Below are 227,871 nucleotides of genomic sequence, written 5' to 3'. Positions count from 1 at the left end.
GCCGGGCCCAGCACCTGGGAACTGGCCGCCCTCGTGGCGCTCGTCGCCTCGGTCGTGCTCACCGTCCCCGACGTCGCCCATGGCTCGGTGAAGCTGCTGGACGTCACCGGCATCGTCTTCTTCACCGTCATCGCCCTGCTGGGCCTGGTCCTCGACCGGCACGACCTGATCTGGCTGGAGACCTACGCACAGGTCCTGGCCAACGCCGTGATCGCCGGGGTCGCCCTGGGATCGCTCGCCTTCGTGCCCTTCACCGAGCAGTACGCCCGCGAGTCCACGCCCCGCGAGATCTGGGGCACCCCGGCGTTCCGGCGCACCAACCAGGTGCTGACGCTCGTGTGGGGGCTGGTCTTCGCGCTCACCGCGGTCCTGGGACTGATCGCCCTGCGGGTCGCCGGCGGGACCGACTGGCTGAACTGGGTGATCCCGGTGGTCCTGCTCGTGCTCGCGGTCCGCTTCACCGAGTGGTACCCGGCGCGCGTGCACGAGCGCATCCACCGTGACGGAGCGGCGCGCGGCGCCTGAGACGGCGCCCGCCGGCCCGGGCCCCCGTCCGCCGCGACCGCGACCGGCTCCAACGCTCCGCCTGAGAGGGGACCGCATGGCCGCCCCCGCCCCCGCCCGCGTCCCGACCCCGGCCCAGCTCGCCTGGCGGGAGGCGGGGTTCGGCGTCTTCCCGCACCTCACCGCCCCGCGCCGCGTCACGGGCCACCGCGCGGGCTGCGCGACGGTGCCGGAGCCTCCTCAGGCGCGGCCCGTGCCGCGGTAGAGGTCGAGTTCGCCGTCGAGTTCGAGGGCGAGCACGGTGGCGCAGGGGTCCAGGGCGTCGGGGGCGGGGGCGTCGATCCACGTGACCCCGGGGACCTCGTGGAGCCCGCCGGTCACGTGGTGGGCCAGTTCGGCGCCGCTGCCGACCACCCGCACGCGACGGACGCGGTTGCGCAGTCCGCGTACCGCGATCGTCTCGCGCGGGGCGTCGAAGCACACCAGGTAGAGCGTGCGGCGGTCGGCGGACAGGGTGCTGGGGCCGTAGTGGTGCCCGGCCGGAAGCCCGGCGACGGTGCCGTACACGGCGTCGGCGTGGGCGCGGATCCAGTCGCCGAGACCCTCCAGGCGCGCGGTCTGCTCCGGGGTGATGGTGCCGTCCTCGCGGGGGCCGACGTCCAGCAGCAGGTTGCCGCCCGCGCCGATGGTCTCGGTGAAGTAGCGCACGAGCCGGTGCACCGACTTGTGGTGGTGGTCGTTGTGCTGAAAGCCCCAGGAGTCGTTGACGGTCAGGCACAACTCCCACGGCCCGGAGGGCGGTTCGACGGGGATGCCCTGCTCGGGTGTGGCGTAGTCGCCGTGGCTGAGCATGCGCGCGTTGAGGACCGTCTCCGGGTTCCCGGCGAGGATCCGCGCGGCCAGGGCGTCCAGGCCCCACTGCTCCTCGCTGCGCTCCCACTCGCCGTCGAACCACAGCAGGTCGGGGCGGAAGCGGTCGACCAGCTCCCCGACCTGGGCGTCGCGGTAGGCGAGGTACCGCTTCCAGGCGGCCGGGTCCTCCCTGCCGTCCGCCGGGGTGACGAAGCGGCTCGTCAGCACGTCCTCCAGCGGCGGGGCGGGGTGGACGACGCTGGGGTAGTCCGGGTGGTTCCAGTCCGAGTGGGAGTAGTACAGCCCGACCTTGAGGCCCTGTTCGCGCAGCGCCCGCGCGTACGGGGCGATCAGGTCGCGCCCGGCGGGGGTGCGCCGGACGACCGACAGGTCGCCCTGCGCGGTGTCCCACAGGGCGACGCCGTCGTGGTGCCGGGCGGTCAGCACCGCGTAGCGGGCGCCCGCCCGCGCGAAGAGCCCGGCCCACGCCCGCGGGTCGTAGCGGGCGGCGGTGAACCCATCGAGCTGGCGCATGTACCGCTCATGGGGGACGTCGCCGTTGTAGAAGGCCCAGGACTCGGGCACGCCGTCGACCGCGTAGATCCCGTAGTGGACGAAGATGCCGAGCTTGGCGTCGGCGAACCACGGCTGCAGGGGCATGGCTGGCGGGTCCTCGGGGATCGGGAAGGACGACCACGGGTGCGGTGATACGTCGGAGGAGTCCTGTCCTCCGCCCCGACCCTAAGGGGGATCGGGGTGACTGACAAGGAAGACCTCCGATGTATCGCCGCACCCGCACCCGCACCGCCCTCGCGGTGCCTCGGCCGCTACGTCACCGGCTACTTCACCGATCCGGCCATGACCCCCTCCACGAAGTGGCGCTGGAAGGCGAAGAAGACCGCCAGCGGCACGATCAGCGACAGGAAGGCGCCCGGCGCCAGCACGTCGATGTTGGCGCCGAACTGCCGCATCTGGGACTGCAGGGCGACCGTGAGCGGCTGCGCGTCGCTGCCCGCGAAGATCAGCGCGACCAGCATGTCGTTCCAGACCCACAGGAACTGGAAGATGGCCAGGCTCGCGATCGCCGGACGGCCCACCGGCAGCACCAGCTTCCGGAAGATCGTCCACTCCGACCCGCCGTCCATGCGGGCGGCCTCCAGCATCTCGCGCGGGATCTCGGCGAAGTAGTTGCGGAGCAGGAAGATCGCGAACGGCAGCCCGTACGCCACGTGGAAGAGGACCACGCCCGCGGTCGTGCCGAACAGCCCGACCGCGCCGAACAGCCGGGCCACCGGCAGCAGTCCGATCTGCACGGGCACCACGAGCATGCCGACGACCACCAGGAAGACCCAGTCCCGCCCGGGGAACTCCAGCCAGGCGAAGGCGTATCCGGCGAGCGCGGCGAGGACCACGACGGCGGCCGTGGCGGGCACCGAGATCAGCACGGTGTTCCAGAACGCCTGGGTGATCCCGCTGTCGCCCAGGATCGCCGAGTAGTTGTCGAAGGTCAGCGAACCGGGGTGGACCAGCGCGGACCACCAGCCGGATCCGGCGTTGTCGTCGGCGTCGCGCAGCGAGGAGACGAACAGCCCGGCCGTCGGCGTGAGCCAGACCAGTGCGACGACCGTCAGCAGGACCTGGACGAGCCCGCCGCGCAGCACCGCGACCAGCCGTGCCGCCGGGGAGGGCCGCCCGGGTGCCCGGCCGGCCGGGCCGCCCGGCGGGGTGGGCGGAGCGGGACGCGGAGCGGCGGTCTGCACGGTCATCGGCTGCTCCTGCGGAAGCGTCGGATGTTGAGGGCCATGACGGGGAGCACCAGCAGCAGCAGGACGACGCCGATCGCGCTGCCCAGGCCCTGGTTGTTGCCGCCGCCGAAGGAGACCAGCCACATCTGCAGCGCCAGGACGTTGGCCTCTTCCTGCACCGGGCCCGGCGCGATGATGTAGACGAGGTCGAAGACCTTCATCACGTTGATCACCAGCGTGACGAAGACGACTCCCAGCACGGGCGCGAGCAGCGGCACGGTGATCCTGCGGAAGATCTGCCATTCGCTCGCGCCGTCCATCCGGGCGGCCTCCAGCGTCTCGCGCGGCAGCGAGGACAGTCCGGCGCCGATCAGGACCATCGAGAACCCGGTCCAGATCCACAGGTAGGCGCCGATGATCGCCGGGGTGACCAGCGTCGGGCCGAGCCAGTCGATGCCCGTGTACGGCTCCGCGAAGTTCTTCGGCGGCAGCCGGACGCCGTACGGGCCGTCCCCGGCGTCCGGGAAGCGGAAGGAACCGTCGTCCCCCGTGGTCGTGGTGGCGACGACCTCGCCGCCCTTGGTCAGTTCGACCGCCATCTGCGGCAGGCCGCGCTCCTGGGGGTCCACGGCGCCGGGCGTGCCCCCGCCGCCCGGGACGAAGTCCAGGTAGACCACACCGGTCACCGCGTCGTCGGAGACCTGCGCGGGCGCCGCCGGACGGGCCTGCTGCGGAAGGGACGCGGGCGGCAGGCCGACCAGGCCCAGCGTGACGTCCTTGCCCGGCTCCGCCTGCGCGACCGCCTGGAAGCCGCCGTTGCCCGACTCCTTCATCACGTCCGTGCCGCGCGGGCGGGCGCCGGGGTAGGCGGAGGAGTCGTTGAAGGCGTCGTGGACGGCGACGGCGACCGCGTTCATGACGCCGCGTTGCGGGTCCTGGTCGTACACCAGGCGGAAGGTGATGCCGGCGGCGAGGAAGGAGACGGCCATCGGCATGAAGATCAGCAGCTTGAAGGCGGTGGCCCAGCGGATCTTCTCGGTGAGGACGGCGAGGACCAGGCCGACGCCGGTGAGCACCGCCGGCGCGGCCACGACCCAGATCGCGGTGTTGCGGACGGCCTTGAGACTGGCGGGGTCGGTGAACATCTCCTGGTAGTTGTCCAGGCCCACGAAGCGGTCGCCGCTCGCGTCGAACAGGCTGCGGCCGACCGAGAAGAGGATGGGGTAGCCGACGAGGGCGCCGAGCAGGGCGAGCGCCGGGAGCGCGAAGGCGATCGCGGTGACGCGGGCCCGGCGCGAGCGCCGCCGGACGGCGGCCGGGGCGGTGCCGCCCGCCGGGGCGGACGGCACCTTGTTGCGGGTGAGGGCGGACATGACCCGGCCTCAGCCCTTGTACGCCTTGGCGGCCGCGGCCTCGAGCTTCGCCGCGGTGGCCTTGGGGTCCGACGGGTCGCGCAGGAAGTCCTGCAGGATCTTCCACTCGCCCTTGCCGGGCGTGCCGCCGAAGGCGGGCGGGGTCTGGTCGGACATGTCGAAGCGCACCGTGTCACCGGCGTCGACCAGGGACTTGGCGGCCGTGCGCAGGGTGTCGTCCGCGTAGGAGGCCGGGTCCAGCTTCGTGTTGGGGGACAGGAAGCCGCCCGCCTTCGCCCAGATCCCCGCCGCCTCGGGGGTGGCCAGGTAGGCGATCAGCTCCATGGCCGCCTTGGCGTTCTTGCCGGACTTCAGCGCCACGGCGGCCTCGCCGCCGCCGACCACCGGTGCCGGGCCGCCGTCGACCGAGGGGAAGGGGAAGAACTTGGCGTCCTCGCCGACCTTGCCGCCGAGGTCGCCCGAGATGACACCGCCGACGAAGTCGCCCTCGTAGACCAGGCCGGCCTTGGGGCTCTTGCCGAAGACGTGCGCGACGGAGTCCGGGAAGCTGGTGGCCAGGGCGCCCTTGCGGCCGCCGGCGAGCAGGTCGTCCTCGCCGAAGAGCTGGGACAAGGTGGTGAGGGCCTTGACGACGGTGGGGTCGCTCCAGGGGATCTCGTGCCGGGTCAGCTTGTCGTAGTTCTCCGGGCCGGCCTGGGAGAGGTAGACGTTCTCGAACCAGTCGGTGAGCGTCCAGCCGTCGGCGCCGCCGACGGCGAAGGCGGGCAGGCCCGAGTCGGAGACGGCGCGGGCGGCGTCCAGCATCTCCGCGAAGGTCTTCGGCGGCTGCACGCCGGCCGTCTCCAGCGCCTGCGGGCTGTACCAGACCGTCGACTTGTCGGAGGTCTTGAAGTACAGGCCGTAGTAGGTGCCGTCGACCGTGCCGAAGGTCTGCCAGATCTTGGCGTAGTTCTTCTCCGCGGTGCCCTTGACGTCCGGCGACAGCGGCTGGAGCCAGCCCTTGCCCGCGAACTCCTTGAGCACGCCGGGCTGCGGCACCATCGCGACGTCGGGCGAGTCGCCGCCCTCGATCTTGCTGCCCAGGACGGTGGCGAAGTTGTCGCCGGTGGAGACGTACGCCACCTTCGCCCCGGTCTTCGCGGTGAAGCCGTCCAGGACCTTCTGGAAGTTCTCCTGCTCGACGCCGGTCCAGACGGCCGCGACGGTCACGGTCTGGCCCTTGAGCTTCTGGCCGCCGGCCGCCGGGCCGGAGTCGGAGGCGGTCTTGGTGTCACCGCCGCAGGCGGTGGTCGCGAGGGCCAGGCCGCACAGGGCGGTGGCCGCGACGAGGGTGCGCTTCATCGGATGGTGTCCCTTCTTCGATGGGGTGGTGCTGTGCAGTGGTGCGGAACGGTCAGCTGTGCGCCGGGTCGTGGACCCACCAGGCGGCGGCGTTGCCGGGGAGGACCCCGGGCGGGCAGGGGGCGCTGGACAGCAGCGGCTGTCCCGGCACGGGGGCGGGGACCGGCTCGTCGCCGAAGTTCACGGCGCAGACCAGGCCCTCGCCGCGGACGAAGGCGAGCACCCCGGGCGGTGCCTCCAGCCAGCGCAGCGTCCCCTCGCCGAGCTGCGGCAGCCGGGCGCGCAGACCGAGCGCCTCCCGGTACAGGTGCCAGAAGGAGCCGGTGTCCAGCAGCGCGCGGTCGGCGCTGTGCTCGGCGAACCAGTCCGGCTGCGGCAGCCAGGGTCGGGCCGTGCTGCCCTCGGCGGTGAAGCCGAACGGCGAGGCGTGGCCCGACCAGGGCAGCGGCACCCGGCAGCCGTCCCGGACGAACCGGCGGCTGCCGGTGCGGCGGAAGATGGGGTCGGTCAGCACCTCGTCCGGCAGGTCGACGACCTCGGGCAGCCCCAGTTCCTCGCCCTGGTAGACGTACGCCGCCCCGGGCAGCGCCAGCATCAGCAGTGCGGCGGCGCGCGCCCGGGCGGCACCGAAGTGCCCGGTGGGGCCGCCCGCGTACCGGGTGACGGTCCTGACCTGGTCGTGGTTGTTGAGCACCCATGTGACGGTGGACCCGGTCCCGGCGATGTCGCGCAGTGCCTCGGCGACGGCCGTGCGGAACGCCGCCGCGTTCCAGGGCGCGCTCAGCAGGTGGAAGAAGAAGGCCTGGTGGAGCTCGTCGGGGCGGACGTAGCGGGCCTGTTCGGCCGGGGTGGGGACGGAGACCTCGCCGACCAGGAGGCGTTCGCGTCCGTCGCGGGCGGTGTACTCCTCGCAGATCGCGCGCCACCGCCGCCACACCCCGTGCACCTCGGGACGGTTCCATGCCAGCGGGTTCACGGAGTCGCGGGTGCGCTCGTCCGCCGCGGGGTCGGGAGAGTCGGGGAGGTCGGGATGCTTGAACAGGCCGGCCGCCACGTCGATGCGGAAGCCGTCGACGCCCCGGTCCAGCCAGAAGCGCAGCACGTGCTCGAAGTGCTCGCCCACCCGCGGGTCGCGCCAGTTGAGGTCGGGCTGCTCGGGGGTGAACAGGTGCAGGTACCACTGGCCGGGCCTGCCGTCCGGTTCGGTGACCCGGGACCAGGCGGGGCCGCCGAACATCGCCCGCCAGTTGTTGGGCGGCAGTTCGCCGTGCTCGCCGCGTCCGTCGGCGAAGTGGAACAGCGACCGGGCGGGGCTGTCCGGGCCCTCCGCGAGCGCCTCGCGGAACCACGGGTGGGCGGCGGAGCAGTGGTTGGGCACGACGTCGACGACGGTGCGCAGGCCCAGCCGGTGCGCGTCGGCCACGAGGCGGTCGAACTCGGCGAGGTCGCCGTAGAGCGGGTCGACGGCCGTGTAGTCGGAGACGTCGTAGCCGTGGTCGTGCTGCGGCGAGGGGTAGAAGGGGCTCAGCCAGAGCCCGTCGACGCCCAGCTTGCGCAGGTAGGGCAGGCCCGCCCGGACACCGGCCAGATCCCCGACACCGTCGCCGGTGCTGTCCAGGAAGCTGCGCACGTAGACCTGGTAGACCACCGCGTCGCGCCACCAGGGGCGGACGGCCGTGAGGGCGGGGGAGGGGGCGGCGGCGGTGGAGGAACCGTCCTCCAGAGGGGCAGTGAACACCCGTCACCATCCTGACTGCGGGCGCGCGGACGTACACGACAGCACGCCGCGCGGGGTGGCTCGTTATGCATGCATGTTAAGTAGTCGTGTGAGGAAGGTGTCAACGGAGCTGCCAACAGTCGGCGCTTACTGGGGTGGTTTGTCTGGGTAAAGGCAACAGCCGGGGCGTTCCTGGCCCGTGAAGAGACTCCGCAGCTACCTAACATGTAAGTAGAGAGATGGGGGCGTGACGCCCACCGGGGGTGCCGCGGGTCAGCGGTCCCGCACGATCTCCCGCAACTCGCGGTCCAGCCGCGCCACGGCCTCGTCCGGCGTGGTGTGCAGCGCGAGCGCGTCCCGGCTCACCGCCGCGACCGCCAGGCTCACCTGCTCGTAACGGGCGCTCTTGGGGCGCGGCCTGGCCGCCTTTAGGCTCTGTTCCAGCACCGGCAGGTACGGGTAGCGGCGCACCAGCCCCGGGTCCCGGTACAGGTCGGCCCACACCGGCGGCAGCGAGCCCTCGGTGAGCACCTGCCGCTGCACGGACTCACCCGTCATGTAGGCCATGAGGTCGGCGGCCGTCCGGGGATGCCGCGAGTGCGCGTTGACCGCGAGGTTGGACCCGCCCAGCACGCCCGCCCCCGGCCCGCCCGGGCCGGGCAGCGGTACCGCGCCGAAGCGTCCGGCGACCCGCGAATCCGGTGCCGACGCGAGGTCGTACACATACGGCCAGTTGCGCAGGAAGAGCAGCCGGCCGTCCTGGAAGGCCCGCCGGGACTCCTCCTCCTTGAAGCGCAGCGCCTCGCGCGGGATCCAGCCCTCGCGCACCCCGCGCACCAGGAAGCCCAGTCCCTCGCGGGCGGCGGCGGAGTCCACGGTGACCCGGCTGCCCTCGCCGCCGAGGATGCCGCCCCCGGCCGACTGCACGGCCTCGGTCACGTTGACCGTCAGGCCCTCGTACGGCAGGAACTGCCCGGCGTAGCCGCCGATCCGGTACTTCGGGGCGAGCGTCTTCGCCTGGTGCTCCAACTCCGCCCAGGTGCGCGGCGGGTCCAGGTGCTCGCGGTCGAGGATGTCCTTGCGGTAGTAGAGCAGCCCGGCGTTGGTGACGTACGGGACCGCGTACAGCCGTCCGCGGAACGTGGCGGTCCCCTTCACCGAGTCCAGCAGCCGGTCCATCGGCAGGCCGCGCGGGTCGACCGGCGCGATCCATCCCGCGCCGGCGAACTCCGAGGTCCAGGCCACGTCGATGTTGAGGACGTCGAAGCGGTCGCTGCCGGAGCGCAGGCTGTCGGCCATCTGCGCACGCACCTCGTCGGCCGCCTCGGGCAGTTCGACGAGCGTCGCCTTCTCCAGCGGGTGGGCACGGTTCCAGCCGTCCAGCACGTGCTGGAGGTAGCCGGTCAGGTCGCGGCCGGTCGCGAGGGTCACCGGGCCCCGGCCCGTCGTGCCGGGCGGTCCGTCGGCGGCACGGGCCCCCGCGGAGGCGTAGCCGGTCAGCAGCAGGGCAGAGACGAGCAGGGTCCTGCCCGCGACCCGCGCCCAGCGCATACGATCCTCCAGGTCCCGCTTCCGGCGACGGCGTCGTCGTCCGAAGGGACATGTATACCTGTTGGACATGCGCGATACTAGCCATTGCGGCAAGCTGGCCTGCTCACCGATGATCGGGCTGGTGAGCGGCCCCTAACAAGCAGGTAGCCGGGGAGGAGGCAGGACGAGAGTGCGCCTTCCTCTCATGGCACTCCTCGCCAAGGGGCCCGCCCACGGTTACGAGCTCAAAACGGCACTTGAGAAGCTTTTCGGTGCTGCCTATCCTCAGCCGAACATCGGCCAGATCTATGTGACGCTGGCGCGCCTGGAGAAGTCGGGACTGATCCGGGGCGAGGACGTCACCCAGTCCGGCCGCCCCAACAAGCGGATCTACGAACTCACCGACGCCGGGCGGGAGGCGGTCGCCGCCTGGTTCGACGAGCCGTCCAGCGAGCCGCGGGTGCGCGACGAGTTCTTCATGAAGCTCGCCCTCGCCCCGGCCACCGGCATGGCCGACCAGGTCTCCCTGATCAACAAACAGCGCCGCCACTACCTCAACCTCATGCGGGCCATGTCCCGGCTCGCCGCGGGGGAGGACCGGGACGACACCATCGCGCAGCTGCTGATCGAGGGCGCGACGCTGCACCTGCAGGCGGACCTCGACTGGCTGGAACGCTGCCAGGAGGAGCTGGAATGAGAAGGGCCGAGCCGCCCCCCGCGGCGCCGCACATGCTCCGGGTCGAGGGCCTGGTCAAGACGCACCGCGTGGACGGCGGCGAGGTCCGGGCCGTACGCGGGGTCGACCTGGAGGTGCGGCCGGGCGAGTTCGTCGCGGTCACCGGCCCCTCCGGCGCGGGCAAGTCCACCCTGCTGCACCTGCTCGGCGGCCTCGAACGCCCCGACCAGGGGCGGATATGGCTGGACGGGCAGCGGGTCGACCAGCTCAGCGAGGCGCGCTGGGCGGTGCTGCGCCGGCGCGGGGTCGGCATCGTCTTCCAGTTCTTCAACCTCGTCTCCACCCTGACCGTCGCCGACAACATCGAGCTGCCCGCCCTGCTCGCCGGCCGCTCCCCCCGCCAGGTGCGCGCCGCCCGCCAGGAGCTGCTGGCCGAACTAGGCCTGACGGGCAAGGAGGACAGCACCCCCGCCGACCTGTCCGGCGGCGAGCAGCAGCGGGTCGCCCTCGCCCGGGCCCTGGTCAACCGCCCGGCCCTGCTGCTGGCCGACGAGCCCACCGGCAGCCTCGACAGCAAGGGCACCCGGGAGGTGCTGAGGCTGCTGACCCGCTGCCACGAACGCGGGCAGACCATCCTTCTCGTCACGCACGACGCCAAGGTGGCCAGCGCCGCGGACCGGGTGATCAGCCTCTTCGACGGTGAGGTCGTCGACGACATCACCCTCGACGCCGCGCCCTACCCCTCGCGTCCCTCCCGCGCCGCCGCCGACGTCGTGAAGCTGCAGGGCTGACCGCCGTGCGCGCCACCGTCCGCTGGGCCCTCGCCGATCTGCGCACGCACCGCGGCCAGGCCCTGTCCATCGTCCTGGCCACCGCCGGCATCACCGCGGCGCTGCTGCTCTCCGTCGCCCTGCTGCTGTACGCCGCCAACCCCTGGCAGCGGATGTTCACCGCCACCGAGGGCGCCCACGTCTGGCTGCGCACGGACGGCACCGCCGACACCACCGCCCTGTCCCGGATCGGCGGGGTGACGGTCTCCGGGCCCTTCCGCACCCTCACCGTCACGGCGCAGCACGGCCGGGAGAAGGCCGCCCTCGACCTGCGGGCCGCGGGCGCGAGCCCGCCGCCGGTGGGCCGGCCGCTCGTGGACCGCGGGCGCTGGCTGCGGGGCGACGCCAACGACGGCATCGTGCTGGAGCGGTCGGTGGCGTCCGCGCTGTGGGCCGAGCCGGGGGACGAGATCAGCGTGGTCCGTGACGGACGGCCGAGCACCGTCCGCGTGGTCGGCGTCGCCGGGACCGCCGAACCGCTCTACGCCCCGGGCGACACCCCGGGTGTCGCCTGGGCGTCGCCCGCCCTGGTGAGCAGCCTCGCCACCGGCCCGGCACGGGCGGGGCAGACCGTGGGGCTGCGGCTGGACGACCCGGCGGACACCGACTTCGTCGTCCAGCGGGCCGTCGACGCCGTCGGCCCGGACCGCGTCGTCGGCGTCGCCACCTGGCGGGAGGCCCGCGCCGACGCCGAGGGCGACAACCACCTTCTCGGGCTGCTGCTCGGCCTGTTCGGGCTGGCCGCGCTGCTGGCCGCCGCGATCGCGGTGACCGGCGGCATCGCCACCCGCGTGCTGGCCTACGTCCGCGACATCTCCGTCCTGAAGGCGGTGGGCTTCACCCCGGCCCAGGTGGTCCGGATGTTCCTCGTGCAGCACGCGGTGCTGGCCACCGCGGGCGTGCTGATCGGATCGGTGGCCGCGGAGACCCTCGCGCCGGGCATCCCCGGGCCGATGGGGGACGCCATGGGCCTGTGGCAGGGACTGCCGCAGCACACCTGGGCGCTCCCCGGCACGGCCGCGGCGACCGTGCTGGTCATCGCCTTGGCCACGGTGCTCGCCGCCTGGCGGGCCGGCCGGGTGCCGCCGATCCCCGCGGCGCGGGGGGCCGTTCCGGGCCGCCGCCGGATGTCCGGAGCCGTCCGGGCCGCACTGCGCCTGGGCACCCCGCCCGCGCTGGTCCTCGGCTGCCGCGGCGTGCTGCACCGCCCCGCCCGCTCCGCGGCGGCCGTGGCCCGGCTCGCGCTGCCGATCCTGATGATCACCGTGGCGCTGGGGACCTGGGCCACCCTCGACCGCTTCGAGCACCATCCGGAACAGCTCGGCCAGTCAGGCGCGCTCACCGCCCGCCCCAACGGCCTCACCGACGACGCGGTCAAGCGACTGCTCGCGGACCGGCCCGAGATCGCCGCCGTCCACCCGGGCGTCGAACTCCCCGCGCTGGTCCCCGTCCAGTCGCAGTCCTTCACCCTGCGGGGGATCGGCACCACCGCCGACCCCTACCCCTTCGCCGTCGCCGAGGGCCGGGCTCCATCCGGCCCCGACGAGGCCCTCGCCGGCCAGGGCCTGCTCGACCTGCTCCACATCGAGGTCGGCCACTGGGTCAGGGTCACCGTCGGCGGGACCCCGCACATCCTGCACATCGTCGGCCGCAGCATCGAGACCGGGCACGGCGGACGCGTCATCTCCGCCCCGCTCGACGTCCTGCGGGCCCAGGACGACTCCGTCCGGCCCTCGTACTACAGCCTGACGCTGCGTCCCGGCGCGGATCGCGCGGCGGTCCGCGGCGCCCTCACCGACGCGTCGCACGGCGCCCTGGAGGTGCGCGAGGTCACCGACCCCGGCGCCGAACTCTCGCCGGTGCGCGGCGTGATCATCGGACTGGTCAGCGTGCTCGCGCTGATCGCCCTGGCCGAACTGTCCACGGCCGTCGGCAGCGGCATCCGCGACCACGCCCGAGACATGCGCGCCTACCGCGCCGTGGGCCTGACGCCGCAGCAGAGCGTGGCGACCGTCGTCACGGGCGTCGGCCTGGTCGTGCTGGCCGCCGCAGTCGTGGGCGTCACCGCGGGGGTGTTCGCCTCCGACTGGCTGATCGACCTGCAGGGCGGTTCCAGTGGCGTCGGTGCGGGCATCGCTCAGTCGCCGCCCGTGGCCGCGCTGTTCCTGATCGTCGGGGTGTGCGTCGCGGTGGCGGTGGGCGTCTCCGTCCTGCCCGCCTCCCGCGCGGCGGGGGACCGCAACCCGCGGATGCTGCTCAACGCGCAGTAGGGGGAAGACACCGGACGCGGTGCGCCGCCGAACGGGGCCGCCGGGCATGATCCTCGGTAAGAATGAAGCACGCCGGCCGGCCCGGCCGCGCGGTCCTTGACCGCTCTGTCGGCCGTCGTCGATGCTTGCGTTGCGGCACGTGCAGAATGTGCCGTAATGAGAAACGCCCGCCTCAGGGATCCGTACCAGCCGAGGAGTACCCCATGGCCCATCAGGTCCGTGCCGTCGTCGCCCGGGAGAAGGGTTCCCCCGTCAGCCTGGAAACGATCGTCGTGCCCGACCCGGGGCCGGGGGAGGCGCTGGTGCGGATCCAGGCCTGCGGGGTCTGCCACACCGACCTGCACTACCGCGAGGGCGGCATCAACGACGACTTCCCGTTCCTCCTCGGCCACGAGGCCGCCGGCGTGGTGGAGTCGGTCGGCGAGGGCGTCACGGACGTCGCCCCCGGTGACTTCGTCGTCCTCAACTGGCGTGCCGTGTGCGGCCAGTGCCGTGCCTGTCTGCGCGGACGCCCCTGGTACTGCTTCAACACCCACAACGCCAAGCAGAAGATGACCCTGCTGGACGGCACCGAGCTCTCCCCGGCCCTCGGCATCGGGGCCTTCGCCGAGAAGACCCTCGTCGCCGCCGGACAGTGCACCAAGGTGGACCCGTCCGTGTCCCCGGCCGTCGCCGGTCTGCTCGGCTGCGGTGTCATGGCGGGCATCGGCGCGGCCATCAACACCGGCAACGTCGGCCGCGGCGACTCCGTCGCCGTGATCGGCTGCGGCGGCGTCGGCGACGCGGCGATCGCCGGCTCCCGGCTGGCCGGCGCCGCGAAGATCATCGCGGTGGACATCGACCCGCGGAAGCTGGAGACGGCCAAGAAGCTCGGCGCCACGCACACCGTCAACTCCAAGGAGACCGACCCCGTCGAGGCGGTCCGCGAGCTGACCGGCGGCTTCGGCGCCGACGTCGTCATCGAGGCGGTCGGCCGCCCCGAGACGTACAAGCAGGCCTTCTACGCCCGCGACCTGGCCGGCACCGTCGTCCTGGTCGGCGTGCCCACCCCCGAGATGAAGCTGGAACTGCCGCTGCTGGACGTCTTCGGCCGCGGCGGCGCGCTGAAGTCCTCCTGGTACGGCGACTGCCTGCCCTCCCGCGACTTCCCCATGCTCATCGACCTCCACCTGCAGGGCCGGCTGGACCTGGACACCTTCGTCACCGAGACCATCGCCCTGGACGAGGTGGAGAAGGCCTTCGAGCGGATGCACCACGGCGACGTGCTGCGCTCGGTGGTGGTCCTCTGATGGCCGCCCGCATCGACCACCTCGTCACCTCGGGCACCTTCTCGCTGGACGGCGGCACCTGGGATGTCGACAACAACGTCTGGATCGTCGGCGACGACACCGAGGCGATCGTCGTCGACGCCGCCCACGACGCCGACGCCATCGCCGCGGCGCTGGGCGGCCGCCGCCTGGTCGCGATCGTCAGCACCCACGCCCACAACGACCACATCGACGCCGCGCCCGCGCTCGCGGCGCGCACCGGCGCGCCGATCCTGCTGCACGGCGACGACCTGCCGCTGTGGAAGCAGACCCACCCCGAGCGTTCCCCCGACGCGGAATTGACGGACGGTCAGGTCATCACGGTCGCGGGCACCGAGCTCACGGTGCTGCACACCCCCGGCCACGCGCCGGGCGCCGTCTGCCTGTACGCGCCCGGCCTCGGCACCGTCTTCACCGGCGACACCCTCTTCCAGGGCGGCCCGGGCGCCACGGGGCGGTCCTTCTCGGACTTCCCGACCATCGTCGGCTCCATCCGCGACCGGCTGCTGACCCTGCCGCCGGAGACGGTCGTCCGCACCGGGCACGGCGACAGCACGACCATCGGGGCCGAGGCCCCGCATCTGGACGAGTGGATCGCCCGCGGCCACTGAGCCCCCGTGACCGCCGCACCTGCGGGTGCGGCGGTCATCGCGGCGCGAGCCACCCCACGCAGGCGTGGTTGCTCGCGGGACGAACGCCGCCGCCGCCGTGCCGTGCGCGTGCGGTGCGCGCGGGAGTCCCGGGCATCCCGCACCCTTCCCTCCGGTGCGCGAAGTGCGCCGTGCCGCGTACAGCGCGAGCCACCCCGTGGCGGCACGCGGACCGGTGCCTCGCGGGTGGCGGGACGCCGGTCCCGCCGCAACCGCGCCGGCGCTCAGGCCGACAGCACCCGCAGCGGCGCGCCGTCGCGGAAGGCGGCGACGTCCTCCACCGCCTGCCGGTAGAAGACCTCGTACGTCGCCTCCGTGACGTAGCCCAGGTGCGGGGTGAGCAGAGTGCCGGGCAGGGTCCGCAGGACGTCCCCGGCGGGCAGCGGCTCGGTGTCGTACACGTCCAGTGCCGCACCGGCGATCCGGCGCCCGCTCAGCGCGGCGACCAGCGCCGGGGTGTCGACGAGCGGCCCGCGCGAGGTGTTGACCAGCAGCGCCGTGGGCTTCATCCAGCCCAGCTCCTCGGCACCGATCAGACCGGTGCTGCGCTCGCTGAGCTTGTAGTGCACGGTGACGACGTCGGAGCGGGAGAACAGCTCCCGCCTGCCGACCGCCCGCGCACCGCACGCGGCGGCGTGCTCCGGGTCGAGGTTGGTGCTCCACGCCAGGACGTGCATCCCGAAGGCGGTGCCGATCTCGGCGACCCGCGCGCCCAGCCGGCCCAGGCCCACCACGCCGAGCGTCCGGCCGTGCAGGTCGCCGCCGATCGTGTGCTGCCACTCCCCGCGCCGCATCCCGGCCGTCTCCCCGGGGATGTGGCGGACCAGGGACAGGATGAGCCCCCAGGTCAGCTCGGCCGTGGCGTGCGGGACGCTGTCCGTGCCGCACACCGTCACACCGTGCCGGCCGGCGGCGTCCAGGTCGACGGACGCGTTCGCCATCCCCGTGGTCACCAGCAGCCGCAGCGCCGGCAGCGCCGCGAAGCGCTCCTCGGTGAAGGGGGTGCGCTCACGCATCGCGACCACCACGTCGAAGCCGTCCAGCGCCCGCGCCAGCTCGGCCGTACCGGCGATGTGGTCGTGGAGGAACACCACCTCCGCCCCCAGCGCGTCCCAGTCGGCGAAGCGGTGCGCCGCCTTCTGATAGTCGTCCAGGACGGCGATGCGCATGGTGCGGTCTCCTCGGCTCGATCGGTCGCACGGAAGGGTCCGGGGCCTGTCCTAGTATCTGCTCGGAAAGCGGCCGGAACCGAACGAGGGGTGGGCACGTGGAGACACCCGGCAGACGGCGCCGGCTGCGCTGGTGGCCCCGCTCGCTGTACTGGCGCCTCGCGCTCGGCTTTCTGGCGATCACCACGATCGGCGTCGCGGCCGCGGACGTCTACGCCGCCCGTGCCCTCGCCGAAGGCCTGCGCAACCGGCTGGACCAGCAGCTCGCCTCCATACGCCAGGACCGCCTGGACGAGCTGGAGAGCAGCTCGGACCTCGAGCCCGCCGGGGCGACCGCCGTGGTGCTGCTCACCGACGCCATCGGCAGGGTCGTGCAGCGCGAGTCCGGCGCGATGGTGGAGCGGGCCGTCATCCGGCTGTCCGGCGCCGACCTGGACCGCATGGCGACCACCGGCCGGGCGGGGGCGGTCGGCCCGGCCCCGATGCGGGCGGTCGTGGAGAAACTGCCCGACGGCGGCTACCTGGTGGTCGCCGAATCCACCGCGGACGACGCCGCCACCGTGCACAACCTCGTGGTCATCGAGGCCGTCTCGGGCGTGCCCCTGATCGCCGGCGTCGTGCTCGGCGCCCTCTACTTCAGCCGCCGCACCATCTCGCCGCTCAAGGAGATCACCGCCACCGCCCGCCGCTTCGCCGCCGAGGGCGCACCCTCGCAGCGGGTCTCCGCCCCGGTGTCGACGGCCGAGGTGGAGGCGCTGGCCGACGCCTTCAACGCGATGCTCGGCCGGGTCGACGAGGAGTTCAACCGCCGCCGCAAGGCCGAGGAGCAGCTGCGCGACTTCGTCGGCGCCGCCAGCCACGAACTGCGCACCCCGCTCACCGCGATCGGCGGCTACGCGCAACTGGTGCGCTTCGGCGCCCTCGACGACCCGGCCCGCCTCGACGACGCCATGCGCCGGGTGCAGAACGAGACCCGCAGGATGTCCGTCCTGGTGGACGAGCTGCTGCTGCTCGCCCGCCTGGACCAGGGCCGCCCCCTCGAATGCCGCCCCGTGGACCTGGCCGAACTCTGCGCCGACGCCGTGGCCGACACCCGCGTCACCGCCCCCGACCGCCCGGTGACCCTCGTCGTGGAACCCGGGCCCCATGTGGTGACCGGTGACCCCGACCGGCTCCGCCAGGTGGTCACCAACCTGCTGGCGAACGTCGTTGCGCACACCGCGCACGACGTCCCCGCCGAGGTACGGGTCGGCCGCGAGGGCGACGAGCAGATCGTCGACGTCATCGACGGCGGCCCCGGGATACCCGAGGAACTGCGCGAGCGGGTCTTCGAGCGGTTCTTCCGCGCGGGCGGCGGCCCGGCCCGGCCCGCCCTTCGCGACGACCACCCCGCCCCCGGCAGCGGCCTGGGCCTGAGCATCGTCGCCGCGATCGCCGCGGCGCACTCGGGGTCGGTGCGCGTGGAGGCGTCGGAGTCGGGTGCGTGGTTCCGGGTCCGGTTGCCGGCGCTCACTGGCGCATGATCGCGGCGACGGCCACGGCCGTCCGCAGGACCTGCAGGTCGCGCGGGGCGTCGACGCGCCGCCCGGTCAGCTCCTCGACGCGCCGCAGCCGGCGGTCGAAGAACTTGCGGCGGAGCGTGAGCAGCTCGCACGCCAGGTCGGGGTCGCCGTCGGCGGAGATCACCGCGCTCAGCGTCTCCCGCAGCACCCGGTCGTCCAGGACCGGCTGCACCATGCCGACCAGCCGCTGCGCGATGTCGGGCGTCTGCGCGGCCGCGTACTCGACCAGGACGTCGTCCAGCTGGTAGACGCCCGGGCCGAAGCCGAGCGCGTCCACCACCGCGCAAATGTCGTCCACCAGCAGCTGACCGGCCGTCACCTCGTTGTACGGCTTCCAGTGCACCGCGAGCCGGGCCGTCCCGCCGAGGTCCCGGTGGATGCGGCCCGCCAGGTCGAGGGACTCCTCGTGGCGCGGGGCGAGGGCGAGCACGTACAGCCCGCGCGCCGAGGTGAGCACGGCCGTCTCGGGGCCGCCGTGGCCGCGGGCCACCGCCTCGACGTCTCCCAGGGGACGGCCGGGCGCGCGCAGCGCCATCACGGCGTAGGCGGGCGGGGCGCAGGACGGCCGGGGCCGAGGTGCTTCCGGGACCGAGGCGGGGGCCTGCCGCCCGGGCTGGGCGAAGAAGCCCCGGTTCAGCTCCCGGGCCACGTGGCGCCCGGCGTCCGCCAGGCGACGCGCGAACTCGTCGCGGGAGCCGTCGGCGGCGCCCGCCGCGTGCCCGCTGGAGACCAGGATGTGCTCCGTCGTCTCCTGGACGGCGACCCGCAGCGCGCTCACCGGCCCGCCCCGCGCCGCCCACGCGACCCCCTCGCCGCGGATCCGCGCGGCGGTCTGCTCGCTCCACTGCCCCGAGCCGGAGACGACTTCTATGAGAGCGGCGAACAGCTCCCGGCGCAGCGAGGGCTCGCCTCCGCCGGAGTCGGTGAATCCCAGGTCAAGACAGGAATCCAGGCCCGTGGACACCGGTGCGTGGGTGGTCATGCGCGCAAGCCAAGCACCGGAGTATCAGAGTCACATCAAAGCCCGATCAGAGTTGGCGCTGGGTATCGCCGGACGTCACGAGGGTTCCGGGATCGACTGCTCGGTCCAGATGCACTTGCCGCCGGGGACGTAGCGGGTGCCCCAGCGCTGGCAGAGCGCGGCCACCAGCTGCAGCCCGCGGCCGCCCTCGTCAGTGTCGCCGGCGTGCCGGATCCGGGGCGTGCTGAGGCTGCCGTCCGACACCTCGCAGACGAGGGTACGGCTGCGGATCAGCCGCAGGCCGATGGGGCCCCGGGCGTGCCGGACCACGTTGCCGACCAGCTCGCTGGCGATCAGCTCGGTCGTCGTGACCAGTTCTTCCAGACCCCAGGCGTCCAGCCGGCGGCGGACGTGCTCGCGCGCCTGGCCCGCGGACAGCGGGTCCTCGGGCAGGGACCAGGTGGCGACGTCGTCGGCTGCCAGGGCGTGTGTGCGGGCGATGAGCAGGGCGGCGTCGTCCCCGGCGTGCTGCTGGTGGGGGTCGAGCGCCTCGGCGACCTCCTCGCAGAGCCTGCCGAGCCGCTCGGCCTCGCCCCGGCGGCCGCCCGCGGGCCCCGCGGGCGCCGCGGCCCGCGCGCCGGTGAGGGCCTTCGCCAGCCCGGCCATGCCGGTGTCGATGTCCCGGCGGGAGGACTCGACGAGGCCGTCGGTGTAGAGCACCAGCAGACTGCCCTCGGGGATCTCCAGCTCCACGGTCGCGAACGGGGGCGTGGCCGCGCCCAGCGGGGCGTCCGGCGAGTGACCGGCGAAGTGGACGGTGCCGTCGGGCAGCACCAGCGCGGGCGGCGGGTGCCCGGCCCGGGAGAAGGTGAAGGTGCGGTTGGCGGGGTCGTACACGGCGTACAGACAGGTCGCGTAGAAGTCGTCGCCGAGATCGCTGACCAGGTCGTTGAGGTGCGCGAGCAGCTCGTCGGGGGGCAGTTCGAGACCGGCGAACGTGTGCACCGCGGTGCGCAGCCGTCCCATCGTCACGGCCTCGGAGATGCCGTGCCCCATCACGTCGCCGATGACCAGCGCGACCCGGTCGGCGGAGAGCGGGATGACGTCGTACCAGTCCCCGCCGACGGTCGTCCCCTCGACGGCGGGCAGGTAGCGCGCCGCGGCGCTGACCGCGGGCAGTTCGGGCAGGACGCGCGGCAGCAGGCCGCGCTGCAGCTCCTGCGCCCGGCTGTGCTCGGCGTCGTACAGCCGGGCGCGCTCCAGGGCCTGGGCGACCAGCCCGCTGAGCGCGGTCAGCAGGGTGCGCTCCTCCTCGCTGAACGGGCGCGGCTCGGAGAAGGAGACGACGCAGGAGCCGACCGCCTTGCCGGAGACGATCAGCGGGAGGAAGGCCCAGGCGTGCTTCTGGGACCACTCCTGGAAGCGGACGCGGTGCGGGTACGCCTCGTGGAACTCCTTCGCGGAGGTGATGTAGCGGGGCACGCGCTCGCGGATGGCGTCGGTGCTGGGGCTGCCCTCGGTGAGGCGGGTCCGGCTGAGCCGCTCCATCAGGCCCGGCGGGTAGCCGACGAAGCCGACCACGCGCAGCAGGTCGCCCTCCAGCGTCTTGATGATCAGCCCGGTGGCGTCGAACAGGGGCAGTACGCGGTCGGCGACCGCGGTGACGACGTCCCTGACGGTGACGGCCTCGGCGAGCGCGGTGGTGAGCCGGCCGATGTGCGCGGCGCGGTCGGCGGCGGTGCGGGCGGCGTCGGCGGCGGCCTCCTCCGCCAGCCGGCGCTCGGTGACGTCGGTGAGGTAGAGGGTCAGGCCGTCGGGCACCGGCATGACGCGCAGGTGGTAGCGGCGCTTGCCGCCGTCCCACTCGATGTCCGCGCTGACGGTCGCGTCGTCCTCGGCCGCCCGGCGGCAGTGGGCCTCGAGCTCCGATTCGTGCACGCCGGGCAGGTCCCACAGCACCTTGCCGACCGGCGGACGCCGCGCCCCGAGCAGCCGTTCGGCCTGCGGGTTGGCGAAGGCTATGCGGCCGTCGTCGTCGACCGCGAGGAAACCGTCGCTCATGTGGCGCAGGGCCCGGCCGGCGGCGTCCATCGCGACCCGGGTCTCGGTGCTGTCCCACAGCACACCGGCCAGCCGCACGGCCTTGCCGTCCGCACCGAGCACGCTGCGGCCGCGGGCCTGCACCCAGCGGAAACCCCCGTCGGGCCGCCGGACCCGGTACTCCCAGGCGAAGCCGCCGGCGGCCCGGGCGGCCTCCTCGGCGTCGGCGATCACCCAGGGCAGGTCCTCGGGGTGGACCAGCTCCACCCACGTCTCCAGGCGCCCGTCGTACATCTGCGGGGACATCCCGAAGACGGTGCGCGCTGTCTCGTCCAGGTAGGCCTCGCCGGTGCGGACGTTCCACTCCCAGGTGCCGATGCCCACGTCGGAGGGGGTCTCCCGGGGCCGGGTGCCGGAAGCGCCCTCCGCCAGGCGCCAGCGTTCGCGGGACTCGACGGCCGCCGTCCGGCCCAGCCGCTCCGACACCCACGCGGCGATCGCCCGCAGCAGCTCCCATTCGCCGGGAGCCGGCGGCACGGCGTCCGCGGTGACCACCGAGAGCGCGCCGAGCGGGCCGTCGGGGCCGGGCAGCGGTACGGCGGCGAGCCCGGACCCGTCGGGCAGCGGGCCGGGGGTCGTCTCCGTGGTGGGCAGCCACACGGGTTCGCCGCCGGTCGTCGCGCGGCCGGGCGCCGTGTCGTCCTGCGGGGGGAGGAAGAGCCAGCCCCGGGTCAGGTTCCGGGGCAGCCCGCTGCTCGCGGCCAGGCGCAGCGGCACTCCGCCCCGGGCCTCCTGTCCGCGCAGGTGGACCAGTCCGCCCAAGCCGTTCAGCGCCGCCACGGCCTGCTGCAGCCCCAGTCGCAGCGCCTCGCGCTCGCCCTGGTCGTCGCCCGAGGACCGGAGCAGCCCGAGGCGCTCCGCTCCCGGCTGCTCGAGCGGCGCTTCAGGCTCCTGGGCGGCGGCTTCGTTCGGGATCATGCCCTCTTCTCGTCGGCTCTTCCTCCGAAGGCCAACATAGCGCCGCGCGCGGGGACCGTCAGCGCGAAGCCGTATCGCCCGCCGGCGCGGCCCGCACCAGGTAGCCCGCCCCCCGTACGGTGCGGATGAGCGACTGGTCGGTGTCGCCGAGCTTGCGGCGGAGGTAGTAGATGTAGGTCTCCACGATCCCGGACTCGCCCTGGAAGCCGCAGCTCCACACGGCGTCGAGGATCTGCCCCCTGGAGACCACCCGGTCCGGGTTCTCCAGCAGGAAGCGCAGCAGCGCGAACTCGGTCGCCGAGACCTGGACGGGCCTGCCGTGCCGCCACACCTCGTGGGTGTCCGCGTCGAGCTCGACCCAGCCCGCGCGCAGCCGCCGCCCGGCGGGCTCGGCGACCCGGCCCCGGCGCAGCAGGGCGTTCACCCGGGCCGCGACCTCGTTGATGTCGAAGGGCTTGGTGACGTAGTCGTCGCCGCCCAGCGCCAGCCCCCTGATCTTGTCCTCCACCGCGTCCCGGGCCGTGAGGAAGAGGACGGGCGCGTCGACCCGGGCGGCGCGGAGCCTGCGGCAGACCTCGAAGCCGTCGAGGTCGGGCAGGCCCACGTCGAGCAGGATCACGTCAGCCGCGCGCCCGGCGGCCGCGCTCACCGCCTCCTCGCCGGTGCCGGCCGTGACCACGTCGAAGCCCAGGAACTGCAGCGCCATCGCGAGCATCGAGGCGATGCTCGCCTCGTCCTCCACGACCAGCACACGGGGCTGCTGGGCGGAAACGGTCACGTTCATGCCGGGGATCACTTCCTCCGGGCCGGATTCCGGCCGTTGTCGTGCACCGTTGTCGTGCAGAAGAGGAACGGATTATGTCATTCGGTTGAACCCGGACAACCCCCGTGACCGAATCGCGACGGTCCCGCCGCCGGCACCCCCGGCGAGCGGCGGATGATCCCCCGTCAGACGAGGGCTCCGGGTGTCCGGACGGTGCCTTGACAGGGGTGGGGGGCACCCCCACACTGATGTTGCGTCAACCGCAATCAGTTCCGCCATACGCACCGAGGTGTCATGATGATTCCCGTGTGCCGGCTCGCGGATCTCCCGCGTGGCGAGGCCTTCCGGCTCGAAACCGACCCGCCCGTCGCGGTGTTCCACACCGAGGAGGGCGAGCTCTACGCCATCGACGACACCTGCACCCACCAGGACGCGTCGCTCGCGGACGGCTGGCTGGAGGGGTGCGAGGTCGAGTGCCCGCTGCACGCCTCGAAGTTCGACCTGCGGACGGGCGCGGTGGACGCACCGCCGGCCAGGCGGCCCGTGCGCACGCACGAGGTCGTGGTCGAGGACGGCGTGATCCACGTACGGCTGTCCCCGTCCGCCCCCGGCCTGCCGTCGTGCGCGGCCGGCCGGCTCGCCGGGGGAGCCGGGTGAGATCGGTCCTCGTGGTCGGCGCCTCGCTGGCGGGGCTGTCGGCGGCGCGGGCGCTGCGCGCCCGGGGGTACGACGGGCGGCTGGTACTCGTCGGCGACGAACCGCACCGGCCGTACGACCGGCCGCCGCTGTCCAAGGAGTTCCTCGCCGGTCAGGCCGACGAGGCGGCCCTGGTCCTGGAGGCGGAAGACGAGGACCTCGGCGCCGAATGGCTGCTGGGCGCACGGGCCGTGGCGCTCGACCCGGGGGCCCGGAGCGTCGGGCTCGCGGACGGCCGCACCGTCACCGCCGACGGAGTCGTCATCGCCACCGGGGCCGCCGCCCGTACGCTGCCCGGCGCGGCGGCCCGGAGCGGGGTGCACACCCTGCGCACCCTGGACGACGCCCGCGCGCTGCGGGCCGACCTGGCGCGCGGCGGGCGGCTCGTCGTCATCGGCGGCGGCTTCATCGGGGCCGAGGTCGCCTCGACCGCACACGCCCTCGGGCTGGAGGTCACCGTCGTCGAGGCGGCGCCCACCCCGCTGTCGGGGCCGCTGGGCGAGGCGATGGGCGGCGTCGTGTCGAGCCTCCACCGCGACCACGGCGTACGGCTGTTGTGCGGCACGGGGGTGCGGGGAACCGAGGCGGACGGCGAGGGGCGGGTGGCGGCCGTGGTCCTGGCCGACGGCCGCAGGCTGCCCGCGGACACCGTGGTCGTCGGCGTCGGCGCCCGCCCGTGCACGGACTGGCTCGCCGGGTCCGGGATCGAGATCGGCGACGGCGTCCTGTGCGGCGCGGACGGCCGGACGAGCCTGCCGGGCGTCGTCGCCGTCGGCGACTGCGCCGCCTGGTACGACCCGGCCGCCGGCGCGCACCACCGCGTGGAGCACTGGACGGGCGCCCTGGAGCGTCCGGCCGCCGCCGTCGCCGCGCTGCTCTCCGGTAGCCCGGGCGGGCAACGGGCGCCGCGCCCGCCGTACTTCTGGTCCGACCAGTACGGCGTCCGCATCCAGTTCGCGGGCCGCGCCGCGGGGGCCGACACCGTCACGGTCGAGGAGGGCGCCCCGCAGGGACGCGACGTGCTCGCGGTCTACCGCAGGGGCGGGGTGCCGGTGGCCGTGCTGGGGATGAACCGGCCCCGGTCGTTCACCCGTTGGCGCAAGCGGCTGGCCGCCGTCACGTCTTGACAGCGCCCGACCGGCGCCACATGCTGCAGTTGCGCACTGCACACTCCGTTGCTCATTACACAACGTCCTGCAAGGAGTGCCCGTGACCCCGACCGGTCTGCCGGACAGCCTGATCGCCACCCTCCCCGGCTCCTACTACACGGACCCCGGGATCTTCGCCCAGGAGCAGGAGCGCATCTTCGAGGCGATGTGGTTCTGCGCGGCGCGCTCCTCCGAACTCGGCCGGCCGGGCGCCTTCAGGACCGTGGGCGTCGGGCGCGAGAGCATCCTGGTCACCCGGTCCCGGGACCACGCGGTGCGCGCCTTCCACAACGTGTGCCGGCACCGCGGCGCCAGGCTGCTCACCGAGGAGGGCGGCGAGGTCAGGCGGGCGTTCCAATGCCCCTACCACGCCTGGACGTACGACCTGGACGGCAGGCTCGTGGCGGCGCCCAACCTCACCAAGATGCCCGACGTGGGCCGCACCGAGTACGGGCTCGTCCCCGTCCACGTCCGCGAATGGCTGGGCTACGTCTGGGTCTGCCTGGCCGAGGACCCGCCCTCCTTCGAGGAGCAGGTGGTCGGCGCGGTCGTCACCCGGCTCGGGGACGTGGCGTCCCTGGAGCGCTACGGCATCGAGGACCTGAGGGTCGGTCGGCGGATCGTCTACGACGTCCGGGCCAACTGGAAGCTCATCGTCGAGAACTTCATGGAGTGCTACCACTGCGCGACGATCCACCCCGAACTCACCGAGGTGCTACCGGAGTTCGCCGACGGCTACGCCGCGCAGTACTACGTCGGCCACGGCGCCGAGTTCGGCGCGGACGTCGAGGGCTTCACGGTGGACGGCTCGCCGGGACTGGAGCGCATACCCGGGGTCTCCGCGGCCCAGGACCGGCGCTACTACGCGATCACCATCAGGCCCCAGGTCTTCGTCAACCTGGTGCCGGACCACGTGATCTTCCACCGTATGTACCCGGTCGCCGCCGACCGCACGGTCGTCGAGTGCGACTGGCTCTACCTGGAGGAGGTCGTCGCCGGGGGCCGCGACCTCAGCCGCTCCGTCGAGCTCTTCGACCGGGTCAACCGCCAGGACTTCGAGGCCTGCGAGCGCTGCCAGCCCGCCATGGGCTCCCGGATCTACGCCAAGGGCGGGGTCCTGGTCCCCAGCGAACACCACATCGCCGGCTTCCACGACTGGGTGCACGAGCGCCTCGGCACCGCTCAGCCCAGGTAGCCCATGCGGTGGCTGATCTCGGCGGCCCCGGCGACAAGCAGCGGCGCGAGCTCGTGCATGCGCTCCTGGGTGAAGCGGTACGAGGGGCCGGAGGCGCTGACGGCGGCGATGACCTCGCCGTCACGCGAACGGACGGGGGCGGCCATCGCGTGCAGGCCGATCTCAAGCTCCTCCAGCGTCCAGGCGTACCCGCGTTCCCGGGCCCCGGCGAGGTCCTTCTCCAGCTTCGTCCGCGAGGTGAGGGTGTGCGGGGTCAGCTTCTCCAGGCCCGCGTCCATGAGGAGTTCCGCGCGCCGCCCCGCCGGAAGGTGGGCGAGCAGGATCTTGCCGCTGGAGGTCGCGTGCAGCGGGGTGAGCTGGCCGACCCAGTTGTGCGCGGTGACCGCCGCCGGTCCGCGCACCTGGTACAGGTTGATCGCGAAGTGCTTCTCCATCACCGCGATGTTGACGGTCTCGCCGATCTCCTCGGCGAGCCGCTCGCACACCGGCCGGCCCTGCTGCGTGATGTCGATGCGGCCGGTCACCGCGCCGGCCAGCCGGACGATGCCGAAGCCGAGCCGGTACTTGCCGCGCTCGCCCGCCTGCTCCACCAGCCCGCGTGCCTCCAGCGCGCCGAGCAGCCGGAACGCCGTCGACTTGTGGACCTCGATCTCGGCGGCGACCTCGCTCACGCCGGCCTCGCCGCGCCGCGCCAGGATCTCGAGCACGCTGATGGCCCGGTCCACGGACTGGACACCGCCCGGCTGTGGACCGCTTGTCTCGGTATCTGCACTGAAGTTGCTCACAGCGAAACTATACGCGCGGTAAACAACAGCGTTGAGGTCTCCCCGGGCGGGGTGAGGGGAAGAGGTCAATTCCCACACTGGCACGTCAAGTTGCGCGGTTCGCAACCTGGTGCACATAGCGGCACCGTACTAGCATGCTGCGCCAGTCGACCTGTCGACCGCGCGATCGAGGCCGGCGAGACGAGTGAGACGAGCGAGACGAGTGAGGCGAGGCTGACATGGCTCCCGTTCAGTACGACTTCGTCATCGTCGGTGGGGGCTCCGCCGGCTGCGCCCTCGCGAACCGGCTCTCCGCCGATCCGGGCAACCGCGTCCTGGTACTGGAGGCGGGCCGCCCCGACTACCCGTGGGACGTCTTCATCCACATGCCCGCGGCGCTCACCTTCCCCATCGGCAGCCGCTTCTACGACTGGGGCTACGAGTCCGAGCCCGAACCCCACATGGGCGGACGGCGGATCTACCACGCCCGCGGAAAGGTGCTCGGCGGCTCCAGCAGCATCAACGGCATGATCTTCCAGCGGGGCAACCCCATGGACTACGAGCGCTGGGCGAAGGTCCCCGGCATGGAGCACTGGGACTACGCCCACTGCCTGCCGTACTTCCAGCGCATGGAGAACTGCCTCGCCGCCGACGCCGACGACGAGTTCCGCGGCCACGACGGCCCGCTCGTCCTGGAGCGCGGGCCCGCTTCCAGCCCCCTCTTCCCCGCCTTCCTGAAGGCGGTCCAGGAGGCGGGGCACCCGCTCACCGGCGACGTCAACGGCTACCGCCAGGAGGGCTTCGCGGCCTTCGACCGCAACGTCCACCGCGGCCGCCGGCTCTCCGCCGCCCGGGCCTACCTGGACCCCGTGCGCGGCCGCCCCAACCTGACGGTGCGGACCCGGGCCCTGGTCACCCGGGTCCTGTTCGAGGGCAAGCGCGCCGTCGGCGTGGAGTACGAACGCCGCAAGGGCACCCGCGAGCAGGTGCGCGCCCGCGAGGTCGTGCTCTGCGGCGGCGCGATCAACTCGCCCCAGCTGCTGCAGCTGTCCGGCGTCGGCGACGCCCGGGGGCTGTCCGCGCTCGGCGTCGACGTCGTCCACGACCTGCCCGGCGTCGGCGAGAACCTCCAGGACCACCTGGAGGTGTACGTCCAGTACGCCTGCACGCAGCCCGTCTCCATGCAGCCGTACCTGGCCAAGTGGCGCTATCCGTTCATCGGCCTGCAGTGGCTCTTCCGCAAGGGCCCGGCCGCCACCAACCACTTCGAGGCCGGGGGCTTCGCGCGGAGCAACGAGGACGTGGAGTACCCCAACCTGATGTTCCACTTCCTGCCCATCGCGGTGCGCTACGACGGCTCCGCCCCGGCCGGCGGCCACGGCTACCAGGTGCACGTGGGGCCGATGTACTCCGACGCCCGCGGCACGGTGAAGATCAGGAGCAGGGATCCCCGGGAGAAGCCCGCGCTGCGCTTCAACTACCTCTCCACCGAGCAGGACCGGCGCGAGTGGGTCGAGGCGGTGCGCGTCGCCCGCGACATCCTCGGCCGGCCCGCGCTGGCCCCCTTCAACGGCGGCGAGGTCTCGCCCGGCCCCGGTGTCGAGACCGACGAGGAGATCCTGGCGTGGGTCGCCAAGGAGGGCGAGACCGCCCTCCACCCGTCCTGCACCTGCCGGATGGGCACCGACGAGATGGCCGTGGTCGACCCGGCGAGCCTGCGGGTGCACGGCGTGGAGGGGCTCCGGGTGGTCGACGCGTCCGTGATGCCCTATGTGACCAACGGCAACATCTACGCGCCCGTGATGATGATCGCCGAGAAGGCGGCCGACCTGATCCTCGGCCGTGAGCCCCTGCCGCCATCGAAGGCGCAGTATTACCGGCACCGCGACGCCGCCAACTGACCCTGGGGGGCGTGCCGTTCACGGGGTCAAGATGTGCCGTACACACCGTGCGACCCCTTGACGGCCGGTGGCCGGTCGGACAGGGTGTTCCACCACAAGCAATTCGATGCGCTATGTGCAACGAAGCGAGGACTCCGCGCGTGGCAGACCTGTACCTGGACGGAGAGTGGCGCGAAGCGGTGGCCGGAGGCCGCCGGGAGATCCGCTGCCCCGCCGACGGAGCCCTCGTCGCGACGGTCTCCGAGGCGACCCGCGCCGACGCGCAGGCCGCGGTCGCCGCCGCCCGCGCCGCCTTCGACCACGGGCCCTGGCCGCGCACCCCGGAGCGCGAACGCGGCGCCCTCCTGCTCCGCGCCGCCGGCATCGTGGAGCGGGACGCCAAGGACTTCGCCCGCGCCGAATCCCTCGACACCGGCAAGCGGCTCGTGGAGAGCGAGTACGACATCGCCGACGTCGTCGCCTGCCTGCGCCACTACGGCGGCATCGCCGGCACCTCCGCCGGACGCGTCGTCGACACCGGACGCGACGACGCCGTCAGCCGCGTCGAGTACGAGCCGGTCGGCGTCTGCGCCCTGATCACCCCCTGGAACTACCCGCTGCTGCAGGCCTCCTGGAAGGTCGCGCCCGCGCTCGTCGCGGGCAACACCTTCGTCCTCAAGCCCAGCGAACTGACCCCCTCCACCTCCGTGCTGCTGATGCGGGCCCTGGAGGAGGCCGGACTCCCGCCGGGGGCCGGGAACCTCGTCCTCGGCGCGGGGCCCGAGGCCGGTGCCCCGCTCGCCGAGCACCCCGGCGTCGACATGGTCTCCTTCACCGGCGGCCTGGCCACCGGCAGACGCGTGATGGCCGCGGCCGCCGCCACGGTCAAGAGGGTCGCCCTCGAACTCGGCGGGAAGAACCCCAACGTGGTCTTCGCCGACGCCGACTTCGAGACGGCCGTGGACTTCGCGCTCACGGCCGTCTTCCTGCACTCCGGGCAGGTCTGCTCCGCCGGGGCCCGGCTGATCGTGCAGGACACCGTGCACGACGCCTTCGTCGACGAGGTCGTACGGCGCGCCTCGGCCATCCGCCTCGGCGGCCCCTTCGACCCCGCGGCCGAGACCGGCCCGCTGATCTCGGCCGCGCACCGCGACAAGGTCGAGGCGTACGTCGCCGCCGGGATCGCCGAGGGCGCCGTGCTGCGCTGCGGCGGCGCCCGCCCCGGGGACCCGGCGCTCCAGGGCGGCTTCTACTACCCGCCGACCGTGCTCGACGACTGCGACCAGGGCATGCGCGTCGTCCACGAGGAGTCCTTCGGGCCCGTGCTGACGGTCGAGCGGTTCACCGACGAGGACGACGCCGTCCGCATCGCCAACGACACCGAGTACGGTCTGGCCGGCGCCGTGTGGACGCGGGACGCCGGCCGCGCGCAGCGGGTCGCCCGCCGGCTGCGTCACGGCACCGTGTGGATCAACGACTACCACCCCTACCTGCCGCAGGCGGAATGGGGTGGCTTCGGGCACTCGGGCGTGGGCCGGGAACTGGGACCGACCGGCCTGGACGAGTACCGCGAGCCCAAGCACATCTGGCAGAACATCCGACCCACGCCGCAGCACTGGTTCCGCGGCTGAACGCCGAAGAGAGGCCCACCGTGACCCCAGCACCGACCGACGTGCCGCAGCGGCGCGGCGCGTCGCACGACGAGGAGCAGGGCCAGGACCGGGACGCGGTCATCTCCGTGCGCGGGCTGTGGAAGGTGTTCGGGCCGAAGGCCGACAGGGTGCCCAAGTCGTCGGAGCTGTGCGGGCTCGGCCGCCGGGAGCTGATGGAACGCACCGGCTGCACCGCGGCCGTGCGCGACGTCCGCTTCGACGTCGCGCCCGGCGAGGTCTTCGTCGTGATGGGACTGTCCGGCTCCGGCAAGTCGACCCTGGTGCGCTGTCTGACCCGGCTCGTCGAACCCACCGCGGGCGAGGTCGTCCTGGAGGGCGAGGACATCCGCACCGCCGACGCCAGGCGGCTGCGCGAGCTGCGCCGCAACCGGTTCTCCATGGTCTTCCAGCACTTCGGCCTGCTGCCGCACCGCCGGGTCGTCGACAACGTCGCGTACGGCCTGGAGATCCGCGGCATGGGCCGGGCCGAGCGCGTCAAGCGGGCCCTGGAGGTCGTCGAACTGGTGGGCCTGGCGGGCTACGAGAACTCCTACCCCGACCAGCTCTCCGGCGGCATGCAGCAGCGCGTCGGCCTCGCCCGGGCACTGGCCGGGGATCCCGGCATCCTCTTCTTCGACGAGCCGTTCTCCGCGCTCGACCCGCTGATCCGCCGCGACATGCAGAACGAGGTCATCCGCCTCCACCGCGAGGTCGGCAAGACGATGGTCTTCATCACCCACGACCTGTCCGAGGCCCTCAAGCTCGGTGACCGCATCCTCATCATGCGCGACGGCAGGACGGTGCAGTGCGGCACCGGCGACGAACTGGTCGGCGCCCCCGCGGACGACTACGTGCGCGAGTTCGTCAAGGACGTGCCGCGGGCCGACGTGCTGACGCTCCGCTGGATCATGCGCGATCCCCGGCCCGACGACGCCCTCGACGGCCCCGAACTCGGCCCCGGCGTCGTCGTGCGCGAGGCGACGCGGGCCGTGCTCGCCGCCGAGAAGCCGGTCAGGGTCGTCGAGGAGGGCCGGCTGCTCGGCGTCGTCGGCGACGAGGAGATCCTCGCCGTCGTCGCGGGCGGGGAAGGCGGCGCGTGATGGCGGTCGTCGCCTCCGGGACGCGGGAACGGCCCGCACCCCTGCGGCTGCGCCGCCGGGCCGTGGTGGCGGGCATCGTCGTGCTGTGGCTGGTGCTCTTCGCGCTGCTGCGCGGCCGGCACACGCTCGCCCTCGCGGCCGCCGACCTGACCTCGCTGCACCGCTGGTTCAACGACGTCAACGACACCATCGGCGCGGACCGCAACAGCAACCCGCTCTTCCTCTACTTCTTCAACGAGATCCGGCTGGTCATCGACACCCTGGTGACCTTCGTCCAGACCCTGATCTCGCAGCCGCCCGACGGCCGCCCGGTGCCGCAGATCGGCTGGCTCGGCGTCGTCGCGATCGCCGGCTACGTCTCCTGGGCGCTGGGCAACTGGCGGGTGGCGCTGCTGGCCGTGGCGGGCTTCACCTTCTTCGGGCTGCAGGGCCTGTGGCAGGAGAGCATGGACACCCTGGCGCTCACCCTGTCGGCGGTGCTGGTGGCGCTGCTGTTCGGCATCCCGCTGGGGGTGTGGGCCGGGATGTCGCCGCGGGTCAACCGCGTCGTGACACCCGTGCTCGACTTCATGCAGACGATGCCGACCTTCGTCTACCTGGCCCCGCTCACCCTCTTCTTCCTCATCGGGCCCGCCTCCGCCACCATCGCCACGCTGGTCTACGCGGCGCCGCCCGCCGTCCGCATCACCGCGCACGCGATCCGCTCGGTCCCGGCGACCACCGTGGAGGCGGCGGAGTCGCTCGGTTCGACCCGGGCGCAGACCCTCACCAAGGTGCTGCTGCCGATGTCCCGGCGCACGGTGGTGATGGGCGTCAACCAGACCATCATGGCGGCCCTGTCCATGGTGACCATCGCGGCCCTCATCGACGCCCCCGGGCTCGGCAAGACCGTCGTCCAGGCCCTGCAGTCGCTCGACGTGGGCACCGCGTTCAACGCCGGCCTCGCCATCGTCGTCATGGCCATCGTCCTGGACCGCGTCACCACCGCGGCCGCCGTCCGGACCGAGCGGGCGCAGCGCCCCGGCGGTGGCCCGCGGCGGTGGCGCGGGCCGCTGCTCGGCGCGGGCGCGGTCGCCGCGGCGGTCGCGGTCTGGCTGTCCCACACCTACGTCTGGGCCGCGGAGTTCCCCGGCGAGGGCGGCGCGGGACGCTCCCTGGCGAGCGCCGCCGACACCGTCACCGCCTGGGCGCAGGACCATCTGTCCGGCGTCACGAACGGCATCCGCGACGTGCTCACCACCACCCTGCTCAACCCCTTCCAGACCCTGCTCACCGACTCCCCGTGGTGGCTGACCGGCCTCGTGCTGGTGGCCTTGGGCGCGGTCCTCGGCGGTGTCGGCGCCGGTGCCACCGCCGCGGTCTGCGTGGGGCTGCTGGTGGGCACCGGACTCTGGCAGGACGCGATGACCACGCTCGCCTCGACCGTCGTGGCGACCCTGCTGGTGATGCTGCTCGGGGTCACGGTGGGCGTGTGGATGGGCCGCAGCGCGCTCGCCGACCGCATCGTCCGGCCCGGCCTGGACGCGGCGCAGGTCATGCCGCCCTTCGTCTACCTCGTGCCGTTCCTCGCGCTGTTCGGCGCGAGCCGCTTCACCGCGATCGTCGCGGCCGTCGTCTATGCCGCGCCCGTGACGATGAAGATCGTCGCCGACGGCGTACGGGGCGTGCCGGCCACGACCGTGGAGGCGGCGACGGCGGCCGGGTCCGGCACCTGGCAGCTCGTCACCAAGGTCCAGCTGCCCATGTCGCGCGGCGCCCTGGTGCTCGCGACCAACCAGGGGCTGATCTACGTGCTGTCGATGGTCGTGGTGGGCGGCCTGGTCGGTGCGGGCGCCCTCGGCTACGACGTCGTGGCCGGTTTCTCGCAGGGCGAGCTGTACGGCAAGGGGCTGGCGGCGGGACTCGCCATCGTCTTGCTCGGCGTGATGTTCGACCGGATCACCCAGGCCGCGGCCGGGCGCACCAGCAGGGTGCCCGGCGGGCGCTAGAGCAGGAGGCGGAAGACACATGGCAACACACCCGACGGCGGCCGGCCGGACCGTGCGATGGCGTGCCGGGGCGGCCGGAGCGGTGGTGCTCGGGCTCGTCCTGACCGGCTGCGGCGGCGCCAAGGTCGGTGGCTCCGACGCCGGTTCCGGCGGTTCCTCCGGCAAGTGCGGCACGTTCAACCTGGCGGTTAACCCGTGGGTCGGCTACGAGGCGGACGCGGCGGTCGTGGCGTACGTCGCCGAGGAGAAGCTGGGCTGCACGGTCAAGAAGAAGGACCTCAAGGAGGAGATCGCCTGGCAGGGCTTCGGCACCGGCGAGGTCGACGCCATCGTGGAGAACTGGGGCCACGACGACCTGAAGAAGAAGTACATCGAGGAGCAGAAGACCGCCGTCGAGGCCGGCTCGACCGGCAACAAGGGCGTGATCGGCTGGTACGTGCCGCCGTGGCTGGCGAAGAAGTACCCGGACATCACGAAGTGGGAGAACCTCGACAAGTACGCCGACAAGTTCCGCACCTCCGAGTCCGGCGGCAAGGGACAGCTCCTGGACGGCGACCCGTCGTACGTCACCAACGACGCCGCCCTGGTGAAGAACCTCGAACTGGACTTCAAGGTCGTGTACGCGGGCAGCGAGACCGCGCTGATCCAGGCCTTCCGCCAGGCCGAGGCCAAGAAGCAGTGGCTGCTCGGCTACTTCTACGAGCCGCAGTGGTTCCTGTCGGAGGTCCCCCTCGCCAAGGTCGAGCTGCCGCCGTACAAGGCCGGCTGCGACGCCGACGCGGAGAAGGTCGCCTGCGACTACCCCGTCTACGACCTGGACAAGATCGTCAGCAAGAAGTTCGCCGACTCCGGCAGCCCGGCCTACGACCTGGTGAAGAACTTCAACTGGACGAACGACGACCAGAACCTCGTCGCCAAGTACATCGCCGTGGACAAGATGACGCCGGAGGCCGCCGCCGAGAAGTGGGTGAAGGCGAACCCCGGCAAGGTGGACGCCTGGGTCAAGTAGTCCCGCCCCGCCCCTGCCGCCCCGCCCCGGGGCGTCCCGCACCACCCCGTCCCCGTGCCCGGCGGGCTGTCCCGACAGCCCGCCGGGCACCGTCGTTCCCCGGCCGCCGGCCGGCCGTTCCGGGCCCCCGCGGCGGTCTCCGGAGGGCCTTCTCCCGCCTCCGGCAGGCCTCTTGACACCCTCTCCGGCGCCCGGCACATTGAGTTGCGCAACCTGAATCATGTTGCGCTGACAGCAACTGGGAGGTTTGGCGATGACGGGTCCCCGCGTGGTCATCATCGGAGCGGGCGTCGTGGGGGCGGCACTGGCCGACGAACTGTCCTGCGCCGGCTGGACCGACGTCACGGTCGTCGACCAGGGGCCGCTCCCCGCCACCGGAGGCTCCTCGTCCCACGCGCCGGGCCTGGTCTTCCAGACCAACCCCTCCAAGGCCATGACCGAACTCGCCCGCTACACCGTCGAGAAGCTCCTCTCCCTCGACGTCGACGGACAGCCCTGCTTCCTCCAGGTCGGCGGCCTGGAGGTGGCCACCACCCCCGAACGCCTGGCCGAACTGCACCGCCGGCACGGCTGGGTGACGTCGTGGGGTGTCGAGGCCCGGGTCGTCGGACCCGAGGAGTGCGTCGCGCTCCACCCCCTGCTGGACCGCTCACGCGTCCTCGGCGGACTGTTCGTCCCCACCGACGGCCTCGCCAAGGCCGTCCTCGCCGTCGAGGCGCAGACACGGCGCGCCGCCGCGCGCGGCGTCCGCTTCCTCGAACGCCACGAAGTCCTCGCCGTCACCCAGGACGACGGCCGTGTCACCGGGGTCGTCACCGACCGCGGCGGCGAGCTCGCGGCCGACGTCGTCGTCTGCTGCGCCGGGATCTGGGGCCCCCGGGTCGCCCGGATGGCGGGCATGGAACTGCCGCTCACCCCGCTCGCCCACCAGTTCGCCTGGACCGGCCCCGTCCCCGCCCTCGCGGGCCAGTCCGCCGAGGCCGTCCGCCCGATCCTGCGCCACCAGGACGCCGACCTCTACTACCGCGACCGCCACGACCGGATCGGCATCGGTTCCTACGGCCACCGCCCCATGCCCGTCGCCGCCGACGACATCGCCGCGTACGGCGAGACGGACGGGATGCCGTCCGTCCTGGCTTTCACCGAGGACGACTTCGCCGACGCCTGGACCGAGACCCGGTCCCTGCTGCCCGCCACCCGCGAGGCCAAGGTCGAGGAGGGCATCAACGGACTGTTCTCCTTCACCACCGACGGCATGCCGCTGCTCGGCGAGTCCCCGCAGGTGAAGGGGTTCTGGGTCGCCGAGGCCGTCTGGGTCACCCACTCGGCCGGCGTCGGCCGGGCGATGGCCGAATGGCTGGTGGACGGCCACTGCTCGTCCTTCGACCTCCACGAGTGCGACGTCAACCGCTTTGAGCCGCACCAGCTCGCTCCCGACTACGTGCTCGCCCGCGGCTGCCGCAACTTCGTCGAGGTCTACGACATCGTCCACCCGCTCCAGCCCACCGGAGCCCCGCGCCCGATCCGCACCAGTCCCTTCCACTCCCGCCAGGAGGAACTCGGGGCGTACTTCCTGGAGGCGAACGGCTGGGAGCGGCCGCAGTGGTACGAGTCCAACGCCGGACTGGTGGAGGGCCGTTCCATCCCCACCCCGAACGACTGGGCGGCCCGCCACTGGTCGCCGGTCGTCGGCGCCGAGGCCCGGGCGACCCGGGAGACCGTCGCCCTGTACGACATGACCGCGCTCAAGCGCCTGGAGGTCACCGGACGCGGCGCGGCCGCCTTCCTGCAGCGGCTCACCACCGGCAATGTCGACAAGTCGGTGGGGTCGGTGACGTACACCCTGCTCCTGGACCACGACGGCGGCATCCGCAGCGACATCACCGTGGCCCGCCTCGGCCGCGACCTCTTCCAGGTCGGCGTCAACGGCAACCTCGACCTGGACCATCTCACCCGGCGCCTGCCCGCCGACGGCACCGTCGCGGTCCGCGACATCACCGCGGGCACCTGCTGCGTCGGCCTGTGGGGACCGCTCGCCCGCGAGGTCCTGCAGCCGCTCGCCGACGCCGACTTCTCCGACGAGGGCCTGAAGTACTTCCGGGCCAAGCGGGCGCACGTCGGGGCCGTGCCCGTCACGGCGATGCGACTGTCCTACGTCGGCGAGCTCGGCTGGGAGCTCTACACCACGGCGGACCTCGGCCTGAAGCTCTGGGACACCCTGCTGGCCGCCGCCCGGCCGCTGGGCGGCGTCCCCGCCGGGCGCGGGGCCTTCAACAGCCTGCGCCTGGAGAAGGGTTACCGCTCCTTCGGCACCGACATGACCTTCGAGCACGACCCGTACGAGGCCGGCCTCGCCTTCGCCGTCAAGGAGGACAAGGACGACTTCACCGGCAAGGCCGCGCTCGCCCGGCGCCGGGAGCAGGTGCGGCGCAGGCTCACCTGCCTGACCGTCGACGACCCGGGCGACGTGGTGATGGGCAAGGAGCCGGTGTACGACGGCGACCGGCCCGTCGGCTACGTCACCAGCGCCGCCTACGGCTACACGATCGGCAAGGGCATCGCCTACGCGTGGCTGCCGGCGGAGCTCTCCGTGCCCGGGCGCGCCCTCGGCATCGGGTACTTCGACCGGCGCGTGGCGGCCCGGGTCGCCGCGGAGCCGCTGTTCGACCCGGCCATGTCCCGCCTCCGCGGCTGACACCGCGCGGACGGCACCACGCGAGACCTCCGACGCCGCCGCTGAGAGGAAGCCCCGCGCATGAACCCGCTCACCGCCCCCCTGTCCGCGCTCGACCCCGAGGTGCACGCCGCGCTGCGCGCCGAACTGGCCCGCCAGCGCTCCACCCTGGAGATGATCGCCTCGGAGAACTTCGCGCCCGCCGCCGTCATGGAGGCCCAGGGCTCCGTCCTGACCAACAAGTACGCCGAGGGCTACCCCGGCCGCCGCTACTACGGCGGCTGCGAGCACGTCGACGTCACCGAACGGCTCGCCGTCGACCGGGTCAAGGCCCTCTTCGGCGCCGCCCACGCCAACGTCCAACCGCATTCCGGCGCCCAGGCCAACACCGCCGTCCTCTTCGCCCTGCTGCGGCCCGGCGACACCGTGCTCGGGCTCGACCTCGCGCACGGCGGCCACCTCACCCACGGGATGCGGCTCAACTACTCGGGGAAGATGCTCGACGTCGTCCCGTACCACGTCTCCGCGACGGACCACCGGGTCGACATGGACGAGGTCGAGCGGCTCGCCAAGGAGCACCGGCCGAAGATGATCATCGCGGGATGGTCGGCGTACCCCCGGCAGCTGGACTTCGCCGCGTTCCGGCGCATCGCCGACGAGGTGGGGGCGCTGCTCATGGTCGACATGGCGCACTTCGCGGGCCTGGTCGCCGCCGGGCTCCACCCGAACCCCGTCCCGTACGCCCACGTGACCACCACGACCACCCACAAGACGCTCGGCGGCCCGCGCGGGGGAGTGATCCTCACCGACGACGCGGACCTGGCGAAGAAGCTGAACTCGGCGGTCTTCCCCGGAATGCAGGGCGGCCCCCTGGAGCACGTCATCGCCGCCAAGGCGGTCTCCTTCAAGGTCGCCGCGGGGGAGGAGTTCAGGGAGCGCCAGGCCCGCACCCTGGCCGGTGCCCGCATCCTCGCCGAGCGCCTGACCCGGGACGACGCCGCGCGGGCGGGTGTCTCCGTGCTCACCGGGGGCACCGATGTGCACCTCGTCCTCGTCGATCTGCGCGCCTGCGCCCTCGACGGCCGTCAGGCCGAGGACCTGCTGCACTCCGTCGGCATCACCGTCAACCGCAACGCCGTACCCTTCGACCCCCGTCCGCCGATGGTCACCTCGGGGCTGCGGATCGGCACACCCGCGCTGGCCACCCGCGGTTTCACCGAGGAGGACTTCGCCGAGGCCGCCGACGTCGTCGCGCTCGCCCTGCGCCCCGGGCCCGACCTGTCCGCGCTGCGCGCCCGCACCGAGGCCCTCTCCGCCGCGCACCCGCTCTACCCGCACCTGCCGCAGGACGGAGACGACGCCCGATGACCCCCCGCACCCCGGGCGCCGGCCTCCCCGAGCACCCGGACTTCCTCTGGCGCACGCCCGAACCCAAGCGCTCCTACGAGGTCGTGGTCGTGGGCGGCGGCGGGCACGGCCTGGCCACCGCGCACTACCTGGCGCGCGAGCACGGCATCACCGATGTGGCCGTGCTGGAGAAGGGCTGGCTGGCGGGCGGCAACATGGCCCGCAACACCACCATCATCCGCTCCAACTACCTCTGGGACGAGAGCGCCGGCATCTACGAGCACGCCCTGAAGCTGTGGGAAGGGCTGGAGGAGGAGCTGGACTACCCGATCCTCTTCTCCCAGCGCGGGGTCCTCAACCTCGCGCACAGCCTTCAGGACGTGCGGGAGGGCGTCCGCCGGGTGGAGGCCAACCGGCTGAGCGGAGTCGACGCCCAGTGGCTCGACCCCGGGCAGGTCAAGGAGGTCTGCCCGATCGTCAACACCTCCCCGGACGTGCGCTACCCGGTGCTGGGCGCGACCTACCAGCCGCGCGCCGGCATCGCCAAGCACGACCACGTCGCCTGGGGCCTGGCCCGCTCGGCCGACGCCGCCGGGATCGACCTCGTCCAGAACTGCGAGGTGACCGGCATCGACGTCAGCGACGGCCGGGTCACCGGCGTACGCACGAACCTCGGGCCCATCGCCGCGGGCAAGGTGGCACTCTGCGCCGCCGGCCACTCCTCGGTGCTGGCGCGCATGGCCGGATTCGACCTGCCCCTGCAGAGCCACCCGCTGCAGGCGCTGGTGAGCGAGCTGCTGGAGCCCGTGCACCCCACGGTCGTGATGTCCAACGCGGTGCACGTGTACGTCAGCCAGGCCCACAAGGGCGAACTGGTCATGGGCGCGGGGATCGACGCCCACAACTCCTACACCCAGCGCGGCGCGTTCCACGTCATCGAGCGGCAGATGGCCGCGGCGCTGGAACTCTTCCCGGTCTTCGCCCGCGCCCACCTGCTGCGCACCTGGGGCGGCATCGTCGACGTCAGCCCGGACGCGTCACCGATCGTCGGACTCACCCCGGTGGGCGGCCTCTACCTCAACTGCGGCTGGGGCACGGGCGGTTTCAAGGCCACGCCCGGTGTGGGCCAGGTCTACGCGCACACCATCGCCCACGACACCCCGCACGCCCTGGCCGTGCCCTTCTCGCTCGAACGATTCACCACCGGCGCGCTCGTCGACGAGCACGGCGCGGCCGCGGTCGCCCACTGAGGAGCCCGAACGATGCTGCTCATCCCCTGCCCCTGGTGCGGGCCCCGCGACGAGGCCGAGTTCCACTACGGCGGTCAGGCGCACCTCGCCTACCCGCGGGACCCGGCGGCCCTGACGGACGAGGAGTGGGCCCGCCACCTCTTCTTCCGCGACAACCCCAAGGGCCCCTTCGCCGAGCGCTGGATGCACGCCACGGGCTGCCGCCGCTGGTTCGACGCGGTGCGCGACACGGCCACGAACCGCTTCGTGACCGGCGCCCCGGCCCCCGTGCCCGCCCCGGCCCCCGCCGGGGAAGCGCCTGGCCCCGCCCCGTCCGCGCCCCCCGTCCCGGCCCCCGCCCTGCGCCCCGAGCGTGACCCGGCACAGCCCTTCCGGCTCGCCGAGGGCGGGCGCATCGACCGCGACACGCCCCTGAGGTTCACCTTCGACGGCACCGCGTACACCGGCTACCGCGGTGACACGCTCGCCTCCGCGCTGCTCGCCAACGGGGTCATCGCCACCGGGACCGGCATCAGGCTGGGGCGCCCGCGCGGCGTCTTCTCGGCCGGCGTCGAGGAGCCCAACGCCGTGGTGCAGATCGAGGCCCCCTTCCCCGAACCGATGCTGCCCGCGACGACCGTGGAGCTCTACGACGGCCTCGTCGCCACCGGCCTTCCCGGTCAGGGCAGGCTCGCCACCGGTCCCGACCCGGCCCGCTACGACGCCGTCCACGCCCACTGCGACCTGCTCGTCGTCGGCGCGGGCCCCACGGGACTGGCCGCCGCCGCCACAGCTGCCCGCAGCGGGGCACGGGTGATCCTCGCCGACGACCAGCCCGAACCGGGCGGCAGTCTCCTCGGCAGCGGACGGCACCTGGACTGGGTCGCAGAGACCGAGGCCCCCCTCGCCGCGGAACCCGGGATCCGCGTCCTGCGCCGTACGACGGTTTTCGGCCACTACGACGACAACCACGTCCTCGCCCTGGAGCGCCGCACCCACCACCTCGGCGCCGCCGCCCCCGCCCACGTCTCCCGCGAACGCGTCCACCGCGTCCGCGCCCGCCGCGTCGTCCTGGCCACCGGCGCGCACGAGCGTTCCCTGGCCTTCCCCGACAACGACCGCCCCGGCGTCATGCTGGCCGGCGCGGCCCGCGCCTACGTGCGCCGGTACGGCGTCGTCCCCGGCCGCAGGGCCGTCGTGTTCACCACCAACGACAGCACCGGCGCCGTCGTCCGCGACCTGGCCGCCGCCGGCGTGGAGATCGCGGCGGTCGCGGACGCGCGCGACGGCGTGTACGTCACCGGCACCGAGGGCACGGACCGGCTGACGGCCGTCCTGCTCGGCGACCGGCGGATCGAGGCCGACCTGCTGCTGGTCTCGGGCGGCTGGAACCCCGTCGGCCACCTCTTCGGCCAGGCGGGCGGCGCCGTGCGCTACGACGAGGCACGCGGCACGTTCGTCCCGGTGCCCGGATCGACGCACCAGGCCGTGGAGTTCGCCGCCACCCCCGCGGAGGGCGCGGCGGCTGCCGCACGGGCGCTCGCGGCCGAGGGCTTCACGCCGGCCCGGCCCCTTCTCCCGCCGGCGGAACCGGGCGACGGGCGCCCGCCGCTCACCCTCTTCGACGTCCCCGTGACGGCCCCCGGCCCGCGCTTCGTCGACCTGCAGCGCGACGTCACCGTGGCCGACCTGCGGCGCGCAACGGCGGCCGGGATGCGCTCGGTGGAGCACACCAAGCGGTACACCACCGCGGGCACGGCGAACGACCAGGGGAAGACCTCCGGCGTCCTGGCCTCGGGCGTCGTCGCGGGCCTGCTCGGCGTTGAGGTGTCCGCGCTCGGCACGACGACGTACCGCCCCCCGTACGCGCCGGTGTCCTTCGCCGCGCTCGCCGGACGTGACCGGGGCGCGCTCCACGACCCGGTCCGGGTGACCGCGCTGCACGACCTCCACGTCGCCGGCGGCGCGGTCTTCGAGGACGTGGGCCAGTGGAAACGCCCCCGCCACTACCCGCGCCCGGGCGAGGACATGACGGCCGCCGTCCTGCGCGAGTGCCGGGCCGCCCGCGAGGACGTCGCCTTCATGGACGCCTCGACCCTCGGGAAGATCGACGTGCAGGGCCCCGACGCCGCGGAGTTCCTCGACCGGCTCTACACCAACCTGATGTCCACCCTGCGCCCGGGCATGATCCGCTACGGCGTCATGTGCCGCCAGGACGGGATGGTCTTCGACGACGGCACCGTCATCCGGCTCGCGGAGGACCGCTTCCTGGTCACGACGACCACCGGCAACGCCGCGGCCGTCCTGGACTGGATGGAGGAGTGGCTGCAGACCGAGTGGCCGGAACTGAGCGTCCACTGCACCTCGGTGACCGAGCAGTGGGCCACCGTCGCCCTCGTGGGCCCGCGCTCCCGCGAGGTGCTGGGCGCGCTCGCCCCCGGACTCGCCGTGGGCAGGGCCGAGTTCCCCTTCATGGCCTGGCGCGACGCGACGGTGGCCGGGGTGCCGGCCCGGGTGTGCCGGATCAGCTTCTCCGGGGAGCTCGCCTACGAGATCAACGTCCCGCCCTGGCGGGCGACGGTCCTCTGGGAGGCGGTGCGGGCCGCCGGCGCCACCCCGTACGGCACCGAGACCATGCACGTGCTGCGCGCCGAGAAGGGCTATCCGATCGTCGGCCAGGACACCGACGGCACGGTCACGCCGCAGGACCTCGGCATGGGCTGGGTCGTGTCGAAGAAGAAGCGCGACTTCATCGGCAAGCGGTCGCACACCCGCGCCGACACCGCTCGCCCCGATCGCAAGCACCTGGTCGGGCTGCTGCCCGAGGACCCCGGGCTGCTGCTCCCCGAGGGCACCCACCTCGTCGCCGACCCGGTGCCGCCCCGGCCCCCCGTCACGGCGCTCGGCCACGTGAGCTCCAGCTACCGCAGCGCCGCCCTCGGCCGCACCTTCGCGCTCGCCCTGGTCAAGGGGGGCCGGGAGCGGGTGGGGGAGCGGCTCTACGCGCCCGTCGACGGACGTCTGGTGCCCGTCACCGTCGCCTCACCCGTCCTCTACGACCCCGAGGGGGCCCGCCGCGATGGCTGACACCGACACCCGCCGCAGTCCGCTGTCGGCCGCGGCCGGCCGCCTCGCCGCCGCGACCCGGGCGTCGGGAGGCGCTCTGCGCCTGGCCGAACTGCCCTTCCTCGCGCAGATCGACCTGCGCCTGGACCCCGGGGGCCCGGCCGCCGAGGCCGCCGGGCTCGCCCTGGGCGCGCCTCTTCCCCTGGAGCCGTGCACCGCCGTCCGCACCGGTGACCTGGCCGTCCTCTGGCTCGGTCCCGACCAATGGCTCGTGGTGGGGCCGCCCGGCGCACAGGAGGACCTGGAGGCCCGTCTGCGCAAGGCCGCGGGCGAGGCGCACGTCTCGGTCACCGACGTCTCCGCCCAGCGCACCACCCTGCTGGTCTCCGGCCCCCGCGCCCGCGACCTGCTGGCGCACGGCTGCTCGCTCGACCTGGACCCGCGGGTGTTCCCCCCGGGCGGCTGCGCGCAGACCGCCCTGGCCCGCGCCCAGGTGGTGCTGGTGGCCAGGGAGGAGCCGAGGGCGGGCTTCTGGGTGCTGGTCCGCTCCTCCTTCGCCGGCTACCTCGCGGACTGGCTGCTGGACGCCGCCACGGAGTACGTGTGACGTGGGCCGCAGGAACCCCTCATAACTTGAATCCTTGATTCGTATTATCTAGCCTCAAGGTATGCGCCTGACGAAGTCCACCGACCTCGCGCTCCGCGCGGTGATGGCCCTGGCCGTCAAGGACGAGCCGTCCACCGCCCGGGACGTGGCCGAGGCGATGCGGGTCCCGTACTCGCACCTGGCCAAGGTCGTGGCCCGGCTGCAGCACCTGGGGGTCGTCGAGACCCGCCGCGGCCGCGGCGGTGGCCTGGAGCTCACCCCCGCCGGACGGACGGCCTCGGTCGGCCGCCTGGTGCGGGAGCTGGAGGGGGTCGGCGACGTCGTGGACTGCGAGGGCGAGACGCCCTGCCCGCTCGCCGGCGCCTGCCGGCTGCGCGGCGCGCTGCGCCGGGCGCAGGAGGCCTTCTACGCCTCCCTGGACCCGCTGACGGTCGCCGACCTGACCGCCGCGCCCACCGGGCCCGTCCTGGTGGGGCTGGTCGGCTCCGGCCCGCCCGGCCCGCGGGACTGATCCGGCCCACCCCGAACCGACCGCCCGCCGAGGGCGGCCTCCGTACGCCCTTTAATGCGAATTTCAGATACCAAATTAGGGAGCACGTCCATGCTCAGCGAGAAGTCCGCAGCGACCGTCCGCGCCACCCTGCCCGCCGTCGGCGGCGCGATCTCCGAGATCAGCGGGCTCTTCTACGACCGGCTCTTCGCCGCCCACCCCGAGCTGCTGCGGGACCTGTTCAACCGCGGCAACCAGGCGGCCGGCACCCAGCGCGAGGCCCTCGCCGGAGCCATCGCCCACTTCGCCACCGTCCTGGTCGAGCACCCCGGGCAGCGCCCCGACGCGATGCTCTCCCGCATCGCCCACAAGCACGCCTCGCTCGGCATCAGCCCCGGCCAGTACCACATCGTGCAGAAGCACCTCTTCGCCGCCATCGCCGAAGTGCTGGGCGACGCCGTCACCGAGGAGGTCGCCGCCGCCTGGGACGAGGTCTACTGGCTGATGGCGAACGCCCTCATCGCCATCGAGCAGCGGCTGTACGCCGAGCGCGACGTCCTGACCGGGGACGCCTGGCGCCCCTGGGAGGTCGCCGGGAAGGTGCGGGAGACCGAGGACGTCGTCTCCTTCCGGCTCCGCCCCGCGGACGGCCTGCCGCTGCCCGACTTCGGCCCCGGCCAGTACGTCTCGGTGCGCGTCGAACTCCCCGACGGCGCCCGGCAGATCCGGCAGTACAGCCTCTCCGGCGCCCCCGGCGACACCACCCGGCAGATTACCGTCAAGCGCGAGCGCGGCCTCGCCGGCGACCCGGACGGCGAGGTCTCGGCCCACCTCCACGACCACGTGGGAGAGGGTGCCCGCGTCGAGCTGTCGGCCCCCTACGGCGACATCGTTCTCGCCGACGACGGCGGACCCCTGCTGCTCGCCTCGGCCGGCATCGGCTGCACCCCGATGCTCGCCATGCTGCACCGGCTCGCCGGCGACGGCTACGCCGCGCCCGTGACCGTCGTCCACGGCGACCGGGCGCCGGAACACCACGCCCACGCCGCCGACCACCGCGCCCTGGCCGAGAAGCTCCCCGGCGGCAGCACCCACTTCTGGTACGAGGAGCCGGGCACCGGCGCCGCCCCCGACGACCGCGCCGGCCGGGTCGACCTGTCCGACGTCGACCTGCCCGACGGCCTGCGGGCCTACCTGTGCGGCCCGCTGCCCTTCATGCGCGCCGTGCGCACCCAGCTGCTGGAGCGCGGTGTGCCCGCCTCGGCCGTGCACTACGAGGTCTTCGGCCCCGACCTGTGGCTGGCCCGCGACTGACCGGCCACACTGGTCGGGTGGCGGACAAGGCGGTCAAACGCAGCGCGGGGATCCTGCTCTTCCGCGGCACCTCGGGCGACGCGCCCGAGGTGCTGCTGGCCCACATGGGCGGCCCGTTCTGGTCGTCCAAGGACGCCGGGGCGTGGACCATCCCCAAGGGCGAGTACGAGCCCGACGAGACCGCCGAGGCGGCCGCCCGGCGCGAGTTCCTGGAGGAACTGGGCCTGCCGGTGCCCGAGGGCGAGCTGCTGCCGCTCGGCGACAACCGGCAGCCCAACGGGAAGGTCGTGACCGTCTGGGCGCTGGAGGGCGACCTCGACACCGGCCTCGTGGTGCCCGGCACCTTCTCCATGGAGTGGCCCCGGGGCTCCGGCCGGGTCCGTGAGTTCCCCGAGGTCGACCGGGCCGCGTGGTTCCCGCTCGGCCCGGCCGCGCACGGGAAGATCCTCTCCGCGCAGCGGACGTTCCTGGACCGGCTGCGCCTGCTGCTCGACGGGCGCGGCGCGGCCGGAGCCGGTCAGGAGGCCGGAGAGGCGTAGATCGACTCGATCTGCGATGCGTACTCGCTGACGATGCTGTTCCTGCGGAGCTTCAGTGAGGGCGTCAGCATCCCGTTCTCCACCGAGAACTCGTGCGGCAGGATGCGGAACGCCCGGATCGACTCGGCGCGCGACACCGCCGCGTTGGCCATCGACACCGCCCGCTGGACCTCGGCGTGCACGTCCGGTTCGGCCATCGCGGTCCGCAGCTGGACCGCCTCCCGGTCCAGGGTGATCAGCGCCGCCACGAAGGGCCTGTTGTCGCCGACCACGATGCACTGCGAGACCAGCGGATGCGCCCGCAGCCGCTCCTCCAGCACCAGCGGCGCCACACTCTTGCCGCCGCTGGTGATGATGATGTCCTTCTTCCGTCCGGTGATCGTCAGGTACCCGTCCGGGTCGAGCGAGCCCATGTCGCCGGTCGCCATCCAGCCGCCGCGGCGCCACACCTGCTGGTTCGCGACCGGGTCGGCGTGGTAGCCGGCGAAGACCGTCGCCCCCCGCACCAGCACCTCGCCGTCCGGCGCGATCCGCACCGCGCTGCCCGGCAGCGGACGGCCCACCGTGCCGAAGCGCACCTTCCCCAGCGGCTGAGCGGTCACCGCGGCCGTGGTCTCGGTGAGCCCGTACCCGTCGTGGATGGTGAGGCCGGCACCCGCGAACAGCAGCGACAGCTCGCGGCCGAGCGGGGACCCGCCCGAGACCGTGTAGTTCACCCGCCCGCCCAGCACCTCCCGGATCCGCGCGTAGACCAGCCGCTCGAACGCCGAGTGCGCCGCTCGCAGCAGCGGTCCCGGCCCCGGGCCGGAGCCCAGCGCGTGCCGCTCCACGGCCTCCGCGTAGCGCACCGCCACATCGGCGGCCCGGTCGAAGACATGGCCCTTGCCGCCGCGGGCGGCGGCGTTCCGCGCGCCCTGGATGATCTTCTCGTAGACGTACGGGACGGCGAGCAGGATGGTCGGCCGGAAGGAGCGGAAGGCCGGGAGGAGTTCGCCCGGCGCCAGGTCGGGCTGATGGCCGAGCAGCACGCCCCCGCGCACCGCGCAGGTGGTCACCATCAGCCCGTAGATGTGCGACATGGGCAGGAACGCCAGCACCGACGGCCGAACCCCCGGCGGGGCGAAGATCGAGCCGTACCCGGCCAGCAGGGTGTCGCACTCGGCGGCGAGGTTGGCGTGGGTGATCAGGCAGCCCCTGGGCGGTCCCGTGGTGCCCGAGGTGTAGGCGATCACCGCCACCGACTGCGGCTCGACCGCCCAGCGCAACTGGTCCAGCAGCACCGGGTGGACCTGCCGGCCGAGCGCCGCCAGCCACGGGACGCACCCCGCGTCGAGCTGCCAGATCCGGCGCAGCGCGGGCAGCGTGTCGCACACGGCGCCCACCGTCATGGCGTGGTCCTCGTGCTCGACGACGATCGCGACCGCCCCCGAGTCGGCCAGGATCCACCGGACCTGCTCGGCCGAGGAAGTCGGGTACACCGGGACGATCCGGGCGCCGACCGACCACAGCGCGTAGGAGAACAGCGTCCACTCGTACCGGGTGCGGGCCATCACGGCCACCGGCTCGCCGAAGCGGATCCCCTCCGCCACCAGGCCGCGGGCGAGTTCGGCCACCTCGTCGCGGAAGGCCGCGGCACCGACCTCCCGCCAGCGGTCGCCCCCGTGCCCGTCGCGCCGGGCCAGAACGGCCGCGTCCGGGCGCCTGTCGGCCGTCTCGTACACCGAGTCGGCGAGTCCCCCCGACCGCAACTCCGCCGCCCGGGGCGGAAGGCTGAACTCGCGCACGGCGCCCCCTTCCGCGAGCCGGTGCCCCGCCGCAGCGAGACGGCAGGCAGGGAAGATATCCGGCGTTTGGTCCACTTGCCTAGAGGTGGGGCGGAAACGGCAGCGACTGACGTGAACGGGTGCCTCGGGGCCTGTGGTTCGCGCCGACTACCATGGCCGTATCAGGCGCGTACCCCACCCGGGACGCGACCCTTCGCGTCAGGAGTGTGAGCCGTGCTGCGCACCATGTTCAAGTCCAAGATCCACCGTGCCACCGTGACCGAGGCCGACCTGCACTACGTCGGGTCCGTCACCGTGGACGCCGATCTGATGGACGCCGCCGACCTGCTGCCCGGCGAGCTGGTCCACATCGTCGACATCACCAACGGCGCCCGCCTGGAGACCTATGTCATCGAGGGCCGCCGCGGATCCGGGGTGATCGGCATCAACGGCGCCGCGGCCCATCTGGTGCACCCCGGCGACCTGGTCATCCTGATCAGCTACGCGCAGGTCGACGACGCGGAGGCCCGCGCGCTGCGGCCGCGCGTGGTGCACGTCGACGCCGGCAACAGGATCGTCGCACTGGGTGACGACGCCTCCGAGCCGGTCCCGGGGAGCGGCACGCGGACCAGCCCGAACGCAGTGCCGGTCGGCTGAACGTCCGTACGAGCGGCTGTGCTATTGTCCGGATCCATTCGAGGTATCCGTCCAGGTGGGGTCCGGTGATCACGGGCCTCGTCGGGACCGGGGGTGCGGCGTGCTGCCGTCGGTCCCCCACAGTACTCCTCGGGCCTGACGCATCAGCAGTTCACCGGGCTCCGGCGGATCGCTGAGCTGCCACGGACCTCCGTGACGGGCCCGGACACTGTCGCTCTCGGGGGTGGGCGATGAGAGCACACCTTTGTTCGGCCCGAAAGGAACTGAGTCCCATGCACGCTGGCGGAGCTGCCAGACTGCGCACCGTGACCCTGGCGGTCCTCACGCTCTCCCTGACGGCCGCGGCCACCGGCTGCGGCAACGATTCGGGCGGGCAGAGCGGCGAGGTCAAAGTGGGTATCGCCCTCCCCACCACGAAGCAGACCCGGTGGGTCAGCGATGGCGACAACATGAAGGCGCTGTTCAAGAAGCAGGGGTACAAAGCCGACGTCCAGTACGCCGAGGACAGTGTCGACGAGCAGATCAAGCAGGTCGAGAAGATGATCGACTCGGGCGACAAGCTCCTGATCATCGGCGCGGTCGACGGATTCGAGCTGGGCGACGCCCTCCAAAAGGCGTCCCGGGCCGGTGTCAAGGTCATCGCCTACGACCGCCTGCTGCTGGGCTCCAGCAACGTCGACTACTACGCGAGCTTCAACAACTACAAGGTCGGCGAGCTCCAGGCCCAGTACATCATCGACAAGCTCGGGCTGAAGAAGGGCGGCAACGCCGGCCCCTACAACATCGAGCTGTTCGCCGGCGACGCCAACGACAACAACGTCCGGGGCTTCTTCGCGGGTGCGATGGACACGCTGAGCGACTTCATCGCGGACGGCCAGCTGCAGGTCCCGAGCGACCAGAAGCGCCTGAGCCAGGTCACCACCTACAAGTGGCAGGCGGAAATCGCCAACGAGACGATGACGACCCGGCTCGGCGACTTCTACAAGAGCTCCACCGTGGACGCCGTCCTGGCCCCCAACGACGGCATCGCGCGCGGTATCATCGACGCGCTGAAGAAGGACCACTACGGCACCGCCGGCAAGCCGATGCCGATCGTCACGGGTCAGGACGCCGAGATCGATTCGGTGAACGAGATCATCGCCGGCGACCAGTCGATGACGGTCTACAAGGACACCCGCAAGCTCGCCGAGGTCGCCGTCAAGATGGCTCAGGACATCCTCAGCGGCAAGCGGCCCGAGACCAACAGCGACAACAACGACAGCAACGACAACGGCAACAAGGTCGTGCCGGCGTATCTGCTCGCCCCGGTCAGCGTCGACAAGTCCAACTACAAGAAGCTGCTCGTCGACAGCGGCTACATCAAGGCCTCCGACCTCAACTGAGGCAGGAGTCCGCACGTACGCGGGGCCGGGAGGAACACATCGTTCCTCCCGGCCCTCGTCGTACCCGGCGGCAGCCCCGCGTCAGATGAGCACGTTCATCAGACCGTAGTCGTACAGACCTCCGTAACCGCGGTCGAACTTGTCGCTGTAGGTGAAGCCGGAGTCCTTCCCGTAGCCGCCGAGGCCCTTGCCGAGACCGAGGGCGTGGACGCCCTTGCCGAACCCAACGCCATAGCCGTAGCTCACGCTGTACTTGTAGCTGAAGTTGAACCGGTAGCCGTGCTTGTTGCACTGCTTCTTGTGGTGCTTCTTGTGCTTCTTGCCGTGGCCCTTGTCGTGGCCCTTGCCTCCCTTTCCACTCTTGCCGCCCTTGTCGCTCTTGCCCTTGCTCCCCTTGTTGTTGCCCTTGCTGTTGCCCTTCCCGTTGTCGTCCTTGTCCTTGTAGGTCGCGTTGTCGCCGTTGTCGTCGTTGTTGTTGTTGCCCCCCTTGCCACCGTTGCCGCCATTGCCGTTGTCGCCGTTGTTCTTGCCGCCGTTGTCGCGGCCGCCGTCCCGGCCGTTGTCGTCGTCGCCGTTGTCGCCGCCGCGGCCGTTGCCGCCGCCGCCCTTGCCGCCGCCGCCAGTGCCGTTGTCGTTCCAGTCGCTACCGCCGCCACCGCCGTTCCAGTTGCCCCCGCCGCCGCCACCGCCGCGGCCGTTGTCGCCACCGCCACCGCCACCGCCGCCGCCGTTGCCGCCGCCCCCGCCGCCGCCACCGCCGTTGCCTCCGCGGCCATTGCCGCCCCCGCCGTTGCCGCCGCCGTCGCTGTTCCAGTCGCTACCGCCGCCGCCACTGCCGCCCCCGCCGCCGCGGCCGTTGTCGCCGCCGCCCCCACCGCCACCGCCACCGCCGCCCCCGCGGCCGTTGTCGTCGTAACCGTTGTCCCCGTTGTCCCCGTTGCCCCCGCCGTAGCCGTCGTCGTCCCCGCCGTCGTCGCCGTATCCGTTGTCGTCGTCGCCGTAGTCGTCGCTGCCCTTGCTGTGGGAGCTGTTCCTGCCGTCGTCGCTTCCCGGCGTGGCGATGGCGCTGCCCGTCGAGGCGGCCAGTAGACCGGTGGCGAGAAGTCCGGTCGCGACGCCGAGAGCGCTGCGGCGCATCAGCCTGGTTCGCATGAGGGTCCTTCCTTCGGACGCGTGGCGGGCGGCGATGCCGCCGCCCCTGCGATCCAGTCGTACGTCGCGCGGTAAACGGCCGCCCGTCGAGCGGAGCGTCCGGGCGACAGCGTGGCCAAGGAAGTGACGCAGTGCCACGAGGTACGGAACGTCAGTCCCCGCTGAGCAACAGGGCGTCGAGACCGCGCACCAGACCCCGGCGTGCCGCGGCCGCCCGCGTGGCGAGCAGGGTCCCGGCGACGTAGGGGGCGGGGGAGGGGCCCGCCTCGTGCCGGATCACCAGGCGCTCGTCCGGCAGCCCGAACTGCGCCTCCACGGCCAGGGTGTAGCCCGGCAGCCGCAGCGAGTGGACCTGCGTGCCCGCGATCGACGCGCCGCGGGCCTCCGGGTGGCCGGCGGTGTGTTCCGGGTCCACGGCATACTCGGGCCGCCGTACGGCGGCCAGTTGTTCGGCGAGTTCGCGTGCGGTGCCGCTGGGGGCGTCGGGCTTGGTCGCGGAGGCGTAGTCGACGATCTCCCAGTGGGGCAGGTGCCGGGCCGCCAGCCGGGCGGCCGCCTGCGCCAGCGCGGCCGTCAGCGAGAAGTTCCCCGAGGCCACCACGCCGACCCCGTGCTCCTCGGCCAGCGCGGCGATCTCCTCGTAGTCGGCGCCGGACAGGCCCGACGAGCCGACCACGACGCCGACCCCGCGGACCACGGCGGTGCGCACATGGCGCCCGACCGCGGTGTGCGAGGTGTAGTCGATCAAGACGTCCACATCGTCCAGCGCGTCGTCGACCGTGCTGAAGACCGGCACCCCGAGCTCGGCACCGCCCCACACCGCCCCGAGGTCGGCGCCGGCCGCGGACCGTGCCACCGCCGTCCGCAGCCGCAGGTCCGCGGAGTCCAGGACGGCGCGCGCCACCGCCTCCCCGGTCCAGCCGGTCGCCCCGGCGACGCACACGTTCAGCAGGTCCATCCCTCCAGCATGAGGCATGATCACCGACCGTCCAGCCCGGAACCGGTCCTCCCGGGGGACCTGGGGCGCAGCCGGGCCGCAGCGGAGCGGGCCTGACGGCGCATCCGGCCGGACATCGTCGGCGGGCGCGGCGCGGCGGCGATCAGCTGCTCCGACAGCCACAGGGAGCGCTTCTCGAGGTCCAGCTCGTCCAGCAGCCGGTCGATGTCGGCCAGCAGCGCCCCGTACAGGTCCCAGCTCTCCCAGCGCCGTTCCGTCTCCGCGCGCAGCAGCACGGCGATGCGGTCCCGCTCCTCCCGGCCGCGCCGCAGGGCGTCCTCCAGCCGGGCCTCCGCCTGGTCGGCGCCCTCCGTGACCTGGGCCGCGATCAGCCGGCCGAAACTGTCGACGGCGTCGGCCATGTCGGCGAACAACTCGTCGATGCCGGCGGCGAGCTCACCGGTGAACAGCGGCTCCCGCGCGCCGCGCTCCCGGTCCAGCTCGGTCAGCGAGCGGCACAGCGTCCGCAGCAGGACGGTCGAGACCTCCAGGGTGTCCAGCCCGCTGCGCAGCAGGAGCCGGGCCATCGCGCCCTCCGCCGGTTTCACCCGCGGGTTGAGCCGGGTCCCCTCCTCCGCCCTGCGCAGCGAGGCGTCGAACCGGGCGACCTCGTTGTCCAGCCGGCGTGCGTCCATCAGCCAGGAGCGGGCCTGCCCGGCGGTGGCCCCGGCGCGCACCTGACGGCCCATGCGGAGCATCAGCGCCCGCATGTGCTCGGCCAGCTCGCGCACCGCGTCACCGGCCGGCTCCACGAAGGCGGGGGGCGGCACGACGACGTTGAGCAGCACCCCGACGCCGGCCCCGACCAGGGTCTCCAGCACGCGGTCCAGCGCCTCGCCGGAGGGGGCGGGGACGGCCAGGATGAGCATCGCGCTGATCGCGACCTCGGCCACGAACTCGTCCACCCGGATGAAGTGACCGATCACCAGCGACGCCAGGATGATCAGCCCGAGGCTCCACCACGTCAGCCCGATCAGCTCCGCGAAGCCCACCGCGATGAGGACGCCGGCCACCACGCTGACCACCCGTCGGATGCCCGTGGTCACGGTCGTGTAGAGCGTCACCTGCACCACGAGCAGGGCCGTCAGGGGCGCCGTCAGCGGCGCGGGGTTGGGCAGCAGGCGGACGGCCACGGCATACGACAGGACCGCGGCCACGGTGGAGCGCGCCGTCTGCACGACGATCGGGTCGTTGGTGCGCCGCAGGAGGTCGGCGAGCGGGGCGGGGAGGGCGCCGGGCACCCTGCCAGTCTCCCCGCGCGCGGGACTCCGGCACCGGGGCGGCGGGCCCGGTTGCGCCGACCGCGTGAATACCCGGCCCCGACACGCCCCTGAGGCACCGTCGGCGGCCCCGGCGGGGGCTTCATGGTCCGGGGCCGGAGTGTGTCCGAGCAGGGGAGCGAGGTGCCTATGGCGTGCGCGGTGCGGCGCTCCCGGGCCCTTGCCGCGGTGCTCGTCCTCGCGGCCGCCGCGGTCGCGTGCGGCGGCGGCGCGTCGCGGACGTCCGGACGGGCCACACTCGACTGGTACAACTTCCCCGACGACTCCGGGGCGCTGCAGCAGGCCGCCGACCGCTGCAGCCGGGCCTCCGGCGGACGCTACGTCATCCGCTACAACAAACTCCCCCGGACGGCCGACGGCCAGCGGCAGCAACTCGTACGCCGGCTGGCCGCACGCGACCCCGCGCTCGACATCCTCGGCCTGGACGTCACCTGGGCCCCGGAGTTCGCCGAGGCCGGCTGGATCCGCCCGTGGACCGGCAGCAGGCGCGCCGAGGCCGTACGGGACACCCTCCCGGCGCCGGTGCGCACGGCCACGTGGAAGGACCGCCTCTACGCCGTCCCGTACAACACCAACGTCCAGCTGCTCTGGTACCGCGCGGACCTCGTGCCGCAGCCGCCCACGACATGGGCCGGGATGCTCGACGCCGCCCGCGCCCTGGCGAAGGCCGGCAAACCCCACCGGATCGAGGTCCAGGGCGCCCAGTACGAGGGGCTCACCGTCTGGTTCAACACGCTCGTCGCCAGCGCGGGCGGTTCGATCCTCAACGCCGACGCGACCGCGCCCTCGCTCGGCGCGCCCGCCGTGCGGGCCGCGAGCATCATGCGCGACCTGGCGGTCTCGCCCGCCGCCGACCCGTCGCTGTCCAACCAGACGGAGGACCAGAACCGGCTCGCCATGGAGTCCGGCACCGCCGCCTTCCAGGTGAACTACCCCTTCGTGTATCCGGCGATGAAGGCCGACAACCCGGAGCTGTTCCGGCACTTCCGGTGGGCCCGCTACCCCCGGGTGGACGCCGACCGCCCCGCACGGGTCACCATCGGCGGCATCGACCTCGCCGTCGGTGCCCACAGCCGCCGGCCCGAGCTCGCCTTCGAGGCGGCGCTGTGCCTGCGCGACCGGGACAACCAGCGGGCCGCCGCGCTCCGCGGCGGCCTGCCGCCGACCCTGCGCTCCCTGTACGACGACCCCCAGATCGAGCGGAGCTACCCCTTCGCCCAGGACATCCTCGCCGAGCTGGAGAACGCCGCCCTGCGCCCGCAGACCCCCGCCTACCAGAACGTGTCCATCGCGGTGTCCCACACCCTGTCACCCCCCGCCGAGATCCGGCCCGCCGCCTCCGTGCTGGACCTGCGCGGGCAGATCGAGGACGCCCTGCAGTCCAAGGGGCTGGTCCCGTGACACGCCTGTCGGAGGGCGCCCGGCAGGAGCGCCGGCTCGGGTGGCTGCTCTGCGCCCCCGCCGTGCTCGTCATGCTCGCCGTGACCGCCTACCCCGTGCTCTACGCCCTCTACCTCTCCCTGCACCGCTACGACCTGCGCTTCCCGCAGCTGGCCCGCTTCGTGGGCCTGGACAACTACGCCGCGGTCCTGAGCTCCGGGTTCTGGTGGGAGGCGTTCCAGGTGACCTGCCTGATCACCGTCGTCTCCGTGGCGGTGGAACTGGCCCTCGGCATGGGCCTGGCCGTCGTCATGCACCGGGCGATCCTGGGCCGCCCCGCGGTGCGCACCGCGGTCCTGCTGCCGTACGGCATCGTGACCGTCGTCGCCGCCTTCTCCTGGCAGTACGCCTGGACCCCCGGTATCGGCTACCTCGTCGACTCGGCGGGAGAGGCCCCGCTGACCGACCACTGGAAGGCCATCGGGCTGATCATCCTGGCCGAGGTTTGGAAGACCACGCCCTTCATGGCGCTGCTGCTGCTCGCCGGGCTGGCCCTGGTGCCCGAGGAGACCCTGCGCGCGGCCATGGTCGACGGCGCCACCCGGTGGCAGCGCTTCCGGCTCGTCACGCTGCCGCTGATGAAACCGGCCATCCTGGTGGCGCTGCTGTTCCGCACCCTCGACGCATTCCGGATCTTCGACAACATCTACGTGCTCACCCAGGGCTCCAACGGCACCGGCTCCGTGTCGATCCTCGGCTACGACAACCTCTTCACGGCGCTGAACCTCGGCATCGGCTCGGCGATCTCCGTGCTGATCTTCCTCTGCGTGGCGGTCATCGCCTTCGCCTTCATCAGGCTGTTCGGCACGGCCGCCCCCGGATCGGAGGACACCGGACGATGAGCACGAGCCCGGCGCAGCGGCGGCGGATCGCCCGCTGGAGCGTCGTCAACACCGCCGTGGTGCTGTACGCGCTGTTCCCGGTGTGGTGGATCGTCGCCCTGTCCTTCAAGGACCCCGCCACCCTCTCCGACGGCAGCTTCGTCCCCCGTAGGTGGACGCTGGAGAACTACCGGGGCATCTTCGCGACCTCCGAGTTCACCCGCGCGCTGGTCAACTCCATCGGGATCGCCCTGATCTCCACCGTCGTCGCCGTCACCCTGGGCACCATGGCCGCCTACGCCGTGGCCCGGCTGCGCTTCCCCGGCAAGCGGCTGCTGATCGGCACCTCGCTGCTGATCGCGATGTTCCCGCCGATCTCCCTGGTGTCGCCGCTGTTCGACATCGAGCGCTTCCTCGGCCTGTTCGACACCTGGGCGGGGCTGATCATCCCGTACATGACCTTCTCGCTGCCGCTGGCGATCTACACGCTGTCGGCGTTCTTCCGCGAGATCCCCTGGGACCTGGAGAAGGCCGCCAAGGTCGACGGGGCCACCCCGGCCCAGGCCTTCCGGCTGGTCATCGCGCCGCTCGCGGCACCCGGGGTGTTCACCACGGCGATCCTGGTCTTCATCTTCTGCTGGAACGACTTCCTCTTCGCGATCTCGCTGACCTCCACCACCGCCGCGCGCACCGTCCCGGCGGCCATCGCCTTCTTCACCGGCAGCTCCCAGTTCCAGCAGCCCACCGGATCGATCGCCGCGGCCGCCGTGGTCATCACCGTCCCGATCGTCGTCTTCGTGCTGCTGTTCCAGCGGCGCATCGTGGCCGGACTGACCTCCGGCGCAGTGAAGGGCTGAAGGACCGCACATGGCCGAGATCACCCTCGAGGGCGTCACCAAGCGCTACCCCGACGGCGCGGTCGCCGTCCGCGACGTCAGCCTCGCCATCGCGGACGGCGAGTTCCTGATCCTGGTCGGCCCGTCCGGCTGCGGGAAGTCCACCACCCTCAACATGATCGCCGGGCTGGAGGACATCACCGAGGGCACGCTCCGCATCGGCGGACAGGTCGTCAACGACAAGGCCCCCAAGGACCGCGACATCGCCATGGTCTTCCAGAGCTACGCCCTCTACCCCCACATGACCGTCCGCCAGAACATGGGCTTCGCCCTGCGGCTGGCCCACGTGGACAAGGCCGTCATCAAGGAGAAGGTGGAGGAGGCCGCCCGCGTCCTCGACCTCACCGGGCACCTCGACCGCAAGCCCGCCAACCTCTCCGGCGGGCAGCGCCAGCGCGTCGCGATGGGCCGCGCCATCGTCCGCGAGCCCAAGGCCTTCCTGATGGACGAGCCGCTGTCCAACCTCGACGCCAAGCTGCGGGTCCAGATGCGCACCCAGATCGCCCGGCTGCAGCGCCGCCTGGGCACCACCACGGTGTACGTCACACACGACCAGACCGAGGCCATGACCCTCGGCGACCGCGTCGTCGTGATGCGCGGCGGCATCGTCCAGCAGACCGGGTCGCCGCAGGAGCTTTACGACCGCCCGCGCAACCTCTTCGTCGCCGGTTTCATCGGCTCGCCCGCGATGAACTTCCTGCCCGCCGCGGTGGAGGAGGACCGGCTGCGCACCCCGCTCGGCGACCTGCCGCTCGACGACCGCCTCCGTGCCGCCCTGGCACGCCGCGACGCACCGCGCGAGGTCATCGCGGGCTTCCGGCCGGAGCACTTCGAGGACGCCGCGCTCGTCGACCCGGAACGCGGCGGCGCCACCGTCACCGTCACCGTCGACGTCCGCGAGTCCCTCGGCTCGGATGTCTTCGTCCACTTCGCCCTGGAGGGCGGCGCGGCCGCCGCGGAGCAACTGGCCGAACTCGCCGCCGACTCCGGCCTCGCCGACACCGGCGCCGGCGGGCCCGAGATCGTCGCCCGGCTCTCCGCCAGGACCCGGGCCCGCGAGGGCGAACGCCTGCGCCTGTGGCTCGACACCGCCCAGGCCCACGTCTTCGACCCGGCCACCGGCGACAACCTCACGCTCCCCGGACACCCCCGCGACACGGCCGCGGGGTGAGCCCATGGCCACGGCCCCCGTCCCGCCGCCCCTCCCCGGACCCCTCGCGCACCTTGCCCCGCTCCTCGACGACTGGGGCTACCTGGCGGTCGGCGTCCTCGTCCTGCTCGACAACGGCGGGATCCCGGTGCCCGGCCAGACCGTCCTCGTCGTCGCGGCCGCCTACGCGGGCACCGGACGGATGGACATCGCCGCCGTCGTCGCGGTCGCGGTCGTCGCGGCCGTCGCGGGCGACTGCCTCGGCTACCTCATCGGCCGCATCGGCGGTCGCGCCTTCGTCCACCGCTGGGGCCGCTACGTCCTGCTCACCCCGGAACGCTTCGCGCGCGGGGAGGAGTTCTTCGCCCGCCGCGGCGACCTCGTCGTCCTGCTCGCCCGCTTCGTGGACGTCCTGCGCCAGACCAACGGCATCATCGCCGGCACCGCGGGCATGCCCTGGTGGCGCTTCCTGCTGTGCAACACCCTCGGCGCGGTCCTCTGGGTCGGTGTATGGGCCGCCCTCGCCTACGCCGCCGGCACCCGCCTCGGCGCGCTCTACGCCTGGCTCACCCGCTTCCAGCTCTACGCCCTGATCGCCGTGGCCCTGATCGCCGCCGCCCTGACTGCCCGCCACATCCGCCGCCGCCGTCTCCGCGGCCGCGGCTACGGCCCCTGAACGCGGCCCTCACAGCCCTGCGTGCGCCATCAGCGTCGTGAGATCCGGCTCGGGTACGCGGACGACTCCCTGCGGGTGCCTGTTGCTCAGGGCACTCAGCGGAAGGGGACGGTCATGCAGGGCGCGCGTCGCCGCGAGGTGCAGCACTGCCGTGAACCGCCAGGGGTAGGCCGGGTCGGCCACCTCCTGGGGCTCGTCCTCCACGTCGGCCATGGCGGCGATCACCTTGTACGGGCTGGTGAAGTAGATCCAGATGCGGTCACCGCCGACCATGTGACGGCGCCGCGAGAGCCTCCAGTCGCCCCGGGGTTGCGCCCGCGCGCAGTCGAGCACCTCGCCCGGCGTGGCGAGCTTCCCGTTCATCGTCGTGTCGGTCGACTTCAGGATGTACAGCCAGTCGCTCATCGCCGATGGCCCCCTGCCGGTTCGCCGTTGCGTACTCCCACCTTCGGGCAACGTCCGGCCCAGGACCAGGGCTTCGGCCGCGTGTGGCGGGGTCCGGCGCGGCGCGCAGTCGCGCGTGGGGGCACGGACCCGCGCCCTTCGCGCCCGTGGGCGGGGTGTGTGGGGCCCCGGTGGGGGTTACAGCAGGTCCTCGATGGTGATCGGCATCTTGCGGACGCGGCGGCCCGTCGCGTGGTGGACGGCGTTGGCGATGGCGGCGCCCGCGCCGACCTGGCCGATCTCGCCGACGCCCTTGACGCCGAGGGGGTTGACGACGGTGTCCTCGACCTCGACGAGTTCGACGTCGACGTCCGGCGCGTCCGCGTTCACGGCGACCAGGTAGTCGCCGAGGCTCGAGGCCGCCCAGCGCCCGGTGCGGGCCTCCATGTGGTTGGCCTCGAGGAGGGCCTGGCCGAGGCCCCAGATCATGCCGCCCATCAGCTGGCTGCGCGCGGTCTTCGGATTGAGGACCCGTCCCGGGGCGAAGGCGCCGACCATGCGGCGGACCCGGACGATACCCAGGTCGGCGTCGACGGCGACCTCGGCGAACTGCGCGCCGAAGGTCATCAGGGCGTGGCCGTTCGCGCCGGAACCAGGGTTCCAGGAGCCCAGGGCCTCCAGGTCCGGCAGGAACTGGCGGTGCATCATCTCCGCGTAGCTCTCGCCCGTGCCGGGGTCGCCCCGGAGCACCATGCGGCCGTCCCGGAGCTCGACGGCCCCCGCGTCCGCCCCGTGCAGCGGGGACTCGGCGTCGGCGACCGCCCGCGCGACGAGCGCGTCCCGCAGGGCCGTGGCGGCGGTGTGGACGGCCGCGCTGATCATGCCGGCACCGGCGGAGCCGACGGCCGCGGCGATCTGGGGGAGGGCGGTGTCGCCGTTCTCGAAGCGGCACCGCTCGACGGGCAGGCCGAGGGCGTCGGCGGCGACCTGCGTCATGACCGTGGCCACACCGGTGCCGAAGTCGGGGGTGGCCGCCTGCACCAGCACCGTCCCGTCGGCGTACAGGCGCGCGCGGGCCCGCTGCGGCGTGAGGGGCTGGGCGACGGGGTAGCCCGCGCTGGCCATGCCCGTGCCGATCATCCAGTGCCCCTCGCGCCGGGAGCGCGGCCGCGGGTCGCGGCCGGCCCAGCCGAAACGCTCCGCGCCGCGGCGGTAGCACTCCTCCAGGCCCCAGCTCGACCACGGGTCGCCCGTCATCGGGTCGGTCGCCGTGATGTTGCGCAGCCGCAGCTCCAGCGGGTCCATCCCGAGCCGCTCGGCGAGCTCGTCCATCGCGCACTCCATGGCGAACATGCCCGAGGCCTCCCCGGGCGCGCGCATGAAGGTCGGCGTCATGGTGTTCGCGCGGAACAGCCGGTACTCGCCCTCGTAGTGGGGGCACCCGTAGATCTGCGAGGCGACGCCCAGCGAGGGCTCGGCCCACTCGTCGAAGTGCGAGGTGGGGGAGAGCTTGTGGTGGCGCAGCGCGGTGAGCCGCCCGTCCCCGGTCGCGGCGAGCATGATCGTCTGCTCCTGCTCCTCGCGGTGCCCCATCGAGGTGAACATCTGCTCGCGGGTCAGCGCCAGTTTCACCGGGCGGCCCACCGTCCGGGCGGCGATCGCGGCGAGGGCCGGGTGGTGCCAGGTCATCGCCTTGCCGCCGAAACTGCCGCCCGTGTAGTGCCCGACGACCCGCACCCGGGAGACCGGCAGGCCGAGCAGTGCGGCGACCGTCTGCTGGGTGGAGGTGACGCCCTGCGTGGCGTCCCAGAGCGTGAGTTCGCCGCCCTCCCAGGACGCGGTGGTCGCCGGCGGCTCGATGGGGTTGTGGTTGTTCGCGGCGTAGGTGAAGGTGGCGTCCAGCCGTACGTCGGCCTCGTCGATCCCCTTCCGCAGGTCGCCCCGGCTCATGCGCCCCGGCATGAAGCCGCCGAAGATCGCCTCGGGCACGTGGGCCAGGTCCCGGCCCTGGTCGAGGGTGGTGACCGAGGGCTCCTCCGCGTACCGCACGTGCAGCAGGCTCGCCGCGTGCTGGGCCCGTTCGTGGGTGTCGGCGACGACCACGGCGATGTGCTGGCCCGCGTAGTGGACGACGTCGTCCTGCAGGGGGAAGAAGGTCTGGCCGGGGGCCGCCGTCCCCGCCAGGGAGGGCAGCAGCGGCGGCTGCGCCGCGATGGGCGGGGTGTTCTCGTGGGTGAGGACCGCGAGGACCCCCTCGGCGGCCTCGGCCTCGCCGGTGTCGATCGAGGTGATCCGCCCCGCGGCGATGTGCGCCCCGACGAGCGCGGCGTACGCCATGCCGGGCAGCGGGATCTCCGCCGAGAACCGCGCCGATCCGGTGACCTTGGGGCGGCCGTCGACCCGGTCCACCGGCTGTCCGACGGCCGGGGTCACGACGGGCTCCCGGTGAGGGTCTCGAGCGCGCGGACCACGGTGCGGCAGGCGAGTTCGACCTTGAACGCGTTCATCGACGTGGGGCGCGCCGCGGCCATCTCGACCCGCGCGGCCTCGTGGAAGTTCTGCGGGATCGCCGGCGCCCCGAGCAGGAACTCCTCGGCGCGCTCCGCCCGCCACGGCCGGGTGCCCACCCCGCCGAGCGCGAGGCGGACGTCCAGCACCAGCCCGTCCGCCAGCGCCAGCGCGGCCGCCACCGAGACCAGCGCGAACTCGTACGACTCGCGGTCCCGGACCTTCAGATACGCGGAGTGGCGGGCGATGGGCACCGAGGGCACCTCGATCACGGTGATCAGCTCGCCGTGCTCCAGCGGGTGCTCCCGGTCCGGGGTGTCGCCGGGCAGCAGGAAGAACTCCTCGAAGGAGTAGGAGCGTTCACCGCCGGGCCCCTCGGTCCGGATCCTCGCGTCGAGCGCCGCCAGGGCCACGGCGACGTCCGAGGGGTGGGTGGCGATGCAGTGCGCGCTCGTGCCGAGGACCGCGTGCCCGCGGCTCGTCCCCTCGATCGCCGCGCAACCGCTGCCGGGCACCCGCTTGTTGCAGGCCGACGCGGTGTCGCGGAAGTAGCCGCACCGCACGCGCTGCATCATGTTGCCGCCCATGGAGGCCATGTTGCGCAACTGGGCCGAGGCGCCGAGTTCCAGCGCCTGGGCGATCAGCGGGAAGCGCTCCCGTACGACGGGCGCCTGCGCGACCTGGCTCATCCGGGCCAGCGCGCCGATCCGCAGCGAGCCGTCGGGCATCTCCTCCACCCCGGTCAGGGGGAGGTCGTTGATGTCGACGAGCCGGCGCGGCGCGAGCACGTTCTGCCGCAGCAGGTCGACCTCGGTGGTGCCGCCGGCGAGGAAGTGGCTCCTCGGGTCGGCGGTGACGGCCGCGATCGCGTCCGTCGTGCCCGTGGCGCGGGTGTAGCTGATGGGCCGCACGATGTCACGCTCCGCTGCCGGTTCCGGGGGCGGCGTCCGGGTCCGCGTCGCGGACCGCGCGGATCGCCGCACGGATGTTGGGGTACGCGGCACAGCGGCAGATGTTGCCGCTCATCCACTCCTTGATCTCCTCGTCGTCCCCGGCGTGCCCCTCCCGCAGCAGCGCCACCGCCGACATGATCTGCCCCGGGGTGCAGTAGCCGCACTGGAAGGCGTCGTGCGCGATGAACGCCTCCTGCATCGGGTCGAGCCGGCCCTCCCGGGCCAGGCCCTCGATGGTGGTGACCTCGCGGCCCTCGCACGTGATGGCGAGCGTCAGGCAGCCCAGCACGCGCCGCCCGTCCACCAGCACCGTGCAGGCCCCGCAGGCGCCCTGGTCGCACCCCTTCTTGGCGCCGGTCAGGCCCAGGTGCTCCCGGAGCGCGTCGAGCAGGCTCACGCGGGGCTCGATGTCCACCGCCCGCCGCTCCCCGTTGACGTGCAGGGTGACCTGGACGGGCTCCGGTCCGCGCTCCGGCAGGACGCCGGACTCCGCCGCAGTGTTCGCCGAGACATGTGAGGACACCGGTCCACCTCCAGATCGGTCTCCCTCTCATGCTGTTTCGCCCGTCAACGACCCGCAACCGGGATCATGGGGGTGCGCCCAGGGCCGCGACGGCCCCCGGAGCCGGGCGGGCACCGGTCACGCCACGCAGAACTCGTTGCCCTCCGGGTCCCGCATCACGACCCCGTAGTGGTCCACGCCCGGTTCGGCGAGCACGCGCAGCCGCGAGGCCCCCGCCGCGACCAGCCGGCCGGCCTCGGCCTCGACCCGCTCCCTGCGCGTCTCCAGGGGCACTTCGGCCCGCTCGCCGCCGACCTTGACGTCGAGGTGGAGCCGGTTCTTGACCACCTTGCCCTCGGGCACCTGCTGGAACCAGATCCGGGGCCCCTCACCCGCCGGATCCACGATGGAGTCGCAGCAGTCACCCTTGCCGAGCTCCTCCTCGGGCACGCCGACGGAGAGCCAGTACTCCCGCCAGGTGGGGAAGCCGTCCGGCGCGGCCTCGATGCGGTAGCGCAGCGCGTCCGCCCAGAAGCGCGCCTGCGCCTCCGGATCCGCGCAGTCGATCGTGAGCTGGAACGCGACCATGGTGTGCCTCCGTCGAAGTGGCCCGCCCGGTGCCTGCACCGGTGGGGCCATGCTGCCCGACGGGTACGACAGTCGACAGTCGCTCAGCCGTTCTCCTCGATCCTGAAGCCGACCTTCAGCCCGACCTGGTAGTGCCCGACCTGCCCGTCCGCCAGGTGACCGCGGATCTGCGTGACCTCGAACCAGTCGAGGTTGCGCAGGGTCTCCGAGGCCCGGCTGAGCCCGTTGCGGATGGCGGCGTCCAGGCCCTCGCTGGACGAGCCGACGATCTCGGTCACCCGGTACGTGTGGTCGGTCATGGGGCCTCCCTGATCGGTGGGACGGGCGGTTCCGCCGCCCCTCCACGGTGCCTCATCACCCGTCGGGCCGCGAGGGGAAGGGGCCCCTGGGCGTTAGCCCTCGGCGTGCCGCGGGAAGGGGCCCCACATGGCCAGGGCGAACGACGAGGTCGAGGCCCTGCTCCGCGAGTACGCCGACCTCATCCGGATCACCGGCGGCGACGCGTTCAAGGCGCGCGCCTACGAGAAGGCCGCCCGCGCCATCGGCGGCCACCACGAGGACGTCTCCCGGCTCGACGACAAGGAGCTGCGGAAGATCCCCGACGTGGGGAAGTCGGTGGCCGCGAAGGTCGCCGAGTACCTGCGCACCGGCAGCGTCCCCGCCCTCGAGGAACTGCGCGCCCGCATCCCCGCGGGCGTACGGGAGATGACCGCGATCCCGACGCTCGGCCCCAAGCGGGCCATGATGCTCTACGAGGAGCTGCACATCGCCTCGGTGCGGGAACTGGCCGACGCCATCCACCAGGAGCGCCTGCGCGGACTGCCCGGCTTCGGCACCCGCACCGAGGAGAACATCCTGCACGGCATCGGCCTGCTGCAGTCCTCGGCCGGCCGGGTCCCGCTCGACGTCGCCACGGAGGTCGCCGAGGACGTCGTCGCCGAGCTCTCCGCGCTCCCCGGCTGCGAACGCTGCACGTACGCCGGCTCGCTGCGCCGCATGCGGGAGACCGTCGGGGACGTCGACGTCCTCGTCGCCGCCGAGCGGTCCGCGCCCTTCATGGAGGCGTTCGTGCGGATGCCGGTCACCGCGGAGGTCGTCGTGCGGGGCGCGAAGAAGACCTCGATCCGCACCGCCAAGGGCCTCCAGGTCGACCTGCGGGTGGTGCCGCCGGACTCGTGGGGCGCGGCGCTGCAGTACTTCACCGGCTCCAAGGCCCACAACATCCGCGTCCGGGAGCTGGCCGTCCACCACGGCCTCAAGCTCTCCGAGTACGGGCTCTTCGACACCGCGACCGGCGAGCGGGTCGTCTCCCGGACCGAGGAGGAGGTCTACGCCCGGCTCGGCCTGCCCTGGATACCGCCCACCCTGCGCGAGGACCGGGGCGAGATCCAGGCGGGACTGGCCGGGGAGCTCCCCGAGCCGCTCGCCCTGCGCGCCCTCCGCGGCGACCTGCACACCCACACCGACCTGACCGACGGCCTTGCCGGGCTGGAGGAGATGGCGGCCGCGGCGGCCGCGCGCGGCTACGCCTACTACGCGGTCACCGACCACGCTCCCAACCTGTACATGCAGCGCATGACCGACGCGAAGATCCTCGCCCAGCGCGAGCAGGTCCGCCGCCTGGACCGATCGCACCAAGGCATGCGTATCCTGCACGGCACCGAACTCAACATCGGCCCCGACGGGGACGTGGACTGGCCGGACGAGTTCCTGGCCGGCTTCGACCTGTGCGTCGCCTCGATCCACTCCCACTTCAACCAGGACCGCGACGCCCTCACCCGGCGCCTGGTGCGCGCCGCCGAGCACCCGTACGTCAACATCATCGGCCACCCCACCACCCGGCTGCTGGGCAGGCGCCCGGGTGTCGACGCCGACTTCGACGAGGTCTTCGCCGCCTGCGCCCGCACCGGCACCGCGCTGGAGGTCAACGCCCAGCCCGACCGGCTCGACCTCGGCGACGAGCTGATCCTGCGGGCCCGCCGGCACGGCGTGCGGTTCGCCGTCGACAGCGACGCGCACTCCACCGTCCACCTGGACTTCATGCGCTACGGCGTCGGCACCGCCCAGCGGGGCCGGCTCACCGAGGACGACGTCGTCAACGCCTGGCCGCTCACCCGGCTGCGGCGCTTCCTGCGCAAGGGCCGCCGTACGCATCCGTGACCGTACCCGGGGTAGGCGCAGCGTGAGGGCCCCCTACCACGCCCCGACATCGAGGAGGACACGATGCTGCTGCTGGGATTCGTGCTCATGGGCGCCACCGCCGCCTTCACCGGGCTCCTGATCGCGGAGAACCTCGGGGGAGGCCCCGACTACACCGTGACGATGTTCGGCTCGGACATCGCCACCGTCAACACGCTCGGCGCGTTCCTCGCCGGTCTCGCGCTCGCCCTGGTGTTCTGCCTGGCCTCGGTCATCGCCCTGGCCGGCGCCGGACGCGAGCGCAGCCGCCGTGCGGAGCTGCGCCGGCTGCGCCGCCGGGCCCGCGCCGCCGACGCGGCGCCCGACGCCACCACCGCCGGCACCACCACCCCCGCCGCCGGTACCGCAATGACCGAGGACGAGACGGCCACGACGCAGAAGACCCCCTCGGCGTCGGCGCGCCGCCGGGGCATGCACCTCTTCGGCCACTGAGCCACCGCCCCCTGACCGACCGATCCACCCAGCCACCCACCCACCCGGCCGGAGCGCCCGGCCACCACCGGTACGTACGACGGACCGCCGAAGATGCCTCCCGGACCCGCTGCCGCCATTCTTGGAACGGGGCAGGACAAGGAGGCCGGTACGTGTCCACCACGAAGATCTGCTGTGTGGCGGGCGCCCCGTGCTGGGTCAGCCTGATGGCACGCGACCTGGACGTGGCGAAGGCGTTCTACGGACCACTGCTCGGCTGGGAGTTCGAACCCGGGCCCTCACGCTGGGGCCCGTACGAACGCGCGCTGGTGAACGGCACGGAGGTGGCCGGCATCGGCGCGATAGCCCGCGACTGGGAGACCTCGGTGTCCTGGACCACCTACTTCGGGGTGGAGAGCGCCGACGCCACGGCCTCCGACATCCGCGACCGCGGCGGCACGGTGGCCGTCGGCCCGCTCGACTTCGACGCCGGGCGGCTGGCGCTGGTGGCCGACTCCATGGGCGCCTCCTTCGGCATCTGGGAGGGCGAGCACGGCCCCGCCCGCAAGCTGCGCATGCACGGCGCCCCGTCCTGGATCGAGCTGCGCACCCGCGACGCCTTCGCGGCGGCCCTGTTCTACGGCGAGGTCTTCCACTGGGACCGGCGGGGCCCCCGCTACGTCGTGGAGTGGGAGAACGACCGGGTCGTCCTGTACGTCGACGGGCACAGCGTCGCGGGCATCCGCGGCGGCGGCGTCGAGGCCGCGGCCGACCCCAGGGTCCGGCCGCGGTGGCACGTCTTCTTCACCGTCGCCGACGTGGACGAGGCCGTCCGGCGCGCCAAGGACCTAGGCGGCGAGGTGACCGGGGAGCCGCTCGACAGCGCCTACGGCAGGGTCGCGGGCATCCGCGACCCCGAGGGCGGGCTGCTCTCCCTCGTCGCCGACCACGAGTAGTACGCGCCGGCCGCGTCCCATCGGATGAACCTCGCCCCGCCATCGTCCCGCCGGGTCGCGGACACCCCGGCGGGGCACTAGAGAAGCGGCCATGGAGTGGTTCACGGCACCCGACTACTGGCTGAGCCGCGTCGTCGTCCAGCGCGGGCTGGGCGTGCTGTACCTGGTCGCCTTCCTCACCGCAGCCGGCCAGTTCCGCGCCCTCATCGGCGAGCACGGGCTGCTGCCCGTCCCGCGCTTCCTGCGGGACGTGCCCTTCCGCCACGCGCCCAGCCTGTTCCACCTGCGCTACTCCGACCGTCTCTTCGCCACCGTCGCGTGGGGCGGTGCCGCGCTGTCCGCCGCCGTCGTCGCGGGCGTCACCGACCTCGTGCCGCTGTGGGCCGCCATGCTGATCTGGGCGGTGCTGTGGCTGCTCTACCTGTCGATCGTCAACGTCGGCCAGACCTGGTACGCGTTCGGCTGGGAGTCCCTGCTGCTGGAGGCCGGCTTCCTGGCGGTGTTCCTCGGCAACGAGGACACCGGGCCGCCCGTGCTGATCCTGTGGCTGATGCGCTGGCTGGTCTTCCGCGTCGAGTTCGGCGCCGGCCTGATCAAAATGCGGGGCGACGCCTGCTGGCGCGATCTGACCTGCCTCTACTACCACCACGAGACGCAGCCCATGCCCGGCCCGCTCAGCTGGTTCTTCCACCACCTGCCGCGCGGGGCGCACCGGGCCGAGACCGCCGCCAACCACTTCGCCCAGCTGGTCGTGCCCGTCGCCCTGTTCACCCCGCAGCCGGTGGCGAGCGTCGCCGCCTGCGTCGTCATCCTCACCCAGCTGTGGCTGGTGCTCTCGGGCAACTTCGCGTGGCTGAACTGGCTGACGATCGTCCTCGCCGTCGCCGCCCTCGACAGCTCGTACGCGGCCGCGCCGCCGCCCGAGGCGTCCGTCCCCCCGCCCGCCTGGTACGCGGCCCTGGTGATCGCCGCCACCGCCCTGGTGGCCGTGCTCAGCTACTGGCCCGCCCGCAACCTGCTCTCCCGCGGCCAGATGATGAACGTCTCCTTCAACCGGCTGCACCTGGTCAACTCCTACGGCGCCTTCGGCAGCATCAACCGGATGCGCCTGGAGGTCGTGGTCGAGGGCACCGACGCCGCCGAACCCGGCCCCGGCACCGTGTGGAAGGAGTACGGCTTCAAGGGCAAGCCCACCGACCCGCACCGGCTGCCCCGTCAGTTCGCCCCGTACCACCTGCGGCTGGACTGGATGATGTGGTTCGCCGGGATCTCCTCGGCGTACGCGTGGAGCTGGTTCATCCCGTTCGTCGGCAAGCTCCTGGAGAACGACCCCCGCACCCTGCGGCTGCTGCGGAGCAACCCCTTCCCGGACGCCCCGCCCACCTACGTCCGCGCCCGCCTCTACCACTACCGGTTCACCGACTGGCGCACCCTGCGCGCCACCGGGGCCTGGTGGGAGCGGAGCCTGGTGCGCGAGTACCTCCCGCCGGTCGACCGCGAGGGCCTGCGACGCCATGGCTGACGACGCCCGTGCGTCCCGGCCCCGGCACGGACACGGCGTACGGCGACGGCCTCGACGACGCGACGCCGGCCCTCAGCCGCGCCAAGGGGTGGGGCGGATCTCGAAGCCGGTGAGCCCCTCCGGCTCCTCCTCGACGACCTCCACACGGTCCACGATGGACAGCGGCGAGCCCTCGTGCGACCAGGCCACCATCTCCGCCACCGCCTCGGACGGGCCCTCGAAGACCGCCTCGACCGTGCCGTCCGGCCGGTTGCGGACCCAGCCGGCGACACCGGCCCCGCCCGCGGTCATGCGGCAGGTGTCCCGGAAGTACACCCCCTGGACGTCCCCCGTCACCACGACCCGGCGCCGGATCACGGCCGCACCTGGCGGATCGCGTCGCGGAAGGCGCCGGCGTCCAGGACGGCCGCCCCGCCGGGGTCGTTGTTGAAGTACACGAACACGTCGGAGCCCTCCGGCCAGGTGTCCACGATGCGGTGCGCCCAGGTGGTCAGCGCCCGGGACCCGTAGCGGGGCCACGGCCGGGCGATGCCCTCATGGAAGCGCACGTAGCCCCAGTCCGCGGTGCGCCACAACGGCGTCGCCGGGCGCGCCCGCCGGTCGGCCCAGCACAGCGCGGCGCCGCGGCGCTTCAGCAGCGCGCGGATCTCGGGGGTCCACCAGGAGGCGTGCCGCGGCTCGACCGCCACCCGCACCCCCGCGGGGAAGCAGCGCAGGCACGTCTCCAGGACGCGGGCGTCGGCCCGGAGGTTCGGCGGCAGCTGCAGCAGCACCGGGCCCAGCCGGTCGCCGAGCCCCTCCGCGTGCGTGAGCAGCCGCCGCACCGGCTCCTCCGGGTCGCGCAGCCGTTTCATGTGGGTCAGGTAGCGGCTGGCCTTGACCGCCATCACGAAGCCCTCGGGCGTGTGCTCCCGCCAGCCGGCGAAGGTCTCCCGGGACGGCAGGCGGTAGAAGGCGTTGTTGCTCTCGACAGTGCCGAAACGGCGCGCGTACTCCTCCAGCCACAATCGCTGCGGCACCTGGGGCGGGTACAGCACGCCGCGCCAGTCCCGGTACTGCCACCCCGAGGTTCCCACGAGCACGGACATCGCGCGGTCCCTGCCGGTTGCTTGCTGGTCCCTATTCAGGGTAGGTCGTAAGGAGTCCCGCATCTCCCCGCTCGCGGGGGTGTAATCATGCACTTCACAGACCGTGCCGATGCCGGACGGCAGCTCGCCGAGCGGCTGCGGCATCTGGAATTCGACAACCCCATCGTGCTCGGCCTGCCGCGCGGCGGCGTGGTCGTCGCCTACGAGGTGGCGCAGGCCCTGCACGCCCCCCTCGACGTGATCGTCGTTCGCAAGCTGGGCGTCCCGTACCACCGGGAGCTGGGCTTCGGCGCCATCGGCGAGGGCGGCGCCAAGGTGCTCAGCGACGACATCGTCCGCATGGGCCACGTCTCCCGCGCCGACATCGACACCGTCGAGCACCGCGAGGAGGCCGAGCTGGCCCGGCAGGCGCACCGCTTCCGCGAGGGGCGGCCGCGCACCTCGCTGGCCGGCCGTACGGTGCTGATCGTCGACGACGGCGTCGCCACCGGCGCCACCGCCCTCGCCGCCTGCGAGGTGGCTCGCGCCCAGGGCGCGGCCAGGATCGTGCTCGCCGTGCCCGTGGCCTCGCCGCAGTCGCTGCCCGCGCTGCGGCACGCAGCCGACGACGTGGTGTGCCTGTCGGCGCCGAACGCGTTCTTCGCGGTGGGCGAGTGGTACCACGACTTCTCCCAGACCGCCGACGACGAGGTGTCCGGGCTGCTCAAACAGGCCGCCGCCCGGGAACCGCGGACCACCGAGGTGGACCTCGCCGTGGGCGGCGGGGCCGGGACGCGGCTCGCCGGCACGCTGACCATGCCCGCCGACGCGCGGGCCCTGGTGCTCTTCGCCCACGGCACCGGCAGCAGCCGGCACAGCCCGCGCAACCGCGCCGTGGCCGCCGCGCTCAACCAGGCCGGCCTCGGCACCCTCCTCTTCGACCTCCTCACCTCGGCCGAGGAGGCGGACCGGGCCAACGTCTTCGACATCGAACTGCTCGCCGGCCGCCTCGCCGACGTCACCGAGTGGGCCCGCGGGGAGAACCTGCCGCTGGCCTACTTCGGGGCCAGTACGGGCGCCGCCGCCGCGCTGTGGGCCGCGGCCGACCCCCGGGCCGCCCCGTACGTCTCCTCGGTGGTGTCCCGGGGCGGCCGCCCCGACCTGGCCGCGCCCCGGCTCGGCGAGGTCAGTGCACCCACCCTGCTCATCGTCGGCGGCCGGGACACCACCGTCCTGGAGCTGAACCGGCGTGCCCAGGAGGCGCTCGGCTGCCCCAGCCTGCTGCACGTGGTCCCCGGCGCGACCCATCTGTTCGAGGAGCCCGGAGCCCTCGACGAGGTGGCGCACCTGGCGCGCGACTGGTTGGCCGGTCACCTCCCTGCGACGGCCGGTCCGTGACCGTACCCTGAGGTCAGGGGGTGTGGAAGGGAGTAGGAGGATGCGCCGATGAGCAGCACGGTGACCATGCTGGACTCACTTCCGTCGGCCCACCGCCGGGCCTTCCTGGAACACGCCAAGAAGGTCAGCTTCCCGCAGAGCTGGCGCATCTGCGACGAGGGCAGATTCGCCGACCGCTTCTGGGTGGTCGAGTCAGGGGCCGTCTCCATCGACATGGACGTGCCCGGCCGCGGCGCGGTCTCCGTGGAGACCCTCGGACCCGGCGAACTCATCGGCTGGTCCTGGCTGTTCCCTCCCTACCGCTGGCAGGTCGGCGCCCACGCGCTGGGCTCGGTGGGCGCCTACGAGTTCAGCGGGGCCGAGATCCGCGACCTGTGCCGGGAGAACCCGGTGCTGGGCCAGGCCATCGTGCTGGCCGCCGCCCAGACCATCGCCCAGCGGCTGGGCTCCGCCCGGGCCCGGATGCTCGACATCTACGGCCCGCGTCTGCAGGAACACTCCTGAGGGCACGCCCGGACCTCAGGGATGCGCCCTGAGAGCCTCGGCCAGCCAATGGAATTCGGCCACGTGCGTGGGACGCGGCGGCTCGCCGCCGAGCACCGCCAGCAACTGCCGGTAGCGCTCGGCGCGTCCGTCCATGCCGGCCTCCAGACGGGCCAGCACGGCGGCGCGGTCGGCGTCCGCGCCCAGGATCTCGGTCAGTACGGGCTCGGCCTCGGCCGCGCCGGGTGCCACTCCGCAATCCCGCGCCGCGCCCACGACGCCGACGACCTTGCGCGCGAACCACACGGACGCGCCCGGCGCGGGGTGCTGCGCCGCGTTGTGCTCGACGACGGTGCGCATGTGGCGGCGGAAGTCCGGGTCGCGGACCAGCTCGGCGAGTTCCACCCAGGCGTCCACCTGCTCGGGCGTGGGGTCGTCGGGGAGGTCGGCGGGGGTGCGCCGCATACGGGCCTCGATGTCGGGGTCGGCGTCGAGCCCTTCGAAGACCTCGTCCACGAACTCCTCGACGATCCGCCGCCGTTCGTCGGCCGACAGCCGTGCCAACTGGTTCAACAGAGTCATCTCCTCGGTGTCCGACTGCCGCTTCGCCACGGTGCCGAGCACCGCGCGGCGCAGCCGCAGTGTCCTGATCTGCGCGTCCAGCGCCTCCACATGGACGGCGGCGACGGCCGCGACCGTGGTCTCCCGCTCCAGGATCCGGCGTACCTCCTCCAGGCCCAGGCCGAGCTCGCGCAGCGTGCGGATCAACTCCAGCCGCGCCACGGAGGCGGCGTCGTACAGCCGGTAGCCGCCGCCGCTGCGCCCGGCCGGCGGCAGCGCGCCGATGTCGGACCAGTAGCGGATGGTGCGCACCGGCATGCCGGTACGGCGGGAGAGCCGCCCGATGGTGAGCAGCTCCTGGTCGTCGCTCATGCCGCCGAGTCTGGACCTTCCAGCGGCTGGAGGCTCAAGCCCCGGCGCCCGGGTCACCCCAGCCAGGTGTCGTCGGCGCCCCTTGTGCCCGCCGGGCGGCGGAAGAGCTTGTCGCGGCCCGCGTCGTACAGGACGAACGACCGGTGCGTCTGTGATGCGGGGTGTACCGCGACGACCTCCGACGCGCGGAAGCCGGGCCACGGCTGCCCGGTGTGGCCGGCGCCCTCGGCCGCTTTCGGCGCCGACAGCGGATTGCCGCCCGCGCACCGCACCCGGGGGACGCCGCGGTCGTCGACGAGCACCGCCGTGCCCGCCTCCAGCACCGCCGCGAAGGAGGTCTCGGAGCCGTCCGCGTAGCCGTGGTCGGTGACCCGGGTGTCGGCGCGCAACAGCGCCGGGGTGAGCGACTTCAGGTACCGCCCGATCCCGTCGGCGTCGATGACCGCCACCCGGGCGAAGGCGGCCGCCTTGCCGGGGTCCTCGGTCAGGTACCGGGTCTGCTCGGCGACGTCGCACGACGCCCTGCCCTTGGTGCCGCCGTACAGGGCGCGCGTACCGCCGGAGACGCTCGGCGCCCCGTACGCGGCGGGGGGCCCGGGGGTCAGGGTGGGTGCCGGGGCGTCCGCGGGCGGGAACTCACCGGCCGTGCCGGCGGTGAAGGCGTCGAGGCCCGCCACCTGGGCCGGCTGCAGCACGATCCGCGGCCCGCCGGGCGAGGGGCTTCTCTCCGGCGCTGCGGTACCTCCGCCCCCGACCCCGGCCAGGAAGACCGCCAGGACGAGCGCCGCGGCCCCGAGCGCCGCCAGTGCCGACAGCCCGGCGCTCGACGTCCACCACCCGCGGCGCGCGTGCGCGGGCGGGTCCTGGCCGGGGTCGGGGGCGCCGGGTGGTTGCCGGGGCGGGGGTGGGGTCACTCCCGCATTCTCCGTCCACCCTCCGACCCGGCCGCAAGCCGGGGCATTCCGGACGGGCGGGCTGCCGCCGGGCTGCTTAGCCTGACACCGTGACCCGGCATCCGCCCTCCGCCCCGTCCTCCGCCCCGCCCCCCGCACCGGGGCTCGCCCACGGCTGGCTGCACGCTCTCGCGGCGGTTCTGGCCGGGTACGCCGTCATGGTGGTCGTGGCGGCCCTGGGACTCTGGCTGGCGGGGGCCTCGGAGCTGCCGCAGGGCGCGTTCCTGCCCGTCATCGCGGCCACCGTGGTCATGGCCGTCGGCGGCCGCGTCGGCCTGGAGGGCGGCGCGGGCACCATCGCCCGCTCGGACGCGGCGGTGACCGTCTTCCCGCTGTCCGTGGCCCTCGCCGGGGCCCTCGTCACCGCCTATGTGGTCGTACGGCCGCTGCGACGGCACGCGGTGGTCCCCGGGGGCCGGATGCTGTGGCTCTTCGTCCGTACGGCCGTGCTGTGGGCCCTCGTCACACTGCTGATCGCCCTCGGCGCACGCCACACCTTCACCGTCTCCACGGGCGAGGACTTCCTCGACGACCTCGGCGACCTGCTCGGGGCCACCCCCACCGTCGGCTTCCACGCCGACGTACCGGTCACGGTCGTCGCCGGGCTGCTCTGGCTGGCCGTCGTCCTCGTCCTGGCCTTCGCCGTGTCACGGAGGGCTCCGCTGCCCTCCCGGCTGGTGCCCGCGCACACCGTCGTCCGGCCGGCCGCCCGCGCCATGGTGGGCGTGCTGCTCGCCTACGTGGTCGCCGGCGCCGTGATCGCGGTGGTCACCGCCTTCACCCGCGCGGAGCCCGCCGACGGCTTCGCCGTGGTCTTCCTCGGCCTGCCGAACGTGGCCTGGCTCGCCCTCGGGATCGGCATGGGCGCCTCGTGGCACGGCAACGTGCAGGGGGCGCTCGGCGTGCCGATGCCGGAGGCGCTGGCCGCCGTGCTGCGCAGCGGGGACGGTGACGTCACGCTCGACCTCGCGTCGCTGTCCGAGCACGACGGAAGGGCGTGGTGGCTGGTGGTCGCCGTCGCCGTCGCCATGCTGGGCGCCGGCTGGGCCACCGCCCGGCGCGCGCCGCCCGGCACGGGGCACGTGCGCAACGCCGTCCACCTGGCCGCGGCGTCCGCGGTGGCCATGCTGCTGATCGGCGTGCTCACCCGGATCGACGCGCACTACGGCCTGTCCCTGTTCGGCATCGGCGACCCCTCGGACACCGGCGGTCTCGGCGGTTCGATCGTGCTGCTCCCGAACCTGCTCCCCGCGATCGGTATCGCCGCGCTGTGGGGCGTGGCGGCCGGTCTGCTCGGCAGCATGGCCGTCCACCTCGTGGCCCGCGCCCGCCCCGCCCGGCCGGACACCCCGGCCCCCTGACGCCGTCCCGTGCACGCGCCGTCAGGCTTCACCCGTCCACGTGACCGGGTGGGTCTCGGTGGGTGAGGAGTCGCCGCCGGGCGGGGGCTTCGCCGGGGGCGGGGGGCCCGGGTCGCCCGGGCGCACGGCGGGCGGGGAGGAGGAGGCGTAGGTCGCCATGCGGGTGCCGTCGCAGTAGCACCAGCGGTCGTGCTCGGCGTCGAAGAGCCAGACCGCGTCCCCGTCGACGACGGCGCCGATCCTGATGCCGCTCGTGCCGCGGTCGAAGGTCTCCAGGTCGATCCGGCCGGCCGCCAGGTCCTGCACCAGGGAGCGGTACGAGCCGAGCGCCTCCACCAGCCGGCCCAGCAGGGGCCGGGCGTCCGCCGTGCGGGCCGGGGAGCCGCCGACGGCCGGAGGGCCCTGCGGGACCGTGATCAGCAGGCGTCCGTCCACCCAGGCGGACCAGCCGTTGGAGCACACGATCCGCGCCCAGTCGCCCCGGTGCTCGGTCACCCGCACCGGCAGCAGCGGGTCCAGCCCGGCCGAGGGGCTGGAATCGTCCGGCGCCCGCCAGGTGGGGAGCCCCGCGGACGGGGCGACGTGGGTCGGGACGAACTCCGGCTCGTACACCACGGCCTACCTCCGCATGACGGCCGGCTCCTGGCGCCGAAGCAGCCTGGTGACGACGAGCCCGAAGACCGCCGACAACACCACGAGCATGCCCATGTCCAGGAGCCACATCGAGGGGACGGATCGGAAGAGCGGGTCCGACGTCACGGTGCCGGGCGTGATGGCGTGCAGGTCCAGCGTCGCGGCCATCGCCCCCAGCGCCCAGCGCGACGGCACCAGCCAGGCCAGCTGCTCCAGGCCCGGGACCCCGTGCAGGGGGAGCAGCGCACCGCAGAAGACGACCTGCACGATGGCGAGCAGCACCAGCAGCGGCATGGTCACCTCCTCCTTGCGCACCAGGGCCGAGATCAGCAGCCCGAGCATCATGGAGGTGAACGCCAGCAGCGCCACCGCCAGCGTGATCTCCAGCAGCGGCGGCATCAGGACCCCGCTGCCGCCCTGGGGTCTCAGCCGCACGCCGACCAGGGCCACCATCGTCAGCACCACCGCCTGGGCGATGGTGACCAGTCCCAGCACCACCACCTTGGACGCCAGGTACGCCGAGCGGGACAGGCCGACGGCCCGCTCCCGCTGGTAGATCACGCGTTCCTTGACCAGCTCGCGGACCGCGTTGGCCGCCCCGGTGAGGACCGAGCCGACGCACAGGATCAGCAGCACGTTGAGCGCGTTGTTCCGGCCCAGCCCGCCGCCCGCCAGGGCGCGCGCCATCCCGCCCATCACGAAGGGCAGCGCCACCATGATCGCCAGGAAGGTGCGGTCGGCGGCCAGCGACGCCGTGTAGCGGCGCACCAGCGTCCACAACTGGCCGCCCCAGCCCTGGGGCTTGGGCGGTTCGAGGGGTTCGAGCTCCGCCGGGGCCTCGGGGCCCGCCGGCTCCAGCGCCGCCGCGATGTACTCGTCGTAGAGCGGCGAGGCCTCGTACTGGCCCGCCCAGTCGCGGTTCTCCTCGTGCTCGAACGCCTCGAAGGCCTCCGGCCACTGCCGGAAGCCGAAGAAGGACAAGGTCTTGGAGGGCGGCCCGTAGTAGGCCATGCGCCCGCCGGGCGCCATCACCAGCAGGCGGTCGCAGACCTCCAGGCTGAGCACGCTGTGCGTCACCACGATCACCGTGCGGCCGTCGTCGGCGAGTTCGCGCAGCATCGTCATCACCGAGCGGTCCATCCCCGGGTCCAGGCCCGAGGTCGGCTCGTCCAGGAAGAGCAGCGAGGGTTTGGTCAGCAGCTCCAGGGCGACGCTCACCCGCTTGCGCTGGCCGCCGGAGAGCGTGTGGACCGGCTGCCGCACCCGGGCCTCCAGGCCCAGTTCGGCGATCACCTCGTCCACCCGGGCCTGCCGCTCCTCCTTGGCGGTGTCGCCGGGGAAGCGCAGTTCGGCGGCGTACGACAGGGCGCGGCCCACGGGGAGCTGCTGGTGCAGGATGTCGTCCTGCGGGACGAGGCCGATGCGCTGGCGCAGGTCCGCGTACTCCCGGTACAGGTCGCGCCCGTCGTAGAGCACCGTGCCCTGGTCCGCCGGGCGCAGCCCGGTCAGCGCGTTCAGCAGCGTCGACTTTCCGGAGCCGCTCGGCCCGACGACCGCCAGCAGGCACTTCTCGCCGACGGGGAAGCTGATGTCGTCCAGCAGCACCTTGCCCCCGCCGCCCACCCGCACCGACAGGTCGCGGACGTTGAGCGAGACCTCGCCGGTGTCGGTGAACTCCTGCAGCTCGTCGCCGACCAGCCGGAACACCGCGTGGCCGACGTCGATGATGTCGCCCGGGTGCACGACCGCCCGGTCGACGCGCTGGCCGTCCAGGTAGGTGCCGTTGTGGCTGTGCAGGTCGACGATCTCGTAGCCGCCGTCCGGCAGCGACCGCAGTTCGGCGTGGTGGCGGGAGACCAGCAGGTCCGAGACGACCAGGTCGTTGTCGGAGGCGCGCCCGATGTGGATCGTGCGGTGCGGCAGCGACCGGACCGACGTCGGGTGACGGAAGGTGCCCGTCGCCGCGGGGGCGGACATCGGCGGCGCCCGGTACACGCCCGTGGGGGCCTCGGCGCTGCTCAGCCGGGCGCACGGCCCCTGCTCGGCGTGCCCGAAGCGGATGACGCTGCCCGGGCCGATACCCCACTGCCGGACCTGCCGGCCGTTGACGAAGGTGCCGTTGGTGCTGCCCATGTCGTGCAGCATCCAGCTGTCGCCCGCGGGGCGGATCACGGCGTGGTGCCACGACACCCGGGGGTCGTCGAGGACGACGTCGCCGTCGGGGTCGCGACCGACGTGGTAGTCCCGACCCGGGACCAGGATCCGGGTGTCCCCGTCGGTCTCGAGCACGAGCTTGGGCGCGGTGGGCGCGGAACCTCGCTCGGCCACGCTTCGATCGTAGCCGCGGACCGGCCGCCCCGCCTGTCCCCCCTGTCCCGCAACGGGCCGTCACATGGCCCTGAGGGACGGTGCCGGGGCCCTCACCACTCGGTCGGCGCGTAGTCCTTGAGGAACACCCCGAACAGGTCCTCGCCCTGCTCGCCGCGGACGATCGGGTCGTACACCCGGGCGGCGCCGTCGATCAGGTCCAGCGGGGCGTGGAAGCCCTCCTCGGCCATGCGGACCTTGTCCGGGTGCGGGCGCTCGTCGGTGATCCAGCCGGTGTCGACGCTGGTCATCAGGATGCCGTCGGTCTCCAGCATCTCCCGGGCGCTGGTACGGGTCAGCATGTTGAGCGCGGCCTTGGCCATGTTGGTGTGCGGATGGCCCGCACCCTTGTAGCCGCGAGTGAACTTGCCCTCCATCGCGGAGACGTTCACCACGTACTTGCGGCGGGCTGCGGCGGCGGCCATCGCCGGGCGCAGCCTGCTGACCAGGATGAACGGCGCGGTCTCGTTGCACAGCTGCACTTCGAGCATCTCGACCGGGTCGACCTCGCCCACGGCGCGGCTCCAGCTGTTCTCCGCGTCCAGGTCGGGGATCAGCCCGCCGGCGTCGATCGCCGTGCCGGCCTCGATCCGGGCGAGCGAGGCCGAACCGCTGACCAGGGCCAGGTCCGTGACCTCCCGGGCCCGGGCGGCCAGCTCCGCGCGCGGGGCGGGCAGCGAGGGCTGGGCGCCGCTGCCGAAGGCGCCGAAGACCTCCGAGGCCGGCAGGGCACCGGCCGGGAGCGGGGCGGACTCGGCGGCCACCAGCTCCGCGTACGCGGCGGGGGACCGGCGTACGGTCTGCGCCGCGTTGTTGATCAGGATGTCCAGCGGGCCCTCGGCGGCCACCGAGTCGGCGAGCGCCACCACCTGGGCGGGGTCGCGGAGGTCGACCCCGACGATCTTGAGGCGGTGGATCCACTCGTCGCTGTCGGGCATCGCCTTGAAGCGCCGGATCGCGTCCGCGGGGAAGCGCGTGGTGACGGTGGTGTGGGCGCCGTCGCGCAGCAGCCGCAGCGCGATGTACATGCCGATCTTCGCCCGGCCGCCGGTGAGCAGGGCGCGCCGGCCGCTCAGGTCGGCCCGCGCGTCGCGCCGGGCGCGGTTGGAGGCCGCGCAGCTCTGGCACAGCTGGTGGTAGAAGGCGTCGACCTCGACGTAGCGGCCCTTGCACACGTAGCAGGAGCGCGGCCGCTGCAGGATGCCGGCGATCTCACCGATGGTCGACGAGGACGGCAGCAGCCCCTGGGTCTCGTCGTCGATGCGTTCCGCGGAACCGGTGGCCGTGGCCTCGGTGACGGACTTGTCGTGGGCCGTCTTGGCGGAACGCCGCTCCTGGCGGCGGCGCTGCTTCACCGTCCGGTAGATGCCGGCCGTGGCCCTGCGCACGGTGATCGCGTCGGGGTGGTCCAGCGGCAGCTCGTCGAGTTCCCTCAGCACGCTGAGGCACAGTTCCAGGCGTACCGGGTCGATGCCGGGGACGCCGTCCCAGGCCGTGGCCGTGCTCTGCTCGTTCTCGGTCGCCGTCATGCCCGCCGTCGTTCCCTGGATCGTGTGTTCCCGCTGGTGTCCTGCGGAACTCTACGGAGGCGGCGGCGCGCGGCCAAAACGGCGGCTTTCACCCGTGCCCGGTCCGGCGGCCGCGGGAGGTGCCCCGGGGCGGTCCCGGAGGCGGTCCGCGGCGCGCCGGCGGGTCACTCCAGGGGGGCGGTGGCCTCGCTCTCGTACTCGTAGTCCCACGGCTCGTCGGCCATGTGCTCGAGGCGCTTGTAGTACGCGGCGCTGTCGGGCCACGCCTGGTGCACCCCGGCGTCCTGCACGCTGATGGCCAGCGGGTCGTACAGGATGCCCTCGGGGGGCTGCCCCCCGGCTCCCAGGGCGATGCCGAGGGTGAGACCGTCCCCGGGGCCGCCGTGGAGTCGGATCCTGGTGGTCATGGAGGTCACCTCCTGTATCCATGATCTCTCGCCGGGGGAGGTTTGGTGAAGAAGCGGGACGATCACCGGCCGTCGGCCGACAGTGCGTGAGAGATCCGTTACGTTACGCTTCTCCGCCCGCCCCGACCCCGCGAGGTGCCCGCGTGCGCGAATTCAGTCTGCCCGCGCTGGTCCCGGCCACCCTCGCCGGCGGCCTGGCCGACGTGGTGTTCGAGACCGCGGCGCAGGCGCCCGACGACGTGCGGCTGGGCCGCAAGGAGGACGGCCGCTGGCGGGACGTGACCGCGGCGGAGTTCCGCGACGAGGTGATGGCCCTGGCCAAGGGGCTGCTCGCGCACGGGGTGCGGTTCGGGGACCGGGTGGGGATCATGTCGCGCACCCGCTACGAGTGGACGCTCTTCGACTTCGCGCTGTGGACCGTCGGGGCCCAGCCGGTGCCCGTCTACCCGTCCTCCTCCGCCGAGCAGCTGCGCTGGATCCTCCACGACACCGGCGCCGTCGGCTGCGTCCTGGAGCACGAGGACCACGCGATGACGCTGGGCTCGGTGATCGACCGGCTGCCCGCCGTGACCCGCGTCTGGCAACTGGACTCCGGAGCGGTGAAGCAGCTCGTGGCGGACGGGGAGCGGATCTCGGAGGACGTGGTCCACCGGCACCGGCTCGCGGTCACCCCCGACGCCGTGGCCACGGTGATCTACACCTCGGGCACCACGGGACGCCCCCGGGGCTGCGTGCTGACCCACGGCAACTTCATGTGCCAGACCGACAACCTCATCGCCGGCTGGCGACCGGTCTTCGACAGCGGCACCTCCGCGCAGCCGTCCGTGCTGCTCTTCCTGCCGCTGGCCCATGTCTTCGGCCGCATGATCCAGGTGGCGACGGTGCGGGCCGGGGCGCGACTGGGCCACCAGCCGGAGATGACGGCCGCCGAACTCCTGCCCGACCTGGCGCTGTTCCGGCCGACGTTCGTGCTCGCCGTGCCGTACGTCTTCGAGAAGGTCTTCAACTCCGCGCGCGACAAAGCGGAGGAGGCGGGCCACCTCGGGGTGTTCGACAAGGCCGTGGACGTGGCGGTGCGCTTCGCGGAGGCCCGCGAGCGCCGTGCGCTGGGCACCGGCCCGGGCCCGAGCGCGGCGCTGCGCGTGCTGCACCGCGTCTACGACCGGATGGTGTACGCCAGGGTCCGCGAGGCACTGGGCGGCCGGGTCCGCAACGCGGTGAGCGGCGGCTCCACCATGGGGCGGCGGCTCGGGCTGTTCCTGGAGGGCGCGGGGGTCACGGTGTACGAGGGCTACGGACTCACCGAGTCCACCTCGGCGGCCACCGCCAACCCGCCCGGCCGGGTGCGCTACGGCACGGTGGGCCACCCCGTGCCCGGGACGGCGGTCCGGATCTCCGACGAGGGCGAGATCCTGCTGCGCGGCCCGGCGGTCTTCTCCGGCTACCTCGGCGATTCCGAGGCCACGGCGCAGGCCCTGCGCGACGGCTGGCTGTACACCGGCGACCTCGGCTTCCTCGACGAGCACGGCTATCTGACGATCACCGGCCGCAAGAAGGAGATCATCGTCACCACCAGCGGCAAGAACCTCTCCCCGGCCGTCCTGGAGGAACGGGTCCGCGAGCACCCGCTGGTCGAGCACTGCCTGGTCATCGGGAACGACCGGCCGTATGTGACGGCCCTGGTGACCCTGGACACCGAGGCGACGGCCCAGTGGCTCCGGCTGCGCGGCAAGGCCGAGGCCGGGCTGCAGGAGCTGGTGCGCGACCCGGACCTGGAGACCGAGGTGCGCAGGGCGGTGTCGGCGGCCAACACGCGGGTGTCGAGGGCGGAGTCGATTCGCTCGTTCCGCGTGCTGGCCGCCTCGTTCACCGAGGAGCGGGGGCTGGTCACCCCCTCGCGCAAGCTCAGGCGCCGGGCGGTCGAGGAGGCCTACGCCGCCGAGATCGAGGCGATGTACCGGCGCTGAGCCGCGGTCACGGCTTGGGGAGCGTGCACCCCGGCAGGGTGAGGTCGAACCGGTTGCCCGTGGTGACGCAGGCGCCGATCCCGTAGGTCTGCTCGGCGTAGTTGATGCCCCGGCGGACGGTGACGGTGCCGTTCGCGTCCACCTCGCAGGGGTTGTTGAGGGTGCAGCGGCCGCCGTCCTCGTTGCCCGTGTTGTTGATGGCGACGACCTTGCCGGTCGCGGTGTCGATGACGGGCGAACCCGATGTGCCGCCGATGGTGTTGCACGAGGAGGTGTAGCGGACCGAGTCCTTCCAGGTCCAGTCGCCCTCCTTGAGGAGGTGGACGAAGCCGTCGATGCTGCAGCTGTAGATGGTCTTCCAGTAGCCGGAGACGACCTTGATGGCCGTGCCCTGGACCGGGTGCGTGCCGGAGACCTCCAGCGCGGAGATCCCGTAGGAGGACTGGATCTGCGCGTAGGTGCGGTTCAGCTGGTACACCGAGATGTCGGTGTCGGTCATGGTCGCGTACGCGAGCTTGGTGGCGCGCAGCGTGGCGACCGAGCGGCCCGAGGCGTTGAGCAGCCCGAAGGTACGTGTGGACGCCTGATCGACCAGCACCTCGCCGGGGTCGAGGAAGCCACTGGTCAGGCAGTGCCCGTTGGACAGCACCAGGGCGGGGTCGGTGGACGCGGAGCCCGGGAAGCGGATGAGCGAGCCGGAGCAGTTGCTGAGCGACACCGTCCCGGCGAAGTCGACGGTGACCGCGGCCGCGGCGTTCGGCGCCGCCGCGGCGTCCCGGCCGGCAGCCGAGGCGGGGGCGGCGGACAGGCCGAGGGTCGCGATCGCGGCGAGAGCCGCGAGGGCGGCCGCGAAGAATCCTCTGAGAGGTCGTTTCATGTGGGGGGTCCTCTCGAGACCGAAGTTCTTTCGGTTTTGGCATGCACATTGTCATGACTCGAGAGGGAGGTCACAAGAGGGCCCCGGACCGCCGGGACGGCCGGACCGCGCCCGGCCGGTGCGCCGGAGGCGGCTGCCGGTGGGCGCGGTCCGGTGACGGGCCGTCAGCCGGGCGGTCAGGCGACCCGGTCGCGGCTCCGGAGGGCGGGCGCGCCGATCAGGACGCCCGTCCCGTGCCCGTGGGGAACGGCCTGGACCGGTACGGCCGGGCGCGGCGCGGGGGCGTGGTGGGCCGCGCTCGCCAGCGAACGCCGGTCCGGCAGCGAGTCCGCCGCGATGCGGGGGAGCGCCGCCACCTCCGCGGTGAGGCCGCGGGCCGCCACCACCCGGCGCACCGAGTCCATCAGGGTGTCCTCGCCGAGGAACGCCGCCGCGGTGCTGGGCCGCCCGTCGGCGTCCCGGTAGCGGACGAGCAGCGGCTGCACGTCGGCGCCCGCGTCCAGCGCGGACTGGAACAGCGCCCGGCGGTAGCGGCCCTCCTCGCGGCCGCACCAGGTGCTGCCCTCGGGGAAGGCCACCACCGTCGCGCCCGAGCGCAGCGCCTGCGCGACCTCGGCCACCGTGTCCGGCAGCGAGCGGATCCGCTCGCGGTCGATGAAGATCGTGCGGCCGCGCACGCACAGCCGCCCGATCACCGGCCAGTCGCGGATCTCCCGCTTGGCGACGTTGCGGCCCGGGAAGACCGCGGCGATCAGCAGGATGTCGAGCCACGACACGTGGTTGGCGACCACCAGCAGGCCGCGGCCCGGCTCCCGCGGCTCCGGCTCCGGCAGCCGCACCCGGATGCCGAAGGCCGCCACCACGGAGCGGGTCCACCGCCGGATCAGCCGCTCGCGCCTCGCCGGCCCGCACAGCGCGCCGACCGGCACCGACAGCGCGATGCCGAAGAACAGCACCGCCACCGCGGCGGCGTACCGCAGCAGCCGCCGGACCCGGCCCACCACCGGACCGTCGCCGGTCACGCACGCCTGCGGGGTGCAGGACGAGACCGGCGACCACCACGTCGTGGCCATCTCAGACCGACCCGAGTGAGCCGAGGGCGCCGAAGTGGCGCAGGTAGCGCTCGTCGGTGCGCTCCAGCGAGAGCAGGATGAACAGGTCGGCGACGCCGAAGTCCGGGTCGTGGGCGGGCTCGCCGCACACCCAGGCGCCCAGCCGCAGGTAGCCGCGGAGCAGCGCGGGCAGCGTGGTGCGGGCCGGGCGGGCGATGCCCGTCGGGTCCCAGGGGCGGAGCGGGGAGACCCGGTACTCCTCGGGGGCCAGGTTCTTGGCGGAGACCCGGTCCCACACGCCGGCCGCCATCGTGCCGCCGTCGTTCAGTTCCACCGAGCAGCAGCCGGCCACCCAGTTGTGGCCGGTGGTCGCCATGTAGCGGGTGATGCCGCCCCACATCAGGGCGACGACGGCCCCGTCACGGTGGGCGGGGTGCACGCACGAGCGGCCCACCTCGACCATGTCGTGCTGGATCGGGGCGAGCCGGCTCAGGTCGAACTCGGACTCGGAGTAGGTGCGGCCGGCGCGGCGGGCGTTGGCGGGGGTGAGCAGCCGGTAGGTGCCGACGACCTCACCGGTGAGGTCCTCCTTCACCAGCAGGTGGTCGCAGTAGGCGTCGAGGGCGTCGACGTCCAGGCCCGGCTCGGGGGTGTCCAGCACGGCCCCCATCTCCCCGGCGAACACCTGGTGCCGCAGACGCTGCGCGGCCCGCACCTCGGCCTCGTCCTGGGCGAGGCTCACCGAATAGCGGGGCCGGTCAATCGGGGTGTCGACGACGGGAGCGAGTTCGTACGAAGCGGTCATGGCGCGATTCCCTGGTCAGGGGGACGGGGACACCCTTAGATGTCCCGTCGCGGCCTTGCCTTGGCGTGTCGTTGACGGAGAGCGCAGATGTGCGCTCGCTGAAGTGCCGGTGCCGTGGGTCCGAGGGCCGCCCGCTTCACCCGGAAAGCGCGCCCAAGCGGCCTTCGAGCAGCAGCAGGAGCTCGCCCAGGATGCCCGCCAGCTCCTCGCGGCGGGCCTCCGGGAGCCCGGACACCAGCCCGGTCTCGTAGGCGAGCTGCTCGGGCAGTACGCGGTCGACGAGCGCCAGGCCCTCCTCGGTGAGCCGCAGGTGGGAGACCCGGCGGTCGCGGCCGTCCGGGCGGCGGGCCACCAGGCCGCGCTCCTCCAGCAGCTTGATCCGCTTGGTGACCGCGGCCCCCGAGGCGAAGGTCTCCCGGGCCAGCCGGCCCGGTGTCAGTTCGCCGCCGACCCGGCGCAGGGCGATGAGGACGTCGTACTCCGGGCGGGTGAGGCCCTCGCGGCCCAGGGGCGTCTCGGTGACCTGCTGCAGCAGTGCGGCGCAGCGGTTCAGCCTGCCGATCACGGCGACCGGCCCGAAGTCCAGATCGGGGTAGACGTCCTGCCACTGGCGCAGCACCGTCGCGACGGCGTCCTCCACGCGAGTCGTCCTTCCTCCGTACGCCGGCGGCTCCGGCGGCGTCCGCATGATCGTACGCGTCGTCACGGCACGGCGACGGACCGGCTGTCCCCGCGCCGACCTGCGGGCATCAGGCGCCCGCACTGCTTCGCGGCGGGTGCTTCACGCGTGAAGGATCTGGCCGGGGCCCGGAGGAACCGGCGCGGTGGCCGGCCCCCGTTCGGGACCGGCCACCGCGGACGCGCACGGATCAGGCGGGGAAGGCCAGCGACAGGGCGAACCGGCCCTCGGTGTCGGTCCACCAGTGCCGCAGGGCGAGACCGGCGGCGGCCAGCTCGGCCCGCACGCCCTCCTCGCGGAACTTGGCGGAGACCTCGGTGCGCATCGTCTCTCCGCGCGTGAAGTCCACGGACAGGTCGAGCGCGGGGACCTTCACGGTCACGTCGGCGCGCGCCCGCAGGCGCATCTCGATCCACTCCTGCTCGCGGTCCCAGACGGCGACGTGGTCGAAGTCGTCCGGGTGGAAGTCCGCGCCGAGCTCGCGGTCGATGACCGACAGGACGTTCTTGTTGAAGGCGGCCGTGACGCCCTGCGCGTCGTCGTACGCCGCCACCAGCGTCGTCTCGTCCTTGACCAGGTCGGTGCCGAGGAGCAGCGCGTCGCCCGGGGAGAGCAGCGCGCGGACCGAGGACAGGAAGCGGGCCCGCTCCTGCGGCAGGAGGTTGCCGATCGTGCCGCCGAGGAAGGCGACCAGCCGGGGGCCGGGTGTCTCCGGCAGGGCGAGCCCGTGCTGGAAGTCGGCGACGAGCGCGTGCACGGACAGGTCCCGGTGGTCGGCGAGCAGGGCCTCGCCCGCACCGGTGAGTGCGGACTCGCTGACGTCGATCGGCACGTACGTCAGCGGCCCGCCCAGCGCGCCGATCAGCAGCCGGGTCTTCTCCGAGGAGCCGGAACCCAGCTCGACCAGCGTGCGGGCACCGGTCGCCTTGGCGATCTCCGGCGCCCGCGCGTGCAGGATCTCCCGCTCGGCGCGGGTCGGGTAGTACTCGGGCAGCCGGGTGATCTCCTCGAACAGCTCGCTGCCACGGGCGTCGTAGAACCACTTGGGCGGGAGCTGCTTGGGGCTGCGGGTCAGCCCGTGGGCCACGTCGGCGCGCAGCGCGGCCGCGGTGGCGTCGGCGGGCAGGGTGCGGGTGAGGGTGAACGGGCTCACAGGTGCGGCTCCTTGAGCGGGATCAGCAGGACCTCGGTGGGATCGCCGTAGAGCAGGTGGCGGTCGGGGACCTCGGTCCAGCGCGGACTGTCGTCGTACGGCTCGGAGGCCACGACGAGGGAGCGGCCGGGCGTGTCCAGGTACCAGAGCGTGTCGCCCCAGGCGGTGCCGGCGATCGCCAGGCCGTCGGTCAGCAGGAAGTTGAGCCGTGAGTCGGGGGTCAGCGCGGCCAGCCGGCCGACGGTTTCGGCGAGCGCCTCGTCCGCCGGGGCGCCGGCCCGCAGCCGGTGCAGGGTCAGCGCCCAGGCCAGGGCCGAGTCGCAGCGTGCCTCCAGGGTCAGCAGCTCCTCGGGGGGCAGGGTGCGGGCCGCCTCGGCGACCGAGTGCGGCCAGCCGAGCAGCGCGCCGTTGTGGCTGAACAGCCAGCGGCCCGCCGTGTACGGGGCGGCGGCGGACTCGTCGGCCACCGAGCCCTCGGTGATGTCGCGGACCGCGCCGAGCAGCGCGCCGGAGCGCGTCACCCGGCACACGTCCGCGAAGGACGGGTCGTCCCAGATCGGCCCGGCGCGCCGGTAGCGCGCGGGCAGCGGGTCCCCGTCCGCGTACCAGCCCAGGCCGAAGCCGTCGGCGTTGACCGTGCCGTACTTCTGCCGGCGCGGCGCCCACGACTGGCGGTACAGGGAGTGCGGCGGGTCGATGACGAGTTCGCGGAGCGCGACGGGCGGCCCGACGTACGCCAGGTGCCGGCACATCAGCCGCGCCCCCGTCTGCCCGGGGCCCTCACACCTGCTCCGGGCGGGCGTCGCGGGCGGTGCGGAATCCGGAGAAGATCTGCCGCCGGACCGGGTAGTCCCAGTTGCGGAACGTGCCCCGGCAGGCCACCCGGTCCACGGCGAAGGAACCGCCGCGCAGCACCTTGTGGTCGGGGCCGAAGAAGACCTCCGAGTACTCCTTGTACGGGAACGGGGCGAAGCCCGGATACGGCAGGAAGTCGCTCGCCGTCCACTCCCACACGTCACCGACCAGCTGCCGTACGCCCAGCGGCGAGGCACCGGCCGGGTAGCTGCCGACCGGGGCCGGCTGCAGGTACCGCTGGCCGAGGTTGGCGTGCTCCGGGCCGGGGTCGGCGTCGCCCCACGGGTAGCGGCGGGAGCGCCCGGTCGCCGGGTCGTGCCGGGCCGCCTTCTCCCACTCCGTCTCGGTGGGCAGCCGGCGCCCGGCCCAGCGGGCGTACGCGTCGGCCTCGTACCAGCACACGTGCAGCACGGGCTCCTCGCGCGGCACCGGCTCGGTCACCCCGAAGCGGCGGCGCAGCCACGCACCGCCCTCCCGGTGCCAGAACAGCGGGGCGGCCAGGCCGTGCTCGCGGACGTGCGCCCAGCCGGCCGGGGTCCACCAGCGCTCGTCCTCGTAGCCGCCGTCCTCGACGAAGGCGAGGTACGCGCCGTTGCTCACCGGCACGGTGTCGATGAAGAACGGCGCCACCTCGCGCAGGTGCGAGGGGCGTTCGTTGTCCAGCGACCACGGCTCGGTCGAGGTGCCCATGGTGAACGGACCGCCGGGCACCAGGACCTCGGCCGGCAGCAGCGCCGTGTCCGCGGGTGCGGGCGGCGGCGGGGGCGCGGTCAGGGCCACCGGGCCGCGACGCAGCTGATGGGTGATCAGCATCGTCTCGTCGTGCTGCTGTTCGTGCTGGGCGATCATGCCGAAGGCGAAGGCCGCGTCGGTCAGCGGAGAGCCGTGCAGGGGGGCCCGCTCCAGGATGTCCAGCACCCTGCCGCGCACCTCGGCCGCGTAGGCGTGCGCCTCCGCGGGCGGCAGCAGCGGCAGCGTGGGGCGCTCCGAGCGCGGGTGCTCGAAGGCGTCGTAGATCGGGTCGATGTCGGGCCGCAGGGCCTCACGGCCGCCGACGTTCCGCAGCAGCCACTGCTCCTCCTGGTTGCCGATGTGGGCCAGGTCCCACACCAGGGGCGACATCAACGGGGAGTGCTGCGCGGTGAGTTCACGGTCGTCGACGCACGTGGTGAGCGCCCGGGTGCGCTCACGCGCGGTGGTCAGGGCGTCCAGCGCCCGCCGACGCAGGGCTTCGGGGTCGAGCGCGGGTGCGGTCACGTGCGGCTCTCCTTGCGTAGAAAGGCGTCGAGCATGTCGTCGGCGGGACAGCGGCCCCGCTGGACGTAGCGCTCGGTGAAGTCGTCCACCGCCCCCTGCACGGCCCGGTCCGCCCCGAGCCGGGGCAGGGCCTCGCGGGCCGCGGCGAAGCAGGTCATGGCGATGGAGTGGAGTTCGGGGTCGGCCAGGCCGTGCCGGGCGGCGCGCCGCCACAGCGGGTTGCGGGGCGCCGGGTCCCGGCCCGCCGCGTCGGCGAGCGGCTTGACCGCCCGGTAGGCGACCTCGGAGGCGGCGGCGTCGTCGAAGAGGGACACGGCCACGGCCAGCGGGACGATCCAGCCGTCGCGCCCCGGCTGCGCGTCGATCATGCGCAGCTCCAGGTAGCCGCGCGGCCGCACCGGTGGGAAGAGCGTCGACAGGTGGTAGTCGAGGTCGGCGGCGGTCGGCCGGCGGTGCGACCCCTGACGGATCCAGTCACGGAAGGTGAGCCCGTCGGGCACCGTCCAGGGCGCCTCCTCGCCGCGGATGCACAGCACCGGGGCGTCCAGGGCGTAGGCCGTCCAGGCCGTCCGGGGATCGGTCCCGGCGGGCGGGGCGAGGGTGCGTCCCGGGTCCAGGGCCGCCCACACCGCCTGCCGGGTGGACCGCCAGCCGGTCGGACGGCCCGTGCTGAGCGGCGAGTTGGCGAACGCGGCCACCAGGACCGCGCCCAGCAGGTGCGCCAGCAGCCAGCGTCTGCCGAGCCCGAAGGGGCCCGGCTCCTCGGTGCCCGAGTCCAGGCAGACCTGGACGGAGGCCGTGGAGCACATCATGGCCCGGCCCGCGGGTCCGGAACGGTCGAAGTACGTCTCCATGGCGGCGTACCGGGGCTCGTCCAGCAGCCGTCGCGGCCGCCGCCAGGGATCGTGGCCGTGGCCCGCCAGGGCCAGGCCCTCCCGGCGGAGCCGGTGGCGTACGGAGTGGAGGTCCGCGGCCGCGGCGTCGACGCACGCGGTCAGAGAGGGGGCGGGCAGCGAGCTGAGCTCAAGCTGTCCGCCGGGCTCGGTCGTGAGCCGGGAGCGGAGGTACAGGTCGCGCAGTCCGGCGACGGCGGCGCCGAGCCGGGCGGGGCCCACCGGGCGGGCCGGGTCGTGCGGGTCGTGAAGGAACCATTCCAGTTCCACGCCTATGCGGCGCGGCGGGCCGGTCTTGAAACAGATGCCCTGAATATGGTCCTCCGCCGCTGTCTCGCTGATCGGTTCGGACGTCTCCATCCGCTGACTGGTGCCGGGCATGGCCGGGACCTCCCGTCGAAGGCGGTTCTCCGTGTCCGCCCGGCCGGGGCCGGGCGGTGTCCGTACCACCTAAGCCCTTCGGCGCGGGGCACTCAAGAGCGCCCCGGACGAACGGCCGAGGGACGGCAGGTGACACCCGTGTCGAGGGCGGCCTCTGCCGTCCGGTCCGAATCAAGAGTGGACCGCCGCCCGGCGGCCCGCATCTCCAGGACGCATCTGTGCAGGTCAGAGGGTCGTTGCCAGACCCTTCGCGACGACGGTCCGGCCCACGCCGGCCGTCGCGGTGGTGCGGCCCCGGCCGCGGGCCGGATCCGCCGACCCGGTCGTCGGAAGGGTGTGTGGCACAGCGCTGCGTCTGCCCGGACGGACCCGTGCCGAACGACCGCCCTCGGGGCGCGGGCCCGGAGCGTGGCTCAGCGGTCCAGGAGCCCCAGGCGGTCCTGGGCGCGGTAGCGCTCCAGCAGGGTGGCGAGGTCGCCGGCGGCGAAGCGGCGGTACGCCGCCCCGCACGGTCCCTCGCCGGGCGGGGACCACCACACGGGGCCTTGGCAGCGGAAGCCCTCACGGCGCAGTGCCGCGCGCCGAATCTTGTTGGTGGCGGTGACCGGCATGCGCGGCACGATGCGTACGAAGCGGGGGGCCGACTTCGTGCCGAGGTCGGCCTGCGCGGCCAGGAAGGCCGCGAAGGCGCCGGGGTCGAAGGCGGAGCCCTCGCGGAGGGCCACGGCCGCCATGACCTGGTCGCCCGAGACGGGGTCGGGGACGGCGTAGACGGCGACGGCCGCCGCCGCGGGGAAGCGGGCCAGGACGCTCTCGACGACCACGGCGGCCAGGTTCTCGCCGTCCACGCGCATCCTGTCGTCGGCGCGGCCCGCGAAGTGGAACCAGCCCTCGGCGTCGCGGAAGAAGAGGTCGCCGGTCCAGTACCAGCCGTCGCGGGTACGGGCGGCGACCGCCTCGGGGTTGCGCCAGTAGCCCTCGAAGCGGGAGGGGCCGCGGTTGACGAGCTCGCCGATGGCCTCGTCGCCGTTGAGCAGCCGGCCCGCCCCGTCGAGGAGCGCGCGGGGCCGCTCGGCACCGGTCGCCGGGTCCACCACGGCCAGGTCGGCGCCGGGCGCGGCACGCCCGACCGCGCCGGGCGGCGTGCCGGGGGAGCGCTGTATGGCGGCGCCGCCCTCGGAGGAGCCGTAGCCCTCGGTGAGGGGCACGCCGAAGCGCTCGGCGAACCGGGCCGCGTCCACGGCCCCGGCCTCGGTGCCGAAGCCGCGGCGCAGGCGGTGGTCGCGGTCGTCGGGCCGCTCGGGGGTGGCGAGCAGATACTGCACGGCGCGCCCGACGTAGGTGAAGTACGTGGCCCCGTAGGCGCGTACGTCCGGCAGGAAGCGGGAGGCGGAGAAGGTCCGGCGCAGCGCCACCGCGCCGCCGCCCGCGAGGGCGGGTGCCCAGCCCGCCATCACGGCGTTGCCGTGGAAGAGCGGCATGCACAGGTAGTGGACGTCGTCCGGCCCGAGGCCCAGGAAGCCGCTGAGGGACGCGCCCGCGTCGGCGAGCCTCCCCTGGGAGACGATCACGGCCTTGGGGGCGCCCGTCGAGCCGGAGGTGAAGTAGAGCAGCAGCCGTGTGCCGGGGCGTATCCGCCCGCCGCGCGGCGGTCCGGCGCCCTCGTACGCGCGCAGCAGCGCCGGGTACGCCGGGTCGTCCACGACCAGGACGCGTTCCGGGGCGAGGGGGAGGGCCAGCCCGCGCAGCGACGGCAGGTGCGCGCGCTCGGTGACCAGCACGGCGCATTCGGTGTGGGCGATGTCCCGGGCCAGCTCCGCACCGCGCCGGGTCGGGTTGACCCCCACCACGGCGGCCCCCGCGTACGCCGCGGCGCCGAGCCACAGCGGGAACTCCGGGACGTTGCCCAGGAGCACTCCCACGTGCGGTTCGGCGCCGTGCGGCAGCAGGTCGGCCAGGAGCGCCGCGCGGGCGGCGGAGGCGGCCGCGACGTCATGGCGGCTGAGCCTGCGCTCCCCGTACAGCAGCCCGGGGCGCGGATCGCCCCACTGGCCCTCGACGAGCTCCGCCATGGTGCGTCCCATGGGGCCGCACCATAGCTGACGCTTCGTCAGATGTCAGGCCTTCGGGGCGTCCTGGTCCGCGCCCTGCTCGGCGATGGACTTGCGGACCTCGTCCATGTCCAGGTCGCGGGCCTGCTTGATCAGGTCCTCGAACGCGGGCGCGGGGAGCGCGCCGGGCTGGGAGAAGACGGCCACCTTGTCACGGATGATCATCAGCGTCGGGATGGACTGGATCTGGAACGCGGCGGCCAGCTCGGGCTGCGCCTCCGTGTCGATCTTGCCGAACACGAGGTCGGTGTTCTTCTCCGCGGCCGCCTCGTAGACGGGGGCGAACATCCGGCACGGGCCGCACCAGGACGCCCAGAAGTCGATCAGGACGAAATCGTTGCTGCCCACGACCTCGTCGAAGTTGTCCTTGGTGAGCTCAACAGTGCTCATGCTTCCCTTACCTGCTTCCGGGTGCCGTCGGTCGGGACCCACTGACCGTAACCGAAGGCAGCGCTGCGCTATTCCGAACGCCGTCCCGGCGCGTCCTCCCGCCGCCGCCCGCGGAACGGGATGCCGGGAGCCGGGCCGGGCCGGATCCTGGAGGGGGGAGGGGGCGTCAGCCGCCCCCGCCCGGCCAGGCGCGGAGCGACCAGGGGAGCGGTCGATGGTGACGACGATGCACGCCGTACGGGCCCACCGGCGCGGCGGACCGGAACAGCTCCGCTACGAGACCGCGCCCCGACCCGAGCCGGACCCGGGCGAGGCCCTGGTCGCGGTGCGTGCGGCCTCCGTGACCGCGGGGGAGCTGGACTGGGACGCGACCTGGACCGACAGCTTCGACGGCTCGGGCCGCGACCGCACCCCCACCATCCCCTCGCACGAGGTCTCCGGCGTGGTCGCCGACGTGGGACCCGGGGTCGTCACCCCGAGGGTCGGGGAAGCCGTCTACGCGCTGATCCCCTTCGTCCACGACGGCGCCGCCGCCGAGTTCGTCACTCTTCCCGCGGGCATCCTGGCCCCCAAGCCCCGGCGGATCGACCACGACGCGGCCGCCTCGGTCCCGCTGGCCGCGCTCACCGTCTGGCAGGCGCTCGCCCGGCACGCCGGGGTCACCCCCGGCCGGCACGTCCTCGTCCACGGCGCGGCGGGCGGCGTCGGTTCCTTCGCCGTCCAGATCGCCGCGGCGCTCGGCGCGCAGGTCACGGCGACCGCCGCCGCGCGCGACGCCGGCTTCGTCGCCGGACTCGGCGCGCGGCGGGTCGTCGACTACGCCGGCAGCCGCTTCGAGGACGAGGTGGCGGACGTGGACGTCGTCTTCGACGCCGTCGGCGGCGACACCCAGGACCGCTCCTGGTCGGTGCTGCGCCCGGGCGGCCTGCTGGTGAGCATCGTGTCCCCGCCCGACCCGGCCACCGCCCGCGCGCACGGCGCCCGCGGCGTCTTCTTCGTCGTCGAGCCGGACCGGGCGGGCCTGGAAGCGGTCTCGCGGCTCATCGACGGCGGCAAGCTCACCCCGCGGGTCGACCGCGTGGTGCCGCTCACCGAGACCCGCGCCGCTTACGAGGCGCTGGAGCACGAGCACCGCCGCGGCAAGGTCGTCATCCACGTCGCAGACGGGACCTGACCGCCGGAGCCGCCGGGACCGCCTGCGCCGGGGTGCCGGGGCCGGGGAACCTACGGGACGACGGTCACCGGCCAGCGGCCCGCCTTGACCAGCCGTACCGCCACCGAGCCCACGATCCGGTGCCCGGCCTTCTCCGACGCGCCCACCACGACCGCGTCCGCCGTGAGTTCGTTCGAGGCCTGCGACAGCCCGCTGAAGGGGTCGCCCACGAAGGTGTGGAACTCCCAGCGCAGGCTGGACACCGCCTGGAAGCGGGCGGCGGCCTTCTCTATCTCCGCCTTGAGCTGGTCGGCGATCTCCGCGGTCGCCTCCGCGACCGGGGCGCCGAAGGCGGCTCCCGCAGCCAGCACCGGCTGCACGTAGACGATCGCCAGCAGCGCGTTCTGGCGCCGCGCCAGCCCCGCCGCGTACGCCACGGCGCGCCACGACGGCTCCGATCCGTCCAGTCCCGCCACGATCACCTTGGGACCGTCCGTGCCCCGCTCGAAAGGCGCCTTGTCGCTCACGTTCCGAGCCTACTTGCGCGACTGGCGCGCGCGCCGCACCGGGCGCGGGGAATCCCCGGCCGCGGCGAGATGACCGTCCACCAGCCGCTGCAGCGCGGAGGCGAAGACCGTCCGCTCGTCCTCGGGGAGGGCCGCCAGCAGGTCGCCGTGCACGCGCGCGGTGATCTCCCTGCCGCGGGCGACGAGCTCCCGTCCGGGTTCGGTGACGGTGATGATGCGGGCCCGGCGGTCCGTGGGGGAGGGGTGCCGCTCGGCGAGGCCGGCCCGCTCGAGCTCGTCCATGGTGACGACCATCGTGGTCTTGTCCTGCTGCGAGATCTCCGCGAGTTGAGCCTGTGTCAGCTGCCCGGGGAGCGCGTGCAGCAGCACGCAGTAGCCGCGGGGGGTGAGCCCCACCTCGGCCAGGGCGGCCGCCAGCCGGTTGGTCATGGCGTGGCTGGCGTACTGCAGCAGGCCGGTGAAGTCGGGCGCGGATGCCGGGGAATCCATGGTCCGAGCCTAGCAAGAAGGTCCGTTACCGAATCATCGGTGCCGCGAATCATTCGGCGGATAAATCGTTCGGCTACACGGGCCGGGCTGCCTAGCATGAGACGGCATGAACCTCCCGCCTCGTCATCACGACGTCCCCGGCAAGCCCTCCCTCGACGGGCTCGAAGCGAAATGGTCGCGGCGCTGGGACGAGTCGGGTGTACACCGCTTCGACCGGTCGAGGCCGCGCGAGGAGATCTTCTCCATCGACACCCCGCCGCCCACGGCCAGCGGATCGCTCCACATCGGACACGTCTTCTCGTACACCCACACCGACACCGTCGCCCGCTACCGGCGCATGCGCGGGCAGACCGTCTTCTACCCGATGGGCTGGGACGACAACGGCCTGCCCACCGAGCGCCGGGTCCAGAACCACTACGGGGTCCGCTGCGACCCCTCGCTCCCGTACGACCCCGGCCTCACCCCGCCCGAGCGCCCCGGCAGGCAGCAGCAGCCCGTCTCCCGGCGGAACTTCATCGAGCTGTGCGAGGCCCTCACCGCCGAGGACGAGAAGGCCTTCGAGGAACTGTGGCGCCGCCTCGGCCTGTCGGTCGACTGGACGCTGACCTACCGGACCGTCGGCGCCCGTTCGCGCGCCGCCTCGCAGCGAGCCTTCCTGCGCAACCTCGCGCGCGGCGAGGCCTACTCGGCCGAGGCGCCCACCCTGTGGGACACCACCTTCCGCACCGCCGTCGCCCAGGCGGAGCTGGAGGACCGCGAACGGCCGGGCGCCTACCACCGGCTGGCCTTCCACCGCCCCGGCGGCGGCCGGGTCGTCGTCGCCACCACCCGGCCCGAACTCCTCCCGGCCTGCGTCGCCCTGGTCGCGCACCCCGACGACGAGCGCTACCGGGACCTCGTCGGCACGACCGTCACGACCCCGGTCCTCGGCGTCGAGGTCCCCGTCCACGCCCACCGGCTGGCCGACCCGGACAAGGGCACCGGCATCGCCATGGTCTGCACCTTCGGCGACACCACCGACGTCACCTGGTGGCGCGAACTCCGGCTGCCCACCCGGCCGGTCCTCGGCCGCGACGGGCGCTTCCTGCCCGCGCCGCCGGGCGCCCTGGACACGGCGCAGGCCCGCGAGGCGTACGGACGGCTGGCCGGCGCCACCGCGTACACCGGCCGCGAACGGCTGGTGGGGATGCTCCGCGAGCGCGGAGAGCTGGACGGCGAGCCCGAACCGGTCGTCCACGCCGTCAAGTTCTACGAGAAGGGCGACCGGCCGCTGGAGATCGTCACCACCCGGCAGTGGTACCTGCGCAACGGGGGCCGCGACGAGGCCCTGCGGGACCGGCTGCTGGAGCGGGGCCGCGAGCTGAGCTGGCACCCCGAGCGGATGCGGGTCCGCTACGACAGCTGGGTCGAAGGGCTCAACGGCGACTGGCTGATCAGCCGCCAGCGCTGGTTCGGCGTCCCCGTCCCCGTCTGGTACCCCCTCGACGACGCAGGCGAGCCCGTCCACGACAAGCCGCTCGTCCCGGACGAGTCCGCGCTGCCCGTCGACCCGGGCACCGACGTCCCCGACGGCTACCGCGCGGAGCAGCGGGGCGTGCCCGGCGGGTTCACCGGCGACCCGGACGTCATGGACACCTGGGCGACCTCGTCGCTCACCCCGCAGATCGCCGCCGGATGGGGCACCGACGACGAGCTGTTCGCCAAGGTCTTCCCGATGGACCTGCGGCCGCAGGCCCACGAGATCATCCGCACCTGGCTGTTCGGCAGCATCGTCCGCGCCCACGCCGAGCAGGACGTCCTGCCGTGGCGGCACGCGGCGATCTCCGGCTGGATCCTCGACCCGGACCGCAAGAAGATGTCCAAGTCCCGGGGCAGGGCGGTCACCCCCGGGGACCTGCTGGAGCAGCACGGCTCCGACGCCGTCCGCTACTGGGCTGCCTCCGCCCGGCCCGGTACGGACACCGCCTTCGACACCGGGCAGATGAAGATCGGCCGCCGCCTCGCCATCAAGGTCCTCAACGTCGGCCGTTTCGTGCTCACTTCCGGCGCGATGCCCGACGCGGTGCCCGACGCGGCTGCCCCGGAGGTCACCGCGCCGCTGGACCGCGCCCTCCTGGCGGCCCTCGCGTCGACCGTCCGCGCCGCCACCGACGCCCTGGAGGACTTCGACCACGCCCGCGCCCTGGAACAGGTCGAGTCCTTCTTCTGGGACTTCTGCGACGACTACGTCGAGCTGGTCAAGGGCCGCGCGTACGAAGGCGACACCTCCGCCCTCGCCACGCTGGGCACCGCCCTGTCCGTCCTCCTGAGGCTGTTCGCGCCCTTCCTGCCCTTCGTCACCGAGGAGGTCTGGTCGTGGTGGCGGGAGGGCTCCGTCCACCGCGCCGAGTGGCCGGGCGCGGACGCGCTGCGGGCCCTCGCCGGCGACGGCGACCCGCGCGTCCTCGCCACCGCCCGCGACGCGATCACGGCGGTCCGCAGGGCCAAGTCGGAGGCGCGGCTGTCGATGCGGGCGGAGGTCGCCCGGATCGTCGTCACCGGCCCGGCCCCGGAGCTGGCGCTCCTCGCCCTGGCCGAGGACGACGTCCGCGCCGCGGCCCGCGCATCGGCGGTGGAACGCCTCCCGGCGGGCGGCGACGGGCTGGAGTACGAGGTGGTTCTGCCGGAGGCGCGTTGACCGAACCCGCGCTGTTGCCCCGATGGGCGGGCGCGGGCGGTGGTTCGGCTGTCCCGGCGTCTCGCGCCCTTCGGGCGCGAAGATGCGGGCTGCGGGCCTGGAGGGTGGGTCCGGGCCCGGTCCCCGCTGTGCGGGTGGTTTTGCGGCCGGGGTTCAGGCTCCGGAACGGGGCCGGTTGTTCGTGGGCGCTGGTGTCGTCGCCGTCCGCGGGTGGAGATGGCCGGTTGCCACGCCCACCGTTCGTGGGTGGCGCGCCCGCCGTAACCGGCGTCTGCGGGTAATGCCGCGATATCGGGCTCTGTTACACCGTGTGTTTCGGCGAAACAGAGCCCGGTCTCCCGCCGACCCCTCAACAGCACCCCGAATCAGCCGCAGACGCCGGTTACGGCGGGCGCGCCCACCACCCACCGAAGGCGTGGAAGCGACCATCTCCACCCGCGGGCGGCAACGAGGCACACACCACCGGAAAGGCAATCCGTTCCGGAGCCTGAAGCCCGACCACGAACCCACCCGCACACCGCCGACGAGCCCCGGACCCACCCTCCAGGCCCGCAGCCGGCATCCTTGCGCCCGAAGGGCGCGGCACGGCGGGACAGCCGAACCACCGGCATCACGCCGACCTCCCCGCACGGAGCGCCTACGGCGCCGGCAGCGGCTGCGGAGGGCGCGGCCCGACGTAGTGGCCGCTCGGGCGCATGCGCAGCGGGGGCTCCTCGTACTCCTCCAGGGCGTGGGCGATCCAGCCCGCGGTCCGGGCGACCGCGAAGACCGTCTCGCCGGCCTCCGGGGCCATGCCGGAGGAGACGGAGAGCACCGCGAGGGCGAGGTCGACGTTGGGGTGGGCGGGGGCGTGACGGGCCGTCGTGGCGGCCACCTCACGCGCGGCGGCCAGCGCCCGCTCCGCGTACGGGACGTCCTCGAGCAGCCGGAGGAGCATGACCGCGCGCGGGTCCTCGGCCCGGTAGAGGCGGTGGCCCAGCCCCGGGACGGGGCCGCCCGCGCGCAGGTGGTCGGCGACGACGGCCGCCGCGCTGCCGCGGTCGAGGACCTCGGCCAGCATGCGGTGGGCGAGGCCGCTGGCGGCGCCGTGCAGGGGGCCGTCGAGGGCGCCGAGCCCGGCCGACACCACTGCGTACGGGTGGGCGCGCGCGGATGCCGCGATGCGCACGGCGAGCGTCGAGGCGGCGAGGTCGTGGTCGATGAGCAGGACGAGCGCCGCGTCCAGCACCCGCAGTGACGCCTCGTCGGCCGGCCGGGCGGTCAGCCGGGACCACAGCAGCCGGGCCGGCCCGCCCTCGCCCTGGTGCGCGGTGCCGGCCGCCGGTAGCGCGCGTACGAGCGTGGGGATCAGGCCGCGGGCGGCGCCGAGCACGGCCTCGGGGGAGAGGTCGAAGCGGAGAGGGTCCTCCACGGCCGCCGCGACGGCGATCGCCCGCAGCCGGTCCATCGGGCCGCTGTGCCCGGGCAGCGCCGCGACCGCCCGCCGGGCGGCCGCCAGTGCCTGCGGCGGCGCGGTGAAGCGCACACCGCGGCGGAGGACACCCGTCCACAGCCACTCCGCCACCTCCTCGTAGCCGTACCGCTCGGCCAGGGCCGTGGCGTCGACCCCTCGGAAGTAGTGGCGGTCCCCGTCGATGAGGGTGATGGCGGTGCGTACGGCGCCCGTGGCGTCGTCCACCGGAGGCTGCTGTGCGGCGCGCCGGTTGCGACGGGCGAGGGCGTCGACCTCGCCGGGGTCGAAGGTGCTGCCCCGCCCGCCGGGGGCGCGACGGCTGCCGAGCAGACCGCGGCTGACGTAGGCGTACACCGTCTCCGGCTTGACGCCGAGCCGCTCGGCCGCCTCGCGGGTGCTCAGCCGTACCCCCGCCGTCCGTTCCTCCGTCGTCATGACTCCATCCCATCATACATTGACTGAATCAATATTGACGAGGATTGAATCAATGATGGATGGTCTGGTCAATGTCGAGTCGTCGCAGCATGACCGGAGGATCACCGTGACCGTCACGCCCGTCACCCCCGACGTACCCCGCGGCCTGAAGGGAGTCGTCGTCACCGAGACCGCGCTCGGCGACGTCCGCGGCACCGAGGGCTTCTACCACTACCGCCAGTACTCGGCCGTGGACCTGGCGCAGAGCCGCACCTTCGAGGACGTCTGGCACCTGATGCTGCTCGGCACGCTGCCCGACGCCGCCGGGCGCGCCGCCTTCGCCCGGCGCGTCACCCCGCTGCGCCGGCTGCCCGGTGCCGTCCGCGACGCGCTGCCGGCCGTCGCCCGCGCCGGCGCCCTCAGCGGTCCCCTCGCCGGGCTGCGTTCCGCGCTGTCCCTGCTGGGCGCGGCCGGGGGCTTCCGCCCGCTGTACGACGTCGAGCCGGAGCGGCGGCTGTCCGACGCCCTCGCCGCGACCGCCGCCGTGCCGACGCTGCTGACCGCCCTGTACCGGCTCGGGCAGGGCCTGGAGCCGGTCGAACCGCGCGACGATCTGCCGTACGCGGCCAACTACCTGTACATGCTCACCGGCGAGGAGCCCGACCCGGCCCATGCGCGGGCCGTCGAGCGCTATCTGATCTCCACCGTCGACCACGGCTTCAACGCGTCCACCTTCACCGCCCGCGTCATCGCCTCGACCGGCGCCGACCTCGCGGCGTGTCTCACCGGCGCCGTCGGGGCGCTGTCCGGCCCGCTCCACGGCGGCGCACCGAGCCGCGCCCTGGACACCCTCGACGCCATCGGCACCCCGGACCGCATCGACCCGTGGATCCGTGAACGTGTTCTGGCGGGTGAGCGCATCATGGGGTTCGGCCACCCCGTCTACCGCACCGAGGACCCCAGGTCCCGGATGCTCAAGGGGATCGCCCGCTCCTTCGGCGGCCCGCTCGTCGACCTCGCCGTCCGGGTCGAGGCGCGGGTCGAGGCGATACTCGCCGAGCTGAAGCCCGGCCGCGAACTCCACACCAACGTCGAGTTCTACGCGGGCGTCGTCATGGAGCTGTGCGGTCTGCCGCGCGAGATGTTCACCCCGACCTTCGCCTGCGCCCGCGTCGTGGGCTGGTGCGCCAACGTCCTGGAGCAGGCCGAGGACAGCAAGATCATCCGTCCGGCCGCCCGCTACGTCGGCCCGGTGCCGCCCCAGCCGGTGCCGGCGGCGTGACCGGCCCGCGGGCCACCGGTCAGGGCGTTGCGGGGCGTTCCATCAGGAGGTAGTCGCCGTGCTCGCCGGTGTGCCGGTAGCCGGCGTCCTCGTAGAGGCGGAGGGCCGGATTGGCGCGGTGGACGCCGAGCGCGAGCGTCGCGTGGCCGGCCGCGCGGGCCTGCGCGGCGAAGGCGTCGAGGAGGAGGCGGCCGAAGCCGCGGCGCCGCAGGGCGGGCACGACGTGGATGCCGATCAGCGTCGCCGTGCCGTCCGTGCCGTCCGTGCCGCTTGTACCGCCCGTGCTGTCCGCGGCATGCGTGGGCATCCACATCATCGAGCCGCCCGGTTCCCCGCCGGCCTCCAGGATCAGGGTGCGGTCCAGGCACTCCACCCACATGGCCAGGTTGCGGTCGATCGCCTCGGTCCAGGCCGCCTCGGCGGCCGGTTCGACGGTACGGATGTAGTCGCGCTCCCACCGCAGCAGATGCGGCAGGTCGGCGGGCCGCGCGGGGCGGGTGACGGCCGTCGGTCCGGGGGTGCTGGGCACGGTGTCACCGTACGGCCCCCGCCGCGGCGGCCGGCGACCGGGCCTTCGCTACTCCCGGCCGGCGGGCTTGCGGTCGACGGGGGTGACCGGGGTGAGGGTCTCCTCCTGGGTGCGGCGGGGGCCGGACCAGGGGGCGGGGACCGCGTCGAAGAGGTAGGCGAACCGGTAGGCCAGGTCCTCGTAGTTGACCCGCCAGCCGCGGAAGTGCGGCCACGCCTCCTGCGCGGTCCGCTCCAGCGGGTAGCCGTTGGCCGCCGCGTGGGCGACGGCCGCGGCGAACTCCTCGTACGGCAGCCGGATGGCCGCGTCGGGCGAGGGATCGGCGTCGTACGGGATCCGCCAGATCGCGGCGATGTCCCGCAGGCAGACGAAGCCCGCCCGCAGGGCGAGCCGGGCCTCGGCCTGCGGGCGCCCGGGGTTGAGGGCGAGCTGCATGGCCGCGGCGTCCATGACGGCCAGCAGGGCGATCAGCCAGCTGCGGTCGGGCTGCGGGGAGCGGAACCGGCTGAGCACCGTGTAGCTGGTGTGGCTCTCGCTCACCTCGGCCGCCCACCGCTCCCAGTTGCGGAACAGTTCGGCGAGGCTGTCGGTGAGCCCGATCTGTGCGTAGCGGGCGAGGATCTCCGGCCCCCAGGGCGGGTTGCCGGCGCGGGCCTGCAGCAGGGTCACCTCCGCCTCGCGGCGGGAGTACGCGGCGTACAGGGTCGGCAGGTAGCCGATCTGGAGGCCGATGGTGATCGGGCCGGTCGCCGCGGCGATGAAGTCGATGACGGTGAGGTCGACGTGGTGGCTGCTGGCGAAGCCCAGCGTGAACAGCGAGGAACCCGCCTCCCGCAGCGCGTCGAGCGGGTCGAGGTCGCTGACGGCGGCCTGCAGCATGGCGTAGCCCGCCCAGAACGCGACCAGCCAGCCGATGAGGTTGGCGAGGATGGACACCGCGGCCACCGGTACGAGGACGCGGTCCTTGGCCTCGGGCGTGCGGCAGCGGTCCGCGACGAACTGGAACGGCAGGTGGACCGCCATGTGCACCAGGCGCGTGAAGCTGGACCGGGTGGGCCGCGGGATCACCAGCGTGCGCAGCACCGACGAGAAGGTGCCGGCCACGACGAGCGCGCCGACGAGACCGGTCAGGACGCGCACGGGAGTTCCCTCCCCGGCCGGTTCACAGCACCCGCCGGCGGACCAGCGCGGCCAGCACCAGCACGCCGGGGAGCAGGGGCAGCCACACGGTGACGATGCGGTACGCCAGCACCGCGGAGGTCGCCGCCACCCCGGTCGCCCCGGCGGTGACCAGCGCCAGCACCAGGGCGACGTCCAGCGAGCCGAGTCCGCCCGGCGTCGGCAGCAGGGCCGCCGCCGCGCTTCCCGCCAGGTACGCCACGGCCACGTGCGCGGCCGGGACCGGCGCGTGCAGCGACCGTACGACCGCGACGAGCACCGCGGCGTGCATCACGGGGAAGGCCAGGGAGCCCGCCCACAGGGCCGCCACCCGCGCGGAACGGCCGTGCACGGCCCGGACGTCGGTGGCGACCGTGCCGAGGAACGAGCGGACCGTGCGGCGGATGTGGCGCACCGACAGCAGGACGACCAGGACCAGGCAGAGCGCCGCTCCGGCCGCCAGCGCGAGGGTGAGGCCGGGTCGGCCGGGCACGACCTTGCGCATGTCCAGGGCGTGCGGGAAGGCCGCCAGCAGGACGACCAGCAGCCCGATCCGCACCACGCAGGCCGCCAGCGCCCGCACGGTCAGCGCGGCCGCGGAACGACTGGGCGACAGGCCGCAGCGCAGCAGGAAGCGCAGGTTGACGGCGTTTCCGCCGACGCCCGCCGGGAGGATGTGGTTGGCCGCCGAGGCCGCGAACTGGGTGGCCAGCAGGCGTCCCGCGGGCAGTTGCTCCAGCACCGCACCCTGCTGGGCGGCTGCCGAGCACACCCAGGCGAGCAGCGTCGCGGCGCCGGCCGCCAGCAGCCACTCGGCGTCGGCGGAACCCAGCCGGTCGGTACCGGCGTCGACCATCGGCCACTGCCGCAGGACGATCAGGGCCACCACCAACAGCGGTGCCACACCGACGATCTGACGCACTGGGAGGCGCCGCCACATGCCGTTCGTGCCCTTCCGGTCGCCGCGGTCGCCCGCGCTGCCGTGAGGCGCTCCCCGGCGCAGCCCCTGCCGTACCTACGCACGACCATACGGTGCGGCGACCCGTAGCGCTCATCCGGCGGCGCGTCCGGCCCTCCCGTGGTACGTGACGCGGCCGGACGCGCCCCCGGCGCGAGCCGCCGCCACAGCTCCAGGAGGCCGCCCAGGCCGTCCACGCGGTCGGCCGACTCGTCGTCGAACCACACCGTGCCGGTGGCGAGGTAACGGAAGCGGTGCACACCCGCCGGGAGGATCACCGACACCGTGCGGGTGCCGTCGCGGCGGGGGGACGAGGGTGTGCCGGCCGGGTTCCCGGCCGTTGAAGTCGCCGACCACGCTCACGGTGCCGGGCGGTCGGTCGAGGGGGAGGGCGGTGTGCCCGAGCATGGGCTCCCCCTGCGGTTCCGGACGAGGGACGGAGGACGGCGTGCGGTGCTCGGTGCATCCGTTCTTCCGGTGTTCCGGCGAACGTCACATACCGACTGGTCGGTGTTACGGGATATCGTGGCCCGGACGACGTAGGACGTACGCGGAGGGAGTCGCGGTGCGCGCGATCCAGATCACCGAGTTCGGCGGGCCAGAGGTGCTGCGGCAGGTCGAGCTGCCCGAACCCGTGCCGGGGCCGGGGCAACTGCTGGTCGAGGTGTCCTCGGCGGGCGTCAACTACGCCGACACGCACCTGGTGGAGAACTCCTACCTCTCCAAGGCCACCCTGCCCCTCGTGCCCGGAGCCGAGGTGGTCGGCCGGACCGCCGGGGGCCGCCGCGTCGTCGCCCTCACCGACAACGGCGGCTACGCCGAGCGGGCCGTCGTCGAGGAGTACCTCGCCCACGACGTGCCCGAGGGCGTCACCGACGGCCAGGCGCTCGCCCTGGTCGTCCAGGGCCTCACCGCCTGGCACCTGCTGCGCACCTCCGCCCGCATCGCCGAGGGCGAGTCCGTGGTCGTCCACGCCGCCGCGGGCGGCACCGGCTCGCTCGCCGTGCAGCTCGCCAAGGAGTTCGGCGCGGGACGGGTCATCGCCACCGCCTCCTCCAAGGAGAAGCGCGACCTGGCGCTGGAGCTCGGCGCCGACGTCGCGATCGAGGCGGACGCCACGGACGCGGCGGGGCTCAAGGAGCGGCTCGTCGAGGCCAACGGCGGCAGGAAGGTCGACATCGTGCTGGAGATGACCGGCGGCCCGGTCTTCGACGCCTCGCTGGCCGCCCTTGCCCCCTTCGGCCGCCTGGTGACCTACGGACTCGCCTCCCGGGTTCCCCCGGCCCCGGTCCATGCCGCGCAGCTCATGGGCCGCTCCCGGGCCGTCGTCGGCTTCTGGCTGATGCACTGCCTGGGGCGCCCCGGCATGTACCGCGAGCCGATGGCCGAGCTGCTGGCCATGACGGCCGAGGGACGGCTGAAGCCGCAGGAGGGCGGCGGCTACCCGCTGTCCGAGGTCGCCCGCGCCCACGAGGACCTGCGGGCCCGCCGTACTTACGGAAAACTGACGCTCGACCCGGCGGGCTGAGCGCCGCGGGCCGGCCGCGCCCGCGCCCCGCCGTTCGCCTCCGCGCGGAGGCACAATCGACAGCGGAGCACGAAGCCGCGGCCGGCGGCCCGAGGAACGGGAGGGGCCATGGACAGGACCCGCTTCGCCCCCGACCGGGGGCTGACCACCCGCATGGTGGCCACCATGTTCATGATCGGGCTGCTCTACGTCGTGTTCGTGGGCGTCCTGCTGGCCCTGCTGCGCGGCGCCTGGCCGCTGATCCTGATCGTCGCGGGCGGGCTGTTCGTCGCCCAGTTCTGGTTCAGCGACCGGATCGCCGCCTTCAGCATGGGCGCCCGCGAGGTCACGCCCGAGCAGGCCCCCGAACTGCACGGCGTCGTCGACCGGATCTGCGCCCTGGCCGACATGCCCAAACCCCGTGTCGCCATCGCGGACAGCGACGTCCCCAACGCCTTCGCCACCGGGCGCAACGAGAAGGCGGCCCTGGTGTGCGCCACCACCGGCCTGCTCCGCCGGCTGGAGCCCGAGGAGCTGGAGGGCGTGATCGCCCACGAACTCTCCCACGTCGCCCACCGGGACGTGGCGGTCATGACGATCGCCTCCTTCCTGGGCGTCCTCGCCGGGGTGGTCACCCGCATCGGCCTGTGGGGCGGCCTCGGGCGCAACAGCCGGGACCCCGGCACCGCGATCGTGGTCATCCTGATCCCGCTGGTCAGCGCGCTCGTCTACTGCGTCAGCTTCCTGCTGACCCGGATGCTGTCCCGCTACCGCGAGCTGTCCGCCGATCGCTCCGCCGCGCTGCTCACCGGGCGGCCCTCCGTCCTGGCGTCCGCACTGACCAAGGTCTCCGGCCAGATGGCCCGCATCCCCACCGAGGACCTGCGCAAGGCCGAGCCGTTCAACGCCTTCTACTTCGTCCCCGCCCTCACCGGTGGCCAGAGCCTGGCCCAGCTGCTCTCCACGCACCCCACCCTGGAGCAGCGGCTGCAGCAGCTCGGCCGGATCTCCGTCGAGCTGGGACGCCGCTGATGGGGTTCCTGGACGCGCTGCTCGGCCGCAGCAAGCCCGTCAGGCCCGACCTGGACCAGTTGTTCGGGCTCCCCTCGGCGGCCGTGACCCTGGAGGCCGCGGCCGGATTCCGCCCCACCGGTGTGGGCTCGGTGTGCTTCGCCGCCGTGGAGGGGGGCGCGTTCGCCGAGGTCCAGCAGGACGTGCGGGCACTCCTCGACATGGACACCGGCCAGGGCGCCGTCCCGGTGGAGTCCGTCCGTGACGCGTACGGGTACACCTGGCTGGTCGTCCGGCGCCCGGCGCAGGACCTGCCGGTCCTGGTCGGCGACCTCCACGCGGTCAACTCGGCGCTGGAGGGTCACGGCTTCGGCCCCCAGCTGCTCTGCTCGCTGGCCGCCTTCCGCGACGCGGAGGGGCGCTCCCTGGCGCTGGTCTACCTCTACAAACGCGGGTCGTTCTACCCGTTCGCCCCGCTGGCGGGGGAGAAGCGCGACAACCCCCTGGAACTCCAGGTCAAGGCGCTGCTCGGCAACGACCTGCGCCTCGAGGAGGACCTCGGCCGCTGGTTCCCGCTCTGGGGCGCGCCGGGCCTGGGCGGCTGACGGCCGAGCACGGCCTGTCGCGGGCCGTTCCGGCACACACGGTCCATGCGACCCCTGCCGTGGGTGTTTGCGATGATGAGGTCGTCGCGCTCCTTCGCCCGCGAGGTGATTTCTTGAAGAAGGTGGCACTGCGTCTGCACGCATTGTTGCCTCACCAGTACGACGACCGGATGGTCCTCGCCAGTACGGTGGACGCCTGGGGCAGAACCCTTTGGCTCCTTTGTCCCGATGGCGACCTCGAACCGTGTCCGTACGGTCCGTCCCGTCCCCGGCCCCGCCGCTATCCGTACGACGCGCTCCTCGTCGTCAGCGACGCGGGACGGATACAGGAGCGCTTCCTACGCGACCTGCGTGCGGTGCCCCATCGCATGGACGCCCTGCCCAATGGCCGGCTCGTGCTCGAGTGCTCCGGTGCTGTGGACCAGCAGAACGCCCTCATTTACGGCCGTGACGGCCGGATGCGGCGTACTTTCGCCCTAGGCCGTGCGGTCGAGTTCATGATGGCCGACCGGCGGAACAACCTGTGGAGCGCCTACGGGGACGAAGGGGTGTACTCAGACCCGATCAGTGCCGCCGGTTTGGTGCGCTGGGACAGCGGCGGCAACCAGCGGTGGGGCTATTCGGCGCGACAGGGCGTTGAGTACATCGACACCGTCTACGCCTTCAACGTCGCCGACGACGTGGCCTGGGCGATGTACTACCCCACTTTCCCGCTGCTCGAAGTACAGGCCAATGGGCGTGTCCACGTGCGGAAGAACCCCGTGGGCCGTTTCAGGGGCATGGCCATCCAAGGCGACCGGATCCTCATGCTCGGAGGAGGCCCACGCGATCGCCAGGACAGGTTGCACCTCTGCTTCGTCACCGACGACGAGGTGACGGTGGTCGCGGAGGCGGAGCTCACCATGCCCAACGGTGCCCCGCTCAAGCGGTACGCCCGCCCTGTCGGCCGGGGGCGCTTTCTGTACCTGCATGGCAAGTCCACAAGGCAGTGGTACGTGTTGGACACCCAGGTCGTCGGCCGACCCGGTCGTCCCTGAGCGTGTGATGAGCCTTTCGCAGGCCGACAGGACGCACCGGGCGGCGGTATTACCTCGCCCTGGGCGGCTGAGGTCCGGGACGGGTGCGCCGGGGCCCGGGGGCCTCAGCCTCCGGCGAAGACGCCGATGCCGTTGGCGACGAGGCGTTCCGTGCCGCCGGCCGGGTGGTTGCGGACCTTGACGGCGGGTGCGCCGGGGGCGCGGGTGACGAGGGTGGAGGAGCCGCCGCCGTCGAGGTTGACGGCCGCCTGGGAGCCGATGCCGGACATCAGGGAGGCGAGTTCGAGGACCGTGAGGCCGGCGCCGGACTCGGCCCTGCCGTCCAGGGCCAGCAGGTACATCACTTGCCCGCCCGCGCCGTAACCCGCCGCGGTGCGGGTCGCCGCGACGCGGTTCTCCAGCCCGGCCAGCGGAAACCCACCGCGCAGGATCGGACAGCCCCCGACGGCGAAGCGGTAGCCGCCGCCGTACGCGGAGGCCACCAGCCGCTGCCGCACGTCGACCGTGTCGCCCGGAACCAGCGTGCGCAGCGCCTCCGCGCCCGCCTCCCGGCCGACGAGGACCACCGCGTCGGGCGGGATCTCGCCCTCTCCCGGACGCTCGGCGACGTCCACGACCTCGCCCTGGCTGACCGTGACCTCGTAGGTGTCGTCGCTGCACGGCGCCCCGCGCTTGAGGTCGTCCCCGCAGGCGGCGCGGAGCCGGGAGGCGCCGCCCCAGTCCGAGGTGTACGCGCCCACGCCGCCGACCGGGAGCGCGTACTGGTTCAGCCCGTCCAGCGCCACCGTGCCCTCCTCGAGGCCGACCGAGCCGGCCAGCCGGAGCCGGTCGAGCCGGGCGACCCCGTCGGTGCCGACCGCGAGGACGTCCTCGGTCGACGTGCCGGGCGGAAGCCTGGGCCCGAAGCGCTGGCCCAGGGGTACGGCCGACTTCAGGGCCCGTCCGGCGGCGATCGCCGGGCCGACCGGGGCACCGGTCGCGGGCACCCCGGGGTGCTGGCTCTCGCTCATGTTGAAGAAGTCGGCGTTGATGCCGCCCACGGCTCCCGCGGCGTTCGCGAGCCCCGAGACCTTGCCGCGGCCGGCGACGACCCCGGGGTGCAGCAGGTCCACCGTGACGCCGGGAGTGCGCAGGTCCACCGTCAGCAGGTGCCCGCGGGCCGTGCCGTGGGCTCCCCGGTAGGTGAACGTCCGGTAGTCCACGCCCGGGACGAGCACGGTGGTCGCGCCGTAGCGCAGCCCGTCACCCGCGGCCGCGGCGACGGCGCCGCTCGTGCCGCCGAGCAGCGCGGTCCACGCCAGCACCGCCGAGATCGCCAGGCGCACCCGGCGGGGTCGTCGAGTCACGTCGCTCCAGCCCGAAAACCGATTACCTGACGAGAGGTCAATGGTTGCCGGGACCGGCGGGGTTGTCGCAGCACCACGCCGCGTTCGAGGGGATCCGACTCGATACGGTGAAAAGCCGGAGAGAAGAGGACCGGGAGGATCGGCCGGGCGGGCTCCGGCGGCCCTCTCGCAAGGGCCGTCCCGGTCGCCCGGCCGCCCCGGTCGCCTCAGCCTGGGAAGGCGTAGACCGTGGTCGCGTGCGCCGCGGGCTCGCCGGCCCCTTCCGGGGTGAGCTCGATGTCGATGAACGCCAGCCGCCGCCCGAGCTTGGTGACCCGCGCGGTGACCAGGACGTCGGTGCCCATGACGGCCCGCTGGAAGGTCGTCGACTGCTGGACGGTCGTCATGGGCCCGTAGCCGCCGCGCGCCGCCGACACCGCGATCACGGTGGCCGTGTCGGCGGCGGCCATCAGCGCCTGGCCCGACAGCGCGCCGCCCTCCCGGGCCAGCCGGTCCGACCAGGGCAGCCGCAGCACGGCGTGCCGCTCCCCGGTCTCCTCGACGGAGAGCCCCAGGTCCTGCACCCAGGGCGCGAAGTTGTCGGCCAGGACCTTGTCCGCCTCGGCGGTGGTGATCGTCACGGCGGACATTCTGACCCACCGTCGGGGGCGCGCACCAGGGCGCGAGGGGGCCGGGCGCGTCCGGCCGCTCGCCGCATCCACCATACATGCCGTTGCGGGTATATAGCCTCGGGAGTATATTGGGGAGCGTGTCCATACCCTTCGACGTGCTGGCCGAGCCGACGCGGCGGCGGATCCTGGATCTGCTCCTGGAGCGCCCCCGTCTCGTCGGCGAACTCACCGAGCACCTCGGCCTCAGCCAGCCCGGTACGTCCAAGCACCTGCGCGTGCTCCGCGAGGCGGGCCTGGTCCGTGTGCGCGCCGAGGCGCAGCGCCGCTGGTACGAGCTGCGCCCCGAGCCCCTGCGGGAGGTGGACGCCTGGCTCGCGCCCTACCGCGGGCTGTGGGGCACGAGCCTGGACGCACTGGAGCGGCACCTGGACGCCATGCCCGACGAGATGGAGGAGCCATGACCACGGACACCGGCGAGACGCTGACCACCGCCGACGGCCGGACCGCGCTGCGGATGGAACGGCGGCTCGCACACCCGCCGGAGAAGGTGTGGCGGGCCCTGACCGAACCCGGGCACCTGTCGAAGTGGTTCCCCTCCGACGTGGAGATGGAGCCGCGGGTGGGCGGCAAGGTCCGCTTCCCGTTCCGGCACGGCGAGGGCGAGACCATGGAGGGCGAGGTCGTCGAGTGGGACCCGCCGCACGTCGTCGCCTACACCTGGGACGAGGACGTGCTGCGCTGGGAGCTGGTGCCGGAGTCCCTGGGCTCCGTGCTGATCCTGACGCACACCTTCGCCGACCGCCCGGGCGCCGCCAGCTTCGCGGCCGGCTGGGACGCCTGCATCGCCGGCATCGACCCCGAGCTGGCCGGCGAGCCCGTGCCCGCGCCGGGCGACATGAAGGCGGCCCACGAGCACTACGTGAAGGAGTTCGGCCTCGACCGCGGTACCGCCGAGGAGCTGCCCGTCGGCTGGCAGGTCCGCTTCGAGCGGCAGCTGACCCAGCCCTCGGCGACCGTGTGGAAGACCCTGCTCGGCGGGGTGGCCGCGCCCGAGGTCGGCGGACCCGTGCCGCGCGGCTTCGTCGTGGGCGACTTCGCCGCCGGGCCGGTGAGCGAACTGCGCCCGCGGGAGGTGCTCGCCTACCCCTGGGACCTCCACGGCCGCCACGAGGGCACCGTGCGCTGGGAGCTGACCCGGGGCACCGGGCACGGCGCCAGGCTCGTGCTCACCCAGACCGGTGTGCCCGAGGTGCCCGCCGCGCTCGCGCTGGACGTCTGGCGGGACCGTGTGGAGAGCCTCGCGGCGAAGCTGGCCGCGATGCCCCGCTGACCGGTGGACGGCACGGCGCCCGCCCTCACAGGCGGTCCCGTGCCTCCTCCAGGAACTCACGTGTGGGCCCCGCGGGCAGCGCCTGGGCGCTCATCCGGTCCAGGGCCTCGCGGAACCGCGAGACGTCCTCGCGTTCGTCGAGGTAGACGGCGCCGATCAGGCTCTCCGCGTACGCGATGTCCGGCAGCTCCGGCAGCGGGAAGCGGAAGATGTGGAACGGCCCGTACATCGCCGGGTGCGGCCCCGAGGCGAAGGGCATCACCTGCAGCCGCACCTGGGGCATCCCGCACGCCTCGATGAGCCGGTCGATCTGCCGGCGCATCACCTCGGGCCCGCCGATGGGACGTCGCAGTACCGTCTCGTCCAGCACGACCCACAGCAGCGGCGGGTCGTCGCGGGTGAGCAGCGCCTGCCGCTGCATGCGCAGCGCGACGCCGCGCTCGATCTCCTCCTGCGAGGCGTGCGGCCGGCCCGCGCGCAGCACAGCCTCCGCGTACTGCGGGGTCTGCAGCAGTCCGGGGACGTAGTGCGGCTCGTAGGCGCGGATCAGCTCGGCGGAGCCCTCCAGGCTGACGAAGGCGCTGAACCACTCCGGGAGCACGTCGCGGAAGCGGTGCCACCAGCCGGGGCGGTTGGCCTCGCGGGCCAGCTCCAGGAAGTTGGCGATCTCGGCGGGCGCGGTGACGCCGTAGGTGAGGAGCAGCTTCTCCACGTACGGGATCCGCAGGCCCACCTCGGCCTTCTCGATGCGGCGCACCGTGGCATGGGTGACGTCCAGGGCGCGGGCCGCCTGCTCGTAGGAGAGCCCGGCCCTCTCCCGGAGGTCCTGCAAGCGTCTGCCGAGTACCACCCGCAGTACGGTGGGAGCGCTTGCCGCCCGCGCTTCAGTCACGGTCAATCTCCTCCAACACCGCTGATCCCCGCGTAGTTTGTCATGGCGTCAGGGCGCGGCAAAGCATGTTGGCGACGCTTTGCAAAGTGCAGAACGCGCCATGCCGCGGTGTGCCATCGCAGCTGACGGGTCGTCAGTCGCGTCGGGCGCGCCTCCCACGGCGGGTCGGCGCCCGGTCGGCCGCCGCCCGGCCCCCGGTGTCACGCGGGACCCGGGCCGGGGGTTCTGGCGCGGGGCGCGGCTCACCAGCCGGCGTCGTCGTCGGTCCCGCCCCGGGCGGTGAGCACCGCCAGCCGGACCAGGTCGGCGCCCGTGAGGCCCGGCCAGCCGTTGACGGCCTGCTGCCAGTCCAGCGGGATGCCGGAGCAGCCCCATCGCGCGCCGAGCAGGGCACCCGCGATCGCCGCGACGGTGTCGGTGTCCGTACCGGCCCGTACCGCCGCCTCCAGGGCGGACTGGAGGTGCTGGGCGGGGAAGCGGCCCTCGGCGGGGTTCGGTTCGGGGACGGCGGTGCGGGTGATGGCCGACCAGGCGGCCTGGAGCGCGTGGACGACCCAGCCGTTGTTGACGAAGTGGTGCGGCGGGTGGGCCTCCGCCTCGTCCAGGCGCTTCGCCCACGCCTCCCGGCGCTCGGGCGGGAGCAGGGCCAGGCCCTCGCGCACCCCGTCGAAGGTCCCGTGCAGCACCGCGGTGCGGATGCCGGAGCACCACAGCACGCAGGCGTCGGCGCAGTCGGGATCGGGATGGGTGAGCGCGCTGACGGCGATGGCGGCCTCGGCCATGGCGGCGGGGTCACCGAGGTGCGCGAGCGCCACGATCCCGGTCCGCATCAACGAGCCGTTCCCCGCGCTGCGCGCGTTGCCGGCGGTGTACTCCCGGGCGGCCTCCCGCATCGCGGTGCCCGCCGACCCGGGTGCGCGGGCGGCGGTGCTCAGGACCAGGCTGGTCTGGTTGCCGACGTCGCTGGCGCCTCCGCTCAGCCAGCCCTGGAAGTTGGCGGCGACCGCGTCCAGGGCTTCCGGGCTGCGCAGGTCCGCCCCGGTCGCGGCGACCTGGGCGATGCAGACCTGCATCTGGGTGTCGTCGGAGTACTCGCCCGGCTCGTACGGCCCCAGGCCGCCGCCGATCATCCGCGGCTGCTGATCCTCGCGCAGCGTCGCCTTGAACTCGTAGGGCACACCCAGCGCGTCACCCACGGCGGCGCCGAGCAGCACCCCGGCGGCCCGGTCGGCGGCCCGTGCGTCCAGGGGCGGATGGGGTTCGGGGGCGTGGGCCACTGGCGTCCTCCAGGTGATCCGGCGGCACGTGCGGGACGGGCCGGACGGCGGGTGCCGGGGCGAGCGCCGTCCTGGTCGAATACGGCTGCTCCGGGGCATCCCGGGGCTGCCGGTTCAGGAGTGATCTCCGGCGTGATGCCGCGTCAGCCTTGCATGAGACCCCCCTTATCGTCAATGGGACGCTATGGATGCGGGAGATGGCCGGGCGCGGTACCGCAGATGTGGCGGCGGCGGGGCGGCATCTGTTCTGACGGACCGTCAACTCGGTTGACCGAGGTGAACGAGAGGGATGACCGCGGCCGGTCGCTGGTCCGCGCGGTGTCCGGGGCCCGAGGCGGTGTCCGCTGCGGGGAAGGTCAGGGAGGAGCGGCCCGGGCCGAGTTGGGGGCGGCGGCGGATCTTCCATAGGATCCGCCAATGATCATAAGCAAACGGCTGGCGGCGGGGCTCTGCGGCCTCGCGGCCACCCTCGCCACCGCGCTCTTCCCGGCCGCGGCGCCGGCCGCCGCGGACGACGGGCCGGAGACCGCTCCCGAGCCCCCCAAGGTCGAGCTGGTGCTCGACGTCAGCGGCTCGATGCGGGCCAACGACATCGACGGCAGGTCCCGCATGTCGGCGGCCAAGCAGGCGTTCAACGAGGTCATCGACGCCGTACCGGACGAGGTACTGCTCGGCATACGCACCCTCGGCGCCAACTACCCCGGCAAGGACAAGAAGGTCGGCTGCACGGACACCGAGGCCCTCTACCCGGTCGGCACCGTCGACCGCACCGAGGCCAAGACGGCGGTCGCCACCCTCGCCCCCACCGGATGGACGCCGATCGGCCCCGCCCTGCAGGCCGCGGGCAAGGACCTCGCGGGCGGTGACGGCACCCGCCGCATCGTGCTCATCACCGACGGCGAGGACACCTGCCAGCCGCTCGACCCGTGCGAGGTCGCGCGCGAACTCGCCGCCGAGGGCACCCACCTGGTCGTCGACACCCTCGGCCTGGTGCCCAACACCAAGATCCGCGAGCAGCTCAGCTGCATCGCCGAGGCCACCGGCGGCACCTACACCGCCGTCGACCACGCCGACCAGCTCTCCGACCGCATCAAGCAACTCGTCGACCGCTCCGCCGACAACGTGGTCGTCACCCCCACCGTGACCCAGGGCGCCGACCGCTGCGACGACGCCCCGCTGCTCGGGGCCGGCGTCTACAGCGACCGCGAGGCGTTCACCGAGCACCGCTGGTACCGGGTGAGCGTCACCGACGGCCAGGAACTGCGGGCCTCCGTCAGCGTCGGCGCCGACCGCGCCGTCAACCGCGACTACGGCGTCCTCGTACGGGCCGTCACCAGCGGTGGCCGGGAGCTCGTACGGGGCTCCGAGGCGAGCAGCGGACGCACCGACGTCATCTCGTCCGGCCTGCGCTACGCCTGGCCCGAACGCGACGACTCCGACGCCGCGACCGCCCGCACCGTCTGCATCGAGGTCAGCAACTCCTTCTCCGCCCCGGACGCCGTCAAGCGCACCCCGGGCCTGCCGCTCGAACTCAGCGTCGACCTCGTCTCCTCGCCCGACGAGCCCTCCGACGTCGCCTCCTTCGGCCTGGGCCGCGGCTGGTGGCTGCTGGCGCTGATGGTGGTGACCGGTCTGGTCGCCGGTGTGCTGTGGGGCTGGATCTCGCGCTGGCGCGTCGCCGTCTGGAGGACCAACTGATGCGTACCATCCGAACGGCACGCCGGGCGGCCGCCGTCCTGCTCGCGGGCGCGGCCCTGTTCGCCGCCGGAGCGGGCACCGCCGCCGCCGACGACGCCACGCCCAGCCCGGGCGCGAGCGGCACGGGGGCCACCGAGGAGACCGTCCAGCCCGGCACCGGGTTCCGCACCGCGGGGAACCTCCGGCCGGGGGTGCGGACCACCCCGGCCAGTGCCTCCACCGGTGACTACCTGTACTGGGTGTTCCCCGCCGCCGCGGGCGAGGTGCCCACGGTCTCCGCGACCGTCACACTGCCGGAGGCCGCGAGCCGGCACGGCAACCAGACCTGGCAGCTCGACGTCTACGACGGCCTGCGCCGCCGTCAGGCGTGCGCCTCGGGCAAGCCGACCAGGACGGCGTCCGCACAGGACACCCAGCTGGAGCTGAGCTGCCGGCTGCGCACCGTCCGCGCCTGGTCCGAGGCCTGGGCCGACGACCCGCTGCCGGGCGCGTACTACATCCGCCTGACCGTGCTGCGGCTCCCGGACCAGGACCTCGGTCTGCCGGTCCAGGCGCAGATCGGCACCACCTCGACGGACGCGGGCGGCTCCAAGGCCGTCGACGGTGAACTCGCCGCCCCGCTCACCCCCGTCGCCAAGGCCGGGGCCACCCTCGACCCCGATGCCGTGCCGTCCGTCTCCGCCACGGAGGAGTCCGACGAGGCTGCGGACGACGAGGCCGACCCCAGCGCCTCCCCGGTGCCGGCCGGTCTGGCCCAGCCCGAGGACGGCTGGGGCGGCGGCTGGTGGTCCGACCGCTGGATCTGGACCGCGGCCGGAGGCGTGCTCGCCGCGCTCGCGGGCGTGGCCGGCTACAGCCTCACCCGTGGACGGGGACGCGTCCGCCCGGTCGCCTGACCCGCGGGACCTCTCACGCGCCGGTACGGAGCCCCGGCGGCTCCGTACCGGCGCGTCCGCGTTCACCCCTGCCCGGCGGCCGCCCTGCGTGCCGCCGCCGCGCGCAGCAGCTCCGCCGTCCCCGGGTGCGGGCCGCGTTCCGCCCATTCCAGCGGGGTGAGCCCCGTGCCGTGGTCCTCGCGCAGCCCGGGGTCGGCTCCGTGGGCCAGCAGCTGACGCACCGTCTCCTCGTCGCCCCAGCAGGCGGCGGCGCACAGTGGCGTGCCCTCGTCGCCGTGGCCGCTCTCGGTGTCCGGCCGCGCCCCCGCCGCCAGGAGCAGCGCGGCCACGGCTGACGCGCCGCTCACCGAGGCGGCGTAGAGCGGGGTCGTACCGTCCGGGTCGGCGTGCTCGGGGGACGCCCCCCGGCGCAGCAGCTCCCCGGCGGTACGGAGGGCGCCGCGCCCCGCCGCGGTCACCAGGGCCCGGCTCAGCTTCTTGCGGCGTCTGCGGTTCACCGGGGGCAGGTCACCGGGCGGCCGCCCCGCCCCGGCCGATCCCCAGGCGGGCGACGCGACCCTGTTCACCGGCGGCCCAGCAGCCCAGGTCCGGGGCGCAGTCGACGGTGTCGTAGGACCCGGTGTCGAACGGCCGCCAGGTCCGGCCGCCGTCCAGGCTCAGGTCGCTGCCGGACGGGCCCACCGCGATCGCCGCACGCGAGGAGTGCGGCAGCCAGGCCACGCCCGAACGGTAGGCGGCCGGGGGACGTCCGGAACCGGACCAGGTCGCGCCGCCGTCGCGGGACACCGCGGCGGCCTCGGGGGAGGCCTGGTCGGGGCGGTAGTCCCCGCCCACGGCGATCCCGTGCCGCGCGTCGCGGAAGGCCAGCGCGAACACGCCCTTCGCCGGGTCGCCGGCGGGCAGCGTGGACGCCGCCACCGTCCAGGTCAGCCCCCGGTCGCGGGAGTGCAGGACACGGGCCTGCGACGCCCCGCCGGTCGCCAGCCACACGTCGCGCGGGCCACGGCTCACCAGGCACTGACCGCTCGCCGCGAAGGACGCCTCGCCGGCGAGGGCGGGCGGCATGCCCGCCGAGGGCAGCACCCGCCAACTGCGGCCGCCGTCCGCGGTGGACAGCATCCGGTACCTGCCGTCGACCGGGTCGCTGACGGCGAGGCCGTGCCGGTCGTCGAAGAAGGTGACGCAGTCGTAGAAGGCCCGGGGGTCGGTGTTGCGGAAGGTCTCCGTCCAGGTCGCGCCGCCGTCCTGGGTGCGGAACACGCGGGACGCCTCGCCCTCCCCGATCGCCAGCACCACCGCGCGCCGCGCGTCGAACGCCTCGATGTCACGGAACTGCAGCTCGGCGGCGCCCGGCGGCGACACGTCCGCCCAGCGGCGTCCGCCGTCCACCGTGCGCAGCACCTTGCCCTCGGAACCGGCCACCCAGGCGGTGTCCCTGCCGACCGCCGCCAGCCCGCGGAACCGGGCCGTGCTGCCGGTCTCCTTCAGCTCCCAGCGCGGACCGGGCCGTTCACCCGTCGCGCGGGCCGGGACCGCCGTCAGCGCGGCGAGCGCCGCCCCGCACAGCACGGCCGTCCACACCCGTCTCATCGTCCCCATCGGCGTCATGGCGCGGCAACCTAGCCCACCGCGCGGAACCGCACCAGACCGCCTCCGGCGCACCGCGCCGTTCCCGTCCTCGGTCGCGTGCGCCGCGAGCGCGGGGGCGCGCGGACCTGTGGCTGCGACGCCAACCGGGTTCGTCGGCCCCCGGGTCCGCGAGGGCGCCCCGCCGCCGGCGACCGGAGCATGCGGCGGCGGGAGCGGGTATCGTCCCGGCGCGGTCGGTCCGCCGCGGTCCGCGCGGTGTTCGCACTCCCTTCGCGGGGCGGGTCCTCGGGGAGTCAGTGGACGGCTGCGCTGGCAGGGCTCCCGGGGCCTGCGGTCACGCCGCCGGTGGCGGGCCGCGCCGGGGCGTCCCGGTGTGGTCGGCGCGGTGTCCGAACTCCCCCGTGGGAGGGTCCTCCGGGAGTCAGTGGACTACCTGCCGGCCACGGCACCGCACTGCGGGGCGTCAACCGCGGCTGCTGAGAGTCTGGTTCGGCGGGCCGCAGGCCGCCGTGCCGGTGCGGCCCGGCCGGATCGTCAACGGGCCGGCGACAGCGCCGCCCTGGCCTGCTCGACGGCGATGGCCACCCGGGGGGAACCGCAGTCCCGGGCGAGTTCCACGGCGTCCCCGGTCAGGGCGCGGGCGGTGTCGAGGTCGCCGGTCAGGGCGCGGGCGAGCGCGGCACGCGCGGTGTAGAGGGTGCGGTCGCGCCGGTAGAGGGGGTCCTGGATCGCCAGCGCCTTCTCCAGCAACGGGGCGGACTCCTCCGCACGGCCGAGGTCCAGCAGCGCGATCCCGCTCTGCGCGCACAGCTCCGCCTCGTCGAACCAGTAGATCCAGGACGGGTCGTCGTCACCCGGCGCGGTGTCCAGCAGCCGCCCCGCCTCCTCCAGCGACCGGCGGCACGCCGAGTCCTCGCCGAGTCCCGCGTGCGCCCGGGCCCGACGGGTGGCGAGCATCGCCCGGGTGCGCGCGGTCGCCCCCGCCGCGGCGGACTCCGCGGCCCGGGCCGCGGCGAGTGCGTCGTCGTGGCGGCCCGCGAACACGGCCTGCAGGCTCAGTCCCGCCCACAGGTTGGCGGCCTGCGGGCGGTCCTGCGCGCCGTGCGCGAGGCGCAGTCCGGTGAGGTAGTGCCGCTGGGCGGCCCCGTGCCGTCCGCAGTCCGTGGCGGACCAGCCGCCCAGCTGGGCCAGCCCCGCGGCTGCGCGCAGCAGGCGGGCGTCGAGTCCGCCCCGGCACGGCCCCCGGCGCAGCAGGTCCAGGGCGATCCGCAGATCGGCCTCGACCCGGTGCCGCACGGCCGCGCCGCCGAGCCGGTCGTCCAGCCGGCGCAGGCCGAGCACACCGCGCTCCAGCCAGGCCACGGTCTCCTCGTCGGCCGCCGGCCCCTCCCGGCCGGCGACAGCGCCGGCGCCCGCGCCCCCGTCGCCCGGCGGCGGCCCGCTGCCCCGCACGTCGTCCGTCGCGGCCGACCAGTCGGCGACGGCGTCGCGGAACTCCGGCCCCTCCAGCACGGGGTGGCTCCGCGGATCGCGTCCACCGCCGTCCAGCAGGGCGTCCAGCGCGTCGAGACCGCCCACCCGGGTCCACGGCAGCCCGTCGGGGATGCCGTCGAACGCCGGTAACCAGCCGGGCCACGGGCGGGCGTCGACCTCCCGCAGCGGTACGCCCAGCGCCCGGGCGAGGGCGCGCTGGCTGTCCCTCTCCGGCACCACACCCCAGTGTTCCCAGCGCCACACCTTCTCCCGCCGGGCCGCCATGGGCACGCCGAGGGCACGGGCGTTGTCGGCGACGACCCGAGCGAGGTCCTGGTAGCTCCAGCCGTGGCTGCGCCGTACGGACGCCAGGGGATGGGGAGGTGCCGGCGCGGTGTCGTCCGCCACGGCGATGCTCCTTCGTCTCATATTCGTACGTTCGAATATCAGGCGCGGCGCGTGCCGCGCAGGCGATCGCCGCTATCCGTCCCGATCCGTGTTCCGCGGCGCCCGCCCGCGCTCGGACACACGTGCGGGACTACATCGAGACAACAGATCCAGACTTGAAGTGGACCTGCTCATACCGGTTGGCTTTGTGTGATCAAGCGATCACCGGACGCCGAACGGGAAGCCCCGCCCCGGGCCGGACCTCACGTGCGCGCCGTGGAGGCACCCCGAGGATGACTCCTCCTCCACCCCCGTTCGGTTTCTCCCGCTCCCGGGACGACCTGCGGTTCGATCCTGCCCTGGACGACGAGCCACTGGCCGACGCCCGCGCCGCGCTCGCCCAGGGACGCTGGACGGCCGCCCGCAGCCTGCTCGCCGAGACCGGTGACGACTGGGACCGCCGTGGGCACCGCCTGGTCGTCCTGGGCGAGGGCGGCGCCAGCGCCACCTGGGCCCGCGAGTGGCAGCTCGCCGAACCCGGCAGTTCCGACGCGGCCGCGCTGCTGGCCGCCGCCACGGTGTTCCGCGTCGTCGCCGGCAAGGAGAAACCCGAACGGGCCCGCGAGGCCTGCCTCGCCGCCGCCGCGCTCACCCCGGCCGACCCCACCCCGTGGCTCTGCCTGCTGATCCTGGCCCGCCACACCGGCAGCGACGACGAGCAGATACGCGCCTTCGACCAGGTCCGCGGCCGCCACCGCAGCCACCACCACGGGCACCACCTGATGACCGCCTGCCTCGCCGAACGCCCCCAGGCCGCCGCGGACGGCGGGGCCTTCCACGAGGTGTACGAGTTCGTCGACTGGGCCGCCGGCGAGGCGCCCGCCGGCTCACCGCTGGCCGTCCTCCCGGTCGTCGCCCACGCCGAGCTGTACCGCGTCCAGGCCACCGCCGGCACGCTGCCCGCCGACCCCGCGGCCTCCGGGCACTGGGACGGATGGCGGGCCCGGCAGGCACTCAAGCGGGGCTTCGACTGGTGGCTGGAGTTCGACGGCGACGAGCACGACCACCCGCGCCTCCACCTCGACCTCAACTTCCTCGTCCACGCGCAGTTCCTGCACGGCCGCACCGCCGAGGCCGCGGCCCTGTTCAACCGGATCGGCGGTCACGCCACCCGCATCCCGTGGGCCTATCCGGACCGCGACCCCAAGAAGGCCTTCCGCGCCGCGCGAGAGGCCGTCCTCGGTCCCGGCTCCCCGTAGGGCCCGCCCACATGACGCACCAGCACCACCCCACCCCTCCCAGGAAGGAACCGCCATGCTGACGGGCAACAGCGGGATCAGCACGTTCAAAGGCGAGGAGAGAGCCCTGCGGGCCGACCGCCTCGGCATGTCAGGCCTGCTCCTTTCCGTGGTCGCCGCCAGCGCGCCGCTGATGGTGGTCGCGGGCGTCATGCCCACCACGTACGGCGTGATGGGGATCGTCGGGCAGCCGCTGCTGTTCGTCATCCTCGGCGTGGTGCTGCTCCTCTTCAGCGTCGGCTACGCCGAGATGAGCCGCCACGTCCACAACGCGGGCGCCTTCTACGCCTACATCGCCCGCGGACTCGGCGGCACCGCGGGCGCCGCCGCCTCGCTCGTCGCCCTGGTGTCGTACAGCGCCATGCAGTTCGCGGTCTTCGGCCTGTTCGGCTTCGAGATCTCCGGGCTCTTCCAGACATATCTCGACACCACCGTCGCTTGGTGGATCCCGGCCGTCCTCGGCGTCCTCGCGGTCGGCGCGCTCGGCTGGCTCAAGATCGACGTCAACGCCAAGGTCCTCGGCGTCCTGCTGCTGATCGAGATCGCGCTCGTCGTCATCTTCGACGTCGCCGCCATCGGCAGCCCCGCCAAGGAGGGCCTGTCGATGCACGCCTTCGACCCGAGCACGCTCAGCGGCGCGGGCCTGGGCACCGCCCTGTGCTTCTGCATCGCCAGCTTCGTCGGCTTCGAGCAGTCGCCGGTCTACGCCGAGGAGACCAGCCGGCCGCAGGTCGTGGTCGCCCGGGTGACCTTCCTCGCCGTCACCTTCGTCGCGGTCTTCTTCGCCATCAGCTCCTGGGCGCTGAGCATCGCGGCCGGCCCGTCGCAGATCGTCGAGGAGTCGCAGAAGCAGGGACCCGGACTGCTCTTCGGCCTCAGCGAGTCCATCATCGGCGCCACCTTCACCGACGTCCTGCACGTCCTCTACGTGACCGGCATGTTCGCCTGCCTGCTCAGCTTCCACAACGTCGTCGCCCGCTACGCCTTCGCGATGGGCCGCGAGGGCCTGCTGCCCTCCGCCTTCGGCCGCACCAACCCCAACAGCGGTGCCCCCGCCTTCGGCTCGCTGCTGCAGACGCTGGTGTCCCTCGGCTTCGTGGTCGCCTTCGCCGTCACCGACAGCAGTGCCGCGGCCGACCACGACCCGACCGCGCCCGTGCTGAAGCTGTTCACCTGGTTCGGCAACGTAGGCGCCCTGGGCGTCATCGTGCTGCTGGCGACCGCGTCCTTCGCCGTCATCGGCTACTTCGTCCGCCGCGGCGCGCTGCGCACCCAGGCGCCGCGGATCGCCGCCTCCGCGCTGGCGGGCATCGCGCTGATCGTCATCGCCGTCTACGCCGTCAAGGACTTCGACGTCCTGGTCGCCGGCGACGGGTCCGCCGTCTCCTGGGTGCTGCCCGGCATCATCGGCGCCGCCGTCGTCGGCGGCCTGGTGTACGGGGCGGTGCTGCGCGCCACGCGTCCCGAGGTGCACGCCCGCATCGGCCTCGGCAACGAGGCGTTCCGGATCGAGCAGGCCCGTGAGTCCGCGGGCACCGACGCGGAGACCGCCGCCTCCTGACCCCGTCCGGCCCGTCGCCCCTCTGGCCCGGGGGGCGGCGGGCCGGTTCCATGTCCGTAGCACCCGTCCGCGCAACGACCAACGTCCACAAGAGGGTTGTCCCGATGTCCTCCTGCTGCCACACCGACGCAGACGCCGCGCCCGCCGCACCCCACCCCCTCGACCCGCTGACCGCCGACGAGATCTCCGCCGCCCGCCGCATCCTCGCCGAGGAGGGCAGGGTCACCGACGCGACCCGCTTCCCCCTGGTCCTCCTCGACGAGCCCGACCGGCACACCGCCGACGCCCACCGCGACGGGGACCCCGTGGTGCGCCGGCTGCGCGTCACCCTCCTCGACTCGCTCACCGGCGCCGCCGCCGAGGCCCTGGTCGACGTCACCGCGGGCGCCGTCGTCGCCCACCGCGAACTCGACACCGAGCAGGAGGGCCAGCCACCGGTCACCTTCGAGGAGTACGAGATCGTCGAGCAGGTCGTGAAGGCCGACCCCGGCTGGCGCAAGGCCATGGCCGAACGCGGCGTCACCGACCTGGACCTCGCCGTCGCCGCCCCCCTCGGCGCCGGCCCGCTGCGCTTCGAGGACCGCCCCGGCGCCCGCCTGATGCGCTCGCTGACCTGGCTGCGCTGCAACGCCTCCGACAGCCCCTGGGCGCACCCGGTGGCCGGGCTCGTCGCCGACGTCGACGTCATCGAGCGGAAGGTCGTCCGCCTCATCGACACCGGCGCCGTGCCCATCCCCACCGAATGCGGCCGCTACGAGGCCGAGTTCAACGGCCCGGCCCGCACCGACCTGCGCCCGCTGGAGATCACCCAGCCCGAGGGACCGTCCTTCGCCCTGAGCGGCCGGCTGCTGACGTGGCAGAAGTGGCGCTTCCGCATCGACTTCAACGGCCGCGAGGGCCTGGTCCTGCACCAGATCGGCCACGAGGACGGCGACCGCGTCCGCCCCGTGCTGCACCGGGCCTCCCTGGCCGAGATGGCCGTCGCCTACGCCGAGCCCGGCGACGACCGCAACTGGGTCGCCTTCCTCGACGCGGGCGAGTACTCCCTCGGCCGCAACGCCAACGCCCTGAAGCTGGGCTGCGACTGCCTCGGCGAGATCACCTACCTCGACGCCGTCCTCTCCGACGACCTCGGCAACCCCGAGACGCTGCCCAACGCCATCTGCATCCACGAGGAGGACTACGGCCTCCTGTGGAAGCACACCGACATCTTCAACGACATGGCCGCCGAGAGCCGCCGCGCGCGCCGCCTGGTCGTCTCCTACATCGCCACCGTGGGCAACTACGACTACGGCTTCTACTGGTACTTCCACCAGGACGGCACGATCGGCTTCGAGGCCAAGTCCACCGGCATCGTGCAGACCTCCGCCGTCGAGCCCGGCACCGCCGACGCGGTCGGCACGGAGGTCGCGCCCGGCCTGCTCGCCCCGTTCCACCAGCACCTGTTCTGCGTACGGCTGGACGCGGCGGTCGACGGCCACGCCAACACGGTGGAGGAGGTGGACGTCGTCCCCGTCCCGAGCGGACCGGACAACCCCAACGGCAACGTCTTCACCACCCGCGTGACCCCCGTCGCCGACAGCGCCGAGGGCGGCCGCCTCGCCGACCCGCTGGCCGGCCGCCGCTGGCGGATCACCAACCCCGGCTCCCTCAACCGCATGGGCAAGCCCGTGGCGTACACCCTCGTACCGCAGCCCGGCCCGGTCGTCCTGGCCCAGCCGGACTCGGCGGTCGCCCGCCGCATGGCCTACGGCACCAAGCACGTGTGGGTCACCCGGCACCGCCCCGAGCGGCGCTTCCCCGCGGGCGACTACCCCAACCAGAACGCGGGCGGCGCCGGACTGCCCCTGTGGACCGCGGGGGGCGAGTCGCTGGAGGACACCGAGCTGACCGTCTGGCACACCTTCGGCCCCACGCACCTGCCGCGGCTGGAGGAGTGGCCGGTCATGCCCGTCGACCACAGCGGGTTCACCCTCAAGCCCACCGGCTTCTTCGACCGCAACCCCTCGCTCGACCTCCCCAAGGAGACCCCGCGGGGCGAGGGCCACTGTCACACCGCCTGAGGCTGAGGCGCACCCGCGCCCCGGCCCCGCGGTCCGTGCGGACCGCGGGGCCGGGGCGCACCGCTCAGGAGCGGTGCGGAGGGACGTTCTCGTGGACCCGCTTGGGGTCGGTCTCGGCGACCGGCTCCAGGATCTCCTCGATGCGCGCCATCAGCTCCTTCTCCAGGACGACGCCGGCCGCCTTGGCGTTCTCCGCGACCTGCTCGGGGCGCGAGGCGCCGACGATGGCCGCCGAGACGTTGGAGTTCTGCAGCACCCACGCCACCGCCAGCTGGGCCAGGGACAGCCCGGCCTCCGCGGCGAGCGGCTGGAGCCGCTGGACGGCGTCGAGGACGTCGTCGCGCATCCACCGCGAGATCATGCCCGCGCCGCCCTTGTCGTCGGTGGCACGCGAGCCCGCCGGGGGCTCCTGCCCCCGCCGGTACTTGCCGGTCAGCACACCCTGCGCGATCGGCGAGAAGACGACCTGGCCCATGCCCAGCTCCTCGCAGGCCGGGACGACCTCGCCCTCGATGATCCGCCACAGGGCGTTGTACTGCGGCTGGTTCGACACCAGCGGGACGCGCAGCTCCCGCGCCATGGCGTGGGCGCGCCGGATCTGCTCCGCGGGCCACTCCGAGACGCCGATGTAGAGGGCCTTGCCCGAGTGGACGACGTCGGCGAACGCCTCCATCGTCTCCTCGAGCGGGGTGTCCACGTCGTACCGGTGCGCCTGGTAGAGGTCGACGTAGTCGGTCTGCAGGCGGCGCAGCGAGCCGGTGATCGACTCCATGATGTGCTTGCGCGACAGCCCGCGGTCGTTGCGGCCCGGACCGGTCGGCCAGAAGACCTTGGTGAAGATCTCGATGCCCTCGCGGCGCTCGCCCTTCAGCGCCTCACCGAGGACGGACTCGGCACGCGTCCCCGCGTAGACGTCGGCGGTGTCGAAGCTGGTGATGCCGACGTCCAGTGCCGCGCGCACGCACGCCGTGGCGGCGTCCGCCTCCACCTGCGAGCCGTGGGTGAGCCAGTTGCCGTACGCGATCTCGCTGATGACCAGGCCGCTACGGCCGAGATGGCGGTATTCCATGGGAGCGAAGCCTCCGGTGGCGTGTCCGTGGGTGCCGGCCGGCCGGGTGCTGGCGCACCGGGGCCCGCCGGGGGCGCGGCGCCCGGTCGGGCGTCGGCCGCAGAAAAGGTGGCAGGGGCAAATACATCTGATCATTACATGCCCCCGTCCGGGCGCGGGGGCCGGTCCCCCGGTCGCCCCCGGTCGCCGCGCCGGCCCGCCGGTACCCCGGCCTCAGCGGAAGTCCGGGGTCCACAGGCGCACCGTCGCGAACTCCGCTCCGGGACGGGTCCGCGCGTACACCGGCGTTCCGTCGGCGTCGAGGAACTCGACCGTCGGCCCGCCCCAGCCACGGGGCCCCGCCGCCTGCGAACGGGCCCGGATGCGCGTCCCGGTCGGCTGGTTGGTGTACGCGCTCACCCCGCTCGCCCCGTCCACCTGCCGGTACCTGCGGGTCGCGACGTCCAGCCGGTACACCCCGTAGGTGTCGGTGAACCACAGCGCCCCCGGGTCGCCGTACACCGGCTGCAGATCGCGGCCCTCGCCCTCGAAGCGGACGGCGCTGTGCTCGGTCAGCGTGGTCGCCGTGCCCCGGCCCGACACCGCGTAGCGCACCAGCCGCTCGGCGCCGATCGCCCACAGCGCCCCGTGCTCCGGGTCGTACAGCACCCCGCGCGCCCGCGGCAGCGGCACGGTGCGGAACGGCGCGCTCTGCTCGGTGTCCGCGTACAGCCGCAGTCGGCCGGGCGCCCCGGAGGCCACCACGATCACCCCGCCCGGGATGCGCTCGATCGCGTGCGGGCTGTCGGCCGGGGTCACCGTCTGCCACACGATCGCCCCGGTGTCCTCGCGCACCATCGCCGCCCGGCCGCCGGACGCGGCCACGAGCACCACCCGCCCGTACGCCTGCGTCCTGCGCAGCCGCACGTCCGACAGGTGCTGCCAGCTCGTGCCGGCCCCGCCCGGCGCACTCCAGCGCCAGGTCACGGCGGCGGGTCCCGACCAGTCGGCGGCCTCGGGGTCGAAGACCAGGACGCCGTTGCAGGACTGGTCCGCCGTGGCGATGGGATGGCTCTTCCGCGCGGCGTGCCGCGTCATGTCGTGCCCCCGTACGTCGTTGACGTGCCAACGAATATTCGGAGGATAGCGACGGCACGTGCTGCCACGATGGGCCGCGTGACCGTACCGCGACCGAACGTCCACGCTTCGCCCGTATGGGAGATCGCCCCGCTCGCCGTTGACGACGCCGTCTCGAAGGACCTGCTGTGGAGGTACTACGACGACATCGTCAGCCGCTACTACGGCAGGCCGATGACCCGGGGGGAGATCGACGACCTGCTCACCGAGCACACCAGTGACGACCTCTCCGGGACCTCCGGGCGCTTCCTCGTCGGCCGCCACGGTGGCCGCCCGGCGGGGTGCGCGGGCGTCCGCCTCCTCGCCCCCGGCGTCGCCGAACTCCGCCGTGTCTGGGTCGCCCCGGCGGCCCGCCGCACCGGCGGGGCCGCACTGCTGGTCGGGGCCGCGGAGCGCGCGGCGCGCGACCACCTGGGCGCGGACGTGATCCGCCTGGACACCCGGGCCGACCTGGTCGAGGCACGGACCCTGTACGCGAAGCTCGGCTACCACGAGATCGCCGACTACAACGGCGAACGCTACGCCGACCACTGGTTCGAGAAGCGCCTGCACCCGCACTCCGGCCCGCACTCCGGTGCGGACTTCGGCCCGGACTCCGGCGCGGCATAGGCCCAGGCTCGCGGCCGGACGGCCGGGCTCGGCAATAATGCACCGGTAGTCCAGCCAGAAAGCAGGTCGCACATCGTGACGACAACGGTCTCGGTCGAGCGCAGGATCGCCGAGGAACTCGGCGTACGGGAAGGTCAGGTCACATCGGCAGTCGAGCTGCTCGACGGCGGCGCGACCGTGCCGTTCGTGGCCCGGTACCGCAAGGAGGCGACGGACGGCCTCGACGACGCCCAGCTGCGGACGCTGGAGGAGCGCCTGCGCTACCTGCGCGAACTGGACGAGCGGCGGGCCGCGATCCTGGAGTCCATCGACTCCCAGGGCAAGCTCGACGACGCACTGAAGGCGCAGATCCTCGCCGCGGACTCCAAGGCCCGCCTCGAGGACATCTACCTGCCCTACAAGCCCAAGCGGCGCACCAAGGCGCAGATCGCCCGCGAGGCCGGCCTGGAGCCCCTCGCCGACCGCCTCGTCGGTGATCCGTCCCTGGACCCGCAGGCCGAGGCCGCCGGCTTCGTCGACGCCGACAAGGGCGTCGCCGACGCCGCGGCGGCGCTGGAGGGCGCCCGGTCGATCCTCACCGAGCGGTGGTCCGAGGACGCCGACCTCGTCGGCGAACTCCGCACCCGGATGTGGGAGCGGGGCCGGCTCGTCGCCAAGGTGCGCGAGGGCAAGGAGGAGGAGGGCGCGAAGTTCGCGGACTACTTCGACTTCGCCGAGCCGTACACCAAGCTCCCCTCGCACCGAGTGCTCGCCATGCTGCGCGGCGAGAAGGAGGAGGTCCTCGACCTCACCATGGAGCCCGAGGAGCCCGTCGAGGAGGGCCCCTCCACCTTCGAGCGCAAGATCGCCCACCACTTCGGCATCACCGACCGCGGCCGCCCCGCCGACAAGTGGCTCGGCGACAGCGTGCGCTGGGCCTGGCGCACCCGCTTCCTCGTGCGGCTCGGCCTCGACCTGCGCGTCCAGCTGCGCCAGGACGCCGAGGACGAGGCGGTCCGGGTCTTCGCCGCCAACCTGCGCGACCTGCTGCTGGCCGCCCCCGCCGGCACGCGCGCCACCATGGGCCTGGACCCGGGCTTCCGCACCGGCGTCAAGGTGGCCGTGGTCGACGCGACGGGCAAGGTCGTCGCCACCGACACCATCTACCCGCACGTGCCGCGCAACCAGTGGGACGCCTCCATCGCGACCCTCGCCCGGCTCGCCGCCGCCCACAAGGTCGACCTCGTCGCCATCGGCAACGGCACCGCCTCCCGCGAGACCGACAAGCTCGCCGCGGACCTCGTCAAGCGCCACCCGGAGCTGAAGCTCACCAAGGCCGTCGTCTCCGAGGCCGGCGCCTCGGTGTACTCCGCCTCCGCCTACGCCTCCGCCGAGCTGCCCGAACTCGACGTGTCGCTGCGCGGCGCGGTGTCCATCGCCCGCCGGCTCCAGGACCCGCTCGCCGAACTCGTCAAGATCGACCCCAAGTCGATCGGCGTCGGCCAGTACCAGCACGACCTGTCCGAGGTGAAGCTCTCGCGCTCCCTCGACGCGGTCGTCGAGGACTGCGTGAACGGCGTCGGCGTCGACGTCAACACCGCCTCCGTGCCGCTGCTGCGCCGCGTCTCCGGGATCACCGAGGGCCTGGCCGCCAACATCGTCGCCCACCGCGACACCAACGGCCCGTTCCGCCGGCGCACCGCCCTGAAGGACGTGGCCCGGCTCGGCCCGAAGGCGTACGAGCAGTGCGCCGGCTTCCTGCGCATCCCCGACGGCGACGACCCGCTGGACGCGTCCAGCGTGCACCCCGAGTCGTACCCGGTCGTACGGCGCATGAGCACGGCGGCGGGCACCGACATCAAGGCGCTCATCGGCAACGCCACGGTGCTGCGCGGGCTGAGGCCGCAGGAGTTCGTCGACGACACCTTCGGTCTGCCGACGGTCAGCGACATCCTCTCCGAACTGGAGAAGCCCGGACGCGACCCGCGGCCCGCCTTCAAGACCGCCGCCTTCAAGGAGGGCGTGGAGGAGCTCAAGCACCTCGAGCCCGGCATGGTCCTGGAGGGAGTCGTCACCAATGTGGCGGCCTTCGGCGCCTTCGTGGACGTCGGCGTCCACCAGGACGGTCTCGTGCACGTCTCGGCGATGTCCCGGAACTTCGTGAGCGACCCGCGCGAGGTCGTCAAGCCCGGCGACATCGTCCGCGTCAAGGTGCTCGACGTCGACATCCCGCGCAAGCGCATCTCCCTCACCCTCCGCCTGGAGGACGAGGCGGGCGCGCCCAAGGGCAACGCCGGCGGCGGCGGCCGCCAGGAGCGCGGTCCCCGCCCCGAACGCCAGGAGCGCGGTCCCCGTCCCGACCGCCGGGGCGGCAACCCGCCGCGCCAGTCCCGGGGCGACCGCGACCGTCCGGCCCCCGGCGGCGCCATGGCCGACGCCCTGCGTCGTGCCGGGCTCGACAAGGGCCTCGGCGGAGGCAACGGACGCCGCGGCTGAGCCCGCTGCCCGAGGCGCGCTCTTCCCGGCCGTGCGGGGGGAGCGCGCCTCGGCGTGTCCTCAGTGGCAGACCGTGCCGGCGGGCGGGAGCCGGCCGCTGAGCAGGTACCGGTCGACCGCGGCGTCGACGCACGCGCTCCCGGGCTGCAGGTAGGCGGTGTGCCCGTCGCCGTCCCAGGTGACGAGCCGAGCGGAGGGGAACAGCCGGGTGAGCGCCTGCGACCAGGCGTACGGGGTGGCCGGGTCGCGCAGGGTGCCGACGACCAGGATCGGCGCGGTCGGGGGAGCCGAGAAGGCCTGAGCGGGGCGGGCCGGGCCGACGGGCCAGTGGGCGCAGGTGGTGAGCAGCGCGGAGTAGTACGCCCCGAACTGGGGCGAGGCACGCCGGAACGCGGGGAGCAGCGCCTCCGCCTGCGCGGGAGTGAACACGGGCCCCAGTGCCGCGCTCAGGCAGCTGACCGCCGTGAACCCGACGTCGGCGACGGCCTCCTCCTCCGCGGCGGAGAGCCGCTGCAGGGCGGCGGTGTCGCCGGCCGGGGCGACCATCTCGCCCAGCGCCAGGCGCAGTTCGTCCCACGCGGGCCTCTTCAGCGCCGCCAGGACGATGCGGAGCAGATCGGCCCCCGTGACGGCGACGTCCTTGCCCTCCCGCCGCGGGCTCCGGTCGAGACGGGCCACCAGGGCGTCCAGGACCCGGCCCGCCTCCGCCGGGGAGCGGCCGACGGGGCAGCCGGGGCGGCGCGCGCAGTCGGCGGCGAAGGCCTCCCAGGCCACCTGGTAGCCGTGTGCGGGATCCAGGAAGCGGCGGTAGCCGTCGATCGTGGGGTCGACGCCGCCGTCGAGGACCATGCGGCCGACGCGGGAGGGGAAGAGCTCCGCGTAGGTGGCGCCGAGGTAGGTGCCGTAGGAGAAGCCGAGGTAGTGCAGCCGCTCGTCACCGACGAGGGCGCGCACCAGGTCCAGATCGCGGGCGGCGTCCGGGGTGCCGACGTGGGGCAGCAGCCGGCCGGAGTGCCGTAGGCACGCGTCGGCGGTCTCCGCGCGCGCCTCGTCCAGGGCCTCGAAGTCCGGCTTCCCGCCGGCGAACGGACGGGAGCCGGTGGCGGGAGCCGGCGCGGCGGAGCCGCAGTCCAGCGGGGTGCTGGCACCGACACCGCGCGGGTCGACGGCGACCAGGTCGTAGGCGGCGCGCATCGCGGGGGAGAAGTCCTCGGCGATCCCCCGCAGGCCGTCGATGGCGGAGTCCCCGGGGCCACCGGGGTTGTACAGCAGCGAGCCGATGCGTTCCGAGGCGGTCCCCGTGGACCTCAGGCGCGTGACGGCCAGGGTGATGTCGCCCGACTCGGGGTGGGCGTAGTCCAGCGGCGCCGCGAGGGTCGTGCACTGGTAGGACGGCTCGTCCTCGCACGGTTGCCACACGGGCCGCTGCGTGTAGTGGCGGGCCGGTTCCGGCCGCACGTCAACGGAGCGGGCCGCACCGAGCGCTGCCAGGCGGGTCGCGGCGGGCGGCTTCCCGGCGTGCAGCCAGGCGCACGCGGTCGCGAGCAGAGCGCAGGCGCCCACTGCCGCGACCATGCGGTGTCGTCCCCTCCCGGGTCCGTGGCCGGTGTGCCGGACAGCGTCCATCGCCCTGCCTTCCCCATGTCGTGCTGAAGTGGTGCGTGGTGAAGTGGTGCGTGGTGACGTGGTACGTGGTGACGTCCGTGACGCGGTGCCCGTCAGCGGCATACGGTGCCGTCCGGTGGGAGCCGGCCGTGCAGGAAGTAGTCGTCGACGGCGGTGTCGACGCAGCGGCTGCCGCGCTGGTAGGCGGTGTGCCCGTCTCCGTCCCAGGTGAGGAGCCGGCCCGAGGAGAGCTGGCGGGCCAGGGCCCGGGCCTGGTCGTAGGGGGTGGCGGGGTCGCGGGTGGTGCCGACGACGAGGATGGGCGGGGCGCTGCGGGCGGTGATGCGGTGCGGCACCTGGGTCGGGCGGGCCGGCCAGTGGGCGCACATCGGGAGGAACCCCGCGTAGTAGGCGCCGAATTGTGGTGCCGCACGGCGGAACTCGGGCACGGCCGCACGAGTCTGCGCGTCGGTCGACCGCGGACCCAGCGCGGAGCTCAGGCAGTTGACCGCCGCCAGGGACTGCTCACCCGGTCCTCCGGCGTCGTCCGTGCCGAGGAGCAGTCGCCGGGTGGCGGCGTCGCCCGCCTGCACCTCGCGGAGCAGGGAGCGCAGTCCGGCCCACGTCCGCGTCGCGAGTGCCGAGGTGACCGCGGTGAGCAGATCGTCGCCGGTGGCGGAGACGCCGCGGGCGTTCACCTTCCGGGAGGCTTCGTCGAGTTCCGCGACCAGGCCGTCCAGGACGCGGCCCGCGTCCCGGAGCGAGTGGCCGACGGGGCAGCCGGGGCGGGAGACGCAGTCGGCGGCGAAGGCGTCCCAGGCCACCTGGTAGCCGCGCGCCATGCCGAGGGTGGCGCGGAAGGCGTCCATGCCGGGGTCGACGGCGCCGTCGAGGACCATGCGGCCGACGCGGGAGGGGAAGAGCTCCGCATAGGTGGCCCCCAGGTAGCTGCCGTAGGAGTAGCCGAGGAAACCCAGCCGGTCGTCGCCGAGCAGCTCCCGTACGACGTCCATGTCCCGGGCGGCGTCGGGGGTGCCGACGTGGGGCAGGAGGTGTCCGACGTTCCGTGCGCACGCGCCGGCGATCAGCGCGAAGCCCGACCCGGGCCCCACGGCCTCCTCTTCGTCCTCGGGGGCGGGCAGCGAAGTGCCCGTCCCGCAGTCGACCGGGGCGCTGCGCCCCACCCCTCGGGGGTCGACGCCGACCAGGTCGTACGCGGCGCGTATCGCGGGGGAGAAGCCGTCGGCGAAGGACAGGAGGTCGTCGACCGCCGACACTCCGGGTCCGCCGGGATTGAGCAGCAGCGAGCCGAGCCGGGCCGCGCGCGGACCGGTGGCCCGGTGGCGGGCGACCGCCAGCCGGATGTCGCCCGCCTCCGGACGGGTGTAGTCCAGGGGCACCGTCACCGAGGTGCACCGGAACGACGCCGCTTCCCGGCAGGGCCGCCAGTCCAGTCGCTGCCGGTAGTAGCGGGACACGTCCGGCGCCGACGCCGCCGACGCCGCCGCGGACGCCGCCGCAGAGGCGGCGGAGCCGACCGGAGTGGTCGCGGTCGCGGGCCGCTTGGTGCCCGCCGGCCGGTGCGGGCGCTGGGGCGAACAGGCGGCCAGCACCAGGCAGGCGCTCAGCAGCCCGGCCGCGATGCGCCCGCGCCTGCCGGACCGGACACCCGTGGCCCGCACGGCGGCCACCGCCCGTCAGACGCAGACCGTGCCGGAGGGTGGGAGCTGACCTTGTGTCAGGTAGTCGTCGACGGCGCTCTCGACGCAGGTGCTGCCCTGGTGGTAAGCGGTGTGCCCGTCGCCGTCCCAGGTGAGGAGCCGCCCGGAGGAGAGCTGCCCGGCGAGCGCCTGCGCCCAGGGGTACGGGGTGGCCGGGTCACGCAGAGTGCCCACGACCAGGATCGGCGCCGCCCCGGCCGCGGTGATCGGGTGCGCGGACTGGTCCGGACGGACGGGCCACTGGGTGCACATCGGCAGGGTCCCGGCGTAGTACGCGCCGAACTGCGGTGCGGCGCGCCGGAAATCGGGCAGCGCCGCCTGCGCCTGGGCGACGGTCGACCACGTTCCCAACGTGGAGCTCAGACACGACACGGCGTAGTACGACTGGTCGCCCGGGTCGCTCTCCTCGTCCACGCCCAGGAGCGCCTGCACCGCCGTGGTGTCTCCGGCCCGCAGCTGCGCGAGCGCGGCACGCAGCGCCTCCCAGGCCGGGGACCGCAGCCCCAGGACGACCGCTCCGAGGACGGAGTCTCCCGTCACCGTGATGTCCTTGCCCTGCCGCAGCGGAGTCCGGTTCAGCGTCGCCACCAGGGTGTTCAGGATGCGGTCGGCCTCCTGGACCGAGTGCCCGACGGGGCAGTCGGGCCGGGTGGCGCAGTCGGCGGCGAAGGACTTCCAGGCGACCTCGTAGCCGCGGGCCTGTCCGATCGTGAAGTCGTATCCGTCCAGGGCGGGGTCGACGGCGCCGTCGAGGACCATGCGGCCGACGTGGGAGGGGAACAGCTCGGCATAGGTGGCGCCGAGGTACGTGCCGTAGGAAAACCCCAGGTAGTGCAGCTGCTTGTCGCCGAGCACGGCGCGTATGACGTCCATGTCGCGGGCGGCGTCCAGGGTACTCACGTGCGGCAGCAACCGCCCCGCGTGGCGGCGGCATTCGGCCGCGACCTCCGCGTAGGCCGCGGCCGAGGCGCCGATGTCCGCCCTGCGCGCACCGGGGTCCGGGGCCGCCGCGGGGGTCCCGGTGGCGCAGTTCACCAGGGTGCTGGCGCCGACGCCGCGCGGGTCGACCGCGACCAGGTCGTACGCGGCGCGCACCGCGGGGGAGAAGGAGTCGGCGTTGCCGAGGAGGTAGGCGATCGCGGACGAGCCCGGGCCACCGGGGTTCATCTGCAGCGAGCCGACGCGCGCGGCGCCGCTCCCGGTGGCCTTCTGGCGTATCGCGGCCAGGGTGATGTCGCCCCCCTCGGGGTGGTCGTAGTCCAGCGGCACCTCGATGTCGGCGCACTGGAACGACGGCACCCCGGCGCAGGCCTTCCAGCCCGGTTTCTGCCCGTAGTAGCGCGCCAGTTCCGCCGGTACGGCGCCGGCGGCACCCACTGCGGGTGCGGCCGCGAGCGCCCCGGCCGGAGTCTGCCGGAGGTCGCCCGCCGCGCACGCGGTGAGCAGCAGCCCGCAGCTGCCGAGCACGGCGACGAAGCCGTGGAGCCTGCGTCGGGGTGCGTTCATGGCCACGCCTTTCTGTGCGCCGCGCGGAGCGCGGGGCGGGTGGTCAGTCAGCGGCAGACCGCGCCGGAGGGCGGGAGCAGACCGTGCAGCAGATAGTCGTCGACGGCGGTGTCGACGCAGCGGCTGCCGCGCTGGTAGGCGGTGTGCCCGTCGCCGTCCCAGGTCAGGAGCCGGCCCGAGGAGAGCTGGCCGGCCAGGGCCCGGGCCTGGTCGTAGGGGGTGGCGGGGTCGCGGGTGGTGCCGAGCACGAGGATGGGCCCGGCGCCGTGGGCGCTGACGCGGCGTGGGACCTGCGTGGGCCGCGCGGGCCAGTGGGCGCACGTCGACAGGTCCTCGTTGTAGAACGCGCCGAACTGCGGCGAGGCCCGCCGGAACTCGGGCAGCGCCGCGAGCGTCTGGGCCGGGGTCGAACGCGATTCGAGCGCGGAGCTCAGGCAGTTGACCGCCGTCATGGACTCGTCACCGGTCGCGTCGTCCTCGGAGCCCACGAGTTCCCGCAGCACAGTGGCGTCGCCGGCCCGCACACCGTCGAGCAGCGAGCGCAGCGTCTCCCAGTCGGGCGCGCGCAGTGCGGTGACGACCGCGCCGAGCAGGGCCTCGCCGTCGAGACGGTCGTCCTTGCCCTGCCGAAGGGGCGCGCGGTCGAGCGCGGCGACCAGCGCGTCCAGGGTCCGGCCCGCCTCCTCGACGGAGTGGCCGACCGGGCAGCGGCCGCGGCCGGCGCAGTCGGCGGCGAAGGAGTCCCACGCGATCTGGTAGCCGCGGGCCTGGTTGAGGTAGGCGTGGTAGCCGTCCATGGCAGGGTCGACGGCGCCGTCCAGGACGACCCGGCCGACGCGGGAGGGGAAGAGCTCGGCGTAGGTGGCGCCCAGGTAGGTGCCGTAGGAGAAGCCGAGGAAGTGCAGGCGGTCCTCGCCCAGTACGGCGCGGACGACGTCCATGTCGCGGGCGGCGTCCAGGGTGCCCACGTGCGGCAGCAGCCGCCCGGCGCGCCGGGCGCAGTCCTCGGCGACCTCCGCGTGGTAGGCGGCCCAGGTGTCGATGATCGCGGCCTCGTCCGAGGAAGGCGTTCCGCGCGTCCCGGCGCCCGGCAGGCCGGTGGCACCGCACTCCACCGGTGTGCTGTGCCCGACGCCGCGCGGGTCGACCGCGACCAGGTCGTACGCGGCGCGCAGGGACGGGGAGTAGCTGTCGGCGTAGGCCAGCAGGTCGTCGACGGCGGAGAGGCCGGGCCCACCGGGGTTGATCTGGAGCGCGCCGATACGCGCGGCGCCGCGGCCGGTGGCGGGCCTGAGGATCGCGGACAGCGCGATGTCGCCCGCCTCCGGGTGCGCGTAGTCCCGCGGCACCCTGAGGCTCGCGCACTGGAACGACCGCTCGGGGCAGGGCCTCCAGCGCGGGTTCTGCGTGTAGTAGCGCCGCAGGTCCACGCGGATCGCGGCGTCGGACGCACTCGCGGAGGCCGTCGCGGTAGGGACGGGTCCGGCGGTTCCGCCCGAGTGCCTCACGGCGGTGCACGTGGCGAGCAGCAGCCCGAACGCCACCAGCACGGCGAGCGTGCAGATCAGGCCGCGCCGGGGTATTCGGCCCGAGGCCGGGACAGCTTTCATCGCCACGCCTTCGTTTCCGCCCGTTGGGAGACGCGGGGCCGGTCGGCATCGGTGAGCGGCCGCGGGGACGGGTCCGGGCGCCGCGCCCCGGCAGGGAGCGGTCACGCCGTCGCCCCCGTCCTCCGGCTGCGTAACCAGGTCATCACAGATCGTGTGCGGGGGACCGCCGGGCTGAGCCGAACGCGTGAACCCGGCGCGCCGGCCCTGTGTCGCGCAGCGCCACAAGTGCCCGCGCGGCCACGCAAGTTGTCCGGTATCGCTCTGGCCCCTCGGGCGGGACCGCGGCTAGCTTCCGCGGGTGCCTTCACCCATGCGCACCACCCGCCCCCGTACCGACCGCATCCGCATACGAACGACCTCCCTGGTGGCGACCGTGATCGCCGCCCTCGCCGCCGTCCTCCTCCCCGTGGCCACCGTGCAGGCCGCCTCCGCCGCCGGGACCGTCCGGCACGGGCTGAGCCGGCCGGACTACTCCTACGCCGACGCCGTCCGCGAGGCCGTCTGGGTCGAGACGGGCCGCGACGACGACGGCGACGGCCGCACCGACCGGGTCGCCGCCGACATCGTGCGGCCCCGCGAGCCCGCGGCCGCCGGCCGCAAGGTCCCGGTGATCATGGACGCGAGCCCCTACTACTCCTGCTGCGGACGCGGCAACGAGGGCCAGTTGAAGACCTACGACGACCAGGGCCGCATGGTCCAGGCCCCGTTGTACTACGACAACTACTTCGTCCCGCGCGGCTACGCAGTCGTCCTGGTCGACCTGGCCGGCACCAACCGCTCCGACGGCTGCGTGGACGTCGGCGGCCCCTCCGACATCGGCTCCGCCAAGGCCGTGATCGACTGGCTGAACGGCCGGGCCAAGGGCTGGACCTCCCGCACCGGCTCCCGGCCCGCGAGCGCCCGCTGGTCCACCGGCGACGTCGGCATGATCGGCAAGAGCTGGGACGGGACGATCGCCAACGGCGTCGCCGCGACCGGGGTGCGCGGCCTGCGCACCATCGTGCCGATCAGCGCCATCAGCTCCTGGTACGACTACTACTTCCAGCAGGGTGCCGCCCTCTACGGCTCCGGCCCCGACTGGCTGTCGGACTACGTCGAGAGCCCGGCCGCCCGCGCCCGCTGCGGCGCCGTGCAGCAGCGCATCGTAGACGGGGCACCCCGCAGCGGCGACTGGACCAGGTTCTGGAGCGAACGCGACTACACCAAGGACGCCGGGAAGGTCCGCGCCAGCGTCTTCGCCGTCCACGGCATGCAGGACCTCAACGTCCGCACCAAGCACTTCGGCCAGTGGTGGAGCGCGCTGGCCGCGCACGGCGTGGAACGCAAGGTGTGGCTGTCGCAGACCGGCCACGTCGACCCCTTCGACTTCCGGCGCGACGCATGGGTGTCCGCCCTGCACCGCTGGTTCGACCACTACCTGCTCGGCGTTCGCAACGGCGTGGAGCGCGAGCCCGGTGCCGACGTCGAACGCGCCCCCGACCGGTGGACGACCGACCGCTCCTGGCCGCCCGCCGGCACCGAACCCACCCGGCTGAACCTGCGCCCCGGCGCCGTCCCCGGCCAGGGCGGCCTGAGCACCGCCCCCGCCGTGCCCGGCAGCACGGCGGCCTTCACCGACACGCCGCAGGAGTGGGAGGAGGACTGGGCCGCCGGGGCGGACACCCCGAGCGACTCCAGGGCCGTCTTCACCACCGGCACCCTCAAGCGCGACCTGAGGCTTTCCGGCAGCGGAACGGTCACCGTCACCGCGTCCTCCTCGACCACCAGCGCACACCTCTCGGCGGTCCTGGTCGACCTCGGCCCGGACACAGTCCGGGACTTCCTGGGTGCCAAGGAGGGCATCGTCGACCTGGCCACGCGCTCATGCTGGGGCGAGAGCACGGAAGGCGACAGCGCCTGCTTCCGCGACACCGCCACCGACGCGGCCGACGTCACCCACACCGTGGTGAGCCGCGGCTGGGCCGACCTCGGGCACGCCGCCTCCGCGTGGCAGGGGCGTCCGCTCGTCCCGGGCCGGGCGTACACCGCCACCGTCACCCTGGCCGCCACCGACCACGTCGTCCCGGCCGGGCACCGGCTCGCGCTGATCGTCGCCGGCACCGACGGGGGAATGGTCGAGCCCCCCGACACCACCCCCACCGTCACCCTCGACCTGGCCCGCTCGCGTGCCCTGCTGCCGCTCGTCGGCGGAGCGCGCGGCCTGGCCGCGGCGGCCCCGCACGCGCCCGCCGCACAGCGCGTCGCGGACGTCCCGCCGGCCCCGCGCCGCACCGCGACCACGGTCCCCACGGGGCGCTGACCCCGGCCCTGCCCGTCCGCCCTCACGCCAGGTGAGGGCGGGCGGGTAGTGTCAGCGGGTCAGCGATAGTTGTACGAGGAAGCAACAGCACCCGTGGACAGCAGCAAGAAGACCGCCGAGGACGCCCCCGCCGACGAACCCACCGCGGACCGCGTCACAGCGGCCGGCACAGCCGCAGAGGACCGCAGCGCCCGCCGCGGACGCTGGCTCATGGACACCCGCCCACTGCGCCACCCCGCCTACCGCCGCCTGTGGAGCTCCACCACGGTGACCGCCGTGGGCAGCCAGCTCACCGCCGTCGCCGTACCCAAGCAGATCTACGACATCACCGGCTCGTCCGCGTGGGTCGGCTACTCCAGCCTCGCCGGGCTGGTCCCGCTGGTGGTGTTCGCCCTGTGGGGCGGGGCCGTCGCCGACAGCGTGGACCGGCGCAAGCTGATGCTGCTCACGAACATCGCCATCGCCGTCACCTCGCTGCTCTTCTGGGTACAGGCCTTCGCGGGAGCGCACTCCGTCTGGTTGCTCATGGTGCTGCTCGCCGCCCAGCAGGCGGCGGCCGGCATGAACGCCCCCGCGCGCAGCGCCGCCATCGCCCGTCTGGTGCCGGCGGAGGAACTGCCCGCAGCCATCGCGCTCGGCTCGACCGTCATGCAGACCGGCCTGATCGTCGGCCCGCTCCTCGCCGGCGTCCTCATACCCGTCATCGGCCTGGCCGACCTCTACCTCATCGACGCGATCGCCCTCACCGCGACCGTGTGGGCGGTGTGGCGACTGCCCGCGCTGCCGCCCCTGGAGGCGAACGGCTCGCCCGTCGCCCGGCGCGGCGGCTGGCGCGAGGTCGGCGCCGGCTTCCGCTACATCACCGCGCAGCGCATCCTGCTGCTGTCCTTCCTCGCCGACATCGTCGCCATGGTCTTCGGCATGCCGCGCGCCCTGTTCCCGCAACTCGCCGACACCACCTACGCCTCCTGGAACGAGGGCTTCGCACTCGGCCTGCTGTACGCGGCCATCCCGATCGGCGCCGTCGCCGGGGGACTGTTCTCCGGCACCTTCTCCCGCGCGAAGCGCCACGGCCTGATGGTCGTCATCGCGGTCTGCGGCTGGGGCGCGGCGATCACCGGACTCGGGCTCAGCGGCAGCCTGTGGTGGGCCGCGGGATTCCTGGCGCTGGCCGGATTCGCGGACATGGTCTCGATGGTGTTCCGCAGCGCCATCCTGCAGTCCGTCGCGACGGACGACATGCGCGGGCGCATGCAGGGTGTCTTCACCGTGGTGGTCGCGGGCGGTCCCCGGCTGGCCGACCTCCTGCACGGCACGGCCGGCTCCGCGTTCGGGACGCGCGGCGCGGTCGCCGTGGGCGGTGTGCTCGTGGTGGTCGTGATGCTGGGCCTCGCGGCGGCGTTCCCCGCGTTCACCCGGTACCGGGGGGCCTGAGCCGGGGGGTGGTGCCGAGCGCCCCGTCTCCGCTGTGGCGGTTCCCGGCGGCGACCCGGCCGCCGCCCCGTCCCGGTCGGGCACACGGGGGGCGGGGGCACGTCCGCGAGGTTCCGGGCGGCGCGCCGTCCCTGATCGTACCGGGTGCGGTGTTCGGGGCGGCCGAGGGGACCGCCCGGCGCGCCGCCGTAGTGTCGAGGGGTGCCCCTTGCGGCCCGTTGTTGTGTGCGGGTCGTTTGCGCCTGCGGGCGGCTGCGCCGGGCTGCCCGGTTGTTGTGTGCGGGTTGTGTGCGCCTGCGGCGGGCTGTCCCCGCCCTCCCTCCCGATTGCCCGGCGCGATTGGTGCGGGCCTCGCGCGGTTCGTGGTGGGCCGGGGTCGGGGCCTCCGGGGTGGGCATTCTGTACCGCATATTTATGTGCATGGCGGGCGGTACTTGTCGTGACCGTCTGTGCCGCACAACAAATACACGTCAGCGTCCAGAACGCCCACCCCTACGACCCCGCCCCCTCCGTATCGATGAGCGACCAACGGCCGGTGGGGGGTGATGGGGTGCGTCCCTCCGCGCACCGTTGGAAGCTGCCCTCACCAGGGGGTCCCCCGGCTGCAGGCCGATCGAAGGTGCGCGCACCGGTAGCGCGGCCGACTCACCGGCATCGAGCCGGATGGTGTGGGCGTTCGGTGAGGCGCGTGCGGTAACCCCGGACCGCTCTATACCCCCCTCCGGCCGTCATGCGCCCATACGACCGGAGGGGGTGTGGCGGGGTGCGCCCGGAAACGACGAGCGGCGGACCCGGGCGCCGAATGATGTGGACGTAAACCGCGAGCGTTGAGGACGTGCGCCGGCGCGGCCCCGACCCACATACAGACGGAGCGCAGGCCCGCACTGACCGCGCCGGGCAATCGGGAGGGCGGGCGGGGAAACAGCCCGCCGCAGGCGCAACGCACCCGCACCCGACAACGCGCCGCAAGGGACCGCCCGCGCGAAACCATGACGCACCCGCAGCCCCCCACATTGCGCCCCCCGGGTGAACGCGTGAGTCGATCAGCCCAGTGACCCACGGGGTTCCGGCGCACCGCCGGTTAAGAGTGGGGGGTACGCATCCGGAGGAGCAGCGCATGCCGCATGCCGCAGCGGGACGTTCCCGTCGGGTCCCGGCAGGGGCCGCGGTCGGGCTTTTCGCGGCGCTGGTGTGCCTGCTCCACGCGTTGTGCGCACCGGGGGTCGTGGCCCTGCAGTCGCCGGAGCCGACGGCGTCCGTCGCCGCCGCCACGGACGACCGGGGCAAGCAGACGCACAACCTCCCGGCGAGCGTCGGGCGGCGGACCGCCCCGCAGGCCGGTCCCCAGCAGCGGGCCGGAACCGTCCAGGGGCACGCGGCGGACGCCGTCCACGACACCTGCCCCCCGGACCCCGTCGGCGCCGCGCTCCACGGCCCGGCCCGGCACGTCGCCCCCGCGGGCAGACCGGACCACCTGCACCTCGTCCTGCGCTGCTGACGGGGCCCTGCGGCCGCCGCATGTGCGGCCCGCCGCAGCGCAGCCCCACACCCGTCAGGAAGAACCCCGCAGGAGGACCCCGCCATGCCCGTGGACATCTACGCGGCCCTGGGCGCGCTCGTGCGCGCCGAGGCGGCCCGTCACCGCGAACGGCCGGCCGCCGCCGACCGTCCGGAGAACACCCCCGAGTGCGCGACGGCGCCGGACGCGCCCCCGCAGGAACCCAGGGAACTGACCGAACGCCACCACGAGTGAGACCCGGGCGGTCGCGCCCTGCCCGGTGTCGGGCAGGGCGCGCCGTACGGGGGAACCGTCGCGTGTGATGCCGCGTTTACCCCAGTGAGTGCGGCACGTGCCGCAGACGGAGGCGGGAAGATGTCCAATCGCGCGAAGGTCGCCGTCGGCGGCGTGGCCGTCGGCCTGATCCTGTTGTGGGTGCTGCCGGCGTGGCTGGCGCTGCTGATCATCGTGGGCGTCCCCGTGGCCGCCTACCTCACCCTGGACCCTTCCCAGCGGCGCAGGCTGCGCCGGTCCGGCAGGCGCCAGATCGGCAAGTGACGGCGCGCGGGGCGAGGTCGTCCCTCAGGTGACGGAGCCCGCGGCCGCACCGGTGGTGAGGTCGGGACCCCAGCGGTCGAGTGATGCCTGCAGGTCGAGGGGGAGGGGGCGGGTGACTCCCTGCTCCTCGGGCCAGTCCTCGCGGGGGACGCGCCACATGACCTCGAACTCGTTGCCGTCCGGGTCCTTGGCGTACAGCGACTTCGACACGAGGTGGTCGCTGGAGCCGACGAGCGCGTCGCGTTCGGTGAGCAGCCGGGCGGTGTCGGCCAGTTCACGGAGTGTGCCGACCTCCCAGGCCAGGTGGTAGAGCCCGACGCGGCCCTGTTCGGGGCCGGGGGCGTCGGGGCCGATGGCGAACAGTCCGAGGTCGTGGTCGTTGAGGGTGTCCTCGGCGCTCAGGAAGGCGGCGCGGCCGGGGATCTCCGCGTCGACCTTGAAGCCGAACACGGCGGTGTAGAACTCGACGGAGCGCGCGACGTCACGGATGTAGAGCACGGCGTGGTTCAAACGGCGAACAGGCATGGTCTGAGATTACGCGGCTATCGTTGAAAGTTCAAGGAATCCCTTCGTTAGAATGACCGGGCGTTCGACCGACCGAGGGGGAGCATGACCGCGACCGTGACCGCCGTCAGCCGCGACGAGGGACACCACTTCAGCAAGCCCGTCCGCGACAGGATCCGCCTGCTGGCGGGGCTCGGCGTGGAGGGCGACGCCCACCTCGGGGTGACGGTGCAGCACCGGTCGCGGGTGGCCCAGGACCCGACGCAGCCCAACCTGCGCCAGGTCCACCTGATCCACGGCGAACTCCACGACGAGTTGCTCACGGCCGGCTTCGAGGTCGCCCCGGGCGAGCTCGGCGAGAACGTCACCACGCGCGGCATCGACCTGCTGGGCCTGCCCGTCGGGACACGGCTGCGGCTCGGTGATCAGGCCGTCGTCGAGGTGACCGGGCTGCGCAACCCCTGCCTGCAGATCGACGGCTTCCGGCAGGGCCTGCTCAAGCAGGTCGTCGGCCGGGACGAGCAGGGCGCGGTCGTCCGCAAGGGCGGGATCATGGGCGTGGTGCTGCACGGCGGGGAGGTGCGGCCCGGGGACCCGATCGCCGTCGAGTTCCCCGAGGGGCCGCACCGTCCGCTCGAGCGGGTCTGAGCTCAGTTCAGCGCGCAGGAGTCGACCACGTCGCCGCCGGCCGGCCGGGGTACCGTGCGGTCGGCGGGCGGCGTACGGCCCCGCTCCACCCATGAGGTCAGTGCGTCGAACGCGGCCCGGTAGCAGGGCAGGATCGGGCGCAGCCGGTCCGGGTAGGTGTCGTAGAGGCCGTCGACGTGGTTGCCGCCCTCGATCGTGTAGTAGCGGTGCAGCCCGCCCCGGCCCGCGGAGTCGATCATGCGGGCGTAGACGTCCGAGTCGGTCGCGATCGGCAGCAGCGTGTCCAGGGTGCCGTGCAGGGTGATCATCGGCTTGCCGATGCGTCCGGTGAGCGACACCCGGCCGACGGCCCGGTGCACGGCGGCCGGGCGCGCCGCGTAGTCGTAGTCGGCGTCCGACGCGCAGGGCGCCAGGATCTCCGGCACGGTCGTACCCGCGCTCGCGCCCGGACAGGCGGGGTCGTACGAGGGGTCGAACAACGCGCGGTACACCTTCTGCGTCAGGCCCCAGTAGGCCTGCTGGTGGTAGGCCCACAGGAACTCCGAGCCCGGCGCGAAGCCCGCCGCCAGCAGGTCCGCGTCGCCGGCCCGGCCCTGGGCGCGGGCCACGGTGACCGGCAGCGAGGTCAGCAGGTTGGGGCCGTCCGCCGTCCATAGCGTGCCCTCCCAGTCCACGCCGCCGTCGTAGAGCGCCGGGTGGTGCTCCAGCTGCCAGCGGGTGAGGTAGCCCCCGTTGGAGATGCCGGTCATGTACGTACGGTGCGGCGCGCGGCCGTAGCGCGAGGCCACCGCCGCCTTCGCGGCCACCGTGAGCTGGGTCGTGCGCCGGTTCCACTCGGCCATCGCGTCGCCGGGGCGGCGGCCGTCGGTGTAGAAGTCCGGCCCGCTGTTGCCCTTGTCGGTGGAGGCGAAGGCGTAGCCCCGGGCGATCGCCCAGTCGGAGATCAGGACGTCGAGCGAGTACTGCTTGCGGGTGCCGGGCGCGCCCGTGACGATCAGGCCGCCGTTCCAGCGGTCCGGCAGCCGCAGCACGAACTGGGCGTCGTGCCGCCAGCCGTGCGTGGTGTTGAAGCCCGAGGTGTCGGGGAAGTAGCCGTCGACCTGCACTCCCGGCACACCGGACGGGCGGGTGGTGCCGGCCGCCGCCAGACCCGCCTGGTCGGCGGTGTCGGTGTACGCGGTGCCCGCCAGCGCGGTGGTCGTCATGTCGGGCAGGCAGGCCTTCTGCTGGTGCTCGGCACCGGGCACGGTGACCCGGTCCAGCCGGGCGCAGTGCCCTGCCGTACCCGAGGCCGCCTCCGCACCGGCGGGGACCGCGGCCGCGCCGAGCGCGAGCACTGCGGCGGCGAGCAGGGGGACGCCTCTCCAGGGGCGCATGGGGAGCCTCCATTTGCACGTCGGGGATGGCTGCCGCCACATCGTGGCCCGTCCGTCCCCGGAGCGACCATGGCGTCGCCCCACGCCCGTGGCGGCCGGCTCATGGGGCCGCGTGACATGCGTCACCGACGAGGATGACGCTGCGCAGTACTCTTGGCCCATGCTCTTGCTCGTGCGCCGCCGTCATGTGGACTTCGTCCGCGTCACGAGCATGTCCTGTCGCCGCAGCGGCTGATCCCACCCCGCCCCCTCCTCCCACTCGGCCCCGCGACGCCGCCCCACCAGGGCCCCCGCCGCGCGGCGTCCGGTCATCACCGGCGTGCCGGGTCCTCACCCTGCGGACAACACACCATGACGCTCCAGCTCCCCGTGATCGACCTCTCCGCGGCGGACCGCGGCCCCGAGGCCCGTGCCCGGCTCCACCGCGAACTGCACTCCGCCGCCCACGAGGTCGGCTTCTTCCAGCTCACCGGCCACGGCGTGACCGCCGACGAGACCGCCGCCCTGATGCGGGCGATCCGCGCGTTCTTCGCCCTGCCCGAGGCCGACCGGCTCGCCATCGGCAACCTCAACTCCCCTCACTTCCGGGGCTACACCCGCACCGGCGAGGAGCGCACCGGCGGCAGCCGGGACTGGCGCGACCAGCTCGACATCGGCGCCGAGCGCCCACAGCACGTCCCGGCCGCGGGCGAGCCCGCGTACTGGTGGCTGGAGGGCCCCAACCAGTGGCCGGGAGCCCTGCCCGAGCTCCGCGAGCTCTCCCTGGCCTGGATCGACCGGCTCAGCCGCGTCGCCCACCGGCTGCTGCACGAACTGCTCGCCGCCATCGGCGCCCCCGAGGACTTCTACGACGCGGCCTTCGCCGACGAGCCGCACCTGCACCTCAAGCTCGTCCGCTACCCGGGCACCGCACCCACCGGCGACGGCCAGGGGGTCGGCGCGCACAAGGACTACGGCTTCCTCACGCTGCTGCTCCAGGACGAGGTCGGCGGCCTGCAGGTGGAGCGCTCCGACGGCCGCTTCCACGACGTGCCGCCGCTGCCCGGCGCCTTCGTCGTCAACCTGGGCGAGCTGCTGGAGGTCGCCACGGACGGCTACCTCAAGGCCACCAACCACCGCGTGGTCAGCCCGGCCGGCGCCCGCGAGCGCTACTCCGTGCCCTTCTTCTACAACCCGCGCCTCGACGCACGCGTCGACCCGCTCCCGTTCGAGTACGCCCACCGCGCGCCCGGCGCCACCCGGGACCCGGCCAACCCGCTCTTCGCCGAGTACGGCCGCAACGAGCTCAAGGGATGGCTGCGCGCCCACCCCGAGGTCGCCCGCAGGCACCACCCGGAGCTCGTCGGGGCCGCGGCCGCGCCCACCGGCTGAGACGCGCGGCCCGCGCCGCCCGCGGTTACGGTGCCTGCATGGGCACGGCTCCGGCCGGGGACGGCACACTGCGGATCGGCGCACCGCCGCGCTGGCTGCGCCTGCTCCCGGTCGTCCTCCTCGCCGCGCTGATCCTGGCCCAGGGCGTCACGCCCGGCGATGTCGAGCTCGGCGCCTACTACGCGGCGGTGGCCCCGCTGGCCGCGCTCACCTACGGCGTGGCGGGCACCGCGGTCACGGCCGTCGCCGTCGTGGTCGTCATGGAACTCCCCGTCGTGGGTTCGGGGACGCTGGTGGGCGCCGAACTCGGCGCCGTCGTCCTCATCGGCGCTCTGAGCGTGGTCATCGCCGCGCTGCAGCAGCGCTTCCGGGGGCGCCTGGTGCTGGCCCGGAAGGTGGCCGAGGCGGCGCAGCTCGCCGTCCTCGCCCCGGTGCCCGGCACCGTGGGGCGGGTGCGCTGCGCCGCCCTGTACCGGGCCGCGCAGCGCGGCACCCTGGTGGGCGGCGACCTGTACGACGTGCGGCCCGGGCCCCACGGCGTACGGGCGCTGGTCGCCGACGTCCAGGGGCACGGCCTCGCCGCGGTCGGCACGGTCGCGGCGCTGCTCGGCGCCTTCCGCGAGGGGGTGCTCGACGAGCGGGAGCTGCGCGGCGTGGCGGGGCGCCTCGAACGGCGGCTCTCCCTGGACGCCGCCGGGAACGACGAGTTGTTCGCCACCGCGTTGCTACTGGAGTTCCCCGACGACGGGTCACGGGTGCGGCTGGTCTGCCAGGGGCACCCGCCCGCGCTGCTGCTGCGCGACCGCGAGGTGCGGGAGCTGGAGTGCGATCCCGGTCCGCCGCTCGGCGCCGGCCTGCCCGGACAGGAGCCGGCCCTGCCGTCGGTGGTGGCGCTGCTCCCGGGGGACGTGATCCTCGCGTACACCGACGGTGTCACCGAGGCGCGCGACGCCTCTGGCACCTTCTACCCGCTCGCCGAACGCCTCGCCGCCCGGCTGGCGGAGGGCGCCGACCCCTCCCCGGAGGCGGTCGTCGACGCGGTCTGGGAGGACCTGCGCCGGTACGCGGGCGCGGTGGGCGACGACGTCGCGCTGCTGGCGCTCGCCCCCCGCTGACACGGGAGGGGCCGGTCAGCCCTTGCTCTTCGCGGTGTGCAGCGGGGGGCGGCCCTGCAGCCGGGCGGCCTCGGTGCGGATCTCCGGGAGCTTGGCGTACAGCTCCTTGCCGGGACAGTCGGTCATATAGGCGTCGCGGTGACCCGCGATGACGTGGAATTCCGCCCGCTGGCCCTTCTTGAAACGGCTCTTGCTGCTGCTGGAGACCAGGCCGACCTCGCCCCGGGGATCGATGTCGGACAGCCCGAGCTTCCAGGCGGCGATCCGGGCGATCGACTCGGCCATCGCCTGCGGGACGCTGCCCTTCGCGTCGTAGGTGCCGATCGCGGCGATGCCCATGGTGTCCTTGTTGAAACCGATCGAGTGCGCCCCGGTGACGGGGCGGTCGGAGCCGCCGGCGCGCCCCTCGTAGATCGTGCCGCACTTGTCGACGAAGAAGTTGTAGGCGACGTCGTCCCAGTGCCGGCTCTGGATGTGGCCGGAGTAGATGTCCTGGATGATCTGCGGCACGTCCTTGCACCGGTAGTCGTTGCCGCTGTCGGTGTGGTGCAGGAAGACGGCCTTGACCGTGGTGCTGTAGTGCGGGGGCTCGGTGCGCAGCGACTCGTCGGCCCCCCAGCTCTTGCGCGGGACGATGGCGGGTTCGTGGGCCGGGTAGAGCGGTACGCGCTGCAGCCTGGCCCGGGCGGCCAGGTCGGGGAAGGGCATGAGCTGCGGGCTCGGCGCGGGGCGGGCGTGGACGGCGGGCGGGTCGGTGTGGATGATCGCGCTGTGCACCCCGAGGGCGGCCACGGCGACGACGCCGGCCGTCGCTGCGGCCGTGGCCCAGACGCGCGTGGTGCGGCTCGGACGTCCGGCCGCGCGGCGGCGCGCGTGTTTGGCCGCACGGTGTGAACCCATGAAATGAACATCAGCTCATATGACCGGAACGCGGGGAGAGGACACGCCGGGCGGACGTCGGACCTCACCCGGATGCCCCGCTGCCCCGGGTGTCCCGGGGCGTCCCCGTGCCCCGGATCCGCCGCCGCGGGGAGGACCGCGGCGGCGGATCCGGTGCGTCACCTCAGGTAGGGCCCGTCCGAGCCGACCTTGCCCGGCGCGGCGTTGCCGCCGCCCAGGTCGAGGACGTACACGCGCAGGTTGCCCTTGCCGGGCGCGTCGACCGACAGGCTTCCGCCGGTCACGGTCCTCACCGCGCCGGTGACCGCGTCCTTGTACGTGCCGTTGGGGATCCCGCTGAACGTGGCGCCGCCGCTCACCGTGACCAGCGCGAAGCTGTCCACGCCGGTGACGGCGTCGGTGTAGCGGCGTTTGAAGGCCATCTCGCCGGCGACCCCGGCGGTGGAGTACTGGCCCGTCTGCAGCGCCGGAACCGCCCGCCGGATCTGGTTGAGCCGCTGCACGTGCTTGACCAGCGGCTGCGCGAGGGTCGTGGCCACCTGTCCGGACGCGGAGCTCACGCTGCCGAAGCCGGAGGCGGTGACCTCGCCCTCCAGGTGCGTCCCGTAGTAGGCGCGCCCCGTGGACGCCAGCGGGCAGCTCGGGCCGCAGTCGATCTGCTTGCCCTTCTGGAACTCGATCTCCGATCCGTAGTAGAGCGTCGGGATGCCGCGGAAGGTCCACATCAGCGACATGTTCTCGGCCCACGCGTCGGTGCCCTCGGCGTAGCGGAAGGACGACTTGTTGGGTCCGTAGTCGTGGCTGTCGACGTAGACGACGTTGTAGGTCGCGTCATTGGTGCTGTCGTCGGAGTCCTTGCCGTTGTTGAAGGCGTTCGACGCGGAGCCGAAGTTCATGTGCATCCGCATGTCGATGATGTTCATCCCGGAGAACCGGCTCCGGTCCGGGGTGTGGTAGCTGTTGCCGTTCAGGAAGGCGTTGTCGGAGACCGGCTGGTTGCCGGTGCCCAGCTGCTCCTCGTAGGTGTACTGCTCCAGCGCGGCGGTGGCGTCGTCGTCGCTGTAGGTCCTGCGCTCCTTCCAGGTGTAGAACTGCGCCGAGTGGTTGACCGAGCCGCGGTTCCACTTGTCGTTGACGAAGGCCGCGACCTCCCCGAAGACGAAGAAGTCCTTCGCCTTCTGCGCGCCGAACCGCGTCGTGACGGCGTCGTATATGGCGGGCAGGAAGCGGCGGTTCCAGGTGACGCGCGGGATGTGCACGGCGGTGTCGATCCGGAAGCCGTCCACACCCATTCCGATGTATTTGTCGTAGGCGCCGATGAGGTAGTTCTGCACCTGCGCGTTCTCGGTGTTGAAGTCGGCCAGGTCCTCGTGCAGCCAGCAGCTGCGGGAGTCCTCGCCCTCCCAGTTGCCGATCCAGCACCGGTGGTAGTACTTCGAGGGGAACATGCCCGAGGTCGGGCTCGGCCACTGGCAGTTGTAGAGGGTGTAGCCCTCGGGGCTCCTGCCGCCGGTGGGGACGCCCCAGTTGACGCAGGTGTTGCCGGACGGCTCGGCGGTCGACCACAGGTCGCCGTTGTAGTACGACTTGCCGGAGACCGGCTCGACCGTCAGGCCGTCGTACTCGAAGCCGTCCTGCCTCCCGTCGTAGTACCAGCTCCACTGGGAGTCCCGCACGCCGTACACGGTGGGCGTGAACAGGCCCTTGGCGCCCCAGCGCGAGCTGTGGTTGTAGACGACGTCCTGGTAGACCTTGATGCCCTTGGCGTGCGCGGCGTTGATCAGGTCCTGGTAGGAGGCGCCGGCCGACTCCAGGCGGGGGTCGACCCGGTAGAAGTCCCAGCCGTGGTAGCCGTGGTAGTCGTAGTCCGAGCGGTTGAGGACGACGGGCGTGATCCAGATCGCGGAGAAGCCGAGGCCCTTGACGTAGTCGAGCTTGTCGACCAGCCCCTTGAAGTCGCCGCGGAACATGGGGTCGCCGCCCGCGGCGTTGCCGGACTTCACGTGCTGGCTGCCGCCGCGGTTGTTCGAGGCGTCGCCGTCGTGGAAGCGGGCGGTGAGGACGAAGTAGATCGGGTCCTTGCGCGGGTCGCCGCCCAGCGGTTCGCCGGGGGTGGTGCGCGGGGCCTCGCCGGTGGTGACCGTGGCGGGGGCGGAGGCGGCCGACACATTGCCGGCCGCGTCGAGCGCCCTGACCGTGTAGGTGTAGGCCGTGCGTTCCTCCAGGCCGGTCTGGCTCGTCACGGTCGAGCCGACGTGCGCGATCGACGTGCCCTTGGTGCCGCCGGTGCGGGTGACCTCGTAGCCGGTGACGGCGGTGTCGTCGGTGGCGGCGGTCCAGCCGACCACGACCGACGTGCCGGTCGCCTTCGCGGTCAGCCCGGTGGGGGCGGTGGGTGCCGTCGTGTCCGGCTCGGACTCGGCGCACGGGTCGTCGGCGTCCCGGGTCACGACCCTGTTCCTGACCGTGCTGACGCCCTCGGTGAGCTGGTAGTTGCCGCCGTTGTTGTTGTCCCAGGTGCCGTTGCCGTTGTTGAACGCGGCCTGCCAGGAGGTCGCGGTGCCCAGGTCGACGGTCCTGCGCACCCAGCCGGCGCAGGCGGCCTCCATGGCGACGCCGGGGACGGCCGTCCAGGCGCCGCCGGCCGGTGCCCAGTGCAGGTTGTACGCGGCCCAGCCCACGGTGTCCGTGGCGTAGTAGACGGTGGCGCCGTGACCGGCCGGCTCCCCGGTGCCGTCGCACGGTTCGCTGTGGGCGACGGCGCCGTCCTTCACCGTGATCGTGCCGGTGCCGAGCCGGTAGTTGCCGCCGCCGTTGTTGTCCCAGGTGCCGCTGCCGTTGGTGAAGGTGGCCTGCCAGGACGTCGCGGTGCCCAGGTCGACGGTCAGTTTGACCCATCCCGTGCAGGCCGCGGTCATCCGCGTACCGGGCGGGGTGGTCCAGGAGCCGCCGGCGGGGGCCCAGTGGAGATGGTAGGACGGCCAGTCGCGGTTGGCGGTCGCGTAGTAGACGGTGGCGCTGGTCGGTGCGGCGCCGGCACACGGGTCGACCGTGGTCACCGCGCCGGAGGAGACGGCGCTGGTGCCGGTGCCGAGCCGGTAGTCGCCGCCGCCGTTGTTGTCCCAGGCGCCGCTGCCGTTGGTGAAGGCGGCGGAGAGCCCGCCGGCGCCGCCCAGGTCGACGGTCCTGGAGTACCAGCCGGCGCAGGCCGCCTCCATGGTGACGCCCGGCACGGTGGTCCAGGCACCCCCGGTGGGCGCGTAGTGCAGGTTGACGGTGGTCCAGGCGGAGGCGGGACGGTAGTAGACCGTCGCCGACGTGGCGGCGAAGGACAGGCCCGTCGGCAGCAGGCCGAGCAGCAGGCCGCCGACGAGCAACAGCACGGTGCGCAGCGCTCGATGGCGTCCGGAGCGCGCGGGTGGGGTCATACGGGGGCTCCTCGGGCAGGGGCCGCCGGGGGCGGCGGCCGGTGCGGGTGAGGCAGGCCCTCCCGCGCGCCACGAAAGGAACAGCCGTTGGTTTCCTGCAAGTTACTGCAAGAATCTTCATGAGATTACTGAGACATGACAGGGCGGTAAAGGGGTCCCGCACGCGGACGCTCAGTAGTAGTCGCGCATCAACTCGGTGGCCCACGCGGGCTGGAACGCCGTGTCCAGCGGTCCGAACTCGGCCATCCACGGCTTGAGGTCGAGTACCGGCGTCCCGTCCACGGCGTCGAGCCCCGCGACGTGGACATTCAGCCCGTCGACGCGCAAGATCTTGCAACGCGACACACCCAGGCGATTGGGCCGGTTCTTGCCGCGCTGGGCGAAGATGCCGATCAGCGGCCACCCGGTGTTCCCGCGCGGATGGCGCGCGCCGGTCTCCACCCGCTCCTCGGGGACCCGGTCGAAGTGGAAGACGACCTCCAGGTGGGAGAAGGTGTCCAGGCCGTACAGCGCCTCGGGCCCGAACCGCTCCCCGTCCAGCCGGATCACCGCCTCGACGCCGCCCCAGGCGTCGTCCTCGACCGGTACGCGGCCACCGGTCACCCATCCCACGGGCCGTACCTCGATCGCCGTCATGCGCGTTCCTCCGCTGCCGTCTGTGTGTCTCTCGCTGACCACTATGTGAGATATGGGTATCACTTGACGGACAGCCGTGACTAGCGTGGCGGCCATGACGCGGGAATGGGACGCCACCACGTACGACAGCCTGCCGCTGCCCCACGCGCAGTGGGGCCGCAGGACCCTGGACCGCCTCGCCCCGCGCGGTGACGAGCGGGTGCTCGACCTCGGCTGCGGCACCGGACGTGACTCGGAGGCGCTGCTCGGCCTGCTCCCGCACGGCCGGGTCGTCGCCGTCGACGGCTCGCTGCGCATGCTGGAGCGGCTCCGCGAGCGCCTCGCCGGGCGTCTGGACCGCGTCGAGGTCGTGCACGCCGACATCACCGGTCCGCTCCCTGTGACGGGCACGGTGGACGCCGTCACCAGCGTCGCCACCTTCCACTGGCTCCCCGACCACGCCGCGCTCTTCCGCGGCGTCGCACGCGTCCTGCGCCCCGGCGGACGCCTCGTCGCCGAATGCGGCGGGCGCGGCAACATCGCCGGCGTCTCCACCGCCGTCGACGAGGTCCTCGGCCCGCAGCCCGCCGTCTGGAACTTCGCGGGCGTCCAGGAGACCGAACGGCGCCTGCGGGAGGCCGGGTTCACCGACGTCGAGGTCGCCCTCGCGCCCGACCCCGCCCGCCTCGAACCGGGCTCGCAACTGCTCTCCTACCTGGCCGTCGTCGTCCTCGGCGGGCAGTTGGAACGCCTCCCCGCCGAGGAGCACGAGGCCTTCGTCCGCGCCGTGGCCGGGCGCCTGCCGGAGCCCGTCGTGGACTACGTACGCCTCACGATCTCCGCGACGCGCGGCCCCGGGGGCACTCGGACCTGACCCGTGTCGTCCCGGCCCTGCCGGTCACAGACGCCGGGTGATCCGCAGTTCCGTCAGGTACCGCTTGACGACGCGGCCGCCGTATCGGCCGTCGGCCAGCGCCCGGATGCAGGCCAGCAGCCCTTCCCGCCGCGCGGCCGGAAGGGCGCGGTGGTTGGAGTAGCTGAGCAGCAGGTTGAGGTACTCGGCCGTGGTGTACGGCAGTTCGCGCTCGTAGCGGTGGAAGACGGCCGGCCCGAAGCGCCCGGAGCGGTCCGTCTCCTCGCTGTCGGCGGGGACGAGGGCCGCGGCGCGGAGCCGCAGGCCGGGCGGCGTCGCCGGGTCGAAGCGCTCGTAGCACTCCTGCACGTCCGCGAAGAAGGCCCGGGAGCCGCCGTCCACGTGGTGGGTGGCGACGACGGCCAGCACCCCGCCGGGACGCAGCGCGTCGGCGGCCTTGACGACCGCCACGGCGGGGTCGACCCAGTGGAACGCCGTGGCCGAGACGACGGCGTCGAACGGCTCGTCCGGGAGCGGCCAGTCCTCGAAGGCGGAGACGACCACCTCGGTCCCGGGGAACCCGGCCAGCCTGCGCCGGGCGACCGCCGCCATCGACGGCCCCAGCTCGACCGCCGTGACCCGGAAGCCGCGCTCCGCGAGCGGCACGGTGGCCTGCCCCGTCCCGCAGCCGATCTCCAGCACACGCGCGCCGGGACCGAGGCCCGCCACCGCGGCCAGGTCGTCGAAGAGCACGCCGGGATACCCCGGGCGGACCCGGTCGTACAGCTCGGCGTCCTCGTCGAAGACGCCCCTCAGCGAACTCCGGTCGGTCACCCGTCGAGACTACGGCCTGGTCCTAGTCCGGCGGCAGGGGAACGGCGGGCCCCTGCGGCGACGCCAGGAGCACGTTGTGGATGTAGTCCTCGACCGCCGCGTCCAGGCCCACGTCACCCTGCGCCCGCTCCGACATCAGCCAGCGGTGCTCCAGCAGCTCGTGGTAGATCTGCGCGGTGTCAAGCGAGCCGCGCAGCTCGCGCGGCACGGCGCGGACCGTCGGCCGGAAGATGTCGCGCACCCACCGGTGGGCCAGCACCTCGGGACGGGCGCCCAGCGGGTCGCCGGGGGCGTAGTCCTCCTGGGAGGCCATCCACGTCTCGAGGTCGTTGAGGAGGCTGCGGGCCTGGTTCTCCTCGGCGTCCAGGCCGGTGAGGCGGAGCAGTTGGCGCTGGTGGTGCCCGGCGTCCACGACCTTGGGCAGGAAGGTGACGTCGTCGCCGTCGGGCGACTTCTGGATCTGCATCTCCGCGACGTCGAAGCCGAGGTCGTTCAGCCGCCGGATGCGCCGGTCGATGTAGTGCCGCTTGGCCACCGGGTACACCGACTCGCGGGTGAGCTCGTGCCACAGCTCCTCGTAGCGGTCCGCGATGGCCTGCCCGAAGGTGACCGGATCCACCGACGGGTGCAGCGAACCGCCCGCCTCCAGGTCCATCAGCTCGCCCGCGATGTTCACCCGGGCCACCTCGATGTCGTACTCCCGCTGGCCGCGCGAGAGGGCCGGCTGGATCTGCCCGGTCTCGGCGTCCACCAGGTACGCGGCGTAGGCGCCCGCGTCCCGCCGGAAGAGGGTGTTCGACAGCGAGCAGTCGCCCCAGGCGAAGCCCGCCAGGTGCAGCCGGACCAGCAGCACGGCGAGCGCGTCCAGGAGCCGGTTGACCGTGCCCGGGCGCATCGTCGTCTCGAACATCGAGCGGTACGGCTGCGAGCCGCCCAGGTGGCGGGTGATCAGCACCGGCTCCAGCGGCTCGCCGCGGTCGTCGGTGCGGCCGGTGACGACGGCGAGGGCGTCGACCGCGGGTATGCCCATGCGGTCCAGGTCGCGCAGCAGCCCGTACTCGCGGACGGCCGCCCACTCGCCGACCTCCTTGACCGCCACGACCTCGTCGCCGGCCAGGGCGAAGCGGACGACGTGCCGCGAGATGCCGCGGGGCAGGGACACCAGGTGCTCCTCGGGCCACTCCTCCAGCGGCACGTTCCACGGCAGGTCGAGGAGGGTCGCCGGATGGTCCGGGGAGGTCGCGGTGATCTGCAGGTCCATGGCGCCCAGTCTGCGGCAACGGGGTGATCGCGCGGGACACCGGGGCGGCGCATACGCTGCGGGACATGAGGGAACGGCTGGTGGTCATCGGTGGGGACGCCGCGGGGATGTCGGCGGCGTCGCAGGCGCGCAGGAGGAAGGGGCCCGACGAACTGGAGGTCGTCGCCTTCGAACGCGGGCGCCGCACCTCGTACTCGGCGTGCGGGATCCCGTACTGGATCGCCGGGGACGCCACCGGCCCCGACAAGCTGATCGCCCGCACGCCCGAGAAGCACCGTGCCCGCGACATCGACGTGCGGCTCGGCACCGAGGTCGTCGAGATCGACCGGGACCGCGGGCGGGTGCGCACCCGGGACGTCCTCGGGGCGGAGGAGTGGACGGGGTACGACCAGCTCGTCATCGCCACCGGCGCCGTGCCCAAGCGGCCCCCGATCCCCGGGATCGACTCGGACGGCGTGTACGGCGTGCAGATCCTCGACGACGGCGAGGACATCATCGAGGCCCTCGACAGGAGGCCCCTGAGGGACGCCGTCGTGGTCGGCGGCGGCTACATCGGCGTGGAGATGGCGGAGGCCCTGCTGCGGCACGGGCTGAGGGTCACCCTGGTGGAACGCTCCGAGCAGCCCATGGCGACCCTCGACCCGGACATGGGGCGGCTCGTGCGGGAGGCCATGGAGTGCCTCGGCATCACCGTCGTCACCGGAGCCCCGGTGCGCGAGGTGCTCACCGGGGCGGACGGCCGGGTCCGCGCCGTGGCCACCGACGTGGGGGAGTACCCGGCGGACGTCGTCGTGCTCGGTCTCGGTGTCTCGCCCAACACCGGACTCGCCCGCGACGCGGGGCTGCCGATCGGCGCGCACGGCGGGCTGCTCACCGACCGCGCGATGCGGGTGCGCGGCGAGGAGGCGATCTGGGCGGGCGGGGACTGCGTGGAGGTCCTCAACCTGGTCTCCGGCGGCATGCAGCACATCCCGCTGGGCACCCACGCCAACAAGCAGGGCCGGGTCATCGGCACCAACATCGGCGGCGGTTACGCCACCTTCCCGGGCGTGGTGGGCACGGCCGTCAGCAAGGTCTGCGACCTGGAGATCGCCCGCACGGGGCTGAAGGAGTCCCAGGCCCGGGCCGCCGGGCTGCAGTACGTCACCGCGGTCATCGAGTCCACCAGCAGGGCCGGCTACTACCCCGGCGCCGCCCCGATGACGGTCAAGGCCATCGCCGAGCGGCGGACCGGGCGGCTGCTCGGGCTGCAGATCGTCGGCCGCGAGGGTGCGGGCAAGCGCGTGGACATCGGCGCCGTGGCGCTCACCGCGGGTATGACCGTCGAGCAGATGACCGCGCTCGACCTCGGCTACGCCCCGCCGTTCTCGCCGGTGTGGGACCCGGTCCTGGTCGCCGCGCGCAAGGTCGACGACAAGGTCCGCGCGGACGGCAACGGCGCCTGAACCGCGCTCGGCGCGCGCTCAGGCCGGCCGTACGGCCAGTTTCTCCAGGGCCTCCAGCAGGCCGGGGAGCTCGGGACCGCGGCCGACCGGCAGCACCTCGCCGGGCTCCTCGTCGAGCAGCACAAAGGCGATGTCGTCGGTGCGGGCCACCAGGCTCCAGTCCTCGCCGTCCACGCGCAGGGTGCGGACGCCCTCGCCGGCGGCGGTCGAGCGTATGCGGCCGGGCGGCGGGGGCGTACGCAGATACTCCCGGGCGGCCTGCAGCGCGCGCCGCACCCCGGGGTGGATGCCGTTCGCCCCGGTCTCCTCCCCGGACGGCTCCTCGGGCTTCTTCTCGGCGGTCTTTTGGCCGGCGGGCTCCTGGTCGGCGGTCTTTTGGCCGGCGGTCTCCTGGTTGGCGGGCTCCGGGGCCGTGGACTTCGGGGCCGTGGACTCCTGATCCGCTCCGTCCGGCGCGCCGGTTTCCGGGAGCGCGTCCGCGCCGCCAGAGCCGTCGGCTTCGTCCGAGGCCTCCGACTCGCCCCCGGCCTCCAGCTGTTCCCGCCAGATCCGCCACCGGAGGGCTATCTCGTCGGCGCCCAGGCGCCGCTGCGCCGGCCCCCACGTCGTGGTGTCGGGCGGCGAGAGCGGCGGGCCGCCCTCCGTCTCCGGCGGATCGTGCGGATCGGGGACACCGGGCGCCGCCACCGCGACCGGCAGCGGCCAGCCGGGCAGCGCGGCGACGACGGAGCGCTCGTCGGGGGACAGGTCGTACTCCAGCCCGCAGTCCCACGCGGCGAGGGCACAGGCCACCAGCGCCGTGTCGCTGATCGCCACCGTCCACCGGGCGCCCGTCCCGTCCTGGCCGAAGACGAGGCCGTAGCCGTCGTCCACCGGATCCAGCCCGAGCTCCGCGCACGCCGCCGGATAGTCGTCGGCCAGGACGCCCGGGAACTGCGCGGGCGTCAGCATCGCCGCCGTGAGCACGAACAGCGCTTCGTCGTCCGTCGCGGACACGGGCATCCCCCCTCCAGTGATTTCCGAGTGGTGGGCGCACCCTAACCACCCGGTAACACCCGCGTCGAGACCGGGGCGCGCCCTGTGGAAAACCGTTCGGCGGCCGGATCCGCGGCCCCTACGCTGACGTCATGGTCAACTCCCGTGCCCACCACGGCGGCCGGCGATGAGGAAACGGCGCCGCCGCCTCCGTTTCGACGGGCGCGAGTTCCTGTGGACCGCCCGCATCGGGCACGCCGACCAGCCCGACGGCACCTGCCGCCGTGTCGTCTCCGTCCGCGTGACGGATGTGGCGGCTCCGGGCGGCCGCGCCCTCTTCGCCGATCTGGTGTCGGCCTCGGAGCCCGGTCCGTGGGGACACTGCGCCACCGACACCGCCCACCCGACGCCGCGCGACGTCCGCCTGCTCGTCGAGCACGCGCTCGCCGTCGGCTGGGAGCCCGGCGTCCCCGGCGCCCCCCTCGTGCTCACCGCCGACAGCGGCGACCCGGACCTGCCGGGGTTCCGGCTGCCCGCGGGCGGGAACGCCCCTGGGTGAGAGGGGTGATGCGGATGGCCACCTGGCTCCGGAGGTTCACCGCGGCGCGGCCGCCGGTAAGGTCCGTGAAGGCCCCGCCGCCCGGTGCGGAGCCCGCACGCCGGGCATCCCGGGAGCGCAACCTCTTCGAGGCGGCCGCCGCCCATGTCGCGGCCTCCGTGGAGGGGGACGAGCAGGCCCTCGAGGCCGCCTCGGCGCGGGTCACCCCGGAGGCGCTGATGTTCGGGATCAGTGAACTCGCCCGGCGTGCTGTCGTGGTGCTCGCCCAGGAACGCGGGGTCCCGCCGCGGGCGGTCGCCCGGTCGCTGCTCGGGCTCCCGGAAGGCTGAGGGGTCGGCCGACCTCACCGGGTCCGGGACCCGGAGCCCGGGCTCCGGGTCCCGGACCGGCGCGGGCCGTCAGTTACGGCCCTCCACGGCGGGCGTGACCGCGGTCTCCCGCGGGCCGTACCCGGGGAGGAACAGCCGCATGGAGCAGTGGTCCTCGGCCTCCACGCCGACCTCCGTGCCCCAGTACGCGCCCAGTCGGCGGGCCACGTCGACCAGCCGTCGCCGTTCCTCGGGCGAGTACGCGGGGAAGCGCACCCAGCCGCGGTCGGAGACGGCGCGGCCGAGGTCGTTGAAGAGAGTGGCCCGCGCGCGCTGCTCCTCCTCGTCCGTCAGCGGGGTCGGGTCCCCCTCGCGGGGCACCAGCCGGACGTTGTAGAGCTCTCGGGTCACGGGGCGGCCTCGCGCTTCTCCTCGGTCGGACGTCCGCAGGCTACCGCCCGCGCCGCCCAGGGCGGCGCCGGAGGCGGCCGGGGCGTCCGGCGCGAGGGTGCCGGGCGCCGTTCACGGCCTCACGTTCGAACACGGGCTACGCCTTTGCCGACGCCATTGCCAGGAACCGTTCGTCGGTGTCCGTGTAGGAGGTCATGGTCCATCCCGAGGACTCCAGCAAAGGCCCCAGGTTGGGCTCGGCACGCAGGTCGTCCGGTGTGAGTTCACGGCCCTGCCGGGCGGCCAGCGCCGCCCGGCCGATCGGGTGGAAGAGGGCCAGCCGGCCGCCGGGCCGGGTGACCCGGGCCAGCTCGCGCAGACAGGCCCGCGGGTCCGGCAGGTGCCCGATCAGTCCCGCGGCGAAGACGGCGTCCAGGGTGGCGTCGCGCAGCGGCAGCCAGGCGCAGTCGGCCAGCAGCAGGGCGCCGTGTTCCCGGCGTCCCGCGCCCGCCGCGGCGGCGAGCATCTCAGGCGTCAGGTCGGCGCCGACGACCGTGCCGGACACCCCCACGGCCGCGCGCAGGAAGGGCAGTGCCCGGCCGGTGCCGCAGCCCGCGTCGAGGACCGCCTGGCCCTCCCGCAGGCCCAGTTCGGCCACACCGGCCCGGTAGGCGGGGGCGTCGTCGGGGTAGCGGGTCTCCCAGTCGGCGGCGCGGGCGGCGAAGAACGCGCGGATCTGCGCGGGGTCGGTGTGCACGACGGTCCACCTCCGGTTCGGGGCACGCCCCGGGGCGCGCGGGACGCGGGGCATCATGGTCGCATGATCCCGTTCCGTTCCGTCTGCTTGTTCCTGCTCGCCGCGCTGCTGGAGATCGGCGGCGCATGGTTGGTCTGGCAGGGTCTGCGCGAGCACCGGGGATGGGCGTGGATCGGGGCCGGGGTCATCGCCCTGGGCCTGTACGGGTGCGTCGCCACCCTGCAGCCGGACGCCGAGTTCGGCCGCATCCTGGCCGCCTACGGCGGGGTGTTCATCGCGGGCTCGCTCGCGTGGGGGATGGTGGCGGACGGCTTCCGGCCCGACCGCTATGACGTGGCGGGCGCCCTGGTCTGCCTGGTGGGCGTCGGGATCATCATGTACGCGCCGCGCAGTGGCTGAAACCCGACTCCTTTGTGCAGGTTCGTGCTGCACGCGATCGCCGGGGAACGGTATCCGTAAAGCACGTTGTCAAATAAGGCAGGGTTCCGTCATGGCCCGAGCGTGCGAGCACCCTCGCACTAGCGTCCCGGGGCCATGGGACACATCGACCACGCCGCCTTCGGCTGGCTGACCCCGCTGCTCTCGTACGCCATGGCGTGCGTCGGCGCGGCGCTCGGACTGCGCTGTACCGTACGGGCCCTGGCAGCGACCGGCCGCTCCCGGCGCAACTGGCTGATCACCGCCGCGAGCGCGCTCGGCACCGGCATCTGGACGATGCACTTCGTCGCCATGCTCGGCTTCCGCGTCAGCGGCACCGAGATCCGCTACAGCGTCCCCCTGACCGTCCTCAGCCTCGCCGTCGCCATGGTGGTCGTCGGCCTCGGCGTCTTCGCCGTCGGCTACGGCGACGGCCGCTTCCGGGCCCTCGTGATCGGCGGCCTCACCACGGGTGTCGGCGTGGCCAGCATGCACTACCTGGGCATGGCCGCCGTACGGCTGCACGGCGCGGTGTCCTACGAACCGTGGCTCGTGGCCCTTTCCGTCGTCATCGCCTGGGCCGCCGCGACCGCCGCCCTCTGGGCCGCGCTCACCATCCACCGGCCCGTGGTCGTCGCCGGCGCCTCCCTGGTGATGGGCGCGGCGGTCAGCAGCATGCACTACACCGGGATGCTCGCCGTGCAGGTCCGGGTCCGGCCCTCGGCGGACGTGCTGTCAGGCTCCGGGGCTACCGCGTTCCTCTTCCCCCTGATCGTCGGGCTGGGTTCCTACCTCTTCCTCACCTCGGCCTTCGTCGCGCTCTCCCCGACGGCCAGGGAACGCCTCGCCTCCGCGACGGCCCAGCGAGTCGGCGAGGGGGCCCTGTGACGCCGCCACGGGGGCGCAGAGCGCATGCCGGACTCCCCGCGGACGAGGAGTCGTCCTCTCACGCGGCCGACGGCGGACGGGACGGCGGGACCGCACAGGGCGGGCTGAGCCTGCGCCCGAGGAGCGTGCGCGCGAAGATCGTTTCCCTTCTCATGGTGCCCGTCGTCTCCCTGATGGCGCTGTGGGCCTTCGCCGCCGTCACCACGGCCCAGGACCTCTCCGGGCGGCTGCGTGCCCAGCGCATTGCAGAAACGATCCGCGAGCCGGTCGCGGGCACCGTGACCGCCCTGCAGGCCGAACGCCGCGCCGCCACCCGCTACCTGGCGCGGCCCACCACCGAGGCCGCCGCCGAACTGAGCAGGCGCGCCACGGCCACCGATCGCGCGGCCGCCCTGCTGCAACTGGGCGGCGGCCACACCGTCGCCGACGGCACCGGCCTGCCGGGCACCGCGGCCGTGCGGGTGCGCACCTTCGTCGGCGACCTGGAGCGCCTGCGCAGGCTCCGTCCCGGCATCACCCGGGGAGCGGCGGACTGGCGGCAGACGTACCGCGCCTACACCGACGCCGTGACCGACGGCTTCGCGATCGGCGGCGCCCTTGCCACGTCCCGTGGCGAGCGCACCGCCCTGGAGATCGGCCGCGCTGCCGAACAGCTGTCCCGCGAGGACGCCCTGCTCGCCGCGGCCGCCCTCACCCGTGGGCTTCCCACGGACCGCTACCGCGACCTGAGCGGTGCCGTCACCGCCCGCCGCGTGCTGCTCGCGGGTTGCACGGCCGACCTCGGCGGTGCCGGCCGCACCGCCTGGGAGCGGCTGACCCGCTCCACCGCGTACGCGGACCTCGAGGCGATGGAGGACGCCGTCCTCGACGCCGGGCCGGGCAAGGACGCCGTGGACCGCGCGGGCCCCGCCTCCTGGGACCGGGCCGCCGGGCAGGTGCTGTCCGGTCTGGAGAAGGTCGCCACGGCCGCCGCACCCGCCGACCGGCCCATCGCACAGGGCCTGTTGAGCACCTCGGGCATCGCCGTGCTGCTCGGCCTCCTCGGTGTCGTCGCTTCCTTGTTCATCTCCGTACGCATCGGCCGCGGCCTCGTCGTCGAACTGATCGGCCTGCGCAACACCGCGCTCGAACTCGCCCGCCGCAAACTGCCGCGCGCCATGCGTCGGCTCCGCGCCGGGGAGGAGATCGACCTCGCGAAGGAGGCGCCCCTCGGCAGGCACGGCGCCGACGAGATCGGCCAGGTCGCGGAGGCACTGGCCACGGTGCAGCGTGCCGCGCTGCGCGCCGCTGCGGAGCGTGCCGAACTGGTCAACGGGGTCTCCGGCGTCTTCGTCAACCTCGCGCGCCGCAGCCAGGTCCTCGTGCACCGTCAACTGGCGCTGCTCGACAGCATGGAACGGCGCACCGAGGACCCGGGCGAGCTGGAGGACCTGTTCAGGCTCGACCACCTCACCACCCGGATGCGGCGGCACGCCGAGGGCCTGATCATCCTCTCCGGCGCCGCTCCCGGCCGCGCCTGGAGCAAACCCGTGCCCCTCACCAATGTGGTGCGCGCCGCCGTCGCGGAGGTCGAGGACTACGCCCGCGTCGAGGTCCGCCGGCTCCCCCTTGCGGCGGTCGTCGGCTCGGCGGTCGCCGACCTCACCCATCTGATCGCCGAACTCGTCGAGAACGCCACCCAGTTCTCCCCGCCCCACACCAAGGTGCGCGTCTACGGCGAACAGGTCGGCAACGGCTATGCCCTGGAGATCGAGGACCGCGGGCTCGGCATGGGCAAGGAGGCCATGGACGAGGCGAACCGGCGCATCGCCCGGACCCAGGCGTTCGACCTGTTCGACAGCGACCGGCTCGGCCTGTTCGTCGTCAGCCGGCTCGCCCGGCGGCACGACGTCAGGGTCTCCCTGCGCACTTCCCCGTACGGCGGCACCACCGCCGTCGTCCTGCTGCCCACCGCCCTGCTCGACATGAGGGCACCCGAGGCCCGCGCCCCACGGGGCGTGGGGACGGGGGGCGCGGCGTCCGGCCCGCACGGACCCCTCCAGGGGCCCGCGGAGGTCCCGCCCCCAGCGGCGGCCTCCCCGCGCGGCGACGGCGACGGGCTGCCGCGCCCTTCCGCGCCCCGGCCCGTCCGCCTGCCGGAGCCCACGGTGCCCGTGCCCGTGCCCGGGCCCGCCCCGGCCCGGGACGGGGCGTCCGCTCCCGCGGCCGTCGGTGCCCCCGCGGCCGTGCCCGCCGCCGACGGAGGACTCCCGCGCCGCGTACGCCGCGCGAGCCTCGCCCCGCAGCTCCTGGAGCCTCGCGCACCCGAACGCCTGCCTGGGACGCAGGGCGTGGAGCACGACGTCCCCGAACGGACGGCCGAGCAGGCGCGCTCGACGATGGCCGCATTCCGCCGCGGCTGGATCCGAGGCGGCGGTGCCGGAGTCCGCGACGCCGCCGACGGGGAACCGGCCGGCCCGCGCCCCCTGCGGCCCGCCCCGCAGCGTGTCGGCGTCCGGCCCGGCCCCGGAGGGCCGGACGACCAGGACGGTGCGGACACCACGCCGGAGGACGGCGAGCAGGACCACGCCCGCACCAAGGACCCGGCACCCCGCGAAGGAGAGCACAGATGATCGACGCATCGAACCGGTCCGGTGAACTGGACTGGCTGCTGGACGACATCACCGACCGGGTGGCCCACGTTCGCCACGCCGTGGTGCTGTCGGGTGACGGCCTGGCCGTGGGCTCCTCGCGCGGGCTGACCCGCGAGGACGCCGAGCACCTTGCGGCCGTCGCCTCGGGCTTCCACAGCCTCGCCAAGGGCGCCGGACGCCATTTCGCAGCCGGTCAGGTCCGGCAGACCATGGTCGAACTCGACCAGGGCTTCCTCTTCGTGGCCGCCGCGGGCGAGGGCTCCTGCCTCGCGGTGTTCACCGGGGCGGGCGCCGATGTGGGCCTGATCGCCTATGAGATGGCCCGCCTCGTCAAGCGCGTGGGCGAGCACCTGCACACCCCGCCGCGCCTCGGCGCAGCCGGCCCGGTCGCTGGCTGACCGGCGCGCGGGTGATGAACGGCGGGCACCAGCGCGGGCCGGACGGCCACTGGTACGACGACGCGGCCGGACCCCTGGTGCGCCCGTACGCCATGACCGGCGGCCGTACCCGGCCCGGCACGGCGGTCGCCGCCCTGGACCTGATCGCCCTGGTGCTCGCCGAACCCGGCGCCGCCGACGATCCCGCGCTCGAACCCGAGCACAACGCGCTGCTCGCGCTGTGCCGGGACGAGCCCCTGTCGGTCGCGGAGCTTGCGGCCGACGCCGACCTGCCGGTGGGCGTCGTACGCGTCCTCCTCGGCGACCTCCTGACGCTCGGCAGCGTACGGGTGAGCACTCCCGTACCGCCGGCGCAGCTACCTGACGAGCGCATCCTGCGAGAGGTGATCAATGGACTCCGGGCACTCTGAGACACCGGTCATGGCCCTGAAGATCCTCATCGCGGGGGGATTCGGGGTCGGCAAGACCACCATGGTGGGCGCGGTGAGCGAGATCCGGCCGCTGCGCACCGAGGAGCAGCTGACCGAGGCCGGACGCCATGTGGACGACACCATGGGAGTCGAGCGGAAGTCCACCACCACCGTGGCGATGGACTTCGGCCGGATCACCGTCAGGGCGGGACTCTCGCTCTACCTGTTCGGCACCCCCGGCCAGGACCGGTTCTGGTTCCTGTGGGACGAGCTGTCACAAGGGGCGCTCGGCGCGGTCGTGCTCGCCGACACCCGCCGCCTGGAGGACTCCTTCCCGGCCGTGGACTTCTTCGAGCACCGGAAGATCCCGTTCGCCGTCGCCGTCAACCGCTTCCCCGGCACGCAGGAGCACCGCCCCGAGGACATCGCGCGCGCCCTCGACCTCCAGGACGGCACCCCTGTCGTCCTCTGCGACGCGCGGGACCGCGCGTCGGGCAAGGAGGTGCTGATCGCCCTCGTCGAGCACGCCGGGCGGATGCACGCGGCGCGCCTTCTGGAGTCGGTGAGCTGACACTGCGTGGCGGAGCGGGGCACCCTAGCAGAACGGCGCCGCCGAAGAAGGAATTCACAGTGCATTGAGAGACTCCCGAACCGGGTGCGTACAGGTGGCCAGACGGGGCGCACGGGCCCCGACGCCCCTACCGCTCAAGGAGTCCAGATGCACAAGCGGATCGGTGCCGCAGTCGCCGGAACGGCCGCTGCCCTCCTCCTCGTCACCGCCTGCGGCGGGTCGAACGGCTACGACCAGGCCGGCAGCGTGGCACCGGCTGCGCAGCAGCAGGACGCGGTCCAGTCGGCCACCGCGCAGCCGGGATCCGGGTACGGGTACGACAGCGAGACCTCGGACGACCCGTCCTCGGGCACCGACGACGGATACGCCGGCGGTACGGACGACAGCTCCGACAGCGGCACCACGGACGCCGCCTCCGACAAGAAGTGGCCCATCCTGTCCGTCGTCAACGACGCCAAGCTCGGCGACATCCTCGTCGACTTCAAGGGCCGCACCCTGTACCGCTTCGACAAGGACACCGACTGGCCGATGGTGTCCAACTGCACCGGCGAGTGCCTCAAGAAGTGGCCGGCCGCCAAGCCCGTCACCAAGGAGCAGGCCGAGGCCGCCGGCCTCAACCCCAAGCTCGTCAGCACCTACACCCGGCCGGACGGCACCAAGCAGCTGTCGTACAACTGCTGGCCCGTCTACTGGTTCGCCGGTGACACCAAGCCCGGCGACACCAACGGTCACGGTGTGGGCGGCACCTGGTGGGCCATGGGCGCCAACGGCAAGAAGGCCAACGGAGGCAAGCCGATCCGCTGACCCGGGCCGGCGGCGGGCCCGCGGGGCTCAGTCCGCCACACCGGACTCGGCGAGCACCTTGTCGATCCGCACCCGCACCAGGAGTTCACCGGGCACCCCATTGCGGGCCCCGAACTCCTCGGCGACGTCCTCGCCCATGTAGCGGGCGGCGATCCGGGTGGCCCACTCCCGCAGCGGACCGGGTTCCTCGCTCACCTCGGCCCGTCCCTGCAGCACCACGTACGCGAACGGCGGCCGGTCATCGTCCACACACAGGGCGACCCGGCCGTCGCGCGTGATGTTGCGGCCCTTGACGGTGGCCTTGCCCGTGTTGAACACGACGTCGTCGCCGTCCAGCAGGAACCAGACGGGCGCCACATGGGGCGTTCCGTCCGCCCGCGTGGTGGCCAGCTTGCCCGTGCGCGTCCCGGCGGAGACGAAGGCCCGCCACTCTTCCTCGGTCATCCTGTGTCCCATGCCCCCATCCTGCCCCGGACGGCGGCCGACGGCCTCAGGACCCGCTGGAGGGGTGCGACGGCTCGACCTCCTGGTAGAGCGGCACGTCCGGCCGTCCGCGCCGCAGCAGCCGCCGCCAGAGCACCGGGTCGTACTCCTGCGGCGTGGTGGTGGCCAGGAAATCCTCCAGTACGTCGACGAAACGTCCGGGCGCGTCATGGTGCGGGAAGTGCCCCGCGTCCTCGAACAGTTCCAGCCGGCTGCCCGGCATCGCGGCGTGAGCCCGCAGGGCGTGACGCACCGGGATCACCCCGTCGTGCTCGCCCCACATGATCAGGGTCGGCAGACCCGCCGTCAGGTAACTGCGGTCCATCATCGTGATGACCTGCCCCCGCATGTCGACACCCGCTCGCAGGGTGCGAAGGAACGCCTGACGCGCCATGGAGCTGTCCAGCATGAGGTAGCGCTCGAGGACGTAGTCGAAGTCGTGGCGGCCCAGCCCGAGCCCGCCGGCCGTCCTCAGCAGCGGCGCGAGCAGCCGCAATGCCCCGCGCACGGGAGGTGAGGTGGCGAGCGGCAGCGTCACCTCGGACCCCGGACCGGCCGCCAGGCGCAGCAATGGGTGCACCTCCGGCCCCAGCCCGCCACCGCCCACGATCACCAGGCGTTCGCAGCGCTCCGGGAACTGGTAGGCGAACTGCATCGCGACGCCCGCCCCGAGCGAGTGCCCCACGACCGACACCCGGTCGACGTCCAGCACGCCCAGCAGGTCGCGCATTCCGCACGCGTAGGCCGCCACCGCGTAGTCGGCACGGGGCCGCTCACTGTTACCGTGACCCAGGAGATCGGGCGCGATGACCGTGTGCCGGCGCCCCAGCCGGGGCAGGATGTGCGCCCACGTCGCCGACGAGTCGCCGAGACCGTGGATCAGCAGCAGAGGCGGCCCGCTGCCGCCCAGCCGGAACGCACGCCGGTAACCGTGGATGTCGCGATGGACCAGAGGGACCCCCTGCGAACCGTCCTCCGCGTCCGGGGCGGGACCGTAGACCCGGCGCACGACCTGTCCCCGTTCCATGCGTCCAGCGTGCGGCAGGGGGGTTTCCCCCGCAATGCCGCGCCGTTAGCGCGAGGTGAACGTGCTCCAGGTGGAGCGGGCGGACCGGGCAGGGTACGCCGCTCCCGCCGGCCCCGCACCCGAGGGCGTCACAAGGAAAGGGATTGTGAGATGTCACAGTCGGTGTCACCAAGAGGGCATTCGTGGGTCAGACTGTGCCCCTCCCCATCGAACCCATGGTCGACCGAGGACCTCACGCATGCGCCTGCGCCCCCGCACCATCCGCACGCAACTCGTGGTACTTCTCCTGGTGCCGCTGCTCTCGCTGGCGGGTCTGTGGACATACAGCACCTTCACCTCGGTGCGCGGGGCCTTCGCCCTCATGGGGATCGCGGACACCTACCGCTACTACGGGACTCCCGCCGACGACCTCGGACGGGCCCTGCAGGTCGAGCGGCGGCTCGGCGTCGCCTATGTGGCGTCGGACGGCGAGACCGGCGGCGCCGAGCTGGAGAGCGCCGAGCGGACCACCGACCGGCTGCTCACGGTCGTCCGGGAGCACGCGCGCGAGCAGGCGCGGGGCACCGAACTGGACCTCGCCCAGCGGCGCCGGCTCACCGAGCTGATCACCGCGGCCAAGGACCTGCAGCCGCTGCGCGAGGACGTCAGACAGCGCGACATCGGCTGGTCGATGACGCTCCACCGCTACTCGTCTGTGATCGACCCCATCTTCCGGCTGCGGGGATCGCTCGCCGCGCTGCAGAGCGGCGAGGTCGCCCGGCAGGGCGGGTTCGTCATCGACCTCGTACGCGCCAGGGAACTGCTGTCCCGCGAGGACGCCATGCTCACCGCCGCGCAGGTCGGACCGGCCATGACGGCCAGTCAGTACCGCGAGTTCATCGGCACCATCGACGGGCGCAAACTGCTGCACTCCATCGTCGACCCGGAGTTGACCAAGGCCGCCAAGGAGAGCCTCGACGAGTTCGAGGGCGGCAGCGTCGCCTGGACGCTGGACTCCATGGAGACCGCGGCCCGCTCGGCGGGCGCCAAGGACGTCGGCCTCGTCGTCTCCCGGGACCGCTGGCGGCAGAACGCCGACCGGGCGCTCACCGAGCTCAGCGACATCAACGTCGCGGCCGCCGGCGAGGTCGGCCAGCAGGCGCGTGACGACGGCATGGACGTGCTCGTGCGGACCGGCGCGGTCAGCCTCGCCGGACTCTTCCTCGTCGTCCTGTCGGTCGTCATCTCCCTGCTCATCGGACGCGGCATCGCCCGCCGGCTGACGCTGCTGCGCAACCAGGCGCTGGAACTGTCGGGGAAGCGGCTGCCGGAGGTGCTCCGCAGGCTACGCGCGGGCGAGGAGCTCGACGACGACGCCGTCGCCCGCGCCGCACCCGACCTGCGCTTCGGCGCCGACGAGATCGGACAGGTCGGCCGCGCCTTCAACAACGCCCAGCGCGCCGCCGTCCAGGCGGCCGTCGACCAGGAGAAGCTGCGCCGCGGGGTCTCCGCCGTCTTCACCAATCTGGCCCGCCGCAGCCAGGTGCTGCTGCACCGTCAGCTGACACTGCTCGACGCCATGGAGCGCCGCTCGGGTGACCCGGCGGACCTCGACGACCTCTTCCGTGTCGACCACATCGCCGTCCGCATGCGCCGGCACGCCGAGGGCCTGCTGATCCTCTCCGGGAACGCACCGGGCCGCGCCTGGCGCCGCCCGGTCCGGCTCGCGGAGGTGGCGCGCGCCGCGGTCGGCGAGGTCGAGCACTACCAGCGGGTCACCGTCCGGCGCATGCCCCGGGTGGCGCTGACCGGACCCGCGGTCGCCGACGTGCTGCACCTGCTGGCGGAACTCATCGACAACGCCACGGCCTTCTCGCCGCCCGACACCAAGGTCGAGGTGCGCGGCGAGGTCGTCGCCGGCGGCTACGTCCTGGAGGTCGAGGACCGCGGCCTGGGCATGAGCACCGAGCGGCTCGCCGAGGCCAACAACGAACTCGGCGAGGCCGGCGCGGGGTCGGAACTTCCCGAGACCGACCGCCTCGGCCTGTTCACCGTCGGACGGCTCGCCGCCCGGCAGGGGGTGCGCGTCACCCTGCGCCGCGGGCGGTTCGACGGCACCGTGGCGGTGGTGTTCATCCCGCAGTCGGTGCTCGTGGACGCCTCGGGCGACGACGTCGAGACCGGGGAGCACGTGCTCCGTCCACGAGCCGTGCCCGAACCGCCGGGTCCGGATCGCGCGGACGCGGCGCCGCGCACACCGAGGCCGCGGCGGGGGCCGACCCGGCCGCGGGAGGAAGGCCGCACGGTGACGGGGTTGCCGAAGCGGCAGCGGCAGGCCAGTCTCGTAGCGCAACTGAGGGACGACGGCGTGCACCAGAGCCCGGCGGAGCCGCCTGGCGGGGGAGACGAAAGGGAACGATCTCCGGAAGAGGCTCGTTCCACCATCACGGCGTTCGCCCGCGGCCTGGCCCGCGGCAGGGACGCCGCAGCACCGCAAGGAACAGCGGAGACCGGGGAGATCGGGGGATGACGGTGAGCAGTGGACTCACGTGGCTGATGGACGATCTGACAGAGCGGGTGCCGCACGTCAGGCACGCGCTGGTGCTCTCCGGCGACGGTCTGGTGACCGGCGCGAGCACCAGTCTGGACCGTGCCACGGCCGAGCACCTGGCCGCCGTCTCGTCCGGGTTCCACAGCCTCGCCAAGGGCGCGGGGCGGCACTTCGACGCGGGCGGCGTACGGCAGACGATGGTCGAGTTCGACGACGGCTTCCTGTTCGTCACGGCCGCGGGCGAGGGCAGCTGCCTGTCCGTGCTCAGCGGGGTGCAGGCCGACGTGGGGCAGATCGCCTACGAGATGACCCTCATGGTCCACCGGGTCGGTGAACACCTCGGTGTCACGCCGCGCCGGCACGACGCGGCGGCACCGGGGGAGTGATGAAGCATGAACCCGAGCCCGCCGGGAGATGAGGGCGCGCTCTGGTATGACGACGAGGCCGGTCCGATGGTGCGCGCCTACACCATCACCGGCGGTCGCACCCGGCCGGACTCCGACAGTGACGTCGACCTGATAGCCGTCATGGTCCCGGCCGTCGGCACCGCCCCGGACGACAACCTCGACGAGGAGCACCTGGCCCTCCTGGACCTGTGCCGCGACGCCCCCCTCACCGTGGCCGAACTGGCCTCGGAGGCCGATCTCGCGCTCGGCGTCGTCCGAGTGCTGCTCGGCGACCTCCTCCGGGACGGCCATCTGCGGGCCATCCGGCCCGTGCCGCCCGCGGAACTGCCCGACGTGGGGCTGCTCAAGGACGTCATCGACGGCCTGCGCGCCCTGTGAACCGGGCCGTCGACCAGGCGGCGTTGTCGGACCCTGGGCGTACGGTGACCCGATGGAGGGGATCACGTACGTCCGGGGGGACGCCACCGCGCCGCAGGGCAAGGGCGTCAAGCTGATCGTCCACGTCTGCAACGACCTGGGCGGCTGGGGGAGGGGATTCGTCCTCGCGCTCTCCCGCCGCTGGCCGGAGCCCGAGGCCGCGTACCGGCGGTGGCACCGCGAGCGCGCCGGCAACGATTTCGCCCTGGGAGCCGTTCAGTTCGTCCGGGTCGGCGAGTGGGTGTGGGTGGCCAATCTCGTCGGGCAGCGCGGCATCCGCAGGGGCGCGAAAGGTGTGCCCGTGCGGTACGAGGCGATCGACGCCGGGTTGGTCCTGGTGGCGCGGATGGCCGTGGAACTCGACGCGTCGGTGCACATGCCCCGCATCGGATGCGGGCTCGCGGGCGGGCGCTGGGAGCGGGTCGCGCCGTCGATCGAGGAGCGGCTGGTGCGCCGCGGGATACCCGTCACCGTTTACGACCACGGGGCCTGACGCGGAGTTATCCACAGGCCCCCGCGGATGTCGCCGCGAGGATCTATCGTCGTGACTGTAAGTGATGAGTCGCTACGGAAGGTCAGGGGGAGTGGCATGGCTGTCAAGGAGGCCACCGCCCGGGAAGCGCTCGGCATGCAGCGCGCCCGGGAGGAATTGTGCCTGGAGGCCGAAGAGTTCGAGGTCGCGCTGCAGACCGGCGAGGTGCGCACGGCACCGGCCGTCGGCGGACGCCGGCGCGTCGTACGGGAGGACGTGGACCGGCTGCGGGAGGAGGAGGGCTTTCCCGACCGCCTGCGCGCGCGGCTGGAACTGGTGGGCAGTATCGAGGGCGCGGCACTGATCGGGATCAGCCGGGAGCGCTTCACCCGGCTCGCCAAGGGCGGCTTCCTCCGCCCCGTCCGCTGGTACGTCAACCGCTACCGCGCCGTGGTGTGGCTCTACCTGGCCGAGGACGTACGGCGGTTCGCCCGGGCCCATCCGGCGCTGCTGGAAGGCCGGTTGCCGGCGCCGCTGCGCGATGCCCTCGACGAGGGCGAGGACCGCCGCGCCCGCGGCTGGCGGGCACGACGCGTGGAGGAACTCGTGCGGGACGCGGAGGACGCCTGGGCCGAGGCGTCCGCCTGGTGTGCCCTGCTGGGCCCGGAAGCGGCCGCCGACGCGGTGCCGGACGAACGTGAACGGGCCCACCTGCGCCGGCTGTGCCCGGCGCTCCCGGCCGGCAGCACGGGCTCGTACGCCACCCGTGAGCTGATCGAGGCCCAGACCGTCGCCTCCCACCCGGACGAGGTCACCTTCGCCCAGGTCTCGCTGGCCGACGCGCTGCTGCGCGCCCGTGCCGACGGCCCCGCCCCGCACCCCGAACGCGCCACCCCGGCCGCCGCGTCGGCCCGCCCGATTGCCCCGCCGCCCTCTGCAGAGCCTGCGCCACCGACCACCCCCGCGCCGCGCAGCCGCTGGCGCCGCCTGCTCGGCCTGGGGTGACCGGGCGGGGTGTCACACCGCGCGCCACCAAGCGGTGATGACGACGTCGTGACCGAGCGACTCGTCGAGGGCGCGGTGCAGCGCGAGTCCGACGATCCGGTCGTCGTGAGGCCGGTACGGGCGTTCGGGGTCGGGGATCCCGAGCAGCGGCCCCAGCGCGTCGATCGCAGGCTTCCACAGCGTGGACCAGTTGCGCCGCGCGGACACCTCGAAACGGATGTGGAGTTCGACCGGGACGCCGGGAGGCAGCGCGGGTCCCGCAGCACGACAGGCCTCGTGGATCGCCGCCTTCCAGGCCGGCGACGAGGCCGACACTTCGGTGCGCACCGACAACCGGGGCTCGCCCCGCCAGTCGGCGGCGGAATCGACCGGTGCAGCGGGCCCGATGGCGATGGTGGAGGAGGGAGCATGGTGTTTGCGGGCGAAGACCGCGGCGAAGCGTTCCGGGCCGAGTTCCCGGACGACAGGGAAGAGGTAGTTGTCCAGGTCGTGACCACCACGGGTCAGCGGGACCTTGTCGTCCAGCCCGACGGTGAGTGCGAGGGCGAGATCGCCTTCCCGCTCGTTCACAGTGGGGCCGACCAGTTCCACGAGGGCGTCGAGGAAGGCGCGCAGCCTCACCTGGCCGGGGTGACCGGCCGCGTCCCAACTCTCCACCACCGGCCGCTCCGGCAGTTCGAGTTCGCCGCCCGGTACCGAGAACAGCGTCGCCATGCCGGGCATTCTCCTCCCCTGACGGCGTCGGGGAGGGCCATGCGGGTCGAAAAGCAGATGCGCCGCGGCAGCGGGAGGGGTGAGACTGCCCGGGCCGGACGGCGCAAGCCCCGCGCCGCCATCCACTTGATCTCCAAGGAGCCCGCGCTTGCAGGGTGCTGTCACCGTCTCGCCTTCCCAGGTGCCCGAGCTGCTGCTCAACCTGGCCACCGTGCGCCCGGTCTTCCTGTGGGGCGCGCCCGGCATCGGGAAGTCCTCCCTCGTCAGGGAGTTCGCCGACTCGCTGGCACTGGACTGCGTGAGTCTCATCGGGACGCAACTGGCTCCGGAGGACCTCATCGGCGTTCCGCAGATCGTCGACGGCCGCTCGCGGTTCTGCCCGCCCGAGACCATCGCCCGCGACGAGCCCTACTGCCTCTTCCTCGACGAGCTGAACGCGGCCACCCCGGATGTGCAGAAGGCCTTCTACTCGCTGATCCTCGACCGCCGCATCGGCTCGTACGAACTGCCGCCCGGCAGCATCGTCATCGGCGCGGGCAACCGGGCCACCGACAACGCTCTGGCGCGCCCGATGGCCTCCGCCCTCGTCAACCGGCTCGCGCACGTGCACCTGCGGGCCTCCGCCGCGGACTGGCTGGTCTGGGCGGCGGGCGCCGGCATCCATCCGTGGATCACCGACCACCTCACCGACCGGCCGGACCACCTGTGGTCCGCGCCGCCCAAGACCGAGGAGCCGTTCTCCACTCCGCGCGCCTGGCACATGCTCTCCGACGCGCTCCACTCCTTCGGACCCGCCCTGGACGAGGAGACGCTGAAGGTCCTTGCCTACGGCACGCTCACGCCCGGGCACGCCACGGCCTTCTGCGGATACGTCAAGATCGTCCGGCACTCGTACGGACTCGAGGCCATCCTCAAGGGGGATGCCTCCTGGCCCCGCCGCATCGAGGACCGCGACCTGCTCTACTACCTCGCCGACTCCTTTCGCGGCCGCCTGATCAAGGACCTGCCGGCGCAGCGGGAGCACGCTTCCCCGGCTGTGCGGCAGATGGCCTACCGGGCCAAGTCGCTCTTGGTGCAGCTGGCCGAGATCTCGGTCGAGGTCGCGCAGACCGTGATCGCCGACGGCGACGACGACAATCCGGTGCTGCCCTCCTGGTTCCTCCTCGAGGCCGCCAGGGACATGCCGCGACTGGTCGAGGCACGCCGGTGAGCGGCGCGCGCGGTGACAGGTCCCGGGCGCGGTCGGCTCCCCGCAAGGACCCCGCGGCCGAGGCGTTCGCCGCCGGCGTGGACCTGCTGCGCCGCAACACCGCCCTCGCCGCGCTCTCCGCCGTCGACGGCCGCCTGTGCCGCAGCGAGGAGTGCGAGGAGCACCCCAGCGGCGGCTGGGCTGCGGTCACCTCCAACGGCGTCGTGCACGTCGACCCCCTGCGCCGAGCGGAGCCGGAGGAATGGGCCTGGGTGCTGGCCCACTGCCTGCTGCACCTCGGATTCGGGCACGTGCCGGCCGCCAGGGGCCCGCGCGAGCAGCCCGACCGTTTCGACCTGACCGCCCGCTGCGCGGTGGTCAACCGCTTCCTGGACACCTTCCCCGTGGGCCGGGCACCCGTGGCGCTGCCCCCGGACTTCCCGGACGGCGACGAGGATCAACTCGCCGCACGCTGGCGCCGTGACGGCATACCGGCCGGTTTCGCGGCGTGCGGCACCGGCGGCCCGGAGCCCGACCAGGTCCTTCACCCCTGGAAGAACTCCTGGACGGCACCGGCGGACTGGACGGTCGCCTTCGCGAGCGCCCTCAGCCGCACGATGTCGGCGGCCATGGACGTCGCCGGAGGCCGCCGCGAAGAGCTCACCGGGGCACGGCGCCCGCTGCGGCCCTGGGAACGCGCTCTGAGCTGGTTCGTCTCCTCGTACCCGCTGCTCGGCGGCATCGCCGCCGGGATGACCCTGGTCGCCGACGCCGAACTCGCCCGGGCGCAGCGGATCTCGGTGGCGGCGGTCAACGCCGAGGCGGGGGAGATCTACCTCAACCCCCTGTGCCGCTACAGCGACGAGGAATGGCGGTTCATCCTCGCCCACGAGATGCTGCATGCCGCGCTGCGCCACGGCGATCGCCGTGGCGGCCGGGACCCTTACCTGTTCAACGTCGCCGCCGACTACGTGATCAACGGATGGCTGCTGGAGATGGGCGTCGGGCAGATGCCCGAGGGCCTGCTGCACGACCCGGCCCTTGCCGGGCTGTCCAGCGAGGAGGTGTACGACCGTATCGCCCGGGACCAGCGGCGGTTGCGTCGCCTCGCCACGCTGCGCGGCAAGGGCCTTGGAGACGTCCTCGGCGAGCCGCTGCCGCGCCCCGGGGAGACCGTTCCCACCTGGGTGGACCTGGACGAGTTCTACCGGCGCGGGCTGCTCCAGGGCTTCGATCTGCACCGCCGCGAACGCGGACTCCTGCCGGCCGGACTGGTCGAGGAGATCCGCGCACTGTCCCACCCACCGTTGCCGTGGGACGCCAGACTCGCCCGCTGGTTCGACGAGTACGTGCCCCGCCCCGAGGCGGTGCGCAGCTTCTCCCGCCCCTCCCGGCGCCAGGCGTCGACCCCGGACATCCCCCGGGCCGGCCGCAGCCACCCGCCGCAGGAAGTGGCCCGCTGTACCTTCGGCGTGGTGCTGGACACCTCCGGGTCGATGAGCCGGACGCTGCTCGGCAAGGCACTGGGCGCCATCGCCTCCTACGCCACCGCCCGCGACGTGACCGCCGCTCGGGTGGTGTTCTGCGACGCCGTGCCCTTTGACGCGGGATACCTGCCGGTTACCGAGATCGCCCACAAGGTGCGCGTCAAGGGCCGCGGCGGAACCGTGCTACAGCCCGGTGTCGACCTGCTCCAACGTTCCCCGGACTTCCCTTCGACGGCCCCGGTCCTGCTGATCACCGACGGCGACTGCGACGTCCTGCGGGTACGCCGTGAACACGCCTTCCTGATGCCCCACGACGCCCGGCTCCCGTTCACACCGCGGGGTCCGGTCTTCCGTATGCGCTGAGGGCCGCGGCCGGCCGAAGACCGACCCGCACGGCACCGGCCCCGGCCCCGGCGCTCAGTCGCCGTGCTTGCGGAACAGCCCCTCCTGGACCACGGAGACCAGCATCCGGCCCTCGCGGTCGTAGATGCGGCCCCGGGCCAGGCCGCGCGCTCCGGTCGCGATGGGGGACTCCTGGTCGTACAGGAACCACTCGTCGGTACGGAACGGCCGGTGGAACCACATCGCGTGGTCCAGCGAGGCCATGTCGAACCCGCGCGGGCCCCACAGCGGCTCGACCGGCACGCGCACGGCGTCCAGCAGCATCATGTCGCTGGCGTACGTGAGGGCGCAGGTGTGCACCAGAGGGTCGTCGCCGAGGGGGCCCACCGCGCGCATCCAGACCGCGCTGCGCGGCTCGGATCCCGCCACCTCCTCCGGGGCCCAGCGCAGCCGGTCCACGTAGCGGATGTCGAACGGCTGCCGTCGCGCCATCCGCTCCAACTGCTCGGGCAGTTCGCCGAGGTGCTCCCGGAGTTCGTCGCTCAGTTTCGGCAGGCTCTCCGGGTCCGGGACCTCGCGCATCGGCAGCTGGTGCTCGAACCCGGGCTCGGGCACGTGGAAGGAGGCGGTCAGGTTGAAGATCGTCCGGCCCTGCTGCACCGCGACCACGCGTCGCGTGGTGAAGGAGCGGCCGTCGCGGATCCGCTCCACCTGGTACACGATCGGGACCCCGGGGCGCCCCGGGCGCAGGAAGTACGCGTGCAGGGAGTGCACCGGACGGCTGCCGTCCGTCGTGCGCCCGGCCGCGACGAGCGCCTGGCCCGCCACCTGTCCGCCGAACACCCTCTGCAGGCGCTCCTGGGGGCTCTGCCCGCGGAAGATGTCCTCCTCGATCCGCTCCAGGTCGAGGAGGTCCACCAGCCGCTCGGCGGGGTTGGTCATCGGGCGCGCTCCCTCTTGGGCGTGGCCGGTCCCGCGGTCACAGCGCTCCGACCGCCGTCACCTTGACCACCGCGCGGCCCTCCTCGTCGGAAGCGGTGAGGTCGATCTCGGCGGAGATGCCCCAGTCGTGGTCGCCCTCCGGGTCCGCGAAGGTCTGGCGGACCTTCCACAGCGCCTCGGCGGGACGCTCCTCGATCTGCAGCAGCTTCGGGCCGCGCGCGTCGGGCCCGGTGCCCAGGTCCTCGTACTCGTCCCAGTAGGCGTCCATGGCCTCGGCCCACGCGTTGGCGTCCCAGCCGGCGGCGGCGTCCATCTCGCCGAGCTCGCCGAAGCGATCCAGGGCGGCCAGCTCCACCCGGCGGAACATGGCGTTGCGCACCAGGACCCGGAACGCGCGGGCGTTGGCCGTGACGGGCTTGACCTGGTCGGCCCGCTCCTGGGCCTCCTCGGCGGTCATCTCCCCGGGGTTGGCGAGCTGCTCCCACTCGTCCAGCAGGCTGGAGTCGACCTGGCGGACCAGCTCGCCGAGCCAGGCGATGAGGTCCTGCAGATCCTCCGACTTCAGGTCGTCCGGGACGGTGTGCCCCAGCGCCTTGTACGCGCCCGCCAGGTAGCGCAGCACGATGCCCTCGGTCCTGGCCAGTTCGTAGTTCGAGACGAACTCGGAGAAGGTCATGGCCCGTTCGTACATGTCGCGCACGACCGACTTGGGGGACAGCGGGTGGTCGCCGACCCAGGGGTGGCTCTTGCGGTAGACGCCGTAGGCGTGCGACAGCACCTCCTCCAGCGGCTTGGGGTAGGAGACGTCCTGGAGCCGCTCCATCCGCTCCTCGTACTCCACCCCGTCGGCCTTCATCGCCGCGACGGCCTCGCCGCGCGCCTTGTTCTCCTGGGCGGCGAGGATCTGCCGGGGGTCGTCGAGGGTCGACTCGATCACCGACAGCATGTCCAGCGCGTAGGAGGGGGACTCCGGGTCCAGCAGCTCGAACGCGGCCAGCGCGAAGGTGGACAGCGGCTGGTTGAGCGCGAAGTCCTGCTGCAGGTCCACCGTCAGCCGGACGATGCGCCCCTCCTCGTCGGGCTCGTCCAGCCGCTCCACGACCCCGCCCGCCAGCAGCGAGCGGTAGATCGCGATGGCCCTCCGGATGTGCCGCAGCTGGGACCGGCGGTCCTCGTGGTTGTCCTCGAGCAGCCGCCGCATCGCGTCGAAGGCGTTGCCGGGGCGGGCGATGACCGACAGCAGCATCGCGTGGGTGACCCGGAACCGGGAGGTGAGCGGCTCGGGGTCGGAGGCGATGAGCCGCTCGAAGGTGTTCTCCGTCCATGCGACGAAGCCCTCGGGCGCCTTCTTGCGCACCACCTTGCGGCGCTTCTTCGGGTCGTCGCCGGCCTTCGCGAGGGCCTTCTCGTTCTCGATCACGTGCTCCGGCGCCTGCGCCACCACGAAGCCGGAGGTGTCGAACCCGGCGCGCCCGGCGCGGCCCGCGATCTGGTGGAACTCACGGGAGCGCAGTACGCGTACGCGGTTGCCGTCGTACTTGGTGAGGGCGGTGAAGAGCACGGTGCGGATCGGCACGTTGACGCCGACGCCGAGGGTGTCGGTGCCGCAGATGACCTTCAGCAGTCCCGCCTGCGCCAGCTTCTCCACCAGGCGCCGGTACTTGGGCAGCATGCCGGCGTGGTGCACCCCGATGCCGTGCCGGACGAAGCGCGAGAGGTTGCGGCCGAACGCCGTCGTGAAGCGGAAGTTGCCGATGAGCTCCGCGATGGCGTCCTTCTCGGCGCGCGTGCACATGTTGATGCTCATCAGCGCCTGCGCCCGCTCCACGGCAGCCGCCTGCGTGAAGTGCACGATGTAGACGGGGGCCTGGCGGGTCTCCAGCAGCTCGGTCAGCGTCTCGGTGAGCGGGGTGAGCCGGTACTCGTACGACAGCGGCACCGGCCGCGTCGCCGAGCGCACGACGGTGGTCGGGCGGCCGGTGCGGCGGGTGAGGTCGGTCTCAAAACGCGAGACGTCGCCGAGCGTCGCCGACATCAGCAGGAACTGCGCCTGCGGCAGCTCAAGCAGCGGGATCTGCCACGCCCAGCCGCGGTCGGGCTCCGCGTAGAAGTGGAACTCGTCCATGACGACCTGGCCGATGTCGGCGTCCTTGCCGTCGCGCAGCGCTATCGACGCCAGCACCTCCGCCGTGCAGCAGATGACGGGCGCGTCCGGGTTGACCGAGGCGTCTCCGGTCAGCATGCCGACGTTCTCGGTGCCGAAGAGCTTGCACAGGTCGAAGAACTTCTCCGACACCAGTGCCTTGATCGGGGCGGTGTAGAAGGTGACCTCGTCCCGGGCCAGTGCGGCGAAGTGCGCACCGGCCGCGACCAGGCTCTTCCCCGAGCCGGTGGGGGTCGACAGGATGACGTTCGCCCCCGACACCACCTCGATCAGCGCCTCCTCCTGCGCGGGGTAGAGGGAGATGCCGCTGCCCTCCGCCCAGGACGAGAAGGCCTCGAAGAGGGCGTCGGGATCGGGCTCGGGAGGCAGCTGATCGATGAGGGTCACACCACCATCTTGCCTGTCCCGGGGACCAGGGGAGGAACCGGCGGCGCACACGAAGATCGGCCGACGGTATGGTGTGCCGTCGACTGGGCGTCAAGTCCGCTGTCAGAGCGGGCCGAAAGGGCGGGACACACACCATGATGGGACCGGCACATTCCATCTCCGGAGCGGCGGCGTGGCTGTCCGTGGGAGCAGTTTCCGCGGGGCTCGGTCATCCGATGCCGTGGCCGACCATCGTGGTCGGCGCGCTGATCTGCGCCGGCGCGGCTCTCGCCCCCGACCTGGACCACAAGGCGGCGACGATCTCGCGGGCCTTCGGCCCCATATCGCGCGGGCTGTGCGAGATCATCGACAAGCTGTCGTTCGCCACCTACAAGAAGACCCGGAAGCCCGGTGACCCCGTGCGCCAGGGCGGACACCGCACCCTCACCCACACATGGCTGTGGGCGGTCCTGATGGGCGCCGCGGCCTCCGGCCTGGCCCTGGTGGGCGGCCGGTGGGCGGTGCTCGTCATCCTCTTCGTGCACGCGGTACTGGCCGTCGAGGGGCTGCTGTGGCGGCAGGCCCGGGTCTCCAGCGACATCCTGGTCTGGCTGCTCGGCGCGACCAGCGCCTGGGTGCTCGCGGACGCCCTGGACAGCACCGAGAGCGGCAAGGCCTGGCTGTTCACCGAGCCCGGCCAGCACTACCTGTGGATCGGCGTCCCCATTGTGCTGGGCTCCATCGTGCACTGCATCGGCGACGCCCTGACCGTGTCCGGCTGCCCCGTGCTGTGGCCCATCCCGATCGGGCGCAGGCGCTGGTACCCGCTCGGCCCGCCGAAGTTCATGCGCTTCCGCGCCGGCAGCAAGGTCGAGGTCAAGGTGCTGACGCCGGTGTTCTTCGTGATCGGCGGCGTGGGCGCGGCCGGGGCCCTGTTCTTCGGCTGACCGCCCCCACCGCCACCCACCGCCCGCACTGCCGCGTCGTACGCGGCGCCGTGCCGGTCCGCACTATCCGTGCCAGGACCGCCACAGCGCCGCGTAGGCGCCGTCGGCCTCGACCAGCTGGTGGTGGCTGCCCAGCTCGCTGATGCGGCCGTCCTCGACCACCGCGATCAGGTCGGCGTCGTGCGCCGTGTGCAGCCGGTGCGCGATGGCCACCACGGTCCTGCCGTCCAGCACACGGGCCAGCGACCGCTCCAGGTGGCGCGCCGCGCGCGGGTCCAGCAGCGAGGTGGCCTCGTCCAGCACCAGGGTGTGCGGGTCGGCGAGGACGAGCCGGGCCAGCGCCACCTGCTGCGCCTGGGCCGGGGTCAGCGCGGTGCCGCCCGAGCCGACCTCGGTACCGAGGCCGTCGTCGAGGCCCCGCGCCCACCCGTCGGCGTCGACCGCGGCGAGCGCCGCCCACAGCTCCCCGTCACCCGCTCCCGCACGGGCGAGCAGCAGATTGTCCCGGAGCGTGCCCACGAAGACGTGGTGCTCCTGGTTGACCAGGGCCACGTGCTCGCGGACCCGCTCCGCCGGCATCCGGGCCAGCTGGGCGCCGCCCAGGGTGACCTCGCCGGCCCGCGGGCTGTAGATCCCGGCCAGCAGCCGCCCCAGCGTCGACTTGCCCGCCCCGGACGGGCCGACCAGAGCCAGCCGGGTGCCCGGGCGGACCCGCAGGCTCACCCCGTGCAGCACGTCGCTGCCGGCGCGGTAGCCGAAGCGCACCTCGTCGGCGTGGACGTCGCGTCCGTCCGGTGCCAGCCGCTCGTCCCAGGCGCCCTGCTCGACCTCCCGGACGCCGACCAGCCGGGCCAGCGACACCTGCGCCACCTGCAGCTCGTCGTACCAGCGCAGGATGAGGTTGATCGGGTCGACCAGCATCTGCGCGTACAGCGCGCCCGTCGTCAGCTCGCCCACGGACACCCGGCCGTGCAGCACCAGCGTCCCGCCGATCAGCAGCACCGAGGCGAGGATGAGCATGTACGTCACGTTGATCACCGGGAAGAGCACGCTGCGCAGCCACATCGTGTAGCGCTCCCACTCCACCCACTGGCGGATGCGCGTGCGCGACAGTTCCTCGCGGCGGTCGCCGAGCCGGTGCGCCTCGATGGTGCGCCCGGCGTCCACCGACTCCGCGAGGACCGCCGAGACGGCGGCGTAGCCGGCCGCCTCGGAGCGGTAGCCCTGCGGGGCCCGCCGGAAGTACCAGCGGCAGCCGGCGAGCAGCACCGGGACGGCCACCAGCACCGCCAGCGCCAGCGGCGGCGAGGTGGCCGTCAGCGCGCCGAGCAGCAGGCCGCTCCACACCACGGCGATCGCCAGCTGCGGGACGGCCTCCCGCATTGCGTTGGACAGCCGGTCGATGTCCGTGGTGATGCGGGACAGCAGGTCGCCCGTGCCCGCCCGCTCCAGGACACCGGGCGGCAGCCCCACGGACCGTACGAGGAAGTCCTCGCGGAGGTCCGCCAGCATCCGCTCGCCCAGGACCGCGCCGCGCAGCCGCACCTCCCGGACGAACACGGTCTGCACGGCGAGCGCCACGGCGAACAGCGCCATGGTGCGTCCGAGGTGCAGGTCGCGGCGGCCCGCCGCCAGGTCCTCGACGAGCCCGCCCAGCAGGTAGGGGCCGACCATCGAGGCGACGACGGCGACGGTGTTCACCGAGACGAGCAGCGCGAACGCGCCCTTGTGCCGCCGGGCCAGCTCGCCGACGTAACCGCGCACGGTGGCGGGCGAGCCCACCGGCAGGGTCGTCACGTGCCGTGGCGCGGCCGGGTCGTACTCCGGCGGTTCCACGCCGATCATGCGGTCTCCTCGGCTTTCTCGAGTCGTGCGGATTGCCCGGGTCCCCGGGGCCCCTCGGGTCCCTCGGGTTCGTGCTCGGTCTCGCGGGTGACGACGGCGCGGTAGCCGAGGTCGGCGCGGAGCAGTTCGCGGTGCGTGCCGGACGCGCGCACCGTGCCGTCCTCGACGAACACCACCCGGTCCGCACGGTCCAGCAGCAGCGGGCTGGAGGTGAGGACCACCGTCGTCCGGCCGGCGCGCAGCGCCCTGAGGCCCTGGGCGATCCGGGCCTCGGTGTGCGTGTCGACGGCGCTGGTCGGCTCGTCCAGCACCAGGACCTCCGGATCGGCGACGAGCGAGCGGGCCAGCGCCAGCCGCTGCCGCTGGCCGCCCGACAGGGACCGTCCGCGCTCGGTGATCGGGGACCGCATCGGGTCCCCGGAGTCGTCCACCGAGGCCTGCGCCAGCGCGTCGAGCACATCGCCGCACTGCGCTGCCGCGAGCGCCTCGGCCGGGGTCACGTGGCCGGAGGCGGGCACGTCCAGCAGTTCGGTCAGGGTGCCGGACAGCAGGACCGGGTCCTTGTCCTGGACCAGCACGGTCGCGCGGGCCGCCGTCAGTGGAAGGCCGTCCAGCGCGATCCCGCCGAGCAGCACCGAGGGGGCGTCCCCGGCGCCGGAGGGGCTGTGCCCGCCGAGCCGGTCGGCGAGCGTGCCCGCCGCGTCCGGGTCCCCGCACACCACGGCGGTCAGTTCGCCGGCCGTGGCGAGCAGCCCCGTCAGCGGGTCGTGGAGGTCGCCCGCCGGCAGCCGCTCCGCGGGCGTCCACGTCCCGCGGTGGTCCCCCGTGCTGTCCCCCGCGCTGTCGCGCCGCAGTGCCAGCACCGCGGCGGCGCGCCGGGCGGAGGGCCGTGAGAAGGAGTACGCCATCGCGATCTCCTCGAAGCCGCGCAGCGGGAACAGCAGGAAGACCACCGTCCCGTAGACGGTGACCAGTTCGCCCACCGCGATCCGCCCGTCCAGCGCCAGCCGTGCGCCGTACCAGGTCACCGCGAGCAGCAGCAGGCCGGGCAGTGCCACTTGGACGGCGCTGATCAGCGCCCACATCCGGGCGTTGCGGACGGCGGCGCCGCGGACCTCCTGGGAGGCCTGCCGGTAACGGGACAGGAACAGCTCCTCGCCGCCGATGCCGCGCAGCACGCGCAGTCCGGCCACGGTGTCGGAGGCGAGTTCGGTGGCCTTGCCCGCCTTGGCACGCTGCTCGTCCGCGCGCCGAGTCGCGTGCGGGAGCAACGGCAGCACCGACAGGGCCAGCACGGGGACGCCCGCGGCGACGATCAGCCCCAGTTCGGGCTGGTAGACGAGCAGCGCGACGGTGACGCCGACGGTCGCCAGCAAGGAGCAGGCGAAGCGGGCCAGCGCCTCGACGAACCAGCCGATCTTCTCGACGTCGCCGGTGCTCACCGCGACGACCTCGCCCGCCGCGACGCGACGGGTGAGCAGCGAACCCAGTTCCACGGTCTTGCGCGACAGCAGGAGCTGTACCCGGGCGGCCGCGGCGATCCAGTTGGTGACGGCGGTGCGGTGCAGCATGGTGTCGCCGACGGCGGTCACCACGCCCAGGGCGACGATCAGGCCGCCCGCGAACGCGAGCCGTCCGCCGGAGCCGTCGACGACGGCCTGCACGGCGATGCCGACCGCGGCCGGGAAGCAGGCCACGGCCGCCATGTGGAGGGTGCCCCACAGCGCGGCCTTGACCTGGCCCCCGATCTGGCGCAGTTCCAGCCAGAGAAGGAAACGGAGGCCGGAGCGGGTGTCGGGGACACCCGGATCGGCATGAGGGAGAGCCTGTAGCGACATGACGTCCCGACATCGGTGCTGAGGGGTGGGAGCAGACGTGCCAGCGTCGCGTCATCGAGGTGACGAATTCAACCCGTTTTTTCCCGAGCCGGGTGGAACGGGCCGCCGTCCGCATCCGTCCTCGACATGGGGTGCCAAGATGGAACGCGACGGCACAAAAGAGGGGCGGTTCGAGTGATGCGTGGGGCGGGGACGGTGGTCGTCGCGGCGGCGCTGCTGCTCGCCGGCTGTGCCGGGGGCGCCGCCGGCGAGCACCAGGACACGTCGCGGCAGACGGTGAGGCAGCCGCCGCGCGCGAGCCAGGCGGCCGCCACCGAGGGGATCCCGGGTGTCGGCCCCGTGCTGCGGTCGCACATCCCGGCCGGCTCCCGTCAGGTCGTGGCGGTGTACGGGGACGGCGCGCGTTCGGCGGACTCGACCATCGTGCTGTACACCCGGCAGGGCGACCTGTGGAAGCGTGAGCGCTCCTGGTCCGGGCACAACGGCAAGCGCGGCTGGACGACCGACCACCGCGAGGGTGACAGGAAGAGCCCGGTGGGTGTCTTCACGCTGTCGGACGCGGGCGGCGTGCTGGCCGAACCGGATTCCCGGCTCCCGTACCACCGCTCCTCCGCCTTCACCGCGCCGCGCTCGTGGTCCCGTTCGCACTGGCACGACTTCGACCTGGTCATCGCCATCGACTACAACCGGGTCAAGGGCACGTCCCCGCTCGACCCGACCCGGCCCGAGGGCCAGTCCAAGGGGGGCGGCATCTGGCTGCACATGGACCACGGCAGCGGTACGTCGGCCTGCGTCAGCCAGTCCAGGGCCGACATGGAGTACCTGCTGCGCACGCTCGACCCGGCGCTGCACCCGATCGTGGTGATGGGGGACCGGGCGCACCTGAAGGCCTGACGGGCAATCAGGATGCCGGAATGCGGGACCTGCCGGGCTGCTGCAAGAGCGACGCAGGGCTTTTCCGCAAGAAGTTGAAAGTTTTTCCACGCGACGTATTGACGCTACCCGCCCGTGGGACCAGTCTCCTACCCGGAGTTCCCACGGGCGGGAACTCCGCCCCCACACTCGATGGCCCGGCGCGTGGCTGTCTTCGGGGCACCTTTGTGCCCGAACACGAAGGAGCCGCACCATGAGATCGCGTTTTCTGCGCGCGGGTCTGGCCGCCCTGCTCGGAACGGCCGCGCTCGTCGGCGTCTCGCAGCAGCCGGCCGAGGCAGCACCGCCCGGAAGCAAGGACGTCACCGCCACCCTCTTCGAGTGGAAGTTCGCCTCGGTCGCCAAGGAGTGCACCAATACGCTCGGACCGGCCGGGTACGGCTACGTCGAGGTGTCGCCGCCCCAGGAGCACGTCCAGGGCGCGCAGTGGTGGACCTCCTACCAGCCCGTCAGCTACCGCATAGCGGGCCGGCTGGGCGACAGTACGGCATTCAGGAACATGGTCGACACCTGCCACGCCGCCGGGGTGAAGGTCGTCGCCGACGCCGTCATCAACCACATGAGCGCAGGCTCCGGCACCGGCACCGGCGGCACGTCGTACAGCAAGTACAACTACCCGGGGTACTACCAGAACCAGGACTTCCACTCCTGCCGGACGAACATCTCCGACTACACCAACCGCGACAACGTCCAGAACTGCGAACTCGTCGGGCTCTCGGACCTGAACACCGGCAGCGACTACGTGCGCTCGACGATCGCGGCGTACATGAACAACCTCATCGCGCTCGGAGTCGACGGATTCCGCATCGACGCCGCCAAGCACATGGCGGCCTCCGACCTCGCGGCCATCAAGGCCAGACTCAGCAACCCCTCGGTCTTCTGGGTCCAGGAGGTCATCTACGGCTCCGGAGAGGCCGTGCAGCCCGGCGAGTACACCGGCACCGGTGACGTCGACGCCTTCCAGGGCGCGTACGACCTGAAGCGGATCTTCACCAGTGAGAAGCTCGCCTACCTCAGCAACTGGGGCGCCTCATGGGGCGCGGGCTACCTCTCCGGCGGCAGCTCCCGCACCTTCGTCGACAACTGGGACACCGAGCGCAACGGCTCGACCCTCAACTACAAGGCGGGCGCGACCTACACCCTGGCCAACGTCTACATGCTGGCCTGGCCCTACGGCTCGCCGAACGTCTACTCCGGCTACGAGTTCTCCGACAACGACGCTGGCCCGCCCAACGGCGGCACCGTCAACGCCTGCTACAGCGACGGCTGGAAGTGCCAGCACGCCTGGCCGCAGATCGCGGGCATGGTCGGGTTCCGCAACGCCGTGGCGGGCACGGCGGTGACCAACTGGTGGTCCAACGGGAACAACGCCATCGCCTTCGGGCGCGGCAGCAAGGGCTACGTCGCGATCAACCACGAGAGCGGCCCGCTGACGCAGACCTTCACCACCTCGCTGCCCGCCGGCACCTATTGCGACGTGCAGCACAGCGGCGCCACCTACACCGTCGGCTCGGACGGCAGGTTCACCGCCACCATCGGCGCCAACGACGCGGTCGCGCTCCACACCGGTGCCCCGTGCGGCACCGGAGGCGGCACCACCCCCGCGAGCGGTGCGTCCTTCTCGGCCGACGCCACCACGGTGTGGGGCCAGAACGTCTACGTCGTCGGCAACAACGCCGCGCTCGGCAACTGGAACACCGGCAGCGCCCTGCCGATGTCCTCGGCGGCCTACCCGGTGTGGAAGCTCGACGTCTCCATGGGCGCGGGCACGTCCTTCGAGTACAAGTACATCAAGAAGGACAGCAACGGGAACGTCACCTGGGAGTCCGGCGCCAACCGTACGGCGACCGTCCCCGCGAGCGGCAAGGTGACGCTGAACGACACCTGGCGCGCCTGACCACTTCCCGCGGAGCGCCTCAGCAGCGACCCGGCGCGGTGTCCAGGGCGGCGAGCAACGCCGTCAGGGCATCGCGCTGGTCCGTGTCCAGGGGAGCGAGCAGCTCCTCGGCCGCCGCCCGGCGGGCCCCGCGCAGCCGCCGCACGGCGTCGTCGCCCTCCTCGGTGAGCTCGATGCGCACCACCCTGCGGTTGGCCGGGTCGGGCGCCCTGCGGACGAGCCCCCGCTCCTCCAGGGCGTCGGTCAGGCTCGTCACCGCGCGCGGCACGACGTCCAGCCGTTCCGCGAGGTCGGCCATCCGGGGCGCGGGACCGCTCTTGAGGATGTGCGCGACCGTGCGCAGCATGCGCGCCTGGGCCGGGGTGACGCCCAACGGCTCCAGGTGCCGCCGCTGTGCGCGGTGCAGTCGGCGGGTCAGCCACAGCAACTGGTCGGCCAGGCGCCCGGTGGTCTCGTCGGTCTCCGCGGCGGAGGTGCGGGATTCCATGGTCAGAGGGTATCAGGATGCACTTCATTGTGAGTATAGGTAACAATGAACTAGACTCTCATCGTCCCGCCCTGCCCGGACCTTTCGGAGGCCCTTTGCACCCCGATGAAACCTCGCGGTGGACCCCGCCGCCCAAGGACCCCGCCCGACCCACCGACGTCCGCCGCGTCGTGCGGCTCTTCCGTCCCTACCGCGCCCGCCTCACCCTCGTCGGACTCCTCGTCGGGGCCGCCTCGCTCGTCTCGGTCGCCTCGCCCTTCATGCTGCGCGAGATCCTCGACACCGCGATCCCGCAGGGCCGCACCGGGCTGCTGAGCCTGCTCGCCCTCGGCATGATCGCCACCGCCGTGCTCAACAGCGTCTTCGGGGTCCTGCAGACCCTGATCTCCACCACGGTCGGCCAGCGCGTCATGCACGACCTGCGCACCGCCGTCTACGAGCGGCTGCAGCGCATGTCGCTCGCCTTCTTCACCCGGACCCGCACCGGAGAGGTGCAGTCCCGCATAGCCAACGACATCGGCGGCATGCAGGCCACCGTCACCTCCACCGCGACCTCGCTGGTCTCCAACCTCACCAGCGTGGTGGCCACCGTCGTCGCGATGATCGCCCTGGACTGGCGGCTGACCATCGCCTCCCTGCTGCTGCTCCCGGTCTTCGTGTGGATCAGCCGCAGGGTCGGCACCGAACGCAAGAAGATCACCACCCAGCGCCAGAGGCAGATGGCGGCGATGTCCGCCATCGTCACCGAGTCGCTCTCGGTCAGCGGCATCCTCCTCGGCCGCACCATGGGACGCGCCGACTCCCTCACCCGCTCCTTCGCCGACGAGTCGGACCGGCTGGTCGACCTCGAGGTGCGCTCCAACATGGCCGGCCGCTGGCGGATGTCCACCATCGGCGTGGTCATGGCCGCCATGCCCGCGCTCATCTACTGGGTCGCCGGCATCGCCGTGCACGGAGCGGGCGGCACCGTGTCCATCGGCACGCTCGTGGCCTTCGTCTCCCTCCAGCAGGGACTGTTCCGGCCCACCGTCAGCCTGCTGTCGACCGGTGTCCAGATGCAGACCTCGCTCGCGCTCTTCCAGCGCATCTTCGAGTACCTCGACCTGCCCGTCGACATCACCGAGAAGGACGACCCCGTACGCCTTCCGCGCGTGCGCGGCGACATCCGCTTCGAAGGCGTCGGCTTCTCCTACGACCCGGCCTCTCCCGGGCGCACCCTCGACGGCATCGACCTGACGGTCCCGGCCGGCGGCAGCCTGGCCGTCGTCGGCGCCACCGGCTCCGGCAAGAGCACCCTGAGCTACCTCGTGCCCCGGCTGTACGACGTCACCGAAGGGCGCGTCACCCTCGACGGCCACGACGTGCGCGACCTGGCCTTCGACACGCTCGCCGCGTCGGTCGGCGTCGTCTCCCAGGAGACGTACCTCTTCCACGCCTCGGTCGCCGAGAACCTGCGCTTCGCCAAGCCCGACGCCACCGACGAGGAGATCGTCGCCGCCGCACGCGCCGCGCAGATCCACGACCACATCGCGGGCCTGCCCGACGGCTACGACACCGTGGTCGGTGAGCGCGGCTACCGCTTCTCGGGCGGCGAGAAGCAGCGACTGGCCATCGCGCGGACGATCCTGCGGGACCCCCCGGTCCTCATCCTCGACGAGGCCACCAGCGCCCTGGACACCCGTACCGAGCACGCCGTCCAGGACGCCATCGACGGCCTCTCGGCGGGCCGCACGACCATCACCATCGCCCACCGGCTGTCCACCGTCCGCGACGCCGACCAGATCGTCGTCCTCGACCACGGCCGGATCGTGGAACGCGGCAGCCACGACGAACTGCTCGCCCTGGACGGCCGCTACGCCGCGCTGGTCCGCCGTGACGCCCAACTCGTCCATACGGCATGATCCTCGGCCATGGGACCCATCGCGGGGGCGGAACTCCCCGGCTACCGGCAGATCGAGGCGGACGCCTGGACCAACGACCACGGCGACCTCGTCAGCCTGCACTGGTTCGACGTGCCGCCGGACATCCCCGCGCCCCTGAAGGACCTGCCGCGCCTGCGGCACGCCCTGGCCCACTACACGGCCGGGGCGGGCGGCGGCCTCATCGAGGCCGACGTCCTGCACCTGGGGACGGTGCCCACGCTGCGCCAGGTCATCAAGGTCCCCCTGCCGGACCGCCCCACCGGCCAGGCGTTCCTGGGCAGCTACACCCTTCCCCGCGCCTCCTGCAGCGCCGTCGTGAAGGTGCAGGCCCTGGAACAGGGCACCACCGGCGCCCGGGAGGCGAAGGTGCTCATCGAACTCGGCCCCGAGCGCTACTTCATGCCCCATCCGTACGCCGCCGACCTGCGGCAGGGCCTGCCCTTCCACTGGGGCGACGCCCCCCACTACGACGCGCACTTCCCGGAGCACCCCCTCACCCGGATCCGGGACGCGCTCGCCCAGCTCGCCGTGTCGCTGAGGGTCACCCCGGAGTTCGCGGAGCTGCCGCCCTTCGCCGGACCGACCTTCACCACGCCGTGAGCCGGGTGAGCAAGCGCACAGCCGGGACCGGGCGATCGCCCGCGCGGCGCGGTACACCGGCGCTAACCTGAGCGGCGCCGCGCAGACCGCAGGAGGCAACCGATGGCCGCGTCCGACCGCTCCGCCCTGCTGCTGGCCAGGCTGCTCGCCACCACGGGCACCGCGCACTTCGTGGCGCCCCGGCCCTTCGACGCGATCGTCCCGCGCGTCCTGCCCGGCGAGCCCCGCACCTGGACCTACGTCAGCGGCGCGGTGGAACTGGCGCTCGCCGCGGGTATCGCCCTGCCCCGCACCCGCCGGGCGAGCGCCCTGCTGGCGGCCGGCTTCTTCACCGCCGTGCTCCCCGCCAACGTGAAGATGGCCCGCGACTGGCACGACCGGCCCGCGCCCCTGCGGAAGGCGGCCTACGCCCGGCTGCCGCTGCAGGCGCCGCTCGTGCTGTGGGCCCTGAAGGTGAGCCGCGACAACCGGCCCTGACCCGCCCCGCGGGGCGTTGTCGGTGCCTCGTTCTACCCTCGAACGGTGACCTCGCCCAGGAGTCTGTCCGTCGCCGTCGTCGCCGACCCCCTGGGGACCGGCGGGCGGCTGCAGGCGCTGCGCGAGGACGGCACCGCGGACGGGCCCCCGCAGGCCGTCGGCGACCTCGCGGCGGCCGTCGCCGAGCGCGAGGCCCGGCAGGCGCCCCGCTGGGTGTGGGCCGCGACCGACGAGATCTACCCGCCCCTGCTGGAGCGGGTCCCGGCACGTCCGGCCCGGTGCCACGACCTCAAGCTCGTCGAAGCGGTGCTGCTCGGATCCGAGGAACGCTGGGGCCTGCCCCGTTCGCTGGGCGCCGCCTGGGCCCGGCCGCGCGGACTCCCCGTGCCGGAGGACGCGCGCGAGGGCGGCCCCGACGACCAGCCGGTGCTCTTCGCCGCCGACCGCCACCATCTACCGCCGGGCACCGACCCGCTGGAGGCGGTGGTCGCCGTCCACGCCGACCAGCAGCGTCGCATCGCCCTGTCGGAACACCCCGACCGGCTGCGCCTGCTGTGCGCCGCCGAGTCCGCCGGCGCCCTGGCCGCCGCCGAGATGACCTGGGACGGCCTGCCCTGGAGCGCCGACGCCCACGACGCGGTGCTCATCGGGCTGCTGGGCCCCCGTCCGGCGGGCGGCGCCCGCCCCAAGGTGCTCTCCGAACTCGCCATCGGCATCCAGGAAGCCCTGGGCCGCCCGGTCAACCCCGACTCGCCCGCCCAACTGCTCCCCGCCTTCGAGCGCGTGGGCGTGAAGATCGGCTCCACCCGCTCCCATGTGCTGCGGGAGGTCGGGCACCCGGCCGCCGCGCTGTTGCTGCGCTACAAGGAGCTCTCCCGCATCCACAGCGCCCACGGCTGGGCCTGGCGCGAGCAGTGGGCTCCCACCGGGCGGTTCCACCCCGAGTACGTGGTCGGCGGTGTCGTCTCCGGCCGCTGGGCCACCCGTGGCGGCGGCGCCCTCCAGATCCCCCGGCAGATCCGCGCCGCCGTGGTCGCCGACCCCGGGCACCGGCTGGTCGTCGCCGACGCGGGCCAGCTGGAACCCCGCGTCCTGGCCGCCCTCTCCGGTGATCCCGGGCTGATGGCGGCCGCCGCGGAGGGCGACCTCTACGCCGCCCTCGCGCGCACCGCGTTCGGCGGCGACCGCGCCCGGGCCAAGCTCGGTCTGCTGGGCGCCATGTACGGCCAGACCAGCGGTGAGGTGGGGCCGCTGCTCGAGGTGCTGCGCCGCCGCTTCCCGGACGCCATGCGCCTGGTGGAGTCCGCCGCCCGCACCGGCGAGGGCGGCGGTGTCGTCCGGTCCCACCTCGGGCGTACCTCACCGGCCCCGTCCGCGGACCGGCAGGACCTCACGGACGCCCAGGCCCGCTCCTGGGGGCGCTTCACCCGCAACTTCGTCATCCAGGCCACGGCCGCCGAATGGGCGCTGGCCGTGCTCGCCTCCCTGCGCCGCCGCCTGGCCGCGCTCGGCGGAGGGCCGCGCCTGGTGTTCTTCCTGCACGACGAGGTCATCGTGCACACACCCCAGGAGCTGGCCCCGGACGTGGAGCGCGCCGTCGCCGAGTCCGCGGAGGAGGCCCGGCGCCTGCTCTTCGGCCCGACGCCGGTGCCCTTCCCGCTGCAGACCCATGTCGTCGAGTGCTACGCGGACGCCAAATGAGCGGCGTCGTCAGTCCGTCACGAGCACGACCTCCAGGGTGCGGGGCCCGTGCACGCCCTCGACGCGGTCCAGCTCGATGTCGCTGGTGGCCGAGGGTCCGGAGATCCATGTCAACGGCCGTACGGGATCGAGCCGTTCCAGCGCCTGCGGCACCGAGTCCACGACCTGCTCCGGGACGCGTACGACGACGACATGGTGGTCCGGGACGAGGGTGATCCTGCGCCGCCCCTGGTCGGGGCCGGCGTCCAGCACGATGGTGCCGGTCTCGGCGATCGCCACCGCGCAGCCGGTGACGACGCTGTCGACGGCGTCGAGCTCGCGCGCCGTCAGCCCGGCCGAGTCGGGCACCCGTTCCACGTCCTGCAACGCCGCGAGCCACCGCTCCGGAAGGCCGGGCGGTACGACGACCCGGCGGGCGCCGCGCGCCGCCAGCAGACCCGCGAGGCGGCCGGGGAGTTCGTCGCCGGTGGCGCGGTGGACGATCGCACGGTAGTCGGCGAGGTTCTCGGCCAGCAGATCCGCGGTCTGTGCCGCGTCCCGGTGTCCGTGCACGCGCAGATAGCCGCGGTCCACCGCGCCGCGTGCCGGTGCCGCTTCGCGCTGCGCATCGGCGAGGGCGCGGCGGATCCGCCCCAGGACCTGGTCACGGGTGCTCACTTGGTGCCCTCCCTGCTCTCGATGCCGGTGCCGGTGCCGGTGCCGGTGCCGCTGCCGGTGGCCGCTGCGCCCGTCCCCCGGGTGCGCTGCCACCAGTCCCGGAAGGACTCCGCCGGCACCGCCGGGACGTCCCGGGTGTCGGTCCACGCCTTCCCGGGCCCCGGCAGCCTCCGCGGGTGGAACCTGCGGGTCCGCGACGCCAGCCGCTGTCCGGCGCGCAGCGCCGCCGGGTGGTCCAGCGCCCAGCGCGCCGCGCGCATGGCCGCCCGCTCCGCCGCGTGGCCCTTGGCGGGCCGGAGCGTCACCCTGTTGCCCGCCCGGGTCACCTCACCGCCCTGCACCACGCGTTCCCGCAGGTGGACGAGGACCTCCGGGATGTCGATGGCGACCGGGCACACCTCGTAGCAGGCGCCGCAGAGGGACGAGGCGTACGGCAGTGAGGCGTCGAGCGCGGTGTCCGTGCCGCGGAGCTGCGGGGTGAGGATGGCGCCGATCGGCCCCGGGTAGGCGGAGCCGTACGCGTGCCCGCCCGCCCGCTCGTACACGGGGCAGACGTTGAGGCAGGCCGAGCAGCGGATGCAGCGCAGGGCCTGGCGCCCCACCTCGTCGGCGAGGGTGTCGGTGCGGCCGTTGTCGACCAGGACGAGATGGAAGGTGCGCGGCCCGTCCTCGTCGGTGGTCCCGGTCCAGGTGCTCGTGTACGGGTTCATCCGCTCGGCCGTGGAGGAGCGCGGCAGGAGCTGCAGGAACACCTCGAGGTCCTGCCAGCTCGGCAGCACCTTCTCGATGCCGACCACCGAGATCAGGGTCTCGGGCAGCGTCAGGCACATACGGCCGTTGCCCTCGGACTCCACCACGACCAGGGTGCCGGTCTCGGCGATCATGAAGTTGGCGCCCGAGATGCCGACCTTGGCGCGCAGGAACTTCTCCCGCAGGTGGAGCCGCGCGGCCTCGGCCAGTTCGGCGGGCGAGTCCGACAGCCCCTCGGGTGCGGGACGGCCCCAGCGGCCCATGGCGTCGGTGAAGATGTCGCGGATCTCGGAGCGGTTGCGGTGGATCGCGGGCACCAGGATGTGGCTCGGCAGGTCGTCGCCGAGCTGCACGATCAGTTCGGCCAGGTCCGTCTCGTAGGCGGTGATCCCGGCCTCCGCGAGCGCGTCGTTGAGGCCGATCTCCTGCGTCGCCATGGACTTGACCTTGACGACCTCGGTCTCGCCGGTGGCGCGCACCAGGTCCGTCACGATGCGGTTGGCCTCGTCCGCGTCGGCGGCCCAGTGGACGGTGCCGCCCGCGGTGGTGACAGCCTCCTCCAACCGCACGAGGTAGTGGTCGAGATGGCGCAGCACATCGTCCTTGATCTGCTTGCCCGCCGCGCGCAGCTGCTGCCAGTCGTCGAGTTCGGCGACGGCGCGGGCCCGCTTGTCCCGGATGGTGTGGGTGGCGTGCCGCAGGTTGCCGCGCAGCGTCGTGTCGCGCACGGCCTCGCCGGCGGCGACGGGGAAGGCGGGCATGCCCAGGTAGGTGCCGCTCATCGGATGCCTCCGTAGGGCTGCTCCTCGGTCGACGCGAGGATCTCGGCGAGGTGGACCGGCCGGACCTCGGAGCCGAGCCGGGCGAGGGTGCCGCCGATGTGCATCAGGCAGGAGTTGTCCACCGTGCACACGGCGCGCGCGCCGGTGGAGGTGATGTTGCGGGCCTTGTCCGCGCCCATGGCGGCGGAGACGGCCGCGTTCTTGACGGCGAAGGTGCCGCCGAACCCGCAGCACTCCTCGGCGCCGGGCAGCTCGACCAGCTCCAGACCCTTCACATGGCTGAGCAGCTCCTGAGGGCGGCGGCCCAGCCCCAGCATCCTCAGGCCATGACAGGTCGGATGATAGGTGACGGGATAGGGGAAGTAGGCGCCGACGTCCGTCACCTTGAGCACATCGGTGAGGAACTCGGTCAGCTCGTAGGTGCGCGGTACGACGGACGCGGCGACGGCGGCGAGGCCCTCCCCGCGTCCTTCCGCGCGGGCCCGCTCGCCGATCCGGGGGTAGTTGTCACGCACCATCGCGGCGCAGGAACCGGACGGGGTGACGATGTAGTCATAGCCCTCGAAGGCCTTGGCATACCGCCTGACCAGGGGTTCCGTCTCGTGGCGGTAGCCGGTGTTGAACTGCGGCTGGCCGCAGCAGGTCTGTGCGGCGGGGAAGTCCACGGTCACCCCCAGCCGCTCCAGCAGGGTCACGACGGCCTTCCCCGTGTCCGGGTACAGCGTGTCGTTCACGCAAGTGACGAACAGTGCTACGCGCATGCGGCCTCCTTACGGTCGGCACGGCCACCCGTGGGCTCATACTGCCGTATGTGCCCCACACCATGGGGCAGAGATCGGATGTCTGCGCGCCGCAGAAGGTGCCATTGACGAGCCATGTCGGGGTGTCCTAACGTCCCTGCCATCGATTGAAACCTTTCATATCAGACCCGAGAGGCCAGGGCCGACCGTGCAGCGCGTCTGTTTCCTGTTGAAGGTCCGGAAGGACCGGCTCGCCGAGTACCGCGAGCGCCACGCCGCCGTCTGGCCCGAGATGCTGGACGCGCTCTCCGCCACCGGCTGGCACAACTACTCGCTCTTCCTCCGCGAGGACGGTCTGCTCGTCGGCTACCTGGAGACCGAGGACTTCAAGGCGGCCCAGGAGGCGATGGCGGCGACCGATGTCAACGCCCGCTGGCAGGCGGAGATGGCCGACTTCTTCGAGGCGCTGGACGGGACCCGGCCGGACGAGGCCATGCGCCCCCTCACCGAGGTCTTCCACCTGGCGTGACGGCGCACGGCCGCGTTCCGCGCCGGCGGTCCGCCCCGTCCCGGAGGCCGCTGTTCCGCCCCGGAGCCCACCGTTCCGCTCCACCACCGCCGTTCGGCCACCCGGACACAGTGGGCCCCGACGCCGTCACGAATGCGTAGCATGAACCCGCGGCCTGCGGCGGGCCGGCGGCAGGAGGTAGGGCGGAGCTCGTGACACGCATGGTGGGGATCAAGGACGTCGCCCGGCAGGCGGGTGTTTCGGTCGGCACGGTGTCGAACGTGATCAACCGGCCCGACATGGTCTCCGAGGACACGCGTGCCCGCGTGCTGTCGGTCATCGAGCAACTCGGCTATGTGCGCAGTGAGTCCGCCCGGCAGCTGAGGGCGGGCCGCAGCAGGATCATCGCGCTGCTCGTGCTCGACATGGCCAACCCCTTCTTCGTGGACGTCGCCTCGGGGGCCGAGCGGGCCGCCCGGGAGACCGGGCTCGGGGTGATGCTCTGCAACAGCGGCGAGAGCCCCTCGGAGGAGGCCGACTACCTCGGGCTCTTCGCCGAGCAGCGGGTGCGCGGCGTCCTGGTGACGCCCGCGGACACCAGCGGCCGGAACATCGTGTCCTTCCGGCGGCACGGCATCCCCTTCGTCTTCGTCGACCGCGTCGTGCCGAGTGCCGAGGCCTGCTCGGTGTCCGTGGACGACATCGAGGGCGGCCGCCTCGCGGTCGACCACCTCATCGAGCGCGGTCACGAGCGCATCGTCTACGTCAGCGGTCCGATGCACCTCGCCCAGTGCCAGGACCGGCGCGCCGGCGCCCTGGACGCGCTCGCCGCAGCAGGGCTCCCCGCCGAGTCCCTGGCGCACATCGAGGCCGAGCGGCTCGACGTCCCCTCCGGACGCGACGCCGGCGCCCGCCTGCTGGGGATGGCCAACCGCCCGACCGCCGTCTTCTGCGCCAACGACCTGCTCGCGCTGGGCGTGCTCCAGGCGCTGTACGCCGCGGGCATCGCGGTGCCCGAGGAGATCGCGCTGGTCGGCTACGACGACATCGAGTTCGCGGCGGCCGCGGCGGTGCCGCTCACCTCCGTACGGCAGCCCGCGTACCGGATGGGCCGCGCGGCGGCGGACCTGCTCATCGAGGAGACCGGGGACGCGGCCGAGGAGCACGAGCACCGGCGCATCGTCTTCCAGCCCGAACTCGTCGTCCGGGCCTCCACCCTCGGCAAGAGCGGCCGCGCCGTCCGCTGAGCCCTCCGGGTCCGCCCCGCCGCCTTCCCGGTACGCGTGCCAGGGTTCCGAGCGTTGGGGACGGATGCCGTCAGCCGGCCGCGGCCACGGCCTCCGGCTCCCGGGTCCCGTCGCGTCCCCGCAGGTGGGCGCGGATCTCGCGGACCGCGCTGCGGCCGGCCCGGTTCGCGCCGATCGTGCTTGCGGAGGGGCCGTAGCCGATGAGGTGTATCCGGGGGTCGGCGGCGACGCGGGTGAGCCCCTCCAGGCGGATGCCGCCGCCGGAGCCGCGCAGGTGCAGCGGGGCGAGGTGGTCGAGGGCCGCGCGGAAGCCGGTGGCCCACAGGATGACGTCGGCGGTGACATGGCGGCCGTCCGCCCAGCTCACGCCGTCCTCGGTGATCAGGTCGAACATGGGGAGGCGTTCGAGGATGCCGCGCTCACGGGCGCGTTGCATCGCCTCGGTCATGGGGAGCCCCGTCACGCTGACGACGCTCTGGGGCGGCAGACCCCGCTTGACGCGCTCCTCGACCAGCGCGACCGCGGCCCGGCCCTGCTCCTCCCCGAAGGGGCCGCTGTGATAGACGGGAGGCCGCCGGGTGACCCAGGTCGTCGCGGCCGCGCCGCCCGGCTCGTGGAGCTCCATCAGCAGCTGGACGGCGGAGGTGCCGCCGCCGACGACGATCACGTGCTTCCCGGCGAACTCCTCGCGCCCGCGGTAGCCCGCGGTGTGCAGCTGGCGGCCTCGGAAGGCCTCCTGGCCCGGGTAGCGCGGCACGAAGGGCCGGTCCCAGGTCCCGGTGGCGTTGATCAGCGTGCGGGCCGCCCAGGTGCCGGCGTCGGACTCGACCAGCAGCCGGCCCTCCGGGCCCTCACGGACCGTGGAGACGTCGACCGGGCGGTGCACGCGCAGGTCGAAGGTGCGCTCGTAGCGGTCGAAGTACTCGGCGACGACCTCGGCGGACGGCCGGTCGGGGTCGGCCCCCTCCAGTTCCATGCCGGGCAGCGAGTGCACCCCGTGCGCCCTGCCGTACGTCAGCGTCGGCCAGCGGTACTGCCAGGCGCCGCCGGGGCCGGGGGAGTGGTCGAGGACGACGAAGTCCTCGTCGGGCCGCATCCCCGCCCTTCGCAGGAAGTACGCGCCGGACAGTCCGGCCTGCCCGGCCCCGATGACGGCGACGTCCACATCCACATGGTTCACGTTTCCACCAACTACGCGCGTCCGCGGAAGCTTCCCGCGGACACCTCGCGGCGCAGCCGGGCCACCCGCGCGGCGGCCTCCTCCAGACGGGACAGCGGCAGGTCGCCGTCGGCGACCGCCCTGGTGGCGGCGGTGCGGATGGCCTCCCGGACGCCCGTGCCGCAGCCGGGACCGAGCTGGAGCAGGTCCACACCCGAGAGCCAGGCGAGGACGGCCGCGCCCGGTACGCCCCAGCCCTCCACGACCTCGTCGGTGTCGAGCGGTTCGCTGATCACGACCGCGCCGTCGCCGAACTCGTCCCGCAGCAGTTCCGTGACCGCGGGCCCGCTGAGCGCGGCGGGGACGCCGATGGTGACCGCCCCGGCCCGTTCCAGGCCGCGCCGGAGCCATTCCGGCGGTCTGCGGGTCCGGCCGACGGGCAGCAGGCAGGCGTCGACCAGCGCGGCGACGCGGTGCGGTGCGTACACGTGGAGTCCCCCTCTGGCGCTCGGGCGGGCGCTGCCGACCCTATCCCGAGGGGCGGCAAGTGGTCCAGACCAATCGGGGGGGGCGGCCGCACGGATCAGGACAGCCGCCCCCGTCGTGCGGCGCCGGTCAGCGGCCCCCGGAGAGCAGCAGCGGCGCCCCGCCCGGCGCGGACGCCGGACGGCCGTTCGCCGCGGGGACGCCCGCGAGCGGCGCCGTCGGCACCCTCTCGAGCAGCCCCCGTGCGGCCAGTTCGGGCATGACGCCCTCACCGAACCAGTACGCCTCCTCCAGGTGCGGGTAGCCCGACAGCACGAAGTGGTCGATCCCCAGGGCGTGGTACTCCTCGATCCGGTCGGCGACCTCCGCGTGGCTGCCGACCAGCGCCGTGCCGGCCCCGCCGCGCACCAGGCCCACCCCGGCCCACAGATTCGGCGAGATCTCGAGCCCGTCCCGCGAGCCGCCGTGCAGGGCCAGCATCCGCTGCTGGCCCACCGACTCGCTGCGCCCGAGCGCCTCCTGCGCGGCGGTGACGGTGTCCTCGTCGAGGTCGTCCAGCAGCCGTTCCGCCGTGGCCCATGCCTCCTTGGCGGAGTCGCGGGAGATCACGTGCAGACGGATGCCGAAACGTACGGTGCGCCCTTCCGCCTCGGCCAGACCGCGGATCCAGTCGGTCTTCGCCCTGACCTGCGCCGGCGGCTCGCCCCAGGTCAGGTAGACGTCCGCGTGCCGGGCGGCGACGGGCCCGGCCGCCGGTGACGAACCCCCGAAGAAGATCTGCGGTACGGGGTCGGGCGGCAGCGCGGTCAGTCCGCCCTCGACCCGGTAGTGCTCGCCGTCGAAGTCGAAGGGCCGCCCGCCCCATACCCCGCGTACCACGGAGAGGAACTCGTCGGTGCGCGCGTAGCGGGCGTCGTGGTCCAGGTGGTCGCCGAAGCGGCGCTGTTCGACGGAGTCCCCGCCGGTGACGACGTTGAGCAGCAGCCGGCCCCGGGTGATCCGCTGGTAGGTCGCCGCCATCTGCGCGGCCAGGACCGGAGAGACGACCCCCGGCCGGAACGCGACCAGGAACTTCAGCCGCTCGGTGTGCTGCGACAGCGCGACCGTGGTCAGCCACGCGTCCTCGCACCAGGTGCCGGTGGGCGTCAGAACGGCTTCGAAACCCAGCCCGTCCGCGGCCCGGGCGATCTGCGCCAGGTAGTCGACGTCGGGCGCGCGCACCCCGGAGACCGGCGTGACGCGTGAGCGCTTCACGCCGCCGTCGGTGTAGGCGTGACGGTCCACCAGGGTGCGGCCGTCGCCGCCGGTGGGCAGGAACCAGTGCAGGTGAACGGACATGTGCGGCCCTCTCAGCGGGTGCGTGCGGCGGTGGTGGAGGCGGGCAGGCCGGCGTTGAAGCGCCGGTCGACGAAGGCGGCGAATTCCACGTGCCGCGGGATGAGTCCGAGCTCCTCGAAGGTGTCGGCGATCTCCTGCTCGGAGGCGACGGCGGCGTCGTCCACGGCCACCGAGACACGGGTGCCGTTGGTGCGCTCCACCGCGTCCAGCGCCACCTCGTACGGCAGGCCGGTCTCCTCGGCCCACACCTTCGCCCACTGCTCCGGGTGTTCGGCGACCCACCCCTGGGCACGCCGCAGCCGCTCCAGGTAGTCGCCTATGGCGGCCGACTTCGCCTTGTCGGCGAGTGCACCCGGTGCGGCGACCTGGAAGGCGAGCCCATTGACGCGCCCGGTGCCGGTCGTCAGGACGCGCGCGCCGTTGTTGCGCAGCACCTGGGAGGTGTATGGGTCCCAGATCGCCCAGGCGTCGACCTTGCCACCGCTGAAAGCGGCGAGCGCGTCGGCGGGCTGCAGATAACTGACGTCGACGTCCTCGAGCGACAGTCCGGCGGAGTGCAGCGAGGTGATCAGCTGGTAGTGCGCGGAACTGCCCTGGGCGACGGCGATCCGCCTGCCCTTCAGGTCGGCGAGCCGCTTCAGCGCCGAGTCCCCGGGCACCACGACGGCCTCGCCCTCGGAGGAGCCGTGCGAGGCCGCCACGACCGTGATCTTCGATCCGGAGCCGGCGGCGAAGACCGGCGGGGTGTTGCCCACCCCGCCGATGTCCACGGCTTTGGCGTTCACCGCCTCCAGCAGGGGTGGTCCGGAGGTGAAGGTCGACCACTTGATGCGGTACGTGAGGTCGTCGAGTTCGCCCGCGGCCCTCAGGACGGCCTCGGAACCGCCCTTCTGGTCTCCGACGTTCAAGGTGACCGCGCCCTTGCCGTCGGTGCCGTCGCCGGTGCCGCCCACGGAGGTGTCGGCGGTGGAGACACCGCAGGCGGCGAGCAGGAGGATGAGCGGGAGCAGCAGGGCGGGGGCGATGCGCCGGGTGGGGTTCATGGTGGTCCGTCGTCCTTCTCGTGAGGGCGGGTCAGGCCGTTTCGGCCGACGCCGGGGTGTCGACGCCGAGTTCGGCCAGCAGCCGGGAGCGCAGGGCGGTGAGGCGGGGGTCGCCGGCGTCGCGGGGACGGGGCAGTGCGACCGGGGTGTCGTGGGCGATGACCCCGTCCCGCATGACCAGGGCACGGTCGGCCAGGAGCAGGGCCTCGTCCACGTCGTGCGTGACGAGCAGGACCGCGCAGCCGCGGCGCTGCCACAGCTCGGCGACGAGGCGCTGCGCCTTGATGCGGGTCAGCGCGTCGAGCGCGCCGAAGGGCTCGTCGAGCAGCAGCAGATCGGGCTCGCGGACCAGCGCCCGGGCGAGCGAGGCGCGCTGGGCCTCACCGCCCGACAGCGTCTTCGGCCAGGCGCCGGACCGCTCCCGCAGCCCGACCTCCTCCAGTGCGGCCTCCGCGATGGCCCGCCCGGGCCGTCCGGGCAGTCCGAGCAGGACGTTGCGCCACACCCGCTTCCACGGCATGAGCCGCGGAGCCTGGAAGGCGACCGCACGTCTTTCCGGTACCAGTACGGTGCCCGCGATCTCCCGGTCGAGCCCGGCGAGGACGCGCAGCAGCGTGCTCTTGCCGCAGCCGCTGCGGCCGAGCAGCGCGGTGAACTCGCCGGGCCGCAGCGTCAGGTCGAGGCCGTCGATGACGGGCCTGCCGCCGAAGGCACGGGTCAGCCCCGCCACGCGTACGGCCGCGGGACCGCCCGCGGCGGGCGGGACGTCGTGGCTCACCGGCCGGTGAAGTTCGGTCGCCATTGCAGCAGCAGCCTTTCGAGAGCGCGGACGACGATGTCGGCGGTGAGGCCGAGGAAGGCGTAGACGACGAGGCAGACCACGATCACGTCGGTCCTCAGGAAGTCCCGCGCCTGGGTCATCAGGAAGCCGATCCCGTCGGAGGCGTTGATCTGCTCCCCGAAGACCAGGGCGAGCCACGCGGTCGCCAGCGAGTAGCGCAGCCCCGTCATCGCGCCGGGCAGCGCGCCCGGCAGGACGACGTGCCGGACCAGCGCCCGGCGCGACAGCCCGAGCGAGGCGCCCGCCTCGATCAGTTGCTCGTCGACGCCGCGGATCCCCGCGTAGACGTTGAGGTAGAGGTGGAAGGCGACGCCGAGCGCGATGAGGGTCACCTTCGGGGCCTCGCCGATCCCGAGCCAGATGATGAACAGCGGGATCAGACCGACGAACGGCACCGCGCGCAGCATCTGCACGCTCGCGTCGACCAGGTCCTCGCCCAGGCGGGACAGCCCGGACAGCAGTGCCAGCGTGATGCCGGCCGCGCCGCCGAGGAGCAGGCCGAACACCACACGCTGCAGCGACACCGCCATGGCGGAGGGCAGTTGACCGCTCGACACGAGGTCGGCAGCCGTGCCGGCGATGGTTCCCGGCGAGGCCAGCACCTCGGGCCGCAGCACACCCGTCGCGCTGAGCAGCTGCCACGCCGCGAGCAGCAGCAGCGGCCCCGTGGTGCGCCGCAGCCAGCGGGGGAGCGGACGGCGGCGGGCCGAGACCGGGACCACGGGCCGCAGTTCCGGGGCGATAGCGGTGGGGACGGCGGAAGGGACGGCGGAAGGGACGTCCGGTGGGACGTCAGCCGATACAGGGGATATGTCCGGTGGGGCTTTGCTGATGCTCATGAGAAGGCTCCACATGGGGGAGGCGGCGAGCGGGCACGCACGCCCGTCCGTACGCGCGACCGGTCAGGCGCAGGCGCGGGCGCGGGCGCTACGACTCGTCACAGGAACGCGTACGGGGGCGGTGCGGGAAGGGCGCGTCAAGACGCGGAAGGCACGCGGCGGAAAGGCGTGCGCAAAGGTGGGGAAGCGTCAGCAGCCGCGGCGACAGGCGGCGGAGGCCACCCGCAGCAGGTCGATGTGACCGCGCGTGGTGAGCAGAACGGGACGCGACATGCCGACGACGGTAGCCAGGCCGTCCAGATGGCGTCAACGGCGTCTCGGCCCTCGGAACGCCCTTGAACGCCCTGGGAACGCCCGCGGCCACCCGGGAACGCGCGGGGCCGCGGCGTGGGCCACCATGGTCACATGGCCGACGCTTTCTCCACCCGCACCATCGACGTCACCACCGGCAGCCGGGAGACGGCTCACGATCTGACCGGCGCCTGCGCCGACTTCCTCGACGACGTCTCCCACGGACGCGACGGGCTGCTCAATGTGTTCGTCCCGCACGCCACCGCCGGGATCGCCGTCATCGAGACCGGGGCGGGCAGCGACGACGACCTGCTGGCGGCGCTCCACGACCTGCTCCCCGCCGACGACCGCTGGCGCCACCGCCACGGCAGCCCCGGTCACGGCCGCGACCATGTGCTGCCCGCCCTCGTCCCGCCGCACGCCACGCTCCCCGTGGTGGGCGGCCGGCTCGAACTCGGCACCTGGCAGTCCGTCGTCCTGGTCGACACCAACCGCGACAACCCCCGGCGCCAGGTGCGGCTGAGCTTCCTGGGATGACCGCGCCAGGCCCGCGCGTCAGGCCGTCAGGCCGTCAGCCACTCCATGACCGCCCGGGCGTCGAAGGCGCTCTGCCCGCCGCGCACCAGCAGACCGGCCGTCGCGAAGGCGGGGTCGTCGGCCTGCACGGCCAGGTACGGGACGGCGACGCACCGCATGCCCGCCCGGTGCGCGGCCTCCGCGCCGGGCGGCGCGTCCTCGACGACCACGCAGTCCGCCGGGTCCGCGTCGAGCCGGGCCGCCGCCTCCAGGAAGACGTCCGGGGCGGGCTTGCCGCGCTCTACCTCCTCCGCCGAGACCACCGTCGTCAGCAGGGCGTCCAGCCCGGTGCCGGCCAGCACCGCCCGGATCGCCTCCCGGGAGGAGCCCGAGGCCACCGCCATGGGGTGCCCGGCCTTCGCCAGCAGCTCGACGAACGCCCGCATCCGCGGGAACACCTCGGTGGCGCCGCGGGCCAGCTCCAGGTAGAGCCGGTTCTTGCCGTCCAGCAGCTCCTGGACGGACGCCGACAGGGCGTACTCTTCGCGCAGGGCCTCCAGCGTCTCCTTGGTGCCGATGCCGATGAAGCGCCGGTGCCGCTCCCAGGTGAAGTCGTCCACGCCGTGCTCGGCCAGCAGCCGGCGGCCCGCCTCGAAGTAGTTGGGCTCGCTGTCCACGAGGGTGCCGTCGAGGTCGAATATCACCGCGGGGAGCGTCATGCCCCCAGCATGCCAACCCGGCCGTCACGGCGTGCGCCCGGCCGCCGCGTCGCGGCCGACCTCCCGCACCAGCGGCAGCATCCGCTGCGGGACCCGCTCGCGCAGCGCGACCTCGGTGCGGGTGCGCACCACGCCCGGCACCTGGACCAGACGCTGGATCACGTCCTCCAGGTGCGCGGCGTCCCGGGCGACCACCCGGGTGAGCAGGTCCCCGCCGCCGGTGATCGAGAACGCCTCGATGATCTCCGGCACGGCGGCCAGGGCCCGGCCCGTGGCGTCCAGATGGCCCTGGGTTACCTCCAGGTGGACGAAGGCCAGCACCCGGTACCCCAGGGCCTCCGGCGAGAGCCGCGGGCCGTACCCGGTGATCACCCCGTCCCGGTCCAGCCGGTCCAGCCGCGCCTGCAGGGTCCCGCGCGCCACCCCCAGGATGCGGGCGTACTCGCGGACGCTGGTGCGCGGCTGTTCCAGCAGCAGCGCCAGGATCCGGGCGTCCAGCTCGTCGGCGGGCACGGGGCGCGGCCTCCTCGGGGTGCGGGGGCGGTGGCGCGGTGGGCAGGGCCCGACGCTGCCGGCGGCCCGTGCGCCGCGCGCCGCTCAGAGCAGGTTGTCGATGGTGATCGGCAGGTCGCGGATGCGCTTTCCGGTGGCGTGGTACACGGCGTTGGCGATGGCGGGTGCGATGCCGACCAGGCCGACCTCGCCGACGCCCTTCGTGCCGGTCGGCGTGCCGCGGTCGGGTTCACCGACGAAGATCACGTCCAGCTCCGGGATGTCGGCGTTCACGGCGACGAGGTAGTCGCCGAACGTCCCGTTGGCGATGCGGCCGGTGCGCGGGTCGGTGACCGTGTCCTCGAACAGGGCCATGCCGATCCCGCCGACCGTCCCGCCGATGATCTGGCTCCTGGCCGTCTTCTCGTTGAGGATGCGGCCGCCGTCGATCGCGGACACCACCCGGGCGACCCGGACGATGCCGAGGTCCGCGTCGACCCGCACCTCCACGAACTTCGCGCCGTAGGCCCCGGCCGGGGACATGCCGATCTCCGCCGGGTCCGGCGGTCTGCTGCTCCCGGTCGCCGTGAGCTGCGCCAGCCCGTGCCGGGCCAGGATGTCGGCGTACGACTCCCCGCGGTCCGGACGGCCGGCGAGGTGGACCCGGCCGCCGGAGACCTCCACGTCCTCGGGGGAGGCGCCCAGCAGCGGCGAGTCGGCGTCCCCGCGGGCGAGGTCGGCGAACAGCCCCACGAGCCTGCGGCAGGCGTCGTGCACGGCGTTGCCGAGCGCACCGGTCAGGCCGGAGCCGCCCGCCATCATCGAGTCGGGCATGTCGGAGTCGCCGAGGTCGAAGCGGACCTTGTCCAGGGGCAGGCCCAGTTCCTCGGCGGACAGCTGCGCCATCACGGTGTACGTGCCCGTGCCGATGTCGGTCGCCGCGCTGCGCACGAACGCGCTCCCGTCGCGGTTGACGGTGGCCTCGGCCATGCACGGCGTCGCGAAGTACGGGAACATCGCGCTCGCCATGCCGTAGCCCACAAGCCAGTTCCCGTCGCGCATCGACCGCGGCTCCGGGCTCCGGTCGGCCCAGCCGAAACGCCGCGCGCCGACCTCGTAGCACTCCAGGAGCGCCTTGCCCGACCAGGGCAGCCCGTTGCGCGGGTCGACCTCGGTGTGGTTGCGGATCCGCAGCTCCAGCGGGTCCATGCGCAGGGTGTACGCCAGCTCGTCCAGGGCCGACTCCAGCGCGAAGGAGCCCTGCGCCTCCGCGGGGGCGCGCATCGACGTCGGCACGGCGATGTTGAGCTTGGCCTGCTGGTCCCGGGTGATCACATTGGGGCACTGGTAGGCGAAGGCGGTCCCGTGGGAGAACGGCTCGTAGTCGTTGTCCTCCATGCTCAGCGAGCTGAGGCTGCGGTGGTCGAGGGCGACCAGTCCGCCGTCCCGCGAGGCGCCCACGCTGAGCCACTGCACCCCGCTGGGCCGGTGCCCGACGGAGGTGAACATCTGCGGCCGGGTCAGCACGAGCTTCACCGGGCGCTTGGTCGTCCGGGCGGCCATCGCGGTGAGGATGACGTGCGGCCACGCCCGCAGCCCGGCGCCGAAGCCGCCGCCCACGTAGGGCACCAGCACCCGCACCGAGCTCTCGGGGATGCCGAAGACCATGGCGAGGGTGGTGCGCACCATCGACGGCCACTGGCTGGTGTCGTGGACGGTGAGGGTGTCCTCCTCCCACGCCGCCAGGGTGGCGAACAGCCCGAGCGGGTTGTTGGTGTTGTCCGCCGTGAAGTACGTGCCGCGCACGATGACGTCGGCGGCCTCCAGGGCGGCGGAGACGTCGCCGCGCGAGTGGTCCATCTTCCACGGGTCCACCAGGTGCTGCGCCCTCGGGTCCTGGAGGTCCAGCAGCGGCTCGGCGGCCTCGTACTCGGCGTGCACCAGCCGTGCCGCAGCCGCGGCCTGTTCGGGTGTCTCGGCCACCACGAAGGCGATGTGCTGCCCGTGGTGCATGACCCGGTCGTTGCGCAGCGGGGCGGGCGGCGCCTCGCCGAGTACCGTGGTGGGGCCGGTCCCGACCTGCGGGGCGTTCTCGTGGGTGAGCACCGAGATCACGCCGGGGGAGCGCTCCGCCTCCTCGGTGTCCATGCGGATGATCCGGCCCGCGGAGACGGTGCTCTGCACCAGGGCGCCGTAAGCCTGGCCGGGGACGCTGAAGTCCATCGGATAGGGCGCGGTGCCGGTGACCTTGCGCGGTCCGTCGACCCGGTTGACGCCCGCACCGACCAGCGGCCTGCTCTCGACCGTGCTCATGCCGTCACTCCTGACACTGTCTGCAGTTCGCGGACGAGGGTCCGGCGGGCCAGCGGCACCTTGAACGCCGTGCCCGGGACGGTCCACGCGTCGCGCATCGTCGCCTCGGACGCGTCCTGGAACGTGGCCGACGTCGCGGGAGCGCCGGTCAGCACGTGCTCGGCCTCGTACGCCCGCCACGGCTTCGAGCCCACCCCGCCCAGCCCGACCCGGGCCTGACGGATCGTGCCGTCCTCCACGACCAGCACCACGGCGGCCGAGGTCAGCGCGAACTCGTACGACACCCGGTCCCGGACCTTGAGGTAACCCGACCGGGCGGACGGCGGCGGGAGCGGGATCTCGACCTCGGTGATCAGCTCGGCGTGCTCCAGGACGTTCTCCCGCTCGGGGCTCTCGTCGGCCGTCACGTAGAACTCCGTGAGCGGGACGGTGCGCCGCCCGGACAGCCCCTGGATGTGCACGACCGCGTCCAGCGCCACGAGCGCGACGGCGAGGTCGGAGGCGTGCAGCGCGATGCAGTTCTCGTTCACGCCGAGCACGGCGTGCATCCTGGCGGCGCCCTGCACCGCGGCGCAGCCCGTGCCCGGCGCGCGCTTGTTGCACTCGAGGACCGCCGGGTCGCGGAAGTAGCGGCAGCGGGTGCGCTGCAGCAGGTTGCCGCCGATGGTGGCCATGTTCCGCAGTTGCACCGACGCGCCGAGCAGGAGGGCCTCGCGCACCACCGGCAGCCGCTCGGCGACCGTGGAGTCGGCGGCCAGCTCCTCCATCGTGGCCAGCGCCCCCACGTGGAGGGACTCGCCGCGCCGCTCGATGCCGTGCAAGGGGAGCCGGGTGATGTCGATCAGCGTCGGCGGCTCGAGGACCCCGTCCTTCATCAGGTCCAGCTGGGTCGTGCCGCCCGCGAGGCACGACGCCGACGGGTCCTCCGCCAGCATCCGCACGACCTCCTGGGTGTCGGTGGCCCGTACGTACTCAAAGGTGCGCATCGTAACCTCCCCCGGACGCCGCCTCGCGAACGGCGGCCACGATGTTGGGATAGGCGCCGCAGCGGCACAGGTTGCCGCTCATGAACTCCCGGATCTCCTCGTCGGAGCCGGCCCGGCCCTCGGCCATCAGCGCCACCGCGGACATGATCTGCCCGGGGGTGCAGAAACCGCACTGGAAGCCGTCGTGGTCCATGAAGGCCCGCTGCACCGGGTGCGGTCCCTCCGTGCCGGCGACACCCTCGATGGTGGTGATGGCCCGGCCCTCGGCCTGGGCGGCCAGTGTCAGGCAGGCCAGCACTCTCCTGCCGTCGAGATGGACCGTGCACGCGCCGCAGGCTCCCTGGTCGCAGCCCTTCTTGGTGCCCGTCAGGCCCAGCCGGTCCCGCAGTGCGTCGAGCAGCGTGACCCGGGTGTCCAGGCGCAGGGTGTACGACCGGCCGTTGACGTCGAGTGTCACGACCCTCTCGGTGGTTCCGGGACGGTCCACGTCCCGCTCGCTCGCCACGTCCCTCATCGCGTCCTCCTCCGGACGGGTCGGATACGACTCGAGCCCCTCCTGGGGCGGATCCGGTGAGTTGGTTCGTCAGGCGCCGTTAAAGGCGGGATCGACTTTTCGCGTCAATACGTCCGCCTTTCTACTCAATATACGCCGAATGGGCGTTTCGGCATGGGCCAGTGGTCCGGCCCCGCCCCGGCCGTGCGACCGGGGGGTGGGCCAATGGCGCAGTGGATCCGCGTTCGCTTGAGCCATGGGCACCGGGGATGTTTACCTGGGGGCGACGATGGCGTTGCGGGAGGCACGAGGCCCCGCGGCGCCTTTTCCATGCGCGGACATACGCCGTGACACGAACGAGGGGGCGGACGAGCACGTGGTGAGGCGGATGTTCATCGCACCGGACCCGGGGCGCACGCGGCTGCGCAGCGCCTCGCGCGCGGTCCTGGGCATCGCGGGGGCGGTCGCCGCTGTGGCGGCGGCCGGGCTGCCGCTGCCCGCCGTCGTGGTCGGCGGGCTCGCGGCGCTGCTCGCGCTGTTCGTCGTCACCGACCGGGGCCCGGGCCGCCAGGCCGTGACCACCGCGCTGATGCCCGCGGCGGGCTTCCCCGTCCTCGCGTTGGCCGCGTGGCTGCACCCCTACCCGGGCGCACGGGACGCGGCCTTCCTCGCGGTGGTCTTCGCCGGGGTCTACGCCCGCCGCTGGGGGCCGCGCGGCCACGCGCTGGGCGTCTTCGCCTTCATGATGTTTTTCATCGCCCAGTTCCTGCGGGCCGCCCCCGGACTGCTGCCGGAGCTGTACGGGGCCGTGGGCCTCGGGCTGGGCTGCGCCGCCCTCGTCCGCTTCGGTCTGTGGTGCTACGAGCGCGGGGCCCTCCCGGCGCCGGCCGTCGCCCTGCCCCAGCCGCGGGGGCTGCGCCGCCCGACGACCCGGCAGGCCTTCCAGGCGGTGCTCGCGGGCGGCATCGCGGTGGCGGTGGGCCAGGCGCTGTCCGAGGACCGCTGGTACTGGGCCGTCGGCACGGCCTGGTGGATCTTCGTGAACACCACCTCGCGGGGCGAGACCCTCGTGCGCGGCTTCCGCCGCGTCCTGGGCACCGTCACCGGCATCGTCGCCGGACTCGCCGTGGCGCTCCCGCTGCACGGGGCGACCGCTCCGACCGCGGCGCTCGTCGCCGTCTGCGTCTTCGGGATCTTCTACACCGCCCCGGTCTCGTACAGCTGGATGATGTTCTTCGTGACGGTCATGGCGGGGCTGCTCTACGGCCTGCTCGGCATCCTCCACCCCGGTCTGCTCGCACTGCGGCTGGGGGAGACCGCCGTCGGCGCCCTGGGCGCGGCCGTCGCCGTCCTCGTGGTGCTGCCGGTGAGCACGCACGCGGCGACCGACGCCTGGATCGGCCGCGCGCTCCGGGCGGTCCACGACTTCACCGGGGAGGCCGCCCGCCACCTCGCCGGCGGCCCCGGCGACGACCTGGCCCGCCACGTGACGGAACTCGACGCCCTCCTGGAGCGGGTGCGGGCCACCGTCGCCCCGCTGGTGCACCCCCTCAGCCCGCTGCGCCGCCGCAAGGCCCGCGCCCGTACCGTCCTCGCCCTGCTCGACGAGTGCGCCCGCCAGGTCCGCGGCCTCGCGGAGGTCGTGGCCGACCCGCGCGCCTGCCACGACGAACGCCTCACCGCGGCCTGCCGCCGTGTCGAGATCGCCGTGCGGCGACTGGTGCCCCCGGATGCCGCCGGGAGCGGGACCCCGGTCCCCGGGGCGGCCGCCGGCGAGAGCGCGGGGCCGCACCCGCACGCCGACCGGGCCCTGGAGCACCTGCACGGCCTCGAGACGGCCCTGGCCGGTCTGGCCGTCCCCCTGGGCGCCTCCGTGCGCCAGGAGCCGGCGGCCGGGCCCGCCTGAGCCGCCGCGGGCCTGCCGCCGTGTCGACCGACGCGCGGCGTCCGAGACCACGGCGCGCGCGGAGCGCCCTCGCCGGGCGGAGACCCGTCGGCGGCGCCTGGCGCGCGTGCCGGGTTCATGTGCGCCCCCGGGCCGATCGCGATCGGTCACGGTCGGCATGTGACCGGATTGCGTCCAACCTGCGTCGTGATGTCGTCACTTCACCCGATTCGACGTCCTGTTCGGCCCGGCGTGCCAGGATGACTGACTCCGGACGAGCGGTGAGAGCGATTCCCGTCTCGTGCCGTATCCGCGGGCCGTGAGGGAAACGGTTCGCGCAGGGCGGTCTTGGGGGTGCCAGGCGTGCTGAGATTTCTGCGCCGTACCGGGGGGAAGAACGAACGGCGTGCCGGGCCGGGCCGTGTCCCGCCCGCGGCGGAGCACGCGCGGATGGACGGCCCGGAGCCACTAGCCGGGTGCCCCGCGGGGCACCCGCAGGCCGCGGACGAGGGCGCCGAGGCGCCGCGTCCCGATGACGTGGCGGCCACCTGCCCCGTCGACGGCGCCGCAGGTCGGGACGGGGAGGGGGGCACGGCCGTCCGGCACAAGGAAGTGGACGTCCGCGCGCTGGCCACCGACTTCCTGCGGCAGTACCAGAGCGAACTCCCCGGTGTCGCGGGTGACCCGCGGCAGCGGCTGGCCGCGGTGCTCGCCGAGATCGACGCGACGGGCACCTACCGGCACACCCACGAGGAACTCGTCTTCGGGGCGCGCGTCGCCTGGCGCAACAGCAACCGCTGTATAGGGCGGTTGTACTGGAACTCCCTGCAGGTCCGCGACCGCCGCCACGTCGCCACGGCGCGCGGGGTGGCCCTGGAGGCCGCCGCCCACCTGAGGGTCGCGACCAACGGCGGGCGGATCCGCCCGGTCATCACCGTCTTCGCCCCCGACACCCCGGACCGGCCCGGCCCGAGGATCTGGAACGACCAGCTCATCCGCTACGCCGGCTACGCCCGGCCCGACGGCGGTGTGCTCGGCGACCCCGGCAACACCGGCATCACCGAGGTGGCCCGGCGACTCGGCTGGTCCGGCGGTCCCGGCACGCCCTTCGACGTCCTGCCGCTGGTCGTGCAGGGCGGGGCCGAGCCGCCGCGCCACTTCACGCTGCCTGCCGACGCCGTGCTGGAGGTGCCGATCGTGCACCCGGAGCTCGACTGGCTGGCGGAGTGGGGCCTGCGCTGGCACGCCGTCCCGGCCATCTCCTCCATGTGCCTGGAGATCGGCGGCGTCTGCTATCCGGCCGCCCCCTTCAACGGCTGGTACATGGGCACCGAGATAGGCGCCCGCAACTTCGCCGACACCGACCGCTACGACCTCCTGCCGCGCTTCGCCGACCGGCTGGGCCTGGACACCGGCAGCGACCGCTCGCTCTGGCGCGACCGCGCCCTGGTCGAGCTCAACCGGGCCGTGCTGCACTCCTTCGACCTCGTCGGCGCCAGCATCACCGACCACCACACCGAGTCCCGGCGCTTCCTCGCCCACATCGAACGGGAGGAGCGCAAGGGCCGTCCGGTGCCCGCCGACTGGTCGTGGATCGTGCCGCCCATCTCCGGCTCGGCCACCGGGGTCTTCCACCGCTACTACGACACCGGCGACCTGACCCCCGCCTACGTCCACCACCCCGAGTCGCTCGCCCTCGCCCGCGGCGAGACGCTGGTGTGACGCTGGTGTGACGGGGGCAACGGGATCGGTTTCCGGCCACTGCGTTACTCTCAGCCGCCGTACAGACAACCTGCGGAAGAGGTACGGCAGTGGCCGGGCACGTTTACATCGGGTCGTTCACCTCGGCGGGCGGCAAGGGACTGACCACCGCCGCCGTCGACCCCGATTCGGGAGCGCTGACGGTGCTGGGCGCCGACTCCGCGGTGGGGGACCCCTCCTTCCTCGTGCTCTCCGAGGACCGCGGCCTGCTCTACGCCGTCAGCGAGCACGCCGAGGACGGCGGTGCGGCCGTGTTCTCGCTGGCCGACCCCGCCCGCCCCGAACCGCTGGGCGCCACGGTGCCGGTGGGCGGCGGCGCGCCCACCCACCTGTGCCTGCACCGGGGACACCTGCTCACCGCCAACTACGCCTCCGGCACCGTCAGCGTGCTGCCGGTCGACGAGCGCGGCGCGCTCGGCGGGCCGCGCCACGTCCTGGAGCACGAGGGCGACGGTCCCGACCCGGAGCGGCAGGAGGGCCCGCACGCCCACATGGTGCTGCCCGACCCCTCGGGGCGCTGGGTGCTGAGCGTGGACCTCGGCACGGACTCCGTGCGCGTCTGCGAACTCGACGCGGACAGCGGGGAGCTGGAGGTGGAACGCGAGATGGGCCTGCGCTCCGGCAGCGGACCGCGCCACCTCACCTTCCACCCGCGCGGGGACCGCGCCTACGTCATGAACGAGCTGGACTCCGTGGTGACGGTCTGTCACTGGGACGCGGAGGTCGGCCGCCTGAAGCCCGTCGCCGAGGTCTCCGTGCTGCCGGCGGACGCCTCCGGCCCGAACTACCCCTCCGAGCTGGTCGTCTCGCCCGACGGCAGGTTCGCCTGGGCCGCCAACCGCGGGCACAACAGCATCGCCGTGCTGTCCGTCGACGACAGCGGTGACCGGCTGGAACTCCTGGAGACCGTGGACTGCGGCGGCGACTGGCCGCGTCACCTGACCCTCGACCCCTCCGGGACGCGGCTCTACGCGGCCAACGAGCGCTCCGGCGACGTCAGCTGGTTCGACGTGGACCAGGTCACCGGCACGCCGAAGTTCGCGGGCTCGGTTCCTGTGGCCGCCGCGTCCTGCGTGGTCTTCGGCTGACGGCGGCGGCCTGCCCAAACGCGCGACGGCGTGGTGGCCGGCCCCGGTGTCCCGGGGCCGGCCACCACGCCGTCGTCGTCGACGGCCCGCGGGTTCAGCCCAGCGGAGCGCCCTGCGACGGCTGGGCGATGCCCAGGGCCGCGGTGTACGTGGAGACGACCAGCTTGCCGATGGCCGGGTAGGGGCCCAGCGCGTCGGCCGCGGAGCAGTCGGCCTCCTTGGCGGCGTCGTGCAGCACCTCGGGGGCGACCTCGGGACCGACCACGTACGGCGCGAGCGCCAGCGTGGTCGAGCCGGAGGAGCGCAGCTGCTCGGCGGCCCCGGCGACCGAATCCTCGATGTCCAGCGCGGCGGCCAGCACCGGCACCGCGAGACGCGCGGCCAGCAGCAGACCGGTCACACCCGCCGCCTGGACGGCCTCCTCGCCGCCCACGGTGGCCAGGATGATGCCGTCGGCGGCCGTGGCCACCGTGAACAGGCGGGCGCGGTCGGCGCGGGCAAGGCCCGCCTCGGACAGGCGCACGTGCAGGGCCTCGGCCAGCAGCGGGTGGGGGCCGAGCACGTCGGTCACCTCCGCCGCGGAGCGGCTGTCCGCCACGGCCTGGCGCAGCCGGCGCATCACCGAGGCCTCAGGGCCGGCCAGCAGCGGGACCACGACGGCCGCGGGGGCCTGGTCGCCGCGCTCGGTAGCGGCCTGGGCCAGCACCGACTCCAGCGTCGGGTACTCCTCGCCGTCGCCGTCGACGTAGCCGATGCGCGGGTCGAGTCCGGAGAGCTCGATGCGCGCGATGCTGACGATCTCCTCCGCGAGACTGCGTATCGCGGGAGAGGGGGTGCCGGGCACGGCGAGGACCAGCGCGGGTGCACCCTCGGGCGTGGTCAGCGGCTCCGGCCGCCGGTGCCGCCCGGGCTGGCGGGGGCGGGGCATACGAACGGGCAGGCCGGGTGCGGGGCCTTCGGCAGTGCTCATGGCGAGGCATGCTAGTGCCTTTGCGCGCTCTGTTGTTCGGGCGGGTCCATCGCAGGGGTTACCTGTCCGGTTCTGTCCTGATACGGTGCCGGGTCCGCACACCCCGGCACCGTATGCGTGCCAGGATCAGCCGAGTCCGCGCGAGTCCTGCTTGAGGGCGGTGTCCACGGTGAGCGCGGAGGCGACGACCATGCTCAGCAGGGGGTCCGGCAGTTGCCGGTGGATCTGCAGCACGTAGTTGTCGGCGGTGGTGAACATCGTCTTCGCCAGGCCCTCCCAGGTCTTGGTGATCCGGGCGACCTCGGTGTCGGTGTGGTCGACGATGGCGAAGTTCCAGGCGCGCCAGTTCTCGGCCTTGATCGCCCCGATCTTCTGGCCGTTCACCTCGAAGGCGAAGTTGATCTTGCCGATGGCGTTCTGCTGGACGATCTCGCCGAGCGTCATGCCGTCGGCGCGCTGCACGATCACCTTGGACTTGATGAACTTCGCCGGGCGTGTCAGCAGCAGTTGCGGCTGTCCGTGCGCGTCACGGACCTCCAGGCGCACCGACATGAACTGGTCGACGCTGGCGACGAAGCGCAGCACCTTGCGCGCGGTGCTCTGGCCGACCTGGAGCACCGAGCCGAGCTGGCGCCCCTGCTGGTCGAAGACGCTGTACTCGTTGTTCAGCTCGATGAGCTTGGCCTTCTGGTTGACCACCAGGACGGGCTCGCTGAAGAGCGTTCCGCCACCCGGGCCGGTGGGCGCGACGCCCGCCTGCTGCTGCACCTGGCGCTGGATGCGCGAGGGGTCGGCGCCCCCGTCGACGCCCAGCTCCCAGGGGTTCTCCTTGGGCTGCGGCGGGACCTGCGCGCCGCCCGGGTGGGTGTGCTCCGTCCACTGGGAGCCGTCCCAGTAGCGCAGCAGGTTCTGCGTGCCGTGCGGGTCCGGGTACCAGCCCGCCGGGGTGTTCGATTGCGTCGTCACCCGGGCAGGGTAACGGCTGCCTCTGTCAGGGCAGCCGCCAGTCCACCGGATTCGCGCCCTGCCGTGCCAGGAGGTCGTTGGCCCGGCTGAACGGACGCGAACCGAAGAACCCGCGGTCGGCCGACATGGGGGAGGGGTGGGCGGACTCGACCGCAGGAAGGCTCCCCAGCAGCGGGCGCAGTTTGCGCGCGTCGGAGCCCCACAGGATCGACACCAGAGGCTTGCCTCGCGCGACGAGCGCGCGCATGGCCTGCTCGGTGACCTCCTCCCAGCCCTTGCCGCGGTGCCCCCCGGGCTTGCGAGGCGCGGTGGTGAGCGCCCTGTTGAGCAGCAGGACGCCCTGCCGGGTCCAGGGGGTCAGGTCGCCGTTGGAGGGCCGGGGCAGGCCGAGGTCGGTGTTCAGCTCCCGGTAGATGTTCTCCAGGCTGCCGGGCAGCGGCCGCACCTCCGGGGCCACCGAGAACGACAGCCCGACGGCGTGCCCCGGGGTGGGATACGGGTCCTGGCCCACGATGAGCACCCTGACGTCGTCGAAGGGCTGCTGGAACGCGCGCAGCACGTTCGCCCCCGACGGCACGTAGGTGCGGCCCGCGGCGATCTCGGCGCGCAGGAAGTCGCCCATTTCGGCGATCTTCCCGGCGACCGGCTCCAGCGCCTTGGCCCAGCCCTCTTCGACGATCTCGTTCAACGGTCGTGCTGCCACGGGGAGTCACTCTAGTGGCTCGCACCGACAATCAGACCACGGCCGCCCTCACGCACAGCACATCGGGCAGGTGCGAGACCACGAGCCGCCAGCTGTCGCCCTCGTCGGCGCTGGCGTACACCTCGCCGTTGCGGTTGCCGAAGTAGACGCCGACCGGATCCGCGTCGTCGGTGCGCAGCGCGTCGCGCAGGACCACGCCGTAGTGCTCCTCCGTGGGCAGGCCGGCGGACAGGGCGGTCCACGAGGCGCCCGCGTCATCGGTGCGGTAGACCCGGCAGCGGTAGTCGGGCTGGTAGCGGTCGCTGCCGTCGTTGACCGGGGAGACGTACGCGACGCCGCCGCGGCGGGGGTGGGCGGCGACGGCGAATCCGAAGTCCGCGGGCAGGCCCTTGCCGATCTCCGTCCACGCCGCGCCGGCGTCGTCGCTGCGGTAGACCCCGCCGTGGTTCTGCAGGTACAGCCGGTCCGGGTCCTCCGCGTCGCGGGCGATCTTGTGCACGCACTGGCCGAACTCCGGGTACGGGTCGGGCAGGAACTCCGCCTTGAGCCCGGTGTTGGACGACTCCCAGCTCGCGCCGCCGTCGGACGAGCGGTAGACACCGCCGGACGAGACGGCCGCGATCACCGCGTCGGCGTCGCGCGGATCCGTGATCACCGTGTGCACGGCCTGCCCGCCGAATCCGGCGCCCCACAGCTCCCGCTGCGGGTGCTCCCACAGGCTGCGCACGAACTCGAAGGTCACCCCGCCGTCGTCGGAGCGGAAGAGCGCGCCCGGTTCCGTGCCGGCCCACACCAGGTCCGGGGCGCCGGTGCCGGCGGGCTGGATCTGCCAGACACGCTCCAGCGAGGTGTCCGTGTCCTTGGGGAAGCGCACCGCGGGCCTCGCGGGCTCCTCCCAGCTGCGCCCGAGGTCGTCGGAGCGGAACACCGACGGCCCCCAGTGCGAGCTGTCCGCGCCGACCAGCAGCCGGGGTACGGACCGGCGGGTGTCGATGCCGACCGAGTACACCGCCTGCATGGGGAAGTGCGGTCCGGTCAGCTCCCACTTCCCGGCGGCGCCCCGCCGTCCCAGGAACAGTCCTTTTCGTGTGCCGATCGCGAGTACGACGTCGTCCATGACGCACCATCTCCGAACTACGGGAATGTGTCCTGCATCACAGATTCTGCACCGCCCCACCGACAACGGGGTCCGCGGCGCGCTTTCTCCGCGCGGAAGGAGGCCTTGCCGGGCCGCGGCGCGCGGCACCCGTACGTGACGGCGCGAGGCCGACGTCCGTCTGCCGACGTCCGTCTGCGGACCCGTCAGTTCCCGTTCGGGCCCCCCGGATGCAGATGGTACGTCGGCGGTCGAACTACGAGAATTCTCGTAATATGGGTCCATGATCCCGCAGCAGCTCCCGGCCACGGCAGCCCCCGTACCCGGCGGGAGGGTGTGCGCGCACCCGGACCGCGCGGAGATCCGCCTGGAGGCCGTCCTGCACGCGCTGTCCGACCCCATGCGCCTGCGCGTGGTACGGACGCTGGCGGCGCGCGGTGTGGAGGCGGCGTGCTCCGAGGTCGAGCTGCCGGTCAGCAAGTCGACCTGCACCCACCACTTCCGGGTGCTCCGGGAGTCCGGCGTGATCAGCCAGACCTACCGGGGCACGTCCAAGATGAACGCGCTGCGCCGCGCCGACCTAGAGGCGCTCTTCCCCGGGCTTCTGGACAGCGTCCTCGCCGCCGCCGACCGGCAGGACGGGCGGCTCGGCGGGGTCACCGGCCTCGTCCGCGCCTGAACCGGGGCCGCCCGGCAGGTGGTTGAAGAGCAGGTTCAGTGCGATCGCGGTGATGCAGCCGGCGCTGATCCCGCTGTCCATCACCGTCTGGAACCAGTCGGGGAAGGCGTCGTACACATCCGGGACGCCGACCGGCAGCAGTCCGACCGCGACCGACACCGCCACCACGGTCAGATTGCCGTTGCCGTGGAAGTCGACGGTGGACAGGGTCCGCACCCCGCTCGCCGCCACCGTCCCGAACATCACCAGGCCCGCACCGCCGAGCACCGGCGCCGGGATCGCGGCGACCACCGCGCCCAGTTTGGGCAGCAGCCCCAGCAGTACGAGGATGCCGCCCGCGGTGGCCACCACCCAGCGGCTCCGCACCCGGGTCATCCCCACGAGGCCCACGTTCTGCGCGTAGGCGGTGTACGGGAAGGTGTTGAAGACCCCGCCGAGCACGGTCGACACGCCGTCGGCGCGCAGCCCGTCCGCGAGCCGCCGCGGCTCCACGTGCCGGCCGGTCAGTTCGCCCACGGCGATGATGTCGCCGGTCGTCTCGGTCATCGTCACCAGGGCCACGACCAGCATGGAGGCGATCGCCGCGCCCTGGAAGTCGGGCGTGCCGAAGTGGAACGGCGTGCTGATCCCGACCCAGTCGGCGTCGCCGACCGCGCCGAAGTCGGTGAAGCCCAGCGGCACGGCCGCCAGGGTGCCCAGCACGATGCCCGCCAGGACCGCGACGCGCGCGACGGCGGGGGGCGCGAAGCGCTGCACCAGCAGGACGACCACGAGCACCGCGGCCGCCATGCCGATGTTCCGCGGCGCCCCGAAGTCGGCCGAACCCACGCCGCCCGCGACCCAGTTGCCGGCCACGGGCAGCAGGCTGAGCCCGATGACCAGGATCACGGTGCCGGTCACCAGCGGTGGGAAGAACCGCAGCAGCCGCCCGAAGACCGGTGCCAGCAGGACCATCGCCATCCCCGAGGCGATGACGGCGCCGTAGATCGCGGGGAGTCCGCCGTCCTGTCCGATCAGCACCATGGGGGCGACCGCCGCGAAGGTGCAGCCCTGCATGATGGGCAGCCGGACGCCGAACCGCCACCAGCCCACGCACTGCAGCAGCGTGGCGACGCCGCACACCAGCAGGTCCGCCGTGATCAGGTACGCGAGGTCGGCGGGCGACAGCTTCAGCGCGCCGCCGACGATGAGCGGCACCGCCACCGCGCCGGCGTACATCGCCAGCACATGCTGCAGCCCGAACGCCCCGAGCTGGACGGCGGGCAGGACCTCGTCGACGGGATGGACGGCGGAACGGTGCGGCGGCGTCGCCATGGGCAGCTCCTCGAACGCGGCGCGGGTGAGCGGGGGAACGATGAAGCGGTTGCCCGGGACTCCGGTGGGCGTGAACAGTCTGTCGATCGCGGAGGGGGTACGAGCGCTCCCCGCGGGTCTCAGCCCGTGGGACGGGAGGCCGCCAACAGCCCTGCCCAGTCGGGGATCTTCACCGTCGTGCGGTCCTGCGACCGCCCCAGCGCCGCCTCGGCGGCCTCGATGGCCTCCCACCCGGTCCACTCCACCGGGTCCTGCCCCAGCGCCCGAAGCCCCTCCAGCGGATCGGCGGCCGTGCTGCGCCGGGTCAGCAGCTCCCGGGCGTCGGCGACCAGGGCCGCCGCCGTCTGCTTGGCGCAGGGCCGGTTGGTGCCGATGACCCCGGTCGGCCCGCGCTTGATCCAGCCGGCCACGTACTCGCCGGGCGAGGGCGCACCACCGCGCAGCACACGGCCCTCCTCGTTCGGCACGATGCCGAGCCGGTCGTCGAAGGGCAGCCCCTCCAGGGGGACGCCGCGGTAACCGACCGACCGCAGCACCAGTCCGGCGTCGATGTCCTCCACGACACCGGTGCCCCGCACCCCGCCCCCTTCGTCCGGCGCGGTCCGCTCGAACCGCATCCCCGTCACCGCGTCCTTACCGAGCACCGCCACCGGCCGCAGGAAGAAGCGCAGATGGATGCGGCGCCGCCGGCCCGCAGCCGGCCGGGAGGCCCAGCCGCGCAGCACTTCCACGTTGCGCCGGGCGACCGGGACGAGCCCCTGCGGATCGGTGTACGCGGGGTCGAGCTCCAGCTCCTCGGGGCGGACGAGCACGTCCGCGTCGGGCAGGTCGCCGAGCTCGCGCAGCTCCTTGGTGGTGAACTTCGCCTGCGAGGGCCCGCGCCGCCCCACCATGTGGACGTCCGTGACCCGGCTGTCCGCCAGGGCCCGCAGCACCCCCTCGGGCACATCGGTGCGGCGCAGCTCCTCGGCGCCGCGGGCCAGGATGCGGGCCACGTCGACGGCGACGTTGCCGACCCCGATGACGACGGCGGAGCGGGCATGCAGCGGGAAGCCGTCGGGAGCCTCGTCGGGGTGGGCGCTGTACCAGGAGACGAAGTGGGTGGCCGCGCAGCTGCCGGGCAGGTCCTCCCCGGGCACGCCCAGCCGGCGGTCGGTCGCGGCGCCGACGCAGTACACCACGGCGTGGTACAGCTCCAGCAGGGCTGCCGGGGGCAGTCCCGGACCCCCGACGGTCACGTTGCCCAGGAAGCGGATCCGGGGGTCCTCCAGGACGCGCCGCAGCGTGCCCTGCAGGGACTTGATCTTCTCGTGGTCGGGGGCGACCCCGTAGCGGACCAGCCCGTAGGGGCAGGGCAGCCGGTCGAGAACGTCGACGCAGACGTCCGGCACCGACTCCTGGCGGGTCAGCGCCTCGGCCGTGTACACCCCGCTGGGACCTGAACCGACGACTGCCACACGCAGCACGGGCGCCTCCCCTTCGGCGAGGGCTGGGTTCACCTCGGCGGCCCGTGTGCCGCCCGGAACGGGCGGGACGGGCGGCCACGTCCAGCATCGCACCGAGGGGCCGCCGGGGGGAGGGCACCGGAGCGTGTCGCGGTCCGGGATGTCAGCCCATGGCGCGCATCCGGGCGATCTCGGCGCTCTGCTGGGCGATCACGTCGTTCGCCCACTCGCCGACCTGGACGTTGCGGCCGTGCGTGAGCACCTCCGTGGCCATCGTCACCGCTCCGCGGTGGTGGGCGATCATCAGGCGCAGGAACTGCCGGTCGAACTCGGCACCGCGTGCCTCGCGGAGCGCGGCGAGCTGCGCCGCGGTGGCCATCCCGGGCATCGAGGCGTGGTCATGGTCGTGGGCGGTGCCGTGGGAGCCGCCGTTGGTCTTGAGCCAGGCCTCCATGACGTCGATCTCCGGGCCCTGCGCGGCGTCGATGCGTGCGGCGAGTCCCCGGACCCGCTCGCCCGAGGCGTGGCTGTCGGCGAGGGCGGTCATGACAAGCGCCTGCTGGTGGTGGGCGACCATGTTCGTCACATAGGTGAGGTCTGCCGGATTCGGGGAGTCGTCGGGCAGGGCCTTCGCCGCCTCGTCCCTGGAGAGTGTCGTGGCTTTCTCGCCCGGTGCGCCCGGTGCGATCACCGAGGGCGCGGCGGACGCGGAATCGCCTCCGGAACCGCCATCGCAGCTGGTCAGGGCGAGTATTAAGGAAGCGGTGAGGGCCAGCGCGGGCAGCGTCGCAACGCGATACGAAGAAAACACCAGTGCATTGTCATCTTTTGACGCGCACATGAGAAGGGCCATACTGCCGGGGTCCGTATGAAGTTCAACCGCGAACGATACAAGGGAGGACGCGGTGAAGCGCTTACGTACAGCCCTCGCTCGCCCCGGACGACTGGCGACCCTGGCGGCCGCCGCCATCACGTTGCTCGGACTGGCGGTTCCGGCCCCCGCCACGGCCGACGGGAGCATCCCGGGTGTCGACGAGGTCGTCACGAGCGCCAACGTCGAGCACCTGGTCAACATACCCAAGCAGTCCCTCGGGGGGTTCAACACCGACCTGGCGTTCCAGGGGAGATACGCCTTCGCGGGCAACTACGACGGTTTTGTCATCTATGACATCAGCCGTCCCACCAGTCCCAAGATGGTCAGCCAGGTCCTGTGCCCCGGATCCCAGAACGACATCTCGGTCTCGGGGAACCTGCTGGTCCTGTCCACCGACTCCTCGCGCTCCGACAACTCCTGCGCGAGCACGAGCCAGTCCGCCGCCGAGAAGTCCTCCTGGGAGGGCGTCAAGGTCTTCGACATCAGCGACAAGGCCAACCCGCGCTACGTCGCCGCCGTGGAGACCGCCTGTGGCTCCCACACCCACACCCTCGTGCCGGGCAAGCGCGACCTGTTCGTCTACGTGTCCTCCTACTCGCCCAGCGCCTCCTTCCCCGACTGCCAGCCGCCGCACGACGGCATCTCCGTGGTGAAGATCCCGCGCAACCACCCGGAGAAGGCCGCCGTCACGGCCTTCCCCGTCCTCTTCCCGGACGGCGGCAACCCGGGCGTCCCGCCCACCGACACCCAGGCCCGGGTCAGTGAGACCACAGGCTGCCACGACATCACCGCGTTCCCGAAGCTGCGGCTCGCGGCCGGCGCCTGCATGGGCGACGGCATCCTGATGGACATCTCCGACCCCGAGCGGCCGAAGGTCCTCGACCGCGTCCAGGACAACGTCAACTTCTCGTTCTGGCACTCGGCGACCTTCAACGAACGGGGCAACAAGGTCGTCTTCACCGACGAGCTGGGCGGTGGCGGCGGCGCCGAGTGCAACGCCGCGATCGGTCCGCAGCGCGGTGCCGACGGCATCTACGACATCGTCCGCAAGCACGGCAAGTCCAAGCTGGTCTTCCGCAACTACTACAAGATCCCGCGCCACCAGGCCGACACCGAGAACTGCGTCGCCCACAACGGGTCGCTCATCCCCGCCAAGGGCCGCGACATCATGGTCCAGGCCTGGTACCAGGGCGGCGTCTCCGTCTGGGACTTCACCGACTCGTCCCGGCCCAAGGAGATCGGCTTCTTCGAGCGCGGGCCCATCTCGGCCGACACTCTGACCCTCGGCGGCTCCTGGAGCGCCTACTACTACAACGGTTACATCTACTCGAACGACATCGCCAAGGGCTTCGACGTCCTCAAGATCTCCGACCGGCGCACCGACAGCGCCCGGGGCATCCGGATCGCCGAGCTCAACGTCCAGACCCAGCCCGACTACCGCTGAGCGGTCCCGGGCAGCGGCGTTCCGCCGGGCGGCAGGTCGCCCGGCGGAACGCCGAGTTCCCAGGGCAGGCCGTACCGCTGGAAGGCGTCGGCCCTCAGCCGCGCCAGCGGCATGGCCGCGCCCGGGATCAACTGCGCGAACACCCCGCCCATGAGCAGGGCCCGCAGCATCCGGTAGTCCTGCTCGGGGTCCGCCGAACCCCAGGCCCGTACGGCGCCCAGCAGCAGTTCGGCCAGGCGCCGGCGTTCCTCGCACTCGCTGAACCCCTCCGCCTGGAGGATGCCCGCCATGTGCGCCCGCATGACGACCGGATGGCGCACGGGCAGCGCCAGGACGGCGTCGATCGCCCGGGCCAGCACCTCGCGGCCGTCGGCGGGGGCGGGCTCCCGCCCCAGCGCCGCGGCCAGTTCGCAGTGCATCAGCCGGTGCGCGGCCGACTGCAGCAGCAGCCGCTTGCCGGGGAAGTAGTACGACACCAGACCGCGTGCCGTGCCCGCGCGGTCGGCGATGTCCCCGAGCGTCGTGGCCTCGAACCCGCGCTCCTCCACCAGTTCGACCGTCGCCTGCAGCAGGCGTTCCCGTGAACGCCGGCGCATCGCTTCATTGACCGAAGGTCGCCGAGGGGACATGCTTTACTCCTGCGTTGACTGGCCCGGAGCCAATATACTCAGGGCCGGCCCGCCGTGAGCGGCACGCTCATGCGGGTCACGGGGGTGAGGTGCATGTACCCGGCGGCGCGGGGGACCGCCGGGTACCGCATCTTCGGGCCGGCGCGCTCACACCCCCGTCAGGCGGTCAGGTCCAGCACCGGCAGCAGCCCCGACGGGCGTTGCTCCACCGGCAGGTGGTCCACCAGGTGCACCGCGCAGCCCAGCGCCGCCGCCCCGGCGTCCGCATGCCGGTCGTCCCCGATCATCGCGACGCGCTCCGGCGGCAGCCCCAGCCCCTCGCACGCGATGCGGAACAGCCGTGGGTCCGGCTTCCGGACGCCGTGCTCGAAGCTCAGGACGAAGACGTCCACCAGCTCCTCCAGACCGTGTGCCCGGAACACCGGCCGCAGGTCCCAGCCGATGTTGCTCACCACCGCCACCGGCACGCCCCGGCGCCGCAACTGCGTGAGCACCTCCCTCGCGTCCGGGTACGGTGACCAGGCGTCAGGCTCCATGTGCCGGTCGTACAGCGCCTCGTAGGCCTCCTCCCACGGCAGCTCCACCTCCCGCGCCAGCGCGGTGAACGCCGCGCGGTGACGCTCCGCCGACAGGTCCCGCTCCTGCCACAGCCGCTCCAGCCGTGCCGGCACGCGCTCCGGCGGCGCGCCGCCCGGAAGCCCGCCGGCCCGCTCCAGGCGCTCCGCGTACGCCGCCATTTCGTCCTCGCCGAGAGTGATCCCCAGCCGCTCCAGCACGGTGCCCAGCCAGCGCCGGGCGGGCTCGGCCCGCAGCAGGGTCCCGGAGAAGTCGAACATGCATCCCTTGATGGTCATGCCCGTCATCCTCCCCGACCCGTCGGGCGCCCACCGGGACGGGCCGTTCGACGTCTCAGGAGGCCGGCCGGTCCGGCTCGGCGGTGCCCGTGCGCCACGGTTCGCAGAGCGCGGCGGTGCCGGTCAGGACGGCCGCCGCCAGCAGCCAGCCGCCCAGGACGTCGGAGGGCCAGTGGACGCCGAGGTAGACGCGGGTGAAGCCGACGCCCACGACCGACACAAAGGCGACGGCGCAGGCGGCCACGCACCAAGGGGAGCGGGCCGGCACGCGGAGCAGCAGCAGCCACAGCAGGGCGCCGCAGACGAGCGCGGCGGTCGTCGCGTGGCCGGAGGGGAAGGCCGCGAAGGCCGCCGAGTCGACGGGGTCGGGCCAGCGCGGGCGTTCCCGGCCGACGAGGGCCTTGGCTGCCTGCTGGAGGACCCAGCCGAGGGTGCCGGCCAGCACCAGCCACAGGGCCTGGCGGTTCTCGCGCCGTACGAGCAGCCACACCACGGCCGCGAGCAGCAGCAGACGCATCGTCAGCGGATCCCAGACCCAGTCGGTGAGGACGCGGTTGAGCCGGGTCCAGCCGGAGTGCCGCACCGCGACGGCGTGCAGTTCCACCGTGAGGGCCCGGTCGGCGGCGAGCAGCGGCCCCCAGCGCGCGGCGACGAGCCCGAGCAGCAGCAGGAAGGCGGCGGAGGCCGCCGCGCACTGGCTCAGGCACGCGGTGCGCAGGGCGCGGTCGGGGTCCCGGACGTCGGACGGTGCGGGAGGGGCGTGCATACAGCCGAGGCTACGTGAGCGCCCCGATTCCGGGGCCGAATGCCACGACCAACGGCACGAAGGGGATCAGCAGCGCGCACGCGGAGGCATGGGCGCGGCCGAGGCGGGTGAGGCGGGGCGCCGGGTCCAGCAGCCGGTTGACGCGGACCGGGACCTGCGCGTCCGGTGCCGGGCAGGGGCCGAACACGCCGCGGTCCTCGTTGAGTTCGACCAGGGCCAGCGCGGTCGTGAGCCGCCCGAAGCGGCGTGAGGCGATGTCGTCGGCGGCGAGTTCGACGAGCCGGTGCACCTGGTCGCGGAACCCGGCGAAGACCGGCACCTGCGGGAAGCCCGAGGCCAGCGCCCCGGCGCAGTGCAGCAGGACGTCGTGCCTGGCCCGCGCGTGGCCCTGCTCGTGGGCGAGTACGGAGTCGAGCTGACGTCCCTTCAGGCGGCGCAGCGCGGCCGTGGTGATGACGAGTTGCGGCCGGGGGCCGGTCAGCCACCAGGCGTCCGGACGCTCACTCTCCAGGACGACCAGCCGCTCGTCGGAGGCGGCGGCCTCACCGGGCAGCCGTGGCGAGCGGGCCCGCAGTTCGGCGCGGCGTGCCCGCTGCCGGGCACCGGCCCTGCGTATCTCGCGGGCGAGCATCGCCGCCGTCCAGACGCCGCCGCAGGCCAGCAGGACCGCCAGATAGCCCGCCCAGGGACCGTAGCCGGGCAGCTCGTAGGCGGCGACGACGCTCCGCGGAGCGAAGGCGAAGAGCCCCTCGCGCAGCCAGGTCCAGGTGGCGGAGGCGCTGAGGGCCATGGCCAGGAACAGGCACAGCAGGACCGCGCCGACCACGCACTGCCACACCCACAGGGCCAGCACCGGTTCCCGCTCGGGCCAGACGGCGCGGGTGAGCAGGCGCGGGGCCATGGCGGCCGCCACCGCACCGAGCAGGAGCAGCACGAGCGGGACGGTCATGCCGCCACACTATGAGGGCGCCACTCCGCACGGGTACGGTCTTCGGGGGGAAAGTGACGCGCCTCACTGCCGTCACAGGGTGAGGAGCATCGCGAACATCCCGATCGCCATGGACACGCGGCACGCCGACGCCAGTTCGGGAGCGTGCGCCACCGGCACGGCGCCTCCGGCGGACGCCGTACCGGTCGCGGTCACGGTGGCGGGCGCCGAGACCAGGCGGACGCCCGCGGCCAGGACGTATATCGCGAAGTACGCCAGCAGCAGCCCGGTCGTCGCGGGCGTCCCGGCCGGGGTGTGGCCCGCGTGGGCCCCGCCGCCGACGGCGCCCGCCTCGGCCATGGCCACCGCCATGTAGACCATCGCCCCGGCGCCCACCGCGTGGTGCAGATGGTGCGCGTCGTGGCGGGCCAGCAGCAACGCCCGCACCGCGGCGACGCCGAAGACCAGGCCGAAGGCCGCGGCGGCCCACCGCGGCGGATCGAGGACCGACACCGGCACCGCCATCGCGGCCATGCCCATCCCCATCAATGCCTCGGCGCGCGCCACCCGGCGCTCCTCGGGCCCGGTGCCCGGGCAGCCGAGCCGGGTGCGGAACAGGCAGTACGCCCCCGTGGCGGTGCCGAGCACCACGAGCAGCCAGGCCACCAGCGGTGGTCCGTGCATGAGCGGCCCTCCTTCGGCTCCTGCGCGGAGGATGCCCGGCCACGGCGGCGCATACTCCAGCGCACGGGCGTACCGGGGGAGCGCGGCGGGGCCGTCCGGGGCCTCAGCTGCGGGTCCGCTGGGTGACGGCCACGCACACCAGCACCGCCAGCGCCGCCGGCCCGGTCAGCGCGCCCAGGTCCTCGCCGAGCAGCGCCGCCGCCCAGACCAGCGTCAGCAGCGGCTGCGCGAGCTGCAACTGGCTGGCACGCGCGACGCCGATGGCGGCCATGCCCCGGTACCAGACCATCAGCCCGAGGAACTGGGACACCACCGAGACCCAGAGCAGCCCCGCCACCGCACGCCCGCCGAGGTGCACCGGTTCGAGCGCGAGCGCCACCCCCGCCGCCGGCACCGTCAGGGGCAGCGCGCCGACCAGAGCCCACCCGATGACCTGCCAGCCCGGCATGACCGAGGCCAGCCGCCCGCCCTCGACGTAGCCGGCCGCGCAGACCAGCAGCGACGCGAAGAGGAAGACGTCACCCGTGGTCAGGGCGCCGCCACCCTGCCACAGGGCGAAGCCCACCACGACGGCGCCGCCCGCGACGGCCGCGGACCAGAACGGCATCGACGGGCGCGTCCCGACGCGTACGGCGGCCAGCACGGCGGTGACCAGCGGCAGCGCGCCCACCACGACGGCGGCGTGCGAGGTGTCGGTGGTGCGCAGCGCCAGGGTGGTCAGCAGGGGGAAACCGAGGACGACGCCGAGCGCCACGACCGCGAGCCCCGGCCAGTGCCGGCGGTCGGGCACCGGCACCCGCGCCGCGATGAGACAGACGGCCGCCACGGCCGCCGCCAGCACACCCCGGACGGTGGTGGCCGTCCAGGGGCCGAGCCCCGTGAGCGCCCAGTGCGTCGCGGGGAAGGTCAGGGAGAAGGCGGCGACGCCCAGTCCGGCGAGGGCGGTGCCGCCCGCACGGCTCCCGACCGCTATCGGCGGAACGGCAGTAGCGCTATTCTGTGCTGTCATGAATGACGGTAGCAGTTTCGGAAACCTCGCGGATACCCTGCGCGATGAGCTCTACCGCTACTCGCCTGGCGAGAAGCTGCCGTCGAGTCGTGTCCTCGTCGACCGCTTCGGCGTCAGCCCGGTCACGGTCTCCCGCGCCCTGGCCGCCCTCGCGGCGGAGGGGCTGGTCGTCACCCGTCCCGGCGCGGGCGCCTACCGTGCCCGAAGCTCCGCCACCGGACCTCGGACCGTCGACACCTCCTGGCAGCAGGTCGCCCTCACCGTCGAGGAGCAGCACGGCGAACCCGCGCCCAGGGTCGTCGACGCCTCCGGCGTGACCACCAGCCTCGCCGTACCCCCGCCCGGGGTCATCGCCTTCAACGGCGGCTATCTGCACTCCTCGCTCCAGCCCGGGCAGGCCCTCGGCGCCGCGCTCGCCCGCGCCGCCCGCCGTCCCGGGGCGTGGGACATGCCGCCGCTGGAGGGACTGACGGCGCTGCGGGCCTGGTTCGCCCGCGAGGCGGGCGGCCCCGGCGGCACCCTCGGCCCCGCCAACGTCCTCGTCACCGCGGGCGGCCAGGCCGCGCTCACCACCGCCCTGCGCGCGCTCGCCCCGCCCGGCTCGCCGGTGCTGGTCGAGTCGCCGACGTACCCCGGCGCCATGGCCGTCGCCCGCGCCGCCGGCCTGCGTCCCGTCCCCGTCCCCGTGGACGAGGACGGCGTACGCCCCGACCTGCTCGCCGACGCCTTCGCCGCCACCGGCGCCCGGGTCTTCTTCTGCCAGCCGCTCTTCCAGAACCCCACCGGGGCCGTCCTCGCCGCCGACCGCCGCCGCCGGATCACCGAGATCGCCCGCGCCGCCGGGGCCTTCCTCATCGAGGACGACTTCGCCCGGCGCCTCGGCCACGGCGCCGAACCGCCGCCGCCCCTGGTCGCGGACGACCCGTACGGCACCGTCGTGCACGTCACCTCGCTGACCAAGCCCACCTCGCCGAGCCTGCGCGTCGGCGCGCTGGTCGCCCGCGGCCCGGTCATGGAGCGGCTGCGCGCCATCCAGGTCGTCGACAGCTTCTTCGTGCCGCGCCCCCTTCAGGAGGCCACCCTCGAACTCGTCGGCGCCCCCGCCTGGCCGCGCCATCTGCGGGCCGTCTCCGCGGGCCTGCGCGAGCGGCGTGACGCGATGTCCGCCGCCCTCCACCGCGAACTGCCGGGCCTCATGGCCGAGGTCCACGTCCCCATCGGCGGCTACCAGCTCTGGCTCCGGCTCCCCGACGGCACGGACGAGTCCGCGCTGGCCGCCGCCTCGCTGCGCGCGGGCACCGCCGTCGCCCCCGGGCGCCCCTACTTCGCCGCCGAGGCCCCGGCCCCGTACGTCCGGCTGAGCTTCGCCGACACCAGCGGCACCGAGGAGATCGCCGAGGGTGTCCGCCGGTTCGCGGCGGCCTGCGCCGAGACGGGCGTGGACACGGCCTGAGCAGCGGGCCGAGGGGGCCTAGGGGCGGTAGCGCAGCGGGTGATCGGCCGGCACCTCCACCACGCAGATCTCGATCCCGTCGGGATCTTCGAGCCACATCTCGACCAGCCCCCACGGCTCACGGACGGGCTCCCGCACGATGCGCACCCCGCGCCCGGCGAACCGCCGGTGGCACTCCGCGACGTCCTCGACCTGGAGCCACAGCCGCAGCCCCGGGGCGGGCGGCCCGTCGGCCTGCCCCGAGACCTCCAGGAAGCCCCCGCCGAGGAAGAACACGGTGCCGCGCTCCTCCCAGGGCCCGAACTCGCGGTAGACCGCCAGCCCCAGGTCGTCGCGGTAGAAGGCGCGGGACCGCTCGAGATCCGTCGGCCGCAGCAGGATCCGGCTGCTCAGTACGTTCGTCACGGGCCCGAAGCTACCCACGCGCCGCCGGGAAAACCGGCTGACACGAGGTCCCCGGCTGCGCGAGGCTGCCCACCATGGACCACGGCCCCGGCGCGATCGCCCCGCTGTTCACGACCTGCACGCGCTGCGGCGCCGAGGCCGGCTACCACGCCGGTGTGTGCGTCATCGACGGCGTCCTGCACTGGAGCGTGGAGGGCGGCTGCGAGACATGCGGGGCCGGCGAGGTGGGGCGCGGACGCGGCGAGGTCCCCGAGCACGTCAGCGCCGCCCTGGTCGCCGCCCACGGCGAGGTGGTGGTGCGCGCCGAGCCGCTGCCCGCAACCGTGGGCGCGCGTGCCTTCAAGACGGTGCGCGAGGTCTTCGGTGTGCCGCTCGCCGAGGTCCGCGGACGGCTGCGCGCGCTCGCCGCGGAGGGCGAGCGGGGCACGGAACCCGAGACGGCGCTGCTCGCCGCCCGCCTGAGGGAGGGCGGGTTCGCCGTCACCCTGGAGGCCGGGGAGCCGCCCACGGGCGAGAAGCGCTTCGTGCCCATCGCCCCCGGCCGCCGCTGGCCCGCAAACCCGGCCGCCCACGGCCTACCGGTCCTCACCGCCGCTCCCGCCCGTGTCGGCCGCGGCAGGGGCCGCGAGGTGCCCCTTGTCCCGGGGAGCCTGCCCGAGGAGTTGCGCGAACCGCTCGCCGACTACCTCGCGGCGGGCCGGGTGCTCGTCGTCGCTGCGGGCCCCGCCCCGGATCCGCTGGCCGAGGGGCCGTACGAGTACGTCAGCGTCGGGCGGGCCACCGACGGCACCTGGGCGTGGGACCTGGCCTGGGAGCAGTGGGTGCGCCGGCGCGGGTGCGCGCCGTCCGAGGAGTTCGTGCGCCATGTCCGGGCCAGGGGCTTCGTGCCGCCTCCCGATACGACCGGCTAGCCTCGGGACGAACCGCCGCCGCCGAGAGGACGCCCCCGCCATGGAGACCGCACAGCCCGTCGCCCGCCCCGTCTTCCGTACCGCCACGCGGGAGGACGTCCCCGCGCTCGTCGCGCTGATCGAGTCCGCGTACCGCGGTGAGTCCAGCCGTACCGGGTGGACGACGGAGGCGGACCTGCTCGAAGGACAGCGCACCGATCCCGAGGGCGTGGCGGCCGTCATCGAGGGCGAGCGCAGCCTGATCCTCGCGGTCGAGTCGGACGGCGCCGTCGTGGCCTGCTGTCAGCTGGAGAACCGCGACGGGCACGCCTACTTCGGGATGTTCGCCGTGCGCCCGGCCCTGCAGGGCGGCGGCTTGGGCAAGCTGGTGCTCGCCGAGGCGGAGCGGCGGGCCCGCGAGGAGTGGGCGGCGGACGAGATGCACATGACGGTGATCACCCAGCGCGCGGACCTGATCGCCTGGTACGTGCGCCGCGGCTACGTGCGGACCGGCCGTACCAGCCCCTTCCCGTACGGCGACGCGCGGTTCGGGCTGCCCACCCGCGACGACCTCGCCTTCGAGCTGCTGGTGAAGAACCTCGCCTGAGCCGCCCCACCGCCCACCTGGCCCGGCCCGGGCCGGGTCACCAGTCGGTGAGGCCGCCCTCGACCGCGCGCTTGACCGCCGGCATGTCGGTGA

Annotated in this window: 205 protein-coding genes (2 of these 205 only partly in view); 99 read left to right on the top strand and 106 right to left on the bottom strand. The window is 73.5% G+C overall.

What is annotated here, in order from left to right; all coding sequences use genetic code 11:
* A protein-coding gene (locus CHF15_RS11310; RefSeq protein WP_089223538.1) for a DUF3159 domain-containing protein crosses the window boundary here: on the top strand, window positions 1-525 show its 3' portion. 87 nt of this gene lie to the left of the window's left edge; 525 of the gene's 612 nt are visible here — the last part of the coding sequence; its start codon lies off the left edge, out of view; the stop codon is at window positions 523-525.
* 76 nt (window positions 526-601) lie between these two features.
* On the top strand, window positions 602-769 hold the full coding sequence (locus tag CHF15_RS44825; protein WP_179279736.1) for a hypothetical protein: 168 nt from the start codon (window positions 602-604) through the stop codon (window positions 767-769).
* Here the strand turns inward: CHF15_RS44825 and CHF15_RS11305 are convergent.
* The 6 genes from CHF15_RS11305 to CHF15_RS11280 all read right to left on the bottom strand — a co-directional run bounded on the left by CHF15_RS11305 (window position 745) and on the right by CHF15_RS11280 (window position 9,083).
* On the bottom strand, window positions 745-2,016 hold the full coding sequence (locus CHF15_RS11305; protein ID WP_089223537.1) for an alpha-L-fucosidase: 1,272 nt from the start codon (window positions 2,014-2,016) through the stop codon (window positions 745-747). The two genes, CHF15_RS44825 and CHF15_RS11305, sit on opposite strands and share 25 nt — an antisense overlap.
* A gap of 179 nt (window positions 2,017-2,195) precedes the next feature.
* Window positions 2,196-3,026 carry a carbohydrate ABC transporter permease gene (locus CHF15_RS11300; RefSeq protein WP_089223596.1) on the bottom strand — a complete coding sequence of 277 codons (831 nt, stop codon included), beginning with the start codon at window positions 3,024-3,026 and terminating at the stop codon, window positions 2,196-2,198.
* 92 nt (window positions 3,027-3,118) lie between these two features.
* The gene (locus CHF15_RS11295; protein WP_089223536.1) at window positions 3,119-4,474 is read right to left on the bottom strand and encodes a carbohydrate ABC transporter permease; all 1,356 of its coding nucleotides are present in this window, start codon (window positions 4,472-4,474) and stop codon (window positions 3,119-3,121) included.
* Window positions 4,475-4,483: 9 nt separating this feature from the next.
* Window positions 4,484-5,815 carry an ABC transporter substrate-binding protein gene (locus CHF15_RS11290; RefSeq protein ID WP_089223535.1) on the bottom strand — a complete coding sequence of 444 codons (1,332 nt, stop codon included), beginning with the start codon at window positions 5,813-5,815 and terminating at the stop codon, window positions 4,484-4,486.
* Window positions 5,816-5,867: 52 nt separating this feature from the next.
* The gene (locus CHF15_RS11285) at window positions 5,868-7,553 is read right to left on the bottom strand and encodes a glycoside hydrolase family 13 protein (RefSeq protein ID WP_410169628.1); all 1,686 of its coding nucleotides are present in this window, start codon (window positions 7,551-7,553) and stop codon (window positions 5,868-5,870) included.
* Window positions 7,554-7,805: 252 nt separating this feature from the next.
* Window positions 7,806-9,083, bottom strand: a complete 1,278-nt coding sequence (locus tag CHF15_RS11280; RefSeq protein ID WP_089223534.1) for an ABC transporter substrate-binding protein — start codon at window positions 9,081-9,083, stop codon at window positions 7,806-7,808.
* 169 nt (window positions 9,084-9,252) lie between these two features.
* Here CHF15_RS11280 and CHF15_RS11275 point away from each other — a divergent pair, with 169 nt between their 5' ends.
* The 5 genes from CHF15_RS11275 to CHF15_RS11255 all read left to right on the top strand — a co-directional run bounded on the left by CHF15_RS11275 (window position 9,253) and on the right by CHF15_RS11255 (window position 14,756).
* Window positions 9,253-9,759: a PadR family transcriptional regulator gene (locus CHF15_RS11275; protein WP_026251263.1), complete on the top strand. Its 507-nt coding sequence runs from the start codon at window positions 9,253-9,255 to the stop codon at window positions 9,757-9,759.
* A complete protein-coding gene (locus CHF15_RS11270) occupies window positions 9,756-10,529 on the top strand; it encodes an ABC transporter ATP-binding protein (protein ID WP_179279735.1) in 774 nt (257 codons plus the stop codon). Before CHF15_RS11275 ends, CHF15_RS11270 begins: the two co-directional genes overlap by 4 nt.
* A gap of 5 nt (window positions 10,530-10,534) precedes the next feature.
* Window positions 10,535-12,838, top strand: a complete 2,304-nt coding sequence (locus CHF15_RS11265) for an ABC transporter permease (RefSeq protein WP_089223532.1) — start codon at window positions 10,535-10,537, stop codon at window positions 12,836-12,838.
* A gap of 203 nt (window positions 12,839-13,041) precedes the next feature.
* The gene (locus tag CHF15_RS11260; RefSeq protein WP_089223531.1) at window positions 13,042-14,127 is read left to right on the top strand and encodes an S-(hydroxymethyl)mycothiol dehydrogenase; all 1,086 of its coding nucleotides are present in this window, start codon (window positions 13,042-13,044) and stop codon (window positions 14,125-14,127) included.
* Complete coding sequence (locus CHF15_RS11255) at window positions 14,127-14,756, top strand: MBL fold metallo-hydrolase (protein ID WP_089223530.1); 630 nt, start codon at window positions 14,127-14,129, stop codon at window positions 14,754-14,756. The genes CHF15_RS11260 and CHF15_RS11255 overlap by 1 nt, the downstream gene beginning before the upstream one ends.
* 263 nt (window positions 14,757-15,019) lie before the next feature.
* Here CHF15_RS11255 and CHF15_RS11250 read toward each other — a convergent pair whose 3' ends face one another.
* Window positions 15,020-15,964: a D-2-hydroxyacid dehydrogenase family protein gene (locus CHF15_RS11250; protein WP_089223529.1), complete on the bottom strand. Its 945-nt coding sequence runs from the start codon at window positions 15,962-15,964 to the stop codon at window positions 15,020-15,022.
* Between the two features lie 98 nt (window positions 15,965-16,062).
* Between CHF15_RS11250 and CHF15_RS11245 the strand changes: the two genes are divergently transcribed.
* Entirely contained in the window at window positions 16,063-17,487 is a 1,425-nt protein-coding gene (locus CHF15_RS11245; protein WP_089223528.1) for a sensor histidine kinase, read from the top strand.
* On the opposite strand, the gene CHF15_RS11240 is transcribed toward CHF15_RS11245, so the two are convergent.
* The 3 genes from CHF15_RS11240 to CHF15_RS11230 all read right to left on the bottom strand — a co-directional run bounded on the left by CHF15_RS11240 (window position 17,474) and on the right by CHF15_RS11230 (window position 22,289).
* Window positions 17,474-18,508, bottom strand: coding sequence for a helix-turn-helix domain-containing protein (locus tag CHF15_RS11240; protein ID WP_089223527.1), 1,035 nt, complete (start codon window positions 18,506-18,508; stop codon window positions 17,474-17,476). The genes CHF15_RS11245 and CHF15_RS11240 overlap by 14 nt on opposite strands.
* A 75-nt stretch (window positions 18,509-18,583) precedes the next feature.
* Window positions 18,584-21,505 (bottom strand): SpoIIE family protein phosphatase, encoded by a 2,922-nt coding sequence (locus CHF15_RS11235; protein ID WP_245938768.1) that lies wholly within the window; start codon window positions 21,503-21,505, stop codon window positions 18,584-18,586.
* A gap of 58 nt (window positions 21,506-21,563) precedes the next feature.
* Complete coding sequence (locus tag CHF15_RS11230; protein WP_179279734.1) at window positions 21,564-22,289, bottom strand: response regulator transcription factor; 726 nt, start codon at window positions 22,287-22,289, stop codon at window positions 21,564-21,566.
* Window positions 22,290-22,562: 273 nt separating this feature from the next.
* Between CHF15_RS11230 and CHF15_RS11225 the strand changes: the two genes are divergently transcribed.
* The 3 genes from CHF15_RS11225 (at window position 22,563) to CHF15_RS11215 (ending at window position 25,307) form a co-directional block, all read left to right on the top strand.
* A complete protein-coding gene (locus CHF15_RS11225) occupies window positions 22,563-22,925 on the top strand; it encodes a bifunctional 3-phenylpropionate/cinnamic acid dioxygenase ferredoxin subunit (RefSeq protein WP_089223526.1) in 363 nt (120 codons plus the stop codon).
* On the top strand, window positions 22,922-24,091 hold the full coding sequence (locus CHF15_RS11220; protein WP_179279733.1) for an NAD(P)/FAD-dependent oxidoreductase: 1,170 nt from the start codon (window positions 22,922-22,924) through the stop codon (window positions 24,089-24,091). The genes CHF15_RS11225 and CHF15_RS11220 overlap by 4 nt, the downstream gene beginning before the upstream one ends.
* Before the next feature lie 82 nt (window positions 24,092-24,173).
* Complete coding sequence (locus CHF15_RS11215) at window positions 24,174-25,307, top strand: aromatic ring-hydroxylating oxygenase subunit alpha (RefSeq protein WP_089223525.1); 1,134 nt, start codon at window positions 24,174-24,176, stop codon at window positions 25,305-25,307.
* Here the strand turns inward: CHF15_RS11215 and CHF15_RS11210 are convergent.
* Entirely contained in the window at window positions 25,295-26,092 is a 798-nt protein-coding gene (locus tag CHF15_RS11210) for an IclR family transcriptional regulator (RefSeq protein ID WP_245938767.1), read from the bottom strand. The two genes, CHF15_RS11215 and CHF15_RS11210, sit on opposite strands and share 13 nt — an antisense overlap.
* Before the next feature lie 218 nt (window positions 26,093-26,310).
* Between CHF15_RS11210 and betA the strand changes: the two genes are divergently transcribed.
* The 13 genes from betA to CHF15_RS11145 all read left to right on the top strand — a co-directional run bounded on the left by betA (window position 26,311) and on the right by CHF15_RS11145 (window position 44,966).
* Entirely contained in the window at window positions 26,311-27,972 is a 1,662-nt protein-coding gene (gene betA / locus CHF15_RS11205) for a choline dehydrogenase (protein WP_089223523.1), read from the top strand.
* Between the two features lie 140 nt (window positions 27,973-28,112).
* Window positions 28,113-29,582, top strand: coding sequence for an aldehyde dehydrogenase family protein (locus CHF15_RS11200; RefSeq protein WP_089223522.1), 1,470 nt, complete (start codon window positions 28,113-28,115; stop codon window positions 29,580-29,582).
* 20 nt (window positions 29,583-29,602) lie between these two features.
* Entirely contained in the window at window positions 29,603-30,703 is a 1,101-nt protein-coding gene (locus tag CHF15_RS11195; protein WP_089223521.1) for a quaternary amine ABC transporter ATP-binding protein, read from the top strand.
* On the top strand, window positions 30,703-32,691 hold the full coding sequence (locus tag CHF15_RS11190) for an ABC transporter permease subunit (RefSeq protein WP_089223520.1): 1,989 nt from the start codon (window positions 30,703-30,705) through the stop codon (window positions 32,689-32,691). The genes CHF15_RS11195 and CHF15_RS11190 overlap by 1 nt, the downstream gene beginning before the upstream one ends.
* A gap of 19 nt (window positions 32,692-32,710) precedes the next feature.
* Entirely contained in the window at window positions 32,711-33,700 is a 990-nt protein-coding gene (locus CHF15_RS11185) for an ABC transporter substrate-binding protein (RefSeq protein WP_089223519.1), read from the top strand.
* 253 nt (window positions 33,701-33,953) lie between these two features.
* Window positions 33,954-36,395, top strand: coding sequence for a GcvT family protein (locus CHF15_RS11180; RefSeq protein ID WP_089223518.1), 2,442 nt, complete (start codon window positions 33,954-33,956; stop codon window positions 36,393-36,395).
* Between the two features lie 60 nt (window positions 36,396-36,455).
* Window positions 36,456-37,742 carry a serine hydroxymethyltransferase gene (glyA, locus tag CHF15_RS11175; protein WP_089223517.1) on the top strand — a complete coding sequence of 429 codons (1,287 nt, stop codon included), beginning with the start codon at window positions 36,456-36,458 and terminating at the stop codon, window positions 37,740-37,742.
* Entirely contained in the window at window positions 37,739-38,971 is a 1,233-nt protein-coding gene (locus CHF15_RS11170; protein WP_089223516.1) for a sarcosine oxidase subunit beta family protein, read from the top strand. The genes glyA and CHF15_RS11170 overlap by 4 nt, the downstream gene beginning before the upstream one ends.
* A gap of 12 nt (window positions 38,972-38,983) precedes the next feature.
* On the top strand, window positions 38,984-42,037 hold the full coding sequence (locus CHF15_RS11165; RefSeq protein WP_089223515.1) for a sarcosine oxidase subunit delta: 3,054 nt from the start codon (window positions 38,984-38,986) through the stop codon (window positions 42,035-42,037).
* Window positions 42,030-42,623 carry a sarcosine oxidase subunit gamma gene (locus CHF15_RS11160; RefSeq protein WP_089223514.1) on the top strand — a complete coding sequence of 198 codons (594 nt, stop codon included), beginning with the start codon at window positions 42,030-42,032 and terminating at the stop codon, window positions 42,621-42,623. Before CHF15_RS11165 ends, CHF15_RS11160 begins: the two co-directional genes overlap by 8 nt.
* 61 nt (window positions 42,624-42,684) lie before the next feature.
* Complete coding sequence (locus CHF15_RS11155; protein WP_018560413.1) at window positions 42,685-43,134, top strand: RrF2 family transcriptional regulator; 450 nt, start codon at window positions 42,685-42,687, stop codon at window positions 43,132-43,134.
* A 90-nt stretch (window positions 43,135-43,224) separates the two neighbouring features.
* On the top strand, window positions 43,225-44,427 hold the full coding sequence (locus CHF15_RS11150; RefSeq protein ID WP_089223513.1) for a globin domain-containing protein: 1,203 nt from the start codon (window positions 43,225-43,227) through the stop codon (window positions 44,425-44,427).
* A 17-nt stretch (window positions 44,428-44,444) separates the two neighbouring features.
* A complete protein-coding gene (locus tag CHF15_RS11145) occupies window positions 44,445-44,966 on the top strand; it encodes an NUDIX domain-containing protein (RefSeq protein ID WP_089223512.1) in 522 nt (173 codons plus the stop codon).
* Here the strand turns inward: CHF15_RS11145 and CHF15_RS11140 are convergent.
* Window positions 44,945-46,750, bottom strand: a complete 1,806-nt coding sequence (locus CHF15_RS11140; protein WP_089223511.1) for an AMP-dependent synthetase/ligase — start codon at window positions 46,748-46,750, stop codon at window positions 44,945-44,947. The two genes, CHF15_RS11145 and CHF15_RS11140, sit on opposite strands and share 22 nt — an antisense overlap.
* 213 nt (window positions 46,751-46,963) lie before the next feature.
* On the opposite strand from CHF15_RS11140, the gene panD reads away from it, so the two are divergent.
* On the top strand, window positions 46,964-47,386 hold the full coding sequence (gene panD, locus CHF15_RS11135; RefSeq protein WP_089223510.1) for an aspartate 1-decarboxylase: 423 nt from the start codon (window positions 46,964-46,966) through the stop codon (window positions 47,384-47,386).
* A 272-nt stretch (window positions 47,387-47,658) separates the two neighbouring features.
* Window positions 47,659-48,768, top strand: a complete 1,110-nt coding sequence (locus tag CHF15_RS11130; RefSeq protein ID WP_245938766.1) for a substrate-binding domain-containing protein — start codon at window positions 47,659-47,661, stop codon at window positions 48,766-48,768.
* Between the two features lie 81 nt (window positions 48,769-48,849).
* Here CHF15_RS11130 and CHF15_RS44820 read toward each other — a convergent pair whose 3' ends face one another.
* The 3 genes from CHF15_RS44820 to CHF15_RS11115 form a co-directional block, all read right to left on the bottom strand.
* Window positions 48,850-49,920, bottom strand: a complete 1,071-nt coding sequence (locus tag CHF15_RS44820) for a hypothetical protein (protein WP_179279732.1) — start codon at window positions 49,918-49,920, stop codon at window positions 48,850-48,852.
* 151 nt (window positions 49,921-50,071) lie between these two features.
* Window positions 50,072-50,878 carry a 4-hydroxy-tetrahydrodipicolinate reductase gene (dapB, locus tag CHF15_RS11120; RefSeq protein WP_089223509.1) on the bottom strand — a complete coding sequence of 269 codons (807 nt, stop codon included), beginning with the start codon at window positions 50,876-50,878 and terminating at the stop codon, window positions 50,072-50,074.
* A gap of 20 nt (window positions 50,879-50,898) precedes the next feature.
* On the bottom strand, window positions 50,899-52,158 hold the full coding sequence (locus CHF15_RS11115; RefSeq protein WP_089223508.1) for an FUSC family protein: 1,260 nt from the start codon (window positions 52,156-52,158) through the stop codon (window positions 50,899-50,901).
* Between the two features lie 168 nt (window positions 52,159-52,326).
* Here CHF15_RS11115 and CHF15_RS11110 point away from each other — a divergent pair, with 168 nt between their 5' ends.
* Genes CHF15_RS11110 through CHF15_RS11090 form a run of 5 tightly spaced genes read left to right on the top strand, consistent with a single transcriptional unit; the run spans window position 52,327 to window position 57,180 of the window.
* The gene (locus CHF15_RS11110) at window positions 52,327-53,598 is read left to right on the top strand and encodes an ABC transporter substrate-binding protein (RefSeq protein WP_089223507.1); all 1,272 of its coding nucleotides are present in this window, start codon (window positions 52,327-52,329) and stop codon (window positions 53,596-53,598) included.
* On the top strand, window positions 53,595-54,479 hold the full coding sequence (locus tag CHF15_RS11105) for a carbohydrate ABC transporter permease (RefSeq protein ID WP_089223506.1): 885 nt from the start codon (window positions 53,595-53,597) through the stop codon (window positions 54,477-54,479). Before CHF15_RS11110 ends, CHF15_RS11105 begins: the two co-directional genes overlap by 4 nt.
* Window positions 54,476-55,315, top strand: a complete 840-nt coding sequence (locus CHF15_RS11100; RefSeq protein WP_089223505.1) for a carbohydrate ABC transporter permease — start codon at window positions 54,476-54,478, stop codon at window positions 55,313-55,315. Before CHF15_RS11105 ends, CHF15_RS11100 begins: the two co-directional genes overlap by 4 nt.
* A gap of 10 nt (window positions 55,316-55,325) precedes the next feature.
* Window positions 55,326-56,525, top strand: coding sequence for an ABC transporter ATP-binding protein (locus CHF15_RS11095; RefSeq protein ID WP_089223504.1), 1,200 nt, complete (start codon window positions 55,326-55,328; stop codon window positions 56,523-56,525).
* A gap of 4 nt (window positions 56,526-56,529) precedes the next feature.
* A complete protein-coding gene (locus CHF15_RS11090; RefSeq protein WP_089223503.1) occupies window positions 56,530-57,180 on the top strand; it encodes a DedA family protein in 651 nt (216 codons plus the stop codon).
* A 9-nt stretch (window positions 57,181-57,189) separates the two neighbouring features.
* On the opposite strand, the gene CHF15_RS11085 is transcribed toward CHF15_RS11090, so the two are convergent.
* The 6 genes from CHF15_RS11085 to CHF15_RS11060 all read right to left on the bottom strand — a co-directional run bounded on the left by CHF15_RS11085 (window position 57,190) and on the right by CHF15_RS11060 (window position 62,414).
* Window positions 57,190-57,585, bottom strand: a complete 396-nt coding sequence (locus tag CHF15_RS11085; RefSeq protein WP_089223502.1) for a hypothetical protein — start codon at window positions 57,583-57,585, stop codon at window positions 57,190-57,192.
* Between the two features lie 177 nt (window positions 57,586-57,762).
* The gene (locus CHF15_RS11080; RefSeq protein WP_089223501.1) at window positions 57,763-59,997 is read right to left on the bottom strand and encodes a xanthine dehydrogenase family protein molybdopterin-binding subunit; all 2,235 of its coding nucleotides are present in this window, start codon (window positions 59,995-59,997) and stop codon (window positions 57,763-57,765) included.
* Window positions 59,994-60,983, bottom strand: coding sequence for an FAD binding domain-containing protein (locus tag CHF15_RS11075; protein ID WP_089223500.1), 990 nt, complete (start codon window positions 60,981-60,983; stop codon window positions 59,994-59,996). Before CHF15_RS11075 ends, CHF15_RS11080 begins: the two co-directional genes overlap by 4 nt.
* Window positions 60,984-60,987: 4 nt before the next feature.
* Window positions 60,988-61,548, bottom strand: a complete 561-nt coding sequence (locus CHF15_RS11070; protein ID WP_375815285.1) for a (2Fe-2S)-binding protein — start codon at window positions 61,546-61,548, stop codon at window positions 60,988-60,990.
* 117 nt (window positions 61,549-61,665) lie between these two features.
* Window positions 61,666-62,115 carry a VOC family protein gene (locus CHF15_RS11065; protein WP_089223499.1) on the bottom strand — a complete coding sequence of 150 codons (450 nt, stop codon included), beginning with the start codon at window positions 62,113-62,115 and terminating at the stop codon, window positions 61,666-61,668.
* A gap of 83 nt (window positions 62,116-62,198) precedes the next feature.
* A complete protein-coding gene (locus CHF15_RS11060; protein WP_089223498.1) occupies window positions 62,199-62,414 on the bottom strand; it encodes a dodecin in 216 nt (71 codons plus the stop codon).
* Window positions 62,415-62,541: 127 nt separating this feature from the next.
* On the opposite strand from CHF15_RS11060, the gene polX reads away from it, so the two are divergent.
* From polX to CHF15_RS11040, 4 genes are all read left to right on the top strand, one after another.
* Entirely contained in the window at window positions 62,542-64,275 is a 1,734-nt protein-coding gene (polX, locus tag CHF15_RS11055) for a DNA polymerase/3'-5' exonuclease PolX (RefSeq protein ID WP_089223497.1), read from the top strand.
* A gap of 63 nt (window positions 64,276-64,338) precedes the next feature.
* Window positions 64,339-64,746: a hypothetical protein gene (locus CHF15_RS11050; RefSeq protein ID WP_089223496.1), complete on the top strand. Its 408-nt coding sequence runs from the start codon at window positions 64,339-64,341 to the stop codon at window positions 64,744-64,746.
* Between the two features lie 152 nt (window positions 64,747-64,898).
* Window positions 64,899-65,681 (top strand): VOC family protein, encoded by a 783-nt coding sequence (locus CHF15_RS11045; RefSeq protein WP_179279731.1) that lies wholly within the window; start codon window positions 64,899-64,901, stop codon window positions 65,679-65,681.
* Window positions 65,682-65,772: 91 nt separating this feature from the next.
* Entirely contained in the window at window positions 65,773-67,203 is a 1,431-nt protein-coding gene (locus CHF15_RS11040; protein WP_089223495.1) for a lipase maturation factor family protein, read from the top strand.
* A 72-nt stretch (window positions 67,204-67,275) separates the two neighbouring features.
* Here the strand turns inward: CHF15_RS11040 and CHF15_RS11035 are convergent, their stop codons facing one another.
* Together CHF15_RS11035 and CHF15_RS11030 are read right to left on the bottom strand one after the other, a co-directional pair.
* Window positions 67,276-67,560, bottom strand: coding sequence for an acylphosphatase (locus CHF15_RS11035; protein ID WP_089223494.1), 285 nt, complete (start codon window positions 67,558-67,560; stop codon window positions 67,276-67,278).
* Window positions 67,557-68,291, bottom strand: coding sequence for a DUF72 domain-containing protein (locus tag CHF15_RS11030; RefSeq protein WP_089223493.1), 735 nt, complete (start codon window positions 68,289-68,291; stop codon window positions 67,557-67,559). Before CHF15_RS11030 ends, CHF15_RS11035 begins: the two co-directional genes overlap by 4 nt.
* A gap of 87 nt (window positions 68,292-68,378) precedes the next feature.
* Between CHF15_RS11030 and CHF15_RS11025 the strand changes: the two genes are divergently transcribed.
* Together CHF15_RS11025 and CHF15_RS11020 are read left to right on the top strand one after the other, a co-directional pair.
* Window positions 68,379-69,668, top strand: coding sequence for an alpha/beta family hydrolase (locus CHF15_RS11025; RefSeq protein ID WP_089223492.1), 1,290 nt, complete (start codon window positions 68,379-68,381; stop codon window positions 69,666-69,668).
* 48 nt (window positions 69,669-69,716) lie between these two features.
* A complete protein-coding gene (locus tag CHF15_RS11020; RefSeq protein ID WP_089223491.1) occupies window positions 69,717-70,172 on the top strand; it encodes a Crp/Fnr family transcriptional regulator in 456 nt (151 codons plus the stop codon).
* A 15-nt stretch (window positions 70,173-70,187) separates the two neighbouring features.
* Here the strand turns inward: CHF15_RS11020 and CHF15_RS11015 are convergent, their stop codons facing one another.
* Both CHF15_RS11015 and CHF15_RS11010 read right to left on the bottom strand, forming a co-directional pair.
* Window positions 70,188-71,084, bottom strand: coding sequence for a MerR family transcriptional regulator (locus tag CHF15_RS11015; protein WP_089223490.1), 897 nt, complete (start codon window positions 71,082-71,084; stop codon window positions 70,188-70,190).
* Window positions 71,085-71,137: 53 nt separating this feature from the next.
* Window positions 71,138-71,998: a DUF6777 domain-containing protein gene (locus tag CHF15_RS11010; RefSeq protein WP_089223489.1), complete on the bottom strand. Its 861-nt coding sequence runs from the start codon at window positions 71,996-71,998 to the stop codon at window positions 71,138-71,140.
* An 89-nt stretch (window positions 71,999-72,087) separates the two neighbouring features.
* On the opposite strand from CHF15_RS11010, the gene CHF15_RS11005 reads away from it, so the two are divergent.
* Window positions 72,088-73,398, top strand: coding sequence for a streptophobe family protein (locus CHF15_RS11005; protein WP_089223488.1), 1,311 nt, complete (start codon window positions 72,088-72,090; stop codon window positions 73,396-73,398).
* A 21-nt stretch (window positions 73,399-73,419) separates the two neighbouring features.
* Here CHF15_RS11005 and CHF15_RS11000 read toward each other — a convergent pair whose 3' ends face one another.
* The 4 genes from CHF15_RS11000 to CHF15_RS10985 form a co-directional block, all read right to left on the bottom strand.
* The gene (locus tag CHF15_RS11000; RefSeq protein WP_089223487.1) at window positions 73,420-74,013 is read right to left on the bottom strand and encodes an SH3 domain-containing protein; all 594 of its coding nucleotides are present in this window, start codon (window positions 74,011-74,013) and stop codon (window positions 73,420-73,422) included.
* A 3-nt stretch (window positions 74,014-74,016) separates the two neighbouring features.
* Window positions 74,017-76,359 carry an FHA domain-containing protein gene (locus CHF15_RS10995; RefSeq protein WP_089223486.1) on the bottom strand — a complete coding sequence of 781 codons (2,343 nt, stop codon included), beginning with the start codon at window positions 76,357-76,359 and terminating at the stop codon, window positions 74,017-74,019.
* A gap of 92 nt (window positions 76,360-76,451) precedes the next feature.
* Window positions 76,452-77,927, bottom strand: a complete 1,476-nt coding sequence (locus tag CHF15_RS10990) for an SDR family NAD(P)-dependent oxidoreductase (protein WP_089223485.1) — start codon at window positions 77,925-77,927, stop codon at window positions 76,452-76,454.
* A 164-nt stretch (window positions 77,928-78,091) separates the two neighbouring features.
* Complete coding sequence (locus CHF15_RS10985) at window positions 78,092-78,334, bottom strand: hypothetical protein (protein WP_089223484.1); 243 nt, start codon at window positions 78,332-78,334, stop codon at window positions 78,092-78,094.
* Window positions 78,335-78,477: 143 nt separating this feature from the next.
* On the opposite strand from CHF15_RS10985, the gene CHF15_RS10980 reads away from it, so the two are divergent.
* Window positions 78,478-80,301, top strand: a complete 1,824-nt coding sequence (locus tag CHF15_RS10980; protein WP_089223483.1) for an AMP-dependent synthetase/ligase — start codon at window positions 78,478-78,480, stop codon at window positions 80,299-80,301.
* Window positions 80,302-80,308: 7 nt separating this feature from the next.
* Here CHF15_RS10980 and CHF15_RS10975 read toward each other — a convergent pair whose 3' ends face one another.
* The 10 genes from CHF15_RS10975 to trxA all read right to left on the bottom strand — a co-directional run bounded on the left by CHF15_RS10975 (window position 80,309) and on the right by trxA (window position 90,754).
* Entirely contained in the window at window positions 80,309-81,178 is an 870-nt protein-coding gene (locus CHF15_RS10975; RefSeq protein ID WP_089223482.1) for a S1 family peptidase, read from the bottom strand.
* Between the two features lie 176 nt (window positions 81,179-81,354).
* Window positions 81,355-82,251 carry a lysophospholipid acyltransferase family protein gene (locus CHF15_RS10970; protein WP_089223481.1) on the bottom strand — a complete coding sequence of 299 codons (897 nt, stop codon included), beginning with the start codon at window positions 82,249-82,251 and terminating at the stop codon, window positions 81,355-81,357.
* A gap of 1 nt (window position 82,252) precedes the next feature.
* The gene (locus CHF15_RS10965; RefSeq protein WP_089223480.1) at window positions 82,253-83,035 is read right to left on the bottom strand and encodes a GNAT family N-acetyltransferase; all 783 of its coding nucleotides are present in this window, start codon (window positions 83,033-83,035) and stop codon (window positions 82,253-82,255) included.
* 136 nt (window positions 83,036-83,171) lie between these two features.
* The gene (locus CHF15_RS10960) at window positions 83,172-83,723 is read right to left on the bottom strand and encodes a MarR family winged helix-turn-helix transcriptional regulator (RefSeq protein WP_179279730.1); all 552 of its coding nucleotides are present in this window, start codon (window positions 83,721-83,723) and stop codon (window positions 83,172-83,174) included.
* 181 nt (window positions 83,724-83,904) lie between these two features.
* Complete coding sequence (egtD, locus tag CHF15_RS10955; RefSeq protein WP_089223478.1) at window positions 83,905-84,867, bottom strand: L-histidine N(alpha)-methyltransferase; 963 nt, start codon at window positions 84,865-84,867, stop codon at window positions 83,905-83,907.
* Window positions 84,864-85,619 carry an ergothioneine biosynthesis protein EgtC gene (egtC, locus tag CHF15_RS10950; protein WP_089223477.1) on the bottom strand — a complete coding sequence of 252 codons (756 nt, stop codon included), beginning with the start codon at window positions 85,617-85,619 and terminating at the stop codon, window positions 84,864-84,866. The genes egtD and egtC overlap by 4 nt, the downstream gene beginning before the upstream one ends.
* Window positions 85,620-85,647: 28 nt before the next feature.
* A complete protein-coding gene (egtB, locus tag CHF15_RS10945) occupies window positions 85,648-86,979 on the bottom strand; it encodes an ergothioneine biosynthesis protein EgtB (protein WP_089223476.1) in 1,332 nt (443 codons plus the stop codon).
* Window positions 86,976-88,253: an ergothioneine biosynthesis glutamate--cysteine ligase EgtA gene (gene egtA / locus CHF15_RS10940; RefSeq protein WP_089223475.1), complete on the bottom strand. Its 1,278-nt coding sequence runs from the start codon at window positions 88,251-88,253 to the stop codon at window positions 86,976-86,978. Before egtA ends, egtB begins: the two co-directional genes overlap by 4 nt.
* Window positions 88,254-88,666: 413 nt before the next feature.
* On the bottom strand, window positions 88,667-90,337 hold the full coding sequence (locus CHF15_RS10935; protein ID WP_089223474.1) for an AMP-binding protein: 1,671 nt from the start codon (window positions 90,335-90,337) through the stop codon (window positions 88,667-88,669).
* 33 nt (window positions 90,338-90,370) lie between these two features.
* A complete protein-coding gene (trxA, locus tag CHF15_RS10930) occupies window positions 90,371-90,754 on the bottom strand; it encodes a thioredoxin (protein WP_089223473.1) in 384 nt (127 codons plus the stop codon).
* Between the two features lie 214 nt (window positions 90,755-90,968).
* Here trxA and CHF15_RS10925 point away from each other — a divergent pair, with 214 nt between their 5' ends.
* Complete coding sequence (locus CHF15_RS10925; protein WP_089223472.1) at window positions 90,969-91,928, top strand: NADP-dependent oxidoreductase; 960 nt, start codon at window positions 90,969-90,971, stop codon at window positions 91,926-91,928.
* Window positions 91,929-91,978: 50 nt separating this feature from the next.
* Here the strand turns inward: CHF15_RS10925 and CHF15_RS10920 are convergent, their stop codons facing one another.
* Complete coding sequence (locus tag CHF15_RS10920; protein ID WP_089223471.1) at window positions 91,979-92,434, bottom strand: universal stress protein; 456 nt, start codon at window positions 92,432-92,434, stop codon at window positions 91,979-91,981.
* A gap of 9 nt (window positions 92,435-92,443) precedes the next feature.
* A complete protein-coding gene (locus CHF15_RS10915) occupies window positions 92,444-92,923 on the bottom strand; it encodes a MarR family winged helix-turn-helix transcriptional regulator (RefSeq protein ID WP_089223470.1) in 480 nt (159 codons plus the stop codon).
* A 106-nt stretch (window positions 92,924-93,029) separates the two neighbouring features.
* Between CHF15_RS10915 and valS the strand changes: the two genes are divergently transcribed.
* Window positions 93,030-95,600 (top strand): valine--tRNA ligase, encoded by a 2,571-nt coding sequence (gene valS, locus CHF15_RS10910; RefSeq protein WP_089223469.1) that lies wholly within the window; start codon window positions 93,030-93,032, stop codon window positions 95,598-95,600.
* Between the two features lie 637 nt (window positions 95,601-96,237).
* On the opposite strand, the gene CHF15_RS10905 is transcribed toward valS, so the two are convergent.
* Window positions 96,238-97,488 (bottom strand): citrate/2-methylcitrate synthase, encoded by a 1,251-nt coding sequence (locus CHF15_RS10905; protein WP_089223468.1) that lies wholly within the window; start codon window positions 97,486-97,488, stop codon window positions 96,238-96,240.
* Between the two features lie 55 nt (window positions 97,489-97,543).
* Between CHF15_RS10905 and CHF15_RS10900 the strand changes: the two genes are divergently transcribed.
* Window positions 97,544-98,749 carry a citrate synthase/methylcitrate synthase gene (locus CHF15_RS10900; protein ID WP_410169630.1) on the top strand — a complete coding sequence of 402 codons (1,206 nt, stop codon included), beginning with the start codon at window positions 97,544-97,546 and terminating at the stop codon, window positions 98,747-98,749.
* A gap of 19 nt (window positions 98,750-98,768) precedes the next feature.
* Here CHF15_RS10900 and CHF15_RS10895 read toward each other — a convergent pair whose 3' ends face one another.
* The 3 genes from CHF15_RS10895 to CHF15_RS10885 are packed head-to-tail and all read right to left on the bottom strand — an operon-like array spanning window position 98,769 to window position 101,340.
* Complete coding sequence (locus CHF15_RS10895; protein ID WP_089223467.1) at window positions 98,769-99,278, bottom strand: GNAT family N-acetyltransferase; 510 nt, start codon at window positions 99,276-99,278, stop codon at window positions 98,769-98,771.
* Window positions 99,279-99,326: 48 nt separating this feature from the next.
* On the bottom strand, window positions 99,327-100,418 hold the full coding sequence (locus CHF15_RS10890; RefSeq protein WP_089223466.1) for a hypothetical protein: 1,092 nt from the start codon (window positions 100,416-100,418) through the stop codon (window positions 99,327-99,329).
* Window positions 100,419-100,440: 22 nt separating this feature from the next.
* Window positions 100,441-101,340: a lysylphosphatidylglycerol synthase transmembrane domain-containing protein gene (locus CHF15_RS10885; RefSeq protein ID WP_245938765.1), complete on the bottom strand. Its 900-nt coding sequence runs from the start codon at window positions 101,338-101,340 to the stop codon at window positions 100,441-100,443.
* A gap of 619 nt (window positions 101,341-101,959) precedes the next feature.
* On the opposite strand from CHF15_RS10885, the gene CHF15_RS10875 reads away from it, so the two are divergent.
* From CHF15_RS10875 to CHF15_RS10860, 4 genes are all read left to right on the top strand, one after another.
* Complete coding sequence (locus tag CHF15_RS10875; RefSeq protein ID WP_089223464.1) at window positions 101,960-102,922, top strand: quinone oxidoreductase family protein; 963 nt, start codon at window positions 101,960-101,962, stop codon at window positions 102,920-102,922.
* Window positions 102,923-103,030: 108 nt separating this feature from the next.
* Complete coding sequence (htpX, locus tag CHF15_RS10870; protein WP_089223463.1) at window positions 103,031-103,933, top strand: zinc metalloprotease HtpX; 903 nt, start codon at window positions 103,031-103,033, stop codon at window positions 103,931-103,933.
* Window positions 103,933-104,517 (top strand): PspA-associated protein PspAB, encoded by a 585-nt coding sequence (gene pspAB / locus CHF15_RS10865; RefSeq protein ID WP_089223462.1) that lies wholly within the window; start codon window positions 103,933-103,935, stop codon window positions 104,515-104,517. Before htpX ends, pspAB begins: the two co-directional genes overlap by 1 nt.
* A 122-nt stretch (window positions 104,518-104,639) precedes the next feature.
* Window positions 104,640-105,554 (top strand): hypothetical protein, encoded by a 915-nt coding sequence (locus CHF15_RS10860; RefSeq protein WP_245938784.1) that lies wholly within the window; start codon window positions 104,640-104,642, stop codon window positions 105,552-105,554.
* A 104-nt stretch (window positions 105,555-105,658) separates the two neighbouring features.
* On the opposite strand, the gene CHF15_RS10855 is transcribed toward CHF15_RS10860, so the two are convergent.
* Together CHF15_RS10855 and CHF15_RS10850 are read right to left on the bottom strand one after the other, a co-directional pair.
* Window positions 105,659-106,900 (bottom strand): phosphodiester glycosidase family protein, encoded by a 1,242-nt coding sequence (locus tag CHF15_RS10855; RefSeq protein WP_245938764.1) that lies wholly within the window; start codon window positions 106,898-106,900, stop codon window positions 105,659-105,661.
* Window positions 106,901-107,106: 206 nt separating this feature from the next.
* Window positions 107,107-107,520, bottom strand: a complete 414-nt coding sequence (locus CHF15_RS10850) for a PaaI family thioesterase (protein ID WP_089223586.1) — start codon at window positions 107,518-107,520, stop codon at window positions 107,107-107,109.
* Window positions 107,521-107,648: 128 nt separating this feature from the next.
* Here CHF15_RS10850 and CHF15_RS10845 point away from each other — a divergent pair, with 128 nt between their 5' ends.
* Together CHF15_RS10845 and CHF15_RS10840 are read left to right on the top strand one after the other, a co-directional pair.
* Window positions 107,649-107,972, top strand: coding sequence for an ArsR/SmtB family transcription factor (locus CHF15_RS10845; protein ID WP_089223460.1), 324 nt, complete (start codon window positions 107,649-107,651; stop codon window positions 107,970-107,972).
* Window positions 107,969-108,841 (top strand): SRPBCC family protein, encoded by an 873-nt coding sequence (locus CHF15_RS10840; RefSeq protein WP_089223459.1) that lies wholly within the window; start codon window positions 107,969-107,971, stop codon window positions 108,839-108,841. Before CHF15_RS10845 ends, CHF15_RS10840 begins: the two co-directional genes overlap by 4 nt.
* A 25-nt stretch (window positions 108,842-108,866) precedes the next feature.
* Here CHF15_RS10840 and CHF15_RS10835 read toward each other — a convergent pair whose 3' ends face one another.
* Both CHF15_RS10835 and CHF15_RS10830 read right to left on the bottom strand, forming a co-directional pair.
* Window positions 108,867-109,733 (bottom strand): helix-turn-helix domain-containing protein, encoded by an 867-nt coding sequence (locus CHF15_RS10835; protein ID WP_089223458.1) that lies wholly within the window; start codon window positions 109,731-109,733, stop codon window positions 108,867-108,869.
* Between the two features lie 242 nt (window positions 109,734-109,975).
* On the bottom strand, window positions 109,976-111,010 hold the full coding sequence (locus CHF15_RS10830; protein ID WP_245938763.1) for an ADP-ribosylglycohydrolase family protein: 1,035 nt from the start codon (window positions 111,008-111,010) through the stop codon (window positions 109,976-109,978).
* A 417-nt stretch (window positions 111,011-111,427) separates the two neighbouring features.
* Here CHF15_RS10830 and CHF15_RS10825 point away from each other — a divergent pair, with 417 nt between their 5' ends.
* Both CHF15_RS10825 and CHF15_RS10820 read left to right on the top strand, forming a co-directional pair.
* On the top strand, window positions 111,428-112,708 hold the full coding sequence (locus CHF15_RS10825) for a VWA domain-containing protein (protein WP_089223456.1): 1,281 nt from the start codon (window positions 111,428-111,430) through the stop codon (window positions 112,706-112,708).
* The gene (locus CHF15_RS10820) at window positions 112,708-113,604 is read left to right on the top strand and encodes a hypothetical protein (RefSeq protein WP_089223455.1); all 897 of its coding nucleotides are present in this window, start codon (window positions 112,708-112,710) and stop codon (window positions 113,602-113,604) included. The genes CHF15_RS10825 and CHF15_RS10820 overlap by 1 nt, the downstream gene beginning before the upstream one ends.
* A 62-nt stretch (window positions 113,605-113,666) precedes the next feature.
* Here CHF15_RS10820 and CHF15_RS10815 read toward each other — a convergent pair whose 3' ends face one another.
* The 3 genes from CHF15_RS10815 to CHF15_RS10805 form a co-directional block, all read right to left on the bottom strand.
* Entirely contained in the window at window positions 113,667-114,101 is a 435-nt protein-coding gene (locus CHF15_RS10815; protein ID WP_089223585.1) for an ankyrin repeat domain-containing protein, read from the bottom strand.
* 10 nt (window positions 114,102-114,111) lie between these two features.
* Window positions 114,112-115,212 (bottom strand): WD40/YVTN/BNR-like repeat-containing protein, encoded by a 1,101-nt coding sequence (locus tag CHF15_RS10810; RefSeq protein ID WP_179279729.1) that lies wholly within the window; start codon window positions 115,210-115,212, stop codon window positions 114,112-114,114.
* A 516-nt stretch (window positions 115,213-115,728) separates the two neighbouring features.
* The gene (locus CHF15_RS10805; RefSeq protein WP_089223454.1) at window positions 115,729-117,075 is read right to left on the bottom strand and encodes a hypothetical protein; all 1,347 of its coding nucleotides are present in this window, start codon (window positions 117,073-117,075) and stop codon (window positions 115,729-115,731) included.
* A 272-nt stretch (window positions 117,076-117,347) separates the two neighbouring features.
* On the opposite strand from CHF15_RS10805, the gene CHF15_RS10800 reads away from it, so the two are divergent.
* The 3 genes from CHF15_RS10800 to CHF15_RS10790 all read left to right on the top strand — a co-directional run bounded on the left by CHF15_RS10800 (window position 117,348) and on the right by CHF15_RS10790 (window position 121,976).
* Entirely contained in the window at window positions 117,348-118,313 is a 966-nt protein-coding gene (locus tag CHF15_RS10800; RefSeq protein WP_089223453.1) for a hypothetical protein, read from the top strand.
* A gap of 55 nt (window positions 118,314-118,368) precedes the next feature.
* The gene (locus tag CHF15_RS10795; RefSeq protein ID WP_089223452.1) at window positions 118,369-119,913 is read left to right on the top strand and encodes an APC family permease; all 1,545 of its coding nucleotides are present in this window, start codon (window positions 118,369-118,371) and stop codon (window positions 119,911-119,913) included.
* A gap of 104 nt (window positions 119,914-120,017) precedes the next feature.
* Window positions 120,018-121,976: a primary-amine oxidase gene (locus CHF15_RS10790; RefSeq protein WP_089223451.1), complete on the top strand. Its 1,959-nt coding sequence runs from the start codon at window positions 120,018-120,020 to the stop codon at window positions 121,974-121,976.
* 64 nt (window positions 121,977-122,040) lie between these two features.
* Here CHF15_RS10790 and CHF15_RS10785 read toward each other — a convergent pair whose 3' ends face one another.
* Complete coding sequence (locus CHF15_RS10785) at window positions 122,041-123,045, bottom strand: aldo/keto reductase family protein (protein ID WP_089223450.1); 1,005 nt, start codon at window positions 123,043-123,045, stop codon at window positions 122,041-122,043.
* Between the two features lie 213 nt (window positions 123,046-123,258).
* Window positions 123,259-124,122 carry a DUF6528 family protein gene (locus CHF15_RS10780; protein WP_089223449.1) on the bottom strand — a complete coding sequence of 288 codons (864 nt, stop codon included), beginning with the start codon at window positions 124,120-124,122 and terminating at the stop codon, window positions 123,259-123,261.
* A gap of 69 nt (window positions 124,123-124,191) precedes the next feature.
* On the opposite strand from CHF15_RS10780, the gene CHF15_RS10775 reads away from it, so the two are divergent.
* Both CHF15_RS10775 and CHF15_RS10770 read left to right on the top strand, forming a co-directional pair.
* Complete coding sequence (locus tag CHF15_RS10775; RefSeq protein ID WP_179279728.1) at window positions 124,192-124,770, top strand: GNAT family N-acetyltransferase; 579 nt, start codon at window positions 124,192-124,194, stop codon at window positions 124,768-124,770.
* A 75-nt stretch (window positions 124,771-124,845) separates the two neighbouring features.
* Window positions 124,846-127,245, top strand: a complete 2,400-nt coding sequence (locus CHF15_RS10770) for a Tex family protein (RefSeq protein ID WP_089223448.1) — start codon at window positions 124,846-124,848, stop codon at window positions 127,243-127,245.
* A 60-nt stretch (window positions 127,246-127,305) separates the two neighbouring features.
* Here CHF15_RS10770 and CHF15_RS10765 read toward each other — a convergent pair whose 3' ends face one another.
* The 4 genes from CHF15_RS10765 to CHF15_RS10750 form a co-directional block, all read right to left on the bottom strand.
* Complete coding sequence (locus tag CHF15_RS10765; protein ID WP_245938762.1) at window positions 127,306-128,820, bottom strand: alpha/beta hydrolase; 1,515 nt, start codon at window positions 128,818-128,820, stop codon at window positions 127,306-127,308.
* 143 nt (window positions 128,821-128,963) lie between these two features.
* Entirely contained in the window at window positions 128,964-130,532 is a 1,569-nt protein-coding gene (locus CHF15_RS10760; RefSeq protein WP_245938761.1) for an alpha/beta hydrolase, read from the bottom strand.
* A gap of 15 nt (window positions 130,533-130,547) precedes the next feature.
* On the bottom strand, window positions 130,548-132,077 hold the full coding sequence (locus CHF15_RS10755; RefSeq protein ID WP_089223445.1) for an alpha/beta hydrolase: 1,530 nt from the start codon (window positions 132,075-132,077) through the stop codon (window positions 130,548-130,550).
* Window positions 132,078-132,124: 47 nt separating this feature from the next.
* Window positions 132,125-133,687: an alpha/beta hydrolase gene (locus CHF15_RS10750; RefSeq protein ID WP_089223444.1), complete on the bottom strand. Its 1,563-nt coding sequence runs from the start codon at window positions 133,685-133,687 to the stop codon at window positions 132,125-132,127.
* 310 nt (window positions 133,688-133,997) lie between these two features.
* On the opposite strand from CHF15_RS10750, the gene CHF15_RS10745 reads away from it, so the two are divergent.
* From CHF15_RS10745 to CHF15_RS10730, 5 genes are all read left to right on the top strand, one after another.
* Entirely contained in the window at window positions 133,998-135,986 is a 1,989-nt protein-coding gene (locus CHF15_RS10745) for a Xaa-Pro dipeptidyl-peptidase (RefSeq protein WP_089223443.1), read from the top strand.
* A gap of 93 nt (window positions 135,987-136,079) precedes the next feature.
* Window positions 136,080-137,420 (top strand): MFS transporter, encoded by a 1,341-nt coding sequence (locus tag CHF15_RS10740; RefSeq protein WP_089223442.1) that lies wholly within the window; start codon window positions 136,080-136,082, stop codon window positions 137,418-137,420.
* Window positions 137,421-138,537: 1,117 nt separating this feature from the next.
* A complete protein-coding gene (locus tag CHF15_RS10735) occupies window positions 138,538-138,918 on the top strand; it encodes a hypothetical protein (protein WP_143681549.1) in 381 nt (126 codons plus the stop codon).
* 84 nt (window positions 138,919-139,002) lie between these two features.
* A complete protein-coding gene (locus CHF15_RS44815; protein ID WP_179279727.1) occupies window positions 139,003-139,173 on the top strand; it encodes a hypothetical protein in 171 nt (56 codons plus the stop codon).
* Window positions 139,174-139,293: 120 nt separating this feature from the next.
* Window positions 139,294-139,476 carry a hypothetical protein gene (locus tag CHF15_RS10730; RefSeq protein ID WP_089223440.1) on the top strand — a complete coding sequence of 61 codons (183 nt, stop codon included), beginning with the start codon at window positions 139,294-139,296 and terminating at the stop codon, window positions 139,474-139,476.
* Window positions 139,477-139,500: 24 nt separating this feature from the next.
* Here CHF15_RS10730 and CHF15_RS10725 read toward each other — a convergent pair whose 3' ends face one another.
* Window positions 139,501-140,001: a VOC family protein gene (locus CHF15_RS10725; RefSeq protein WP_089223439.1), complete on the bottom strand. Its 501-nt coding sequence runs from the start codon at window positions 139,999-140,001 to the stop codon at window positions 139,501-139,503.
* A gap of 84 nt (window positions 140,002-140,085) precedes the next feature.
* Between CHF15_RS10725 and CHF15_RS10720 the strand changes: the two genes are divergently transcribed.
* Window positions 140,086-140,628 carry an MOSC domain-containing protein gene (locus CHF15_RS10720; protein WP_179279726.1) on the top strand — a complete coding sequence of 181 codons (543 nt, stop codon included), beginning with the start codon at window positions 140,086-140,088 and terminating at the stop codon, window positions 140,626-140,628.
* A 2-nt stretch (window positions 140,629-140,630) separates the two neighbouring features.
* On the opposite strand, the gene CHF15_RS10715 is transcribed toward CHF15_RS10720, so the two are convergent.
* A complete protein-coding gene (locus tag CHF15_RS10715; protein ID WP_089223438.1) occupies window positions 140,631-142,004 on the bottom strand; it encodes a tannase/feruloyl esterase family alpha/beta hydrolase in 1,374 nt (457 codons plus the stop codon).
* Window positions 142,005-142,355: 351 nt separating this feature from the next.
* On the opposite strand from CHF15_RS10715, the gene CHF15_RS10710 reads away from it, so the two are divergent.
* Both CHF15_RS10710 and CHF15_RS10705 read left to right on the top strand, forming a co-directional pair.
* A complete protein-coding gene (locus CHF15_RS10710; protein ID WP_089223437.1) occupies window positions 142,356-143,375 on the top strand; it encodes an isopenicillin N synthase family dioxygenase in 1,020 nt (339 codons plus the stop codon).
* 38 nt (window positions 143,376-143,413) lie between these two features.
* Window positions 143,414-144,490, top strand: coding sequence for a PP2C family protein-serine/threonine phosphatase (locus tag CHF15_RS10705; RefSeq protein ID WP_089223436.1), 1,077 nt, complete (start codon window positions 143,414-143,416; stop codon window positions 144,488-144,490).
* Between the two features lie 15 nt (window positions 144,491-144,505).
* Here the strand turns inward: CHF15_RS10705 and CHF15_RS10700 are convergent, their stop codons facing one another.
* From CHF15_RS10700 to CHF15_RS10690, 3 genes are all read right to left on the bottom strand, one after another.
* On the bottom strand, window positions 144,506-145,390 hold the full coding sequence (locus tag CHF15_RS10700; protein WP_089223435.1) for a peptidoglycan recognition protein family protein: 885 nt from the start codon (window positions 145,388-145,390) through the stop codon (window positions 144,506-144,508).
* A gap of 158 nt (window positions 145,391-145,548) precedes the next feature.
* Window positions 145,549-148,818, bottom strand: coding sequence for a carbohydrate binding domain-containing protein (locus CHF15_RS10695; protein WP_107418543.1), 3,270 nt, complete (start codon window positions 148,816-148,818; stop codon window positions 145,549-145,551).
* A 171-nt stretch (window positions 148,819-148,989) separates the two neighbouring features.
* On the bottom strand, window positions 148,990-149,454 hold the full coding sequence (locus CHF15_RS10690; protein ID WP_089223434.1) for an SAM-dependent methyltransferase: 465 nt from the start codon (window positions 149,452-149,454) through the stop codon (window positions 148,990-148,992).
* A gap of 94 nt (window positions 149,455-149,548) precedes the next feature.
* On the opposite strand from CHF15_RS10690, the gene CHF15_RS10685 reads away from it, so the two are divergent.
* Window positions 149,549-150,307: a class I SAM-dependent methyltransferase gene (locus CHF15_RS10685; protein WP_089223581.1), complete on the top strand. Its 759-nt coding sequence runs from the start codon at window positions 149,549-149,551 to the stop codon at window positions 150,305-150,307.
* Window positions 150,308-150,331: 24 nt separating this feature from the next.
* Here the strand turns inward: CHF15_RS10685 and CHF15_RS10680 are convergent, their stop codons facing one another.
* Both CHF15_RS10680 and CHF15_RS10675 read right to left on the bottom strand, forming a co-directional pair.
* Window positions 150,332-151,120 carry a class I SAM-dependent methyltransferase gene (locus CHF15_RS10680; RefSeq protein ID WP_089223433.1) on the bottom strand — a complete coding sequence of 263 codons (789 nt, stop codon included), beginning with the start codon at window positions 151,118-151,120 and terminating at the stop codon, window positions 150,332-150,334.
* Window positions 151,121-151,142: 22 nt separating this feature from the next.
* The gene (locus CHF15_RS10675) at window positions 151,143-152,381 is read right to left on the bottom strand and encodes a DUF4032 domain-containing protein (RefSeq protein ID WP_089223432.1); all 1,239 of its coding nucleotides are present in this window, start codon (window positions 152,379-152,381) and stop codon (window positions 151,143-151,145) included.
* Between the two features lie 65 nt (window positions 152,382-152,446).
* Here CHF15_RS10675 and CHF15_RS10670 point away from each other — a divergent pair, with 65 nt between their 5' ends.
* On the top strand, window positions 152,447-153,826 hold the full coding sequence (locus tag CHF15_RS10670; protein WP_089223580.1) for an FAD-dependent oxidoreductase: 1,380 nt from the start codon (window positions 152,447-152,449) through the stop codon (window positions 153,824-153,826).
* A gap of 18 nt (window positions 153,827-153,844) precedes the next feature.
* On the opposite strand, the gene CHF15_RS10665 is transcribed toward CHF15_RS10670, so the two are convergent.
* The gene (locus CHF15_RS10665) at window positions 153,845-154,828 is read right to left on the bottom strand and encodes a prolipoprotein diacylglyceryl transferase (protein ID WP_089223431.1); all 984 of its coding nucleotides are present in this window, start codon (window positions 154,826-154,828) and stop codon (window positions 153,845-153,847) included.
* Window positions 154,829-154,988: 160 nt separating this feature from the next.
* Here CHF15_RS10665 and CHF15_RS10660 point away from each other — a divergent pair, with 160 nt between their 5' ends.
* Together CHF15_RS10660 and CHF15_RS10655 are read left to right on the top strand one after the other, a co-directional pair.
* On the top strand, window positions 154,989-155,360 hold the full coding sequence (locus CHF15_RS10660) for a hypothetical protein (RefSeq protein ID WP_089223430.1): 372 nt from the start codon (window positions 154,989-154,991) through the stop codon (window positions 155,358-155,360).
* Between the two features lie 14 nt (window positions 155,361-155,374).
* Window positions 155,375-155,689 (top strand): hypothetical protein, encoded by a 315-nt coding sequence (locus CHF15_RS10655; RefSeq protein WP_375815237.1) that lies wholly within the window; start codon window positions 155,375-155,377, stop codon window positions 155,687-155,689.
* Between the two features lie 69 nt (window positions 155,690-155,758).
* Here the strand turns inward: CHF15_RS10655 and CHF15_RS10650 are convergent, their stop codons facing one another.
* Window positions 155,759-156,079 (bottom strand): hypothetical protein, encoded by a 321-nt coding sequence (locus tag CHF15_RS10650; protein WP_089223428.1) that lies wholly within the window; start codon window positions 156,077-156,079, stop codon window positions 155,759-155,761.
* 136 nt (window positions 156,080-156,215) lie between these two features.
* A complete protein-coding gene (locus CHF15_RS10645) occupies window positions 156,216-156,872 on the bottom strand; it encodes a class I SAM-dependent methyltransferase (protein WP_245938760.1) in 657 nt (218 codons plus the stop codon).
* A gap of 6 nt (window positions 156,873-156,878) precedes the next feature.
* Here CHF15_RS10645 and CHF15_RS10640 point away from each other — a divergent pair, with 6 nt between their 5' ends.
* The 7 genes from CHF15_RS10640 to CHF15_RS45435 all read left to right on the top strand — a co-directional run bounded on the left by CHF15_RS10640 (window position 156,879) and on the right by CHF15_RS45435 (window position 162,936).
* Window positions 156,879-157,214 (top strand): YnfA family protein, encoded by a 336-nt coding sequence (locus CHF15_RS10640; RefSeq protein WP_018562301.1) that lies wholly within the window; start codon window positions 156,879-156,881, stop codon window positions 157,212-157,214.
* Window positions 157,215-157,349: 135 nt separating this feature from the next.
* Window positions 157,350-158,120, top strand: a complete 771-nt coding sequence (locus CHF15_RS10635) for an MHYT domain-containing protein (RefSeq protein ID WP_089223427.1) — start codon at window positions 157,350-157,352, stop codon at window positions 158,118-158,120.
* A 125-nt stretch (window positions 158,121-158,245) separates the two neighbouring features.
* Window positions 158,246-160,732: a sensor histidine kinase gene (locus CHF15_RS10630; RefSeq protein WP_089223426.1), complete on the top strand. Its 2,487-nt coding sequence runs from the start codon at window positions 158,246-158,248 to the stop codon at window positions 160,730-160,732.
* A complete protein-coding gene (locus CHF15_RS10625; RefSeq protein ID WP_089223425.1) occupies window positions 160,729-161,151 on the top strand; it encodes a roadblock/LC7 domain-containing protein in 423 nt (140 codons plus the stop codon). Before CHF15_RS10630 ends, CHF15_RS10625 begins: the two co-directional genes overlap by 4 nt.
* Window positions 161,152-161,165: 14 nt before the next feature.
* On the top strand, window positions 161,166-161,561 hold the full coding sequence (locus tag CHF15_RS10620) for a DUF742 domain-containing protein (protein ID WP_089223424.1): 396 nt from the start codon (window positions 161,166-161,168) through the stop codon (window positions 161,559-161,561).
* Window positions 161,542-162,132 carry a GTP-binding protein gene (locus CHF15_RS10615; protein ID WP_089223423.1) on the top strand — a complete coding sequence of 197 codons (591 nt, stop codon included), beginning with the start codon at window positions 161,542-161,544 and terminating at the stop codon, window positions 162,130-162,132. Before CHF15_RS10620 ends, CHF15_RS10615 begins: the two co-directional genes overlap by 20 nt.
* A 147-nt stretch (window positions 162,133-162,279) precedes the next feature.
* Complete coding sequence (locus tag CHF15_RS45435; RefSeq protein WP_089223422.1) at window positions 162,280-162,936, top strand: hypothetical protein; 657 nt, start codon at window positions 162,280-162,282, stop codon at window positions 162,934-162,936.
* A gap of 27 nt (window positions 162,937-162,963) precedes the next feature.
* On the opposite strand, the gene CHF15_RS10605 is transcribed toward CHF15_RS45435, so the two are convergent.
* The gene (locus CHF15_RS10605) at window positions 162,964-163,392 is read right to left on the bottom strand and encodes a PPOX class F420-dependent oxidoreductase (RefSeq protein ID WP_089223421.1); all 429 of its coding nucleotides are present in this window, start codon (window positions 163,390-163,392) and stop codon (window positions 162,964-162,966) included.
* A 34-nt stretch (window positions 163,393-163,426) separates the two neighbouring features.
* Window positions 163,427-164,446: an alpha/beta fold hydrolase gene (locus CHF15_RS10600; protein WP_089223420.1), complete on the bottom strand. Its 1,020-nt coding sequence runs from the start codon at window positions 164,444-164,446 to the stop codon at window positions 163,427-163,429.
* 238 nt (window positions 164,447-164,684) lie between these two features.
* On the opposite strand from CHF15_RS10600, the gene CHF15_RS10595 reads away from it, so the two are divergent.
* From CHF15_RS10595 to CHF15_RS10575, 5 genes are all read left to right on the top strand, one after another.
* Complete coding sequence (locus CHF15_RS10595) at window positions 164,685-166,955, top strand: sensor histidine kinase (protein ID WP_089223419.1); 2,271 nt, start codon at window positions 164,685-164,687, stop codon at window positions 166,953-166,955.
* Entirely contained in the window at window positions 166,952-167,362 is a 411-nt protein-coding gene (locus CHF15_RS10590; protein ID WP_018562311.1) for a roadblock/LC7 domain-containing protein, read from the top strand. The genes CHF15_RS10595 and CHF15_RS10590 overlap by 4 nt, the downstream gene beginning before the upstream one ends.
* A gap of 6 nt (window positions 167,363-167,368) precedes the next feature.
* Window positions 167,369-167,761, top strand: coding sequence for a DUF742 domain-containing protein (locus CHF15_RS10585; protein ID WP_089223418.1), 393 nt, complete (start codon window positions 167,369-167,371; stop codon window positions 167,759-167,761).
* Window positions 167,762-167,813: 52 nt separating this feature from the next.
* The gene (locus tag CHF15_RS10580) at window positions 167,814-168,293 is read left to right on the top strand and encodes a macro domain-containing protein (protein ID WP_089223417.1); all 480 of its coding nucleotides are present in this window, start codon (window positions 167,814-167,816) and stop codon (window positions 168,291-168,293) included.
* 96 nt (window positions 168,294-168,389) lie between these two features.
* Window positions 168,390-169,277, top strand: coding sequence for a DUF6397 family protein (locus CHF15_RS10575; RefSeq protein ID WP_089223416.1), 888 nt, complete (start codon window positions 168,390-168,392; stop codon window positions 169,275-169,277).
* A gap of 12 nt (window positions 169,278-169,289) precedes the next feature.
* Here the strand turns inward: CHF15_RS10575 and CHF15_RS10570 are convergent, their stop codons facing one another.
* The gene (locus CHF15_RS10570; RefSeq protein ID WP_089223415.1) at window positions 169,290-169,991 is read right to left on the bottom strand and encodes a hypothetical protein; all 702 of its coding nucleotides are present in this window, start codon (window positions 169,989-169,991) and stop codon (window positions 169,290-169,292) included.
* Between the two features lie 148 nt (window positions 169,992-170,139).
* On the opposite strand from CHF15_RS10570, the gene CHF15_RS10565 reads away from it, so the two are divergent.
* Both CHF15_RS10565 and CHF15_RS10560 read left to right on the top strand, forming a co-directional pair.
* Window positions 170,140-171,201: an AAA family ATPase gene (locus tag CHF15_RS10565; protein WP_089223414.1), complete on the top strand. Its 1,062-nt coding sequence runs from the start codon at window positions 170,140-170,142 to the stop codon at window positions 171,199-171,201.
* Entirely contained in the window at window positions 171,198-173,030 is a 1,833-nt protein-coding gene (locus CHF15_RS10560) for a vWA domain-containing protein (RefSeq protein ID WP_089223413.1), read from the top strand. The genes CHF15_RS10565 and CHF15_RS10560 overlap by 4 nt, the downstream gene beginning before the upstream one ends.
* A 54-nt stretch (window positions 173,031-173,084) precedes the next feature.
* Here CHF15_RS10560 and CHF15_RS10555 read toward each other — a convergent pair whose 3' ends face one another.
* The gene (locus CHF15_RS10555) at window positions 173,085-173,951 is read right to left on the bottom strand and encodes an acyl-CoA thioesterase (protein ID WP_089223412.1); all 867 of its coding nucleotides are present in this window, start codon (window positions 173,949-173,951) and stop codon (window positions 173,085-173,087) included.
* A gap of 37 nt (window positions 173,952-173,988) precedes the next feature.
* Window positions 173,989-176,502, bottom strand: a complete 2,514-nt coding sequence (locus CHF15_RS10550; protein WP_089223411.1) for a DEAD/DEAH box helicase — start codon at window positions 176,500-176,502, stop codon at window positions 173,989-173,991.
* Window positions 176,503-176,636: 134 nt separating this feature from the next.
* On the opposite strand from CHF15_RS10550, the gene CHF15_RS10545 reads away from it, so the two are divergent.
* Window positions 176,637-177,428, top strand: coding sequence for a metal-dependent hydrolase (locus CHF15_RS10545; RefSeq protein WP_089223410.1), 792 nt, complete (start codon window positions 176,637-176,639; stop codon window positions 177,426-177,428).
* A gap of 63 nt (window positions 177,429-177,491) precedes the next feature.
* On the opposite strand, the gene CHF15_RS10540 is transcribed toward CHF15_RS10545, so the two are convergent.
* Window positions 177,492-179,273, bottom strand: coding sequence for an ABC transporter ATP-binding protein (locus CHF15_RS10540; RefSeq protein WP_089223409.1), 1,782 nt, complete (start codon window positions 179,271-179,273; stop codon window positions 177,492-177,494).
* A complete protein-coding gene (locus CHF15_RS10535) occupies window positions 179,270-181,111 on the bottom strand; it encodes an ABC transporter transmembrane domain-containing protein (RefSeq protein ID WP_089223408.1) in 1,842 nt (613 codons plus the stop codon). Before CHF15_RS10535 ends, CHF15_RS10540 begins: the two co-directional genes overlap by 4 nt.
* Window positions 181,112-181,288: 177 nt before the next feature.
* Between CHF15_RS10535 and CHF15_RS10530 the strand changes: the two genes are divergently transcribed.
* Both CHF15_RS10530 and CHF15_RS10525 read left to right on the top strand, forming a co-directional pair.
* Complete coding sequence (locus CHF15_RS10530; RefSeq protein ID WP_089223407.1) at window positions 181,289-182,005, top strand: L,D-transpeptidase family protein; 717 nt, start codon at window positions 181,289-181,291, stop codon at window positions 182,003-182,005.
* 232 nt (window positions 182,006-182,237) lie between these two features.
* Window positions 182,238-183,941: a carbohydrate-binding module family 20 domain-containing protein gene (locus CHF15_RS10525; RefSeq protein WP_089223406.1), complete on the top strand. Its 1,704-nt coding sequence runs from the start codon at window positions 182,238-182,240 to the stop codon at window positions 183,939-183,941.
* A 19-nt stretch (window positions 183,942-183,960) separates the two neighbouring features.
* Here the strand turns inward: CHF15_RS10525 and CHF15_RS10520 are convergent, their stop codons facing one another.
* Window positions 183,961-184,428, bottom strand: a complete 468-nt coding sequence (locus tag CHF15_RS10520) for a MarR family winged helix-turn-helix transcriptional regulator (RefSeq protein WP_089223405.1) — start codon at window positions 184,426-184,428, stop codon at window positions 183,961-183,963.
* A gap of 170 nt (window positions 184,429-184,598) precedes the next feature.
* On the opposite strand from CHF15_RS10520, the gene CHF15_RS10515 reads away from it, so the two are divergent.
* The 4 genes from CHF15_RS10515 to CHF15_RS10500 all read left to right on the top strand — a co-directional run bounded on the left by CHF15_RS10515 (window position 184,599) and on the right by CHF15_RS10500 (window position 189,128).
* Window positions 184,599-186,329 carry an ABC transporter ATP-binding protein gene (locus CHF15_RS10515; RefSeq protein ID WP_245938783.1) on the top strand — a complete coding sequence of 577 codons (1,731 nt, stop codon included), beginning with the start codon at window positions 184,599-184,601 and terminating at the stop codon, window positions 186,327-186,329.
* A 9-nt stretch (window positions 186,330-186,338) separates the two neighbouring features.
* Complete coding sequence (locus CHF15_RS10510; RefSeq protein WP_089223403.1) at window positions 186,339-186,950, top strand: hypothetical protein; 612 nt, start codon at window positions 186,339-186,341, stop codon at window positions 186,948-186,950.
* A gap of 102 nt (window positions 186,951-187,052) precedes the next feature.
* On the top strand, window positions 187,053-187,427 hold the full coding sequence (locus CHF15_RS10505; RefSeq protein WP_089223402.1) for a DoxX family protein: 375 nt from the start codon (window positions 187,053-187,055) through the stop codon (window positions 187,425-187,427).
* 45 nt (window positions 187,428-187,472) lie between these two features.
* Complete coding sequence (locus CHF15_RS10500) at window positions 187,473-189,128, top strand: bifunctional 3'-5' exonuclease/DNA polymerase (RefSeq protein WP_245938759.1); 1,656 nt, start codon at window positions 187,473-187,475, stop codon at window positions 189,126-189,128.
* A gap of 9 nt (window positions 189,129-189,137) precedes the next feature.
* On the opposite strand, the gene CHF15_RS10495 is transcribed toward CHF15_RS10500, so the two are convergent.
* The 3 genes from CHF15_RS10495 to CHF15_RS10485 are packed head-to-tail and all read right to left on the bottom strand — an operon-like array spanning window position 189,138 to window position 192,078.
* A complete protein-coding gene (locus CHF15_RS10495; protein WP_089223401.1) occupies window positions 189,138-189,785 on the bottom strand; it encodes a LutC/YkgG family protein in 648 nt (215 codons plus the stop codon).
* Complete coding sequence (locus CHF15_RS10490; protein ID WP_089223400.1) at window positions 189,782-191,317, bottom strand: LutB/LldF family L-lactate oxidation iron-sulfur protein; 1,536 nt, start codon at window positions 191,315-191,317, stop codon at window positions 189,782-189,784. The genes CHF15_RS10495 and CHF15_RS10490 overlap by 4 nt, the downstream gene beginning before the upstream one ends.
* Window positions 191,314-192,078, bottom strand: a complete 765-nt coding sequence (locus tag CHF15_RS10485; RefSeq protein WP_089223399.1) for a (Fe-S)-binding protein — start codon at window positions 192,076-192,078, stop codon at window positions 191,314-191,316. Before CHF15_RS10485 ends, CHF15_RS10490 begins: the two co-directional genes overlap by 4 nt.
* Before the next feature lie 187 nt (window positions 192,079-192,265).
* Between CHF15_RS10485 and CHF15_RS10480 the strand changes: the two genes are divergently transcribed.
* Both CHF15_RS10480 and CHF15_RS10475 read left to right on the top strand, forming a co-directional pair.
* Window positions 192,266-192,586: an L-rhamnose mutarotase gene (locus tag CHF15_RS10480; protein ID WP_089223398.1), complete on the top strand. Its 321-nt coding sequence runs from the start codon at window positions 192,266-192,268 to the stop codon at window positions 192,584-192,586.
* A 200-nt stretch (window positions 192,587-192,786) separates the two neighbouring features.
* Entirely contained in the window at window positions 192,787-193,812 is a 1,026-nt protein-coding gene (locus CHF15_RS10475; RefSeq protein WP_089223397.1) for a LacI family DNA-binding transcriptional regulator, read from the top strand.
* Between the two features lie 70 nt (window positions 193,813-193,882).
* Here CHF15_RS10475 and CHF15_RS10470 read toward each other — a convergent pair whose 3' ends face one another.
* From CHF15_RS10470 to CHF15_RS46685, 7 genes are all read right to left on the bottom strand, one after another.
* Window positions 193,883-194,983, bottom strand: a complete 1,101-nt coding sequence (locus CHF15_RS10470; RefSeq protein WP_410169629.1) for an NAD(P)-binding domain-containing protein — start codon at window positions 194,981-194,983, stop codon at window positions 193,883-193,885.
* 20 nt (window positions 194,984-195,003) lie between these two features.
* Window positions 195,004-195,459 carry a glycoside hydrolase family 3 N-terminal domain-containing protein gene (locus tag CHF15_RS44810; RefSeq protein WP_089223395.1) on the bottom strand — a complete coding sequence of 152 codons (456 nt, stop codon included), beginning with the start codon at window positions 195,457-195,459 and terminating at the stop codon, window positions 195,004-195,006.
* A gap of 127 nt (window positions 195,460-195,586) precedes the next feature.
* On the bottom strand, window positions 195,587-196,795 hold the full coding sequence (locus CHF15_RS10460; RefSeq protein ID WP_089223394.1) for an LLM class flavin-dependent oxidoreductase: 1,209 nt from the start codon (window positions 196,793-196,795) through the stop codon (window positions 195,587-195,589).
* An 11-nt stretch (window positions 196,796-196,806) separates the two neighbouring features.
* Window positions 196,807-197,838: an ABC transporter substrate-binding protein gene (locus tag CHF15_RS10455; RefSeq protein WP_089223393.1), complete on the bottom strand. Its 1,032-nt coding sequence runs from the start codon at window positions 197,836-197,838 to the stop codon at window positions 196,807-196,809.
* 31 nt (window positions 197,839-197,869) lie between these two features.
* Window positions 197,870-198,640 (bottom strand): ABC transporter ATP-binding protein, encoded by a 771-nt coding sequence (locus tag CHF15_RS10450; protein ID WP_089223392.1) that lies wholly within the window; start codon window positions 198,638-198,640, stop codon window positions 197,870-197,872.
* Window positions 198,613-199,518 carry an ABC transporter permease gene (locus CHF15_RS10445; protein ID WP_089223391.1) on the bottom strand — a complete coding sequence of 302 codons (906 nt, stop codon included), beginning with the start codon at window positions 199,516-199,518 and terminating at the stop codon, window positions 198,613-198,615. The genes CHF15_RS10450 and CHF15_RS10445 overlap by 28 nt, the downstream gene beginning before the upstream one ends.
* 189 nt (window positions 199,519-199,707) lie before the next feature.
* Window positions 199,708-199,791, bottom strand: coding sequence for a putative leader peptide (locus CHF15_RS46685; protein ID WP_354795648.1), 84 nt, complete (start codon window positions 199,789-199,791; stop codon window positions 199,708-199,710).
* Between the two features lie 132 nt (window positions 199,792-199,923).
* Here CHF15_RS46685 and CHF15_RS10440 point away from each other — a divergent pair, with 132 nt between their 5' ends.
* Window positions 199,924-200,346 (top strand): secondary thiamine-phosphate synthase enzyme YjbQ, encoded by a 423-nt coding sequence (locus CHF15_RS10440; RefSeq protein ID WP_089223390.1) that lies wholly within the window; start codon window positions 199,924-199,926, stop codon window positions 200,344-200,346.
* 26 nt (window positions 200,347-200,372) lie between these two features.
* On the opposite strand, the gene CHF15_RS10435 is transcribed toward CHF15_RS10440, so the two are convergent.
* The 5 genes from CHF15_RS10435 to CHF15_RS10415 all read right to left on the bottom strand — a co-directional run bounded on the left by CHF15_RS10435 (window position 200,373) and on the right by CHF15_RS10415 (window position 205,349).
* Window positions 200,373-201,044, bottom strand: coding sequence for an HAD family hydrolase (locus tag CHF15_RS10435; RefSeq protein ID WP_089223389.1), 672 nt, complete (start codon window positions 201,042-201,044; stop codon window positions 200,373-200,375).
* A 24-nt stretch (window positions 201,045-201,068) separates the two neighbouring features.
* A complete protein-coding gene (locus tag CHF15_RS10430) occupies window positions 201,069-201,557 on the bottom strand; it encodes an Lrp/AsnC family transcriptional regulator (protein ID WP_018562340.1) in 489 nt (162 codons plus the stop codon).
* A gap of 84 nt (window positions 201,558-201,641) precedes the next feature.
* Window positions 201,642-203,849 (bottom strand): xanthine dehydrogenase family protein molybdopterin-binding subunit, encoded by a 2,208-nt coding sequence (locus CHF15_RS10425; protein WP_089223388.1) that lies wholly within the window; start codon window positions 203,847-203,849, stop codon window positions 201,642-201,644.
* A complete protein-coding gene (locus CHF15_RS10420) occupies window positions 203,846-204,835 on the bottom strand; it encodes an FAD binding domain-containing protein (RefSeq protein ID WP_089223387.1) in 990 nt (329 codons plus the stop codon). The genes CHF15_RS10425 and CHF15_RS10420 overlap by 4 nt, the downstream gene beginning before the upstream one ends.
* Window positions 204,822-205,349 (bottom strand): (2Fe-2S)-binding protein, encoded by a 528-nt coding sequence (locus CHF15_RS10415; protein WP_089223386.1) that lies wholly within the window; start codon window positions 205,347-205,349, stop codon window positions 204,822-204,824. The genes CHF15_RS10420 and CHF15_RS10415 overlap by 14 nt, the downstream gene beginning before the upstream one ends.
* A gap of 367 nt (window positions 205,350-205,716) precedes the next feature.
* On the opposite strand from CHF15_RS10415, the gene CHF15_RS10410 reads away from it, so the two are divergent.
* The 3 genes from CHF15_RS10410 (at window position 205,717) to CHF15_RS10400 (ending at window position 210,062) form a co-directional block, all read left to right on the top strand.
* Entirely contained in the window at window positions 205,717-207,234 is a 1,518-nt protein-coding gene (locus CHF15_RS10410; protein ID WP_089223385.1) for an FUSC family protein, read from the top strand.
* 429 nt (window positions 207,235-207,663) lie between these two features.
* Window positions 207,664-208,935, top strand: coding sequence for a nitric oxide synthase oxygenase (locus CHF15_RS10405; RefSeq protein ID WP_089223384.1), 1,272 nt, complete (start codon window positions 207,664-207,666; stop codon window positions 208,933-208,935).
* Between the two features lie 89 nt (window positions 208,936-209,024).
* Entirely contained in the window at window positions 209,025-210,062 is a 1,038-nt protein-coding gene (locus CHF15_RS10400; protein WP_089223383.1) for a lactonase family protein, read from the top strand.
* 94 nt (window positions 210,063-210,156) lie between these two features.
* On the opposite strand, the gene CHF15_RS10395 is transcribed toward CHF15_RS10400, so the two are convergent.
* The 4 genes from CHF15_RS10395 to CHF15_RS10380 form a co-directional block, all read right to left on the bottom strand.
* Window positions 210,157-211,032, bottom strand: coding sequence for a sirohydrochlorin chelatase (locus CHF15_RS10395; protein WP_089223382.1), 876 nt, complete (start codon window positions 211,030-211,032; stop codon window positions 210,157-210,159).
* Window positions 211,033-211,158: 126 nt separating this feature from the next.
* A complete protein-coding gene (locus CHF15_RS10390; protein ID WP_089223381.1) occupies window positions 211,159-211,998 on the bottom strand; it encodes a phospholipid scramblase-related protein in 840 nt (279 codons plus the stop codon).
* 25 nt (window positions 211,999-212,023) lie between these two features.
* Window positions 212,024-212,701, bottom strand: coding sequence for a uracil-DNA glycosylase (locus CHF15_RS10385; protein WP_089223380.1), 678 nt, complete (start codon window positions 212,699-212,701; stop codon window positions 212,024-212,026).
* Between the two features lie 31 nt (window positions 212,702-212,732).
* On the bottom strand, window positions 212,733-213,818 hold the full coding sequence (locus CHF15_RS10380) for a WD40/YVTN/BNR-like repeat-containing protein (RefSeq protein ID WP_089223379.1): 1,086 nt from the start codon (window positions 213,816-213,818) through the stop codon (window positions 212,733-212,735).
* A gap of 262 nt (window positions 213,819-214,080) precedes the next feature.
* Between CHF15_RS10380 and CHF15_RS10375 the strand changes: the two genes are divergently transcribed.
* A complete protein-coding gene (locus tag CHF15_RS10375; RefSeq protein WP_089223378.1) occupies window positions 214,081-214,476 on the top strand; it encodes an ArsR/SmtB family transcription factor in 396 nt (131 codons plus the stop codon).
* Here CHF15_RS10375 and CHF15_RS10370 read toward each other — a convergent pair.
* From CHF15_RS10370 to CHF15_RS10360, 3 genes are all read right to left on the bottom strand, one after another.
* The gene (locus CHF15_RS10370) at window positions 214,378-215,790 is read right to left on the bottom strand and encodes a nucleobase:cation symporter-2 family protein (RefSeq protein WP_089223377.1); all 1,413 of its coding nucleotides are present in this window, start codon (window positions 215,788-215,790) and stop codon (window positions 214,378-214,380) included. The genes CHF15_RS10375 and CHF15_RS10370 overlap by 99 nt on opposite strands.
* 119 nt (window positions 215,791-215,909) lie before the next feature.
* Entirely contained in the window at window positions 215,910-217,256 is a 1,347-nt protein-coding gene (locus CHF15_RS10365) for an FAD-dependent oxidoreductase (RefSeq protein WP_089223376.1), read from the bottom strand.
* Window positions 217,257-217,398: 142 nt separating this feature from the next.
* Window positions 217,399-218,076, bottom strand: a complete 678-nt coding sequence (locus tag CHF15_RS10360; RefSeq protein WP_089223577.1) for a DUF305 domain-containing protein — start codon at window positions 218,074-218,076, stop codon at window positions 217,399-217,401.
* 112 nt (window positions 218,077-218,188) lie between these two features.
* On the opposite strand from CHF15_RS10360, the gene CHF15_RS10355 reads away from it, so the two are divergent.
* The gene (locus CHF15_RS10355; RefSeq protein WP_245938782.1) at window positions 218,189-219,553 is read left to right on the top strand and encodes an LVIVD repeat-containing protein; all 1,365 of its coding nucleotides are present in this window, start codon (window positions 218,189-218,191) and stop codon (window positions 219,551-219,553) included.
* On the opposite strand, the gene CHF15_RS10350 is transcribed toward CHF15_RS10355, so the two are convergent.
* The 6 genes from CHF15_RS10350 to CHF15_RS10325 all read right to left on the bottom strand — a co-directional run bounded on the left by CHF15_RS10350 (window position 219,544) and on the right by CHF15_RS10325 (window position 224,423).
* On the bottom strand, window positions 219,544-220,182 hold the full coding sequence (locus CHF15_RS10350; RefSeq protein ID WP_089223374.1) for a TetR/AcrR family transcriptional regulator: 639 nt from the start codon (window positions 220,180-220,182) through the stop codon (window positions 219,544-219,546). The genes CHF15_RS10355 and CHF15_RS10350 overlap by 10 nt on opposite strands.
* A gap of 158 nt (window positions 220,183-220,340) precedes the next feature.
* Window positions 220,341-221,036, bottom strand: coding sequence for an HAD family hydrolase (locus CHF15_RS10345; protein WP_089223373.1), 696 nt, complete (start codon window positions 221,034-221,036; stop codon window positions 220,341-220,343).
* Window positions 221,037-221,091: 55 nt separating this feature from the next.
* Complete coding sequence (locus CHF15_RS10340) at window positions 221,092-221,802, bottom strand: phosphatase PAP2 family protein (protein WP_089223372.1); 711 nt, start codon at window positions 221,800-221,802, stop codon at window positions 221,092-221,094.
* A 10-nt stretch (window positions 221,803-221,812) separates the two neighbouring features.
* Window positions 221,813-222,751 (bottom strand): M56 family metallopeptidase, encoded by a 939-nt coding sequence (locus CHF15_RS10335; protein WP_089223371.1) that lies wholly within the window; start codon window positions 222,749-222,751, stop codon window positions 221,813-221,815.
* A 72-nt stretch (window positions 222,752-222,823) separates the two neighbouring features.
* Window positions 222,824-223,414, bottom strand: coding sequence for a DUF5134 domain-containing protein (locus tag CHF15_RS10330; RefSeq protein ID WP_089223370.1), 591 nt, complete (start codon window positions 223,412-223,414; stop codon window positions 222,824-222,826).
* Window positions 223,415-223,517: 103 nt separating this feature from the next.
* Window positions 223,518-224,423, bottom strand: coding sequence for a DMT family transporter (locus CHF15_RS10325; protein WP_089223369.1), 906 nt, complete (start codon window positions 224,421-224,423; stop codon window positions 223,518-223,520).
* Between CHF15_RS10325 and CHF15_RS10320 the strand changes: the two genes are divergently transcribed.
* On the top strand, window positions 224,422-225,876 hold the full coding sequence (locus CHF15_RS10320; protein ID WP_089223368.1) for an aminotransferase-like domain-containing protein: 1,455 nt from the start codon (window positions 224,422-224,424) through the stop codon (window positions 225,874-225,876). The two genes, CHF15_RS10325 and CHF15_RS10320, sit on opposite strands and share 2 nt — an antisense overlap.
* 18 nt (window positions 225,877-225,894) lie before the next feature.
* On the opposite strand, the gene CHF15_RS10315 is transcribed toward CHF15_RS10320, so the two are convergent.
* Window positions 225,895-226,281 (bottom strand): VOC family protein, encoded by a 387-nt coding sequence (locus CHF15_RS10315; protein ID WP_089223367.1) that lies wholly within the window; start codon window positions 226,279-226,281, stop codon window positions 225,895-225,897.
* Between the two features lie 74 nt (window positions 226,282-226,355).
* Here CHF15_RS10315 and CHF15_RS10310 point away from each other — a divergent pair, with 74 nt between their 5' ends.
* Complete coding sequence (locus CHF15_RS10310) at window positions 226,356-227,192, top strand: hypothetical protein (RefSeq protein ID WP_089223366.1); 837 nt, start codon at window positions 226,356-226,358, stop codon at window positions 227,190-227,192.
* A 40-nt stretch (window positions 227,193-227,232) separates the two neighbouring features.
* The gene (locus tag CHF15_RS10305; protein WP_089223365.1) at window positions 227,233-227,778 is read left to right on the top strand and encodes a GNAT family N-acetyltransferase; all 546 of its coding nucleotides are present in this window, start codon (window positions 227,233-227,235) and stop codon (window positions 227,776-227,778) included.
* Between the two features lie 37 nt (window positions 227,779-227,815).
* On the opposite strand, the gene CHF15_RS10300 is transcribed toward CHF15_RS10305, so the two are convergent.
* Window positions 227,816-227,871: the end of a glycerophosphodiester phosphodiesterase gene (locus CHF15_RS10300; protein WP_089223364.1), read on the bottom strand. The gene runs 640 nt beyond the window's last position; the window shows 56 of its 696 coding nt (coding positions 641-696); the start codon falls outside the window, past its right edge; the stop codon is at window positions 227,816-227,818.

Source organism: Actinacidiphila glaucinigra, from assembly GCF_900188405.1.
GTDB lineage: Bacteria > Actinomycetota > Actinomycetes > Streptomycetales > Streptomycetaceae > Actinacidiphila > Actinacidiphila glaucinigra.
The sequence above is the reverse complement of the archived record's forward strand: the minus strand, read 5'-3'. Positions and strand labels throughout refer to the sequence as shown.

Coding starts and splice junctions, on each gene's coding strand:
- CHF15_RS44825 (WP_179279736.1), top strand. CDS start 602: ATGGCCGCCCCCGCCCCCGCCCGCGTCCCGACCCCGGCCCAGCTCGCC.
- CHF15_RS11305 (WP_089223537.1), bottom strand. CDS start 2,016: ATGCCCCTGCAGCCGTGGTTCGCCGACGCCAAGCTCGGCATCTTCGTC.
- CHF15_RS11295 (WP_089223536.1), bottom strand. CDS start 4,474: ATGTCCGCCCTCACCCGCAACAAGGTGCCGTCCGCCCCGGCGGGCGGC.
- CHF15_RS11290 (WP_089223535.1), bottom strand. CDS start 5,815: ATGAAGCGCACCCTCGTCGCGGCCACCGCCCTGTGCGGCCTGGCCCTC.
- CHF15_RS11280 (WP_089223534.1), bottom strand. CDS start 9,083: ATGCGCTGGGCGCGGGTCGCGGGCAGGACCCTGCTCGTCTCTGCCCTG.
- CHF15_RS11270 (WP_179279735.1), top strand. CDS start 9,756: ATGAGAAGGGCCGAGCCGCCCCCCGCGGCGCCGCACATGCTCCGGGTC.
- CHF15_RS11260 (WP_089223531.1), top strand. CDS start 13,042: ATGGCCCATCAGGTCCGTGCCGTCGTCGCCCGGGAGAAGGGTTCCCCC.
- CHF15_RS11255 (WP_089223530.1), top strand. CDS start 14,127: ATGGCCGCCCGCATCGACCACCTCGTCACCTCGGGCACCTTCTCGCTG.
- CHF15_RS11250 (WP_089223529.1), bottom strand. CDS start 15,964: ATGCGCATCGCCGTCCTGGACGACTATCAGAAGGCGGCGCACCGCTTC.
- CHF15_RS11240 (WP_089223527.1), bottom strand. CDS start 18,508: ATGACCACCCACGCACCGGTGTCCACGGGCCTGGATTCCTGTCTTGAC.
- CHF15_RS11235 (WP_245938768.1), bottom strand. CDS start 21,505: ATGATCCCGAACGAAGCCGCCGCCCAGGAGCCTGAAGCGCCGCTCGAG.
- CHF15_RS11230 (WP_179279734.1), bottom strand. CDS start 22,289: ATGAACGTGACCGTTTCCGCCCAGCAGCCCCGTGTGCTGGTCGTGGAG.
- CHF15_RS11225 (WP_089223526.1), top strand. CDS start 22,563: ATGATGATTCCCGTGTGCCGGCTCGCGGATCTCCCGCGTGGCGAGGCC.
- betA (WP_089223523.1), top strand. CDS start 26,311: ATGGCTCCCGTTCAGTACGACTTCGTCATCGTCGGTGGGGGCTCCGCC.
- CHF15_RS11190 (WP_089223520.1), top strand. CDS start 30,703: ATGGCGGTCGTCGCCTCCGGGACGCGGGAACGGCCCGCACCCCTGCGG.
- CHF15_RS11185 (WP_089223519.1), top strand. CDS start 32,711: ATGGCAACACACCCGACGGCGGCCGGCCGGACCGTGCGATGGCGTGCC.
- CHF15_RS11180 (WP_089223518.1), top strand. CDS start 33,954: ATGACGGGTCCCCGCGTGGTCATCATCGGAGCGGGCGTCGTGGGGGCG.
- glyA (WP_089223517.1), top strand. CDS start 36,456: ATGAACCCGCTCACCGCCCCCCTGTCCGCGCTCGACCCCGAGGTGCAC.
- CHF15_RS11170 (WP_089223516.1), top strand. CDS start 37,739: ATGACCCCCCGCACCCCGGGCGCCGGCCTCCCCGAGCACCCGGACTTC.
- CHF15_RS11165 (WP_089223515.1), top strand. CDS start 38,984: ATGCTGCTCATCCCCTGCCCCTGGTGCGGGCCCCGCGACGAGGCCGAG.
- CHF15_RS11160 (WP_089223514.1), top strand. CDS start 42,030: ATGGCTGACACCGACACCCGCCGCAGTCCGCTGTCGGCCGCGGCCGGC.
- CHF15_RS11155 (WP_018560413.1), top strand. CDS start 42,685: ATGCGCCTGACGAAGTCCACCGACCTCGCGCTCCGCGCGGTGATGGCC.
- CHF15_RS11150 (WP_089223513.1), top strand. CDS start 43,225: ATGCTCAGCGAGAAGTCCGCAGCGACCGTCCGCGCCACCCTGCCCGCC.
- CHF15_RS11130 (WP_245938766.1), top strand. CDS start 47,659: ATGCACGCTGGCGGAGCTGCCAGACTGCGCACCGTGACCCTGGCGGTC.
- CHF15_RS44820 (WP_179279732.1), bottom strand. CDS start 49,920: ATGCGAACCAGGCTGATGCGCCGCAGCGCTCTCGGCGTCGCGACCGGA.
- dapB (WP_089223509.1), bottom strand. CDS start 50,878: ATGGACCTGCTGAACGTGTGCGTCGCCGGGGCGACCGGCTGGACCGGG.
- CHF15_RS11110 (WP_089223507.1), top strand. CDS start 52,327: ATGGCGTGCGCGGTGCGGCGCTCCCGGGCCCTTGCCGCGGTGCTCGTC.
- CHF15_RS11100 (WP_089223505.1), top strand. CDS start 54,476: ATGAGCACGAGCCCGGCGCAGCGGCGGCGGATCGCCCGCTGGAGCGTC.
- CHF15_RS11095 (WP_089223504.1), top strand. CDS start 55,326: ATGGCCGAGATCACCCTCGAGGGCGTCACCAAGCGCTACCCCGACGGC.
- CHF15_RS11090 (WP_089223503.1), top strand. CDS start 56,530: ATGGCCACGGCCCCCGTCCCGCCGCCCCTCCCCGGACCCCTCGCGCAC.
- CHF15_RS11085 (WP_089223502.1), bottom strand. CDS start 57,585: ATGAGCGACTGGCTGTACATCCTGAAGTCGACCGACACGACGATGAAC.
- CHF15_RS11065 (WP_089223499.1), bottom strand. CDS start 62,115: ATGGTCGCGTTCCAGCTCACGATCGACTGCGCGGATCCGGAGGCGCAG.
- CHF15_RS11060 (WP_089223498.1), bottom strand. CDS start 62,414: ATGACCGACCACACGTACCGGGTGACCGAGATCGTCGGCTCGTCCAGC.
- polX (WP_089223497.1), top strand. CDS start 62,542: ATGGCCAGGGCGAACGACGAGGTCGAGGCCCTGCTCCGCGAGTACGCC.
- CHF15_RS11050 (WP_089223496.1), top strand. CDS start 64,339: ATGCTGCTGCTGGGATTCGTGCTCATGGGCGCCACCGCCGCCTTCACC.
- CHF15_RS11040 (WP_089223495.1), top strand. CDS start 65,773: ATGGAGTGGTTCACGGCACCCGACTACTGGCTGAGCCGCGTCGTCGTC.
- CHF15_RS11030 (WP_089223493.1), bottom strand. CDS start 68,291: ATGTCCGTGCTCGTGGGAACCTCGGGGTGGCAGTACCGGGACTGGCGC.
- CHF15_RS11025 (WP_089223492.1), top strand. CDS start 68,379: ATGCACTTCACAGACCGTGCCGATGCCGGACGGCAGCTCGCCGAGCGG.
- CHF15_RS11020 (WP_089223491.1), top strand. CDS start 69,717: ATGAGCAGCACGGTGACCATGCTGGACTCACTTCCGTCGGCCCACCGC.
- CHF15_RS11015 (WP_089223490.1), bottom strand. CDS start 71,084: ATGAGCGACGACCAGGAGCTGCTCACCATCGGGCGGCTCTCCCGCCGT.
- CHF15_RS10990 (WP_089223485.1), bottom strand. CDS start 77,927: ATGACGGCGACCGAGAACGAGCAGAGCACGGCCACGGCCTGGGACGGC.
- CHF15_RS10985 (WP_089223484.1), bottom strand. CDS start 78,334: ATGACCACCAGGATCCGACTCCACGGCGGCCCCGGGGACGGTCTCACC.
- CHF15_RS10975 (WP_089223482.1), bottom strand. CDS start 81,178: ATGAAACGACCTCTCAGAGGATTCTTCGCGGCCGCCCTCGCGGCTCTC.
- CHF15_RS10970 (WP_089223481.1), bottom strand. CDS start 82,251: ATGGCCACGACGTGGTGGTCGCCGGTCTCGTCCTGCACCCCGCAGGCG.
- CHF15_RS10965 (WP_089223480.1), bottom strand. CDS start 83,035: ATGACCGCTTCGTACGAACTCGCTCCCGTCGTCGACACCCCGATTGAC.
- CHF15_RS10960 (WP_179279730.1), bottom strand. CDS start 83,723: ATGCGGACGCCGCCGGAGCCGCCGGCGTACGGAGGAAGGACGACTCGC.
- egtC (WP_089223477.1), bottom strand. CDS start 85,619: ATGTGCCGGCACCTGGCGTACGTCGGGCCGCCCGTCGCGCTCCGCGAA.
- egtA (WP_089223475.1), bottom strand. CDS start 88,253: ATGCCCGGCACCAGTCAGCGGATGGAGACGTCCGAACCGATCAGCGAG.
- CHF15_RS10935 (WP_089223474.1), bottom strand. CDS start 90,337: ATGGGACGCACCATGGCGGAGCTCGTCGAGGGCCAGTGGGGCGATCCG.
- trxA (WP_089223473.1), bottom strand. CDS start 90,754: ATGAGCACTGTTGAGCTCACCAAGGACAACTTCGACGAGGTCGTGGGC.
- CHF15_RS10925 (WP_089223472.1), top strand. CDS start 90,969: ATGGTGACGACGATGCACGCCGTACGGGCCCACCGGCGCGGCGGACCG.
- CHF15_RS10915 (WP_089223470.1), bottom strand. CDS start 92,923: ATGGATTCCCCGGCATCCGCGCCCGACTTCACCGGCCTGCTGCAGTAC.
- valS (WP_089223469.1), top strand. CDS start 93,030: ATGAACCTCCCGCCTCGTCATCACGACGTCCCCGGCAAGCCCTCCCTC.
- CHF15_RS10905 (WP_089223468.1), bottom strand. CDS start 97,488: ATGACGACGGAGGAACGGACGGCGGGGGTACGGCTGAGCACCCGCGAG.
- CHF15_RS10900 (WP_410169630.1), top strand. CDS start 97,544: ATGGATGGTCTGGTCAATGTCGAGTCGTCGCAGCATGACCGGAGGATC.
- htpX (WP_089223463.1), top strand. CDS start 103,031: ATGGACAGGACCCGCTTCGCCCCCGACCGGGGGCTGACCACCCGCATG.
- pspAB (WP_089223462.1), top strand. CDS start 103,933: ATGGGGTTCCTGGACGCGCTGCTCGGCCGCAGCAAGCCCGTCAGGCCC.
- CHF15_RS10840 (WP_089223459.1), top strand. CDS start 107,969: ATGACCACGGACACCGGCGAGACGCTGACCACCGCCGACGGCCGGACC.
- CHF15_RS10825 (WP_089223456.1), top strand. CDS start 111,428: ATGATCATAAGCAAACGGCTGGCGGCGGGGCTCTGCGGCCTCGCGGCC.
- CHF15_RS10820 (WP_089223455.1), top strand. CDS start 112,708: ATGCGTACCATCCGAACGGCACGCCGGGCGGCCGCCGTCCTGCTCGCG.
- CHF15_RS10810 (WP_179279729.1), bottom strand. CDS start 115,212: ATGACGCCGATGGGGACGATGAGACGGGTGTGGACGGCCGTGCTGTGC.
- CHF15_RS10800 (WP_089223453.1), top strand. CDS start 117,348: ATGACTCCTCCTCCACCCCCGTTCGGTTTCTCCCGCTCCCGGGACGAC.
- CHF15_RS10795 (WP_089223452.1), top strand. CDS start 118,369: ATGCTGACGGGCAACAGCGGGATCAGCACGTTCAAAGGCGAGGAGAGA.
- CHF15_RS10790 (WP_089223451.1), top strand. CDS start 120,018: ATGTCCTCCTGCTGCCACACCGACGCAGACGCCGCGCCCGCCGCACCC.
- CHF15_RS10785 (WP_089223450.1), bottom strand. CDS start 123,045: ATGGAATACCGCCATCTCGGCCGTAGCGGCCTGGTCATCAGCGAGATC.
- CHF15_RS10780 (WP_089223449.1), bottom strand. CDS start 124,122: ATGACGCGGCACGCCGCGCGGAAGAGCCATCCCATCGCCACGGCGGAC.
- CHF15_RS10775 (WP_179279728.1), top strand. CDS start 124,192: ATGGGCCGCGTGACCGTACCGCGACCGAACGTCCACGCTTCGCCCGTA.
- CHF15_RS10765 (WP_245938762.1), bottom strand. CDS start 128,820: ATGGTCGCGGCAGTGGGCGCCTGCGCTCTGCTCGCGACCGCGTGCGCC.
- CHF15_RS10755 (WP_089223445.1), bottom strand. CDS start 132,077: ATGAACGCACCCCGACGCAGGCTCCACGGCTTCGTCGCCGTGCTCGGC.
- CHF15_RS10750 (WP_089223444.1), bottom strand. CDS start 133,687: ATGAAAGCTGTCCCGGCCTCGGGCCGAATACCCCGGCGCGGCCTGATC.
- CHF15_RS10745 (WP_089223443.1), top strand. CDS start 133,998: ATGCGCACCACCCGCCCCCGTACCGACCGCATCCGCATACGAACGACC.
- CHF15_RS10735 (WP_143681549.1), top strand. CDS start 138,538: ATGCCGCATGCCGCAGCGGGACGTTCCCGTCGGGTCCCGGCAGGGGCC.
- CHF15_RS44815 (WP_179279727.1), top strand. CDS start 139,003: ATGCCCGTGGACATCTACGCGGCCCTGGGCGCGCTCGTGCGCGCCGAG.
- CHF15_RS10730 (WP_089223440.1), top strand. CDS start 139,294: ATGTCCAATCGCGCGAAGGTCGCCGTCGGCGGCGTGGCCGTCGGCCTG.
- CHF15_RS10725 (WP_089223439.1), bottom strand. CDS start 140,001: ATGCCTGTTCGCCGTTTGAACCACGCCGTGCTCTACATCCGTGACGTC.
- CHF15_RS10720 (WP_179279726.1), top strand. CDS start 140,086: ATGACCGCGACCGTGACCGCCGTCAGCCGCGACGAGGGACACCACTTC.
- CHF15_RS10715 (WP_089223438.1), bottom strand. CDS start 142,004: ATGCGCCCCTGGAGAGGCGTCCCCCTGCTCGCCGCCGCAGTGCTCGCG.
- CHF15_RS10710 (WP_089223437.1), top strand. CDS start 142,356: ATGACGCTCCAGCTCCCCGTGATCGACCTCTCCGCGGCGGACCGCGGC.
- CHF15_RS10705 (WP_089223436.1), top strand. CDS start 143,414: ATGGGCACGGCTCCGGCCGGGGACGGCACACTGCGGATCGGCGCACCG.
- CHF15_RS10700 (WP_089223435.1), bottom strand. CDS start 145,390: ATGGGTTCACACCGTGCGGCCAAACACGCGCGCCGCCGCGCGGCCGGA.
- CHF15_RS10695 (WP_107418543.1), bottom strand. CDS start 148,818: ATGACCCCACCCGCGCGCTCCGGACGCCATCGAGCGCTGCGCACCGTG.
- CHF15_RS10690 (WP_089223434.1), bottom strand. CDS start 149,454: ATGACGGCGATCGAGGTACGGCCCGTGGGATGGGTGACCGGTGGCCGC.
- CHF15_RS10685 (WP_089223581.1), top strand. CDS start 149,549: ATGACGCGGGAATGGGACGCCACCACGTACGACAGCCTGCCGCTGCCC.
- CHF15_RS10675 (WP_089223432.1), bottom strand. CDS start 152,381: ATGGACCTGCAGATCACCGCGACCTCCCCGGACCATCCGGCGACCCTC.
- CHF15_RS10670 (WP_089223580.1), top strand. CDS start 152,447: ATGAGGGAACGGCTGGTGGTCATCGGTGGGGACGCCGCGGGGATGTCG.
- CHF15_RS10665 (WP_089223431.1), bottom strand. CDS start 154,828: ATGCCCGTGTCCGCGACGGACGACGAAGCGCTGTTCGTGCTCACGGCG.
- CHF15_RS10660 (WP_089223430.1), top strand. CDS start 154,989: ATGAGGAAACGGCGCCGCCGCCTCCGTTTCGACGGGCGCGAGTTCCTG.
- CHF15_RS10655 (WP_375815237.1), top strand. CDS start 155,375: ATGGCCACCTGGCTCCGGAGGTTCACCGCGGCGCGGCCGCCGGTAAGG.
- CHF15_RS10645 (WP_245938760.1), bottom strand. CDS start 156,872: ATGATGCCCCGCGTCCCGCGCGCCCCGGGGCGTGCCCCGAACCGGAGG.
- CHF15_RS10640 (WP_018562301.1), top strand. CDS start 156,879: ATGATCCCGTTCCGTTCCGTCTGCTTGTTCCTGCTCGCCGCGCTGCTG.
- CHF15_RS10635 (WP_089223427.1), top strand. CDS start 157,350: ATGGGACACATCGACCACGCCGCCTTCGGCTGGCTGACCCCGCTGCTC.
- CHF15_RS10625 (WP_089223425.1), top strand. CDS start 160,729: ATGATCGACGCATCGAACCGGTCCGGTGAACTGGACTGGCTGCTGGAC.
- CHF15_RS10620 (WP_089223424.1), top strand. CDS start 161,166: ATGAACGGCGGGCACCAGCGCGGGCCGGACGGCCACTGGTACGACGAC.
- CHF15_RS10615 (WP_089223423.1), top strand. CDS start 161,542: ATGGACTCCGGGCACTCTGAGACACCGGTCATGGCCCTGAAGATCCTC.
- CHF15_RS45435 (WP_089223422.1), top strand. CDS start 162,280: ATGCACAAGCGGATCGGTGCCGCAGTCGCCGGAACGGCCGCTGCCCTC.
- CHF15_RS10605 (WP_089223421.1), bottom strand. CDS start 163,392: ATGGGACACAGGATGACCGAGGAAGAGTGGCGGGCCTTCGTCTCCGCC.
- CHF15_RS10600 (WP_089223420.1), bottom strand. CDS start 164,446: ATGGAACGGGGACAGGTCGTGCGCCGGGTCTACGGTCCCGCCCCGGAC.
- CHF15_RS10595 (WP_089223419.1), top strand. CDS start 164,685: ATGCGCCTGCGCCCCCGCACCATCCGCACGCAACTCGTGGTACTTCTC.
- CHF15_RS10590 (WP_018562311.1), top strand. CDS start 166,952: ATGACGGTGAGCAGTGGACTCACGTGGCTGATGGACGATCTGACAGAG.
- CHF15_RS10585 (WP_089223418.1), top strand. CDS start 167,369: ATGAACCCGAGCCCGCCGGGAGATGAGGGCGCGCTCTGGTATGACGAC.
- CHF15_RS10580 (WP_089223417.1), top strand. CDS start 167,814: ATGGAGGGGATCACGTACGTCCGGGGGGACGCCACCGCGCCGCAGGGC.
- CHF15_RS10575 (WP_089223416.1), top strand. CDS start 168,390: ATGGCTGTCAAGGAGGCCACCGCCCGGGAAGCGCTCGGCATGCAGCGC.
- CHF15_RS10570 (WP_089223415.1), bottom strand. CDS start 169,991: ATGGCGACGCTGTTCTCGGTACCGGGCGGCGAACTCGAACTGCCGGAG.
- CHF15_RS10555 (WP_089223412.1), bottom strand. CDS start 173,951: ATGACCAACCCCGCCGAGCGGCTGGTGGACCTCCTCGACCTGGAGCGG.
- CHF15_RS10545 (WP_089223410.1), top strand. CDS start 176,637: ATGATGGGACCGGCACATTCCATCTCCGGAGCGGCGGCGTGGCTGTCC.
- CHF15_RS10540 (WP_089223409.1), bottom strand. CDS start 179,273: ATGATCGGCGTGGAACCGCCGGAGTACGACCCGGCCGCGCCACGGCAC.
- CHF15_RS10535 (WP_089223408.1), bottom strand. CDS start 181,111: ATGTCGCTACAGGCTCTCCCTCATGCCGATCCGGGTGTCCCCGACACC.
- CHF15_RS10530 (WP_089223407.1), top strand. CDS start 181,289: ATGCGTGGGGCGGGGACGGTGGTCGTCGCGGCGGCGCTGCTGCTCGCC.
- CHF15_RS10525 (WP_089223406.1), top strand. CDS start 182,238: ATGAGATCGCGTTTTCTGCGCGCGGGTCTGGCCGCCCTGCTCGGAACG.
- CHF15_RS10520 (WP_089223405.1), bottom strand. CDS start 184,428: ATGGAATCCCGCACCTCCGCCGCGGAGACCGACGAGACCACCGGGCGC.
- CHF15_RS10510 (WP_089223403.1), top strand. CDS start 186,339: ATGGGACCCATCGCGGGGGCGGAACTCCCCGGCTACCGGCAGATCGAG.
- CHF15_RS10505 (WP_089223402.1), top strand. CDS start 187,053: ATGGCCGCGTCCGACCGCTCCGCCCTGCTGCTGGCCAGGCTGCTCGCC.
- CHF15_RS10490 (WP_089223400.1), bottom strand. CDS start 191,317: ATGAGCGGCACCTACCTGGGCATGCCCGCCTTCCCCGTCGCCGCCGGC.
- CHF15_RS10485 (WP_089223399.1), bottom strand. CDS start 192,078: ATGCGCGTAGCACTGTTCGTCACTTGCGTGAACGACACGCTGTACCCG.
- CHF15_RS10475 (WP_089223397.1), top strand. CDS start 192,787: ATGGTGGGGATCAAGGACGTCGCCCGGCAGGCGGGTGTTTCGGTCGGC.
- CHF15_RS10460 (WP_089223394.1), bottom strand. CDS start 196,795: ATGTCCGTTCACCTGCACTGGTTCCTGCCCACCGGCGGCGACGGCCGC.
- CHF15_RS10455 (WP_089223393.1), bottom strand. CDS start 197,838: ATGAACCCCACCCGGCGCATCGCCCCCGCCCTGCTGCTCCCGCTCATC.
- CHF15_RS10450 (WP_089223392.1), bottom strand. CDS start 198,640: ATGGCGACCGAACTTCACCGGCCGGTGAGCCACGACGTCCCGCCCGCC.
- CHF15_RS10445 (WP_089223391.1), bottom strand. CDS start 199,518: ATGAGCATCAGCAAAGCCCCACCGGACATATCCCCTGTATCGGCTGAC.
- CHF15_RS46685 (WP_354795648.1), bottom strand. CDS start 199,791: ATGTCGCGTCCCGTTCTGCTCACCACGCGCGGTCACATCGACCTGCTG.
- CHF15_RS10440 (WP_089223390.1), top strand. CDS start 199,924: ATGGCCGACGCTTTCTCCACCCGCACCATCGACGTCACCACCGGCAGC.
- CHF15_RS10435 (WP_089223389.1), bottom strand. CDS start 201,044: ATGACGCTCCCCGCGGTGATATTCGACCTCGACGGCACCCTCGTGGAC.
- CHF15_RS10425 (WP_089223388.1), bottom strand. CDS start 203,849: ATGAGCACGGTCGAGAGCAGGCCGCTGGTCGGTGCGGGCGTCAACCGG.
- CHF15_RS10420 (WP_089223387.1), bottom strand. CDS start 204,835: ATGCGCACCTTTGAGTACGTACGGGCCACCGACACCCAGGAGGTCGTG.
- CHF15_RS10415 (WP_089223386.1), bottom strand. CDS start 205,349: ATGAGGGACGTGGCGAGCGAGCGGGACGTGGACCGTCCCGGAACCACC.
- CHF15_RS10410 (WP_089223385.1), top strand. CDS start 205,717: ATGTTCATCGCACCGGACCCGGGGCGCACGCGGCTGCGCAGCGCCTCG.
- CHF15_RS10405 (WP_089223384.1), top strand. CDS start 207,664: ATGGACGGCCCGGAGCCACTAGCCGGGTGCCCCGCGGGGCACCCGCAG.
- CHF15_RS10395 (WP_089223382.1), bottom strand. CDS start 211,032: ATGAGCACTGCCGAAGGCCCCGCACCCGGCCTGCCCGTTCGTATGCCC.
- CHF15_RS10380 (WP_089223379.1), bottom strand. CDS start 213,818: ATGGACGACGTCGTACTCGCGATCGGCACACGAAAAGGACTGTTCCTG.
- CHF15_RS10375 (WP_089223378.1), top strand. CDS start 214,081: ATGATCCCGCAGCAGCTCCCGGCCACGGCAGCCCCCGTACCCGGCGGG.
- CHF15_RS10370 (WP_089223377.1), bottom strand. CDS start 215,790: ATGGCGACGCCGCCGCACCGTTCCGCCGTCCATCCCGTCGACGAGGTC.
- CHF15_RS10360 (WP_089223577.1), bottom strand. CDS start 218,076: ATGTGCGCGTCAAAAGATGACAATGCACTGGTGTTTTCTTCGTATCGC.
- CHF15_RS10350 (WP_089223374.1), bottom strand. CDS start 220,182: ATGTCCCCTCGGCGACCTTCGGTCAATGAAGCGATGCGCCGGCGTTCA.
- CHF15_RS10345 (WP_089223373.1), bottom strand. CDS start 221,036: ATGACCATCAAGGGATGCATGTTCGACTTCTCCGGGACCCTGCTGCGG.
- CHF15_RS10340 (WP_089223372.1), bottom strand. CDS start 221,802: ATGCACGCCCCTCCCGCACCGTCCGACGTCCGGGACCCCGACCGCGCC.
- CHF15_RS10335 (WP_089223371.1), bottom strand. CDS start 222,751: ATGACCGTCCCGCTCGTGCTGCTCCTGCTCGGTGCGGTGGCGGCCGCC.
- CHF15_RS10330 (WP_089223370.1), bottom strand. CDS start 223,414: ATGCACGGACCACCGCTGGTGGCCTGGCTGCTCGTGGTGCTCGGCACC.
- CHF15_RS10320 (WP_089223368.1), top strand. CDS start 224,422: ATGAATGACGGTAGCAGTTTCGGAAACCTCGCGGATACCCTGCGCGAT.
- CHF15_RS10325 (WP_089223369.1), bottom strand. CDS start 224,423: ATGACAGCACAGAATAGCGCTACTGCCGTTCCGCCGATAGCGGTCGGG.
- CHF15_RS10310 (WP_089223366.1), top strand. CDS start 226,356: ATGGACCACGGCCCCGGCGCGATCGCCCCGCTGTTCACGACCTGCACG.
- CHF15_RS10305 (WP_089223365.1), top strand. CDS start 227,233: ATGGAGACCGCACAGCCCGTCGCCCGCCCCGTCTTCCGTACCGCCACG.